This window comes from Stenotrophomonas sp. YJH_SMC_123 (assembly GCF_059368215.1).
In genome coordinates this window covers 55,584-283,981 of the sequence record NZ_JCAFRM010000006.1, presented here as the reverse complement: position 1 = coordinate 283,981, position 228,398 = coordinate 55,584, and the positions used below count along the sequence as shown (strand labels likewise).

Genomic DNA, 228,398 nt, shown 5'->3' with positions numbered 1-228,398 from the left:
CGGCCGAAGCAGGGACTGGCGGATCGCGGCTTGTCCCTGCCCTGCCCCGTCAGGGGCGTGGCGATCAGTTCTTGCTGCCGCCGAAGGCGGTGTCGTACTGGCTGTTGCCGGCGAACGTGGCGATACCGGCGAGCGTGGCCGCGTTGGCGCCGAAGAACTGGCCCTGGCTGTTGCCGGTGACCGAGCCGTTGGCCACGGCGGTGCCGGCGAAGGATGCATCGGCGCTGTTGATGTTGGCGCTGATCGCCAGGGTCTGGCCACCACCGGTCAGGCCGCCGGTCAGCTTGCCAGTGCCGAAGTTCGCCGCGAAGGTACCGCTGAGCAGGTTGCTGCCATTGAACCGGTTCAGGCCGGCCACCGCGTAGGTGGCGGTACCGCTGGGCAGGGTGGTGCCGGCGCGGTCACCAGCGAAGTACACCTGGCGGTTGTTGAAGCCACCTGCAGCGCCGTCCTTGGACCATTCACCGAACCACACATCGCCACTGCCCACCTTGACGAAGTTGAAGTGGCCCATGCCGGAATGGCTGCCCGGCGTACCGGTGATCGGCATGGCCAGGGTACGCACGGTAACGCCGTTGACGGTGGTCGGGGCCGAATAGGCCGCCAGCCCCTGGAAGTCGACCGGCTTGCCATTGGAGACGGTGCCGACGCCGATGCCGGCCTTGCCTGCGCTGTGCGGGCCGCCGTTGACTTCGGAGGCACCGACCTTGACGTACAGCTGCGAATCGGTGGCCGGGCTGGCCGCACCGACGATGTCGGCGGCCTGGGCGGCACCGGCTAGTGCGAAGGTGGCGGCCATGGCCAGTACGGAACGGGAGATCATCTTCATGGAACTACTCCTTGGGTTGAGGGAACAACGGGTACAACAACGAGACAGGTCATCAGAAGCGTGCAGTGACACCGAGCTTCAGCGTGCGCCCCGGCGCCGGCAGCGTAGAGCGCGTGGCCGGGTCGACGTAGTAGCGGTTGCCGAGGTTGGTGCCGACCAGCTCGACGCTGGTGTGGTCATTGAAGCGCCAGCGCGCGTAGGCATCGACGGTGGTGATGTTTCCCCAGGTGAACGGCACGTTCTGCCAGATCAGGCCACCGCTGCCGGCGTACAGTCGGTCACGGTAGGCCTGCAGGTCCGGGTTCTGGTGGCGCTGGTAATGCACGATGCGGCTGCCCAGCTCCAGGCGCTCATCGAACAGCCGGGTGCCCAGCGACACGTTCACCGACAACCGGGGAATGGCCTGGGTCAGCAGGTAGCCACTGACGAAGCCGTCCTGCACGCAGTTGGGCACCTTGCCGGCCAGCGCATCGAGCTGCACCGCCATGCTTTCGTCGCAGACCTTGTTTTCCAGCGTACGGGTGATGCCCAGGTCGGTGAAGAAGCGCCGGTTGTCGAACCGCGCCTGCAACTCCACGCCGCGGATGCGCTGCTTGTCCAGGTTGTCGAACAGGAAATTGCCGTCGCGCTCGATCACGTTGCGGGTCTTGTGCACGTAGTAGGCCAGCTTCACGTCGGCATCGGCAGTGTTACCGAACAGTGCGGACAGGTTGTGCACATAGCCCACTTCGTAGTTGTAGGCGTGCTCGGGCTTGAGCGGGTACAGCGGGTTCAGGCTGCTGGAGAACGCGATGGTGCTCTCGAACATGCTGGGGAAACGCACCGCCTCGCTGTAACGCACATAGGCGCGCGCATTGGGCGAGAAATGCGCGGTGGCCGAGAAGGTCGGCAGCCAGGCATGGTCGCGCCTGCGCTCGTTGCGGCCGGCCACCGTCTGCGACCGCCCGCTCTGGATGCTGCACAGGATCTGCGCGCCCTGCACCGGCAACAGCCCGGGAATGGCCGCCACCTGACCATTCAGGCACGGGTTGCTGGCACGGCTGTAGTTGCCGTCCGCATCCGGCAGCCACGGAATGCTGTGGTCCACCGCCACCGGCGTCTCGTACCTGCTCAGCAGGCCCTTCAGCAGATCATCAACGATGAAGCCCATGCCGATGCTGTCCCAGAACGCGCGCTGCGCCTCGATGGCGTCGATCTCGCCCTGCAGGCTGGCCGGGCGCTCAGGCAGTTCGTTGACCCGGTAGCGGGCCTCCTTGGGGAACACAGAGGTGGTCATCAGTTCCGGGTGTTCCTGCAGGAAATCATCGAAGGCCCAATAGCGCGCGTAGCGCACGCCGGCGCTCAGGGAGAGGAAATCCACCGGCCGCCAGTCCAGCACCAGGTAGCCCTCGCCTTCCTGGCGGCGCCCGGCGCGCGGGTACATGCGCCAGCCATCGCTGACGCCAAAGTACGGGTCCGCCGAGCGCAGTTTCTCGAACTGCCAGTTGCCGCCCACCGTCAGGTCCAGGGTGGAATGCAGCGCGAAGCGGTTGCTCAGGGTCAGGCCGGTGCGGTCGTTGCGGGCATTGGCCAGCGCGGTATTGCGCAGGATCGGGCTGCTGCCGGGGTTCCAGTCGGGGTTGCTGGCAAAATTGGGGAAGCCGCCAGCGGTGTAGGTATCGCTGGTGGTTTCGGTGCGCCACAGGTTGGCACGCAGGTCCAGCCAGCGGCTGCCGGCAGGCTGCCAGTGGTATTCCAGGTTCCAGGCATCGGCATCGACGCGGCTGAGCGGCCACTGGATGCGACCGTAGTCGGGCGCGGACAGGATGCGCGAGGGCATGATCTCGCCGTAGTGGGAGAGCGTACGCCGCCAGGTGGCGCGCAGCTGCTGGTCATCGTTGATCTGCCAGGTCGCCTTCAGCAGCCACGATTCCTGCTCGCTGGAGGTGTTGGGCACCTCGTCGCCGGGCTTGAAGTAGCGCGCCAGCGTGGTGATGTAGTCCAGGCCCTTGTACTCGAACTGCTCGCGCGGGTCCTGGTCGTAGTACGCCGTGCCCTGGGTGCCGGAGAAGTAGTTGCCGCGCTTGCGCCAGGCATACGCGGCCATCAGGTCCACGTGTTCGCCGCGCAGGCCCAGCGCCAGCCGCCAGGCCTGGTCCTCGCCGGCGAACACATTGGCTTCCGAACCGCGCGACTTCACCGGCACCAGCAGCGTGCTGTCGGCATACGGTGCCGAGGGCGAGCCCTGCGGGAACCCGGGCACCGTGCGGTAGTCCTCGCCGGTATGCAGCCGCGGCAGGCGTGGCGCCACCGCATTGCTGCTGCCTTCGATCTTCAGCTCCCCGCCGAAGCGCTCACCCGTTTCCACGATGTCATCGACGTCGATGGTCTTGATCACCAGCGCGCCACCGATCCCGCTGTGCACATCGCGCACCAGCCCCGGCCCCTTGATGACCTGGATGCCACCTATCAGGTTGGGATCGATGTAGTTGCGGTTGCTGACGCCGTTGTAGCCGCGCCAGACCGTAAGTGCCTGCTCGCCGCCGTCGATGCTGACCGGCACCCGCCCCGGCCCCTGGATGCCGCGGATGTTGATGTCCAGCGCGCCACTGTTGCGCGCATCGCCGCTGAACACACCGACCAGATCCTTGACCACGTCGGCCGGATTGGAGCCGCGGTAGCGCTCCACCCGGTCGCGCCCCGAATACGCCGTGGCCATGTCCAGCGCGAACACATCATCGTAGCCGCGCCGATCGCGGGCCTCGCCCCCTTCCGACTGCAGGCGACCGGCCACGTCCAGTGTCTCGGTCACCCGCACCCCTTCCCCTTCACCCGCCTCCGCTGCGGTACGCAGGCTCCAGGTGCCGTCCATGCCACGCTGCGCGCGCACGCCGCTGCCACGCAGCAGCAGCTGCAGGGCCTGCATCTGGCTGTACTCGCCGCTCACCGCGCTGGAGCGACGGCCTTCCACCAGGTCACTGCGGAACACCACCTGCACATCGGCCTGGCGGCCAAAGGCACGCACGGCGTCGGCCAGGGGCTGTTCCGGAATGGCGTACTGGCGCAGCGGCGCGACGACCGCCGGTTGCGCCTGCCCGGCCGGCACCCAGGCCAACTGCAGCAATGCGGTGGAAACAGCCAGGGCCAGAGCGGTGGCGCGACGATGACAGGCGGATGCCGTGGACGGCATGGACAGGAACTCCTCAAGCGGGGCGGGACCACGGACACGTCCGGTGCCCGGTGGTGTGTCTGGCTTGAGAAGAAACGCTGTTTCGCTCTGGCTATACCCCTATAGACAGCGGGCTGCGACGACTGCCCACGGTTTTTTCATGTTTTTTTTCATGCGACCGGTTCGTCCATGTTCCGCGGGTGCTTCACCACAGCAGCAACGCACCACCGGGCAAGCGCTGCACGCGCAGTCCCGCCTGCGCGGCCACGGCGACGATGGCCGTGTCCGGTTGCTGCAGGTGGAACAGGCCACTGACCCGTATGCGTGCGCCCTGCCCGCCCAGTACCCAGACCGGGGCACGACGGTAGCGCGCCAGGTCGGCGATGGCCTGCGCGGCCGGCCGATCATCGATCACTACCTCGCCACGCCGCCACGGCGCCATGCTCTCCGGATCTTCCAGCTGCACCGGCTGTAGCCAGTGCCCGTCACGGAACATGCGTGCCTGTCCGGCATGCAGGCGCTGCACGCTGCCATCGCCCGGGCGCACATCGACCACACCCGCGCTGACCTGGGTGGTGACCGTGGTATCCAGCATCGACACGCTGAAGGCAGTGCCGATGTCACGGACCAGGCCGCCCGCTGCCTCGACCTGGAACGGGCGAGCCTCGTGCGCTACCTGGAACCAGGCCTGGCCGCGCAGCAGGCGCAGGTGGCGCTGCCGGTCATCGAACGAAAGTGCCAGCGCGGTGCCGGCATCGAGTACCGCCGTGCTGCCATCGGCCAGCTGCACCACTCGTGGCGCATCGCTGCTGCGCACATCACTGCGCGCCAGCAGCAACGCATGCGGAGCGGCCGCGACCATCAGCACCACGGCCGCAGCCGATGCCAGCAGCCACGGCAGGCGACGGCGCGGTGCGATCGGACGCAGCCCCTGGCGGTCGGCGGTCAGCTCGGGCAGCGCGGCCAGCACCTCGGGCCCAGCAGCGTCCAACCGCTGCCAGAAGGCCTGCTGCTGGCGCCAGGCCAGCGCATGGCGCGGATCGGACTGCAGCCAGCGCTGCAGGGTGCGTTGCTGGCGTTCCGGCAACGGGCCTGCACTGCACCGTATCACCCAGCGCAACGCCTGCCTGGCCTGACGCGGCGAGGGTTCGGACGTGGTCATGGTTGTGGCCTGCCGCACCGCGAATGGGTGCGCTTTCCTGTTGTGACAACGGCGGGCACGATCTGCCCACGGCAATCGCCGCTCATCGGCCCATTCCCCGCTGCTGTTGCTGGATCAGCAGCGCTGCGCGCAGCACATGCTTGCCGACCAGGCTCTTGGAGATCCCCAGGCGCGCGGCAATCTCGCGTTCGCTCAGGCCCAGGTAGCGGTTGAGCACGAAGCACTCGCGTACCTGGGCCGGCAGGGCCAGGATGGTCTGGGTGATCTCGCGCAGCTGCGCCTGGTCCAGCGCCTGCGCCTCGCCGTCGTGGCCTGCCTCGGCCATGCCGGTGGCGTACTCGGCCATCGCGCGCCGCTCGCGGGCGTCGGCCTGGCTGCGGTTGAGCGCGTGGTGGTAGGCCATCCGGTACAGATAACCGCGCGGCTCCAGGATCGGTGGATCGCCGGGCACGCTGCTGGCCTTCAGGTAGAGGTTCTGCAGGGTGTCCTCGGTGCTGGCCGGGTCGAGGTAGCGCGCGACGAAGCGGGACAACGCACGGCGCTCGCGGATCAGCAGCTCGACCAGCGCCAGGGCATTGGGAGACATAGGTGCCAAGGCCGGACCGGGGAATGATGGGCGTGATGGCGACGGTCCGGACGTGGATTGTGGGCTGCGGGGCCGCAGGCGGCAAGCCGCGCCACGAAAGCATCATCGACGCATGGCGTGGATGGAGGATCTACGGTTCCTCCAGCGCCTCGAAGCGTTCGGCGAGGTAGTCGATCAGCGCACGCACCGCAGGCAACAGGCCGCGTCGCGACGGGAACACCGCGTGCACGATGCCGTGCTTGGGCACCCACTCCGGCAGTACCGGCACCAGCGCGCCACTGGCCAGCTCGTCGCTGATCATCATCCGCGGCAGCATCAGCAGGCCCACCCCGGCCACCGCGGCGGTGCGCAACGCGATCATGTCATCGCTGACCAGCCGCGGGCGATGGTGCACGCTGGCCAGCACATCGCCCGGCCCGGTGTATTCCCAGGCATGCTGCTGGCTGGGCGATGCCAGATCCACGGTCGGCATCATCGCCAGGTCGGCCGGCACCTGCGGCGTGCCCAGCCGCTGCAGCAGCGCCGGGCTGGCACTGGTGCACCAGACCCGGCGCGCCAGCACGCGTACCACCAGGTCACTGTCCTCCAGCGGCGGCGGCCGCACGCGGATCGCCACGTCCACACCCTCGCCCACCACATCGACGCGCCGGTTGGTGGCGTCCAGCTGCACCGTCACCTGCGGGTGCAGGGCCAGGAAATCGGCCAGCATCGTGCCAATGCGCGCGTGCAGGATCGCGATCGGACACGCCAGGCGGATTGTGCCGCGCGGCTCGGCACGTGACATCGCAATGGCTTCCTCGGCCGCTTCGGCTTCGACCAGCATGGCCTTGCAGTGGCGGTAGTAGTCCTGGCCGACCTCGGTGACCGAGAAACGCCGGGTCGAACGCTGGATCAGGCGCACGCCCAACCGTTCCTCCAGCAGCGCGATGCGCCGGCTCAGTTTCGACTTCGGCATCGCCAGCGCCCGGCCGGCCTGCGAGAAGCCGCCATGCTCGACCACCATGGCGAAGTAGAACAGGTCGTTGAGGTCACAACGGCGGATATCTGCGATGAACACGGGGCGATCTCCTGCGGCCACGGCCTGCAGACATTGTTCACCAGATAGGACTATGACGGCAAATACTGGCGTCTACCGGCCTTATTGTCACGGCGATATCGTCTTCGCAACGAAGAACAGCGGCCGGCAGCCCCGGTCAGGAGATCGCCATGAAGCGTGTCACCGGTACCTACAGCGCCCCCCGCCCGCACTGGGTGGGCGACGGATTCCCCGCCCGCTCGATGTTTTCCTACAACACCCACGGCCAGCACCTCAGCCCGTTCCTGCTGCTGGATTACGCCGGCCCGTACACCTTCGCCCCCAGCAATACGCCGCGTGGCGTCGGCCAGCATCCGCATCGCGGATTCGAGACCGTCACCATCGTCTATGAGGGTGAGGTCGCCCACCGCGATTCGACCGGGGCCGGCGGCACCATCGGCCCGGGTGACGTGCAGTGGATGACGGCTGCCTCCGGCATCCTCCACGAGGAATTCCACACGCCGGAATTCAGCAGGCGCGGCGGCACGCTGGACATGGTCCAGCTGTGGGTGAACCTGCCGGCGCGCGACAAGATGGGCACACCGGGCTACCAGACCCTGCTCGACGCAGAGATTCCCTCGGTGGATCTGCCCGATGGCGCCGGCCGCGTGCGGGTCATTGCCGGCCGCTTCCACGGTCATGCCGGCCCGGCGCGCACCCACACGCCGATGGATGTCTGGGACATCCGCCTGCAGCAGGGCCACCACACCGACCTGCCGGTGGCCGAGGGCCGCACGCTGGCGCTTGTGGTGCTGAAGGGCACGGTGCGGATCAACGGCGGCCAGCCGGTCGGCGAAGCGCAGCTGGTCACCTTCGACCGCAGCGGCGAGGACGTGTTCGTCGACGCCGACAGCGACGCCACCGTACTGCTGCTCAGCGGTGAGCCGATCGACGAGCCGGTGGTGGGCTATGGCCCGTTCGTGATGAACAGCCAGGCCGAGATCGCGCAGGCGGTCAACGACTTCAACAGCGGCCGCTTCGGCCGGATCGCGCACTGATCGTTTGAAAGCGGCGGGCGATGGCCCGCCGCACCCTCCGGGCCATCGCCCGCTTTTTCCAGGAGACTGACCATGAGTACCCCCGCCAACTTCAACGGTGCCCGCCCGGTGATCGATCCGGACAGCACCGCGATGCTGCTGATCGACCATCAGAGCGGCCTGTTCCAGACCATCGGTGACATGCCGTTCACCCGCGTGCGCGCCCACGCCACCGCGCTGGCCAGGATGGCCACGCTTGCAAAGATGCCGGTGATCACCACTGCCTCTGTTCCGCAGGGCCCGAACGGCCCGCTGATCCCGGAGATCCACGACGCAGCCCCGCATGCCCGGTACGTGGCGCGCAAGGGCGAGATCAACGCCTGGGACAACCCGGAATTCGTTGCCGCAGTGAAGGCCACCGGCCGCAGGCAGCTGATCATTGCCGGCACCATCACCAGCGTGTGCATGGCCTTCCCGTCCATTGCCGCCGTTGCCGATGGCTATCAGGTGTTCGCGGTCATCGATGCCTCGGGCACCTATTCGAAGATGGCCGAGGAGATCACCCTGGCCCGGGTGGTGCAGGCCGGCGTGGTGCCGATGGACACCGCCGCGGTGGCCTCGGAGATCCAGCGCAGCTGGAACCGCGACGATGCCCAGCAATGGGCCGAGGTCTACACGAAGATCTTCCCGAACTACCAGCTGCTGATCGAAAGCTACCTGAAGGCGCAGGACGTGCAGAAGAACCACGAGCCGCTGGATTCGCAGCGCAGCTGACCTACGCCCGGGGTGCCGGCCCGCTGTCGGCACGCCTCTCAACCGGAGACCCATCATGTCCAGTGAACCGATCCGCGACCCGGCCAGCGATCATCTGCTGACCCCGCAGAACTCCGCGTTCATCATCATCGACTACCAGCCGGTGCAGGTGAACTCCATTGCTTCGATGGACCGCCAGTTGCTGGTCAACAACATCGTCGGCACTGCCAAAGCCGCAGTGGCTTATGGCCTGCCGATCGTGCATTCGACGGTGAACGTCAAGACCGGCCTGAACAAGCCGCCGATTCCGCAGCTGCGCCAGGTGCTGGGTGACTATCCGACCTACGACCGCACCACCATCAATTCCTGGGAAGACGTCCAGTTCCGCAGGGCGGTGGAAGCCACCGGCCGCCGCAAGCTGATCATGACCGCGCTGTGGACCGAGGCCTGCCTGACCTTCCCGGCCTTGGATGCGTTGAAGGAAGGCTATGAGGTGTATGTGGTGGTCGACGCCGTCGGCGGCACCTCGCTGGCCGCGCACGATGCCGCGCTGCGCCGCATCGAACAGGCCGGCGGCCAGCTGATCAGCGTGCCGCAGCTGTTCTGCGAGCTGCAGCGCGACTGGGCCCGTTCGGAAACGGTGCCGGCCTTCATGAACCTCTTCATTGAAACCGGCGGTACGGCGGGCATCCAGTTCTCGTACGATCGTACCGAGTAACCGGGTGGCGGCGCCGGTCCTGGCTGGCGCCGCCTTTGGGGAGCCGTCGAGCATGGCTCGACGCTACAGTGTGTTTAATCGAGCGTGGCTCGACGCCATGGATAGATGGAGAATGTGATGGCCTACGCACGCATTGTTTCGACCGCCGACAATTACCTGCACCACATCAGCAATGGCAGCTTCGATGTGGATGCGGACGAGCCTGCCTCGTTGGGCGGCCAGGGCAAGGGCTTCGCGCCGTTCGACCTGTACCTGGCCTCGCTGGCGGCGTGCACCGCCATCACCCTGCGCATGTACGCGCAGCGCAAGGGCTGGGACCTGGGCGAGTTCCATGCCGAGCTGCGCTCGGAACGTGACGAGGACGGACGCCTCCACGTGCACCGCGTGCTGCATGCCAGTGCCGAGCTGAGCGATGCGCAGTGGCAGCGATTGCTGGAGGTGGTGGAAAAGACCCCGGTGACCCTGGTGATGCGCGAAGGTGCACGCATCACCAGTGAGCGCGGGGCGGCGGCGTAACAGAGGGCTCAGCGCCGTGAATGCAGCACCGTGCGCTGACGCATCGCGTTGAATTCCTGCTCCACCTGCTGGATGTCTTCGGCCTGGAACCCGGCGGCATCCAGCAGCTGGTCGGCGGCCGCGGCCGCCAGCGGATCATCGTCACGCTGGCGCCAGCAGCGCGCCGGCAGGAAGTAGCCCACTTCGCTGCGCCCGCGCATGATCACCACCGGCCGGCCCGCGTACAGCAGGAACTCGGCCAGGTGCTGGCGCAGGCCCTCCACGGAAACATAGGCCGGTCCAACACCCAGCATCTGGCTGGACGGTTCGGGACTCTCGAACAGCTTGCGACGGCTCATCCACTCCTCCTTTTGAACAACGCGTGGTCTCCTTTCCCTAGACGGGCGCATCGCTGCGCCCCCGCCACGCACTACGTGATCCGCATCACGCCCGCTACTCAGAAGCCGGTGTTGAACTCCAGCTGGAACACGTCGATCGACAGCGGCGCACCGGACACTTCCTTGGCCGCCATCCACTTGCCGCTGATCCAGCTGCGCGCGTCCAGCGCATAGGCACCGCCCACGTAGTAGCCGCGGGCGTTGGTGCCACCGAGGTGGAAGTTCGGATCGTTGTAGGCATCCGGCAGCGCATCGGCCTCGATGTGCTTGTAGCCCAGCAGCGCCTGCCACTGGCCCTTCTCCTTCAGCTCGGTGGCACCGAAGGTGGCCTGCAGCATCCATGCCGTGTCGCCGCTGCGGAAGGTATCGATGCTGGCGGCACCACCGGCACCGTAGTTGTTGACGATGCCGTTGTTGGCGCGACTGAACATCGCCTGCTTGTCATAGGCCAGGTTGCGGATGTAGTCGCCTTCAAGGCGCAGGCCGACGTCCTGGGCCAGCTGCGTATCCCAGCGCATGTTCAGCGTGGCCAGGCGGAATGCCGAGGCCAGGCCGACATACTGCGGGGTGGGCGTATTGGCCGGATCCAGCGGATTGCGCGCGATGTCGCGGATCAGCATCAGGGTGTTGCCCTTCTGCATGAACGCCGGACGCGACCAGTCGGTGTCGCAGCCCACCGCGCCCGCATACAGCGCGCACGGCGAGGACAGGCGGCCGCTGATGTTCTTGAAGTCGTAGTAGCCCAGTGCCGCGCGCAGCGCGTTGTCGTCATTGAAGCGCCAGTTCACGCCCACCTGCGCCCCGGACAGCCACTTGTTCTCGTTCGGGGTCTTGACCCGGCTCTGGCTGGGCGCGCTGTCGGAGGTGTATTCCAGCGGTACCACCGCCAGGTTGCCGAACAGGCCGAGGTCGCCGCCGTCGAAGTCGTACTTCAGGTTGGCGGCCAGGCCATCGAAGTTGAGGTCGTTGGAGAACAGCGTGTCGCTGGTCCAGAACGGATTGCCGAAGCGGCCGCCGCGCACCGTCACCCAGTCGGCCGGGCTGTAGGCCAGCCATGCCTGGTCCAGCCATACATCCTTCTTGCTCAGGCCGCCACCCAGCTGCTCGGTGGTCGACACCGGGCCATTGCTGCTGCCGCTGGCCAGGCGCACACCGGCCGTGGTGTGCTGGCCGATGGTCGCCTCGATGCCCAGGCGGGCGCGGATGCGCCACAGGTTGCGGCGGTCCTGGCGGGTGTTCAGCAGTGGTGGCAGCTGCAGGTTGGTGTTGGTGTTGGTGTCGAAGCCGTTGCCGGAATTGATCGACGACCAGTTGCTCACGATATCGCTGTTGCGTTCGGAGAAGAAGCGCGATTCGCTGCGCACGCGCATGTCACCGGTGACCTTGATGCGCTTGGTCCACTCAGCCACTTCGTTCGGTGCCGCCCAGCCCTCGGACCTGGCCTGCGCCATCACGTCCTGGCGTACTTCGTCACGGATGCCGTCGCGCACGCTCTGCGGCACGTAGGGCACGCGCACGTCGCCGGCCTCCAGGGCGACACCGCCACTGGCGGCCGAGGTCGCGGTGGCTGCGCTGCGCTGGGCGGCCGCCGCTTCGGCCTCGGCCTGCACCAGCAATGCTTGGCCGTCTTCTGGTTTCAGTGCGCCGCTGGCGATCAGGCCCTTGATCAGCTTGACCATGGTGGTTTCAGCGGCCATCGCACCGGCCGGGGCGGCCAGGCTGAGCAGCACGGCGCAGCACAGCAGCGCCCGTCGGGCCGGCCGCGGGCGGCGGGAATCGGTTCGTGCGCGGACGTGGTCGTTCATCACGGTTCTCATCGAAAGAAGGGAAATCACGGAGGTCGGGAATCAGGCCCCGGGCCGGCGGCCCTGGATCAGGACGCGGGCGGGGAAATCAAGCGACGGTGGGGGTGCCTGGTCGACCTTGCCGATGCGACGCAGTGCATCGAGCACGGCCGCGTCGGCCTCCTCGTTGCCACTGCCACGCACCAGCTCGACCTTTTCCAGGCGGCCATCGCTGGCCAGCCACACATTCACCTGCAGCTGGAACGCCAGGCGCTTGACCTTGTCGTCGCGCGAGATTGCCTGCTGCATCAGGTAGCCGAGGTAGCGCCCATAGGTGGCATTGCCGGCACCGCCGCGACCGACGCCGGACGAACCGCCACCATTGCCGGACTGGATGCCGAAGTTGTCACCGCCGGCCTGCGCATCGGCGTTCATCGTCACCGGATTTGCATTGTCCGGTGCCGGCGTCGGCTCTTCAGCCGGCGTCGGCTGCTCCAGCGGCTCCGGTTCGGGCATCGTCTCCTCCGGCGGCGTTTCTGGCTCCGGCGGCTTTTCCGGCGGCGGCGGGGGTGGCGGAGGCGCTGGCGGCAGCGCCAACATCGGCGGCTGCACCACCGGCCGACGGGTGCTGGCGGTGTCCTTGAACAGCATCCACCACACGGCGATGCCGAGCACCAGCAACGCGGCCAGCACCAGCGCGACAGTCACCAGAAACTGGCGACCGCGCATGCCGGGCTCCGGCCGAGGGGGTTGATGGGCCGTCATGCCTCAGCCCTGCGCCTTGCCCGTGACCAGGCCCACCTGGGCCAGCTCCAGCCGCCGCAGCAGGTCCAGCACCTCGACCACGCGGGCGTACTGCACCTGTGCGTCACCGCGCACGATCACCGGGAAGTCCGGCGTGGTCGCGCGCTCGGTGCGCAACCGGTCTTCCAGCTCGGCCATCGTCACCGGGTAGGCATCCAGGAACACTTGGCCGCTGGGGTCGATGGTGATCGCCTTGGTCTTCGGCTTCTCCAGCGCAACGCTGTTGCTGGCCTTCGGCAGGTTGACCTCGATGCCGGGGATGGAAGCGTTGCTGGTCAGGATGAAGATCACCAGCACCACCAGCAGCACATCGACGAAGGGCGTCACGTTGATGCCCTTCTCGCGCTTCTTGATGCCGAACTTCGCCTTCTGGCCCATGGCGCGCCCCTCAGCCCTGGACCGCGGCCGGGCCGCGCCCGTCCTGCTCTTCGGCCAGGCGCGCGGCGAATTCGTCGATGAACACCGCCATGTCCGCACCGATCGCTTCGGCACGCGCGCCCAGGTAGTTGTAGCCGAACAGCGCCGGGATCGCGACGCCGAGGCCGGCGGCAGTACACAGCAGCGCCGCGGCCATGCCCGGTGCCACCGAGTTGATGTCCACCGCGCCGGCCATTGCCGCAACCACGAACACCAGCATGATGCCGATCACGGTGCCGAACAGGCCCACGTAGGGAGCGCCTTCGATGGTGGTCGACAACCAGTTCATGCGCCGCGCCATCGCTTCCTGCTCGCGCACCATCACTGCATCCATCGAGGCTCGGATCGCCGCGATGGTGGCACCACTGAGGTAACCGCTGTTGCCATCGCGCTGGTGGCGTTGCTGCATTTCATCGATGGCCACCTGGTAGATGCGCCACAACGAGCCATCGTGCATGGCGGTCGGCGCCCTGCCCTGGCGGTCCATGTCGGACAGGGTGCGAAGCGGTACGCCGGACAGCTTGCCGAAGCTCTCGGTGAACACCGCATTGGCCTTGCTGGTACGACCGAAGTGGCGGCTCTTGGCGATCATGATCGCCCACGACAGCAGCATCATCAGGCCGAGGATGGCGACCACCACCCAGGCATCGAACGGCATCGCCTTGAGGATGAAGGCGAAGTGGCTCTGCCCGGCGGACTGCTCGTCGGCGCCGTAGCTGACCAGGCGCGAGTCGGCGCCCTGAGCGGTGGCGTCGGCCAGCAGCAGCGCGGCCGGGCGTGCCACCCGCGAAATGCGCAACTCGTCCAGGGCACCTTCGAAGTTGGCCAGCGGCTGCGCGGCGCCCGGCACGTCGGCGCCGACCACCGGCGCGGTGGCCAGCGCCGGCAGCGCACCGCTCAGCTGGGCAGCTACGCGCCCATTGAGGTACAGCTGCAACGCGCCCTTCTCTGCCGTCAGTGCAACATGCGCCCACTGCCCTTCCGGAATCGGTTGCGCCGGCGTGCTGCGCTGGCCATTGAGCTGCACGAACGGCACGCGGTTCTCGATGCCCAGCACCAGTTCGGAAGCACCATCACGGCGGGCGTAGATGGCTTGAGCCGCATTGTTGCTGCCCGGCTTGATCCAGGCCGAAACGGTGAGCGGCGCGCCCGCTTCCTGCGCCAGCGACGCGCTGGCCGGCAGCGGCAGCGGGCCGGCGCCCAGCTGCACGCCGCGGCCGATCACCGCGCCTTCCGACGGCGGCACCACCACACCGGCATTGTTGCCATAGGCGGTGGTGTCGCGTGCCGGCGCATTGGCCTCGGCAAAGTGGTAGACCAGCGTGTAGTCCGGATCGAACACCTGCTGGCCGTTGCCGCTGGCCGGGGCTTTTTCATTGCCGTAGTACATCCAGATGGTCTGCGGCGCGGCGGCACTGACCGCCGGCAGGTCCACCCAGACCAGGGCCAGGCCCAGCGTGGGATCGAACTGCTCGATCTGGTGGGCCAGCACGGTACGGCCATCACCCGAGACGAAGCGAAGGTCGTTGCCCGCATCCTGGGTGCCGTCGAAGCCGAAGTTGCCGGTATGCAGCCGCAGCAGCAGTGGCGTGCGGCCCGGGTCACCGGCCAGGCCCGCGCCCTGCGGGCCCGCGTCTACGGTGATCGGCTTGCGGTATTTCCATTCGGCCTGCCACCAATTGGCATCGGCCGCAGCCGCAGGCAACGCAACCAGCGCGGCCAGCAGCAGCAACACTCGGGAAAGCAAACGGTCCATGCGAAGGGTCTCCGGAGAACGCATGTTCAAGGGAAGGGTCAGTAGCTGGTGCTGATGTTGAAATGCAGGCGCGGGTCGTCCTTGCGCGTGACCGGGCCATCGGCATAAGGCCAGGCGTAGTCCAGGCGCAGTTGCAGGTGTTCACCCAGGCGCAGCTGCGCGCCCAGGCCGACCGAGGCCAGGTTGTACTTGTCACGCTGCTCGGGCAGCGGCCGGCGCAGGCGCAGGTAGGCCGCGTCGGCGAAGCTGTAGACACGCAGATCGGTGCCGCTCCACAGTGACCACGCCGGGGTGCGCCATTCCAGGCTGGCCAGGCCGCCGTAGTCGCCGATCGCCTCGGCCGACAGGTAGCCACGCACGGTGTACATGCCGCCAGCAGCGAACTGCTCGGCCGACACCAGTGGCGCATCGGTTACCTGCAGCGAGCCACGCGCATACCACTGCCAGTCATTGCTGAAGGTGTGGGTGTTGGCCACGTCGGCCTTGAAGGCCACGAAGCTCGGGTCAGCCCAGTAGCGCTTCTGCCCGAACGCGGTGGCGTCGCTGCCGTAACCGAACAGGCGGCGGGTACCGGCCACCAGCTGGGTGTTGATGCTCAGCTGATCCTGCTCGCCCTGGCGCACGCCGACGAAGGCCAGGGTGATCGGCGCATACTTCAACGGTGTCTTCAGGCTGTCCTTGCCCATCTGCGTGTCTTCCTCGGTGTCCTTGAAATCCACACCGAGACTGAGCTGGCGCCACCACTGGCTGCTGCCGGCAAGGCGGTAGTTGAGCTTGAGGCCGATCGAATGGCCGTTGCCGATCACGTTGGTGCCGGTGCCGGTACCGACCTGCCCGCCTGCATTCAACACGCGGCTGTCGGATCTGTAGCCGGAGGCTTCCAGGCTCCACGGCGTGCCTTCGAACGGCATCGTGTACGAGGCCGAGAACACCTTGGCCTGCTTTGTATCTTCCGGCGCTAGGTACACGCCGATGTTGGCGCTGTGCCCGCGCTTCCACAGGTTGTCGTAGGCCTGCGACGCACTCAGGCGCAGCTTCTCGGTGTCGGCACTGTGGTCGTTGTTGAGTGACGCGCTGGCACGCCACGGCGACTTCTCCTCGACCTGCAGGTCCACATCCATCGTGCCCGGCACCTGGCCTTCGCGCACCAGCGGCATCACCTGGCGACGCCCGCCTTCGTTCAGTGCGGTCAGTTCCTTCTGGGCCTGGTCGAAGTCCGGCACCTTGCCCTCGGCCAGTGCCGGTACGCGATCGCGTATGCGGTCGGGCGATTCGTGGCGGGTGCCGACCACGCGCAGCTGGCCGATCGGCGTCTGCTGCACCTTCAGCAGCACCACGCCGCCACTGACCTGCTGCTCGGGGAGTTCGACGTAGACCGACTGGTAGCCCGCCTGCTGGTACAGCGCGTGGACCGCATCGCGCGCCTTCTCGACATCGGCCAGGGTCCTGCCCGGGCCGAGGAACGGCTCTACCGCCCGTTCGATCTGACGCGGATCGAGCACGGTGTTGCCGCGCACGATGTATTCATTGATGTTCACGCTGGGCGCAGGCGCTGCCTCCTGCGCGAACAATGGCAGCGGCATCGCGGCCAGCGCCAGCACCAGCGGATGCAGGCGCAACGGAAAGCGGACGGCTCGGCACGGAACAGGAATCATCGAAGGCATCGCGTCGTATCGGAGGGAGGGGCCAGGGAGCGGCGCGTGGGTCTACCAACAGGACGTGCACGTCGCGTCAAAACCGCCACCAGTTTTGTGACAGCACTGTCATCTTGTGACAGCGCCGGAGCACTCGCCGGCGTAGACTGCCCTCGCCACACGTCTTCATTGCAGAGCGTCGGTTGTTGCAGGAGATTCGAGATGAGTGAGCCATTGAAGACGGGCCTTCGCCCTGCCCTCGCCCTTGCCTTGTTGCTGGCGTTGCCATCGGCCTGGGCCGGAGAGGCGAAGAAGCAGGACGGTGCTGCGCCGTGCATCGAAGTACAGGTCAACGGCGAGCGCATCCCGGCGTGGGAATGCCTGCAACGCAGGCTGGCGCCGGCGCCGAAATCGGCGAAGTCAGCGGCGCTGCCGGATGCCGAACGCCTGATGCGGCAGCCCGGCAACCAGCTGATGCAGTACAACCTGGAAGGCACGCGGCAACGCATGGGCGATGCCTTCGGGCGGTCCGTGGTACCGCAGCGTCCGGCGCGATGAACCCATGCATCTGCAGAGCCGAGCCCACGCCCGGCTGCGCCTGCACACCTTTCAACGGCCATGCAGAGGCAGCCGAGCGCGGGCTCGGCTCTACCGAGCGCCGCCCTGCGGAGCGGCCGGCACGATGCCATCGTTCGGCACCGGTGGCAGCGCGGGCACCGGCAGGCTGCGCGATTGCCCAGCCTGGTTCAGTTCCACCGCGTTGGCGCTGATGCTGGCCAGCACCGTACAGGGCCCCAGCCGCTGGCCGGGCGCGTAAGCCTCCGGCGGGCGTCCATCCACCGACAACAGGGCCAGGGGCGCGTGGTCACCCGCCATCACACCCAGCACGACCACCTCGGTCTGCACCGCACCGGGCGACAGCAGCCGCACCAGCGGCAGACTGGCCACCGCATCGAACAGCGGCCGGGCCGGCGCATCGGCATGCGCTTCGCTGGCTGCCGCCGCAGGCGCCACCGCAGACAGGGTGACGCTCCAATAGGCCACCACCGCCAGCAGCAGGGTGGCCGCCAGTAGGGTCAACATCCGATTGCGATCCCAGCGCCTGCCATCCATGTTCCGCACCATCGCCACGTTCGTGTCCGCCCACGCTAGCAGCCGCCGCTGACGCTTTTGTTTCATCATACGGGCCTACGCTGGCAGGCATCGACCTGGACAGGAGGCAACGTCGATGCAGCACGTGCCGCGTGGTTTCACCCTGCTGGAACTGATGGTGGTGCTGGTGATCATCGGCATCTGCACGGCGGGCATCGGCCTGGGCCTGGGCGGCCTGCTCGACCCCGCGCGCCAGCTGCGGCAGGAGGCCGAACGACTGGCGCAGCGCCTGCAGGTGGCGCGCGACGAGGCCCGCATCGATGGCCGCCCCCTGCGCTGGCAGGCCGACGCCGCCGGCTACCGGTTCAGCAGGCGCGAAGGCACCCGCTGGGTGGACGTGCAACGCGACGACCTGCTGCGCCCACAGTCATGGCAACCGGCCGGCATCGTGGTGCAGCCGGCCACCCCGGTTGAACTGAGCCCGGAGTGGATCGGCGTGGCATGGGAACTGACGTTGTCGTTGCAGGGCCGCCAGCTGCGTCTTCGTGACGATGGCAGCGGACAGTTGCAGGTCGTGCAGTGAAGCGGAACATGCGCGGATTCACCTTGATCGAAGTGCTGATCGCACTGGCGATCGTTTCGATTGCGCTGGCTGCGGTCATGCGCTCGGTCGCGGTGGCCACCGACGATCAGTCACGCCTGCGCGACCGTCGCCTGGCGCTGCTGTGCGCGCAGGACCGCTGGCAGGAGCTGCGCCTGGCCGGGCAGCCGCCGCAGGATGCACGGCTGCGCTGCGTGCAGGGGCGAAGCAGTTTCCTGGTGCTGCAGCATATCGGCACGGGGGGTGACGGACAGCCGCAACTGGAACTGAGCGTGGCTGCCGAAGATGCACCGCGGCAGTCGCTGGCGCGGATGCAGCTGCCGTGGACCGCGGCGCAATGAAGCGTACCGCAGCAGGCTTCACCCTTATCGAGGTGATGATCGCGATCACCATCATGGGCGTGCTGGCGCTGATCTGCTGGCGAGCGCTCGACAGCGTGGCCAGCAGCGACCAGCGCCTGCGCCGGGCCGATGCCGAGACCACGACGGCACTGCGCGTGCTGCAGCAGTTCCAGCGCGATATCGAGATGCGTGCCGACGATGCGCTGATGAACGGCGCGGTGCGCCCGGCGGATCAGCCTCAGCGCCTGCTACCCCCTTCACTGGTGAGCGAACGGCATCCGGATGGAAGCTTTGCGCTGGAGATCACCCGCAGCGTCGACAGTGATGGGCTGCGCTGGCAGCGGGTGCGCTGGTGGCGGCAAGGCAACACGCTATGGCGCGCCAGCGGTACGGCGACGGACCGCTATCCCCTGCCCGCGCCGGTTCCTTCGGAAGGCATTGCAGTGGCAAAGGATGTGCAGCGGTTCGAGGTGCGCGCCTGGCAACCCGGGGCCGGCTGGGCGATGCTGCCGAGCGAGGGCGAGGTGCTGCCGGCCACCGGGCTGGAACTGCGGCTGGGCCTGCGTGACGGGCGTGGACCGCTGGGCTACCGGCGCGTGCTGGAGCTTTAGGATTCCTCCCAGGCAAAGCATCCACGCATGGCGTGGATCTACTGCCGAGCGGCTTCTACTGCCCGGCCTGCCCTGGTGGGTGCCGACCGTTGGTCGGCACTGAGGCTGGCCCAGCCATCCACGCATGGCGCGGATCTACTGCCGAGCCCGCTGCCGGGCGCGCTCCTGCACCCGGCGGCGCCGTGTCGGTGGTCCTCACCGCTGATGGCCGCTCCCTGCCCTCCGTGCCATCCTGGCTGGGGCCGCTTCCGTTCCGTGGCGGCTGGCCCGATGCTGTTCGTTCTTTCGGCCCGGTCGCATCCACGCATGGCGTGGATCTATTGCCGACCTTGGTGGGCAGCAACGTGTGCCGACCAAGGTCGGCACCTACCGGCGCTGCGTGCCCTCGTCGCGACTTGCCTGCGGGAACTGGAAGGCACTGTTGGCGTCATAACCGCTGTTGGCAGTGTTGCCACGCCCCGGCGGGTCGATGCTGCTGGTGCCACTGCCGAAGCCGAGGATCTGCACGCTGATCACCGACGGCTGGTTGCGCCGTGCCTCGTCCTGGCTCTTGCGCATCACATCCTGTGCCGCCTGGCTGGCGCTGTTGGCTGCCGCACTGGCCGAGGCCAGCGCATTGACGTTCACCGATGCCAGCACCGGCAGGCCCTTGCTCTCGCCCTGCACCTGGATGTTGGCCGCGTTGAGCACCTGCAGTGCGGCCAGGTTGATGTTGCCCGAGACGCGGATGCCGGCCTCGCCCGCATCGATGGTGCCAAGCGGTGCGATCAGGTCGACGTCGCCCGGCGGTACTTCGGCAATGGGGTTCAAGGTCGCGATGCCGGCACCGCTGGCCGGGGCCTGCGGCGACAGGATTACATTGCCCCAGCCGTCATAGACGCGGCGCGGTGGCGTGTACAGCAACGTCGTCCGCGAACCACGACCGGCGTTGATGTCACCCTGCTCCGACCACGCCAGGATGTCGCCGCCGAAGGTGGTCATCACCCGCGACAGGCCCAGCAGCACGCTGTCCTGGCTGAACAGCCGGATATCGCCTTGCCCCTGGGTGACAAGGCCGGCGCTGGCAGGTGGCACCACGCCCTGCACACCGATCACGATCTGCCCACCCGGTGCCATCAGCTCGATGTTGCCGCCCGCCTCGGTACGCACGCCGGAGCCACCGTACATCACGATATCGCCGGTACGGTCGATCGTCGCACCGGCCGCATTCCTGTCCGGCATCAGCGTGGCGATGGCTTCGCGCCCACGCAGGTAGGAGCCGAAGCGGGGCCCTTCTGCATCGGTATACTCGCGTCCACCTTCGCGCAGCTCGGCGTAATAGACCTGGCGCAGGAAGATGCGCTGCTGTTCCTGCGGCAGCGCATCGAACGCGGCCAGCGCCCCGTCGCCCTCGGCCGCCACGCCGAAGCGTCGCTGCAGCCACTGCTTCAGTTCCTGGTCGTACACCTTGGCTGCCTTGCCCGGCTGCGACGCAAGCAATTGCGCGGGATTGGCAAGGTTGGCAGGGTGCAGATAGCGGGCACGCAGGGCCGCGAAGTCGATCTGCTGGTTGCCGGCCGTCAGCGCGATGCTGGCGCCGGGACGGGTGTCGCCCTGCACGATGCCACCGAGGCTGGCGATGCTGCCCGCATCCTCCTGGCGCAGCTGGCGGCCGGCACTGATCTCGACGTTGCCGGGGCCGGCAATGGTCGCATTCAGATGCACGATGTCGCGGCCCGCCGTCGCCACCGTGATGTCGCTGGGTGCGGTGTTCAACGCGGTCATCGACACCCCGAGGATGTCCCGGCCTGCCCGCAGTTGCACGGCGCCGGCGGCCTCGAACCAGTTCAGCTGCGTGCGCTGCCCCGCGTTGACATTCAGCGTGCGCTGGGCGCCGGTGGCCAGACCCATGATGTCGCCCTGCACCGCGTAGAAGCGGCTCGGCGCCAGTGCCGCAGACACAGTGGACAGCGGCGTATTCGGACCGAATGCGAACAGTGGAAGCGACCCCGCCGGCGATGCCGTGTTGCCGTCGACGGACAGGTTGTGCCGCGAGCGGGTCACATTGCCTGCGGAATCCCCCTGCTCGGCCATGAATGCCGGGTCGAAGGGTCTCGGCAGGCGCGCGTCACTGGCCGAGCGCGCGATCTGGGTCGCGCCAGGCTGGGCGAAGATGCCTCCGCCGGCCAGGACGTCCAGCCGTCCTGTCGCCGAGGGTGCCAGCAGAATCACATCCTGCGTCCCCGGCGTGGTGCTGATCCGGTCCAGCTTGATGTCACCCTGCGCAGCAATGGCGCTGAAGCGCGAAGGATAGAGCCAGTAATTCAGCAGATCATCGCCGCCACGCACAACAAGCTGGACCTGCTCCCGCCACAGATTGCTGCCCGTCACGTTTTCCGGCCCGGCGAGGCCTGGCGCGAGGTCACCACCGGCACTGAACAGATCCACGGCCGTGTTGGCGGTCCACAGGGAGAACCACGTACTGCCTGCAGCGCGCGCGCCGTCATCCTGCAGCACCGCGCTGTAGTTGGCCAGCGGAACCCGGCCGGCATCGGCGACGCCGCCGAGCACCACATCGCCCCGCGCCTGCAGCTGCGCGGCGGCGTCGCCCAGCACCAGCACCGGCCCGCCCATCGCGCGGGCGGCGTCAGGCGCAAACAGGTCTGCCGCCCGCTGCTTACCCAGCGTCGCGTAGCTTTCCAGGGTGACGCCCATTGCACCGATGCGCCCCGCATCGAGCTGCAGGCTCCCACGCAGGTTGCTGAAGGTACCGTTGAGGTCGAGATTCTGTCCCGCCCTGGAGGGGTTGAGGCTGGAGATCGTCGCCTGCAGGTTCGGATTCAGCGCGCCACCGATACGCAGCTGCAGGTCGCCGCCGCCGGTCAGGTGCAGCTGGCCATCGCTGACCCGGCCGGTCGATCCCACCGCAGCAATGATCGCACCCGAGCGCGGTGCGATCGTCGAGACCAACGCGTCACCTATCGCATCGCGCACGCCGGCGTCACGCCCGGCCTCCAGCGTCAGGTTGCCCCCGCCCAATGTGCCGAAGCCGGTGAAACCAACCATCCGTGGAGAGGCGCCAGCGGCAGCGGACACGTTGGTGTAGGCGCCAAAGTTCACCCACCAGCTGGTCGGCACCGGCTCCACCCCAGTGGTGCCGCCGGTACCCTGCCGCCACAGCCAGTTGCCGACCGCGGCACTGGAGTACAGCGCCCAGTCGCGATCGCTGCTGCCCGACTCTGCGCGCGCGGTCCAGGCGTCGCCGACGATATCGCGCCCGGCTTCGACGCGCAGGTTGCCACCATGATCCGGATACCAGGCCTGGTAGCCTGCCATCGCGGCGTCATAGCTGCCCGGCACCAGGTTCGGTCCCAGCACTGCGGTGTTCCAAGGGGCCGCTGCACGGGGCGAATTGAAGGCAGCGTCGCGGCCCCCACCCAGCGCGGCGGGAGTGCCGGCGGTGTAGACGCCAAAGCCTGACTTCATCACGACGTCACCGGCCGCGAGCAGTTCCATGTCACCCTTGCCGGTGCGCAGTACGCTCCACGCCGGCGTGCCTGCGCGCTTGCCGTAAGTGGTCACTTCGGTCTGCGTGCCGCCGCCGGCGCAGTAGGTGGGCGCGGTGCTGCAGAACTCGTCTTCGGTCATGCCAAACATCGCGGCGAAGTCCTTCGCAGGAGTGCCTGCGTAGGACTCGTCGCCCCAGTAATCCAGCGAGCCCTGCGCGGCCACCTGGCGGGGTGCCGGGCCGCAGTAGTCGGCCGACATCGCGCAGAACTCGTCTTCGGTGAAGCCGAACATGTCGGCCAGCTCCGCGATCGGACGGCCTGCATAGGAGGTGTCGCCGATCCAGTCCAACGATGCCTGCTCGGTCAACGCGCGATCCCCCACCCAGATGATTTCCGTCTTGACCGTACCGATCGAGCCCTGGTGGGTATCGGCCAGCACCACGCTGCCATCGCTGCCCCAGCGCCGGCTGCGTGGGTCGGCTGCCCCGGCATCGGCGCCGGCAACAACGGTCAGGTCCCAGGAGGTGGTGCCCTCGGCCAGCATCGGCGCCAGCGCCCAGTTGCGCCCCTGGTTGCCGCCGGCATCGGCCGGCCTCAGATTCACCGGCGCGTCGCCGGGCAGCTCCACCTTGGTCAACGACGGGATGTACGCGCCCACCTTGAGCACGACTTCCCGTGCCAGGCGCAACGCAACCGGCAGCGTCGCGCCGGCGGGCCACTCCTGTGCCGCCATCTGTACCGCACTGCGCAGGCGGAAGCCGGCTCCCAGCCGCGCACCGGCCGCCAGCATCAGCGGCTCCTGCAGCACGGTGCCCGCGGCCAGCGTCTGCCCGGAGTCGGTGGTCACCGCCGCACCCAGCACCGTGCCTGCAGGCAGGCGCAGGTTCTGCGAGATCACCATCGGCGCGGGCAGCACGGTACCGACCGGAAGCGTTACCGATTCGACCGGCACGTCATAGTTCAGGTGGGTGCCGGCCTGGAACTCGGTGCCGGGCTGCAGCTTCACTCCGTCCACCGGCACCACCAGCCCACCGCCAAAGGGGGTGTGCCCCGCGCTGCCATTGCGGCCCTCGTACAGCTGCCAGCCGCCCTCATCCGGCGTGGACGGCGGCGCTGCGAACCCATCGTTGATGCTGCCGTAGACGTTGATGTTGCCTTCGGCGCGCAGCACCAGCGAGGCCGATTCGCCGAAGCCACGCCGCGATGGATCGGCGCGGTTGGCATCGGGGCCGTAACGGTAGCCGGACAGATCGATGTCGCCGGCGATGGTCAGGTCGCCGTCCGGGTTGGCGTCGCTGCGCCGCGCCAGCACCTGCACGCCGGGACGAAGGCGGACATCGCCCAGCGCCCGCGTGCGCTGCTGCAGATCCGCGTTGCCCAGCGCACCATCGATCCAGGCCACGCTGTGCGGATCGACCACCCGGTCCAGCCACTGCTGGGTGACCACCTGCGCGCGGTTGCCGCGCACGCCAGCGGTGGTTGCCAGGGGCGCATCGTCGTAGCGGCGAACACCATTGAGCTGGATGTCGGCCGCGCCATCGATGCGCAGGCCGGTGGCCGCGGCAATCGCCGCGTCGTTGCTGCCCAGCCGCGGCACATCGATCTTCAGCGTGCCGCGCGGGGTGCCATCGTTCTGGCCAGGACGTCCACCAACGGCAACGTCGCTGCCCGCACGCAGGTCCAGCTGCGCCGCGCTGCCCAGGCCGACGGCACCTTCGACGCTGCCCAGCGTGATGATGGCCCGGTTGGGACTGTCGATGATCTTGCCATGGCTGTCCACGCGCAGGCCGGTACCGTGCGCGTCCAAAGTGCCGTCCACCTGCAACTGATCGCGGGCGTACAGGCGGATGCTGCCGACCTGCTCGCCGCTGGCATCGATGCGGCCGGCCACGGTCAGGCTGCCCGCATCGACGCTGATATCGACCCGGCGCGCCTTCACTTCGTCGCCGATCCGCAGATCGCCCTCACCGATCTGGAAGCTGCGACCGCCGACGACGCCGCCGGCAGTCAATCGCTGGTTGAGGCCGGCGAAGTCCTGCAGCTGGCGTGCCCGCACCACCAGTTCGCCACCGTCATAGGGCACCAGCGTGCCACCGGCATCGTAACGACCAGTGGCGGCACCCTGCAGAACACCGGCCAGATCGGCTCGGCCGGCCATTGCGGTGACCGTCAGGCGTCCGCCGCGGTTGTTGCGTGCGGAAACATCGATGCGGGAGGCCGCATCGGCGCGGATGTCACCCGTGTCGCTGGACAGCAGGACATCGCCGCCCCAGCTGAACTTGTCCACGTCGTACAGCGAGACCTTGCGTCCGGCCAGATCCAACTCGGCCCGGCTGCCAAGCGTGATGCCCTGGCGTGCGTTCGCCGACAGCCGTCCGGACGCCAGCGCGACCGTGCTGTCCAGCGTGATCCGGTTGGCGTCGATGCTCAGCTCACTGCCCAGTGCATCGCCACCCGCCCTGCCGGCGCCCCCCTGCAGGCGGAAGTCGCCGCCGGTGCGCACGCGCAGCTGCGCGGCGGGATCGGCGGCCAACAGCGGTGTATCGATACCGAGGTTGCCTCCGCTGTACTGCCACCCCTTGTCGGCCAGATAGTCGCCACGCTGCTGGAATACGTCCAGCGTGCCCTGCGCGGAGAACGACAGCTGCTCCGAAGCCCTCAGGTTCAGCGCACTGAAGCCGAGCACCTGCCGGTTCGCAGGTACTTCAGAGCTGGGACGGCTGAATGGCGCCCGCCCCAGCTGCAGCTGCCGGGTGACGATGTCCAGTTGCCCGGCCCCGAGCCGGTCCACCATCGGCTCGGCCGGCGGCACCGTCGCGTCGCTGCCCGGCGCCTGGCCCGCCGCCAATGAGCCGTCCCAGACCAGCGTGTCCACCAGGATGCGCGCGCGGTCGGTCGCCGCACCGTAGCCGCGGATGGCCTGCGCACCGAGCACAAGCGTCTGCAGGCCACTGCGGCCGGTGGCACTGTCGCGCGCATCCAGGTCGACGCTGCCGAACACGTTGACAGACTCCCGCGCGACCAGACTCAACGTGTCCAGCGCCGGCGCGCCGGTCGCATCATTGCCGCGCAGCAGTTGTTGCAGCACGGACTGGTTCATGGTCATGCCACTGGGCAGCGCCCCGGCCGCAGCGGCCTGGGCGATCGCTTCGGCACTGCCGAGGTTCAGCGCCGCCATGCTCAGGCCGAGCTGGCGGGTGCCATAGCTGGCCGAGTCGCGCATCTGCAGCGCGCCATCGGTCGCTACCGCGATGCTGCCATCGGAAACCAGCCGCGTCTGGCCGTCGCACGCCGCCTGGCATCCGCCGATGTCGATCGCCACCGGACCGGCCTCCACCCCGGTGGTGCCGGTGATCAGGTTCAGGCGCTGGTTGGACACCGCCAGCAGGCCGCCGGAGACCTGGTAAGGCAGGGTCGCGCTGGCATTCGCGTTGGCGGATGCGAACGGCAGTGTATCGAGGGTCGCACCGGCCTCGACCAGCACGCCGCTGCCACCGGAGGCCGCTGCCACCAGCACTTCCGGTGCGTTCAAGGTGACGCCGGAACGGATCGCCACGCTGCGCGCCTGGCCGGTCACCGCAACCTGCGAGGCCTCCTGGTTGAACTGCCCGCCGATCATCATCCGCGCCGGCAGGAAGGCATTGAGCGCGTCGTCGCTGAAGGTGGCGCCGCGATCACGCGCCTGCGATGGCGCGCTGCCATCGACGATCTCCAGCGAACCGACCGCCGGGCTCGCCAACGTGGCTGCCAGCGTGCCACCACGCCCCTTGTCGGTGGCAGCCGCGAACCGCGCGGTGCCGGCGAAGTGGATGGCAGGCGTGTCTGCACGACCTGCACCTTCGCCCAGCGCAAGGGTCAACCCGAGCGCATCGATGGTCTGCCAGCCACGCGACTCGCCGCGGCGGTCAGCTACCGATTGCGCGAAGCTGTTGTAGGAGGTTTCGTTGTAGCCCGAGTGCCGGCGTACCACGGCCGCGGGAGTCAGCAGGATGTCGGTGAGCAACGGCGAGATTGCCGCGCCCAGCGCCGTGCGCTGCTGCCCGGACACACGCCAGGTGCCGGTGCCGGTCGCAATCGGTTGCACGATGCCGGAGGTGCCGGTGGCGCCCAGCTCCACCCGGAATGCGCCGGGCTGCAGCGCATAGCTTGCCGGCATCAGCGTGTAGGTGCCGGCCGCCAGGCCGGGCACGCCAGCCGGCACGGTGATCTGCTGGCCCACCGCCGGAGTTGCGAACCCTTCTTCGCCACTGGGGGCGAACGCCCCGGCGCGTCCCGGTACGATCGCGTACACCGGGTTGCCCGACGCACTGAACCCGTAGCGCGGGTTGGCGTCGGCCAACGCCGTACGCAGGACGTCGACAGAGCCACCGCGTCCTGACACGAAGGCGGCGCCGGTCAACTCACCACCGCCGGACATGTCCAGCAGGGCCCCCGGCGCCACCTCGATCTCGTTGGCCTTCAGTGTCACCCCCATCGAGGAGATGCCGGCCGGCGTCAGCGAACCCAGGCTGCGCGTACCGACCCGCCAGTCAACACCATCGACGGTGCCACCATAGGGCAGCGACAAGCCGGCGCCGCTGGTCGAAGTTACGCTGCCTGGCAGCAGTTCCACCCGGCTGCCGACGGTTCCGTTCTGTATCAGGCCACCCAGCTGCAGCGTGCCCATCGGCGCCTGTACGTTGCCGCCCTGCTGCACCGTGGCGGCCACCAGGCGAAGCGTACCCAGCGCCGATTCCGGCGCCGGCTTCGTGGCCGCACCGGTGCCGTGGATGCGCAGCACGGCATCCGGATCGGACCAGTAATCAGCGGTCTGCACGGTCTGCGCTGACGCGCCGGCCACCAGCGTGCCGACCGCGCCTGTGGTGGGATACAGGCGCGCAGCGGTCACGTCCATCGAACCAGCCGTCATCAACGCGCTGGTGTTGCCATTGCTGGCAATGCCGTTGGTCAGGCGCACGTCACTGCGGCTTTCCAGCGCCACATGCTTGAAACCCGGCAGCCAGGTGACGTCGCGGATGTCGATCAGCCCGGCGTGCACCGCCAGCGCGTGATCTTCCGGCCCGGAAGAAGCGACCGCGGCGGTGCCCTGCAGGTTCTCGCCCGGCATCTGGCGCCAGCGTGCCTGCGCCAGGCGAACGTAGGGCGCACTCAGTCGCAGCCCCGACGATGGCCCGGCATCCATGGCCATGCCCAGGCTCGAAGTACCCTGGCCGTGGATGCGCAGGCTCTGGGCCAGGCGCAGGTCGACGTCGCCGACCGCGCGGATGTCACCGAACACGGACAGATTGTCGAAACCGCCAGCCTGCAGCTGCTCGACCGACAACGCGGCGTGGCCATACTCCAATGTGGCCGGCAGTGGCTGCCCCGGCGCGCTGTGCTGGCTGAGGGTGATCGCACGTGACCGCAGTACCTCCTCGCTGGCGCCACGTGCATGGATGCTGCCGCCAAAGGCCAGCCCCAGGGTGCCGCCGCGTGCGCCGGCACCGCCGGCGGCCGCATCCATCCCGCCGTCCAGGTACAGCGCATTGGCCGAGCGCAGCACGATCTGCCCGCCATCGCTGTCCACGCGCACGCGGCCCTGGCCGTCGACGTCCAGCTCGGCCGACGCACCCCGCGCCTGCAGGCGCGCACCGCGTTCGACCACCACGAAGGCTTCCGGTGGTCGGTTGTCGACGAATGCTGTGGTCTCCCAGTCCAGCGCCCCGCCGATCTCGATGCGTCCACCCGCGCGCACCTGCCCGCGCAGACGGCCGCTGGAATCGGGCAGCGAAATCGCGTCTGCATCGGCATCCAGCAGCGCGCCTTCGGCGAAACGCCAAGTGCGTTCGGTGCGCTGCCCGGCGTACAGCGCGTTCTCCGGGCGCACATCGTCGATCAGGATGCGTCCGCCCTTCGCGCGCAGCGTGCCTTCAACATCGATGTTGCCCGCACCAAGCAGCGAGATCGTCTGGCCTGGATCGACCGCCACCAGTGCATCCTTGCCGACCCGCAGGTCACCGCCCACGCTGTTGCGCTCCGAACGCAGGCTGATGCTCGCACCCGCGCGCTGGCTGACGCGCCCGCTCGACGGATCGGCGCTGTACAGCGGCGCGTCCCACGCCGCCAGTGCGGACGCCCGGTCGGTCGCCATCGGCGCGTCCTGGGTCAGGCGCAGGCCTGGCAGGGCAGCGACCAGCCGCGCGCCATCGGCCACCTCCACGCCGTGGTGGCCATTGATGTCGTACTGCGCGAAGCCACTGCCGAACAGGCCGGGGTCCAGTCGCAGCGACGCGCCCGCCAGGTCCGCATCGCCCACCCGCACCTGGCCACCGGTACCCAGCGAGAAAGAACCACCGCCCTGTCCTCGACCACTGAACCGGCTTCCCTCACCCAGTTGCACCCGGCCACTGCCGTCGGTCGTCACCGTACTGCTGTTCGCCTGCAGGCTGACGCTGCCGCCTTTGCCGATATGGGCCTTGCCGCGCAGGTCCAGCGCAGAACCGGCCTCGACGTCAACCGTTGCCTTGGCGCCCACGGCCACGTCATGACTGTTGCCCAGGCTCAGGCGGCCGCCATCCGTCCAGGCACCGCTCGCGTCGCGCGGCATCGCCAGTGAGGCGTTGCTCCATTCGCCGGAGAGGTCGATCCGCGCGCCGTCGGCAATGACGGTGCGGGCGCGGCCATCGTGCAGCAGCGCCGTCGGCCGGCCCTGGACATCCAGCAGGTTGCCCGCCGACAACTGGCCGCCGGCAATGCCGATGTCGCCTGCCAGCTCCACCTCGCTGCCGGTCAGGTTGAGCTGCCCGCCGGCCTGAAGCCGAAGGCTGCCGTCGATGCGGATGCGATCGGCGGTCGCCAGGTCGATCCGCCCCCACTGCTGGGCACTCAGCTCTGCGATATCCAGCCACACCGTGTCACGCCGCTCCTCGTTGACCGGAGCCGCCAGCGACCACGCCGTCTTCGTCGGAGCCTTGTCACCCAGGCGCACATCCGAGCCGAACACACCACTGCGGCCCTGGCCGTCGTAGCGCCCCAGGTACAACTGTGCATTGCGCGCGACCGCCGTCTGCGCCTGTGCATAGCCATCCAGCGCGGCATCCGGCCTGCGGTTCTGCTGCGCGCCCTGGAAGGTTGCAGTCTCAACCTTTCCATCCAGCACCGCGGTCGGTGCGGAGACGATCAGCCGTCCTGCATCGCGGCCGACCGTGTACCCGTTATCGACCCGCTGCGCCGCGAATACGATCGGATCGCGGAAGGTCTCGGTGATGCCCCAGCGTTCCTGCTTCACTTCATGGCCGCTGTACAGGCCATCGAACAGCATCTCCGCTGGCGCCTCACCAAGACGGTAGACCTGGCCATCAACGCCGCGCACCCAGCTCTGCCGGACCACGCCGCTCTGCACATCCAGGCTGCCGCCGGCAAGGTTGATGCGTGAGCCACCCTGCGTGATCACTTCCCTGCCGCCCAGCAGGACGGTGCCTCCCTGCGCAGCCCATTCGCCGATCGAGTGCCCCTGGTTGTCGAGGTAGCCCCCCACTTCCAGCAGGCCGCCTGCGGCGTACCAGCGCTCACCCTCGTAGCCCCCGGTACCGGCCGGAACGTGGACCAGCCTGCGGCGGTCGACCCAGACTTCGCTGCTGGTCAGCTTGCCGCTGTCGCGGTTCTCCAGGGCATCGCGCAGTTCGTTGCCCTGCACCTTGACCTGGACATTGTTGCTCTCCATCGACACCCGCACGCCCACTGCGCCGGACACGTCCACGCGCGCGGCATCGTCCACGTAGCTACGGGCCGCCGCATCGGCGATGATCTGGCCGCCCGTGGCAACCGTCAGCGAATCCGCGCTGAAATGGATGTTGCCCCCCGAGACGATCTCCACCCGCGACTGGTCCCGGCGATCATTGTGCTGGGACAGATTGTCGAAGGTTGCCGAACGCGCGCCAGCGCGGATCGCGTCCTGCTCGGCCGATTCCTTGATTAGGGCGTCGCGCTGCGTATCCAGCACCGTGGTCTTGCCATCGTCCTCGATCAGCACCGCCGTGGTGGCTCCGTCAGCAAGCGTGACGCTGCTGCCTGCATCACTGGCCGAGGCCAGAAGATGCACGGTGCCGCGCTGTGCAAGCGTGGTGCTGGCCACGGCCACACCGGCCTGCTCGACGCTGCGTCCGGCCAGGGTCACGTCACCCTCGAGTGCGCGCAGCAGACCGGTATTGCGCACGCTGCCAGCCGTGCTGCCAGCGATGAAGCGCGGCGCGATTTCATTGCCGCGGGTGGTGGAACTGGTGTTGGCGGCCGTACCCACGCCGCGCCGGATCACGAAACTGTCACCTGCTGCGAGCTGCACCTGGCCCTTGCGCGCTTCGATCTGGCCAGCATTGTCCACGCTGTGCCCGGCCAGCAGCACGTAGCCACCGCCGCGCGTCGCACTGGTCGGCTCATGGGTCGCGATGCGCGCGCCCCGCTCCACCATCACCTTGCCGAATGCATCGCTGAGCGCGCTGCTGCTGGCGTCGGGGCTGTACAGGCCGTTGTCGCCGAACTGCGCATCGCTGATCCGTGCTGCAGCCGCCAGCAGATTGCGTACATTGACCTGGCTGTTGTTGCCGAACACCACGCCGTTGCGGTTGGCCACGAACACCGTGCCACTGGCCTTCAGCTGGCCCAGGATCTGGCTGGGCCGCGCCTGCGGATCGTTGACGCGGTTCAGTACGGCCCAGTCAGGGTTCTGCAGGAAATTCAGCGTGGTGTTGCCGCCGATGTTGAAGGTCTCCCAGTTCAGGATCGCCTTGTCCGCGGTCTGCTCGACCGTGACCTGCACCCTCCCGTCGCTGCCCTGCGACTGGATCACGTCGCGCGCATTGAGCCAGCCACGGGTCAGCGGGTTCTGGTCGACGCTCAGGCCGTCCTTGCCGAGGCCATCGGCAACGATGAAGCCAGCCTCGCGGCGCGCCTGCCGCGCCTGTTCCTGCAGGCGCTGCTGCAGGGCAATCGCCTGCGCCGCAGTGCCAAGATTGTCGATCGACTGCTGCAGCTTCTGCCGTGCCGCATCCTGCTGCTGGGCCGGCAACTGGAACTGGATCGGCACGCCGTTGGGCATCCGGCCACTCTGTGCCGCGCTGCCCTGGGCCGCGCCCCGTTCGGCGAACCAGCCCGGACTGAACGCCTGCTGCGCCTGGCTGGCCGGGGCCACCATGCTCCCCAGTGCGACCGCGATGGCCCACGCCATCGGATGATTGCGGCGCATCGACGCGGCCGGATGAACAGCGGACGGAAGCGGGTGCGACATCGGAACCTCATCAACCTGGTGGGCCGCAGCTGCGGCGGCGATCGGGGAGGCACACGCAACGCATGCCCTGCCACTGATAGACGGTTCACGCGAGACGAAGCCGACAGCCAAACGCTGCAACCGCGGCACCGTCGCGGAAATGGCGACGCCGGCCCAGAGGCCGGCGTCGGGTCAAGCAGGATTCAACCCATGCTGCGGATTACAGCGGACGGCCGATGCCGGCGCAGGTGCTGGGGTTGTTCAGGCCGGCAGTGCTGCTGGCCAGCACGAAGCGGTTGCGGATCGCATCGCGCCAGGCCTTGGTCAGCGGGATGAAGCCGTGGTCGGTGATCGACTTCTCATACGCGACGGTGTAGGTCGCCGGATAGTGGCGGGCCAGGAAGCCGCGCAGGCTGGTGGCGACGCTCGAATCCTTGTAGCACTGGCCGATCACCAGATTGGTGTAGCCGGCGATCGGATAGCCGGCCGACGGGTTGCCGAACACCGGCACCCAGTTGGCGGGGTTCTCTGCATCGGTGCCGGTCGGCGGAGCGACGGTGTCCAGGGTGGCCTGCACGCTCACCTGGTCCGGCGAGAAGCCCTTGACCTTGGCGACCTTGGTCGCATCGGTCAGGTTCGGGATCACGTCCGGGCCAACGTAGCCGATGCGGCCTTCAGCCGCGTAGACAGTGTTGTACAGCGAGGTGCCGCCGGTGGCCGGGGCGGCCACCAGGAACGCCGGCAGGTTGCCGTTGGCATCGCGCTTGTACAGGTCGGCGAAGGTCGACTTGATGGCGAACTTGCCGCCCACCAGCTTCGAGGTGTCAGCATTCTCAGCGGCACAGGCCGCGGTCAGGAAGCGGCTGAACATTTCGCTGGTGCCGCTGCTTTCCGCGCGATACACCACCTGGATCGGGCCGCTGCGGTTGGCATCGATGGTCGACCAGTCGCTGATCGCGCCCGAGAACACGCCGCAGATCTGCGCCACGCTCAGGTTCACCGCCGAACCGGCCTTGTTGAACGGGATGGTGACCGAGGTGGCCACCGACGGCACCTGGATCAGCGCGCCGTAGCGGTTGGCATTGGTCGGCTGGTTGAAGTTGGTGGTGTAGGTGTTCAGCTCGGTGCCGCTCAGTACCGAATCGCTGCCGGCGAAGTGCACGGTGCCGGTGGTCGAGAACAGCAGCGAGTTGTTTTCCAGGAAGGCCTTCTTGCCGGTGCCCGAACCGGTCACGGCGTAGCTGAAGTTCGCCGGCAGGATGCTGTCGGACGAACCCTTGTAGAGGTCGGCCGGCAACGAGGCACCGCCGCCGGTCACGGTCTGCGCCGAGGCGGCGCCCACGGTGGCGAGCAGCGCGGTGGCAACCAGCGCGGCCAGGGTCTTGCACTTGTTCATGATCTTCTCCTGAAGGGTTTACTGCGAAGGGAAACACCAAGGGAGGAACGGTCACTACACGCCTGCTGCCGCCGAGGGCCTCCCAGCCCACTCTGCGGCGACGTGTCCATGCTGGTCCGCGCCGATGACACGCCGCTTAAGAAACCTGTGGAAGATCGGAAAAAGGTGTGGAGGATTGTGTGGAGAATCGAAGACGGCGACCGGGTGGAGTCGACTTTTCGTCGACTGGCTCACGGAGCGCTGGTCCTGTCGAAGTGTGCTTGGGAAGCAGTCGACTCCACCCGTGATGCGCGTTGCGCATCACTGCACCAGCTGGTTCATTTCCATGATCGGCATCAGCACCGCCAGCACGATCGTCAACACCACGCCGCCCATCACCAGGATCATGGTCGGTTCCAGCAGTGCGGTCAGCGCCATCGCGCGACGCTCGATCTCGCGCGAGATCGTCTGCGCGGCGCGTTCGAGCAGTGGCGCCAGCGAACCGGTCTTCTCGCCGCTGGCCACCAGATGCACCAGGATCGGCGGATAGACCTTCTGTACCTTCAACGCAGCACCCAGTGCCGCACCTTCGCGTACGCGAGCAGCCACATCATCGGCACAGCGCGCCAGCAACGCATTGCCAAGCGTCTGCCGCGCCGCTTCCAGTGCACGCAGCAGCGGCACACCCGCATCCAGCAGGATCGCCAGCGTCGAGGCAAAGCGCGCACTGTTCACACCCAGCACGAAGCGCCCGACCATCGGGACCCGCAGCAGCATCGCGTCCCAGCGCAGGCGCAGTTCCGGCCGCCGCAATGCCAGCCGCCAGGCCACCACCAGCGCAGCCATGCCCAGCCCTGCCCACACGCCCCAGCTGCGCACGACCGCGCTGGCGGCCAGCATCACCTGGGTCAGCATCGGCAGCGTCTGCCGTGCCTGAACGAACGCGGTCACCACCTGCGGCACCACGTAGCTGAGCAGGAAGATCACGATCGCCACTGATACCAGGCTGATCGCCGCCGGGTAGATGAAGGCGGTCAGTACCTTGGCCTGCAGCGCATTGCGCTCTTCGATGTAGTCGGCCAGGCGCTCCATCACCCGTGCCAGATCGCCGGAATCCTCACCTGCACCCACCAGCGCCCGATAGATCGGCGGGAAATCGCGCGGCCGCGCTGCCAGCGCCACGGTCAGGCGCTGGCCGGCACGCACGTCGGCGCGTACTGCGGTGAGCGCCTGGGCCACGTGCGGGCGTTCGGCCTGCTCGATCACCGCACTCAAGGCGCCTTCCAACGGCAGGCTGGCGGCCAGCAGGCTGGCCAGCTGGCGCGTGGCCCAGGCCAGCTCGCTGGCAGACAGCCGCCGGGCAGCCCAGCCACTGCCGGCACTGCGCGCCACGCTGACCTGCACGGGTGTCAGCCCACGACCGCGCAGCAACTGCCGCGCACCGCGCGGGCTGTCAGCGTCCAGCTGGCCCTTCTCGATGCGGCCCTGCGCGTTGGCGGCCTGGTAGTCGAACAGCGCCATGCAAGCCTCAGTCGTCGCCGGTGACGCGCAGGATCTCTTCCAGCGTGGTCACCCCGCTGTCGACCCAACGCTGGCCGTCCTGACGCAAGGTCCGCATGCCGGCACGCCGCGCCGCCTCGCGCAGTGCAGGTTCACCCTGCCCTTCATGGATCAGCGCACGCACGCGATCGTCCACCACGAACAACTCGTGGATGCCGGTGCGCCCCCGGTAGCCGCTGTTGGCACAAGCCGCGCAACCCACCGCGCGCCATACGGTACGGCCGTCCCCATCCACCTCGGCACGCCGGCAGTGGGTGCACAGCCGCCGCACCAGCCGCTGCGCCAGCACGCCGCGCAGCGACGAGGCCAGCAGGAACGGTTCCACCCCCATGTCGGCCAGGCGCGTCACTGCCGAAATCGCGTCGTTGGTATGCAGGGACGCCAGCACGCCATGGCCGGTCAGCGACGACTGCACCGCAATCTGTGCGGTCTCCAGGTCGCGGATCTCGCCGATCATGATGGTGTCCGGGTCCTGGCGCAGGATCGCGCGCAGCGCGGTGCCGAAGCTCATGCCGATGCGCGCGTTCACCTGGATCTGGCCGATGCCGGCGAAGTCGTACTCCACCGGGTCCTCCACGGTGAGGATGTTGCTGGTGCTGCTGTCGAGCTGGCCCAACGCGGCGTACAGCGAGGTGGTCTTGCCACTACCGGTCGGGCCGGTGACCAGCACGATGCCATGCGGCTGCCGGATCAATCCGGTGAACGTGGCCAGGGTGTCATCGGCCATGCCAAGGCGCTGCAGCTGCAGACGGCCGGCATCCTTCTCCAGCAGTCGCAGCACGGCGCGCTCGCCATGCCCGGTCGGCACCGTGGAGACTCGGATATCCAGCGGACGCCCACCCACGCGGATCGCGATGCGCCCGTCCTGCGGCAGGCGCTTCTCGGCGATGTCCAGGTGGGCCATGATCTTGATGCGCGATACCAGCGCTGCGTGCAGTGCGCGCCGTGGCTGCACCATGTCGCGCAGCGTGCCGTCCACCCGGTAGCGCACCACCGAATGGGTCTCGAACGGCTCGATGTGCAGATCGCTGGCGCCATCACGTGCGGCCTGCGCCAGCAGCGCGTTGATCATGCGGATCACCGGCGCATCATCCTGCGCGTCCAGCAGATCGGTGACTTCCGGCATGTCCTGCATCAGCCGGTCCAGATCGACTTCGCTCTCGGCGGCACCGACCACGGCAGCGGCGTCGCCGCCGTCACGGTACTGCTCAGCCAACCGCTGCTGCCACATCGCGGCATCCAGTGCCTGGAAGGGCAACGGTCCATGCCGGCGGCGCAGTTCGGCCACGGCCCACGCTGCGGTATCGACGGTACCCAGCAGCACAGGCTCACCGCCAACCTCGGACAGCATCACCCCATGGCTGCGCACCCAGGCGTACGGCAGTGGCGCGGCGGCGCTCACGGTCCGATCACCAGTTCCGGCGTGTAGCCCAGCCCGCGCAGTTGCTGCAGTGCCGGGTCCAGCGTCGCCGGGTCGCGCGGCAGCCGCACCCGCAGGCGCTGGCCACTCTCGCCCGGCGTCGCCTCGGCATAGGCCTGCAGGCCCAGCGCCCGCACCTGCGCCACGCCCTGGCGGGCACGGGTCGGGTCCAGCCCCTGTGCGAACTGCACCAGCTGCGCATCGCCGTCACCGGCCGGATACAACACTGCCAGGCTGGTGTTCTGCAGCGGCTGGCCCTGGCCATCGCGCGCATTGCCCTGGCCGAGTACAGAAAGGTCCTGCGGCGGCAGCTGCGGTGCCGACAGCGCCGGCAATGCCCAGCTCTGCACCGGTTGCGCGCCAGCCTGCGCGTTGCGCATGTAGTCATAGCGGTCGCGGGTCAGGCGCTGGCCGGCGGCCGGGTCACGCACCACGTGCGGACGCAGGAACACCATCAGGTTGGTCTTGGCGCGCTTGCGTGTGTCGCTGCGGAACAAGGCACCCAGCACCGGAATCTTCCCCAGCCCCGGCACCGCGTCACGGCCTTGGCTGACGCTGTCCTCCAGCAGGCCACCCAGCACCATGATCTGGCCATCGTCCAGCAGCACGCTGGTATCCAGTGCGCGCTTGTTGGTGATGATGCCGGCCGTGCTGTTCGCGCTCTGCGCATCGATGCTGCTGACTTCCTGGTAGATGTCCAGCTTCACCGTGCCGCCCTCGGAAATCTGCGGGCGTACCCGCAGCTTCAGGCCCACGTCCTCGCGCACGATGGTCTGGAATGGATTGTTGCTGCCGCCGCCACCGTCGGTCACGTAGCGGCCGCTCACAAACGGCACGGTCTGCCCGACCATGATGCTGGCCGCCTCGTTGTCCAGCGTCATCAGGTTCGGCGTGGACAGGATGTTGGCACCGCCCTTGCTCTGCAGCGCGTTGGCCAGCGCCTTCATGTTGAGGATCTGGCCGACGCCGGGCAGGTTGATGGTGCCGTCGATCACCCCGATCTTCAGGCCATCCTTGGGCAGCACGTCCAGGGTGGTGCGCGCGGTGGTGTTCAGCCCGCTGCCACCGCTGGTGCCGCCGAAGTGGGTGCCGCCGAAGGTGCGGCCATTGCCCAGCATCCACTGCACGCCCAGTTCGGCCGCGTCGGTCTGGTTGACCTCCACGATCAGGCTTTCCACCAGCACCTGTGCACGGCGCTGGTCAAGCTGGTCGATCACCCGTCGCAGGTTGCGGTACACCGGTTCCGGCGCCGAGATCAACAGCGTGTTGGTGGCCACGTCCGCCTGTACCGAAATGCCGTTCTGGCTGAAGCCGGTGCTCCCGGCGTCGATCGGGTCGCGGCGGTTCGGATCCAGCCGCTGCGATTCCAGCGCATTGCTGCCGGTCCTGGCCTGTTGTGGCTGCGACGGCTGCGCCGGTGCGGAACGGCTTGCATCGCCAGGCAGTGGCGTGATGCCTTCATTGCTGCCCACTGCCGGCGCATCGCTCTGCCCCGCAACCACGCCGCGCAGCACGCCGGCGAGCTGATTGGCCTGGGCATTGCGCAGGTAGACCACATGCAGGTTGCCGGACTCGTCCTGCGCGCGGTCCAGCTTCTCCACCAGTTGCCGGGCCAGACGGGTGCGCCCGGGACTGCTGGAACGCAGCAGCACGCTGTTGCTGCGCGGGTCGGCCATCACCACCACCTTCTGGCTGGGCTCTGCGCCCTGCGCATCCAGCAGCGGCGCGACCATCGCCGCGACGTCTACGGCAATGCCCTGCTGCAGCTTCACCACATCGGTGTCCATGCCGGCCGGCGTGTCGACGCTGGCGATCACCCGCGCAATGCGCTCCAGGTTGTCGGCATAGTCGGTGATCACCAGAGTGTTGTTGCCCGGGTTCGCCGTGATCGGATTGTCCGGGCTGATCATCGGCCGCAGCACCGCCACCAGCGCGGCGGCGTTCTCGTAGCGCAGCGGAAAGGTGCGCGTGGCGACCTCGCCTCCTGCACCGCCACTGCCCACCCGGCCACCGAGCAGCTTGGCGTCGGCCTGCGGCACCACCCGGCTGACGCCGCCATTCTCGACCACGGCGAAGCCGCGCATGCGCAGCGCGCCCAGCAGCAGCTGATAGGCCTGGGTACGGCTGACCGGGCCATCGGAGACCACCGTCATCTTGCCGGTCACCCGTGGGTCGAGCAGGAACTGGCGGCCGGTGAACCGTGCCGCCATCCGCAGCACGCCACCGATGTCGGTATCCACCAGGTTCAGCTGCACCGGCTCATCGCGTGTGTCCTGCGCTGCCACCGGCGCCGGCACGTGGGCCATGCCCACGATCAGGGCCAATGCAGTACTGCAGGCAAGGCTGCGCATCGCCCTCATGGATGGGCACCCGCAGTGGCCACCATCACGATGTTTCCGGAAATCCGTGCCGCCGGCATGTTCGCGTCCCCTGTGCGTGTCAGTTGCAGCTGCTGCAGCTCGATGGCCGGGTCGGCCAGCAGCGGCAGCAGCCAGTTCCATAGCGCATCGGCGGGCACCGCCTGTACCTGCAGGTGCCAGCGCCCGTCGCGCGTTTCGATATGCAGGCCATCGGCAAGGCCGGCGGTCTTTATTCCATCGCGCAGCCCGGCCAGTGTCGGATGCTGGCCCTGCGCCAGCTGCTGGCGCTCACGGACGCGCAGCAGCGGTGCCAGTGCGCGCGACTGCGCCTGCAGCCGCGGTAGCTCGGCCTGCCAGTGCGTGCGCTGCTTCAGCAGTGGCTCCAGCCACAACGACCACAGGCCCGCCACCAGCAGCGCCACCACCATCACCCACAGCATCCGCCGGTCGCGCGGTGGCAGGCGTTGCCAGCGCTGCTGCAGGCCGGCCAGCCCCCCGCCCAGCCGCAGGGTGCGGGCCGTCACTGTCCCGCTCCGCTCACCCGCAGGCGCCCACCGGCGTCGCGCGTGAGCAGCAGACCCTGCACCTGCAGCGCCTGCTGCCAGTGCTCAAGCCGCTGCGGATCGTCGGCCAATGCCTGGGCATCGGCATCCAGCTCCATGTCGAGCTGGCCGGGCTGGTAATGCAGGCTGCGCACCTGCCCGGCCAGTTCCGGAACCGCCAGCAGCGTGCTGGCTACCTGCCGTTGCAACGGCGGCAACGGTGGCGCCGGTGGCGACACCGCCAGAGCACGCCTTGCCTGCAGCACCGGATCCACCACATCGGTGATCTCCGGGAAGCGTGCGCTGAACTGCCGCGCCATGTCCTGTTGCAGCGCCTCGCCCTCGATCCGCCAACGCCAGACCTGCAGCTGCAGGCCGAGCGCGGCCAGCAGCACTGCCGCCAACGCGAGGCCGATTGCCAGGCGTGGCGCTTGCCGACCCGCACCGGGCAGCGGCAGTGACCACCCCGGCAGAGGGCCACATGCCTGCCGTTCCTTCATGACGGCGGTGGCCGGCAGGCTGTCCGGCCACGCCGGCGGTACGCTGCCGATCCATTGCACGGCCTGCACGCCGGCCTGTCGCAGGCGCACGGCCAGCGCCTGCATGACTGCACACGCATCACGTCCGCCATACCACTGGACGAACCCCCGATCGCGCCCGCTTCGCACCAGCAGGTGCTCGCCGCTGACCTGCAGCGTGGCCTGTCCGTCCTGCCAGGGCAGCAGCAGCGGCGTCGGATGGAGTGCCTGCAGCTGCAGTCCGCACGAGGCCAGCAACTGCTGCGCCTGCAGGACCGCCTGCTGGCCGAGCCAGGCCACCGGAACCGTGCCGTCAGCCGCCTGCGCACCGTGGGCCAGCGCGACGTCCTGCAGGTCGTCCAGCAACATCGCCTCCACCTCACCCTGCAACGCCAACTGCAGGCGTCGCCCGGACAACGGTGGCAGCTGCAGTTCCAGCAGGATCAGGTCGCTCGGATCGAGGCAGGCTCGCACCGCAGCCCGCGGATGCCGCAGGCCCAGCGCCGCCAGCGTGGCGCAACCGTGAGCCAGCACCTCGCCCTTGTGCAGCTGCGCCCAGTCCACCGCGCTGTTGGAGTGCAGACCCTCAAGCGTCGGCAGGCGTACCCGAAGCTGCGCGTTCATGCGCCGATCCTCGTCCACACGCGTTGCACACGCACGCCATCGTCGCGGTACTCGCGCCAGAGCAGCGCGCGGAAATCAACCGCGCTGCCGTCAGCCTGCACCTGGCCGACGGCCAGGAACCACTCGCTATGGATACCCAAGGGAAGTACCGCCATCTGTTCGTTGCTCAGTTGGAGTCGGTTGGCGATGTCGCCGCGATTGAGCAGCCAATGGCCAGCGTCGCGCTCACCGAGCAGCGCCTGCAGCCGTGCCGGTTCGACCGCAGGCGTCACCGCCTGCAGAACGCGCAGGTCGCTGGTGTTGGCGTTGACCAGGGTCTGTGCCGGCAACACCACGGTGCGTCGCGCCAGCGCCTGCAACGCCACCGGATCGGCACCCGGCAGCACCTGTTCGATCAGTGATTCGCGCGGCAGCGGCGCCTGCGCCTGCATGTCGCCATCGCGCAGGCGCGCCTGGATGTGGTCCGCGGCGGATGTGCAGGCGCCTTGGCCAAGCCCTTGCCCGGCACACAACGTGATGAACGCGCGCCGCGCCTCGGGGTCCGGCCTGCCATGCGCAAGCAGATTGCGCAGGTTGAACATCGACTGCGCATCGACCAGCTGCAGCCGCACCGGCAACGGCGCCTGCAGCTCCAATGGGCGCGCCCAGCGCCCGCTGCGCACCGTGGTCAGCTGTTCCTTTGCATCCGCACGCAGCTGCTGCGCCGCACGTTCCAGCGTTGCGTCCACGGCCATGCGTACCTGTGCGCGCAGCTGGTCACCACGCAGCGCGCGCAGCTGGGCCGACTGCCGGGTGAGCAGTGCAGTGGCAATCACTGCCACCAGTGCCACCACCAGCAGGGCGACGATCACCGCCATGCCACGTTGACGGACACTCGAAACAGACCGCATCCGGGCTGACATCGGCCTGCCTCACAGCTGCCAGGAGCCGATGTCCGCGTTCCCGGCGTCGCCACCGGGCTTGCTGTCCGCACCCAGCGAGAACACATCGATGTCGCCATGTGTGCCAGGCACCTGATATTGGTACGGATGGCCCCACGGGTCGTTCGGCAGGCGATCCAGATAGGGCGTGACCGGCATCGCGCCACTGCCCTGCGGCGGCTTCACCAGCGCCTGCAGGCCCTGCTCGGCGCTGGGATAACGACCATTGTCCAGCTTGAACAACTTCAGCGCCTGCATCAGCGCCGCGATGTCCTGGCGCGCTGCCACCACGCGCGCCTGGTCGGGACGGTCCATCAAGCGCGGCACGATCAATGCCGCGAGAATGCCGATGATCACCACCACCACCATGATCTCGATCAGGCTGAAACCCTGCTGCCGAACCCTGCGACCACCCACCTGCCTTGCCATTGTTCCGCCCTCGTCATCCTGGAAGAGACCGCTGCGCCATGGTCAGCGGTGCATGTGTCAGTACGATAAACATCCGCCGGCAATTCGCTGCGCATGTGCCTGCGCAGGCGCCGGCGCAGCCGGTACGCGTGCCGCCTCGAGCAGGTGTGGCGGCACACTGGACAGCGTTTCGTCGATGCAGCCGCGCAGCAGCGGAAGCGCGCACGCCTGCAACAGGCGCACGCACTGCATCGACGACCACGCGGTGCCATGGTCGAGGCCGATGAACGTGCGGTAGGCCTGGTGATAGCGCAGATCGTCGTACACGCGCTGCGCACTGTTGAGATCACGCACGACCACCAGCAGGGCCGCACGTTGCAGCAGCCGCGCATCGCCTGCGTCAAGCGGCAGCGCGTTCATGGCTGCTTCGGACCACGGCCGCAGCTGCAGATCAAGGGCGCGCCGCAGCGCCGCCAATGGATGCGCGCTGCTGTCCAGTGCCGCCCAGCGCGCGGCATCGGCCCAGGCATCACTGGACAGCACCCAGACCCACGAGTGCCCGTAGCGTTGCACATTCAACGGCGTGTGCCGCGCCTGCTCCAGCGACCGGCTCAGGTGGCGATCCAGCTCCAGCATGCTGATCCTGCGACTGTCTGCCATCTGCGTCGCCCGTGCTCCGCGACGCGTGGTGCGTCGTACTCTGGAGAAGACGTCAGCAAGGCAGGTGAAGCGACAGCGCGAATGCCGCTCTGTGCGCTGGGTGGTGCTTCATCGGCAACGTCATCGCAGCGTCATCCGCCTGCAGGCTTCGCGCTGCAGGCGCGGTGCGTCACCCCCGCAGCGGCGGGCCAGTACCGCCACGTCGCTGCGCGCGGCGAACGCGACCAGCGCGTCTGTCATGTCCACGTCATCGCACCACGACGCCATCGCAATGCGCACCGCCGGCAGCTGCCAGCCGTCCATCACCCCGCGGGTGCCCGCCACGAACCAGTGCCACAGCCGATGGTGCAGCACCTGCTCGTGCAGCTGCGCGAGATCCCTGATGCCATGCATGTCCATCAGCAGCAGCGCGCGTGCCAGCGCCGCAGGAGGCAACACACCGGTTTCAGCCAGCGGCAGCACCTGCTGCTGCAGGCGCAACAGCATCGCCAGCGGATGCGACTGCGGATCGAAGTCCAGCAGCACGGCCTGTTGCTGCCACTGTGCGTCCGATACCACGCATACCCATGGCGAGCCGTAGCGGTGCACCATCAACGGCCGTCGCTGGGTGGTTTCCAGCAACGCCGACAGATTGCGGCGCAGATCCAGCACACCGATGGTCTCGTTGCGCATCCTTGGCGTCTCCTTGCTTGCAACAGCCCTGCGCGGCGCGCACGGCCAGCGTCTTCACCTAACCAAGGACGGCAATGCCACCTGGAAAGCGACGCAGATCCAGCGACATCGTCAGTCGCAGCTGCTCCAGCGCCGCATCCGGATCATCGATGCGGAAGCGGCCGCTGACCGGGGCGCGCGCCAATGCCGATTCACCCAGCAGCACCTTGCCGCGGCGGTAGCGGTTGATCTCCTCCACCACCTCGCGCAGCGGCGCCCGGCGGAACACCAGCATGCCTTCGGTCCAGGCACTCACTTCCGAGGCCACGGCTTCGGCCACCACGCCACTGAGGCGCTCGTCGTACCGGGTCTGCTGGCCCGCCTGCAGCTGCAGGCGGCCCTGCGGGTGCTCGATCCGGGCGCTGCCCTGCAGGCAGGTCACCCGTACCTGGCCGTGGGTGTTGCGCACGTCCAGGCGCACCGCACCTTCATCGGCAATCACGCAGCCCGCCCCTGCGAACAGGGCCAGGCGCAGGCCGGCCCGGGTCTCGATCGCGGCCTGGCCCTGCACCAGCTCGAAGCCTTCGCCCTCCGTGTCCGCACGGCGGCGCAGGCTGCTCTGCGTATCCAGCTCGATCTTCAGCTGTGGCGAAGGTGCGATCTGCAGCCGTTCACCGGTACCGGTGTGGAAATCGGCCGTCATCGCCGTCACCGAGGGCCACAGCCCCAGCGGCGGACGGATCGCCGCCACCACTGCCAGGCTGGCCGGGGCGGCAATCGCGGCGCCCAGGAAGGCACGCCGGCTCCAGCGCTGGGTCGGCGTCGGCGCGACCGGTTGGCGTGCGGCGGCAGGCAGCTGCTCGCCGGCCAGGCGTACCTGCTCCCATTGCCGGCGCGCACGGCCGAATGCTTCGCGATGACGGGGATCAGCCTCGCACCACGCGCGGAAGCTGCGCCCGTCGGCCGCGGTAGCCTCGCCCGAGGTCAGCCGCACCACCCACGCGTGCGCCTGGCGCTCGACGGCATCCAGCGGGCGTTGCGGGCGATCGTCAGGATCCATTGGGGCTCATGCCGGACCCGCACGCTGCGGGGTTCTGCTCGGCGTCAAAGTGTAGACGGGTGCCGCCGCTCAGAACCGCACCTGCCGCCCCTGCCCGCTGCGCTCGGCCAGGTAGTCCTGGGCCGCCTTCAGCTCACGCTGCACCAGCCGCAGCGACACGCCGAGGTGATCGGCGACGTCACGCTGCTGCAGGCCATCGACGCGGATTGCCAGCAGGATGCGGCGACGCCGCTCGGGCATGCGCTGCAGCAGGCCCACCATGTCCTCCAGAGCGAAGTCCAGTTCGGCCGCCTGCGCCGGCCCCGGTGCCGGGTCGGCCATGTCCATCAGCGTCTCCACCTCTTCCAGGCTCAGCAGGCGATGGTCGGCACGTTGGCGGTCGATCACGGTATTCATCGCCATGCGCAGCAGGTAGGCCGCAGGGTTCTGCACGGCGTCCAGGCGGTCACGGCGCGCACTCAGGCGCATCCAGGTGTCCTGCAGCGCGTCACCGGCCAGCTCCTCCGATCCCAGCTTGCGCACCAACCGGCGCTTCAGCTCGTCGTAGGCCCCCAGAAGGTGGTCCATCAGGTCAACTGCGCCAGCCGTACCGTTGCTCATGTTCGAATCCTTGAAGTCATGGAAGGGGCGCGCGCCCGCCACAGTCGTGGTCGGTGCCGGAAGGACGGATCTGCAGGGTCACCGGCTGCGCCAGCGCGGCGGCCTCGGTCGCCAGCACCAGGCCCTGCAGCACCTGCAGCAGGCGTGCATCGCGGCGGGCACTACCACTGCCGGACAGCAGCTCGGGCTCGCTCACCCGGCCCGCGCCGTCGATGCGGAAGCGCAGCGTCGCGGCGTAGCGGCCGGGCGCGATCTCCGGGTCGTCACAGAACGCCGCACGCAGCCGCTGCTGCAGCCCGCCATAGCGACGCCGACGTTCGGCCTCGGGAAGTTCGGCGCCAACACCGGGTTCGGCGGCCGAGGACGTGCCCCGGCGCAGCACCACGCGCTGCGCGCCGATCACCTCGACCTCGATGCCGGAGTCCTGCAACAGCACCTGCAAGGCAGGCAGCGGCTCCAGGCTGGCGCGCAGCGCATGGCTGCTGCGGCCCGCGGCCAGGTCGCCCGGGTACATCACCGACCACCCACTGATGACGCTGAAGCGCTCGACCGCCTGTTCCAGCGGTTGCGCAGGGATGTCGTAGGCATGAACTCCGTCCTGCCCGGCAGCGGCAAAGGACAGCAGCAGCCACGCGACGATGGCCACCTTCCAAGTTCTGACCGCATGGTGTCCATTCAGCCCCCTGACGTAGAACACATGACCCTCGGCAGCGACAGCAGCTGCAGTGGACGCGCACCAGGACCAGCACCCCGGCCCGCGCGCGACCCGCAAGCGGGCTCAAACCGTAGCGGGGCCACATGTCATTGCGATGACCGCCGCCCACGGCCTGGCATCGAGCCAGGCTCCGTAAAGCCAGTCACGCATCAGGAATCAATGAATCGAACAGACCTGTTCATTTGCTCACAGGGTCAGAGCCCGTTGCGCAGCAACGGGATCCGACCCCGTACCGACCCAAACGTGTCGACCAAGGTCGACACCCACCAGGAGCAGCTCATGCCGTTCCGGCAGATCGTGGAAATCTGTCGAAGGCGGGGTGGGTCCGGTTGCGGGGGCGTGAGCCGCATGGATGCGGCGACCGAGCTTACATGGACGTACTTGCAGCGTCCCCCGCAACCGGACCCACCCCGCCATCCCTCAGCAGGCCCGCTGTTGCTGTTGCTGTTGCTGTTGCTTCTGAGGTTGCCGGCCAGCGGCCGGCACTACCTGCGGGTGCCGGGTGCAACCCGGCCGCAAACCCCCGCCCTTCACAGCGGCAGCTGGGTCGTCTGCTTGATCCGCTGCATCGGAATCTCGGTCTTGGTGTTCTGCACGCCGGCGATCCGGTTCAGGTGCTGCATCTGGAACTGCCGGTAGGCATCAAGGTCGGCCACCGCCACCCGCAGCAGGAAATCGCAGTCACCGGCCATCAGATGGCATTCAAGCACTTCCGGGAAAGACTTGATGCTGTTGATGAAGTAATTGGTGGTGTCCTCGTCCTGCCCGCGCAGCCACACGCGGACGAATACCGTGAAGCCACGGCCCACCTTGGCCTCGTTCAACAAAGCCACGTAGCGGTCGATGTAGCCGCCTTCCTCCAGCAGCCGCACCCGACGCAGGCAGGCCGACGGCGACAGCCCGACCAGCCGGGCAAGCTCCAGGTTCTGCAGGCGGCCGTCGCGCTGCAGGGCGTCGAGGATACGCCGATCGAGGTTGTCGAGCTGATACTGCATGGGATTTCGCCCTTGTCACTTTTGGCCGCATGAAATATCAATCATCCAGAATCCAGTGGCATCAACGCAACCCGATTTCGCGATCGGACCGCTAGCATGGGCCACCCCCACCTCGTTGTGCCGTTCCATGGACGCCCGTACCACCCTCCCCCTGCCCGACACCTGCGATACCGCGCCGCGTGCCGAATTCCTGCGCGGCCTGCGCGCCGCCGTGCCGGTGATGATCGGTTTCATTCCCTTCGCCCTGGTGCTCGGCGCGCAGGCCGCCCAGAAAGGCCTGAGCGCACTGGAAGTGCCACTGATGACGGGCCTCAACTTCGCTGGCGGCTCGGAGTTCGCCGCCGTCGAACTGTGGACCTCGCCACCGCACATCGCACTGATCGTGGCGATTACCGCACTGGTCAACAGCCGCCATCTGCTGATGGGCGCCAGCCTGGCCCCACTGCTGCAGCACCTGCCGCGCCGGCGGGTGCTGCCGGCGTTGTTCTTCATGTGTGACGAAAGCTGGGCGATGGGCGTGGCCGATGCGCGCCGCCGTGCGCTCGGCTTCAGCCTGGCCTATTACCTGGGCGTCTCCGCGGGCCTCTACACCGTCTGGGTGGCCTGCACCGCGCTGGGTGCGATCGTCGGGCCGCTGCTGGGCGACATCCACGCCTACGGCTTCGACATGGCCTTCCCCGCCGTGTTCCTGGTGCTGCTGCGCGGCATGTGGCAGGGCATGAAGGCCGCGCGCCCGTGGCTGGTCAGCCTGGTCGTGGCCGCCGGCACCTATCTGCTGATCCCGGGTGCGTGGTACGTGGCCAGCGGCGCATTGGCCGGCCTGGCCGCCGCCTGGCTGCTGGCGGAGGACGCAGCATGATCTTCAACGGCCTGATCCACTGGTCCTCGGTGCTGACCATCGTGCTGATGGCCGCCGCCACCTACCTGACCCGCATCGTCGGCTTCCTCGCGCTGCGCAACCGCACGCTGGGCAAGCGCGCGGTGACGGTGATGGAAGCCGCGCCGGGCTGCGTGCTGATCTCGGTGATCGCTCCGGATTTCGTCGCCGACAAGCCCGCCGACCTGGCCGCGCTGGCGATCACCCTGCTGGCCGCCACGCGGCTGTCGATGCTGCCGACGGTGCTGATCGGCGTGGCCTCGGCCGGGCTGCTGCGCTACCTGATGGGCTGACTGCGGTGCGCCGGGCAAAGGCCCGGCGCTGGCCAGTCATCGCAGCACCGCCTGTACGCGCGCTGCCGTCAGGCGCTGCTGCTGGCCGCAAGCAGGCACAGGCTGCGCGGCGGCAGGGTCCAGGCACCTGCTTCATCCGGCTCCAACGGCGTTTCGTCGGTCTGCAGGAGTACGCGCCGGAACGACAAGGCTTCATCCGACACACTGAACCGCTGCGGCTGGTCTCCGGCGTTCAACAGCAGGGCCAGGCTGACATGCCGCCCGGGCTCGCGCAGGCCGCTGTCCGGGCTGCGGCCGTCCAGCACGATCAGCAGCGCACGCAGCCCTGCGTCATGCCAGTCCGCTTCCTCCATGCTGCGGCCGTCAGGATGCCGCCAGTCGATATCGCGCAGGCCCAGCGCTTCATCGTATTCGCCGCGCAGGAACCGGTTCCTGCGCAGCAGGCCATAGCGTCGGCGCAGCGACAATGCCCGGCGTACGAACGCCACCTGCGCCTGTGCAGCCGGCGATGCCGCACGCTCCCAGTCGATCCAGCTCAGCGGGTTGTCCTGGCAGTAGGCGTTGTTGTTGCCCTGCTGCGAATGGCCGAACTCATCGCCGGCCAGCAGCATCGGCGTGCCCTGCGCGAGCAGCAGCGTGGCCAGCAGGTTGCGCATCTGCCGCGCACGCAACGAGAGGATCGCCGCATCATCGGTGTCGCCCTCCACACCGTGGTTGCTGGAGAGGTTGTGCGAGTGGCCATCGCGGTTGTCTTCGCCGTTGGCCTCGTTGTGGCGATCGTTGTAGCTCACCAGATCGTGCAGGGTGAACCCATCGTGCGCCGTCACCAGGTTGATGCTGGCCGAGGGCCGCCTGCCATGATGTTCGAACAGGTCGGCCGAGCCGGTGAAGCGCGTGGCGAATTCCGGCAACTGGCCGCCATCGCCGCGCCAGAGCGCGCGCACCGTATCGCGGAAGCGGTCGTTCCATTCCGCCCAGCCCGGCGGGAACTGGCCCAGTTGATAGCCGCCCGGGCCGATGTCCCATGGCTCGGCAATCAGCTTCACCTGGCTCAGGACCGGGTCCTGGCGTACCGCATCAAGGAAACTGCCCGAGGCATCGAAGCCATGCCGCTCGCGGCCAAGGATGGTGGCCAGGTCGAAACGGAACCCATCCACCCGCATCTCGGTCACCCAGTAGCGCAGCGAGTCCATCACCATGCGCAGCGCGCCGGCATTGGTCAGGTCGAACGTGTTGCCGGTGCCGGTATCGTTGATGTAATAGCGGCGATCATCGGCCAGGCGGTAGTAGCTGGCATTGTCGATGCCCTTGAAGGACAGCGTGGGGCCCAGCTCATTGCCTTCGGCGGTGTGGTTGTAGACCACGTCCAGGATCACTTCGATGCCGGCACTGTGCAGCCGCGCGACCATCTGCTTGAACTCGGCCACGGTGCCCAGCGACAGGTAGCGTGGCTGCGGCGCGAAGAAGCCGATGGTGTTGTACCCCCAGTAGTTGCGCAGCCCGCGCTCGAGCAGCTGCTGGTCATCCACGTAGGCATGCACCGGCAGCAGCTCGATGGCGGTCACCCCCAGATGGCTGAGGTGGTCGACCACCGCGTCGTGGCGCAGGGCAGAGAAGGTGCCGCGCTCGGCCTGCGGAACACCGGGGTGCTGCATGGTCAGTCCGCGCACGTGCGCTTCGTAGATCACGGTCCGGTCCCAGGGCGTTGCGGGTGCACGTTCGACACCCCAGCTGAAGGCCGGATCGATCACCGCGCAGCGTGGCATATAGCTGGCGCTGTCGCGGCGGTCGAAACTGAGATCGCCATCGCGGTGGCCCAGGGTGTAGCCGAACAGGTGCGGCGCCCACTTCAGCTCGCCGACGATCTGCTTGGCGTAGGGGTCCAGCAACAGTTTGTTGGGATTGAAGCGATGCCCCTCCTCCGGCGCATACGGGCCGTGCACCCGATAGCCATAGCGTTGCCCGGGCCGCACGTCCGGCAGGTAGCCGTGCCAGATCTCGTTGGTGTACTCAGGCAGGACGATGCGCTCGACTTCACGGTTGCGCGCATCGAACAGGCACAGCTCCACCCGGGTGGCATGCCGCGAGTACAGCGCAAAGTTCACGCCCAGCCCGTCCCACGTCGCGCCCAGCGGGAACGGCCGGCCTTCGCGCACGCGCGAGGTCTGCGTCCACTTACGGCTGGCCATCGGTGCCCTCCTCGCCGCGCGCCGCGGCAATCTCGGCCTCCACCAGGCGCTCGGCCATGTGCCAGTGCCGCTGCTGCTGATCGTCCGGGCGCCCCTCCGCTTCCCAGATCTGGTGGGCCAATGCCTCAATCCGCTGCCGTCGTTCCCTGCTGTCCATCCCTACCTGTCTCCTCGTTGATCCATATCGCCAGCGGGCTGCCAGCCAGAAGCCTGCCCACGTCCGCGGTTGCGTTGAAATGTTCGATGCGCCCGTCCAGGAGGTTGCGCATGGGGCCTGTCGGCACACCGTGCAGTGCTACGCCGGTGCCGACGTCGTGCGCGGCGTGCAGGCTGGGCCCAGGCACGGCGGCGGGCGAACCCCGCCGCACGATCACCAGCAGCACCTGCGCCTGATGCCTGCGCGTGAACGCCAGCCACGGCGAGCGCGCAGGCGCGGACAGCGGCTGCAACTGGCCATGCAGGAACAGGTGCGGGTGCCTGCGGCGGCACTCCAGCAATTGCCGCAGCAGGAATGCCTTGATGCCACCGTCCCGCCAGTCTTCCAGCAGCGCGGGCCACCCGCGCGTATCGCGCAGCCACGCCTGCCGCGCTGGATAGTCCACGGCACGCCGGTTGTCCGGGTCCACCAGGCTCAGGTCCCAGCCTTCGCCGCCCTGGTAGAGGTCGGGCACGCCGGGCAGGCAGTGCTGCAGGCACAGCTGCGCCAGGCCGTTGCAGGCGCCGGCCGGCGCGATGCGCGCCACGAACGTCGCCAGCGCCTCGCGCACCGGCTGCAAGGGCGCTGCGTCCAGCAGCGCGTGCAGCCACTGCGCGGCGGCCTCCTCCACGGCCACATCCGGGTCTGACCAGCTGCTGACCCGCTTGCCCTCGCGCAATGCCTTGGTCAGCCATTGCACCATCCTCGAGGCGAAGTCGGTGCCAGGGGCACCGTGCATCGGCCATGCGGCCACGAGCGCCTGCCACAGTGCGTAGGCCTCGGCACCCGGCAATGGCATCGGCGCGCCGGCGCGGGTCAACATCCGGTTCCAGCGCCGCACAGCGTCCCGCCATTCGAACGTGCAGGTACTGAGAACCGCCAGCCTTGCCCGGCTGTCGGCGCCGCGCTTGTGATCGTGGGTCGCAAGCGCAAGCAACGCCCTGGGATGGCGACGCAAGCGCGCGGCGGCGTGTTCCAGCAGCGCGCGCCCCTCCATGCCCAGCCGCTGCGGATCACTGCCGACGTCGTTGCGCGAGAGCAGCCTGAAATAGCGATAGAACCCGGTGTCTTCCACCGACTTGGCATTCAACGGCGCGGCCAGTTGACCGAAACGCGCACGCAGCACGCGCTCGGCCTGCGCCTCGCCGGCAAGCGCTGCCAGCAACAGGTCCAGCGCCGCGCGTGCGGCACCGTCCAGTGCCTGGCGCGCTGCGGCGGAAGCGTCCGCCAGCGCCTTTCGTTCACCCGCCCCCTGCAGCGAATAGGGCCGGTAGGTGCGGTAATGCCCCAGCACGGAAGCCAATGCGCGGGCCAGCGCAGCCACTCCGATATCGGCTTCGGCCATCCGCGGCTGCAGGACCTGCTGCGCGCTGCGCAGCAGCCGCTGGAAGTCGGCATGAAGGCCCTGGCGCAGCAACATGGCGCGGGCGTCCTGCTGGATCCGGTCGAAGCTGCGCGGGTCACCGCCCAGCGCCTGCCACGTGCGCGAGAGCGCGGGTGCAGCCGCCGGATCGTGCAACCAGGCACCGGCCTGGTCCATGAAGTCATAGCCGGTGGTGCCGTCGCAGGCCCAGCCGTCGGGCAGCTGCTCGCCCTCGGCCAGTATCTTCTCCACATGCAGGCTGACGGTCTGCGGGTCACGACCGCCGGCCGCGCAGGCGGCGTCGAGCGATTCACGCAGGCGCTGCAGGTACGCGCCCGGGCAGGACAGGCCATCCACGTGGTCGATGCGCAGGCCGTCCACCCATCCCTGGCGTACCAGCCGCAGCGGCAGCGCATGCACTGCCTCGAACACATCCTCGCGCTCCACCCGCAGCGCTGCCAGTTCGTTGATATCGAAAAAGCGCCGGTAGTTCACCTGATCGCCGGCCGTGCGCCACCAGGCCAGACGGTAGTGCTGCCGCTGCAGCAGCGTGTGCAACCGTTCAACGCTGCGGTTGCAGCGTTCGGCCCACGCCGGCCACTGCGCGGGTTCCAGCGGATGGCTGCGCGGCGACAACGGCAATGCCAGGCCATGGTGGCGCAGCACGGGCCGCGCGTTGTCCACCACCACGCGCACCACGCCGTCGCGTACCGCGTCGTGCAACGGCCGGTCCAGTACCGGCAGCCAGAGCCGGCCCTCGCAGCCCGGCGCCTCCCACTCGATGTCAAACCAAGCTGCGTGCGGGCTTCGAGGCCCGTGCATCAGCACATCGCTCCACCACTGGCTGTGCGGGGACGCCGCCAGGTGGTTGGGCACGATGTCCAGGATCAGGCCCATGCCGTGCGCGCGCGTCACTTCCGCCAGCTGCCGGAAGCCCGCTTCACCGCCCAGTTCCGGATTGATGCGAGCCGGGTCGATGCCATCGTAGCCATGCGTCGACCCGGACACCGCCGCAGCGATCGGTGACAGGTAAAGGTGGCTGACGCCCAGCGCGGCGTAGTACGGCACCTGCGCGGCAGCCGCCCCGAGGTCGAAGCCTGCGTGCAGCTGCAGGCGCGCGGTGGCACGCAACCCCGTCATTGCCCGGCCCTGCGGCGCGTGGCACTCAGGCGCGCCACGCGCGCATCGGCCGCGTCAGCATCCCACGTCGGCGGCAGGCGGCGGCGCCAGTTGGGATGGCCGCCGACGGTGCCTGGCAGGTTCACCTGTGCGCGACCGCCCAGCGCGTCTTCCAGCGGCAGCAACGCCAGCCGGGACGCCGCGTGGGCGACCAGAGACAACGCCCTGGCGTCCAGCGGCGCGCCCTCGCCGCCAACCACCGCAGACAGTGCCTGCGCGTCGCTGGCACGCGCGCGCAGTGCCGCTGGCAGATCCGCCAGCTCACCCAGGCGTGCGCGCCAGCGCAGGTCACGCCCGCGCAGCCAACCGGCCAGCGGTGGCAGGTCATGGGTGGAGGGCATGGCCACTGCATCGCGGCGCCACTGCGGCGCCGGCAGGAAGCGCGCGCCGTTGCGGGCAAACGGCAGCACCTCGATGCCCAGAATGCCCCGGGCTGCCAGCCGCTGGCGCATGCCCGGCGGAACCACGCCCAGGTCTTCGCCGATCAGCACGCAGCGATGCCGCCAGGACTCCAGCACCAGCAGGTTGATCAGATCATCGAACGGATAGCGCAGGTACACGCCCTGCCCGGCGTCCGCGCCACGGGGCAACACCCACAGCCGCAGCAGGCCCAGGATGTGATCGATGCGAAGCCCGCCGCGGCCGGACATCACGGCGCGCAGCACGCGAAGGTAGGGGGCGAAGCCCTCGCGCAGCAACGCCATCGGTGACCAGCTGGTGATGCCCCAGGCCTGGCCGAGCGGATTGAACGCGTCCGGCGGCGCCCCCAGCTCAAGTCCCTGCAGCAGATCAGCACCCCCGGTGCGTGCCTCCACGCCCTGCGGCGCGCAGCCCACGGCCAGGTCGGCAATCAACCCGATCAAAGCGCCCTCGTCGCGCAGCGTGGCGTGTACCTGCGCCCAGCCCTGCTGTGCCAACCACTGCGCAAACGCATGGTCGTCCGCGCTGCCGGTGAACCGGTCGGCGGCATGCTGGCAATAGTGCCGCAGCGGATCGCCCTGCATGGCACGCCAGGTTTCGATCTGCGCGTGCTGCGACGGTGCCTGCGCTGCAACCCATTGGCGAACCTGCCGTATCCAGCGCCACTTCACTGCCGCCGAGTGCGGCCAGTCGATGCGACGTGCGGCAGTCCCCGCTTCCACCGCCGCCGCCAGCGCCTCGTCCCCGCCCAGCACGCTGTTGGCGGCATCGGGCAATACCTGCGGCAGGGAGACCTGCAGCGGGTCGAGCCAGCGCCGGTCGCTGGGCGAATAGGGGCTGTAGCCTGGGCCCGGTGGCATGCCCGCGTGCAGCGGGCTCAACGCCAGTGCGTCGCCGCCGTGCCGGTGCAGCAGCTCGCTCCATCGTGCACAGCCGGCACTGTCACCGATGCCGGCATCACCGGGCGCGCGCAGGCTGTAGACCTGCGCCGACAGGCCCCAGCCGCGCAGCGTGCCCCGCGGCCACCAGGCACGCTGTGGCGCCACCGCAACCGCCTGTTGCTGGTCGCCCCGGCGCCACTGCCAGTAACCCGGCTGGTCCGGCACGCGCCAGCGGCCCTGCGCATCGGCACGGGCGGGCAACGCTGCGCCCTGCTCATCCACCCAGCACGCTGCGCCGGCTGCCTCCGGCATCACCAGCAGCTGTCCGCAGCAGGCCGTGCGCAGGCCAGCGTGCTCGGGCACCGCCTCGCACTGCAGCCCCTCCAGCACGGCGCGCAGCACGTCCGGCGCGACCTCGCGCGCGGCACCGGCCACGTCGGTCCAGCGGACCAGCAGGCCCGCACGGCGGGCCGTCTCCCGCACCGCTGCATCCGTATTCATGCGGCGACCCAGCAGGCCAGCACGCCGCCGCCTGCCGGCAGCATCCCGGCCGCGTCCGGCCCCACGACGCACTCGCCGGCCGGCACCGCATGCTCCACCGGCACAGGGCCCACGTTGATCGCGATCCACCATTGGCCCGATGGCAACTGCCAGCCCGCCTGCACCGCGCCTTGGCCAAGCAGGCGCGCGCCCAGCGACCGCGCCTGCAGCAGGCCCGGCTGCAGATAGCGCCTGCGCAGGCCGAGGAATTCACCCGAGCAGCGCAGCCAGTGCTGCGACCAGGGATCATCGCCGGGCGGCGGCGTGTACGACGCCTGCAGGGTCGCCGCATCGTTCGGGTCCGGAATACGCGCGCGCGCGGCGGCGTCGGCAAAGGCGCTGAAACCAGCGAACTCACGTCGACGCCCTTCACGCACCGCCTCGTCCAGCGGCGGCGCGTAGTCGGTGAAGAACAGGAACGGCGATTGCGCCTGCCACGGCTCGCCCATGAACAGCAGCGGGATCATCGGCGTCAGCAGGGTCAGCGCCAGCGCCGCGCGCAGCGGCGCAGGATCGGTCAGCATCGACAGGCGCTCGCCGAAAGCGCGGTTGCCCACCTGGTCATGGTTCTGCGCGAATACCACAAAACGCGCGGGCGACAGGTCGGCGCTGGGTTCGCCGCGGGGATTGCCGCGCAGGTCCGGTTCACCCTGCCAGGCGAATCCCTCGGCCAGGCAGCGCGCCAGCAGTGCTTCGGCGCGACCGGCATAGGCCGCGTAATAGCCTTCCTGCTCGCCGGTCAGCATCACGTGCAGCGCATTGTGGAAGTCATCGTTCCACTGCCCCTGGTAGGCGCCGCGCAGCCATCGCGCCTGGTTGCGCTCGTTCTCCAGCACCAGGTGCGCGTGCGGGGCCACCGCACGTACCTCATCGGCCAGCTGCTGCAGGAAGCGGTCATCGTCAATGGCGTGCACCGCGTCCAGGCGCAGGCCATCGAAGCCGTAGTCGCGCAACCACATCAGCGCGTTGTCGATGAAAAAGCGCCGCACCCAGGGCTGGCAGAAGTCGATGGCCTCGCCCCACGGCGTGCCGCGGTCGTCACGGAAGAACCCGCGCGCGTAGTCGCGCAGGTGGTTGCCCTGTGGTCCGAAGTGGTTGTAGACCACATCCAGCAGCACCGACAGCCCTGCATCGTGCGCCGCTTCGATGAAGGCCCTCAGCGCTGCCGGCCCGCCATAGGCATGGGCCGGCGCATACGGGAACACGCCGTCGTAGCCCCAGTTGCGCTGCCCGGGAAACTGCGCGACCGGCATCAGTTCAATGGCGGTGATGCCCAGCGCGGCCAGCATCGGCAGTTGCGCGGTCAACGCCGCGAAGCCGCCCCCGGCCTCGATATGCACCTCATAGATCACCAGGTCCTGCCAGGCATGCCCCTGCCAGGCAGGCCGCGCTGCCTCCGTATCCAGCACCACCGCGCTGTCGCCGTCGATGCCGTCCGGCTGCCAGCGCGAGGCCGGGTCGGGCACGTCCTGGCCAGAAGGCAGGCGGAACCGGTAGCGGTCGCCATGCGATGCCGGTACTCGCAGCCAGTGGCAGCCGTCCGGGTCGCGCTGCATCGGCCGCTGGGTGCCTTGCAGGCACAGCGCCATCGTCCTTGCGCCCGGTGCCCACACGCGGAACTCCACCCCGTCACCGGCCACCGGCCAAGCGCCCAGGCGCGGGGCCACTGTGGTCATGCATCAACCTGCAGGTAGAGCGTGGACAGCGGCGGCAGCGTGAGCCGCAGCGACTGCGCGTGGCCGTGCATCGGCCTCGGCTCGGTATGCACTGCGCCGAGGTTTCCCGCATTGCCGCCACCGTAATACGCGCTGTCGGTGTTGAGCCGTTCGCTCCAGCGCCCCGGTTGCGGCACCCCGACCCGGTAGCCGTCGCGACGCACCGGGGTGAAGTTGGTCACCACCAGCAGGGTGCGGCCGCTGCCGGCAGGATCCCGGCGGATGAAGGCGTAGACGCTGTTGCGACTGTCGTCCGCCACGCTCCAGTCGAAGCCGCGTTCGTCGCGTTCGTCGCGATGCAACGCCGGTTCGGCGCGGAGCACGTTATTGAGGTCGCCCACCAGGCGCGACAGGCCCTGGCCCTCGTTGCTGGCCGCCCGTGCCCAGTCCAGTGCCGCATCGTGCGACCACTCATGGCCCTGGCCGAACTCGCCGCCCATGAACAGCAGTTTGCTGCCCGGGTGCGCCCACATGAAGCCGTAATACGCGCGCAGCTGGGCCAGCCGCTGTGCCGGCTCGCCCGCCATCTTGGCCAGCAGCGCCCCCTTGCCATGCACCACCTCGTCGTGGGACAGCGGCAGCACGAACCGTTCGGAGAAGGCGTAGACCAGGCCGAAGCTGATCTGGCTGTGGTGATGCGAACGATGGACCGGATCGCGCCCCAGGTACTGCAGGGTGTCGTGCATCCAGCCCATGTTCCACTTGTGGGTGAAGCCAAGCCCGCCCTCCTCCACCGGCGCTGTCACCCCCGGCCACGCGGTGGATTCCTCGGCGATCACCAGCACGTCCGGGAAGCGCTCCCGCAGCGTCTGGTTCATCCGCCGCAGGAAAGCGACCGCCTGCAGGTTCTCGCGCCCGCCCTGCTCGTTGGGTACCCACTCCCCCTCGGCACGGCTGTAATCCCGGTACAGCATCGACGCTACGGCGTCCACGCGCAGACCGTCGACATGGAAGCGCTCCACCCACTCCAACGCACTGCCGATCAGGTAGGCGGCCACTTCGTTGCGGCCGTAGTTGTAGATCAGCGTGTCCCAGTCGGCGTGCACCCCTTCGCGCGGGTCGGCATGCTCGTACAGCGCGGTGCCATCGAACCCGGCCAGGCCATGCGCATCGTTGGGGAAGTGCGCGCTCACCCAGTCCACGATCACTCCCACGCCGGCCTGGTGACAGCGGTCCACGAAGCGTGCGAAGGCCTGTGGCGTGCCATGGCGTGCCGTCGGCGCGTAGATCCCCAGCGGCTGATAGCCCCAGGAACCGCCGAAGGGATGCTCGCTCACCGGCAACAGCTCGATATGGGTGAAGCCAAGACCGGCCACGTACGGAATCAACCGGTCGGCCAGGGCATCCCAGTCCAGCGGCGCACCATCGTCGCTGCGCTGCCAGGAACCGGCATGCACTTCGTAGATCGACAGCGGTGCGCAGGTTCCGGCCAGGCGGCGGGCCGCCAACCAAGCATCATCGTGCCACTCCATTGGCCCAGCCGAAGGCACCCGCGATGCGGTCGCCGGTGGCAGCTCGGCCCAGCGCGCCATCGGATCGAACTTGTCGGGCATCACCCGGCCGTCGGCGCCGACGATGCGGAATTTGTAGCGGGCACCGGCCTGCACGCCCGGCAGGAACAGCTCCCACACGCCGGCGGTGTGACGCAGCCGCATCGGATGGCGTCGGCCGTCCCACCCGTTGAAATCGCCAACCACGGCGACCCGCTGGGCATTGGGCGCCCACACCGCGAAGCGCACGCCCGCAATGCCCTGCACCTGCATCGGCACCGCACCCAGCTGCCGCGCCGCATCGGCATCACCGGCATGGAACCGCTGCAGCAGGGCTTCGTCCAACAGTGGACCGAACGCATAGGCATCGTGCACCTGCTCCACGCCCTGTTCGAAATGCAGGGCAAGCAGCGGTATCGCCGCGTCACCGGCCGCGCCCTCGAACAGGCCGGGCAACGGGCCAGGGGACAGGTTCCAGCGCCGCCCATCGTCTGCAATCACCTCGACGCGCTGCGCATGCGGCACCAGCACGCGCAGCTGGCGTCCGCCTTCTGGCTGGCGATGCGGGCCCAGCCAGGCGAATGCATCGGCCGGGCGCGCGTGGACGAGGTCCTGCAGCGCCGGGGCGATACGCTGATCCAATCCCGTCTCCGTGATCGCTTCATCCTCCAGGGCGGCCAGATGCAGGCTGTCGTGGCTCATGCGGCCACCTGGCAGGTCTGCTGGTACAGGGCCAGATACGCGCGACCGGCCGCATCCCAGCCACCCGGCCGCAGCATGGCGGCGCGGCGCATGGCCTGCAGCAGGCCGGGCAGGCGGAAGGTGCGCATCGCCCGCTCCACGCAGCGGCGCAGGCCATCGGCATTGGCGCCGTGGAACAGGAATCCGGTCACGCCATCCTCGACGGTATCCACCAGCCCGCCGGTCGCGTGTGCGATGGGCAGGCAGCCGAAGCGCTGCGCGTACATCTGGCTCAGCCCGCAGGGTTCGAAGCGTGAAGGCATCAGCAGGAAGTCGGCGCCGGCAAACATCTGGCGGGCCAGCGCCTCTTCGAAGCCGATGAATGCGCCCACCCGTCCGGGGTAGCGCCGGGCCAGCGCCTGCACCTGCGCTTCCACCTGCGGCTCGCCGCCGCCGATGATGACCAGCTGGCCGCCGGCCGCCACGATCTGCGGTGCCACGTCGCAGGTGATGTCCAGGCCTTTCTGGTGCACCAGGCGGGAGACCACCGCGAACAGCGGGCCGGTCGACGGCGCCAGCCCGAACGCCTTGCGCACCGCATGCGCGTTGGTGGCGCGCCCGGTCCATTCGCCGATGCCGAAATGGGCCTTGAGGTGGATGTCGCGGCGTGGATCCCAGCTGGCGTCGATGCCGTTGACGATGCCACTCAGGTGTCCGCCGGCCGCCCGGCGCGCCAACAGGTCATGCAGCCCGCAGCCGTCATCCGGGGCGGTGATCTGCTGCGCGTAGCGCAGGCTGACCGTGTTCAGCCGCGTGGCATTGGTGATGCCGCCCTGCAGGAACGACATCTGCCCGTGGAAGTGCAGTTCATCCAGGTGTTCGGCCGGCACGCCCAGCACCGGCGCAAGCGCGTAGGGGAACAGCCCCTGATAGGCCAGGTTGTGGATGGTCAGCAGGGTCGGCACGGCTGTCCGGTCCCAGCGTACGTAGGCGGCAGCCATGGCCACCGGCCAGTCATTCAGGTGCAGCAGCTGCGGCGCCCAGTCCAGCCCGGCGCGCCCGGCCGCAATCTCCGCAGCCGCATGCGAAAGCGTGGCGAAGCGGACCGCGTTGTCTTTCCACTCCTGTCCCTGCCCATCCACGTAGGGCGAGCCCTCGCGCTCGTACAGCCCAGGCGACAGCAGCACGTAGATAGGAAGGCCGTCGGCCTGCACCGCCATGCCGATCGTGCACGCGGGCAACCCGGCTCGGGCGCTGACCCGCCCCACCGGTCGCAGCTGTGGCAGGCGCTGCAGAACCTCCGGGTAGCCGGGCAGCAGCACGCGCGAATCACATGCACCGCGCACCGCACGCGGCAACGCCGCGGCCACATCGCCCAGTCCGCCGGCCTTGATGAAGTCGGCCATCTCGGTGGCGACGAACAGCACGCGCTGCACCAGTTCTGGGAGATCCAACGGTTGCGAGTGGCCGCGGCGAGTGCCGATCGGCACGGGCGTGAGCGGAGAGATCGCAACGGGTGAAGCGGACTGGGCGGCGCGGGCCATGGGGATGATCTCGGATGCTTCAGGCAGACAGACGCCAGCGGCGCCCGGACGGGCGCTTGTGCTGGGAAGGAAGTCGACGCAGGACGTGGGGGACGTCAGCGAGAGGCTCAGGACGACAATAGCCCTCCATGCGATCAATCAACCGTGAGGCCATGGCGATTTCTTTGTGACAAGGCGTCATGAGCTCAGTACACATGACAGGCGCCCGCCTCCTGCCCGTGTCTCTCATGTAGAGCCGAGCCCGCGCCCGGCTGCCGGCAATCCCGTTTGCCCCGTGAGCCGAGCATGGGCTCGGCTCTACAGGGATTCTTCCTGCGACACCCGGTCGCAGGCCATCGAGCGACGCGCTTGACCAATGTCAAACCGCCCGCCGCCGCGCGGGCGTATTTCTATGCAGGACCCGAACACGCCGGCACTGCCGGCATCCACAAGGACCCTGCGATGAGCTACACCCCCGACAACGCCCAGCTGCTGAACGCCATGCAGAACGTCATGGTGATCTCCACCACCGACCTGCAGGGCAACATCACCTACGCCAATGACCTGTTCTGCACGCTCACCGGCTTCGCCCGCGAGGAACTGATCGGCCAGCCGCACAGCATCGTGCGCCACCCGGACGTGCCCAAGGCCGTCTACAAGGACATGTGGGACACCATCAAGGCCGGCAAGACCTGGACCGGCATCGTGCCCAACCTTGGCAAAGGCGGCGTGCTCTACGTGGTCGACACCACCGTGCAGCCGCTGTTCGACGCCGACGGCAACATCACCTCGTACATCAGCATCCGCCGCGTGGTGAACGACCTGATGCAGAACTACGACCTGGTCGAGTTCAGCAAGGAAAAGTTCGACGACTTCTACGAGGCCGCGTGAACGCTCTCCCGACCAGTACGCCCTTCAGCCGCCTGCTGGTGGGTTTTGCGTCCGAGTCGGGCAACGCCCGCGCCCTGGCCCAGCGCCTGGGCGCGGGCCTGCAGCTGCACGGGCCGCAGGTACTCCCGTTCAACGACATCGACGTGGCCAGTCTCGGCCAAGGCGATGTGCTGCTGGCAATCTCCAGCTCGTTCGGCGATGGCGAACCGCCGGCCAATGGCGAGCAGTTCTTCGAAACACTGCGCCAGACCCCGACGCTGCGCGGCCTGCGCTATGCGGTGTTCGGCCTTGGTGACACCGGCTACCCCAGCTTCTGCGGCTTCACCAAGGCGCTGGATGCTGCATTGAGCGAGCGCCAGGCCCAGCCGCTGCTGCATCGGGTGGACGCCGATCTGGGCTACGAGCAGTTCTTCCAGCAATGGCAGCCGGTGCTGGGCCAGGTGCTGGAGGGTGACCTCAGCGCTGGCCAGCACCTGCACCTGCAGGTCACCGCCTATGGCGAAGACAATGCCTTTGCCGCGCGCATCCTCGAACGCCGCCGCTTGAACAGCAGCGACCCGGCCGCGTGGCACCTGCAACTGGACATTGCCGGCAGTGGCATGGCCTATCGCGCGGGCGACACCCTGCACGTAGTACCCGGGAACGACCCTGCCCTGCTGCAGGCATTGGCCACCTGGTACGGCGACACCACCGCCGTGGCCGCCCTGCACGACCGCGAGCTGCGCCTGCTGAGCAAGGGCGTGCTGCGCGAACTGGCCCGGCTGGGCGGTAGTGAGGCACTGAAGGGCCTGCTGAAGGTCAGCCAGAAGCGCGAGCTGGACGCCTACCTGCACGGCCTGGACCTGCTGGACGTGCTGCAGGACCACGCCACGCCGGACAGCGTGCCGCTTGCCCGGCTGCGCGAACTGCTGTCACCGCGGCTGCCGCGCGCCTATTCGATCGCCTCGCACCCGTGCGACGACCAGCTGAGCCTGTGCCTGCGCGAAGTGCGCTACACCCTGCGCGGCCGCGAACGCTTCGGCACTGCCACCGGCAGCCTCCTGCATGGAGGCGACCATGCCCGTGTGTACTGCCGCTCCAACCCCGGCTTCCACCTGCCCGATACCGGCGAGGCACCGCTGCTGCTGGTCGGTACCGGTACTGGCATCGCACCCTTGATGGGCCTGCTGCAGGAACTGCAGGCCAAGGCCTGCGAACGCGAAGTGCACCTGGTGTTTGGCGAGAAGCACCGCCAGCACGACTACCTGTACCGTGACCAGCTGCTGGACTGGCGCACGCGTGGCGTGCTGGCCGGCCTGCATACCGCGTTCTCGCGCGATGGCGCCGAAAAGATCTATGTGCAGCATGTGCTGCAGCAGCGCGGCGATGAAGTGCGCGATGTGCTGTCCCGCGGTGGGCATCTGTACCTGTGCGGCAACAAGCGCCACCTGGAAAGCGCGGTGCGCGAGGCCATCGATGCCATCGGCGGCGAAGGCCACTGGGACACGCTGCGCAATGAGGGCCGCACGCACTGTGAATTGTACTGATCCATGACCACCGGACCGCACGGACCTTGAACCGGTAGAGCCGGCCGCTGGCCGGCTGCTCAGGATTCCGTGGTTGCCGGCCAGCGGCCGGCACTACCATCAGATGTGCCCAACCATCGCCGGCGCGTCCATCACGGGTCAATTGTCGACCATGCGGCCATCCACCACGCGCGCCACCTGCTGGCCGAACATGGCCACATCCTGCGGGTCATGGCTGATCAACAGCAGCGGAATGCCGGTCCTGTCCAGCACGGTCTCCAGCTCCTGGCGCAGGTGCTGGCGCAGGTCGTGGTCCAGCGCGGAAAACGGTTCATCCAGCAGCAGCGCCTGCGGCTGTGTCACCAGCGCGCGCGCCAGCGCGGTACGCTGGCGCTGTCCGCCGGAAATCTGTGATGGCAGCAGATCGCCCACCGTGTCGATGCGGAAGGCGTGCAACCACTGTTCCACCGCGTCGAAGCGCTGGCCGATCCGCGGATTCAACCACCCCTTCTGCAGCCCGAACGCCACGTTCTGGCGCACGCTCAGGTGCGGGAACAACGCGTAATCCTGGAACACGTAGCCCAGCCGACGGCGCTGCGGTGGCAGGTCCACGCCGGTGGCCGCGTCGAACAGGGTCTGCCCCTGCAGGCGCACATGGCCCTGGCCTGGCCGCAGCAGCCCGGCCACCGCCTTCAGGGTCAGGCTCTTGCCGGCGCCGGAGGGTCCGAACAGCACCACCTGCCGCTGCGTGCACTGCAGCGATACGTCCAACACGAAATCCTGGCCGGCCGCCTGCAGGCGACGCTGCACCTGCAGGTCAAGCCACATCACGCAGCTCCCGGCGACGTCCGCCCACCAACCGCGCAGCCAGCAACAGGATCACGATGCAGACCACCGAGGTCAGGATCACCAGCGCATTGGCCTTGCCGTCCTGACCGGCCTGCACCGCCTCGTAGATGGCGATCGACAACGTCTGCGTCCGGCCCGGAATGCTGCCGGCCACCATCAACGTCGCGCCGAATTCGCCCATCGCGCGTGCAAACGCCAGCAACAGGCCGGCAAGAATGCCGCGCCAGGCCAGCGGCAGCGTGACGCGGAGGAACACCGCCGCTTCGGACACACCCAGCGTCCGCGCGGCCTGCTCCAGCTGTCCGTCCACTTCCTCGAACGCCGCGCGTGCCGGCTTGAACACCAGCGGCAGCGAAGCCACCGCCGCCGCAATCACCGCAGCCTGCCAGGTGAACACCAGGTTGATGCCGAACCACGACTGCAGCCACGCGCCGATCGGGCCGTTGCGACCGATCAGCACCAGCAGGTAATACCCCAGCACCGTTGGTGGCAGCACCATCGGCAGGGTCAACAGCGAATCCAGCAGCTCACGGCCGGGAAAGCGCCGACGCGCCAGCAGCGCGCCCAGCGCCACGCCCAGCACCAGGTTGGCCGCGGTGGCCCAGCCGGCCACCTTCAGCGACAACCCCAATGCACTCCAGTCCAGATCCATGCGTCAGGGCTTGCCGAATCCGTGCCGGGCCAGGATCGCCTGGCCCTGCGCCGAACGCACAAAGGCGACAAACCGCTTGGCCTCTGCCGGCTGCGCGCTTGCCCTGGTCACCGCCAGCGGATAGGCGATGCGCCCGGACACCGGTACCGCGAAGGCACGGCGTACCCGGTCCGGCATCGCCTGCGCGTCAGTGGCATAGACGAAGCCGGCATCCACTTCACCGCGCGCCACGTAATCCAGCGACTGGCGCACGTTCTGCGTGGTGATGATCCGGCCCTGCACCGACGGCCACAGGCCGGCCGCTTCCAGCGCGCCCTTGGCATAGCGGCCGACAGGCACGCTGTCCGGGTTGCCCAGTGCGATGCGTTGCACGCCGGCACCGGCCAGGTCCTTCAAGCTGCGCGGCGCGGCCCTGGCCTGCGGCGGCGCCACCACCCACAGCGCGTTCACCGCGAACACCGCGCGGCTGCCGGCCGCCAGCAGGTCCTGCTGCTGGGCCTGGTCCATGGTGGCTTCATCGGCCGACGCGAACACATCCACCGGCGCGCCGCGGCTGATCTGCTGCAGCAGTACGCCAGAGGCGGCGAAGTTGAAATCGACCTTGGTTCCCGGGTGCGTCTTCTCATAGGCCGCACCCAGTTCGCGGAAGCTCTCGGTCAGGCTCGACGCCGCCGACACCGTCAGGTCGGCCGCCCAGGCCGGTACCGTGGCCAGCAGGCCCAGCCACAACAATGCCGCTCGCTTCATGCCCAGCCCCCTGCCTGATCAGTCCAGTCCGGCGTCCCGGGCTACGGCCAGTTCCGCCAGCCGGTCCGGGTCCAGCAACAGCATCTCACGTTGGTTCACCGCAATCACACCGTCGTCGCTCAAGCGGCGCAGTACCCGGCTCACCGTCTCCGGCGCCATCCGCAGGTAGTTGGCGATCTCGGTGCGGGCCATGCTCAGGTTGAAACGGGTGGCGGAGAATCCGCGCCGGGCATAGCGCTCGGAAAGATCCAGCAGGAACGCCGCCATGCGCTCCTCGGTGCGATGGTTGGCGGCCAGCGTGGCGACCTTGCCGATCTCGGCGCTGAGCAGGCTGAACAGCCGCGCCTGCAACCCCGGCATGCGCGTGGCCAGCAGGCTCAATCGCGGAAACGAGATCCGGCACAGGTAGACGGTGTCCAGGGCCACGGCGTTGCAAGGGAAGCGCGCGCCGTGGATGGCATTGAGCCCGATCACCTCGCCCGGCAGGCTGAAACCCAGCACCTGCTCGTTGCCCTGGCTGTCATCGACGAACGTCTTGACCATGCCGGCACGCACCGCGGCGATCGAGTCGAATGGATCGCCGGCACGGAACAGGTAGTCGCCGGCCTGGAACGGGCCGACGTGGTCGACCAGCACATGCAGTTCGCCCAGCGCGGTCTTGTCGTAGCCCTGCGACATGCAGGCGTCGGAGAACGCACAGGTGCTGCAGAAGTGCAGCGCGTCTCCGTCATCGGCTGCTGCCGGATTGGGCGTGGCCGGCCGGGACGCAGAGGGAGCGGAGGGGTTCAGAGGCATTGCAGCGAGGCAGGAACGAAGGCCCTCATCATACGACAGCGCACCGCCCGGCCCTGCGCAACGTGCACCTACTCTGGCGCGGGTTCGGAACGCCGCTGCGGGCCACGCTGCCGCATGCTGTCGCGCACGTCCACGTCGAACTGCAGCTGCAGCATGCTGTCGTCATCCAACGCGATACCGAAGCCCAGCCCATCCCGGCAGGGCAGCCTGCCCGCCAGCGACTCAACGGCCTGGCGAGGCAGTACCAACCGGCAGAATGTCCCGCCATCGAGCAGCACCGCCTGATCGCCGGCATGCAGCGACAGCGCCACGCCCCAGCCACCGCTGCCACCAAAGCGCGTCAGGTTCTCCACTGATTCGCCGGCCAGCAATCCTGCCAGTTCTTCTTCATCCACGCGCAGGCGCATCGATTGCTGTTGCAGCTGGACCTTCATGCTGTGATGGACTCCCATTCCGACGGGGTGTTGCAGTTGAGCAGCAACGCCTGATCCTCCGGCGCCAGTGGCATCCGTGTCACGCCCAGGCGTTCCTGCAGGGCGCGCAGTGAACGGCGCGCCGTCGGATCATCGATCAAGGCCTGCAGCACGCGGCGGCAATGATCATCGATCTGCAACCGCATCGGCAACGGTTCATCGTCGAATACCGTGCAGGCACGCCCTTGATCGGCCTGCAGCCGCTGCAACAGCGCGGGTGTCACCCGCGGCGTATCGACCGGCACCACCCAGGCGGGGCCGTCTGGCATCTGCATCGCCACACTGTAGAGGCCGCCCAGCGGGCCGCAGCGTGCGACCCGGTCCGGGATGCCACCAAAAGCTGGGTAGTCGCCGCTCACCCATACCCTCCCGGCGCCGGCCTGCAGCAGCAGGCCGCGCATGTGTTCCAGCAGCGTGCGGCCGTGCCAGGGCAGCAGCGCCTTGTCGCGGCCCATCCGACTGGACAGGCCGCCGGCCAGCACGATGCCATCAATGGGGATATTCGTGATCGTGCGCATGGTCATGGCCGGGTTCGCCGTCCGCATGGCACAGGCTGCAACCCTCGCTCCACGCGCTGTCGCCGTCCTCGTAATGCTCCTGCTTCCAGATCGGGCACTGGTGCTTGACCACTTCAATCAACTGCCGGCAGGCGCGGAACGCCTCGTCACGGTGCGGGCTGCCGGCGGCCACCACCACCGCCACATCGCCGATGCCAAGCCGGCCCTTGGCATGCGCTACATACAGTTTCAGCTTCGGACCGAACGTGGCTTCGACCTCGGCGGCCAGGCGCTTGAATTCATTCAGCACCAGCGGTTCGAACAGATCGTAGGTGATCCCGGTCACCCGCCGGCCCACGTTGACGTCGCGCACCTTGCCGATGAACACATCGATGCCGCCGAAGCCCGTATCGGAAACCGCCGCGATGCCCTCGGCCGGATCGATTGCCGCCTGCGCGCGGTCCACAACCTTGGCGATGATCGTCTCGCTCATCGCTCAGCCCCCGCTCACCGGCGGCAGGATCGCCACCCGGCCATCGTCGGGCAGCGCCTCGTGGTCGCGCAGCACGCGTTGCTGGTCGGCGAATGCCGAGTAATCCAGCAAGCCGGCACGGAAACCCGGCCAACGCAGCGGCAGCAGCTCGCGCAGCGCCTGGCGCAGATCGGCCACGGTGCCACCGGCTACATCCACGGCGATCTCGCGGCTGGCATCCAGATCGGAAAACGCACCGAACAATTGCAGATTCACCTGTCTCATCACGGCTCCTGGCTTGCCAGCTGCACAGGGTCCTGATGACCCCAGCCCTGCACGCGCACTGGCGTGCCGGCAGGGGCGAGACCGCCCTCGCCGTCCAGCACCACCCAGGCGTTGGCCTGCAGCATGGACATCAAACGGAACGACTCCTGCCCAGCCAGCACGCGCGCACTCAGGCGGCCCTGCGCGTCCACTTCCACCCGGGCCCGCGCATGGAAGCGCAGGCCCGGCGGCGTGCGCACGTCGGCCTGCAGCGGCAACATCAGCACCTGCTCCGGTGCCAGCCCCAGCAGGCGGCGCAGCACCGGCTCGACAAAGAAGCGCTGGCCCACCGCAGCGGAGACCGGGTTGCCCGGCAGGCCGAAATACAGCGTGCCATTGGGCAGCACCGCGAACAGCAACGGCTTGCCGGGGCGGATCGCCACCTTGTGGAACACGATGCGCGCACCCCGGCCGCGCAGCGCGTCGGGAATGAAATCGTAGCGGCCGGCCGACACCGCGCCGGTGCTGATCAACAGCTGCGCACCCGCGTCCAGTGCTTGATCCAGTACGGCATTGAAGGCGGCCACCTCATCGCCCACCGTGCCCTGCCAGACCACCTCGGCACCGGCGGCCTGCAGGCGGCCGACCAGGTACGGCCGGTTGCTGTCACGGATCTGCCCGGATTCCAGCGTCTGCGCCGCCTCGGTCACCAGCTCCTTGCCGGTGGCAATCACCGCCGCCTTCGGCCGTGCCACCACCGCCACCTGAGCCACGCCGATGGCATGCAGCAAGGTGCGCGCGTTGATGTCCAGCACCTGCCCGGACTGCAGCACGCGCTCGCCGTCGCTCACATCCTCGCCACGCAGGCGCACGTTCTGGCCCGGCTTCACCGATGCCTTCAGGGCGATGCGGGTCGGGCGTCCATCTTCGCTGGTGAGGATCTCGACGTTCTCGACCGGCACCACCGTATCCAGCCCGACCGGCATGCGCGCGCCGGTCATGATCTCCCAGGCGCCCTCGCCGCCGTCGGCACCGGCATCGCCGGCCGCCTGCCAGCCCTGCACCGCGAATTCGGTACCGGCCTCGAACGCCGTACCGTTGGCGCGCAGCGCGAAGCCGTCCATCGCCGAATTGTCGAACGGCGGCAGCGACTGCGCGCTGTGGATGTCACGGGCCAGGGTACGGCCGCCGGCCTCATGCAGCGGCAGGCGCTCGGCCGGCAGCGGCGTGGCCGCGTCCAGCAGGTGCTGCAAGGCCTCGCTGTAGGCAATCATCAGTGGCCACCACCCTCGACCATCGCCAGGGCGTGGCCCAGCACCGGCGCCAGGATGTCCAGGCACTGTGCCGCCGCCTTGGGGCTGCCCGGCAATGCAAACACCAGCATGTTGCCCAGCTGCACCACCTCGGCGCGGCTCAGCCAGGCCATCGGCGTGTGCTGCGCACTCAGGGCCCGCACCATCTGCGCCAGGCCATGCACCGGCCGCGCATTCAAGGAACGCAGCGCCTCCGGGGTCAGGTCACGCGGGCCCAGCCCGGTACCCCCGGTACACAGGCACAGGCGCACGCCCTCGGCAGCCAACGCCTGCAGGCGGCCCGCCAACGGCTCGATGCCATCGGGCAGCACTTCGGCGGCCACCACCTCGCCCCCCAGCTTCTTCAGCCCGATCACCAGGGTCGGGCCAGAGGCATCCTCATAGGTGCCTTCGCTGGCGCGATCGCTCAGCGTGATCACCGCGCAGGCCGCGCCTTCCAGGCCCTTCGGCGCACGCGGCTTGAACCGCTCACGCTCGGCCTCGTCCATGCCGTCCGGGTGCAGCCAGACACCGCGCTTGCCGCCCTCCTTGAACAGCAGGCGGATGCCTTCGATGCGCAACGCCGGCTCCACCGGCTTGCTCAGGTCGTACAGGGTCAGCAGCGCCGCGTTGACGCCGGCCAGTGCCTCCATCTCCACGCCGGTGCGCGCCTCGCTGGCGCACTCGCACCACACGCGGATCGCCTGCCGTTCCGGTACCGGCGCGCAGAACACCTGCACCAGTTCCAGCGGCAGCGGGTGGCACAGCGGCATCAGCATCGAGGCCATCTTGGCGCCCTGCAGGCCGGCAATCTCGGCCATCACCAGCGCATCGCCCTTGGGCAGGCGGCGCTCGACAATCAGCGGATAGGCCACTGGACCGGCATGCAGCTCGCCCACCGCCACCGCACGGCGGCGGCTGATGCGCTTGTTGCGGACATCGGCCATGTGGAAGGCCGCGTTCAATTCCCCACTCATCGTGTTGCTCATCCTCCGATGGAGGCCAGGTGCGGGGTCAGCCCGGTCTGGCCCTGGTGCAGTCCATGCCCGGCCGCTTTCAGGCCAAGCTGGGTGGTGATGCGTGCCAGCAGCGCGTCGTGGTCCTCATCGCGCTGCAGCAGCGGACGCAGCGGCACGCCGAACTCGCCAAACAGGCACAGCCGCAAGTCGCCCTTGGCGGTCACCCGCAGGCGGTTGCAGCCCTTGCAGAAGTCACGCGAATATGGGGCGATGATGCCGATGCTGCCGCGATGGTCGGGGTGGCCGAACTCGCGCGCCGGGCCAGCATCGGCCGCGCGCGGACGCTCGTGCCAGCCCGCGGCCAGCAGCTGCTCGACCACCACGTCGGCGCGCAGGTGGTAGCGCTGGAAATAGGCTTCGTTGTCGCCGGTGCGCATCAGCTCGATGAAGCGCACGCTGAAGGGGCGGTCACGCAGGTAGTCCATCCACTGCGGCAGCTCGTCGTCGTTCAGGCCCCGCAGCAGTACCGCGTTGAGCTTGATCGCCGGCAGGCCCAACGCCTGCGCCAGGGCCAGGCCCTGCTGGATCTCCGGCAGGCGGTCGTGCCCGGTGATGGTGTGGAAACGCTCGCGTTGCAGGCTGTCCATGCTCACGTTCAGCGCGGTCAGGCCGGCCCGGTGCCAGCCCGGCAGGCGCCGCGGCAGCAGCGTGCCATTGGTGGTGATGGCCACCTTGCGGATGCCCGGCACCGCCGCCACGGTGGCGATGATCTCGTCCAGATCCTTGCGCAGGCTGGGCTCGCCACCGGTCAGGCGGATCTTGCTCATCCCCAGCGCCGCAAAGGCCCGCACCAAGCGGCCGATCTCCTCCACCTGCAGGAAACGCGGGTGGCCATCGGCCTGGTACCCGTCGGGCAGGCAGTAGCTGCACCGGAAGTTGCAGGCTTCGGTGAGCGACAAGCGCAGGTACGGAAAGCTGCGTCCGAAGCTGTCGGTGAGTTGGCTCATGGCTGTTCCGCCTCCTGGTACCACCCTGCAGCCCTGCCCCTGAACGGGTTGTCGACCCCAGCCCGCAGAGTGCGCTGGGGCGTTGAAAGCGTCAACCCGGGAGGCACGCAGCCTGAATTGGTACCGCCTGTCGCGATAGGCCCTCCCCGCCCGGCCCGTTCGCCGTGACAACCTCGACACCTGTCGCAGATTGCACGTTGCGGGCGGATCACTACGCCAGCCAGCACCGGCGGGGCTTAACAGCGTAGGACAATGTCAAAAGCGTCTCCAATCGAGTGATGTTTGCAACTCTTCTGATTGGCATTGCACAGCGCCAGGGGCTCAGATGGCGTGCCACCGGAAAAGGGTGGCCGGGCTTCGAATCCCGTGTTGGCCTTGAGTAAGTGCGCTTGCCAGCCGGCGTCACCATGCGTGGCGCCGGCTGGCAATCCGTCTGCCGGCTATGGCGGGCGGTGCGTTGGGGGCGTTCGCGCCCGCCGGCTTGAGGCCAACCCGGATTCGAACCACGTACCGCCCGCCACCTTTCGGGTGGCGGCTACCGATTGCCCTGCACGGAGCCTTGCCATGAACGAATCGGACCTCCCGCATCTGCACGCCTACCGCAGCACCGCCGGCGACGACGGTTCGCCTCCGGCTGCGCCAACAGTGGACAGGAACACCTTCATTGCCAATCTCCACCGCATCGGCTCCGGTGCGGCGGCCGACGGACAACCCTGGCCGGAGCGTCACCAGCTGCCCGGCCGCTGCCTCGCCCTCGCCGATGCCGATTGCGCTCTGAACGGGTTGCGGGTGGTGCTGGAAATGCTGCTGGCAGCCGAACGCACCCGGCAGAACGGCGAACCCGGGCAGTACGTGGGCGACCGGGTGATGGAAGGATTGGTCATGGCCTGCCAGTCGTTGTGCGCGCAGGCGGTGGGGCGGTTGCAGCCCGAAGGGTGAATGCCATGCGCAACGCCCTTCAGCGAGAATCGCCTCCCGACCGACACGCCGTCGGCGCAGCGCCCTTGTCCGGGGGAACTGCGTGTACATTCCAGCGATCTGCCAAAGCGCGTTCGACGCGGACAGAAAATGACCGTGCCTCGGCGGGCATCTTCCCTTCAGAAAAGCCGATAGCTATCTCGAAGCGATCCAATCCGAGATTCCCCGCCTCCAGTCCAGAGCCATCTTCCCGCTTCACTCCGACGTAGACGACGGGGCGCTTCACGTCCACCTTTGCCCTGGCAAGCTGGCGATCCAATTCAGCGCTGCCATCAAAGAACTGCATTCCTTCGTCCTTGGCAATAGAGCTGAGGGTCTGCTTGAACCGCTTCAAGCCGTCTTGGTCATGCACGCAGAACTGGAGCATCTTGAAGGGCCGCTTTCCTAGAGCCCATGCGCCGCCAGAGAATCCAAGTCCGACTCCAATCAGAAGTAGTGCTGTCAGGATCCTCACCATCATCAAGGCCCCAATATGCAAGGTGTGGCGGCCAACGCCGCCGCAGAGTCAAAAATCATGACCCCAAGCACATCTCCGCTCGGTCTTCTCAGGCCGCTTCCCCTGAATGAGGGAGACCTTGTCGGGCGTGAGGAATCTGGGCACGGAATGTCCTTCAGGGCACTGCACCCGCCATCGGCAGATGCTCGATCCGCCATGTCCTGGCGTAGATAAGAATTACGCTTCCGGTCGAGGTGGTCTCGATACGGAAACACTTCAGGCCGGACAACGGATAGCCGACCGCCTTCCAACGATCAAGAAGATGAGCAAGCCCCGGCTCGTCGTCCTCGACCCTGGCGAACTCTATTCCCTCCTCCCCCAGTACGCCGAAGTTCATGAGCGCCGAGCACCCGTAGGCTTCCGAGAAGCAGACGGTTGCCTGCCGGCCGTCCGGCCAGCGCACGTGGACCTTTACCTCGTCGCATACGCCAGGTTTGCTCCTATCAATGTTGATGGCCAGCAACGTGGCGTCACACCATTCGAGCGCGTTGAAATCTTTCATCTACTGGAATTCCCCAAACCCATACAACAGAACGACCGAATCACCGCCGCCATCATTGCTGCGGCGTGTACGGGGAATTTCTTCAGCCTCGCAACGCCCTACTTCACGCAAGACGACTTCAACGCGTGCCTAGCCTGTGCTGATCCAACATTGGCCGACACCAGTTGATCGACGAGTTGACAAGAGATTCTCTGTTCCCCGTGCATAGGGACGACAAACAGATCCCCATTGTCCCTCGTTGTGTCCAACGCAACCCAAACCCTCGCTTGCGCGTCTACAGAGAACCCGGCGAGCAGATGCCCGCCCCCTTCTTCATAGATCAGGTCGCCAACCGGCTGGCGTCTGTACTCCAGCTCGGCGCTTTGCAAAGCGGCATAAACCGGCTTCTCGCCCAGCTCACCTCGTTGGAGTTTGCGAAATGAAAACAGCGCCGCACCTGTGAGAAGGATGAAGAGCAACACGTAAATGAATCTCATGGACTAGATTCCCGATCAGAGCTCTGGGATGCGCGAGGACGATCGCCGGTCACCGCTCCTGAAGCTCCCCAAGATTGAGATCCCGGGCATATGACCGCCGACTACTGATCTGTACTTCTTTGGATGCGAACCTCCGGCCATCCCTGCATTCGACGGCGAATTGGTAGCTTCTGGGTTCCGGCCCTGCAACGACCATCATGGGGACCGAGAATGTGCTTCCAACCGGTTTCGACGAAACTACACCTTCGTCCTCCCCGAGCATACTCAGCTCACAATCTAGAGCGCGAACGTCACCCTGACCTGGCGGCACGCTTCCCGAGACGCGCACGATCATATCGCACAGCCGGCCAGAACCAGACCGGCAACGACAGCGGCGGCATACCTCACCTTCGGCATCCCCGAATTCTCAGTACGCACTGCGACGTCTACGCCGATAGCCATTCAGGGATGCATCAATCTCATCAATAGATACCCGCCATGATACGAATGTAGTCGTCGAGCGAATCCACCCGCCGATCGACTGCAATACCACGCTTTTTTGCGAGCGATTGAAGCTCGAATATCAACACCCCATACCCCGAGTCCCAGCCATGAGCTTCACCAGGCGACAGTTCCTTCGAAAATCGATCTCCAGGACGGAGCCTCCCGGAGGGCAAACGAAGCTCGTCTGCAACATGCTCCAGCAGCTCCACTACGGTTTCCTGATCCAGACCACTCTCCGCATAGTATTGGTCATAGAAGCCAGTTGGCGACAGCACGCCTCTTTCTCTCAGGCATTCTTTCATGTCCATTCGCCTCCATCCACCACCTGCGCTGCAGCCACAATAGACCATGGAGCCGATATCCCATAGGTCCTCCCGCACAGTCGTCACCGCGGCCCAGCAATCTTCCTGCCGAACGCCTGGGTGCTTGAAGCTTGCCGGACCATCCGATCTTCTTACACGGCCCTCCCATTCGTGAACACGGACAAGTGGCAAGGTCGATTTGACACATACCCGAACCCACACGACGCTCGGCCGGAAAGTGCCGAATCAGGCACCGGGAAAGGAGATCGCCACGTGCCACTCACGCATTTCGCTTACTAGGTGAGACCGCCCAGCCACCTATAACTTTATTCCGCTGTAAACAAGGCCCAGCTCTTCATCGCGCATGACCCAGCGGCCAGCATTTCCCTCCGGACACAGATAGAACTTGCCGCCATAGCTTGACGCTCGCGACCACGCGTTGCGGGCAAACGGAGGAAATCTCCGCATGACTCGCGCGTCGGACATCTCCAGCCTGCTCACCAGCCTACATTCTTCGGGCAAAGCAAGAACCCCGCTGGTCAGGCGGAAAACCAGCCACGATTCATTTGTGTCCATGTCGTGCGACTCGCGTATGTTGACTGCGTCCTCAGGCAACCATGAAGGCAACCATTTCGATTCACCGATTGCTTGTCTTGAGACGGCTTGATTGCGGTCTGCATACTCGGTGCTGGCAACTTCCATGCAACCAGAAAGTGCGATTGACAGCGTCACGATTTGGAGCAGCTTGGAAGCGTACATCTGAGGCATCCGAGTCATCAGCAAGGGAAGTTTCCACCGGGTCGATAGCTCCCGCACATCTGCGAGCAACTCCGCGTACGGCTCATTTGTCCAGATGATCGTCCGAGGCGGTTTGCCAGCTGATCCGCAGCGAAGTCAGCGGCGGAGTCGCCCTTGATGTTTTGATCGAACCACTATAGTTGTAAAACAACCCGCTCGCATCCGTGGCCTGCTGGCCCGGGAAGCGCAGCGCCAGTTCGAAGGCCACACCATCGCCGTCCGGATCGGCACTTGGGATCTGGTTGCCGAACACTTCGCTCTTGTTGTTCCACTCCCAGATCGACACATTCCGTACCGGATCGATCACCACGCGCGGCGTACCCAGATGATCCGGCTGCACGTAGGCCAGTGCCGGCACGCCGGTAACCGGCACAGTGAGCAGCGCCACCGGATAGTTGTCCAACCAGATGGCCTGCTGCTGCGCCTGGCCCGTGGCCGAGTAGTTGCCCAGCCACTGCCCTGCTTCGTCATACAGGGTGATCTGAGCAGCGCCACCAGCCGGGGTGCGCAGCACGCGCTCGCCGCGGTGGTTGTAACCGTAGCTCTCCAGTGTGGCGTTGCCCTGCTTCACCGTGTTCATGCGATTGGCATCGCTGTAGGTGAACGTCTTGATGCCGATGCTGGTGGTATTGCCCGCTGCGTCATGGGTACGCGACTCGCCATCCACAGCAGTCAGGCGATGGCTGGTTGCGGGATAGGTGTAGCTGGCAGTGCCCGCCGAAGTGGTCAGCGCGGTGCGATTGCCGGTGGCGTCATACGCATAGGTTTCAATCGGCGTGCCGGTCGCGCCGTCCTGGGTCTGGGTCAGGCGACCCAGCGCGTCGTAGGCGTACTTGGCCAGCACCGTCGAGCCTGTGCCGTTCTTCAGCTCGGTGATCGAACCGACCGGATCATAGCCGTAGCCCAGCGACAGGCCACCGGCGGCCGGGTCATGCACCGCCTGCGGGCGGCAATCCAGATCCAACGGACGCTACAGCTGGCGGCCGTTGCCGTAGGTCCAACCGATCACCTATTGCTCGGAACATCCTCAGTCCGGGCGCCTCCTTGGATAGCTAAGGAGCGAGGGCGGAAACGTTTAGGCTCTTACTAGCCCGCAGCGGACGCCCTCCTGGGACGAAGGCTAATAACTGGCGAGAAGTCGACTTTCCATACATCCAACTCAAAAAGATCTCCATAATTGTCCAGTGAAAGTGTCACTATAACTTCAACCCCATCCGTGTCGACAAAGGTTTTGCTGGCCAGCTCCTTTCCAAGCAAACGGTCGAGCTTGCTTGATTTGAACAGCAGGCTCCCCATCCCGCCATCATCCATCTCCTCAACTTCAATCGCCGCAAGTGAATCAGCAGTGATGCCCGGAAAATCCACACCTTGAAGCATCAATTTCACTAATGATTTTTCAGATTCCGATAAATGCCTGTACATGCATCAATTCCTGGGCGGAGTAATTCTACTTACATTAATGCTTCCATCAGGAAACTTATGGGAGCTGTATTCAATTTTAACACCGTCGACCGTCACAGAGCCAGAATATGTTCCAGAGGGGTGATTCGCCCCGATTCGCTCAATATCGGCGGCAATCGCCGCCTTCACACTAACGCTATCCATCCCAGCCTTTTCGACGTGCCGGAAGGCGTGATAAACCTGATTGTCCACTCGGCCAAATGTGAGCAGTATCCGGCCAGCTTTGACTGGCAGTTTCAGGAGCTTAAGAGGGCCAATACCGATCGCCGCCATCGCAATATTGCCCGGCGTTGGGTTCTCACATGCTTCGTAAATGCCTTTGACGTCCCCGACACCTGGAGTCATGTCCGCAACCCATGGAAGCAACATTCTTGCCTGGGACTCATCGAGGGGATTGGCCATCTCCCTTGGGCTTCCGATAACCTGAAGCCCCTGCGGATCGATCGAGAAGGTTGGCCGAGAGCCAACATATGAGAAGGTGGAAATCCCACCCTCCAATCCAATTGGATCACTCTGCGAATACCGCCCCACCGCCGGGTCGTATTCCCGCTGATAGTTGTAGAACAACCCACTCGCATCCGTGGCCTGCTGGCCCGGGAAGCGCAGCGCCAGCTCGAACGCTACTCCATCACCATCCGGGTCGGTACTCGGAATCTGGTTGCCGAACACTTCGCTCTTGTTGCTCCACTCCCAGATCGCCACATCGCACGCCGGGTCGATCACTACGCGCGGTGTGCCCAGGTGATCCGGCTGCACGTAGGCAAGTTCCGGCACGCCGGTAGCCGGCATGTTGATCAACGCCACCGGGTAGTTGTCCAGCCAGATGGCCTGCTGCTCCGCCTGGCCTGTGGCCGAGTAGTTGCCCAGCCACTGCCCTGCTTCGTCGTACAAGGTGATCTGCGCTGCGCCACCGGCCGGGGTACGCAGCACGCGCTCACCGCGATGATTGTAGGTGTAGCTTTCCAGTACGGCATTGCCCTGCTTCACCGCGTTCATGCGGTTGGCATCGTTGTAGATGAACGACTTGCCGCCGATGCGGGTGGTGTTGCCCACCGCGTCATGGTCGCGCGCTTCGCCGTCCACGGCGGTCAGCCGGTGGCTGGTTGCGGGATAGGTGTAGCTGGCCGTGCCTGCCGAGGTGGTCAGCGCGGTGCGATTGCCGGTGGCGTCATAGGCATAGGTTTCGATCGGCGTGCCGGTCGTGCCGTCCTGGGTCTGGGTCAGGCGACCCAGCGCGTCATAGGCGTACTTGGCCAGCACCGTCGAGCCTGTGCCGTTCTTCAGCTCGGTGATCGAACCGACGGGATCGTAGCCATAGCCCAGCGACAGGCCACCGGCGGCCGGGTCATGCACCGCCTGCGGGCGGTAATCCAGATCCAGCGGACGCTGCAGCTGGCGGCCGTTGCCGTAGGTCCAGCCGGTCGCCGGGCCGAAGGCCGCCGGCCACGATGGGTCAGCGCCATGCGTTCAAGCAGGCCGACAGTGCCCGCGTGCAGGCAGATGATGCCCAGCTGCGGGCGATGCTGCCGCCGGCCATGGCCGCCGACTACGCCGTGCTGACCGAACAGCTGGATGCACCCGGTGCGGAAACCCCGCGCACGATGCCGGACGTGCCGGTAGCGCTGCTGACTGCAACCCAGCTGGCTGCCGAACCGCTGTTCTTCGAGGAAACCGCAGAGGGCAAGGCACTCTGGAAAGCACAGCACGCCCTGCTCTTTTCGGGATTCACGCGCGGCTCGCACCGCTACCTGGCAACCGGCCACACCCTCCAGCGCGAAGTTCCTGCTGCGGTGGTGGCCGCGATTCAATCGGTCTCCGGCACCTCGAAGTAGCTGTTCCAGGCAGGAGCTTCCCGGGCTGTCCCCGGCTACTGCCCACGCAGGCGCACCGCAAAGTACCGCGCCGGGGAAAGGCCAAGCGCTTTCTTGAACATCGTGATGAAGGCCGTCACCGACTCATAGCCCAACGTCTCGGAAACGCGTTGTACGGGTGCACCGGCGGCGAGTTCCCGAATGGCGATGAGCAGGTGCAGTTGCTGCCGCCAGCGCCCGAAGGACAGTCCCGTTTCCCGTTCGATGAGGCGGGTCAACGTGCGCTCGCCGAGGGCCAGGCGCACGGCCCACTGGCCGATGGTGCTGCGGTCTGCCGGATCCGCCGACAGCGCTGCAGCCAACGCCCGCACCTTCGGGTGATGGCTGACCGGCAGCGACAGATGCTCGGCCGGCATCTGCACCAGTTCGTCCAGCAACACCCGCGCCAGCCGGTCGGTGTGGCTGCCATGCGGGTAGTCCAGCGGCGCGTCGGCCAGGTGCAGGATCATCTCGCGCAGCATCGGCGAGATCGCCAGCGTCACGCACTGCGCCGGCAGGTCGACGATGCCGGGCTCGACGAACAGGTAGCACAGGCGCGCGTTGGCGGTGGCGCGGTTGCTGTGCGGCATGCCGCCCGGAATCCAGACGCCACACTGGGGCGGCACGATCCACAACGCATTGGCCACTTCGCAGGTCACCGCCCCATGCAGCGCAAGAATGAGCTGGCCCTTGCGGTGCTCATGCACCGGAATTTCCGCGTCGTGCTCGGCCACCTGCAGGCGGCTGGCAACCGCCGGGCGATCGGTCTCGTCAGGGTCCAGGTCAAAGCCGGGGAGCGAAATGCGAGCCATTCTCACATTGACCGGTTTTAGCGATTGATTGTCATTGTAGCGAAATTCGCCAGTGCGGCCGATCACTAGCATGAGCCGCATGCACTTCCCCACCCCTGCCCGTCCCCACGTGTTCCAGGCATTTGCCCGGTTGAAAAACCCTTCCCTCAGAGCCGATCAGGAAGCGCTGCTGTTCTCGCTCAAATGCCTGCTCGCCGCGTCGCTGGGGCTGTATGTCTCCCTGCGGATCGGCCTGAATCGCCCGTTCTGGGTGATCGGCACGGTCTATCTGGTGTCGCAGCCCCTGTCCGGGGCAACACTCAGCCGCGGCCTGTTCCGCCTGCTCGGTACCGTGGGCGGGGCCGTCGCCACCGTCGTGCTGGTGCCACGTTTCGCCAATGCACCCCTGGTGCTGAGCGCCGCGCTCGCCACCTGGATGGCGCTGTGCCTGTACCTGGCGATGCTCGACCGCACGCCGCGTGCCTATGCGTTCCTGCTGGCCGGCTATACCACCAGCCTGATCGGCTTTCCTGCGGTGATGGTGCCGGGAGACGTGTTCACCATCGCCATCACGCGGGTGCAGGAAATCGCCATCGGCATCCTGGCCGCAACGCTGGTACACGCGCTGGTGCTGCCGCGCCGGGTCTCGATACGCGTGCACGCGCGGGTTGCTGCCGTGCTGGATGACGCGGAACGATGGACACGGGACATGCGCGCCGGTGCATCGGACACGGTGCTGGCGACGGACCGCTCGAAAGTGGCCGCCGACCTGCTCGAGCTGCATGTGCTGTCGATCCACCTGCCCTTCGACAGCGCCCACGGCGTGGCCCAGGTGCAGATCCTGCGCGCCCTGCATGACCGGATGCTGGATGTACTGATGCTCTCCAGCGCGGTGGAAGATTCCCTCGCACGGCTGCGCTCATCACAGGCCAGCGCGATGGATTCGCCTGGCTGGCGCGAGCTGATGCAGACCGGCCTCGCCGCGCAACAGGCCGAGCTCGACCTCGCCCACACCGACTGCCGCGTGCTGCAGGCACAACTATGCACTGCCCGGCCCGACTGGCGCCGACATGTACCTGCCCGCCTTGCGCGACATGCGCAGGGTGCGGTACTTCACCGGGATCATCGGCTTGCCCTGCGCAGCGCGCTGGGCGCGTTCGTCGGCATCCTGCTGAGCTGCGTGTTGTGGATCGTTACCGGCTGGTCGGACGGCGCCACGGCGGTGTCCATCATCGGCACGGCGTGCGTGCTGTTCGGCACGATCGAAGCGCCTGCGCCGCATGTCATGCGCTATCTGGTGGGATCGTTGATCGGCGTTGGCGTCGGCCTGCTCTACGGTCTGCTGATCTTCCCCGCGCTGTCCGATGTCGTCGGCCTGACTGCCGCGCTGGCGCCTGCGCTGCTGCTGTGCGGATCGTTCCTGGCCCGGCCTCCCTTCATCATGGCTGCCCTGGGCGTGGTGCTGACGTTTCCGCTCATCGCGGGACTGGGCGCGACCAATACGGTCAACATCGTCGGCGCACTCAACAACAGCGTAGCGTTGTTCGTGGGTACGACAGTGGCACTGTGCAGCATGCAGCTGTTCCAGACCGCCGATGCGGGCCGCAACCGCGCACGGCTGGAGCGTTCGATCCGTCGGGATATCGCACGACACGCCGCCGGACAAGGTGGCGTGACCCGCGCCTGGCTCAGCCGCATGCTGGATCGAATCGGACTGCTCGCTCCCAGGTTGCAGAGCCGTTCCAGCGCCGCGCACGACGTGCGGGCATTGTTTGCGGACGTGCGTGCGGTACGTGCATCCAACCAACTCCGCGCACTGGCCAAGTGCCAGGACAACCCGCAGGTCCGGGTGCTTCATGCGGCGCTGATCGAACGCGTCGCCGCACATTTCAGGGTTCGTGCCCACGCGCCACGCAGCGTCGACGCCCATCTTCTGGAACTGCTCGACCGCATGCGCGAGGCAGCAGTGGCCAGCAGCGGGGATGATCGTGAGCATCTGTCGCACCTGCTCTGCGGATTGCGCCGCGACCTGCTGGCGCCTGCTCTCACCCTTCGGCACTGACCTCATGTTTTCTGATCTCTCCATTGATGGCGTGCTGATCCCCGGCCTGCTCGCCGTGGCCGCCGCCGCGCTGGCGCTGTCGATGCTGACCTCGCGCCTGCTCGCCAGTCTCGGTCTGTACCGCTTGTTCGCCGCGCGACCACTGGTGGGCCTGTCCCTGTTCGTGATCCTGGCGGAGCTGATGATCCGGCTCTTGCCCCTGCTCGAGAAATGAAATGAAACACCTGCTTGTTGTCATCGGGCGCTGGAGCGCTACGCTGGTTGTATTCGCGATTGCTGTCGTCGCCGCGCTGTCCATCTGGAAGCGTTACGAAACACGCCCGTGGACGCGGGATGGACGGGTCCGCGCCGATGTGGTGCGCGTTGCGTCGGACATGGGGGGGCTGGTCACCCAGGTGCTGGTGCACGACAACCAGCGGGTCAGCGCCGGACAACTGCTGCTGGTGCTGGATCAGCCACGCCTGGCTGCCGCGCTTGAGAAGGCCGACGCAGCGGTCAGCAGCGCACGCGCGACGCTGGCGCTGGCCCGCCGCGAATCGACGCGGGACAACGCACTGGGCAACCTGGTCGCCTCGGAGACACGCGAACGCAATGCGGCCAAGGTCGACACCGAGCTGGCCGCCCTGGCGCAGGCACGGGCCGAACAGCGCGTTGCCCAGCTCAACGTGCAACGCACCGAGGTGCGCGCGAGCACCGACGGCATCGTCACCAACCTGGACCTGCATGCGGGCGATTACCTGCAACCGGGCGCGCAGGCGCTGGCGCTGATCGACACCGGCAGCCTGCGCATCGAGGGCTACTTCGAGGAAACCAAGCTGGGCTGCATCACCGAGGGCGATGCCGCCGTGGCGCGGCTGATGGGCGACACCCGCGATGTCCGCGGACACGTTGACAGCATCGCCGCCGGCATTGCCGACGATCAGCGCTCAAGCACGCACAACCTGCTGCCGGCCGTGGCGCCGACCTATACCTGGGTGAGGCTGGCACAGCGCATCCCGGTACGCATCCGCATCGATGATGCGCCGCCGGATACGCGCCTGATCGTGGGTCGCACTGCGAGTGTGACCATCACGCCCTCGGCACCGGGAGCCTGCAAGTGAGCGTGCGGACAGTACGTGGTGGGCTGCTTGCCCTGTTGCTGCCCCTGACGGCCTGCGTATCCGGCCCAGACTATCACCTGCCTGCGAACGCCGTCGCAGCTTCACAACGGGCTGCGCGGGCGTTCGTCTCGGGCCAGGACCCGTCGCTCAGTCACGACGTGCCACCGGATCGGTGGTGGCACCTGTATGGCGACCCCCAGCTTGACGCCTACGTACGCGAAGCACTGGCGGCCAATACCGACCTGCGCGCCGCCGATGCCAACCTTCGGCGCGCCAGCGCCACCGTGCTGGAGTACCGCGCGCGCGGTGCCGTGCAAGCCGACGTGGATGCATCGGGCACGCTCACCCATGCCGGTGGCTACACCCAGGCATCGGCCGCGCCACAGTCGTATGCGCTCGGCCTTCACCTCTCCTATCCACTGGATCTTGCAGGCGGCATCCGCCGCGGCATCGAAGCCGCCAACGCGGACGCGGAGGCCGTCGCTGCGGCGCGGGACCAGGTCCGCGTGGTCGTCGCTGCGGCCGTCACCCGTGCCTATCTCCAGGTGTGCACCCGAAATCACACGCTCGCTGCAACCCGGCAGGTGCTGGCGGTGCAGCGCGCCACCCTGGACGCAACCCGACGCCTGGCTGCAGGCGGGCGCGGAACGGACTTCGATGTCAGCCGTGCCGGTGCCGCCGTCAATCGCAGCGCGGCGGCGATACCGCACCTGCTGGCGGAACGGCAGGCCGCACTGTTCGAACTGGCCGCATTGATGGGCAGGCTCCCGGCGGACTATCCCAGGGAGGCCGAAGCCTGCCCCCAGCCCCCTGAGCTGGAGCAGGCGCTGCCGGTCGGTGATGGCTGGCAGCTGCTCCAGCGGCGCCCCGACATACGTGCCGCCGAACGCAGCCTGGCCGCCGCGACTGCAATGATCGGTGTCGAGACGGCGGGTCTCTATCCGCAGATCACCTTGGGCGCCTCTTCGGGCGTGGCCGGCACACCGGCGCATCTGCTGTCGGCCGACGGCTTCGGTGCGGGCATCGGTCCCGTGCTGTCATGGCACTGGCCCAACCGCCGCGTGGCCAAGGCCCGCATCGCAGCGGCCGGTGCCAACGCAGATACCGCGCTCGCGTCCTTTGACGGCGTCGTGCTGCAGGCACTGCGGCAGACCGAGACCGCGCTTTCTGCCTGCACGCAGGAGCTTGAACGCGAGCGCAGCCTGGCGCAGGCGCGTGGGGATGCAGCGCGGGCCGCCGGGCAGGCGCAGCAGCTCTACCGTTTCGGCAGGATCGATTTTCTCGACCTGCTTTCGGCCCAGGCCGCGCTGGCAGATGCGGAGTCCGCATTGGCCGTCTCGCGCGCGGAGCGCATTGACCGGCAGATGGATCTTTTCCTGTCGTTGGGTGGAGGCTGGGCTGCAACAGATTCAGCCCCGGGCGGGGTCCAGTGACCCGTTGCCTGGCAGCGGCTGCAGGCCGCGCCGTCTGTTCAGGAATGTACCGCCTACACCCGTATTCATTCACACTGACTGCCCTATATTCCCGCCACAGCGCCGCATGCTGCGGCCATGACGGAGGCATCTCCATGAAGACCACACGCTTGCTTGCCATCGCATTGAGCGCAGCCACCGCGTTGGCTGCGGCCCCCGCGTTCGCCGATCCGCCGCACCACGCCCGTGGCAACGGCCCGCCGCCGCACGCAGGCGGCCCGCACAACCGCGATGCGCCGCCGCCGGGCTGGCAGAAGAAGGCCTGGCGACGTGGCGAGCGCCTGCCGTGGGCCGAAGTGGACCGCCGCTACTGGGTAGACGATTACGCGCGCTATGACCTGCGCGAACCGGGCCGCGACCGGCGTTGGGTGCGTCAGTCCGATAACGAGTACCTGCTGGTGGAGATCGCCACCGGGCTGATCATCGACGCCCTGCATCGCTGAAGCGACCTGCAGCGTCCGCACACGCAGCGATTTACATCGGTGCAGACACCTTACGACCGGGGCCGCCCCGGTCGGCGGTGTCTGCGCCCACGGCGCCCCGCCCGCCTCTGCGGCCCGCCATGCATGCCCTCCCGCAGTGCGATGTACCCGCACATCAGCGCTGTGGCAAAGAGCCCCATCGCCACCAGTATCTCGAATCCCCGCTCACCAAAGAGCAGGCGGATCGATATCTCCAGTGAGCACAGCCTGCCGCAGCGCAGGCCCTGCTCGTTGAAGCCATGGATGAGCACCAGTACGCCCATCAACGTGCACCACGCCACCAGGGCCAGGCTTGCGATGAAGATGAAAGGACGATGGATACGCATGCGCTTGCTGCGGTCCTCTACGGTGATGTCAGGCGCGACGTTGCGATCACGCGATCGGAAGCATCCAGTTCCACCGACCAGGCTTCGGTATCCAGTCCCAGCCGGTTCTCATACCACCATCGGTGCGCACAGCGACCACTGCATCCACGGCTGGCATAGCGGGTAAAGGGAACACCGGCGTGCTCCACCACGTCAGGGGGCCCCAACGCCCGCAGTACCTCGACCCTGCTCGCCCCGACCGGGACCGAGGCGAGCGCGTGGGAATGCCACGCTGAGATCGCCGAGCAACCGGCCACGTACGCCACGAACAGGCCGGCCAGTCCCCACATCAGTGTCCTCATTGACAGATCCCCTCCTGCGCGCGCCCGCGCATCATCCGCGCAGACTCTCTTCGACGTCAAACCCCAACGACAAGCGGACCTGTTGCGGCTCCCGGCAACCGTGCTAGCGTGCGCCGACCGATGTTTCAGGATGAACGCAGGGACACCCGTCGATGGCAGACAAGCGCCGGAAGTGCAGGATCACGCAGGAGCTCGGTCTGTTCGGTGCGGGCCCAAGGGCAGCGCCATGCCGAATCCAACGACCGGCCCTACGGACTGGAACTGCGAGAGCGGCTCAAGCGCCTGGCGCCGGAAGATCTGGTCAGGCTGCTTCCCGGCGGGGACGACAACGATGATCAGCCCTGGAGGAATGATCCGGCGCGCCATCGTCGTGACGCTCTGCAGTGTGCTGTGCGCCTGCGGCCTGGTGATGGACAGTTCGTTCGACACGCTGCGCGAGGCGCTTGACTCCGACATGGTGAACAAGGGATGGATTCCCGGCTGGGTGCCCCACGAGGCGACCGACCTGCGCGAGGTGCACGACCTCGACTCGAACACCAGCGCGCTGGCCTTCACCAAGCCTCCTGCGATACCACTGCGGCTGCCTGCGGATTGCCAGGCAACGACATTCAGTCACAGCGATCCTGTTGCGTTCGATCGATACTGGTGGCCGGGCGACGGGACGCTCAAGTCGTCGTATCGCGTCTTTCGCTGCGCGCCCGAATCCGGAAAATCAGTCTTCGTCGCCATCAACAGGACCGAAGACCACGTGCTCTTCTGGCGAACCTACGCGCGGTGATGCGCCCGCGCCACCCTATTCCTCCCCAGGACCCCATGATGCCCAACGCACGTGCACGCTTCGTCGCCCTCGCCCTGTTGCTCCCGGCGTGGCTGCCGGCCTACGCCACGCAGAATGCCCCCGCCGACGTCAAGGCGATCGAACAGGTGGTCGAAGCGTTCCGCACCTCGCTGATCAACAAGGACAAGCCGACCTACATGGGCCTGTTCTTCTCTGACAAACCGGAAGACATCGGCTGGCAGTTCGTTTCCGAGGATGTGCGCCTGCAGGACATCCGCAAGGCCAAGCCCGATGCGATCAAGGCACGGCAGATTCCCGCCAACAACTTCATCGCGCTGATCGACGGGGCGATGGCCTCGCCGAAGCCGAAGGAGGAGAAGTTCTCCAACACGAGGATCGAAACGGACGGCGATGTGGCCTCGGTCTCGTTTGACTACAGCTTCCACGACGATGGGGTGAAGACCAACTGGGGCAAGGAAATGTGGCAGCTGGTCCGCACCGAGCAGGGCTGGAAGATCTTCTCGGTGATCTACTCGATCCGCGATTCACGCAGCCCGGGCGATTGAACGTCGCTTGACTGGGCCGAACCCAGGCCGCGATCCATTCAGCAAGGGCATTGGCATTCGGCCATCGATCGGGCAGAGTTCGGTCACGCGCAAGGACGCATGCCATGACCCGCCTGCTGATCATCGAAGACAACCCCGAGCTGGTTGCCAACCTGTATGCCTTCTTTGAACCGCTCGGCTACGTGCTGGACGACGCGCGCGACGGCGCCAGTGGCCTGCGCCGGGCCACGCAGCACGACTACGACGCCATCCTGCTGGACCTGATGCTGCCGCGCCTGGACGGCATGACGCTGTGCCAGAAGCTGCGCCAGGAGTTCCAGAACCCGGTGCCGATCCTGATGCTGACCGCACGCGATCCGGTCGAAGACCGCGTGCAGGGCCTGGCCCTGGGCGCGGATGACTACCTGGTCAAGCCGTTCTCGCTGACGGAACTGGATGCACGGATCAAGGCCCTCGTACGAAGGGCACAGGGGCGCCAGGTCCAGAGCGTGCTGGCGTGGAAGGACCTGCAGGTGGACACGCGCTCGCCGCAGGCCTGGCGGCAAGGCCGCTGCATTGCGCTGACGCCCACGTCGCACAAGCTGCTGATGTGCCTGGTGCGTGCAGCTCCCGCCGTGGTGCGCAAGCAGGAGATGGAATACCTGGTCTGGGGCGACGAGCCACCGGACAGCGGCGCGCTGCGAACCCACATCCATGAGCTGCGCCTGCAGGTGGACCGCAACTTCGACACCGCGCTGATCACCACGGTGCACAGCGTCGGCTGGCGCATGCAGGCGTGAGCCCTGCCTCCCTCTACCGCCGCCTGAGCCTGCGCACCCGCATCACGATCTCGTTCGTGCTGTTGATGGCCGGTGCCATGGGCTTCATCGTACTGGCCGAACAGGTCGACTACGACCAGGTCCGGGCTGCTGTCGTCGCACGGACCCAGCACGGCGAAGTGCAAAGGCTGCAGGCCGCGCTGGATCGTGGCCAACGCCCCGCCCTGCCACCAGGGACCCAGCTGTTCGATGCCCAGGACGTGCCATTCGTACTGCGCCAATACGGCCCGGGCTACCACGGCGAAGAGGCGCCCAACGAGTGGCACCTGCGTGTGTTCGACAGTCTTGGCCAACGATACTACCTGCTGCAGGACGCTGCACCCTATGGCTATCTGGAACACCTGATCAATGCCTTTGCGGCACTGGTCATTTCGGTCTGCGTGCTCGGCGCCTTCCTCATCGGCCGCAAGGTCGCTACCCACGTCATCGCGCCCATCACACGATTGGCCGATGCGGTGCAGGACGGCCACAAGCCCTTTCCCTACCAGGACGCACGCGACGAGATCGGCGTGCTCGCGCGCGCCTTTGCCCGCCATAGTGACGAGCTCGAACGGTTCCTGTATCGCGAGCAGTGCTTCAGCGGCGATGCCAGCCACGAGCTGCGCACGCCCTTGGCCATCATCGGCGGTGCTGCCGAAACGCTGGCCTGCCAGCTTCCGGCCGACAGCCACCTGGTTCCCAGCGCGGCACGCATCCTGCGTACCACCCAGGAGATGCAGCGCCAGCTGACCTGCCTGCTGCTGCTCTCGCGTGCCCCCGGCGCCGTGCCGCGCAACGCGGTGGCCCTGCGTCCGCTGCTCGAGTCCTGCATGGAGCGCTGCCAGCCCTGGCTTTCCGGCAAGCCGGTGACCGTTGCGTTTGATGCCCAGCATGACGCCGTGCTGGTCACCAACGCGGATCTGGCGCACAGCATCATCTGGAATCTGCTGCGCAATGCCTGCCAGTACACCGAAAGCGGCGAAGTGCGGATCACCCTCCACGACACCGCACTCATCGTCGCTGACACCGGACCCGGCCTGCCGTCCAGCATCGACCCACGGCAGTTCCAGCGCTTCGTGGCCGGTGGCGCGCACAGCGGCGAGGGGCTGGGGTTGTCGATCGTGCAGCGCATCGTCGAGCACCTGGGCTGGACGATGACCGTGCAATCCTCCGGGCAGGGGTGCCGGTTCACCCTCCGCTGGCCCCGCCCCCCGCATCTGACGGATTCCTGACATCGGGCTGCACATGCTCCGGGCTGCTCCCCCGCTCTGGAGACGGCATGCAGCACCCCAAGGACAGCGGCAAGTACCCGCACGGCAAGACCGGATTGAGCCGCATCTTCCACACCCTTATCCATTCGCGCGATGGCTTCATCGCCACCTTTCGCGGCGAGGCGGCGTTCCGCCAGTTGTTGCTGCTGCACGCTCTGCTGATGGCGGCTGCGTTCGTGCTGGACATCAGCACGGTCGAGCGGGCACTGGTGCTGGCGGTCTGCTTCATCAGCCTGCTGGTGGAACTGCTCAACTCGGCGATTGAAGCCGTGGTTGATCGCATCTCGCTGGAGAAGCATCCGCTGTCCAAGAACGCCAAGGACATGGGCAGCGCCGCGCAGACCACCGCGTTGTTGATGGTGGGTGCGGTGTGGGGCGTGATCCTGCTGGGCTAGCCCGGCAATCCTGACAACTTCCTGATAAGGCCGTTTCGATACTGCGCGCACTCCTGTTCCGCGGAACCTGCTCGTGCGTCAATGCCTCCGTTTCCCGCGGTCCCATCCAATCGTTCTGGTCTGGGCCGCCGCACTGTTCTTCGCCACGATTGGAAACATTGCCCTCTGGAAGACGCTCTGGGGGCTGATCGATCTCAACAGCCTGCGCAGCATGCTGTTCCTGGCCAGCCTGCCGCCGCTGCTGTTCTGCCTGTTCAACCTGCTGCTGACGCCACTGCTGGCACTGCCATTCCTGCGCAGGCCGCTGCTGGTGCTGCTCGTTGTCGTCAGCGCCGCGTGCAGCTACTTCATGCTGCACTACAACGTGCTGATCGATCGCAGCATGGTGCAGAACGTGTTCGAGACCAATCAGGCCGAACTGAACGCCTATCTGTCGCTGCCGCTGCTGTTGACCCTGCTGGCGCTGGGCGTGCTGCCCGCTGCCGGGCTCGCCCTGGTGCGCACCACCAGCGGGGCCGGTTCGATACGTTCGCTGCTGGTGTGGCCGGCCAACGTCCTGGCGTCGCTTGTGGTGCTGCTGGTGATCGGCTTTTCGTTCTACAAGGACTACTCCTCGCTGCTGCGCAACAACCGCTACATCCGCGACCAGGTACTGCCGTTGAACGTGGTGCGCCATACCCACGGCTACCTGAAAAGCCTCTACAGCACCCGCCAGCAACCGTTGCGCCCGATCGGCACGGACGCGCGGCGCGTTCCGGGCCCGCGCCCGAAGCTGGTGGTCATGGTCGTCGGCGAGACCGCGCGTTCACAGAACGTCCAGCTCAACGGCTACCCACGCGCGACCAATCCCCGGCTCTCGCGCAAGGATGGCGTCATCAGCTTCAGTGATGTTTCCTCATGCGGAACCGCAACGGCGATTTCGGTACCGTGCATGTTCTCGCAGATGACCCGCCAGCAATACGACGACGTCCGCGCGGCGACCGAGGAGAACGTGCTGGACATCCTGCAGCGTACCGGCGTCGGCGTGCTCTGGCGCAACAACAACAATGGCGGCTGCAAGGGCGTGTGCGAGCGCGTGCCGACCGAGGACATGCCCGCACTCAAGGTGGCCGGCCAGTGCGTCAACGCCGACGGCACCTGCTACGACGACGTGCTGCTGCATCGGCTCGGCGCACGCATCGACGCCGTCCACGGCGATGCCCTGGTCGTGCTGCATCAACTCGGCAGCCATGGACCGACCTACTTTGAACGGTATCCCGCAGCGTCGCGGGCCTTCAGCCCGACCTGCGACAGCAACCAGATCCAGCACTGCAGCAACGAGGCACTGGTCAACACCTATGACAACACCCTGGTGCATACCGACCAGGTGCTGGCGGAGACCATCGACCTGCTGCAGGGCTATTCGGACCACCGCGACGTTGCGCTGATCTATGTCTCCGACCATGGTGAGTCGCTCGGCGAACGCGGCATGTACCTTCACGGCACGCCCTACTTCATCGCCCCGCGCGAACAGACCCAGGTGCCGATGGTGATGTGGCTCTCAACGGAGTTCAGCCGCAACGCGGGCCTGGACATGGCCTGCCTGCGTGGGAATGCGCTGCGCCGCGCCTACAGCCACGACAATGTCTTCCATTCCCTGCTGGGCCTGTTCGGTGTCAGCAGCAGCGTGTACCAGCGCGATCTGGATGTCTTCGCCGGCTGCCGGGCGACGACCGGCGCACCGCTCGCCACCGCGCCGGCCAAGCGGCACCGGCTGATGCCGGTCACCGCCCGGAACGTGGCACGCTACTGTGCGGCCAGGGCGAAATCCAGGCCGGCGCATACCGCCGCCACCTGGGCGTCGTTGCATTCCTGCGGGTTGGTGCGCGGGCTGTCCGGGTAGACCTCGGTGGTGGTGGCAAAGCGTGCATCGGTGAAGCCGGCGCAGGCACCAATCGAACGCGATTCGCCCCAGACCACGCCCGGCGACTGCAACGGCAGGCCGACCAGGTTGCCCTCGGCGTCGGCCGGGGCGATATGGGTGACCGGGGCGACGGCGGCGATCAGGGCCTTCTGGAACTCGGCCTGCGGATCCTCGCTGTTGCCGATCACGTAGAAGCCGTCCGGAATCGTGTCGCGCTCGAACGGCTTGCCGTCGCGGGCGCAGCGGGCCGGATCGAACTCGTGCAGGTCGCTGTCGGTGGTCTCGTGCAGGTCCAGATGCACCAGCAGGTTCGGCTTGCGCTCGGCCACCCAGCGCATCAGCGCGGCGGCTTCCTCGATCTGGCCGCCGTCACGGAAGCTGCGGTTCGGGTCGATGGCATCCGGGTTCCAGCGCTGGATGCGCTCGTAGCCCCATGGGCTGACGCACGGCGCCACGATCAGGTTCAGCCGGCCCAGGTAGCGCTCGGCCTGCTGTTCCAGGAACTGCAGGGCGCCATGCACGCCACTGGTCTCATAGCCGTGCACGCCGCCGGTGATCAGCGCGGTCGGCAGCGCCGGGTTCCAGTCGTGGTTGACCACGGCGAACAGCGGGTAATGGTCCGGCGCGTAGTCCAGCTGACCGTACTGGATCACATCGAAGCTGTCGTCCAGGCGTTCAAGCGCGGCCACCACATCGTCGTGGTAGCTGCGCTGGCGCTGCTGGCGGGCCCGCCACTGTGCGCGTTCCGCGTCGCCCCAGGGCTGTCCGGGGGTGCCGATCGGGTAGAACTGCGCAACAGTCATTGGGGAACTCCAGGGGTCGAACGGATGGGTGCAGCCGGACATTCTAAGCCTTGTCGCGCCTGCGGGCCCCTCCCCCCGGCCCCGCCTTCATCCAGGCCGGGTCATCTGGTTGTAAAATCAACGGTTTTTGGCCCCTCACCCCTTGATGGCGAACGCAGCGCAGCCGGTCCTGGGTGGACCGGAGTTCCTCCGCCTGCTCGCCCGTCTCAGCGACGGCGCGATGCCGGCCACCAGTCCCGCCCTGACCGATCGCCTCGGCCAGTGGGTGGACTGGAGCCGCGCCGTGGCCCTGTCCGGGGCGCTCGGCGGACGCCTGCCCGAGCCCGGTGAAGCCGCCGAAGCGCTCGAGGATGTGCTGGCCGACTGCGCGCAGGCGCACGCCAGCCTGCTGGCCTCGATCAGTGAGGATGCCGAAGCCGAGCGCCTGCTGGACCTGGCCGAAGCCGCCGCTGTACCCAACTTCGCCTCGCTGCGCCAGCGCTATCGGGTGCTGCAGCAGGCCATCCAGACCGCCACCGGGCGCCTGCGCGGCCGCCTGCGCGACCAGCTGGTGCAGGTTTCGCCCGAGCTGGCGCGGCTGGCCGAGGTCGATGCGGTGATGGAACAGACCCTTACCCCGCGCGAGCACAGCCTGCTGGCCACGGCGCCGGCGGTGCTCGGCGCCCGTTTTGAACGCGTGCACGGCCAGCCCGGCTGGCGCGCGGCCTTCCGCCATGACATGCGCACCCTGCTGCTCGCCGAGCTGCAGCTGCGCTTCCACCCGATCGAAGGGCTGCAAGACGCCCTGCGCTCCCACTGACCGGAACACCATGTCCAGAACTGCTTTCCATGTCGTTGTTTTCCTTGTCGGCCTGCTGGCCGTGTGCTGGATCGGCATTGGCTACGTTTCGGTGCATCCGCTGGGTGCAGCGGTGGCGGCGATCATCGCGGCCTGCTACATCGCCGGTGGCGTGGAGCTGTATCGCTACCGCCAGGCCAGCAACGGCCTGCGCAGCGCGCTGAACGACCTGTCCAGCGCGAAGGAAAGCCTCGCCGCCTGGCTGGAACGCGTGCCGCTGGGCCTGCGCAACGCCGTGCGCCTGCGCGTGGAAGGCGAGCGCACCGCCCTGCCCGCACCGGTGCTGACCCCATACCTGGTTGGCCTGCTGGTGCTGCTGGGCATGCTCGGCACCCTGCTGGGCATGATGGACACGCTGCGTGGCACCGGCCTGGCGCTGCAGAGTGCGGCCGACATGGCCGCGATCCGCGGCTCGCTGGCCTCGCCGGTGCAGGGCCTGGCGGTGGCATTCGGTACCTCGATCGCCGGTGTGGCCAGCTCGGCCATGCTCGGCCTGCTGGCGGCATTGCTGCGTCGTGACCGCCTGCAGGCCGTGCAGCAGCTGGACCGCGCCATTGCCGGCGACCTGCATCCGTACTCGCAGGCCTGGCAGCGCGCCGAATCGCTGCGCCTGCTGCAGGCACAGTCTGCGGCGCTGCCGGCGCTGGTCGACCGCCTGCAGGCGATGACCAGCACTTTTGAACAGCACAGTGCGGCCGCCAATGAGCGCCTGCTGGCCGGCCAGGCCGAGTTCCTGACCCAGAGCCAGGCCCTGCAGGAACGCCTGGCCGTCTCGCTGCAGCAGTCGCTGCGCGAAGGGGCCGAAGCCAGCGCCGCCGCCATCGGTGGTGCGCTGCAGCCGATGGCCGAAACCACCCTGGCTGGCCTGGCCCATCACGGCGAAGCACTGCATGCCCGCGTCGAGCAGGCCGTGCAGCAGCAGCTGGCCGGCCTGAGCGAGGGTTTCGAGCGCAGCCGCGTCGCCACCGAGGCCAGCTGGGCCAAGGTGGTGAGCGAGCAGACCCAGGCACAACAGGCGCTGGTCAGTGATCTGCGCCAGCACCTGCAGGCCTTCAGCGATGGCCAGGGCACGCACGCCGAAGCACTGGTCGCGCGTATCGGCGAGCGCCTGCAGGCCGATGCCCGCGGCAATGCCGAGGCATGGCGCGCCGCCGCCGAACAGCAGCAGGCACTCAACAGCGCGCTGGTCGAACGCCAGCAGCAGGCGTTGCTGGCCTCCAGCGAGCATCTGGACGCGCGCGCGCAGGCGCTGCTACAGGCGCTGGAGCAGCACCACAGCACCAGCCAGGCGCTGCTGCAGGACCACGAACTGCAGCGTTCGCAGCAGTGGCAGGCCGCGCAGGCCGCTGCCGCGGCCGCGCACGCCGAACTGCAGGCTGGCCTGGACAGCCGCGAGCAGCAGCGCCAGGCGCGCTGGGACGCGATCAGCGCCGAGCTGCAGCAGGCCCACGCCGCGCTGCAGGCGCAGCTGCAGGCCGGCGACGAACAGCGCCTGCAGCGCTGGAGCGAAGCCTTGCAGCACGTTTCCAGCGACCTGGCCGAGCGCCTGCAGGCCAACGGCGAACACCTGGCTGCGCAGCAGCAGCAGGTCTGCGACACCCTGGCGGCCACCGCACAGCAGATCGGCGAGAACGGTCGCGCGCAGGCCAGCGCCACGCTGGCTGAAGTGTCTACCCTGCTGCAGACGGCCGCGGCCGCGCCCAAGGCTGCTGCCGACGTCATCAACGAGCTGCGCAGCACGCTGTCCGAGAGCCTGGTGCGTGACAACGCGATGCTGGAAGAGCGCGGCCGCCTGCTGGCCACCGTGCAGACCCTGCTGGATGCGATCAATCACGCTTCGCACGAGCAGCGCACCGCTGTGGACGCACTGGTCGGTGGCTCGGCCGAGCTGCTGGAGCGGGTTGGCAATCGCTTCACCGACCATATCGCCGCAGAGACCGGCAAGCTGGATGGCATTGCCGCAGCGCTCAACGGCAGCGCTGCCGAAGTGGGCCAGCTGGCCGGCACGTTCGGCGAAGCGGTCGCGCAGTTCGGCAGTGCCGCCACCGAGCTGTCCGGCCGCCTGGAACAGATCGGCGGCGCACTGGATGCCTCGCTGGCCCGCAGCGACGAGCAGCTGGCCTACTACGTAGCCCAGGCGCGCGAGGTGGTCGACCTCAGCCTGCTGTCGCAGAAGCAGGTGATGGAAGAACTGCAGCAGCTGGCCGCGCGCCGCGGCAAGGCCGGCAGCGCATGAGCGACGAGCTGGAGGTCGACGGCGGTTCGCATGCCCCGATCTGGGCCGCCTTCGGCGACCTGATGTCGGTGCTGCTGGGCGCGTTCGTGCTGATACTGGTCGGTGTGGTCGCCGTGCAGCTGGAGCTGTCGCAGCGACTGGACCAGGAAGTGAAGCAGCGCCAGGCCGAAGCCAAGCGCCTGCAGACGCTGGAGCAAGCGTTGGCTGGACCGCTGGCGGCCGGTCGCGTGACGCTGGTGGATGGCCGCATCGGCATCAGCGGCAGCGTGCTTTTCGCGCTGAACTCCGACCAGCTGCAGCCGGAAGGCCAGGAGCTGCTGCGCAGCCTGGCCGCACCGCTGGCCGCCTACCTGGGCAGCCGCGAAGAGATCCTGATGGTCAGCGGCTTCACCGATGACGCGCCGGTGCGCGAAGGCAACCGGCGTTTCGCCGACAACTGGGAGCTGTCGGCGCAGCGCTCGCTGACCGTGACCCGCACCCTGATCGCCGATGGCGTACCGGCGGACGCCGTGTTCGCCGCCGCGTTCGGCAGCGAGCAGCCGGTCAGTTCCAATGCCGATGAGGAAGGCCGCGCACGCAACCGTCGCGTCGAGATCGCGCCGATTCCCAAGCCCAAGGCCCCGGATGCCAAGTAAGTCGCCAGCGCTCGAAGGCCTGCGCGCACTGGTGCGCGACCTTGATGCAGGGTCGCGCTCGCTGCCGCATTACCCGCAGGTGCCGATGCTGCAGCAGGTGCAGCGCGAGTGGTCGGAGCTGCGCAGCGAGCTGCAGGTGCGCCGCTCCCTGCGCGCCGAGGCCCCGGCTGACGGCGGCCCGCTGAACTCGGCGGTGCTGGTGCAGCGCATGCTGGACACGATGCAGGCCACCAGCCCCGGCTACCTGCGCCACTTCATCGACTACGTGGACACCTTGTCCTGGCTGCAGGCACTGCAGGATGGCGCCGCCAGCGGTGCGGATAGCGCAAAGCCGAAGCGCACGCGCAAGCCGCGCCAAACGCCGAAGGAGTAGCGCCGGCCGCTGGGCGGCAATTGATTGATGGCCGCAGGTCCATGGGGTTGCCGGCCAGCGGCCGGCACTACCATCGCGGGTGCTCTGTGCGCCGGCACACGATCTGCACTGCGCTTCGGTTCTGCCTTGGTACTGCCTGCCGCTGGCCGGCAATTGATTGATGGCCGCAGGTCCATGGGGTTGCCGGCCAACGGCCGGCACTACCATCGAGGGTGCCCTCTGCGCCGCAGCGCGATCTGCGCTGCGCTTCGGTTCTGCCGTGGTAGTGCCGGCCGCTGGCCGGCATCACACCCAGTCCGACCACGCATGCGGATACTCGCCAATCTGCCCAGCAAGACCGGCGCGTACCGGATTCCCCAGGATGTACAGCGCTTGCCGCGCCATCGACTCCTCGGCCCTCACGGCATGATCGAAGTAGCCGGGCTGCCACACCGTACTTCGACGGCCCGCCAAGCGATTCAGGGCAAGCGCGCTCGACGATTTCATCCGGCGTGCGATGTCTGGAAGGTGGGCTGCGCGCAGCTCGAACATCCAGTGGACGTGATCCGGCATGACGACCCATGCGTGTGACCGTACGAGCCCGCGCTGCTCGATGTAATCGAACTGGTCGATCACACATGCTGCTGCAGCTTTGCTTTCAAGGAGCCGGCGGCGCTGATGCGTGGTAGTTGTCAGAACGTAGACCTGGCCGATGATCGAGTAACGGCCCAGGCGGAGGCGATGGCTGCTCATGCGCCATGGTGGGTCGATCATTGCGCGTTGGCTGTCGGGCCATGGCTCGACGGGGGTTGGGAGATGTCTGAAGGTGAATGAGGTTGCCGGCCAGCGGCCGGCACTACCGGGGGCCGTAGGTTGCCGGCCAGCGGCCGGCACGACCACAGCCGGCAGGCGGCCGTCGGGGCTCAGCCGCGCAGGGTGGCGCCGCCGTCGACGTACAGGTCGCTCATGGCCACGTGCCCGGCCTGATCGGAGAGCAGGAACATCACCGAGTGCGCGATGTCCTCCGGGGTGGCCAGCTTGCGCAGTGGAATGCCGGCCTTGTAGGTCTCCAGGCTGCCGGCGATCACCCGCTCGGCACCGTGCTCGTCCTGCCACATGCCGGTCTGCATCGGGGTCAACGTCGATCCCGGGGCGACGATGTTGCAGCGGATTCCCAGCGGCGCCAGCTCCAGCCCGAGGCAGCGGGTGAACATGGTGGCGGCGGCCTTGGATGCCGCATAGGCGGCCATCCCGTGTCGCGGCACACCGGCCGCATTCGAGCTGACGGTAACCATCGCGCCCTGCCCGCGCGGCGACATCACCCGCGCCAGAGCACGCCCGACATGGAACACGCCGTCGGTGTTCACCGCGAACACCCGGCGCCAGTCGTCATCGCCGGTCTCGGTCACGCCGCCCACATGCAGCACACCGGCCACGCTGGCGGCCAGCATGATCGGTCCGATGCTGGACTCGACCCGATCCACCAAGGCGTCGACGGCCGCACTGTCGGTCACGTCAAGAGCAAACGCCTGCACACGTGCATCCGCGAACATGGGTGCCTCGCGATCAGTCGCCACCACGATGCAACCGGCCGCGGCCAACAGCCGTACCAGTGCCTCACCGATGCCCCCGGCGGCACCGGTCACCAGCGCCACACGACCTTCAAAACCGGTCAATTGCATGTTGCGGTCTCCTGTTGCTCGTCCCAGTGGCGCAACCGCGCCGACAACCACGGTGCCAGCTGCGCCACCGCATCGCGGCCGGTCAGTTCGGCGTGCAGGAACGGCAGTTCCAGTGCCTGCACCTTGCGCGCGTGGCTCCGCCACAACGCCGACTGCAGCTGTGGCCGCGCCTGGAGATCCCGGCCAGCGCGGACGTGCACCAGCGTGCCCTCGAACGGCCGGTGGATATGTTCACGGATCAGCCGATTGGTACCGGTCACCGCGCGCACCACGCCGTCAAGCACCACATCCGGCAGGCTGCCCAGTGCACTCCCGCCGCGACGCAGGAACGCGAGTATGCGTTCCCGGCTGTCCAGTTCCGGATGCGCATCCGGGTCATGGCCGGCAATCGCCAGTAGTGCCCGCAGTGCGGCGACGGCGTCCGGTTCAGGCTCGGCCCGCCAGCACTCGCTGGGATAGGCGTCCAGCAGCACCAGTTCGCCGACGTCGCGGCCGATCTCATGCAGCCGCACCGCCATCGCCTGGGCCAGGATGCCGCCCACCGACCAGCCCAGCAGATGCACCGGCCCCTTCGGCTGCAGTGCGACCACGCGCTGTACGTAGTCGTTGGCCATCGCCTCGATGCTGCTCGGCAGTGGCAGCCGCGCGTCCAGTGCCGGCGACTGCAGGCCATACACCGGGCGGGCTGGTTGCAGTGCCCGGGCGAGCGTGCGGTAGTTCCAGACGATGCCACCGGCCGGGTGCAGCACGAACAGCGGCGTGGGCCCGGCAGCGTCGGTTGCGGCCAGCGCGATCACCGGCCCCAGCGCGTGATCGGCCAGCGCGGGTGGCGCGGCAATACGAACCGCCAGCGCGGCCACGGTGGGCTGGGCAAACAAGGCGCCCAAACCCAGATCGCAGCGCCAGCGCTGCTCGATCGCCAGCAGCAGGTGCACCGCCGACAGCGAGTCACCGCCGAGACTGAAGAAGTCCGCATCCACCGCCACCGGCGCCTCACGCCCAAGCGCCTGTGCGAACAGCAACGCCAGCTCCTGTTCCAACGGCGTGCGCGGCGCCAAGCCGGCAACTTCACGTTGCGGTGGCTTCGGCAACGCATTGCGGTCGAGCTTGCCGTTGGCGGTCACCGGCCAGTGGTCCACACCAACGATGGCCGAGGGCACCATGTAGTCCGGCACACGCGTGGCGAGGTGGCTGCGCAGCATTACGGCATCGGCAAGCGCGGTCGGCACATAGGCCACCAGACGCGCTTCGCCGGGAGCATCCTGGCGTAGCAGCACTTCCACCCGCTCCATGCCCGGCAGTTCGCGCAAAGCCGCCTCGATCTCGCCCAGTTCGATGCGCAGGCCGCGCAGTTTCACCTGATGGTCGCTGCGGCCCAGGTACTCCACCGCACCATCGCGGCGCCAGCGCGCCACGTCGCCGGTGCGGTAGATGCGCTCGCCCGCCAGGAAAGGATCGGCAAGGAAGCGTTCGGCGGTCAGATCGTCGCGACCGAGATAGCCGCGTGCCAGCTGCACGCCGCCCAGGTACAGGTCACCGGCCACACCGACCGGCACCGGCTGCATCCGGGCGTCCAGCACGTACAGGCGGGTGTTCCAGACCGGGAAGCCGATCGGCACCGGCCGCGAGCGATCCTGCGCTGACGCCGGCCAATAGCTGACATCTACTGCGGCCTCGGTCGGGCCGTACAGGTTGTGCAGTTCTGCGCGCACGCGCGCATGGAAGCGGTCGCGCAACGCAGCGTCCAGCGCCTCGCCACTGGTGAATACGCGGCGCAGCTGCAAACCTTCGGAGGCCGGCGCAGCGAGGAAGGCGTCGAGCATCGACGGCACGAAATGCGCGGTGGTGATGCCATGGCCCCGGATCAAGCGCGCCAGTTCAGTGGGATCGCGATGCGCATCGGGCCTGGCAACCACCAGCGTTGCCCCGCACAGCAGCGGCAGGAAGAATTCCCAGACCGAGACATCGAAGGTGGCCGGGGTTTTCTGCAGCACGCGGTCATCGGCGCCGATGTCGTAGTGCTCGCGCATCCACAGCAGGCGATTGACGATCGCGCGGTGTTCGACGACCACGCCCTTGGGCTCGCCGGTCGAACCGGAGGTATAGATCACATAGGCGGCATCGCTGGGCGCAGGATCCGCCCATGGCGCCGCAAAACTCAGCGCGGTCCACTGCTCCGGCGCGAGCACCGGCACACCGGCCATGCGCACCGATACGTCTGGCGCAGCCAGTACGCACACCGGCTGCGCCGACGCAAGAATACGTGCCAACCGCTCGTCAGGATGGGCAAGGTCCAGCGGAAGATAGGCCGCGCCTGCGCGCAGCACCGCGACCAGCGCGAGCACCAGTTCCAGCGAGCGCGGCAATGCCACCGCGACTACGCTGCCCGGGCCGACGCCCATCCCGCGCAGTTGTGCGGCAAGCGCGAAACTGCGCGCTTCCAGCGTTGCATAGTCGAGCGTAGTGTCGCCGAACACCAGCGCCGGCGCGTGCGGATCCCGATCCATGCCCTGCTGCAGCAGTTCAACCAGGGTAGTCTCGGGAAGCGCGTGCGCGGTGGCATTGAAACCGTGCAGCACCTGCTGCGCCTCCTCAAGCGTCGCCAAAGGCACGGCTGCGATATCGTCAGCCTGCAATGCTGCCGACACGAAATGCAGCAACCGCGCTGCATGCGCCTCGACATCCTCGCGACTGTACAGCGCGGGATTGGCCTCGATCTCCAGATCGAGAAGGTGCTGGCCATCGCCACGGAAGCCCAGTGTCAGATCATCCACCGGCCCGGTGCACAGCACCTCCAGCGTCGCCTGCACGCCGGCCAGCGCCAGCGGCTTGTAGAACGGCTGCACATTCACCAGCGGACCGTGCAGGCGCTGCTGCGCGCCGACCAGCCCCAGGTCCCGGCGCAGCTGCTCACTGCGGTAACGGCCGCGCTTGCGACCCTGGCTGAGCTGCCGGCCCAGGCCGCGGGTGAAGGCCTCGACGCTGCCCTCGCCGGCCGCTACGCGCAGCGGCAACACGTTCATCGCCATCGCCGGCACCCGCGCCGACGCGTTGCCGAGCCGGCCCATGTAGGGCACGCCCAGCACCACTTCATCGGCGGCGCTCATCCGCCGCAGGTACTCGCCCGCCAGCGCGGCCAGCACATCCGGCCAGGGCTGCAGCCAACGTGCCGAGGCCTGCAGCAGCTGCTCACGGAAGGCCGCATCGAGCGGCTGCACCCAGCGCAGCGCATCGTCGCTGGCCGCCACGGTACCCGCCAGGCCCACGCCCGCCGGCGCCCCCTGCAACTGCTCGCGCCACCAGCGCCCGGCCTGCGCACGACGCGGGTCGGCACGATAGGCGGCGTCATCCGCCAGCACGCCCGCCAGCCCTGGCAGCGGTTCAGCCATGCGACCGGCATGCAACGCGCACACGCGATCGGTGAACAGCGCCATGCCGTAGCCATCGGCGGCCAGATGATGCACGCGCAGGTACCAGACCCAGCGCTGCCCGCCCAGGTCAAACAACACCTGCTGACTGATCCGGTCACGGGTGGGATCGACCGGGCTCAGACGGTCGGTGTGCATCAGGTTGCGTGCCGCAGCGGCGGGATCCGCCGCGGTGGAAACATCGCGCACCGAAAGCAGCGGCACGTGTGCCGGGTCATGCCACTGCAGCGGCTGGCCATCGGCCCCTTCGGCAAAGCGCAATGCGAAGGCCTGGGCCTCGCCTGCAGCCTGGTCTGCCGCTGCAATGAACGCGGCCACGTCCAACGGGCCGTCGATCCACACCGCGTGCGCGGTATTGAATGACGGATTGTCCGGTGCCAGCCGCTGTGCGAACCACAGTCCGGCCTGGGCCTCGGTCAATGCCACCGGTGTGGCCAGCGCAGCGGCGTTCATGCGTTCTGCGCGGCCTGCAGTTGCTGCACCACAGCCCACCACTGGCGCAGCGTGGTGTGCTCGGCCAACTGCGAGAACTCCAGCGGCAGGCCGGTGTTGCCCCAGGCCAGGACCAGGCCGAGCATGCGCATCGAGTCCAGGTCCAGGTCGATCAGGTTGTCGTCGTCACCGATCTCGGCCGGGGCACATTCCAGCACGCGCGCCACGTCGGCACGCATGCGCTCCAGATCCAGCACCTCACCCGTGGCAGCCATCACAGCACCTCCAGCAGCTGGTCGGTGGTCATCGGCACCCCGCTGGTGCGCGCAATCCAGTGCAGCGCCTGATCATGATCGGCGCGCGAGAAGTCCGCCACGGCATCGGCGGCGATGAAGGCCTCGATATCACGCTGGAACGCTTCGACCACGGTCGCGGTGCAGCCGATATGCGCGTACACGCCGGTCACCAGCAACTGGTCGCGGCCACGCACCCGCATCAGCGTCTCCAGGTTGCTGCGCTGGAACGCGCTGTAGCGGTGCTTCACCAGCACGTGCTCGCCAGGCTGCGGTGCCAGTGCCTCGATGATTGGTTCATGGTCGGTGCTGCGACGCATGCCTGGTCCCCACAGGTCGGCCTGCAGGCCACGGTCACGGCGGTCCTGGTCGCCATGCTGGGCGGTGTAGAACACCGGAATGCCGTGCGCGCGGCAATGCGCCAGCAGCCGTGCGATGTTGTCCACTGCCGGCCGCAGCGGTGCGTTGCCGGCGTCGAATGCGGCCAGGAAATAGCGCTGCATGTCGTGCACCAGCAGCGCGACACGATCGCGCTGCGGGCGCCACGGGCCGCGCGCCTGCGGCAGTTCGGCGGCAGTCGGCAAGGGGTAATCGGTGATACGGGGCAGCGCCATCAGCGCGTTCCTCCTGTCTGTTGCAGATGACGCGCACGCAGCTGCGCGCGCAGTTCGCGGCGGCTGATCTTGCCGACCGCGGTGGTATCGAAACTGTCGACGAACACGACCTGGTCGGGCACCTTGAACGCGGCCAGGCCGCGCCCGCGCATCCAGGCCTTCAGTGCCGGGGCCTTGATCGGCTCACCCTGCTGGATCACGAACGCGCAGCTGCGCTCACCGAGATACTCGTCAGGAATGGAGACCACGGCGGCGTCGAACACGCCGGGGTGGGCCAGAAGGTGATCTTCGATCTCCTCGGCGGAGATTTTCTCGCCCGCCCGGTTGATGTGGTCACCGGCACGGCCCTGCACCACCAGGTAGCCTCCGGGCAGCTGCTGCACGCGGTCGCCGGTGCGGTAGAAGCCGTCGTCGGTGAACGAACGCGCATTGGCCACCGCATCGTTGTGGTAGCCACGGATGGTGTAAGGGCCGCGGGTCAGCAGATGCCCTACCTCGCCTTCCGGCACCGGCTGGTCATGGTCATCGACCACGCGCACCTCGTCGTCCGGGCTGATCGGCCGGCCCTGGCAGGCTACGATCAGTTCTTCCGGATCATCCAGCCGTGTGTAGTTCACCAGGCCTTCGGCCATGCCGAACACCTGCTGCAGGGTGCAGCCCAGGCCGTCAATCACCCGCCGTGCGGCTTCCGGCACCAGTTTGGCCCCGCCTACCTGCAGTACCTGCAGGCTGGACAGGTCGTGCTTGCTGGTGGCGGCGGCCTGTGCCCACAACAGCGCCAGCGGCGGCACCAGCCCACAGCAGGTCACTTGCTCACGCGCGATCAGCGGGAAGGCCACGTCCGGCCCCGGACCGGGGCTGAGCACTACGCGGGCACCTGCATACAGCGCGCCGAAGAAACCGGGCGAGCTCATCGGGAAGTTGTGCGCGGCCGGCAGCGCGACCAGGTACACGCTGTCGCGGTCGATGCCGCAGAGGTCATTGCTGGCACGGAACGAGTAGATGTAGTCGTCGTGGGTGCGTGGAATCAGCTTGGACAGCCCGGTGCTGCCACCGGAGATCTGCAGGAACGCCACCGACTGCGGGTCCGGGTCGGCCGGCAGCTGGTTGCGGTCTCCCTGCAGCGCCTCGAGCGTGGTGAACTCTGCTGCGTCGCCATCGATGACCACGTTGCGCAGTGCCGGCACCTCGGCCTGCAGCGCCCGCGCCAGCCCGCGATGATCAAAGCCATCGTGCAGGTCGGCAGTGATGTAGGCACTGGCTTCGGCCTTGTTGGCGAAGTGCACCAGCTCGGTGATGCGGTGCGCCGGCAGCGCGTACACCGGCACCAGGCCGGCGCGGAACAGCCCGCATACGGTGGCGATGAACCCGGCGGTGTTGCCCAGCTGTACCAGCACCCGCTCACCGGGTTGCAGGCCGAGTGCCAGCAGTCCGGCACCGATGCGACCGGCCTCGTGCCACAGCTGCGCGTAGCTCAGGCGCACATCGCCAGCGACCACGGCGATGTCATCAGCGTAGCGTTCCGCACGCTCACGCAGGAACGCCGGGAAGGTCTCGCCGCGCCAGTAGCCCGCCTCGCGATAGCGCGCCACCAGCGCATCGGGCCATGCCTGCTGCAGTGGCAGGCGGGAAGAAACAGTGGGCGTGTTCATGCAGCAGGCTCGATGACGGGCGCGGCGTCGTGGACGCCCAACGCGTTCAACAGGGCGGCAAACTTCGCCGCGGTTTCGGCGACCTCGGCCTCGGGCTGCGACTGGGCAACGATGCCGGCGCCGGCGTACAGGCGCAGCTGCGTGCCCTGCAGGCGTGCGCAGCGGATCGCCACATACCAGTCACCATCCCCTTGCGCATCCAGCCAGCCGACCGCACCGGCATAGAAGCCACGCGGCACCGGCTCAAGCTCGCGGATACGCTGCAGTGCCGCCAGCCGGGGTGTACCGCAGACCGCCGGCGTTGGATGCAACTGCGCCAGCAGCTCGGCCGCCGATGTCTGCGGATCCTTCAGGGTGGCGTGGATGCGGGTGCCGAGATGCCACATGCTGGCGGTGGCATGCAGCACCGGGCGCGGCTGCGCATCGATGTGGCTGCAGTACGGCGCCAGGCCCTCGATGATGGCCTCGACCACGTGGCGGTGCTCGTCATGGTCCTTGTTCGAAGCCAGCAGCGCCTGCGCGGCGCGCTCGTCCTCGGCGGCATCGGCACTGCGGCGCGCGGACCCGGCCAGCGGGTGCGACAACAGCTCGGCGCCACGCTTGCGCAGCAGCAGCTCCGGTGTTGCGCCGACCAGCCAAGCCGGTGCGTGCCCCGGTTCAACCGGAAGCGGCACCGCATAGGTCGCCACCGAGGGATCCGCGCCCAACCGCGCCAGCAGCACCTCTGGAGACAGCGCATGGCGGCTGTGCGCCAGCAGGCTGCGCGCCAGCACCACCTTGTGCAGGTCCTGGTCGGGCGCGCGCAGCGCCTTCACTGCCGCGGCAACCGCGGCTGCATAGTCCTGCGCTGCGGGCTCCGCCTGCAGCGGACCCTGCAGCGCCGGCGCCGCCCGTGGTTGCAACGGCAGGGCCGGCAGCAGGCGCTCAGGCTGGTACAACGCGTCGTCGGCACGCGGTTCGAATGGCACCGCACCGACCAGCAGGCCCGGACCGCCACGCTGCTGGGCGAAGAAGGCCGCAACGCGCTCCGCCAGGGTTGCCAACGCGCCACCCGGCAGCGCGAGGCGGCAACCGCGTGCGTGCACATGCTGGCCGGCATGCTGCAGCAGGAACAACGACGCGTCGTCAGTGCTCTCGAGCGGCGCGGGCGCAGCCTCCGGCCACGCGCCCTGCATCAGGGAATCGTTCATGGGGTCTCCTTCATCCGATGCGCTGCAGCCAACGCGCACAGCAACAGCAGCAGCGCGCCGACCAGCAGATATGGCAGGCTGGGCCCGCCGCGATACAACAGCGTGCCGAGCATCGGCCCGGCCACCATGCCCAGCCCCTGCGCGGCAGCGACCGTGCCCGCCGCGGCACCCTGCTCGTGCGCTTCCACCGCGTCGGCGGCCAGCGCCTGGAACGAGGGGAATACGAAGCCCATGCCGAACGCGGCCAGCGCGTATGCCGCCGGCAACTGCCAGCCCTGCTGCACGCCCGCCACCGAAGCAAAGCCAATGCCGGAAATCAGCGCGCCGAGGATGATCCAGCGGCGCGGATGCACCTCCAGCTTCATCACCAGCGCCTGCGCCAGGATCAGGCCGATGCCGACCGCGGTCAGCGCGATGCCGGCCATGCGTGCACCAGCGGCAGCATCCAGGCCCAGGCGATCAATCGCGAAAAAGCCCACCGTCACCTGCGCGATGGTCACCGAGACCATGGCGATGAGCGCCGCCAGCTGCGGCAGGCGCAGGCGCGGGTCGAGGCGGCTCATCGGCGCGCGGCGCTGTGCGGACGCGCCAACCACCGGCGGTGTAGCCGGCAGCCGCCAGGCCAGCAATGCCAGTGCCAGCAGCGGCAGCAACGCGGCCACGTACAGCGCCAGCGAAAGGTTGGTATAGGCAAGCCAGCCGGCAGCGGCCGGCCCGAGCACCATGCCCAGCGCATTGGCGCTGCCCAGGCGGGCGAGGAATTTCGCACGTTGGCCGGTCGGTGCCTTGTCGGCGATGAGCGCGGCTGCGGTAGGCGGCACCGCCGCGTAGAACAGGCCGATCAGGCCTCGCGCACCGACCAGCACCAGCACCGATACCAGTACCGGCGGCACCGCCTGCAGGGCAACGTCGATGAACACCGCCAGCGCGATGTAGACCACGGTGTAGGCGCTCATCGCCAGCATCAGCACGCGCTTGCGGCCGATGCGGTCGCTGAGCTGGCCCCATGGGCGCGCGGCCAGCATCCACAACGCGCCCGCGGCGGTGACCGACAGTCCGGCATGCCACTCGGACAGCCCGAGCATGCGGACCACCGGACCGATCACGGCGACGAAGGACATCATCGCCATGGTGCCGATCAGGGCGGCCACTACCAGCGCCGGCAAGCCGGGAACGACGGGACGTGCGTGCATGGAACACCAGCCGTAACAGGAAGGGATCGCCGGGCGCACCTGCGCCCCGCCCGGCGCCGGCCCTGCTCAGGACCGGACGCCATCCTCAAATGATAACGGCTCGTATTTGCATTTGATACCCATTCTCTTGAACGGGCACGCAACAGCGACTTCAGCGCACCGCGCGCAGGACCAACAGGCCACGGCGCTTGAACCACCATTCCAATGGCAGCGTCACCAGCGGCGGGATGGCTGCCAGTAGCGCCAGCGCACTGGCCCACCACGGCCAGCGCAGGCGCAGCGCCGCGAACAGCGTCACCGCCACATAGAGCAGGAACGCCACGCCATGCAGGGGTCCGAACAGCTTCACCAGCGCCACGTTGGCCATGGGGCCGTACTTCATCCACATGCCGATGAGCAGGCCGGCCCAGGTCACGGCCTCGATGAAAGCGACCGCGGCGAACAGGCGTCCGCTCGGGTGCATGGGGGAACGTTGGGTCACACGGGGCTCCGGCAGCGGGGTATCAAATGCGAATGATACGCAGATGCACACTGCATGTAGAGCCGAGCCGTGCTCGACTGCTGGAGCGTGTCCACCAAGGTGGACACCTACCGGGGCAGATTCGGCAGAACCTGCTCCCCGATCTCACGCAACACCGCGTCCATCGGCCGCCCGTTGTCGACCAGATTGAACATCACGTGCGCCACGCCCTGCCCATGCACGCGCAGCAGATAGTCACGCAGGCCATCGCGGCCGACCTTCAGGCCCAGCGGCAGCGGCTCGGCTGGCGCCTGCGGATCTGCCTGCAGATCCAGCAGCATCGACTGCACGAACGGCTTGCCTGGGCCACCACGCTGCACCAGCGCCTGCTGCCACAGGCCGATGCGCCCCTCCTGCGCGGCCTCCTCACGATGATAGGTGGCCCAGCCTTCGGCCTCGCGCGCGATCCACTGCAGGCTCTGCCGCGCGGTACCCACCACCAGCATCGGGATGCGGGTTGCCGGCGCCGGCAGCACGTCGAAGCCACCCGTGGCCTGCAGTACGGCGGTCCGCGCATCGGCCTCCGGTGACAATGCCGCGCGCAGCAACGTCCAGCGCTCGCGGAAGGTCGCCGCCCTGCCCTCCAGATCCTCGCCGAAGGCGGCGAATTCTTCCGGGCGGTCACCCGAACCCAGGCCCAGCACGAACCGCCCTGCACTGATCCGGTCCAGGCTCAGGGCCGACTTCGCCACCTGCAACGGCTGGCGCAACGGCAACACGATGGCGGCGGTACCGACCACGATGCGCGTGGTCGCGGCGGCCAGCATGCCCAGCCACAGGAAGGGGTCGTCCAGCGCGCTCGCCGTCGCGTCCGGACCCTGCGGCACCATCAGCGGTACATCGCGCGCCCACAACGCGGCGAAACCAAGATCGTCGGCCAGCCGCGCAATGCGCCGCGCCGCGCCCGGATCGGCCAGCCCATGCGCCGCAACGGGCGTCATCAGGCCCAGGCTCAGTCCCTGTTGCGGAAACAACGAAGCGTAGGCGGGATTGAATTCACTCATGGGACCAGCTTAGCGTGCAGGCAACCGGCGACGATGACACGCCACACACCACAGGAAGATCGCTGCATGCCGAGGATCCGCCCCGCCCACATCGATGACCTGCCCGCGATGAGCGCGGTATGCCTGGCCGCATTCACTGCGGCCGTCGCGCCCTCGCTCAGCGCGGCCGGCATTGCTACGTTCGGCAGTGTCGCCGCCGCCGATGCGTTCGCTGCACGCCTGCAGGGTGACAACCACATCCTGGTGGCCGAGCAGGATGGCCGCATCCTCGGCGTGGTAGAGCTGAAGGAAGGCCGCCACCTGGCGATGCTGTTCGTCGATCCCGCCTGCCAGGGCCAGGGCATCGGCCATGCCCTGTTCGAAGCCGTGCTGCCGCACCTGCGCACACCGGTGCTGACCGTGCGCGCCTCGCTCAACGCAGTGCCTGCCTACCTGCGCTATGGCTTCGTGCTGGACGGTGATGTCGGCGAGTTCAACGGGCTGGTGTACCAGCAGATGGTGCGGGCAGCCGCCTGAGGGCAGCGGATGTCATGCCCCGCTGCACGGCCGATATAAGCAAACTGAATCAGCACACTCCCCGGCCATTCCTACAATGGACTGTCCCCCCTTCGAGATGCCGCCGATGCGCGTCGCGCTTTCCGTGTTGCTACTGGCTTCGGCGCTGAGCGCCTGCACGCCGGCCCCGGTGTCCACCGCCAGCTCCGCCGAGGCGCCCGCGCCGGCGTCCGCCATCGCCTGGCGCCAGGGCGATGTGGACGATGCCTTCGCCGAGGCCGCCGACAGCGGAAAGCCGGTGCTGCTGTACTGGGGCGCGGTCTGGTGCCCGCCGTGCAACCAGCTCAAGGCCGGCCTGTTCAAGGACCCGGCGTTCATCGCGTTGACCGGCAAGTTCGTGCCGGTCTACCTGGATGGCGACGAGGAAGGGGCACAGGCCTGGGGCGAACGCTTCGGGGTGCGCGGCTATCCGACCCTGATCGTGCTGGACCCACAACGCAATGAGCTCACCCGCGTGGCCGGCGGCAACGACGCGGCCGAACTGACCCGTGCGCTGACCGTCGCGGCCGGGCGCCGCAGCGCCATCGCCGCCACCCTGGCGACGGCACTGGCCACGCCGGACAGGCTGGCCGCCGAAGACTGGCAGGTGCTGGGCGACTACGGCTGGGAAGTCGACGCCAACCGCCTGGCCGGCGAGCGCAGGAGCCAGGATGTGCTGCGCCAGCTGTCCAAGGCCGCACCCGACGCGGCGCTGCAACGCCGCTTCGCCCTGCTGGCCCTGGCCACCGCCGACACGCCCGCCAGCTCGCCCACCGAGGTGCGTGAGCTGCTGCAGGCAGTGCTGGCGCAACCTGCCGAAGTCCGTCGTAACCGCGAACTGCTGGGCTACGCGGGCGCGACGCTGGTCAAGCAGGCCAGTGCGGGGCCGGCCACCAGCAACACGCTGGGACAGCAGCTGCTGGTCGCACTGGAGCGCGCAGATGCCGAGCGCGGCAACCGTGCCGACGACGCGCTGTCGCGTGCGCTGACCGAAGTGTCGCTGGCCCGTCAGCAGCAGCCCAACGGCGCACTGCCCGCGGCCCTGGTTGAGCGGGTCAAGCAGCGCGTGGCCGCTGCCGATGCCGCCGCCACCGATGCGCATGCACGCCAGGCCACGATCAGCAGCGCGGTCTACGCACTGCGCCAGGTCGGCGACGACGCGGGCGCCGAGGCGCTGTTGCTGGCCGAGCTGAAGCGCAGCGAGCAGCCGTACTACTACATGCCCGAGCTGGCCGAACTGGCCGAGCAGCGCGGCGACACCGCCGGCGCACTGGAGTGGCTGAAGCGCGCCTACGATGGCGCGCAGGGCCCGGCCACCCGCGTACAGTGGGGCGTGCTGTACGTGGAGGGCCTGTTGAAGCTGGCGCCGGACGATGCACCACGCATCGAGCAGGCCACCGCCTCGCTGATCGCCGAACTGGAAGCGCAGCCGTCGGGCTACCACCAGCGTACCCGCCAGCGTTTCGAGCGCCTGGCCGGGCAGTTGAAGACGTGGAGCGGCAAGCACCAGGGCGCCGAAACACTGGCGCGGCTGCAGCAGCGGATGCAGCAGGCCTGCGGGGAACAGGTTGATGGTGCGTGCAAGGATTGGTTGAGTTGAGTTGATGAAGGCGCTGGCGGCTGGTTCGCCTGCCGGCGCTTTTGTTGATATCGGCTGTGACGGGGGAAGGGGCTGGCCGGGACACGCCGTAAACCCATCCTTGGGGGCTCGATGGCGCCATCCATGGCGCCAACGGTCCCGGCCAGCCCCTTCCCCCGCCACCCGACGGTTTCCTGCGAGCGCGGGCAGCGCAACAGCGCGCCGGTGAGGTTCGAAAAGCGGGTTCTGGTAGTGCCGGCCGCTGGCCGGCAACCCGACCTTCGCTGATTGCCGGCCAGCGGCCGGCACTACCATGCCGCTCCTGCTCCTGCCTTTGACTCCGTCTCCGCGCCAGCGCAGGGAGCTGTCCTGCAGGGGCTGATGGGTCAGCGCAGGACCGTTGGCGCCACGGATGGCGCCATCGAGCCCCCATGGATGGGTTCACGGCGTGTCCTGCGCTGACCCATCAGCCCCTGCCTGCCAGGAAGAATCAAGGCGACGAACGCGCACGCATTTCAATCCCGCCCCTTGACCTCAACCAATGTTGAGGTGCGATAACAATCTCCCCACGGCCAGCCCCTGGCCTTCCCCACTGAGATTGCTTCGATGTCGTACTCGCTTCCCCCGCTCCCCTACGCCTACGACGCCCTTGAGCCGCACTTCGATGCGCGCACGATGGAGATCCATCACAGCAAGCACCACCAGGCCTACGTCAACAACCTCAATGCCGCCATCGAGCAGGCCGGCATCGCCGAGCTGCCGGTCGAGGCGCTGATCGCCAACCTCGGTGCCGTGCCCGAGGCGCAGCGTGGCGCGGTCCGCAACAACGGCGGTGGCCACGCCAATCACAGCCTGTTCTGGACCGTGCTCAGCGCGGACGGTGGTGCACCCGATGAGGAACTGGCCACCGCCATCGACCGTGACCTGGGCAGCTTCGATGCCTTCAAGGACGCCTTCAGCAAGGCCGCGCAGACCCGTTTCGGCAGCGGCTGGGCCTGGCTGACCAGTGACCGCGATGGCCGCCTGCAGGTCGAAAGCAGCGCCAACCAGGACAGCCCGCTGATGGGTGCAACCGTGGGCCTGTCAGGCAATACCCCGATCCTCGCGCTGGACGTCTGGGAACACGCCTACTACCTGCACTACCAGAACCGTCGCCCGGACTACATCGGTGCGTTCTTCAACATCATCAACTGGGCCGAGGTCGGCCGGCGCTACCGCCAGGCCTGGGCCTCATGAGCGGCGAGACAGTGCCGTACGCCGGGCCGTGGGCGGGGGTCTTCCCCGCACCGGCGCCGGTGCCGTCGGTCGAGATGCCGCCGCGTGCCCTGCGGCGGCTGCTCGGCCATTTCCCGACCGGCGTGGCCATCGTCTGCGCGCGCGATGCACAGGGCAAGCCGGTCGGCCTGACCATCAACTCGTTCGTACCGGTCTCGCTGCAGCCACCGCTGGTGCTGTGGAACCTGGCGTTGCACGCACAGAGCCTGTCCACCTTCCAGCGCGCCACCCGCTTTGCAATCAGCGTGCTGGCGGCCGACCAGGAAGCGCTGGCCCGGCGCTTCGCCGATCCGCAGGTCCGCAATCGCTTCGACGGCCTGGCATTGCTGGATGACGACGAGGACGCCCCACCCCGCATCGCCGGTGCGGTCGCCCATCTCACCTGTACCCGCCACGCACAGTGGCCGGTGGGCAATCACCTGCTGCTGGCCGGCCGCATCATCGACGTGCACGAGAACGGCGGCGCGCCGCTGCTGTTCCATCGCGGCCGCTTCCAGCCCGGCCCGGCCGAACTGCTGGTGGAGGTGCGCGGATGAACATCGAAGCTCTGGAATGCATGCTCGCCGCCGGCAAGGATGGCGCGCTGCTGCGCTTCGGCCTGGGCAAGGGCTGGCTGGATGCCGGCAACCCGGTGCGCGCGGCCACCCATCTGGGCCGTTGCGTGGTGCTTGATCCGCAGTACTCGGCGGCGTGGAAGCTGCTGGGCAAGGCCTGGCTGGCCAGTGGCCAGCCGCAGGCGGCGCGCGAAGCCTGGCAGCGCGGATTGAGCGTGGCCGGCAGCAAGGGCGACCAGCAGGCACGCAGGGAAATGCAGGTGTTCCTGCGCCGCCTGGACCGCGAGCAGGCGGAGCCGGCGAAGGCGGGCTGAGTTGATCAGCCCGCGTTGGCCGATGCCGGTGCGGACATGATGTCCGACATCGGCAGGCGGCGCGGCTTGCTCGGGAATGCGTGGCGCAGGATGCGCCAGACCACCTGGCCAAACTGGCGCGGCAGCGAGCCGTTGTTGTAGTGCTGGCCGTAGCGACGGCAGATGTCCTTCACTTCCTTGGCAATGGCCGCGTAGCGGTTGGCTGGCAGATCCGGGTAGAAGTGGTGCTCGATCTGGTGGCTGAGGTTGCCCGACAGCACGTTGATCAGGAAGCCGCCGCTGATGTTGGATGAACCGCGCAGCTGGCGCAGGTACCAGTGGCCGCGCGATTCATTGCGCAGGCATTCCTTCGGGAAGGTTTCCGATTCGGCGGTGAAGTGGCCGCAGAAGATGATCACGTAGGTCCAGATGTTGCGCAGTCCGTTGGCCACCATGTTGCCCAGCATCACGGTGAGGAAGAACGGGCCGGCCAGCAGCGGGAAGAACACGTAGTCCTTCAGCACCTGGCGGGCCATTTTCCGCGCCACCGGGCGGGTCTGCAGCCACATCGCACGGCCGCTGATACGGCCCTTCAGCCAGCGGCCCAGGCGCAGGTCCTGCGCGGCCACGCCCCACTGGAACAGCAGCGCGAAGATCGGCGCGATGATCGGCTGCAGCAGGTAGAACGGCTTCCAGCGCTGCTCCGGGAAGATGCGCAGCAGGCCATAACCGATGTCATCGTCCATGCCACGCACGTTGGTATAGGTGTGGTGGCGGAAATTGTGGGTCTTGCGCCAGTTGTCGGCAGTGGCAACGATGTCCCACTCATAGGTATTGCCGTTGAGCTTGGGGTCGCCGGTCCAGTCGAACTGGCCGTGCATGACGTTGTGGCCCAGCTCCATGTTCTCCAGGATCTTCGACAGCGCCAGCAGCAGCGTGCCGGTGATCGCGGCCGGCCACAGCAGCGGCATCCAGAACAGTGGCGAGAACGCCGCCAGGAACAGCAGGCCACGGCCCCCCACGCCAAACCAGCGCACGGCGGCGGCCACGCGGCGGATGTAGCGGGTATCGGAGGCGCCGAGGCTGCCGATCACACGGTCGCGGATCGCGTCGAGTTCCTCACCGAAGGCATGCATCTCGGCAGTACTCAGGGCACGGTCGGTAGCGCGGGTCATGGCAGGCGTCCTCAGAGATCCAGGGTCAGGTCGGTGGTCGGTGCGCTCACGCAGATCCGTACCGGCTGCGCCGATTCGGACTGCAGGTCGCCGGTGCGCAGGTGGCGGGTGGCGCCACTGACGCGGTCACAGCTGCAGGTGTTGCAGATGCCCATGCGGCAGCCATGCCTGGGCTTGATGCCATGGGCTTCCAGGCTTTCCAGCAACGAGCTGCCACGCGGCACGCTCAGCTGGCGGCCACTGCGCGCCAGCGTCAGCACGACCTCCCCTTCACTGCTGGCGTCACGCAGCGGTGCGGGAGGAGTGAACGCTTCCGCCTGGAAACCGGCAACCTGGTGCGCCAGGCGTTCGCGGGCGGCGGCAACGAAGCCGTCCGGGCCGCAGGCCAGCACATGGCGCTGCGCCAACGGGGTGTCATCGCCCGCCACCTGCAGGTCGTGGGCATCGATACGTGCGGCGGGCACATCCCCTTCGCGGGTGGTCAGCAGATGCACACGCAGGTTCGGCTGGCTGGCGGCCAACGCCTGCAGCTCATCACGGAACTGCAGGTGGGCGGCGCTGCGTTCCCAGTAGAACAGGTCCACCGGCGCTGCCAGCGGGCGCTGGCAGGCGTCGCGCAACAGGCTGCGCATCGGCGTGATGCCACTGCCGGCAGCCAGCAGCAACACCGGCGCCGCAGCCGGCATGTGGAACTCGCCGAAGGCGGCATCGAGGCGGAACAGTTCGCCCGGCTGCGCGTGGTTGACCAGGTGCTGGCTGACGAGGCCGCCGTCGATCGCCTTGACGGTGATCGCCAGCTCGCGCCGACCCAGTGCGGTGGGGCTGTAGCTGCGCTGCCACAGGCGCCCTTCAATCTCCACGCCCAGGGTGACGTGCTGGCCGGCGCGCATGCCGGCCCAGTGCCGGTTGGTGCGCAGGACCAGGGTCGCCGCGCCCTCGCCGGCCGGCTCTCGCCGGACCAGGCGGGCCACCGGCTCGCGCAGGGTCCACAGGGGATTGAGCTGGCCCGCCCAGAAATCGAACAGCGACGGCGAGACCCAGCGGTACGGAGAGAACAGGGACGGACGGACGACAGCGCTCATGGGCGAACTATACGGGCGCACATACACCTGTGTATACATGTGTATATTGAACCGGATTGGGTATGATTCAGCCTCGCCCCACCGGAACCCCCATGGCCGCCGCCACCGCCTTGTCGACGCCTGAAGATGCCAACAGCCCGGCCCGCCGTACGGTGAGCCGCGAGGACCTGCTGGCCGCCGCCCTGAAACTGATCGGGCCGCACCGCAGCCTGTCCACGCTCAGCCTGCGCGAAGTGGCACGTGAGGCCGGCATCGCGCCGAACAGCTTCTACCGGCAGTTCCGCGACATGGACGAACTGGCCGTGGCGCTGATCGACGCCGCCGGCCGTTCGCTGCGGACCATCATCGGCGAGGCCCGCCAGCGTGCCACCTCCACCGCCACCAGCGTGGTGCGGGTTTCGGTGGAGACCTTCATGGAACAGCTGCGCGCCGACGACAAGCTGCTGCACGTACTGCTGCGCGAAGGCGCGGTGGGTTCGGACGACTTCAAGCACGCGGTCGAACGTGAGCTGCACTATTTCGAGGAAGAGCTGCAGCACGACCTGGTGCGCCTGGCCGCGCTGGACGGCGCCGTGCTGCATGCCCCGGAACTGGTGGCCAAGGCCATCACCCGGCTGGTGTTCGCGATGGGTGCCACCGCCATGGACCTGCCGCCGGAGAAGGACCCGGAGCTGATCGAAGAGATCTCCACGATGATCCGCATGATCATCGTCGGCGCCCGCACGCCCGCCGCGTTCCGCCGCGGCTGACGATCGCCCCCGGGGTCGGATCCCTTTCCAGGGGAAAGGGCTCTGACCCCAACCACACAGCAACACCAACCTCCGTGCATGACCACAGGCAGGGTTGCGGCCGCCAAATGTAATGTTATAACACAGCCATGATCTGGCTCGATCGGCGTTCCGCTCGGAATGACTGCGGCTTCCTTATATAGCACTTGCTATATTGATAAGCCACTGCTTTCATATGCGTCAGCCAGGTCGCCCTCGCCGCCTTTCTTTCCCCCAAGGACGACGCCCTCATGCCCGTTGCCACGCCCCTCTTCGATCGGCTGCCCCTGGCCGCCGCCATTGCCCTGACCCTGCCGCTGGCTGCACTGGCCGCCACTCCGAAACCGACCGAACTGGACCGTGTGCAGGTCAAGGTGAGCACCGCCACGCGCAGCGAACGCCTGCTGTCGGACGTGCCGATCCGCACCGAGGTGCTGCGCAAGGAAGACATCGCGCTGCGCGCGGCCGCCGACTTCTCGCGCGCCGCCGAGCTGATCAACGGCCTGCGCGTGGAGAGCAACTGCCAGAACTGCAACACCAGCGAAGTGCAGCTGCTGGGCCTGCCCGGTGCCTACAACCAGCTGCTGTTCGATGGCATCCCGCTGCTGTCCACGCTGGGCAGCGTGTACGGCCTGGAACAGATCCCGGCCGGGTTCGTCGACCGCATCGAAGTGGTCAAGGGCGGTGGCTCGGCGCTGTACGGCCCGGGTGCGGTTGCCGGTGTGATCAACCTGATTCCGCCGCTGCCGGCGCGCAGTGGTGGCCATGTGCAGGCCGGCGTGGATGTCCTGGAAGGTACGCCGCAGAAGAACGCCGACCTGCGGCTGGACCTGGTGGCCAGGGACGCAGACGCCGGCCTGTCCGTGATTGCCCAGCGCAACTGGAACAACGGCATCGACTACAACGGTGACGGCTACACCGAGATCACCCGCAAGAACCTCAAGGTCGGCGGGCTGCAGGCCTGGTACGCGCCCACGCCGGGCACGCGGCTGCGCCTGGACCTGCAGGTGACCGATGAAACCCGCCGCGGCGGCAACCGCCTGGACCAGCCCGAATACCTGGCCAACATCGCCGAATCGCTGGATACGAAATACCGGCGCGGCAGTGTGTCGTGGGACCAGGAGATCACTGCCGACGTCGATTTCCGCCTGGCCTACGCCTTCGCCGACATCGACCGCGACAGCTTCTACGGCGGTCTCGGCGACGTAGTCACCGATCCGTCCGCACCCGGCTATGACCCGTCGCAGCTGGACCGCAACGTGGCCGGCAGCGCGGCCTCGCGTTCGTGGCGCCAGTACGGCCGCACCCACAACCCGCTGCACTACATCGACAGCCAGTTGAACTGGCGGCTGGGCGCGCATGCGCTGGCCTTCGGCGTGCAGTACAAGCACGAGGCGCTGCGCGACGACAACCGCACCGGTGACGGGCAGCGTCTTGCGGTGCTGGAGGATGCGACCTTCCACAACCTGGGCGCGTTCATCCAGGACGAATGGAGCCTGCACGACAACGTCGACCTGGTGCTGGGTGCACGCGTGGACAAGAGCTCGGAACTGGACAACGCGGTGTTCTCGCCGCGCATCGCGCTGGCCTGGCAGGCCACGCCAAACCTGAAATGGCGGGCGGGCATTGCCACCGGCTTCCGTGCTCCGGAGATCTTCGTTGAGGATGTGCATGTCGATACGCTCGGCGGCGAGCAGGTGCGCGTGCGCAATACCGATGGCCTGAAGGAGGAGCGCGCGTTGACCACCCTGTTCGGCTTCGACTGGCGCTCGGACCCGGCCAATCCGGTGTGGAGCTGGGATGCTACCGCCTCCTATGCACGCATCCGCGATACCTTCGCGCTGGGCGAGATCCAGCGCAGCGATGACGGCCAGCTGAGCCAGCTGCGTTACAACGCCTCCGGCTCGGACGTGCTGGGTGCGGAAACCAACCTCGGCTGGCAGCCGTCGCCGCAGTGGCGCCTGACCGCCGGCGCCTCGTGGTACCGCTCGCGCTTCCGCGAGCCGCAGCGCATCTTCGACGACAGCGGCGACGGTGGCGACACCGTGATCGAAAGCCGCGACTACCTGAAGACTCCGCGCTGGACCGGCCTGGCCCAGCTCAGCTGGATGCCGGCCGAACCGTGGGAGACCTTCGTCGCGCTGCGCCATACCGGGCCGATGTCGGTGCTGAACAACCGGTTGGGCGAACTGCACCGCACGCGTTCGTTCCTGGTCACCGATCTCGGGGCGCGTTGGCACCGTCACCTGGGCGCACAGGCGCAGCAGGAAGTGTCGGTGGCCGCGGGCGTCAAGAACGTGTTCGATCAGCGCCAGAAGGATCTGGAAGTGGGCGCACTGCGTGACAGCGACTATGTCTACGGGCCGCGCTTCGCGCGCTCGTGGTATGTCAACCTGCGCTATGCGTTCTGAAGCGCTGCGAGCGTTGGTGCTGGCTTGTGCCGTGCTGCCGGCCGCACCGACGGTGGCTGCGGACCTGCACGCGCAGGTCTCGGCCTCGTTGATGCGGCCGGAGCAGCGCTCGCTGCGGCCGATGCAGTGGTCGCCGCCGCCGAAGCTGGTCGCGCTGTACTTCGGTGCCGACTGGTGCGCACCGTGCCATGCGTTCGTCCCCACGCTGCGCAGCGTGCGCGACGCATTGCGCGAAGCCGGCGCCGATACCGAAGTGGTGTACGTCAGCCTGGATGAGAGCGAGAGCGCGCTGCGCCGCTACATGCACGCGCAGGACATGCCGTGGCCGGTGCTGGACCCGCGCCGCGCCGCGCGCATGCCGGCGCTGCAGGCATTGGCCGGGCTGGCACCGCCGAACCTGGTACTGATCGATGCCGACGGCACGGTGCTGGCCAACGGCTGGCAAGGCCGGCGCTATGAAGGCCTGCAGCCGGTGTTGAAGGAATGGATGAAACGGGCGTGTGCGCAGCAGCAGGCGCGCTGCCCGCCCGATCTGTAGAGTCGAGCCACGCTCGACGCATTCGATCACCGTGCGAACGGCAGCCGAGCATGGCTCGGCTCTACAAAAACCGGGATCGCGCGAACGGCCGGAGGCCATGGCCCGGCGCTACCGTTACGGCGCCTCGCCCTCGGCCTTGCGCACGAAGGCTTCGAACAAGGCCAGCGTCTGCTCGCTCACATGGTGCTCGATGCCCTCGGCATCGCGCCGCGCGGTATCCGCGTCCACGCCCAGCGCCAGCAGGAAACGCTCCACGGTCTGGTGGCGCTGGCGGCTGGCGTGGGCCAGCGCTTCGCCTTCCGGGGTCAGGAACACGCCACGGTACGGCCGCTGTACCACCCAGCCATCACGGGCCAGGCGCCGCAGCATCTTCGCCACGGTGGGCTGGGCCACGCCCAGTCGGGTGGCAATGTCGACCTGGCGGGCCTCGCCGCCGTCGGCCAGCAGGTCCGAAATCAGCTCGACATAGTCCTCCACCAGTTCCATCCGGTGCGCCTCGCGCACTTGCCGGAAGCTCTCGACCTGGCGCTCGGCCTCGATCAAGGGGGTGCTTGTCAGCGATGTCGAATCGTCGGTCTTGCCCACGCCTGCGCCTGTCCTTCCGGTGCAATCCGGTCTTGAACCTGAATTCTGGACCAGTCACACGACAAAGACGATTGTTTCACATTGCTAATGACTATAGCAGGAGCTATATTCGGACCCATGAATACCCTGGCGCCCAGCGACCCTTCGGCCTCCACTCCGGCCAGCCTGGGTGCGCTCAACGCCTCGGTCGCGGTGCCCGACAAGGGCCATTGGTGGTTCCGCCTGCTGGCCTTCCTCGGCCCGGGCTACATGATCTCGGTCGGCTACATGGACCCTGGCAACTGGGCCACTGACCTCGCCGGCGGTTCGCGCTTCGGCTACCTGCTGCTGTCGGTCATCCTCGTCTCCAACCTGATGGCGGTGATCCTGCAGGCGCTGTCGGCGCGGCTCGGCATCGCCACCGGCATGGACCTGGCGCAGGCCTGCCGCGCGCGTTACCCCAAGCCGGTGAACCTGGCGTTGTGGGCGCTGTGCGAGGCGGCGATCATCGCCTGCGACCTGGCCGAGGTGATCGGCACCGCCATCGCACTGAAACTGCTGTTCGATCTGCCACTGCTGTGGGGTGCGGTGATCACCGCGCTGGACACGCTGCTGGTGCTGCTGCTGATGAACCGCGGCTTCCGTGCGCTGGAAGCGTTCGTGATCGCGCTGCTGATGGTGATCTTCGCCTGCTTCGTGGTGCAGATCGCGATGGCGGCGCCGCCGGTGATGGCGGTGCTGGGCGGCTTCATTCCGCGCGCGCAGGTGGTGACCGATCCGAACGCGCTGTACATCGCGATCGGCATCATTGGTGCCACCGTGATGCCGCACAACCTGTACCTGCATTCGTCCATCGTGCAGACCCGCGCCTACCCACGTACCGATGAAGGCCGCCGCAGTGCGCTGCGCTGGGCGGTGACCGACAGCACCCTCGCGCTGACCCTGGCGCTGTTCATCAACGCCAGCATCCTGATCCTGGCGGCGGCGGTGTTCCATGCCAATGGCCGATTTGATGTGGAAGACATCGAGCAGGCGCACCAGCTGTTGGCACCGATGCTGGGTGTGGGCGCGGCGGCGACGTTGTTCGCGGTGGCCCTGCTGGCCTCGGGCCTGAATTCGACGGTGACCGCCACGCTGGCCGGCCAGATCGTGATGGAAGGCTTCCTGCACCTGCGAATGCCGCCGTGGCTGCGTCGGCTGATCACGCGTGCGCTGGCCATCATCCCGGTGGTGGTGGTGATCCTGCTGTTCGGCGACCAGGGCGCGGTGAAGCTGCTGGTGCTGAGCCAAGTGGTGCTGTCGATGCAGTTGCCGTTCGCGATCATCCCGCTGGTACGGATCGTGACCGACAAGGTGACGATGGGCGCGCTGGTCGCACCGCGCTGGCTGGGCGCGATCGCTTGGGTGATCGCGCTGGTGATCGTGGTGTTGAACGTGAAGCTGCTGGTGGACACCCTCAACGGCGCATAGCGCGAAGTACCAGGGACGCCTGTGTAGAGTCGAGCCATGCTCGACTCATCGCACACCGCACGAACAGCAGCCGAGCATGGCTCGGCTCTACAAATGCAACGCAATCGCGGCCTCGATCTGCTGCGGCGACTGGAACCCTGCCAGGCGGGTACGTTCGTCCCCGTCACGGAACAGCGAGAGCGTCGGCGTCTGCCGCAGCCCCAGTTCCCTGAAGAACGCCTCGCCCAGCACCTCCAGCTGCACGCGCAGCAGCGTGGTGCCCTGCCCCGCGACGCTGTTGGCCACCCGGTGCAGCGACATCTCCAGCATCCGGCACCCCGGGCACTGGTCCTTGTGGAAGTCCACCAGTACGCGCGGGTGTTCGGCCAGCAGCTGCTGGAACTGCTCAGGCGTGGTGGCGTCGATGATCTGCATCGCTGTTGCTCCAGTAATGGGCCAGGACCGCATCGGTCCAAGCCTCGATGGCCGCGGCATGGCGCTCGCCATGCGGCATCTGTTCGATCTCCAGCGGCGGATAGTCGCTGTGGAAGTAGCGGATCAGCCGGTGCACAGCACCGCAGTAGTACTCCTGCCCCCACTGTGTCTCGCCGGTACCGAACACCGCCAGCTGCCGCGGCCGCTCGCCGCGCTCGGCGATGCCAGCCACCCATGCCTTCATCTCCGAAGGCGTGCGGCCGGCGTTGTCGGTCCAGCAGCCCAGCAGCACCAGGTCGGCCTCGTCGGCCGCCAGGGACGGCGCCTGCTGCAGGTCGTCGGCCTCCTGCCAGTGCACGGCATGGCCTGCAGCGCGGCAACGCTCGGCAATCTGCCGGCCAAGCTCGCGGGTGTTGCCGCTCAGTGAGGCCACCACCAGCAGGATGCTCAGCGCCGTGCCGGACTCAGAGGTCGTCGAAGCCGTTGTCGACGTTGGTCTTCTTGTAACTTGCATTGCGCATCTCGAAGAAGTCGGTCTTGGTCTCGGTGAAGTTGTCAGCGTAGGCCTTGATCCACGGCATCACGTTGTCGGTGGTGTCGCTGTACAGGCGCTCGATGCCGAGCATGCCGGCCATCTTGTTGGCGCGGTACTTCACGTAGCGCGTCATTTCCTCCACATCGATGCCATCGATGCCGTCCAGTACTTCCGATGACCACTGGGTTTCCAGTTCGATGGCGTGCTCGAACGCCTGGTGCACATAGGCGGTCAGCTCGTTGGTCTGCAGCTCCGGGTTCTCGCCGATGATGGCGCGGATCAGCTCGCTGATGAACTTGGTATGGGCCAGTTCGTCGCGGTTGATGAAACTGATGATCTTGCCGGTGCCGGTCATGCGGTTCTGCCGCACCATGTTGTAGAAGTACGCAAATCCGGAATAGAAGTTGATGCCCTCCAGGATCGAGGACTGGATCAACGACTTCAACAGGGTCTCGGCGGTCTTCTCGCGCATGAAGTCGTCATACGCGCCCATGATCGGCGCGTTGCGCTTGATGATGGTCGGATGGGTGCGCGCCAGTTCAAATACGCGGTTCTGGTTCGGCAGGTCGGTGATCGAGGCCAGCACATAGCTGTAACTCTCGTTGTGGATCACTTCCTGCTGGCCGATGATCGCGGCATTGGCATGCGCGGCCGGGTCGGTGATGTACTCGGCCACGTTGTAGATGAAGCGCGTCTGCGGTGAGTCGAGCGTGGCCAGCAGGCCGATGATCGAGTCGTAGGCGTTCTTTTCGCGCCCGGACAGCTCGCCGTACTGGCGCGCATCGGCCTTCATGTCGACCTCGTCGGGGATCCAGAAGTTGGTCGACAGCTCCTTGTAGGCGCGATAGAAGGACGGGTACGGGATGTCATTCCAGTTCAGGATCCCGCTGGTGCGGCCGTTGATGATGCCGGTGCTGCGGTTGGGATGGCGCGGTTCGAGGATCTTGATGCGGTCGAGGGGTGTTGCCATGGTCGTCTACCTTCGTATTACGTGCGTTGCAGATGTAGAGCCGAGCCCATGCTCGGCTGCTCTTCGCGTCGGAGCCGAGCGTGGGTTCGGCTCTACAAGGCCCGCAGCGGTCAGCTGGCGCACCACTCGCATTCGCTGATGTCGATGTCGTTGGAGCGCACGTAGTAAGTGGTCTTCAGGCCTTCACGCCAGGCGCTCAGGTGCAGCTCCAGCAGGGTGCTGGCGCGGATCGTGCTGGGCACGTACAGGTTGAAGCTGATCGACTGATCAACATGGCGCTGGCGACGCGCGTTCTGGCGCACGCTGGCGAACTGGTCGACCTTGTACGCCCCCTTCTCGTAGTACGGCCAGGTTTCCAGCGACAACCCCGGCGCTGCCACTGGCCGCCGGAAGTCCTTTTTTTCCTCGTAGTAGAACGCGCTGTAGATCGGGTCGATCGATGCGGTGGAACCGGCGATCTGCGCGGTGCTCATGTTCGGCGCCACCGCCAGCAGCCAGCCGTTGCGCAGGCCGTGCGTGGCGACCTCGCGCGCCAGGCTGTCCCATGCGGCGCCAGTGTAGTCGCGGTCACGGAAGTAACGCCCGTTGTGCCAATCGCTGCCGGTGAACATCGGATAGCTGCCCTTTTCCTTCGCCAGTTGCGCGCTGGCCTGGATGGTCAGGAAATTGATGCGCTCATACAGGCGGTCGGCCAGTTGTTCGGCATCCGGTGAATCCCACTGGATCGCCTGCTGCGCCAGCAGGTGGTGCCAACCGAACGTGCCCAGTCCGATGGCGCGGTACTTGCGGTTGGTGATCGTGGCCTGCGGCACCGGCAGTGCGTTGAGGTCGATCACGTTGTCCAGCATGCGCACCTGGATCGGGATCAGGCGCTCCAGCACATCGGTGGCCAGCAGGTCATCCGGCGCACGGATCGCGCGGCCGAGGTTGATCGAAGACAGGTTGCAGACCACGAAGTCGCCGGCGCGGCGTGTGGTGACGATCTGGTCGCCGCTGACGATCTCCTGGATCATCCGCGTCGGGCTCATGTTCTGCAGGATCTCGGTGCACAGGTTGCTGGAATAGATCATGCCGGCGTGCTTGTTCGGGTTACGGCGGTTGACCTCGTCGCGGTAGAACAGGAACGGGTTGCCCGTCTCCAGCTGGCTGAGCATGATCCGCTTGAACAGATCGATCGCCTTCACCGTGCGCCGGCTGATGCGCTCGTCGGCCACCAGTTCGGCGTAGCGGTCGCGGAAGCTGCCCGCGCTGCGCTTCTCGTCGTAGAAGTCCTGCAGGTACCAGCCCTTGGCCTGCTTCACCTCGTGCGGGTCGAACAGGTACCAGTCGGCACGGCGTTCGACTGCTTCCATGAACAGGTCCGGCACGCACACCGAGGTGAACACATCATGCGCGCGCAGGCGCTGGTCGCCGTTGTTGAGGCGCAGGTCCATGAAGGCTTCGATGTCGCGGTGCCAGATGTCCAGGTACACCGCCACCGCGCCCTTGCGCTGGCCAAGCTGGTCGACCGAAACTGCGGTGTTGTTGAGCTGCTTGATCCACGGCACCACGCCGCCGGAGGAATTGGGCACGCCCCGTATCGGCGCGCCGCTGCTGCGCACATAGCCCAGATAGGCGCCCACGCCGCCGCCGTGCTTGGACACGCGGGCGATGTCGGTATTGGAGTCATAGATGCCCTGCAGGCTGTCGTCCACCGTGTCGATGAAGCAGCTGGACAGTTGCCCCCCGACCTTGCCGGCGTTGGCCAGGGTCGGCGTGGCCACCGTCATGTACAGGTTGGACAGCGCCCAGTACGCCTCGCCGACCAGCTGCATGCGCCGCTCGCGCGGCTTTTCTTCCTGCATTAGGTACAGCGCGATGGTCAGCCAACGCTCCTGCGGCAGCTCATAGACCTCGCGGCTGCGGTCGCTGGCCAGATAGCGCGTGGCCAGCAGGTACAGGCCGTTGTAGGCGAACAGGCGGTCGCGTTCCGGGTCGATCATCCCGCCGGCCTGCTGCAGTTCTTCCTTCGAGTAGCAGCGCAGGATGTCGTTGCTGTAGATGCCGCGGTCAGCCAGGCTTTCCTGCAGGCCCACGTAGGAGCCGTACTTCAGGCCGACATCGTAGAAGCGGTTGCGGCTGGCACGCTTGTACAGGCGGCGCAGGTAGATGCGCGCGGCAAACTGCTCCCACTCCGGCGCGACCAGGTCCACGCGCGACTCGGCCTCGCGGATCAGCAGATCGACCAGGTCATCGGCACTGATGCTGGACTTGCGCTCGACCATTGCCTGCACCACGCGGCGGTAGTCGCTCACGTCCAGCTGCGGGAACTCGGCGTGCACCGCATCGATGCTGCGCTGCAGGCGCTCGGCGTCGAATGGCAGGCGGCGGTTGCCGGCCTCCTTGGTGATCCAGGTCGGCACGCGCTCGCCACCGGCGCGCAAGGCGTCGCCAGCGCCGGCCAGATCGGCCACGCGGAAGGTACTGTCGGTCATGGTGGTGAAGCTCCAGGCTCGCACGCGCGTTGGCGGTCGATGCCATGGCGGCCCTGCACGCGATACCGGCGCACGGGGCGGTCGGGGTGGGATGCCAAAGCGCGGGAACACCAGATCGTCGGCAACAGCCTGCGCCTGCGGCCGGTATCCGGGCCGTGGGGGCGATCTGGGTCCGCACGATGGCGGCCGCGTCGACACGGCAAGCCTTCAGGGGCGGGCCGCGGGACGTTTGCTGCGTGTCCGGCGGCGGCGGCTGACCGGGAGTGACGACCACAACATAGTGGGGATAATCGGAACCGTCAACACAAGATGCGGCAATCACGACATGCCGCGACGATCAGTCGCAGGATGCCGTGTTGCACCTGCGGCGCCTTGTCGACAGCGCCTGCGTCCCCAGTTCGGTACAACATCAACTTTCCGCGGAACACCGCCCATGCGCGCTGCCCAGTACCCTTCCTTCGGCAACCCGGCCGACGTCCTCGCCATTGCCGATGCCACCCTCCCCGAGCCCGGCCCCGGCGAGGTGCGCATCCGCACCGTGCTGGCCTCGATCCACAATCACGACCTGCTGACCGTGCGCGGCCTCTACGGCTACAAGCCGACACTGCCGGCGATCGGTGGCAGTGAAGCATTGGGCGTGGTCGATGCACTCGGCGAAGGCGTCGACGGCCTGCAGATCGGCCAGCGGGTGGCCGCCGCCTCGGTGCATGGCACCTGGGCCGAAGCGTTCATTGCACCGGCACGCATGGTGATTCCGATGCCCGAGGCGATCCCCGACGAAATGGCCGCGCAGCTGATCGCCATGCCGCTGAGCGCGCTGATGCTGCTGGAATTCCTGCACGTCGAAGCAGGCCAGTGGATCGTGCAGAACACCGCCAATGGCGCGGTGGGCAAGTCGCTGGCGATGCTGGCGCGGGCGCGTGGCGTGCATGTGGCCAACCTGGTGCGCAATGCCGATGCCGTCGCGCAGTTGCAGGCGCTGGGTATCGATCATGTGTTCGACACCTCGGTGGAGGGTTGGAAGGATCGCGTGCGTGAAGCGACCGGCGGAGCACAGGCCGCGGCCGCGGTGGATTCCATCGGCGGCGACGCCAGCGGTGACCTGGTCGACCTGCTCGGCCACCACGGCACCCTGGTGTCGTTCGGGGTGATGAGCGGCGAGCCGATGCGCATTCCCGCCGGTGGCCTGATCTACAAGGAGGCCACGGTGAAGGGCTTCTGGGGCAGCAAAGTCAGCCAGGCGATGGCGGTGGAGGACAAGCGCCGGCTGGTCGGCGAGCTGCTGAAGCGTGCGGCCGGCGGCGAACTGACCCTGCCGGTGGAGAAGATCTTCGCACTGGACGACATCGCCCAGGCGGCGAAGGCGGGCGCCGGTTCGGGCCGCAATGGCAAGGTGCTGCTGCGGCCTTGAGGGTAGGACAACCGGGGACAGATCCCTTTCCGCTGGAAAGGGATCTGACCCCCAGGAGGAGTGCGGACCAACGGTCCGCACCCACCGAGTCGGTTCGTTAAGAACCTGTGATGTATAACTGAATGCGCTTTCGTCATTGGAAGGCGTACTTGCCTGCATGCGGTACTGACGGCTCCTCCCCGTTCGGCGTTGTCGCTTCCATGTACCGCACCACCCTGAACCTGCTTGCCGGCGCGATCGCGCTGGGCCTCACCGCCGGCGCTGCCGGCGCCGCTGAAACCGCCGATGCCGGCAAGGACAGCACCACCCTGGGCACCGTGCTGGTGACCGGCTCCAACATCAAGCGCAGCGACACCGCCGGGCCGAACCCGGTGCAGATCGTCAGCCGCGAACAGATTGAGCAGACCGGTCGCTCCACCCTCACCGACGTGCTGCGCAACCTGTCGGCCAATGCCGGCAACAGTTTCGACGAGCAGTACACCGGCAGCTTCGCCGCCGGTTCTGCATCGATCGGCCTGCGCGGCCTGTCGCCGAAGAACACGCTGGTGCTGGTCAACGGCTATCGCGTGTCCAACTTCGGCTTCGCGCTCAACACGCAGGACACCTTCGTCGACCTCAACGCGCTGCCGATCAGCGCGGTGGAACGCATCGAAGTGCTGAAGGACGGTGCCTCGGCGGTGTACGGCTCCGACGCCATCGCCGGCGTCATCAACATCATCCTGCGCAGGAACTTCCAGGGCGTGGAAGTCGGCGGTGGCTTCGGTACCGCCACCCAGGGCGGCCTGGACGAACGCAAGGCCAACCTGCTGGCCGGCTTCGGTGACCTCGAACAGCAGGGCTGGAACGTGCTGTTCGGGCTGGACCTGCTCAAGCGCGATCGGCTCGATGCAGACCAGCGCGCCTTTACCCGCAGCGGCGATTTCCGCGACAGGCCCGGCGGCCGCCTGGCCGGCTGGTCCACTGCCGGTGGCAACTGGCTGTCCAACCCGCGCGCGCCGCAACCGTTCGCCAGTTGCCCCGAGGGCAGCCAGCTGCGCCCCTACAGCGATTTCGGCAGCACCCTGCCCGGCCAGGCCTGCGCCTTCAACGCGCAGCCGTTCAAGACCCTGCAGCCCGGCGCCGAGCGCCTGCAGGCGTCGTTGAGCGCGACCTACCGCTTCAACGACAGCGTCGAAGCCTTCGCCGATGTGCTGTACAGCCACAACAAGGCCGACCAGATCTTCAGCGCGCCGCTCACCGTGGGCCCTGGCCTGCGTGCCTACAACCCGGCCACCGGCACGCTTATCGACGTGCCGGCGGTGCTGCCGGTGGGCCACCCGAACAACCCGGGCAGCACGCCGCTGCCGTTCGAGTACACCTTCTTCGACCTCGGCCCGCGCCTGAAGGACAACACCCAGGTGTTCTACCGTGCCCTGGCCGGCGTGCGTGGCAGTGGCGAGCGCTGGGACTGGGAAGCGGCGGCGCTGACCTCGCAGAGCGCGCAGCGCGAGTACGTCGACAATTTCGTCAACCGCTACGCGTTCGAACAGATCCTGCGCGATGGCAGCTACAACTTCCTCAATCCGTCCGCCACGCCGGGCGCGTTGGATGCACTGCGCCTGCAGACTAAGCGGCCAGGCTGGTACAAGCTGCACGCGTTGAACGTCAAGGCCTCGACCTCGCTGTGGGACCTCCCGGCCGGTGCGGTCGGCTTCGCCTGGGGTGCCGAGTTCCGCAAGGAGTCACTGGATGCGCGCACCAGTGCACAGGTGCTGTCGGGCACCGAACTGCGCCCGGCCATCAACGTGGTCAACGGCGAGCGCCAGGTCAGCGCCGCCTACGCCGAATTGAGCGTGCCGCTGCACCGCACGCTTGAGCTGCAGGTGGCTGGTCGCGGCGACCACTACGATGATTTCGGCAAGGCGTTCTCGCCGAAGCTGGCGCTGCGCTGGCAGCCGTTGGACAGCCTGCTGCTGCGCGGTTCGTTCTCGCGCGGCTTCCGCGCCCCCTCGCTGCCGGAAATCGCGCCAGGCCAGACCGTCAGCTACGGCTCGGTGATCGATCCGCTGGATCCGCTGCAGCCCGGTGGCAGCCGTGGCGTGACCAACATCCGCACCGGCAACCCGGACCTGAAGGCCGAACGCTCGCGCAACTTCAACGTGGGCGCGGTGTGGTCACCGGATGGCGATACCAGCATCGGCCTGGACTGGTACCGCATCGAGCAGGACAACCTGGTCAAGCCGGACAGCGCGCAGTTCATCGTCGACAACCCGACGCTGTTCCCCGGCCGTGTACAGCGTGATGCGCAGGGGCGCATCCAGTTCATCACCAACCAGTACGCCAACCAGGGCGAACTGACCACCTCCGGGCTGGACCTGGACGCCAACCGCACCTTCCGCACCGAGGGCTGGGGCACCTTCACCGTGGCCGGCAGCTGGACCCACCTGCTGAGCTTCAAGCAGCCGCTGGTGGCCGGCCAGGCGCCCTATGACGGGGCCGGCAACAACCGCCACGGCGCCCTGCCGCGCACCCGCGGCACCACGTCGCTGAACTGGGCGGTGGGCGACTGGAGCAGCACGTTGAGCCTGCAGTACGTGAGCGGCTACGACCAGCGCGTGGCGACGGCCACCAGCAATCCGGGCCTGCGCGACCGCGTCAAGCCGTATCAGCAGCTGGATCTGTACGTGGCCTACGAAGGCATTCCCAACACCACGCTGTCGCTGTCGGTGCTGAACCTGACCGACAAGGACCCGCCGTTCGACCCGGCCGGCGGCTCCAACGGTTTCGACATCAGCCAGTACAACCTGCGCGGGCAGTTCGTTTCGCTGGGCGCGCGCTACCGGTTCTGATGCGCCACCTGTAGAGCCGAGCCCGTGCTCGGCTGCTCTTCGGCAACAGGAAGCCGAGCATGGGCTCGGCTCTGCAGGGGTGTGCGGACCAACGGTCCGCACCCACCGCATCACCGGCTCAGGTGCAGGAACTGCAGGTGCCGTTCGTACTGGCTGATGATGTCGTTGATGATCTGCTTGCGGCTGTAGCCGACCAGGTCGTAGTCCTGGCTGCCTTCGAACAGATGCACTTCCGCGCGGTAGTAGCGCTGGTTGCGCAGCTGCTGCGCGGCGAACGACGGGGTCAGGTAGCCACTCAGGATCACCCGGTACAGGAAATCCTGCTGCTCGCCATGGTTCACCGTCAGCTCCATGTCGCCGGCCTCGAAGCGCGTGGCCACGTCCCAGCCCTGCCCGCGCAGCTGTTCGGCCACCGCTTCCATCGCCGGCTTCACCGTGTCGTCCATGAAGCGGTAGACCTGGTCGCGCACCGGGAAGTGCATGGCCTGGCTCAGGCGCTGGCGCCAGCCCTGATGGTGGCGATCGTCACCGATCAGCGGCGAGGGCCGGTACTGCAGCGCGCGCTTGCGGTGCGATTCGTCACTGAAGGCGCGGGTCAGGCCCCACATCATCAACAGCAGCACCGCCGAGAACGGCAGCGAGGCCAATACCACCGCCGATTTCAGTGCATCGATGCTGCCGGCCAGCAGCAGCCCGGCGGTCAGCACCGCGATCACCGTGCCCCAGAACACGCGCAGCCAGCGCGGACCATCATCCTCCGGCGCGCCGCCATGCGAGGACAGCGTGGACAACACCACCGCCCCCGAATCAGCCGACGTCACGAAGAAGATGAAGCTGACCAGCACGGTCACCGCGATCACCGTGCGGCTCCACGGGTAGCCATCCAACAGTGCATACAGCACGGTCGGTGGGTCATCCACCGCCAGCTGCGCCAGCTGCTGCTGGCCGTGGTGCAGCACCTGGTCCAGCGCGCTGTTGCCGAAGATCGACAGCCAGGCCAGGGTGAAGCCCAGCGGGATCAGCAGCACGCCGAACACGAATTCGCGGATGGTGCGGCCACGCGAGATGCGCGCGATGAACAGGCCGACGAACGGCGCCCAGCCGATCCACCAGGCCCAGTAGAACACCGTCCAACCGCCCAGCCATTCCGGCCGGCCGCCATAGGCGTACACATCGAAACTCTTGCCGACCACGCTGCCCAGGTAGTCGCCCAGGTTCTGCATCAGCGTACTCAGCAGGTACTGGGTGGGGCCGGCGCACAGCATGAACAGCACCAGCGCGATCGCCAGCAGCATGTTGATGTTGGCCATCCAGCGCACGCCCTTCTCCACGCCTGAAACCGCGACGGCCACCGCCGCGCCCATCATGCTGACCACCAGGATGATCTGCACCAGGTTGGAGTGCGGGATGTTGAACAGGTGCGACAGGCCCGCGTTGAGGTGCAGCACGCCGAAGCCCATGTCGGCGCCGATGCCGAATACGGTGGCGACAATGCCCAGCGCGTCCACGGTGTAGCCGATCGGCCCGTTGATGCGCTTGCCGATCAGCGGATACAGCGCCGAGCGCAGCGCCAGCGGCAGGTTGTGGCGATAGGCGAAGTAGGCCATCGCCATCGCTGCCAGTGCGAACACGCCCCAGCCATGCAGGCCCCAGTGCAGGAAGAGCAGCTGCATGGCCTGGCGCGCCCCGGCCTCGCCTGCGGCCGGATCGCCCTGCGGCGGCTGCAGGTAGTGGGTCAGCGGTTCGGAGACGCAGAAGAAGAACAGGGTGATGCTGATGCCGGCGGCGAACAGCATGCCGGCCCAGGAAAGATAGCTGAACTCCGGCTCATCATGGTCGGCGCCGAGCTTGATGCCACCATACTTGGACAGCGCCACACCGACCACGAACACCAGGTACAGGGTCATCGCCAGCAGGTAGTACCAGCCGACATTGAGTGCGGCCCAGTCCTGCGCCTTGACCAGCAGGCGGCCCGCACCGAGCGGAAACAGGCTGACGAACAGCGCGAACGCCACGACAACGATCGCCGCGAAGGCGAACACAGGCCGAAGGGTGCGCACCGGGGATTGTTGCGGCTCCAGTACATCCATGGGGCGGCGTTCTCCGGTAGATCAAAGGGTTAGCCGACCGATTCTGGCTGAACCGCAGTGGACAGAGCATGAAGTTGCGGCCTGTGGTCACAGGCCCGGCCCACCATTCCGTGTTATCACGCGCGCGCCGGAGCGCAACCTTGCCCGCGCGGGCCGCGGCGCGGCCACGCGCATCCTGTCCGATCACGACATTACATGCACCGCACACAGCTTGTTGCCATCCGGGTCACGCAGATAGGCCAGAAACACCTGCCGACCGGACATGTTGCGGACGCCGGGCGGATCTTCGATTGCGGTACCACCGTGAGCCACGCCAGCTTCCTGCCAGGCACGCACGGCCTCTGCACTGCCCAGACTGAAACCGATGGTGCCGCCGTTGGCATGGCACGCTGGCTGCCCATCGATCGGCGCGGTCACGCCGAACATCCGCCCATCCTTGAAGTACAGCAGCCGACCCTTTTCGTCGAACACACCCGGACGTGCCCCCATCGCGGCGAACAGGGCATCGTAGAAGCGATGCGCGACGTCCATGTCGTTCGTTCCAACGGTGATGTGGCTGAACATGCGGGCACTCCTTGTGGAAAGCCGCAGTGTCGGCGAGCGCGCCGGGCATCGCAAATCCGGCGATCTCTCCTGCTGCGGCATGCGCAGGATTTGTCGTGCGCCGCCGGATCACCCTATAATGGGAATCATTCTCATTAATGACCCGTGCCGATGGCCGTGCCCGCCGCCTCCAGCACCGCGCTGGCGGGGTTCTACCGCGAACACCATGGCTGGCTGCTGGGCTGGCTGCGCCGCCGCACCCACAACGCCGACTGCGCCGCCGATCTGACCCAGGACACCTTCCTGCGCCTGCTCAGCCGGCGCGTCGATCCGTCCGAACTGCGCCTGCCGCGCGCCTATCTCAGCACCATCGCGCACGCGCTGCTGGTCAATCACTGGCAGCGCGCGGACCTGGAGCGCGCCTATCTGACCGCGCTGGCCGCACAACCGGAGCCGGTGCATCCTTCTGCGGAGGAGCGCACGCAGGCGCTGCAGCTGCTGCATGCCATCGCTGACATGCTGTCCGGCCTGGCCGAGCGGCCACGGCGTGCCTTCCTGCTGGCCCGGCTGTCCGGACTGGGCTATGCGGAGATCGGCCAACAGCTGGGCGTGTCCGAGCGCATGGTCAAGAAGTACATGGCGCAGGCGATGCTGCATTGCCTGCGCCTGTCCGGCGACGCGGCGGCATGAGCGCGGCAGTGGCCGGCCCGGCGCTGGAGCAGGCGGCAGAGTGGTTCGCGCTGCGCCAACAGGGCTGGAGCGACGACGACCAGCAACACTGGCGTGCGTGGCTGCAGGCCGACGCCGGTCACGCCGACGCCTGGCGCCGGGTCGAGGCGGTCTGGCAGTCGTTCGCCCCGCTGTCGGCACCGGCGGCAGCAACGGCGCTCGATGCCGCCGGCCATCGCCGCCGGCGCGCGCTTCGCAGTCTCGGTGGCGCCCTCGGCATCGGTGCGGTCTCGCTTCTCGGCCTGCACGGGCTGCAGGCGCAGCGCCACCTGCAGACGCAACGCACCGCTGCCGGGCGCACCGGTCATTGGACGCTGGCCGATGGCAGCCAGCTGTGGCTCAACGCCGGCAGCGAAGTGACCGTCGACATCGGCAACGGCAACCGCGCCCTGCATCTGCTGCGCGGCGAACTGCTGCTGCAGACCGGCCACCACCCAGCATTCACCGGGTTGCCCCTGAGCGTGCATGTACCCGGCGCGCGCCTGCAGCCGATCGGCACCCGCTTCGCGGTCGGCCGCGAAGCGCAGGAAAGCCGCTTGGACGTGTTCGAAGGCGTGGTGCGGTGCCTGCCGATTTTCGGCGCGGCGCTGGATGTGCCTGCGGGAAGTGCGCTGCAGATCGGACCGATGGGGGGACTCACAACGGTCGCTGCCGATCCTCTGCGCGGCGACTGGCAGGACGGACGCCTGCAGGTGCAGGACACGCAACTGATCCGGGTGATCGACGAACTGGCCCGTCACCATCGGGGCTATCTGGGCTGTGATCCGGCACTGTCCGCATTGAATGTCACCGCGGTATTGCCGCGCCTGGACAGCCTGCAGGCCCTGAAACTGCTGGCGCGCGCCCTGCCGATCCGCATCGAGCAGCGCTGGCCATGGTGGACCGTTGTGCGTCCGCGTTGAAATCGCGGTTCCCTTTCTGCGCGCTCGGCGGGCACTACAAGGGAACCCATTGCGGATGTCGCCGCCCCCATGAAACTACCCTGCCCTTCCCCTCGCCCGCTTGCCATCGCGCTGTGCCTGGCCCTGGCCACGCCGTGCCTGTTGCCGGCCGCCGCCCACGCACAAGATGCTGCCGCCGCCGTTCGCTGGCAGATCCCGGCCGGACCGCTCGACCAGGCCTTGACCACATTCGGCCAGCAGTCCGGCCTGTCCATCGCCGCCGATGCGCGGCTGACCCGTGGCCGCCACAGCGGCGGCGTGCAGGCCTCGCTCACGGACGAGGCCGCGCTGGCGCGGCTGCTGGCCGGTACCGGCCTGACCTTCCAGCGTGATGCCAGTGGCGTGGTACTGCAGGCCGCCCCGGCCACCGACGCCGGCGTGCGCCAGATCGGCACCCTCCGTGTGGCCGGCCAGGCCAGCGAAGGCGCTTCGCCGTGGGGCCTGGCCGATGCCGATGCGGTCTACCGTGACAGCGGCTCGCGCGTGCACCTGGATCGCCAGCAGCTGGAGCGCTTCCGCGGCCAGTCGATCGGCGACGTGCTGGCCGGCGCGGTCGGCGTGCACACCGGGGACGTGCGCAACGGTGGTGCGCTGGACGTCAACATCCGCGGCCTGCAGGGCCAGAACCGGGTGCCGGTGATCATCGACGGTGGCCAGCAGGCCATCGACGTGTACCGCGGCTATGCCGGCGTGCAGCAGCGCAGCTACCTCGACCCGGACCTGATCAGCGCGGTCAGCATCGAGAAGGGGCCGAGCCTGGCCGCCAACGCCGCCAGCGCGATCGGTGGCGTGGTCTACATGGAAACGCTGAACGTCGATGACATTCTCGACGACGGCCAGGCCTGGGGACTGCGTGTGCGCGGCGGCGTGGCCGACAACAGCATCGACCGCACCCGCACCTTCAAGCAGATCGCGCGTGGCAGCGACAACCGCAACAGCCTGCGCGACCCGCGCGACTGGAACGGCAGCGTGGCCTTCGCCCAGCGCGGCGAGGACTGGCAGCTGGTGGCTGCCTATGCGCGACGCCGCCAGGGCAACTACTTCGCCGGCAGCAACGGCGCGCATCGCTACGACGACCAGCACCTCTCCAGCGGCGGTACCGGCATGTCCAGCCAGGCGGTCTCGGACATGTACCACCCCGGCGATGAGGTGCTCAACACGCACACCGACAACGAATCGTCGCTGCTGAAGTTCACCTGGACACCCAACCCGGACCAGCGCCTGGAGCTGAGCCATCGCTACTTCAACTCCAGCTTCGGCGAGATCATGCCGTCGGCAATCGGCCGCGTGGGCGAGTCCAACGAATGGGTGACCTACGTGGAGAAGGCCAACACCATGTTCCAGTTCGAGCCCGGCAAGATGCGGGTCAACGCCACCTCGCTGCGCCATCGTTACCGACCCGAGGCGCACCCGTGGCTGGACCTGAGCAGCACGCTGTGGTTCACCACCGCCACCAGCCGCATGTTCAACAGCAATATCGCCAACACGCCGCTGTTCAAGGAAATGGCCTCCGACCAGATGCCCGACACGCTGGGCGAGACTTACGGCCCTGGGCTGCAGTCGGACGTAAAGACCCGGCGTTGGGGCGTGGACAGCAGCAACACCACCCGCTTCAGCAATGACCTGGGCGACTGGACGCTGCGCTACGGCGCGTCCTTCCAGCACGAAGACACCGCACCGAACTCGCCCGTGCTGCCGGTGGACTACAACAACAACCGCTACCTGCGCTCGGGCACGCGCCGCGAAGCCAGCGTGGTCGCCTCGCTGCAGTGGCAGCCGTGGGACTGGCTGTCACTGACCGCCGGCGGTCGCTTCATCGACTACCGCACCCGCGACCGCAACCGCGTGGCCTTTGTCAGCGAATCGCGCGACCTGCGCTACACCTTCGCGCGCCTGAGCAAGGGCGGCCAGTTGCTGCCGGGCTGGTACAAGGAGTGGTACCCGGATGCACAAGGCAATTACACCTATGACTCGCTGCGCGCCACGCCCTATGGCGACAGCACGCTGGGCCAGGCCTACGATTTCGACGGATTCATCCGCGATCCGCGTGGTGCCAATGGCTTCCATACCAAGCAGATCCCCACCGCCTGGGGCTACAAGCCGGCGATCCGGCGCTCGGGCCACGGCTTCGCGCCGTATGCCGAGGCGCGCTTCAACCTCGACGCGGACACATTCTTCTACGTGAAGTACGCGCAGGGCTGGAAGATGCCCAGCCTGTTCGAGTCGACGCTGGGCAACAGCACCTCGGCGCCGGTGGCCGGCCTGAAGCCGGAAAAGAACCGCTCCTGGGACATCGGCTTCAGCCTGCTGAAGCAGGATCTGTGGCGTGACGGTGATCGCCTGGCATTCAAGGTCGCCTGGTTCAAGAACGATATCGACAACGCCATCACCCGCCGCTTCGATTCCAGCAACTGGGCGTTCTACGTCGACAACGTCGACAACTACACGGTGTCCGGTTACGAGCTGCAGTCCGGCTATGACGCCGGCATCGCCTACCTGGACCTGTCGGCCAGCTACTACCAGCGCGCGCGCACCTGCGATGCGGCCACCGCCAAGCGCCTGCGCGACGACCCGTATGCGAAGTGGAGCAAGCTGGACACCACGCCGGACTGCGTGGACGGCGGCTTCGGCACCTCGTTCGTCAATGCGCAGAACCCGCCGAAGTACTCGATCCACAGCACGCTGGGCTTCCGCCTGTTCGACAAGCGACTGGATAGCGGCATCCGACGCACCTACAACAGCGGCCCTACCCATGAACTCGACAAGCCCTGGAACACCACCGGCTCGACCGGCCTGCAGAACATCTACCTGCCGACCGCGATCTACGACTTCTATGCACGCTGGCAGTTCACCCCGCGCAGCGAAGTGGAACTGGTGGTCAGCAACCTGCGCAACACCTACTACATGGACACGCTGGCGATGAGCCTGATGCCCGGCCCGGGCCGCACCACGCGGCTGAACTTCACCGCACGTTTCTGACTGCTGCAGAAACAGCAACGCCCCGGGGAGATCATCCCCGGGGCGCCTGCTTGCGGCGGCTCACGCGCTGGGAGGTGCCAACCCTGGCTGGCTGGCACAGCGACTCAGCAACGGTAGGTGCCAACTTTGATTGGCACAGCGACGCAGCACTGGTAGGTGCCAACTTTGGTTGGCACAGCGACGCAGCACTGGTAGGTGCCAACCTTGGTTGGCGCAGCGACGCGCTACTTCGCAGTACTCAGCAGCAGCACTGCAACAGTGACCAGACCGATGCCGATCCAACCGATCGGACGCAGGCGGTTGCCGAACAACAGGCGTCCGCAGGTGGCGGTTCCGATCACGCCGATCGCACCCCACATCGCATAGGCGGTGGCCAGGTCCATGTAACGCACCGCCTGGCCCAGCAGGGCGAAGGCGATCCAGACCATGACGATCGCGGCGACACCCCAGCGCCAGCGGCGGAAGCCTTCCGACTTGGCCACCATCATGTTCGCGGCGACATCGATCAGCGCCGAACAGATCACGAAAAACAGAGCCAGGGTATTCATCAGTGTGCCTCCCCGAGGGTGACGCAGACGATGCCCACCACCGCCAGCACCAGGCCGGCCAGCTGCTGCAGTGACAGGCTCTCGCCGAACACGGTGAGGCCGACCACTGTCAGCAGGGTCAGGCCCAGGCCTTCCCACACCGCGTAGGCCACGCCCACCGCGATGCGACGCACCGACTGCGCCAGGAAGAAGTAGGACAGCGCCAGCGCACCGGCCATGATCAGATAACCGGTCCAGCCGCCATCGCGGGCGGCGTGGGCCATGAACGAGGTGCCGACCACTTCGGCGACGATCGCCACGGTCAGGCAGGCCCAGGCGACCAGCGCGCCACGGGCGGGAACAGTACGGGACATGTGAAACTCCTTGCAGGACGGGGACCGCGCCGCCTCATCAATGGATCCACGCCGCGCGTGGAGGGTCCGGAACGCCCCTCGCAGACAGGGGCGACGGGGGTTAGTATCATCGCCTTTTACGGTGGTATCAAAATGGATTCCATCGACAGGAGCGATGGATCAATGCCCTATTCCCCTGAATCCCTACAGGCCTTCGTGGAAGCCGCCGCGCTGGGCTCGTTCTCGGCCGCGGCACGGCGGCTGGGCAAGACCCAGTCGACGGTCAGCACCGCCATTGCCCACCTGGAAGCCGACCTCGGCGTGAGCCTGTTCGACCGCAGCGGGCGCTACCCGCGGCTGACCGAGGCTGGGCGCCAGGTGCTGGGCCACGCACAGGAGATCCTGGCCGCCGATGCGCGCCTGCAGCAGTTGAGCGTGCGCCTGTCCGCGCCGGTCGAGCCGCGCCTGACCGTGGTGTTTTCCGATGTCTACCAGCTGGATCCCGAGCAGCGGATCCTGCAGCGCTTCGCCGAAGCGTTCCCGGAGATCGAGCTGGAGTGGCTGGATGCCGAAGGCGAGGACGTGCTGGAACGGGTGAGCAGCGGCCGCGCCGCGCTGGGCCTGCTGCCCAGGCAGGAGCGCTATCCCGATGGGCTGGTGGCGCGGCCGCTGGCGCACCACAGCGAACTGTCGGTGTACGTGGCGCGCGGACACCCGCTGGCCAGCGCCGGGCGTCGCGCCGCCGCACAACTGGCACGGCATCGGCAGGTGCGCCTGAGCGCGGAAGTCGATCAGACCCGCTTGGTCACCGGCCTCGCGTGGACCGCCACCGATTACCTGATGGTGATGGAGATGGCCGAGGACGGCATCGGCTGGGCCGAACTGCCGCGGGCGCTGGTGCAGCGCTATGACCGTGGGCGGCTGGTGGAACTGGTGCTGCCGGGCTGGCCGCGGCGCATCCACAGCGACCTGCTGTGGCGACGCGACACGCCGCCAGGCCCAGCCGCACTCTGGTGGGCCGACGCGTTGGGGTGAAAAAGGGGACGGAGGGGATTAAGTCGTTTGTGCCCCGGCGGTACTGGGGCACAAACGACTTAATCCCCTCCGTCCCCTTTTTATCTGTCAGCGATGGGCGAGCGCGTAATCCAGTGCCGCGCACACCGCTGCCACCTGTGCGTCGTTGCACTGCTGCGGGGTGGCCCGCGGGCTGTCCGGGTAGACCTCGGTGGTGGTGGTGTACTTCGCGCCGGTAATGCCGGCGCACAGGCCCAGCTTCACCAGCGGATACTCGATCACGCCGTGGGCGATCACCGGCGAACCGATGATCTCGCCTTTGTCGTCGGCGGGGGCGATATGGGTGACCTTCTCCACGGCGGCAATGACCGCCTGCTGGAAGGCCGGCTGCGGGGCCTCGCTGTCATCCACCAGGTAGAAGCCATCCGGAATCAGGCCCGGCTCGAACGGCTTGCCGTCACGCGCGGCCAGCGCCGGGCGGAACTCGCTTTCATCACTGTCGGTGGTCTCGTGCAGGTCGATGTGCAGCACGAACTGGCCCTTGATCGGTGCAACCAGCTCGATCAGCGCGGTCGACTCGCGGGCCGGGCCATCGGCGCGGAAGTTGCGGTTCGGGTCGATCGCATCGAAGTTCCAGCGGTTGATGCGCTCGAAGCCCCAAGGATTCACGCACGGCGCCACCAGCAGATTGGCCTTGCCGGCATAGTCGGCGGCGTGCTTTTCGAGGAACTCCAGCGCGCCCATCACGCCACTGGTCTCATAGCCGTGCACGCCACCGGTAACCAGCGCGGCGGGCAGCGCCGGGTTCCAGTCGCGGCTGCGCAGGGCGAACAACGTATAGGTCTCGCCAGCGTAGTCGAGCCGGCCATAGGCCACCTTGTCGAAACGCGAGGCCAGCGCCTCGATGCGCGGCAGCACCTCCTGGTCATAGCGACGCAGGCGCTGCTGGCGACCACGCCACAGCTCCCGTTCCGCCGCTCCCCACGGCTGGCCAGGGGTTCCGACGGGGTAGAAGGCGGCTTGGGACATGGCGGATCTCGGCGAGTCAGGAAGCAATCGCCCACTTTACCACCGGGGCAACGGCATGAACCCGACGCGCATTCCATTGGCGAATGGAATCAGCAATAATTCTCATTTACGACCTTCCACAGCCTGCACCGATGCCCATCCACGCCCTGCAACCGGCCCGCCTGCCCCTGGCCGCCGCGCTCACCCTGTGCCTGCTTCCGGCCGCCAGCGTCTTCGCCCAGGACGGCGCTACCACGCTCGACAGCATCCAGGTCTCTGGCAGCTGGCTGGGTACCGGCCTGCATGACAGCGTGAAGCGCTTCGCCGGCGCGCGCACGGTGGTCGACCGCCAGCGCATCGAGGCCAGCGGCGCGGCCAGCATCGGCGATGCCATGCGCCGCATCCCCGGCGTGCAGGTCACCGACAACTCCGGCACGGCCGGCAGCTCGGTCTCGCTGAACATCGGCGTGCGCGGCCTGACCGGGCGCTACTCGCCGCGCTCGACCGTACTGCTGGACGGCGTACCGCTGGCGGTAGCGCCGTATGGCCAGCCGCAGCTGTCGTTCGCGCCGACCAGCCTGTCCAACATCGAATCGATCGACGTGGTGCGCGGCGGCGGCGCGGTGCGCTACGGCCCGCAGAACGTGGGCGGCATCATCAACTTCAGCACCCGCGCCATTCCCACCGGCCCCGGCCTGCACGGTGAGGCCGGCGTGCGCTACACCGCCCATGACCATGGCGGCGGCGACAGTGCCCAGTACAACGCTTTCCTCGGCGGCACCGGCGACAACGGCCTGGGCGCGGCCCTGCTGTACTCCGGCCAGGACGGGCGTGGCTGGCGCCAGGGCAGCGATGACCGCTTCAACGACCTGGCGCTGAAGTTCGCCTATGCCATCGACGCGCAGCAGGAACTGCGTGCCAAGCTGTCGTACTACGATGTGCGCTCGCTGACGCCGGGCGGCCTGACCCGCGCCCAGTACGAGGCCGACCCGTTCCAGAACACCCGCTCCACCGATTTCTGGAAGGGCCACCGCACCGGCATCGACCTGGGCTACACCAACACGCTGTCGGCCAACAGCGAATTCGAGGTGCTGGCCTATTACAACGAAAGCAGCCGCGCCAGCTCGCTGATCAACACGGCCAATACCCAGTTGACCGTGCAGCCGCGCGATTACCGCGTGCTTGGCATCGAGCCGCGCTATACCCAGCGCCTGCATTGGGGCAGCACGGTGCACGACATCACCGCCGGCTACCGCTTCCTGCGCGAACGGGGCAACGACCGCAGCTACACCGTCAGCCGCCGCACCGGCGTGGCCAGTGCCACCACCCGTTTCGACAACGCGACCGATGCCCATGCGTTCTACATCGACGACCGCATCGCAATCGGCCAGTGGAGGATCACCCCGGGCGTGCGCATGGAATGGATCGACATGGACCGCCGCCAGGCCGGTGGCACGGCGACCTTCAGCAGCCGCAACGACAAGGCCCTGCCCTCGCTCAACATCGCCTACCTGCTGACGCCGCGGCTGACTGTGTTCGGCAACTACACCACCTCGTTCGGGCCGGTGCAGAACATCCAGCTCAATTCGCAGACGGCCAGCAACCCGCTGAACCCGGAAATCGCCAAGACCACCGAACTGGGCGCGCGCTGGCAGGACGGTGCACTGCGCGCGGAAGTGACCGTGTTCAAGATGCGCTTCGACAACCAGATCCTGCAGGTGCCGGGGATCACCCCACCGACCTTCCAGAACATCGGTGCCACCGACCACAAGGGTGTGGAGAGCGCGCTGGAGTACCACTTCGCCCAAGACAGTGCGCTGGCCGGGCTGGAGCTGTACGCCAACTACACCTGGACCCAGGCGATCCAGCAGTCCGGTGACAACCGCGGCCTGGACGTGCCCTTCTACTCGCGCGACACCGACAGCGTCGGCGCCCGCTACGCACTGGCCGGCTGGACCTTCAATGTCTCCAGCACCCACCAGAGCGGCCAGTTCTCCGATGCCGCCAACACCTGGGAAGAAACCGCTGACGCGCGCGTGGGCCGCGTGCCGGGCGTGCGCCTGTGGAACGCGCAGGTGGCCTGGCAGGTGCCGGGGCTGGACGACAGCGAGATCGCGCTGGGCGTGAACAACCTGGCCGACAAGCGCTGGTACACCCGCAACGTCGATGGCAACGCCGGCCGCATGGTGGCTGCGCCACGCACCTTCTACGTGCAGGGCCGCTACCGCTTCTGACGCGGTAACCGCCCGATGCAGTGACGGCGGCGAACACGGTGGCGGCGTATCATGCCGCCACCATGTCACTGCCTGTTTCGCCATCGCGCCTGCATCTGGCCTTCCAGGGCCTGCGCCTGCGCCTGCGCGGCAGCGACCTGTGGTTCATCGCGCTTGCCCTGCTGGTCGGCCTGATCGCCGGCTACCTGACCCTGCTGCAGTCCGGCATCGCACGCTGGCTGCAGGGCACCCTGTACGGGCTGGACGACGGCATGCGCCTGAGCTCCTTGCCCGCGCTGACCTGGACCGCACTGCTGGTGCTGCCGCTGGGTGGCCTGCTGGTCGGCCTGGTCAGCCTGGCCGCGACCCGGCTCAAGCGGCCCCTGCTCGATGCGGTCGAAGCCAATGCCCTGCATGGCGGGCGCATGTCGATGCGCGACAACCTCATCGTGCTGACCCAGACCCTGCTGTCCAATGGCTGCGGCGCCTCGGTCGGGCTGGAGGCTTCGTATACGCAGATGGGAGCAGGCAGCGGCTCGCAGCTGGGCCGGGTGATGCGCCTGCGCCGCAACGACGTGCGCATCCTGGTCGGCGCCGGTGCCGCCGGTGCCATCGCGGCCGCCTTCGGGGCGCCACTGGCCGGCGCGTTCTACGCCTTCGAGATCGTCATCGGCGCCTACACCCCGGCCGCACTGGCGCCGGTGGCGGTGGCCGCGCTGGCAGGTGCATTCGTGGCCGACCAGGCCGGCATCGAGCCCTACCTGCTGCCGGCTGCCTCGACGATTGATGTCCGCGCCGCCGACTATGCCATCTACGGCCTGCTTGGCTGCTGCTGCGCGATGGTCGGCATCGCGGTGATGCGGCTGATCGCCTCGATCGAAGGCACGGTCAAGCGCAGCCCGTTGCCGCTGTGGGGCCGACCGGTGGTCGGCGGCCTGCTGCTGATCCCGCTGGCACTGGCCAGCCCGCAGGTGCTGTCGTCCGGCCATGGCGCACTGCACCTGGACCTGACCACGCACCTGCCGCTGATCTGGATCGGCGGCCTGCTGACCCTGAAGTGCCTGGCCTCGGGCATCTCGCTCGGGTTTGGTTTCCGCGGCGGCCTGTTCTTCGCCTCGTTGTTCATGGGCACCCTGGTCGGCGCCCTGTTCGCCGGCCTGCTGGCGATGGCCACTGGTGTGCCGGTGATCGATGCCACGTCCGCCGCGCTGGCTGGCATGGCAGCGTTGGCCGCCGCCGTGGTCGGCGCACCGATGACCATGGCCATGCTGGTGCTGGAAGGCACCCACGACTTCCTGCTGACCAGCGTGGTGATGAGTGCGGTGCTGGTCTCCAGCACGCTGGTACGGCAGTGGTTCGGTTATTCGTTCTCGACCTGGCGCATGCACCTGCGCGGCGAGACCATCAAGAGCGCACGCGACGTGGGCTGGGTGCAGAACCTCAACGCCGGCCGGCTGATGCGCAAGGGCGTGGCTACCGCGCCGGCCGATCTCGATGCCGCCACGTTCCGCCAGCACTTCCCGCTGGGTTCGGGCAGCCGGGTGATCCTGATCGACAGCGAAGGCCATTACGCAGGCATCGTGCAGATTCCGCGCGTCTACGGCGACGGCGTGAAGCCGGAGACCATGATCGGCGAGCTGGCCGAGAACCGGGACGTGTCACTGTCACCGGCCGCGGACGTGGTCAGCGTGATGCAGCGCTTCGACCAGACCCAGGCCGATGAACTGGCCGTGGTCGCCGCCGACGGCCAGGTCCTGGGCGTGGTCTCTGAAGCCTTCGTCCGCAAGCGCTACGCCGAGGAACTGGACAAGCGCCAGCGCGAACTGATGGGCGAGCGCGTCGACGACACCGACTGACCCCGCAAAAAGGGGACGGAGGGGATTAAGTCGTTTCTGACACTTTCGAAATCCGCGCATGGCGTGGATCTACTGTCACCTCGACCGGGTAGACTCCGGCCATGCGCTTCATTGAGACCTTCCATGCCGGTCCCTTCGCCGACACCGTGGTCAGCCTGCTGGCCGCCTTCGTGCTGGGCACGCTGATCGGCGCCGAGCGCCAGTACCGGCAACGCACCGCCGGCCTGCGCACCAACGTGCTGGTGGCAGTGGGCGCCGCCGCCTTCGTCGACCTGGGCATGCGCATCGCCGGCAGCGCCGAGGCGGTACGGGTGATCTCCTACGTGGTCTCCGGTGTCGGCTTCCTCGGCGCCGGCGTGATCATGAAGGAAGGCATGAACGTGCGCGGCCTGAACACCGCCGCCACCCTGTGGTGCTCGGCGGCGGTCGGCAGCTGCACCGGCGCGGACATGCTGGCCGAGGGCGTGCTGCTGACCGTGCTGATCATCGCCGGCAACACGCTGCTGCGGCCGCTGGTGAATGCGATCAACCGCATCCCGATCAACGAGGCGGCGACCGAAGCCACCTACGAAGTGCGCCTGAGCGTGGATGCCGAAGCCGTACCGCGGGTGCGCGAGCGACTGGTCGATGCGCTGGAGGCCGCGCAGTATCCGGTGGGCGATGTGCAGGTGGTCGAGCATGCCGACGCGCCTACCGACGTGATCGCGGTGCTGGTCAGTACCGCGGTCAGTGCGGACGAGCTGGATCTGGTGCTGGCACGGATGGAGCACGTGCCGGGGGTGCTGCATGCCACGTGGGAAGTCAGCACCCGCGACTGAATCACCACGTAGGGCGTGGATCTGCCGAGGTCGTGCTGCAGTGGATTCACGCCATGCGTGGATACGCTTCTCTCACCCACCCGCCATGCGCTGCTGTGCCCGCAGCAGCTTCCGGAACGAGCCGCACTTCCGGGCATCCTCTGCCTGCGGGCAGGCCGCCGCACGTTGCAGGTGCCGGCGTACCCGTTGCAGCTGGATGATCTGCCGCTGCAGCACATCAGCCTGCGCCAGCAGGGCCTCACGATCCAGCGTAAGGCATCCGCGCTGCGGCGGCAGCGATGGGCCGATCTGCTGCAGCGACAGCCCGGCCGCCTGGCCCAGGCCGATCAGTGCCAGCCGCTCCAGCACCTGCTCGTCGTACTGCCGGCGCAGGCCGCGACGGCCCAGTGCCTGCAGCAGCCCAAGCTGTTCGTAGTAACGCAGGGTCGAGGCCGGCACGCCACTGCGCTTGACCACTTCGCCGATATCCAGTTCACGCACGGGCTTGACCTCAAGTGACCTTCAAGCGCCAACCTATGGGCGACTTCCCTGCAAGGCAAGACCATGACCCGTACACCCCCCGTTGATCAGAGCGCCCTGTGGAACGGTCCTGGCGGCCAGGTCTGGGTTGCGCAGCAGGCCATTCTCGATGGCCTGTTCCAGCCCATGGCCGACCTGCTGGTGGCCGAACTTCCGGAGACCGTCACGCAACTGCTGGATGTAGGCTGCGGTACCGGTGCCAGCCTGCTGGCATCAGCCGCCGCACGCCCGGCGACACACAGCACCGGCCTGGACATCTCCGCGCCGATGCTGGCGCTGGCCCGCCAGCGCGCCGAGGCTGCGGGACTGGACGCGGACTTCATCGTGGCAGACGCGCAGCGCCATCCTCTGCCGTCCGCGCACTTCGACTGGATCCAGTCGCGGCTGGGCGTGATGTTCTTCGAGGACAGCCAGGCCGCGTTCGCCAACCTGCATCGTGCCGCGACACCCGGCGCTGGGCTGCGCTTCATCGCCTGGCGCAGTGCCGACGAGAATCCATTCATGACCACGGCCGAGCGCGCCATCGGCAATGCACTGGATCTGCCGCCCCGGGTACCCGGCGCGCCGGGACAGTTCGCCTTCGCCGATGGCGGGCGGGTACAGCGGCTTGTGCAGGCCGCCGGTTGGAAGGATGTGGAGGTGGTTGCGGTGGACCTGCCCTGCTCCATCGCCCGCGAAGACCTGCCCACCTATGTCGGCCAGCTGGGCCCGTTGGGGCTGGCCCTGCGCTCAATGCCGGAAGCCCGTGCCGCCGTGCTTCGCCACCAGGCGCTGGCTGCATTCGCGCCGTTCATCGAAGGCGACCGCGTACGCGTGGATGCCGCCTGCTGGCTGGTCCGCGCCCGCGCGTAGGAAAAGGGGACGGAGGGGATTAAGTCGTTCTTGCCCCGCGTGTGCAGGAAACGACTTAATCCCCTCCGTCCCCTTTTTCTTTACAGCGCCTCGCCGGCGTCGGCCAGGCGCGATTCGATCAAGGCGTACCACTGCTGCAGCACGTCGATCAGCATGTCCAGCTCGGCGTCGGTGCGCTGTGCGCGGCCGCTGCGCAGGCAGGCCTGTGCTTCCTGCAGTTGGGCCAGGAACCCTGCCACGGTATCGGCCTGCAGGATCAGGCCGGGCAGGCGCCGGCCCGGGATGCGCACCACGGCATGGTTGCCGAGCTGGCCGTACACGCTGAGCGTAGCTTCCGTCTTCATGGAGAGTGGCAGGAATTGGGCATTCATCGCGTGCACCGTTTGAAGACCTGAGCCGCAGGCAGGCGTGGACGACGGGGGAGACGTTGCCACGCCTGCCGGCGGTCAGGGGGGACTCGGGATGCCGGGGCACAGCCCCGGCGCAGGAGGGTCAACGTGGCTGTGCCATCCCGGCGATCTGCACGCGCCGGTTCGGCGCCAGGCAAGCAATCAGCTCGCGCCGGTTGCGCTGCCCGCACTGCACGATCGGCTCAGCCGCGCCGCGTCCTTCGGCGCTGATGCTGGCCGCAGGCACGCCGCCCTGCACCAGCGCGCTGCGCACGGCCTCGGCGCGGCGCTGCGACAACGACTGGTTGTAGCTGGCGCTGCCGATACGGTCGGTATAGCCGGTCACCCTGATCGACTGCACCTGTGCGGCTTCGCGTACCTGCGCCAGGATGCCCTGCACCGCCTGCTGCCCTTCCGCGCTCAGCACCGCGCTGTCGAAGCCGAACAACGCGTCGGCCGACAGCCGCAGCGGCTGTTCCGGCAGCGGTGCCGGTGCCGGTGCCGGCGGGACCGGTGGCCGCGGCGGCTCCAGCACGGCCGCGCACGATTCCGGCTTCCAGTAACCCGCCTGGGCGATGCCCTTGCTGTCAAAGCGGACCTGGAACTGGCAGGTGAAATACTCCGCACCTTGCGCGGTGCGGAAGTTGAACAGGTAGTTCCACTCGCGCACGCCCCACATGCCTTCATTGAAATGCGGCGTGCCCAGCAGCGTGTACAACTGCCGCTTGCTCATGCCCGGCGCGAAGCGGCGCAGGTCGGCGGCGTCCGGATAGATGCCTTCCTTCAACGAGGCCTTGGAGGCCTCCGGGAACTGCACGGCGGTGGCTTCGACGGGACCGTCGGTGGCCGGCGCATGGCTGCGGCAGGCGGCCAGCAGGCCCATCCCCAGGATCAGGCCCAGCGTAGCGGCATGTTGGCCGGCGCGGGCGATGCGATGCTGTTTCATGTCATTCCCCCTGTAGACGTTTCCGCGATGCCGGGCCGCGGGTGCGGCCCGGCGGCGGGGATCACCACTGGATGCCGGCACCGACGGCCACGCCGGCCTCGCCACGGCTGTTGGTCGAACCGCTGAACTTGTAGATCCAGCGCCCGCCTTCGGAGACACCGGAGATGCCCAGCGCCACGCCCGATTCGCCGTTGTAGCTGCCAGCCGCGATCGAGGCCATGCTGCGGCCCGCCTCGCTGGGCTGCGGCAGCGCTGCGGTGGCCATCGCCGAGGCGATACCGGCCGAAGCACGGTTGTCGGTCTTGCGCAGGTCGCGCTCGAAGCCACCCATGCGCTCGTCGGTGTAGGCCTTGGACCAGTCCAGGGTCTGCGCCATGCCCGACTTCAGCTGATCCACGTTGACCGCGTCGGTACCGGCGGTGCCAGCGGCAACGTTGCGCACCGTGGTCGGGCCGCTGCTGGTGCTGCCCAGGGTGACGCTGTTGTAGTTGGTCGCACCGTTCACCGTGGTGTCGTAGCGGATGGTGCCCTGCTGCGAGGCCTGCAGCTGGCGCACGTTGACCGCGTCGGTGGCCTGCGAGCCGTCGGCCACGTTGACCACCTGGCGTTCGGCGCCGCTGGCACCCACCGAGACCGTGTTGGCCCGGTTCGCCACCGAACCTGCACCCAATGCCACCGAGTTGTCGGCCTGCGCCTGTGAACCATTGCCGAGCGCGGTCGAGTTGGCACCGGCGGCAGTGGAGCCTGCACCACCGGCGGCGGAGTTGGCGCCGCTGGCGGACGGATCGGCCAGGTTGTTGGTGTTGTTGGCGCGGAAGCTGCCCGCCACGTTGGTGATGTTCTGGATCTTCTGGTCGGTGTACTTCTTCGACTCGTCGATGGCGTAATTCACGCCGTTCTTCAGCTGGCCGACATTGGTTGCGTCGTAGGTGTCCGAGCCGTCGGCAACGTGGGTGATCTTGCGCTCGCTGCCGCTGCTGCCGACCGAGACCTCACCGGCCGAGTTGCTGGCACCGGTCTGGCCGTAGGCGCCGGTATAGCCGCTCTGTGCGCCAACGCTGGCCACCGAGCCGGCACCCAGTGCCACGCTGTTGCCGGCGCTGCTGCTGGCACCGTTGCCGACCGCCACGCTGTTGGCACCGGCTGCACTGGCCTGCGGGCCGACCGCCACCGCTTCCGCACCGGCCGCGGTGGCTGCGGCCGCCGTCGAGTTCACCGCCAGGTAGGCACTGCCACCGCCACCGTTGGTGATGCGCTGGTTGAGAACCTTCAGCGAGCCATCGACGGCAGTGAAGGCGGCGGTGACGTTGTTGTAATCGCCGCTGGTGAAGGTGCCATCGGTGGCGATGCTGGAAATGCTGAACGTCGGCGCGGTCCACGCGTTGGTGGTGCCGTTGTAGGCAGTGGTGCCGCCGAAGTAGTTGGCGATGGTGCTGTGGGTGCTGAACAGCTGGTCGCCGGTGATGGCGTCGCTGCTGCCGGCCAGGATGCTGCCGGCGGCGACGTTGGTGATCTTCACCGCACCGGTACCGGTGCCCGTCAGCGTCACGCTGTTGAGCACGTTGCCACTGCCGTCGACATCGTATTTCACGGCCAGCTTGTCGATCTCGCCGGTCTGGTCGGCAACGTTGGCCAGCGAGTTGCTGACCGCATCGAAGGCGGTGCCGACGTCGTTGTAGCTGCCCTTGGTCACGGTGCCGTTGGCGGCGACGTTGTTGATCGAGTACGTCGGTGCGGTCAGCACGCCGCTGACGCTGACCGCAGCACCACCGCCGAGGTGGGTGGCCACGGCCTGGTTGGCGGCGAACAGCTGGGCCCCGTTGATGGCCTCGCTGCTGGTGGCGCTGACCTGGCCCGGGCCGAGATTGCGCAGCGTGGTGGCGGTGCCGGCCTGGCCCAGCGTGGCGCTGGCATAGTTGACGCTGCCATCGGCGTTGAGGTCATAGCGCAGTGCCCCCTGCTCCGAGGCCTGCAGCTGTCCCACGTTGACCGCATCGGTGGCCGCGGTACCGGCCGCCACGTTGATGACCTGACGCTCTGCGCCAGCGGCACCGATGGAAACCGTGTTGGCACGATCGGCAAGGCTTCCCGCACCCACTGCGATGCTGTTGGCTGCCGTCGCCCGCGCATTGGTGCCGACCGCGATCGAATCGGCGCCGCTGGCCACGGCCTCGGTACCGGTCGAGTTCACCCGCAGGTACTTGGTACCGCCGTTGCGGATATCGGTGATCTGCGTGTTGAGGTTGACCAGCGAACCATCCACCGCCGCGAAGGCATCGGTGGCGTTGGTGTACAGGCCCTGGGCGATGGCGCCGGTGGTGGAGAGCGTGCTGATCTCGAACAGCGGTGCGGTGAAGATGCCGCTGGCCGGGTCAAAGGCTGCACGACCACCGAAGAAGCTGGCGATCGCGCTGTTCGTTGCCGCCAGCTGGCCACCGTTGACGGCCTCGAGGCTGCCCGCGGTGACCGCACCGGCGGCGAGATTGCCGATGGTGGTGGTGCCGGTGCCTGCGCCGAGGGTGACCCGTCGATAGTTCGGATTGCCGCCGGCGTCCAGATCGTAGGTCACCGCGGCATCGGCCACGCCATTGATCAGGCTGATGGCCCCCTTCAACTGCGCTACATTGACCGCGTCGGTGTTGCCGCTGCCCGCAGCCACGTTGGTGATCTGGCGCTCGCCCCCACCGGCGGTGCCCACCGATACTTCACCGGCCGAGACCTGCGGTGCGGTGAGACCGTAGGCACTGTAGCTGGCCTGCGCGCCGCGCAGCGCGGCCGAGCGGTAGCCCAGCGCAACCGAGTTGGCCTGGTTGGAGGTGGATTCGGCACCCAGCAGGGTCTGCCCGTTGGCGGTGCCGACGGCACTGTCGCCGACGATCACCGAATGGCCCATGCGCGCGGCGTAGTCGGCCGTCGGCACGCCGGTCGGGTTGCTGGGATCGTTCACGCCATCACCGGGGAAGGCGACATTGGCATCGACCTTCGGCAGTTCATGCCGTGCGTTGGCACCGATCACCACTTCCTTCGAGCCGTTGGCGAAGGCGCCATCGCCCATCAGCACCTGGTAGTCCTGCGCGGCGTTGACGGCCCAGCAGGAGATGTCGGCCAGCGCGATGTCCAGGCACTTGGCCGCCCAGGCCGGGGAATCCTTCGGCAGCAGCAGGCCCAGCAGGCCACCCGGATTGCCGTTGTTGATGTTGTAGATGTAGCTGTCGGAAGTGACGCCACCGATCAGGGTCAGGTGCGAGCTGCCGCCCGTGGCGGCGCCACCCAGGCCGTTGAGCGTGCTGCCGACCGGTGACAGGTTCACCACCGGCAGACCCAGCACGTTGACCGCCGAATAGGTCTGCATGACGTTGGCGTTGCTCAGCTTGAGATTGCCGTTGCTGACGTAACCATCGCCGCCGAACAGGCTGGTGGTGGTCGGCCCGATCAGCTGGCCGACATTGCCGACCAGGCCACCGGTGCCGATGATCAGGCCGGCATTCGGGTCGGCCGGCGCCGGTGCCTTCGGGCTGGTCGGCGGGATCGCCGACGGCTGGGTCAGGCCGAGACTGCCGAGCGTGCCACCCACCAGGCCACCGACGGCGCTGCCCAGGTTGCCGACGGTGCCATTGAGATTGCCGTTGAGCAGGTTGCCCACCGCGCTGCCTACGTTGCCCAGCGTGCTTCCCAGCACGCCGCCCAGGCCTGTGCCGGGGCTACCGGTGGTGCCGTTGAGAATGCCGCCCACTGCACCACCGACCGTGCCGACGGTATTGCTAAGCGTGCCGCCCACCGCGCTGCCAACCTGGCCGACGGTGCCGTTCAGAGCGCCACCCACCGCACTGCCGACGGTACCGACAGTACCGTTCAATGCGCCACCGACTGCGCCCACCGTGTTGTTGAGCGTGCCGCCCACTGCACCGCCGACCGTACCGACAGTCCCGTTCAGAGCGCCACCCACGGCGCCGCCGACCTGGCCAACGGTGCCGTTCAGAGCTCCGCCCACCGCACCGCCGACGGTACCGACGGTGCCGTTCAGTGCACCGCCGACTGCGCCGCCAACTGTGCCGACCGTGCCGTTCAGAGCACCGCCAACTGCACCACCGACTGCGCCGACCGTGTTGTTGAGCGTACCGCCCACTGCGCTGCCGACCTGGCCAACGGTGCCGTTCAGAGCTCCGCCCACAGCACCACCGACCGCACCGACCGTGTTGTTGAGCGCGCCGCTCACGGCGCCGCCAACTGTGCCTGCCGTGCCGTTCAGTGCACCGCCAACTGCACCACCGACCACGCCGACTGTGTTGTTGAGCGTGCCGCCCACTGCACCGCCGACCGCGCCGACTGTGCCGTTGAGTTCACCGCCCACTGCGCCACCGACTGTTCCGACAGTACCGTTCAGAGCGCCGCCCACTGCGCCACCGACCGTGCCTACCGTGCCGTTCAGTGCACCGCCAACCGCACCACCGACTGCGCCCACCGCGTTGTTGAGCGTGCCACCCACTGCACCGCCGACCGCGCCGACTGTGCCGTTGAGTGCACCGCCCACTGCGCCACCGACTGTTCCGACAGTACCGTTCAGAGCGCCGCCCACTGCACCGCCCACCGTGCCAACGGTGCCGTTCAGCGCACCACCCACCGTGCTACCGACCGCACCCGCGGCACCGTGAAGCGTACCGCCGACAGCATCCACTGCTCCGCCCACCAGACCGCCGACGCCCAGCGCGCTGTGCTGCGCGGCTACGGTTGCCTGCCCGGCCAGCTTCAGGTTGCGATCGGCGACTACTTCCTGGCCGTCCGGCGCCTGCACGCGCACCTTGCCCGCGGCGCCGGCATCGAACGCGGCACTGATGGCGCGATCATGCGTGTCACCCGGCAGTTCCTCCTTGGCCGGCAGCGTGACCGCCGCCGTCGCCCGGGCCTGGCCCTGCCCCACGATGTGATGGCCAGCCACCGCCAGATGCGCGTCGGTGTCGCCGTCGGCAGAGGCCTTCAGGGACGAACCGCTGAGGCCCGCTGCCGCCTGGGCACCCGAATCGATCGAAGCGACCTGATGGCCAGCGATGCCGACCTTGGCCCTGGCGCGCGCGTCGGCAGCCACGCCCAGCGGCGCCTGCGCGCCCGGCGCAACGTGCGCTGCCAGCGATGCATCCACCTGTGCCGCCTTGATCGCAGTGTTGCCCAGGCCGACAGTGGCGCGTACATCGGCCGCCAGCGCCGGCACGGCCACCTGCTTCGGCGTGGTGTTCGCTGCCAGCTTCACCTGTACGGCGGCCGGCAATACGTCACGCACCACCGGCAGCGATGTGGTGTTCAACTGCAGGCCCAGGCGAGCGTCCGCACTGATCGCGGGGCTGCTCTGCGCCTGTCGCGCGGCGGCAGCCAAGGCCACTTCCGCGTCGACCTTGACCGGCATCGGCTGCGCATACTTCGCCGCAAGCGCTTGCAGGTCGCGCAGCGACTGATTGGTTTCCGATGCCCCTGCGTGGCCGCTGGCCAGCGCGCACAGCAGTGCCAGGGCCAGCGCGGTGGGCATCAGCAGGAAGGCGCGCGGATCGCGTGCGGCGCCGCCGCCGCTGTCGCCGGTGGCCAGTTCCGAGGCCACAACCAGAGCATTGAGCTGGCGGTTCCATACACGCCGGTAGATGCGGTTCATGAGCATTTCCCCCGTAGGCGAACAACTGGAATGTCAGTGGACTTGCCGTTAGGCAGGTGACTGACATTTCAGCGGTTGCAACGGTGGCGGCGCACTTCAATCCGGCACGGCAATCGCGCATTCCGGCAAATCCACGGCCGGAATCGGCAGCCGTTTATGCAGAAGCGGCAACATGATCGGCAAGCGGATGTGCAATTCCGGCACGAATGCCGCGAAAACCCTTGCGGGGCTTGGCTCAGGCCGGTTGGCCGATCTGCGCGGGCGCGCGCATCAGGGTATCGCGCGGCAGTTCGCCGAATACCTTGCGGTAATTGTCGGCGAAGCGCGAAAGATCCCACAGGCCGCAGCTGAGGGCGATGGCTTTCACCGAGCGACGGCTGGAATCGGCCATCGACAGGCTGCGGCAGGCCGCGCACAGGCGCAGCATGGAGAGATACCGGTTGGGCGAGGTTCCAAACAGGTCCTCGAACGCATAACGCAGGCCGCGCTCGCTGACCCCAGCCGCATCGCAGATTTCATTCATGTAGATATTGCGGCGCAGGTTGAGCCGCATGAAGTTCTCTGCCCGCTGTGCGATCAGATAATGCGTACGCCGTGCACGGCTGCAACCCGGGCGATCCGCCGCACCGGCACCCAGAAGGGCCTGCACATGCTCGTGCAGCAGGGTTTCAGTTTCTTCCGGCTGCAGGCCTGCACCCTGCCCCAGCTGCAGGTGCAGCTGCTGGTAGTGGCGTGCCAACGGCGTGCCTTCGCTGGCCAGATTGAACAGTGACAGTGCCTGGCCAGCGGGAGGCGTGCTGCGCAGGCTCAGTTCGGTCAGCTTGCGCTGCACCCGTGCCACCGGCAGCAGCATCAGGGTCATGTGCGTGCCTGGGCTCAGGGTGAACTCACTGATGCCTTCCGGCATGATCGTCAACGCCATCCCTGGCGTGAGCGGTACGCCATGGCACCAGCTCAGCGTCTCATCGGTGGCGTGCAGGTACCCGAGCATCGCCCAGTCCGGCGGCAGCATGAAACGGCCGCGGCAGTGGAAACCGCAGCTGATGCTGCAGAACAGGGCTTCCTCGTGCACGCGCGAAGCGAATGCCGCACGTGGCCCATTGCCATCGAGCAGCAGCAGTTCGACATCACAGACACGAAGCACGCCGCTCAGCGTGGCCAGGTCTATCGACCGCAGGCCGCTGTCGCCGCTGTCTCCTACCCCACCATCGACCATGACAGTGTTGTCCCCCGTTGATCCGCCATGCGATGCGGCCCCCACTGCCTGACAGGGCGCGCAGCGATCCAGAAACCACTTCCGTTGTCGTGCAGGCCGCATCGGCTCCGATGCGGCCAACCATGGAAATGCAACAGCTTGAATGCGAGTATGCCCGATAATCGGCGAAGGTAAACCCGCGGGCTGCAATGAAGAAAAAAGATACACAGATGAAGAAAATGTCGGCGCCATTGGCACGGTCTTCGCATGCACCGGAAAATGGAAATCACATAATCTGCACGACCATGAATCGTTTTGCCTTCGAACGGATTCTCGTCACAGAAACGGCCTGAAAGTTTCAGCATCGCGGGGTTTCTGCCGAATTTGCATATAGGTTCCTGTTGCAGCCAACTTCCATTCAGGCAAAGTCGATAGCACGGTGATCCGGCCAACTGATCCGGCCGCACCCAGGGGGACAGCATGACCACGCACGCATCATTGGATGCCTCGACCACCGGCCCCGGGCCGAGCGGTCGCGACCGTGCGGCTGGCGGCCTGCCTGGAGACGATCACCCTGCTTGAGCACAGCGGGCCCATCCCGCCGTGCCTCCTCCGCCAGGACGCGCGGAGGCCCACGGACGATCCCGGCGGAGCCGGGCCACCGCCCAACGCAGGTGTACTGCATCCGCAGACAGGTAGAGGGAGACATTGGTCATGAACGCATCGATCCGCAAATTCCTGAAGGAAGAAGACGGTGTCACCGCGCTCGAGTACGGGCTGCTGGCTGCCGTCATCGCTGGTGTCCTGATCGCGGTCGGCAACGACCAGATCAAGGGGTTCTTCGAAACGCTGTTCAAGAACCTCTCCGCACTGGCCACCAAGGCGTCGGGCTCGACGACCTGAGCGGCGACCGCGCGCGGCCGGCAGAGCCGCGACGGTGGGGCGCATGGAACCAGGCGAAGACCGTCCAGTGACGGACGACGGAGTGTGCGATGACACTGCTGGGATTGTTGGCCATCGGCGTATGCCTGCGGATCGCGATCAGTGATCTGTATGCCCGTCGGGTGCCCAACGCCTGGCTGATCGCCGCTTGCGTGATCGCCACCGTGGTGATCGTCTTCGGCCAGTTCAGTGCGCCGCGCCAGCCGTGGCTGCCCCACGTTGCCGGCGCGGCGCTCGGCCTGTTGGCGCTGCTGCCGTTCTATGCCCTGCGCTGGATGGGCGCCGGCGACGTGAAGTTCTTTGCCGTGCTGGGGCTGATGCTGGGCTGGCAGGCGCTGCTTCCGGTCTGGCTGGTCGCCAGCTTCGCCGCCGGGTTGCACGCCGTGCTGGTGCTGGCGGGCCGGCGCCTGGGCGTGTTGCTGCCCGGCCACCTGCAGATGCAGGTGAATCGCACCAGCACGCAATGGCACGCGCATCCGGCCTTGCGCGACATGCAGACCGCACGCCAGGGACGACGTGGCATTCCCTATGCCGCCTACCTCGCACTCGCCGCCATCGGCTGGGTGCTGGCAAGCATCTACGGAGGTGCACCATGAACATCCGCAGCCCGCGCCGGCAACGCGGCGTCGCCAGCATCGAGTTCGCCCTGATGCTGATGCTCGGCCTGTTGCCGCTGCTGCTGTTCACCTTCTCCGGGGTGATGATCATGGCAGCACAGCAGACCCTGGCCACCGCCTCGGCCGAAGGTGCGCGCGCCTCGCTGCGCTACGGCACCGCCGGCGAACGGCGCACCGCCGCCTGCGTCGCCGCACGCACCTCGATGCAATGGCTGCTGCAGTTCTCCAAGCAGAACGTGGACTGCAGCGCGGGGGGCAGCAATGCCATCGTGGTGTCCGCGCAGGCGCCCTGCGCCGGCCTGGCCACGGCCCAGTGCATGACCGTGACAGTCAGCTACGACTACGCCAGCCATCCCTTCCTGCCCGGCACCGCCACGCTCTACAAGTGGGTGATGCAGGCTCCCATCCGCAGCGTCGCGGTCGCCCAGCTCGATCTCGGCAGCGGCAACTGATGACCGGTATTTTGGAGACGGTTCCATGCTCAAGTTGACCCGCATCGCTGCCGTCGCCCTGATCGGCCTGGCCGTGCTGCTGGCGCTGATCGCCTTCATGATCGGGCGCAAACCGGCCGCACCGGTCACGGCCGCGCCGATCGCGCACAACGAAGTGCAGGCCATCACGGTGGTGGAAGCCGTGGCGCGCCTGCCCGCGGGCGAGCCGATCAGCGCCAACGACCTGCGCCTGGCCCAGCGCACCTCCCCCGTCGCCGGTGCCGCCACCAGCATCGCCGCCGTGGTCGGCAAGGTGCCGGTGCAGGACATCGCCGAAGGCAGCCCGGTCAGCAGCAGCGCATTGGCACAGGGCTTCTCGCTGCAGCTGCGGCCGGGCGAGCGCGCACTGGCCGTGCCCGTGGACGAACTGGTCGGTGCCGGCAACCGCATCCTTCCCGGCGACTTCGTCGACGTCTTCCTCAACCTGCGCAATGCCCAGCCCAGCATCAACAGCCCCGCCGAAGCCGCGCAGACGCGCCTGCTGCTGTCGCGCCTGCGCGTGCTGAGCTATGGGCAGCAGGACATCGCGCCGGTCGCCTCGGAAGCCACCTCCAATAGCGAGGCCGACACCCGCAACGACCCGCGCGCGGCCGACATCACCGGCAGTGGCGGCAGCCACAGCAGCAATGAAGCCCCGCAACCCGCGCGCAGCGCGGTGCTGGCGGTACCGGTGGCCGACGCCAATCGACTGCTGCTGGGTGCGCAGCAGGGCAAGCTGTTCCTGGCGCTGCGCAATCCCGCCGATACCGGCCTGCCCGACCTCGCACTGTTCCCTCAGTCGCGCGGCGTGATCGATCCGCTGCGTGGGCTCGACGCAGAGCAGCAGCTGGCACTGCAGCGCCCGGAGAACCACGCCTTCGCCGGTATCGACGGCGACGCGCTGGCCGGCCGCGGCAGCGCCCCGCCACCCAGCAACGCGGATGCACCCGCGCGTGCGCCGGCGCCCCGTCGCAGCGCCCCGCGCGCTTCGGGTATCGAGATCATCCGTGGCGACAGTTCCGCCCCCCGTGGCTCCCTTTGACCAGCATCGAGCGCATCCATGACCGAACGTCGCCGCCGTCCACGCCTTTCTCCCCGCCAGCGGTGGCTGGCCCTGCTGCTGGTGCTGCTGGCACCGGCAACGAGCGTGGCCGCCGATGACCTGGTGCTGCAGGCCCGTGAGCAGCGTCCCTGGAACCTGCCGGCCGACCTGGAACGGGTGGCCATTGCCGACCCCGGCGTTGCCGACATCGTGATGCTGCGCGGCCAGCGCCAGGCGCTGCTGGTGGGCAGGATGCCCGGCACCACCACCCTGCTGCTGTGGCACCGCAAGCAGGCCGAGCCGCAACGGGTGACAGTACGGGTGCAGAGCGCCGTACAGGGCGCGGCCAGCACCGGCGGCAACGATCTGGTGTTCACCCAGCAGGACCAGCAGGGCCTTTTGCAGGGAAGCACTGACAGCGTGCTCTCGCACATGCAGGAACAACGCACGGCGGCGATGGCACTGGGCAAGGAAGGTGCGCTTGCCGATACGTCCACCATCAGCAGCGGCGGTGTGGTCCAGGTCGAGGTCAAGGTGGTCGAGTTCAACAAGACCGCGATGAAGCAGATCGGCATCAACTTCCAGAACCGCAACGGCGGCTTCGCCTACGGCTTCGCGCGGCCCGGCACCGGGTTGCCGGGCAACACCGGCCTGCTGCCCGGCATGAAGGAAGGCAACAGCAGCAACGAGGCCGTCTCGCCGATTTCCTCGGCATTCCGCCTTGTTTTCGGCTCGACCAAGGGGCTGTGGAACGCCGATGTCGAACTGCTGCAGGCCAATGGCATGGCCCGCGTACTGGCCGAGCCGACGCTGGTGGCGCTGTCCGGGCAGAGCGCCAGTTTCCTGGCCGGTGGCGAACTGCCGATCCTGGAACCGCAGGGGCTTGGCACCACCACCATCACCTACAAGCCGTTCGGCATCGGCCTGACGGTGACCCCGACCGTGCTGGCAGCGAACCGCATCGCGCTGAAGGTAGCGCCCGAAGCGAGCGACCTGGACTACAGCAATGCCATTGTGCTCAACAACGTGCAGATTCCCTCGATCACCACCCGCCGCGCCGACACCACCGTCGAGCTGGGTGATGGCGAGAGTTTCGTCATCGGGGGCCTGGTCAGCTCCAACATCGTCTCCAACGTCAGCAAGATTCCGCTGCTGGGCGACCTGCCGATCATCGGCTCGTTCTTCCGCAACTTCGATTACAAGCGCCAGGACAAGGAGCTGGTGATCATCGTCACCCCGCGCCTGGTGCAGCCACTGGCGCGCAACACCGAACTGCCGCTGCCCGGCGAGCGCGAAGCCAGGCCGCATCTCCCCGAGTGGGGTTCCTGGTTGCTGGGTCCGGTCAGCCAGGACCCGGTGCCCGGATTCTCGCGCTGACTCCATGATGCCTGCGATACCACGCCCATGCCCTACGCCACCGCCCAGCCGCTGCATCCGCAAGGACCGCCAATGAACCTGGTCCTGTACGGCATCGACCGCGAACTGCTGCCCCGGCTGGCCGCCAAGCTGCCGCCGAGCACCGCCCTGCATTGGCAGGACAGCAACGCCCCCACCTCCGCCCAGGACCTGCAACGCGGCCCGCAGAGCCTGGTGCTGCTCGACTTCCGGCCCGAGCATGCGGCCGCCTCGAGCGTGCTGGCGCAGCAGCTGCAGCAGACCCAACCGGACCTGCCGCTGGTGGCCGTGGGCGCCACCAGCGCCGGCCAGGTCGAAGGCGTGGTGATCGCGCTGCGCGCCGGCCTGCGCGATGTACTGGACCTGGACAGTGACGACGCAGGCATCGAGGCGGCCTTGCGGCGCGCCCTGTCTCCGCGCCCGGCAGCGGTTGCCCAGCACGCACACAAGGCACGCCTGATCGTGCTGCTGGGTGTGCGCGCCGGCGTCGGCACCAGCACCCTGGCCGCACATCTTTCGGTGCTGGCGCAGCAGACGCGCGCCTTGGCCCAGGGCGAAGCCGTGCAGCAGGACGGCCTGCTGATGGAGCTGGCGCAGCCCTCCGGCGACCTCGCGCTGTACCTCAATCTCGACAGCCGCTTCCACTACGAAGACGCGCTGCGCAATGCCAGCCGCATCGATGCCACCCTCGCCCGCACGGCCATGGCGCGCCATGACTCCGGGCTGGTGCTGCTGGATCGTGCCAGTGGCAGCGATGCCGTTCCGCCCTCGGATCCTGGCGCGCTGCTGCAGCGCCTGCGCGGCGTGTTCGCCAGCGTGCTGTGCGATGCCGGCGGCTGCCCGTTGCGGCAGCTTCCGCCCCTGTTGCTGGACCAGGCCGACGAGATCTGGCTGGTCACCGATGCCTCGATCGCCACGCTGGTTTCTCTTGACCAGGCCCTGAAGCACCTGGCGGGCCAGCGTGAGCGCGAGAAGCGCCTGCAACTGGTGATCAACCGCCACGATGACAGCAGCGGCATGAGCCCGGAACAGATCGCACGCCGCTTCGAAGTACCGCTGCTGGCGACGCTGCCCGAACGACCGCGCGTGCGCCTGGCCGCCAGCCAAGGACACCTGCTGCTGCAGGATGCCCCGCGCGACCCCTATCTGCGTGCCCTCGCCCCGCTCGTGTCGCGCCTGGATCCGGCCGCCTGCCCGGTCCAGCCGCATGGCCTGCGGGAAAGACTCTCCCTTGCCCTGGGTGGATCGCAATGGAAGACAAGGTAACCCCGTTCCCGCACGCCGTTGCCCGCCCGGTACTGCCCGAATCTGCCCCGGGCCACCTGCCGTTCGCGCAGACCGAGCAGTACCAGAAGGTGCTGTCGGCCGCGCATGAGCATCTGCTCAACAGCATCGAGGACGAGCGCATCGACATCGATTCCTGGGCCCCGGACACCATCGCCCGCTGGGTGCAGGTGCAGACCGTGGGCTTCATCCAGGAATGGCGCATCCCGATCAACGAAGAAGAGATGCAGGTCGTCGCCGAGGGACTGGTCAAGGAACTGACCGGTTTCGGCCCGCTGGACGACCTGCTCCACGACCCCTCCATCGAAGACATCCTGATCAACGGCTTCAAGGACGTGCACGTTTCGCAGGGCGGACAGCTCAAGCGCGCCACCCAGCGCTTCACCGATGATACCCACCTGCTGCGCATCCTGCGCCGCATCCTCGCCCCGCTCGGCCGCCGGCTGGATGATTCCAATCCGATGGTCGACGCGCGCCTGCCCAACGGTGGCCGCCTCAACGCGATCATCTCGCCGCTGGCGGTGGACGGACCGATGGTGTCCATCCGCAAGTTCCGCAAGGACCCGTTCACCCCCGACGAACTGCTCGCCAAGGGCACCTTCGACGCACCGATGCAGGCACTGCTGAAGGCGATGGTGCTGGGGCGCTGCAACATCCTGGTCTCCGGCGGCACCAGCTCGGGCAAGACCTCGCTGCTCAATGCCCTGGCCAGCTACGTGCCGGCCGATGAGCGCGTCATCACCGTGGAGGACACCGCCGAGCTTTCGCTGAACCATCCGCACGTGGTGCGCCTGGAGAGCCGCATCGGCGGCGCCGAGGGCCAGGGCGCGGTCAGCATCCGCGACCTGGTGCGCAACAGCCTGCGCATGCGCCCGGACCGCATCGTGGTCGGCGAAGTGCGCGGCGCTGAAGTGCTGGAAATGCTGCAGGCGATGAACACCGGCCACGACGGATCGATGGCCACCATCCACGCCAACACGCCGCGCGACTGCCTGTACCGCATCGAGATGCTGGCCGGGTTTGCCGGCTTCCAGGGCAGCGAAGACAGCCTGCGCCGGCAGATCGCCAGCGCCATTGATTTCATCGTGCAGATCTCGCGACTGGGCAGCGGGCGCCGGGTGCTGGTCTCGATCACCGAGATCACCGGGGTCAGCGACAACCTGATCACCACCCAGGAGATGTTCCGCCACGAGGTGCAGATCGATGGCACCGGCCGCGAGATCGACCGCTGGATCGGCCTGGGCTTCCATCCGCATTCGCACAAGCTGGAGCCGTTCCGCCAGCAGCTGCGCGAATCACTCTACGGGGACTTCTGAACATGGGCACCGGCCTGCTGCTGGGCGTGTTGAGCATCATCTCGGTGCTGCTGGCGCTGGCCGTCTGGCTGTGGGGTACCGCCAGCAGCCGTGAACAGCGCCAGGCCTCGCTGCAGCACACCGAGCAGCAGCTGGCACGCGGCAGCACGGCCGGTGCGGTGCCGGCCGGGCCTGCCGTTGCGGCGGCGAACGATTCGGCCCGCCCCGCCAGCAGTGGGAGCCGCGCATTACCCTGGGATGGCGTCCTGCAGCGCGCCGGCCTGCAGCCGGGCTGGAAGCTGCCACTGATGCTGCTGGTACCGGGACTGGTGCTTGCGGTCGTGGCGGCGGTGCGGCTGGGCACGGCCTGGATGTTTCCGCTGACCCTTCTGCTGTACCTGCTGGGCTGCTGGCTGTGGGTGATGCGCCGGATCACGAGACTGCGCGCGCAGCTGCTGCACCAGATGCCGGACTTCCTCGACAACCTGGTCCGCCTCACCGCGCTGGGCAACAGCCTGCAGGCCGCGTTCCAGGTGTCTTCGATGCAGACCAGCGCGCCACTGCGCGGCCTGCTGGACACCACGGTGCGCTATGCGCGCAGCGGCATGGAGCTGGATCGTGCATTGAGCCTGGCCGCACAGCCGTACCGGATGGACGTGCTGAAGGTGCTGGCGGTGGTGATCGGGGTGAGCGTGCGCATCGGCGGGCGCGCCGACCAGATCCTGCAGCGCATGGGTGATTTCATGCGCGACCTGGAGCAAGCCCAGCAGGAGCTGGCCGCCACCACCTCGGAAACCCGCATGTCGGCCTGGGTATTGGGGCTGCTGCCACCGGCCAGTGCGGTGCTGATGGCGATCTCCAGCCCGGCGTTCTTCCAGCCGGTGCTGCATGACCCGCTCGGCCACAGGATCCTGCTGATCGCACTGGGCCTGGAACTGCTCGGGGCGTTGCTGCTGTACCGCCTGGCCAAATCGCTATGACCGCCCGCAGCTACCCGGGAGGTGCCCGATGAGCGCCAGCGCCTGGTTCGCCCTTTCGCTGCTGGTGCTGGCAGCGGGCGTCGCCCTGCTCGGCATTGCCGGCTGGGTGCGCAGCCATCGCGAGCACCGCACCTCGGCCGCGCTGAAGACCGCCCTGCAGCCGCGCGAGGAAGCCCGCGACACCGAGGCCACGCGCCGCGACTCGCTGGGCTGGCTCGAGCGCTTCGGGCGCTCGCTCAGTGGTGGCCGCCTGGAGGCCGCGCTGCTGGCCAACGAGGACAGGCTGCTGCTGGACCTGGCCGGCTGGAACACGCGCCGCGGCACCGCCATCTATCTCGGCCTGCGCCTGTTGCTTGCGCTGCTGGTGCTGGCGCTGGCGCTGGCGTTCAGCAGCGCGCACGGTCTGGCCAGGGTGATGGTGGTGATCGGTGCGCTGGCGGCCGGGCTGCTGCTGCCCAAGTTCGTGCTGTCGTCGTGGGTCAAGCGCCGCCGCCGCGCGGTCGAGAACGAACTGCCCTTGCTGATCGACCTGCTGCGCCTGCTGCAGGGCGTGGGCTTCAGCATGGACCAGAGCCTGCAGACGCTGGGCGACAAGCTGCGCGATGCGTTGCCGGTACTGGGCGGCGAACTGCAGGAAGCCAACGTGGCCTACACCCACGGCCGCACCCGCGCGCAGTCACTGCGGCGCTTGAGCGAGGTCTACGCCGATGACGACCTGGCCAGCCTGATGCAGCTGATCCTGCAGGTGCATGCGCACGGCGGCGCCGTGCAGGAACCGCTGCGCCAGTTCAGCATCCGCCTGCGCGAGCAGCGCCGCAACACGTTGAAGGAAAAGGTCGGCAAGCTCTCGGTGAAGATGACCGTGGTGATGATGCTGACCCTGTTGCCGGCACTGATGCTGGTGCTTGCCGGTCCAGCGCTGGTCGCGCTGGCCACCACCATGTCCAAGATGGGATCGCCCTGATGCCTGCCCTGCGCACCCCCTGCCTGCTGCTTGCCGTCGCCCTCGCCACCCTGGCCAGTGGCTGCGCATCGACCACGCCGAAGTACGTGCGGGCGCCCAGCCTTGCGCCGCCGGAGCCCGATCCGCAGGACAGCCGCAACACCTATCTGGAGCTGATCGAGCGCATGCAGGAGCAGGGCGCCTGGTATGCCTCGCTCGCCCACGTGGAGGCCTTCCGCCAACGCTATGGTGATCGCCCCGCCCTGCGCCTGCTGCAGGCCGACGCCCTGCGCGAGACTGGCCAGAGCGACGCAGCGGTCGCGCTGTATCGCGAGCTGTCCAGCGGGCCGCAGGCCGCCGCAGCCGCCCACGGCCTGGGCCTGATCGCTGCACGCCGCGATGACGACGCCGGCAGCGAACAGGCGCTGGCGCGCGCCACGCAACTGCAGCCCTTGAACACCGACTACCTGGGCGACCTGGGTTATGCGCGGCTGCGCGCCGGCCAGTTCGACCAGGCGCGCGAGCCGCTGGCCAAGGCCCTGGAACTGTCGCCAGGCAACGCCAAGGCCACGGCCAATCTCGCACTGTGGGCGCTCCTGCGCGGCGACCAGGCCACCGCGGAGCGCCTGGCGGCACAGGCCAACCTCAACGACGAAACGCGCCGCAGCATCCAGCAGCAGGCCCAGCAGATCCGCACGCGCCTGCAGCAGCGGCAGGCGGCGGCCGCCGCCAACGCCCCTGCGCCTGCGTCCGCGGCCAGCAGCGAACACGGCGCCCGTGCGTCGGGCAGCACCCGGCTGGCAGCCGAACCACGCCGCGAAGCACGTGACGAGCGCGATCCGCAGCGCCTGCCACCGTCGATGCTGGAACGCTTCAGCACCACCGAACACCCGACCGGAAGCACACCATGACTGCGATGCGCCTGACCCGACGCCTGTTGCCCGTGCTGTCCTGCCTGCTTGCTGCCGGTGCCGTGCAGGCCCAGCAACAGCCATTGACCGGACAGATGCTAGGTGGCCCCTTGCCGTCGGCACCGGCCGCAGCACCGATGCAGGCCGAGCCGCTTCCCACCGTGGAGCTGGCCGCACCCGCCGCATCCGCGGCGGTGGCAGCGGTGCCACCGGCACTCCCCGCAACCGACGGTGCCCCGCCGGCAACACCGCGTGCGCGCCTGCAGAGCGGCGAAGCCACCCGCAACCTGTTCCGCCTGCAGGCGTCGGGACAGCAGGCCGGCCAGCGCCTGCCGATCCTGGGTGACCAGGCCACCCTGAGTTATGCGCGTTACCTGAAGAGCTTTGAACACGAGATCCCGGACTTCTTTGAGACCGATGTTGCCCGGTCCAAGGATGCCTCCTCCTCCGGACGCTGAGGTAGGCCATGAAACGCCCACGCCAGTTCAGTTTCGGCCGCGCACGCGGCGGCATGTCGGTCACCATGATGCTGGTCATGCTGGCCTTGCTGGCGATGCTGGGCCTGATCGAGATCGGCTATCTGTTCTGGGCCAAGCGCGATGCGCAGAAGGTTGCCGATCTGGCCGCACTGGCCGGCGCGCAGCGACTGGAGTTGTGCAGCGCGGACAACAGCGACAACAGCGCCGCCCGGCAAAGCGCACTGGCCCAGAACAGGTTCGCAGGCACCTTGCAGGTCCGCTGCGGCAACTGGAGTGCCAGCCGCGGTACCAGCAACCGTTTCGTCACCAGCGTTGATGCCAGCAACCCGCGCAATGCGGTGCAGGTGATCGCCGAGCGCAGCGTGCTGCCCTTCTTCGGCCAGAACACCAGCCTGCCGACCGTCAGCGTGCAGGCGGTCGCCCGCCGCTCGGAGCCCACGGCGGTGTTCGCGGTGGGCTCGCAGCTGCTGCGCACCAATGGCGATTCCGTACTGCTGTCGACCCTGCGCCTGGTCGGCCTGGATGTCAGCAGTGCCACGGTGCTGTCCTATGACGGTCTGGCGCAGGCCAACGTCACCCCATCCGGCCTGCTGAAGGCACTCAACATCCCGGTGAGCGCCAACCTCAGCGTGGCCGATTTCAACCGCCTGCTGTCGGTCAACAAGATCTCGCTGGCGCAACTGGTCGATGCCACCGCCACCGTGGTCGGCCGTGACTCGACGGTGGGCGTGCAGCTGCGCGCCCTGTCCGACCTGGTCGCCACCCAGCTGGACATCAACAAGCTCAACATCGTGCTCGGCAGCCAGGCCGGCGGCGGCGGGCTGTTCGCGGAAGTTGTCTCACCCGACGGCACCGTCGGCAGCGCACTGGAATCGAAGATCAACGTGCTCAACCTGATCAGCACCGCCATCTCCATCGCCAACGATGGCAACGGCGTGACGATCAAGGGGCTGGACCTGCTGGGCATCAACATCCAGGGCGGCGTGGTCGAGCCGCCGTCGATCGCCATCGGCGGCGTCGGCACCCGCGCCTACAATGCGCAGGTGCGGCTGATGGTGGACGTGGACAGCAACAACCTGTTCGCGCTTGGGCCGCTGCTGAACCTGCTCGGCACGCGCCTGCACCTGCCGCTGCACGTCGACGTGGCCAACGGCATGGGTACCCTGACCGGCATCCAGTGCGGCGGCAGTCCCCCCAAGGCCACCATCCAGGTCGATTCATCGGTGCTGCGTGCCTGCGTCGGCAACGTCGACCCCGCACAGCGATTCTCCAAGGCCAATGTCTGCGACGCCACGCTGCAGAACGAACAGCTGTTGAAGCTGCTGGGCCAGCCGCTGATCAACGACAGGATCACCCTGCCCGCCCTCACCGGCTCACAGAACCTGACCCTGGCTGCGGGTGAGGCCGGCTCGACCCGGATCAATCCGCTCGCGATCGGTGACGCAGTGTCGAGCCTGGTCAACGAGCTGCTGCGGGTGCTGTCGGGCATGCTCAGCTCGCCCAAGCAGGGCATGAGTGCCAACGACACGGCCAAGGCGCTGGCCGATCGTTACCTGCAGGCGGCCTTTCCCACTGGCGGACGCTACAACGTCGACCAGGTCATCCCGCTGCTGCGCGATGGCGATCCGGCACGCAACCTCGCCCCGCTGGGCAACTGGACGGTGAAGAATGGCGTCCCCAAGCCCTGCCTGCTGGGCCTGACCACCTGCTGGGAAGACGGTTCGGTGTGGACCGGTTACAGGACGACCGTCACCGGCCAGGGCCTGGGCCTGCTCGATGGCCTGCTCGGCTCGCTGGTCGGCGGCCTGCTGATCAACCGCTGCGACAGCCTGCTCGGCAACCTGATCGACTACAACGGCTGCGTGCGCAACAACCTGGCGTCGTACATCCAGACCGCGCCGGCGGGTTTCCTCGATGGCGCCAGTGGCAGCGGCGTCGCCAACCCGGACGGAAGCGTCAGCTGCAGCGGCCTGCTGTGCACCGTGCTGAAGCCGATCCTGGCCGCACTGCGACCGGTGCTCAACAGTGTCGGCACTCTGCTGACCAACCTGCTGGCCAGCGTGCTGGGCCTGGAACTGGGCCGGACCGACGTCAACGTGCAGTCGATCCAGTGCAGCGCGGCACAGCTGGTCTATTGAAATCGCGCCGTGACCGCCGCCCTTGGCGGCGCCCGCGCCCATGCTAGACTCCCGGCGGGGAACCCACCTTCATCTCAACCCACACTCATCCGTGGATGGTCTAGACATGCGAGAAACTTCAGGGGGCGCGGTCTTCGCCCGGCACGCGCGCAACGCAGCAGTGCTGGCCGTGGCCATGATGCTGGTGGCACCGGCGGCGATGGCCGCGCGTGGCGACCGCGAGGCTGCAGCCGAACCGGCGCGCAGCGCGCCGGTGGTGCGCACTACCGTGGACGAGCTCAAGCAGTTGATGGATTCGCGCCAGCTGACCGAGCTGCGCACCACCTACAACGGCAACTACGGCGCCAGCCTGCTGTTCAACGCCAATACCCTGACCTACTACGTCGCCCTGTTCCAGGAGAAGAACTTCTGGCGGGTGATCAAGACCGATGCGGTGGACAACGCCGAACGTGTCTACCGCACCTTCGCGCAGCAGTCCGAGCAGCTGGCCCAGGTCTACATCGACACCACCCGCCTGGAAGCCGGCAAGCGCTACACCGAGCGCCTGGTGGCCTACAACGAAGAACGCCTGCGCACCCTGCAGCAGGAAATGGAACAGCAGCAGGCACAGTCGGCGCAGGTCAGCGCCGCCCTGCAGCAGGCCCAGCAGCAGGCAGTCAGCCTCAGCACCGATGTGCAGAGCACCAACAGCCAGCTGGACGCCCTGCAGCGCCGCATCCAGATCCTGCAGGCCGAACAGGGCAACCCGGAGTTGAGCCTGCCCAAGCCGGACAGCGTGCCCTCGCCGGCACCGGCCGCCACCAGCGACGGCCGCTGAGAGCTGCACTCACGGCATTGCACACGACGGCGCCCCAGGGCGCCGTTGTTGTTTTCGGCGCTTCAGTGCACCACTTCACTGGCAGGCGTCGTAGACCGCGTCATCCAGCTGCCGGCGCTGCACGAAATCCAACCGCCGACGTTTGAGCAGCGCCTGTCCGCGCTGGCGGCGCACACGCTCGCAGGCCGCCGCATCCGTACTGATCGTGATCAATGCGCCCTGCGCCCGGACGGCACGACGCGGGCGACGCGACGGCTTCGATGGCGTGACTGCGGGAACCACCGCCCCACGGGACAATGACTGCTCCGCCGGGACATCCCAGCGCCACGCCGACCGGCCCTGGCAGGGTGTCTGCTGGTAGACCGGATGCGGTCCATCCACGCATTTGTAGACATTGGTCTGAGCCGGCGCGGCCATCGGCAACAGCAGGCACAACAGCAGGGACCATCGCGTGGCGGGCATCCGGGCATTCCACAGGCGGGCTGCGGACATCCTCGGCGCGCGACTCGGGTCCCGCCAGAGCGATATGCGTCACATCCTCTGCAATCCAGCACAGCGGTGCAAGTCCGTCGCCGGCACCTGCGCTGTACTGCCGAAGGCACCGGCAGCCTGCCGGTGCCTTCCCTCCCTTCCGCCAAGGAACCTGCAATGAGCAACTTCGTCACCGTCGCCGACGGCGCCCGCATCTTCTACAAGGATTGGGGCAACGGCCAGCCGATCGTGTTCGCCCACGGCTGGCCGCTGTCGTCCGATGCCTGGGACCCGCAGATGCTGTTCATGGGCCAGAACGGTTACCGCGTGATCGCCCACGACCGCCGCAGCCACGGCCGTTCCAGCCAGACCTGGGACGGCAACAACATGGACACCTACGCCGACGATCTGGCTGCAGTGATCGAGGCGCTGGACCTGAAGGACGCGATCCTGGTCGGCCATTCCACCGGCGGCGGCGAAGTGGCCCACTACATCGGCCGCCACGGCAGCACGCGCGTGGCCAAGGTGGTGCTGGTCGGCGCCGTGCCGCCGCTGATGCTCAAGACCGCCGGCAACCCGGCCGGCACCCCGCTGGAGGTCTTCGACGGCATCCGCAAGGGCACCGGCGGCGACCGTTCGCAGTTCTTCAAGGACCTGACCACCCCGTTCTTCGGCGCCAACCGCGATGGCAACACGGTCACCCAGGGCATGCGTGATGCGTTCTGGCTGCAGGGCATGCTCGGTGGCGTCAAGGGCCAGTACGACTGCGTGCACGAATTCTCGGAAGTGGATTACACCGAAGACCTGAAGAAGATCGACGTGCCGGCACTGGTCGTGCACGGTGATGACGACCAGATCGTCCCGTTCGATGCCTCGGCCAAGCTCTCCTCGCAGATCATCAAGAATGCCGAACTGAAGGTATACGCCGGTGCCCCGCACGGCCTGACCATCACCCACGCCGAGCAGTTCAACGCCGACCTGTTGGCGTTCGCGCGCAGTTGATGCGCCGCGGCGGCACTGTAACGGTGCCGCCGCCCCTTCGATCGCAAAAAGGGGACGGAGGGGATTAAGTCGTTTGTGCACAAACGACTTAATCCCCTCCGTCCCCATTTTTTTGTCAGATGTCGGTGTGGTGATGCGGCACAGCGGCAGGCAGCGGGTCATGCCCACCCACGAAGTGGCGCACCACCGGCGCACGCTCACCGCGATGCAATCCGCGCAGCACTTCCTGGATCGCCCTGTCGTCGGCGGTGATGCGTTCGTGCTGGCGCAGGTGCTCCAGCCACGACGGGGTCACGAAATACTCCAGGTGGATGCCCGGGGTGGCCACATCCTCGACCACGCCCCAGACCACGGCGCCATCGCGGCGGCGGATGGTGCCCAGTGCGCGCATCTGCGCCTGGAACGCGGCGCGATCAGCATCGTCAATGCGGTACTCGATGGTCACCAGCACCGGGCCTCGATCATTGGATACCGGTACCGACAGTTCGGGGGCTGGCCAGTGCCCCGCCGGACGCAGGTTCAGGTCTTCGGTGCCGGCGATGCGCACGCGCCACACCAGCAACCCGCCGATGACCGCACCCGCGGCAGCCACCAGCAGGGCCAGCTCCGGCGAGGTGCGCTGAGCCAGTGCGCCCCAGCTCAGGCCGCCGGCGGCCATGCCGGCAGAGAACACCATGATGTACAGCGCCAGCGCACGCGCACGCACCCACGCCGGCACTGCGGTCTGCGCCGCGATCTGCAGCGACGACAGCACGGTGATCCAGGCAAAGCCATTGACCAGCATCACCAGCGGCAGCACGTACCAGCTTCGGGTCAGCGCCAGCCCGACCAGGCTCATGGCCAGCGACAGGGTCGCCAGCAGCACCAGCAGGTCGCGATCCAGCTGAACGCGCAGCTTCGGCAGCAGCAGCGCACCCCCCACCGCACCGATGCCGATGCAGCCGAGCAGCATGCCGTACTGGCCCGCCCCGCCCTGCATCTGCCCACGCACCACCACCGGCAGCAACGCATTCATCGCTGCGGCGAAGAAGAAGAAGCCGACCGACTTGATCAGCACCGCCTGCAACCGCCCGGCGCGGCTGGCATAGCGCAGGCCCGCTTTCAGGCCCGCACCGAAGCCTTCCGGCGGCAGGCTGGACTGCTTCGGGTCGCGCTTCCAGCCCCACACCACGAACAGCATCGCGGCGAAGGTGATGGCGTTGAAGCCGAAGGCCCAGACCGCACCGAGCTGGGCGACGATCACGCCGCCGATGGCCGGGCCGATCGAGCGCGCGATGTTGATGCCGATCGAGTTCAGCGCCACCGCCGAGGCCAGCATCGGCTGCGGCACCAGTTCGGACACGATAGCGGCCTGCGCCGGCATCGCCATCGCCGCACCGCAGCCCATGCAGAAGGTCAGCAGCACCAGCAGCTGCGGGGTCAGCATGTCCATCGCGGTCAGCGCCGCCATCACGGCGGCGACCAGCAGCATCCAGCCCTGGGTGGCCAGCAGGTACCTGCGGCGATCAACGATGTCGGCCAGGGTTCCGGCGGCCAGTGCCAGCAGCACGATCGGCACGGTGGTGGCCGACTGCACCAGGGCCACCATCAACGGCGAGCCGGTACGTTCGGCCATCACCCAGGCGGCGGCCACGTCGTTGACCCAGGTGCCGATGTTGCTGGCCAGGATCGCCAGCCAGATCGAGCGGAACATCTGGATCTTCAGTGGGGACCAGGCGCCTGCGGCCTGGGCGGGGGGTTGCGACGCGGTTGCGTTCACCATTGCCATGCTCCAACGATCGAGGCGAACAGCGTGTCCCGGCCGCCGGCCTGCTTCAGTGCAGGCCCGGCATCGACCCAGGCCAGCTGCAGCTGCCATTGCCAGTGTTCGCTGGCCTGCCAGCGGGTTTCGGATTTGTACTGCGTGCCGATGCGGCGCGCGCCGCCGGCGCTGCCCGGCAACGCCACCAGCGGTGCCGGCGTGGTGTAGACCGCATCGGCGCGACGATGCTTCCAGGCCATCTGTACGCCCAGTTCCGTGGTCAGCGCGTCGTGCAGGCGCAGTGTCAGGGTCGGCTGGACGTCCATCAGGTTGGCCGGGGCCAGCAGGCTGGCCTCGCTGAAATAGGCCGACTTCGGGAACAAGGCATTGAAGGTGCCCAGGCGGCCGTCGTGCAGATTGCCATCGCCACTGGCGATGTCGGCCTTCAGCCCCAGACGCGGCTGCAGCGGCAGGTCCGTCCAGCGCCACCCCGTATCGGTGGCCAGCGTCCAGGCGTGGATAGCGAGCGTGCCGGCGGTCGTTCGCAGTTCACCGCCCTGCGCCACCAGCTCGCTGTTCCAGTCCAGTGCACCAGCCTGGCCGAACCAGCGCGCGCCCAGGGTCTGCCGACGTTCGGTGCCGCTGCCGGCGGCAAAGCGCGCGCCGTCGCGACGGTAGTCCAGCAGGTACAGATCCCATTGGCCTGGGCCACGACCACGCGCGGTGGTCGCATACGCGCCCCACAAGTGGGCACCGCGTTCGCCGCGGTCATCGAAGGCGCCGGGTCGGTTCTCCAGCGGTCGCAGCGCCATCAGGTCCAGCGTGCCGAGGCGGCCTTTCCAGCCTGCACGGGCACCATCGAATGCCAGCCGGATGTTCGGCCCATCGCGCACCGACAACAGCCGCGAGCTGCCATAGCCGGCTTCCTGCCGGCCGAGTTGCAGATGGAAGCCACCGCGCTGCCAGCGCCAGTACGCCTGCTGCACGTCCAGCGCGCTGCGGTCGGTGCGGCCGGGTCCACCTGCCTTGCCATTCTCGGCATGCACGCCCAGCTGCACCCGTGCCTGCCAGTTGTCCTCGACATACGTGGCCGACGCCAGTGCACGCAGCAGACCGTAGCCGTCTTCACTGCCGCCGATACCGAATCGGGCCGGGTCGTAGTACATCCCCCTGAAGCGCAGCGAGGCGTCCCACTGCAGTTGCCCGGCGCCCATGTCGGTGCAGCGGCCGGTGTCACAGGCCAGCGCCATCCACGGCATGGCCAGCAGCGCCAGGCTCAGAACGCGAAGCACGAGCATCCCATCGCACCCCAGAAGGCGCTCAGGTCGTCGGTGGGCGCCGCGTGCTGCGCGGCATGGCCGTGAGCACCATGCGTACTACAGGCCACGCCGTGATGATGGCGATGCGCGGCGGCCAATCCGGTGGCGGCACCGCCAACGTGGTAGCCACCGAAGCGGTTGACCGGCGACCAGTCCGGCATCGCCGGCGGCAGCTGCGGCGCCAGGCCGGCGTAATCGCCGTCGGCGTGCACGATGCGGCCGCCGACCACGGTCAGCAGGCTGGTGATGTCGGCGATCTGCGCGTCATCAACGCGGAAGAAGTCGGCCGAGAGCAGGATGAAGTCGGCCAGCTGGCCCACCTTCAGCGTGCCCTTCACCGCTTCGTCGCCGGAGAACCAGGCGCTGCCCTGGGTCCACAGGCGCAGCGCCTGTTCGCGCTCGAGCAGGTTCTCATCGCCATACAGGGCCAGCCCGCCCACGGTGCGCCCGGTCACCAGCCAGGACAACGCCACCCACGGGTTGTAGCTGGCCACGCGGGTGGCATCGGTACCGGCACCGACCGGCACGCCTTCGGCCAGCATGCGCTTGACCGGCGGCGTGTGCCGCGCCGCCTGCACGCCGTAGCGCTCGACGAAGGCTTCGCCCTGGTAGGCCATGCGGTGCTGCACGGCGATGCCGCCGCCCAGCGCGCGGATGCGTTCGATGTTGCGCGGGGTGATGGTCTCGGCGTGGTCGATGAACCAGTGCAGGCCATCGAACGGCACCTCGCGGTTGACCTGTTCGTACACATCGAGGATGCGGGTGATGCTCTCGTCATAGGTGGCGTGGATGCGGAACGGCCAACGCTTCTCGACCAGCAGTTTCACCACATCGTGCAGTTCCGGTTCCAGCTCAGGCGGCAGTTCCGGGCGCGGCTCGTTGAACAGCTCGAAGTCGGCCGCGGAGAACACCAGCATTTCGCCAGCGCCGTTGTGGCGCAGCAGGTCATCGCCCTGGCGCGGCTGCAGTATCTCGCTCCAGCCGCGGAAGTCGTCCACTTCCTTGCCCTTGTTCTGGGTAAACAGGTTGTAGGCGATGCGCACCGTCAGCTGGTCATCGCGATGCAGCTGCTCGATGACCTGGTAGTCCTCGGGGTAGTTCTGGAAACCACCGCCAGCGTCGATCACCGAGGTGATGCCGAGCCGGTTCAGTTCGCGCATGAAGTGGCGCGTCGAGTTGGCCTGGTACTCGATCGGCAGGCGTGGCCCCTTGGCCAGCGTCGCATACAGGATCAGCGCGTTGGGCTTGGCCAGCAGCAGCCCGGTCGGGTTGCCCAGCGAGTCACGCACGATCTGCCCGCCCGGTGGATCCGGCGTGTCCTTGCTGTAGCCGCAGGCGCGCAGCGCGGCGCGGTTGAGCAGCGCGCGGTCATACAGGTGCAGCAGGAACACCGGCGTATCCGGCGCAATGTCGTTGAGCTCCTGCAGCGTCGGCAGGCGCTTCTCGTTGAACTGTGCGGCGGTGAAGCCACCGACCACGCGCACCCACTGCGGTGCCGGGGTGCGGTCGACCTGGGCCTTCAACATGTCCAGCGCGTCGCCCAGCGAGCGCAAACCGTCCCAGCGCAGCTCCAGGTTGTAGTTCAGGCCACCGCGGATCAGATGGGTATGGCTGTCGTTTAGGCCGGGCAGCAAGCGCCGGCCCTGCGCATCGATCAGGGTCGCTTCATTGCCCCAGCCGCGCATGATCTCCTCATCGCTGCCGACAGCGACGATGCGGCCCTCCTGCACGGCCAGTGCCTGCGCGTGCGGCTGCTGCGGGTCGAGTGTGGTGATGCGGGCATTGCGGATGACCAGCGTGCTCATGCGACGCTCCTTGGAAGTGGAATCGAGTGCGGCAGCGGCGCGACCGGCCAGGCCGAGCGCAACCGCGGCACCGCTGGCCAGCACCACGTTGCGGCGGCCGTGGTCGGGGGGATCGTGACTCATGCGAAAGCTCCCGGAAGACGTTGGCCGTCCAGCGCCCAGGCCCCCGGCCCGGCCAGGGCGATGGCCAGCAGCACCGTGGCCCACATCAGCGGGTACTCACTGCCGCCGCGCATCCAGAACCAGCCCCTGGGCAAGGCCAACAGGACGGTGAAGCCGATGAAGGCAGCGGCGGCAAGCGCGGCGATGCGGGTCTGCCAGCCCAGCAGCACGGCCAGCCCGGACAGCACCTGCAGCAGGGACAACAGCAGCGGCAACGGCGCCACTGCCGGCAGCCCGAAACCGCGCAGCTCGGTGGCGAAGCCGGCCAGCCCCGGTCCGCCGAACCAGCCAAACAGCTTGCCCAGCGCGTGAGGCAGCAGGAAGCCGCCTGCCGCCACCCGCAGCATCAGCAGGGCCAGGTCGAGGCCGTGGCCGGCCAGCATGCTCAGTGCCCGCCTTCCTGCGCGCCGAACATGCGCTTGGCGTACTGGATGCCGATGCCATAGCCGCCGGCGTGGTCGCGGGCGATGCCGGTGGTCAGGTCGTAGGTTTCACCGCGTGCCCAGTCACGCTGCAGTTCAAGCAGGTACTGCACGCTGGTCATCGGCACGGCGCCGGCCTGCACCATGCGGGTGATCGCACGCTCGTGCGCTTCTTCGCTGACATCGCCACAGGCATCGGTGATCACGTGGACCTCGAAGCCCTGCGCCAGCGCCGACAGCGCCGGACCCACGATGCAGACACTGGTCCACAGGCCGGCAAGAACCAGCCGGCGCTTGCCGATGCGGTTGATCTCATCGATTACCGGCTGGTCTTCCCAGGTATTCATCGAAGTGCGGTCGAACACCGGCTGGCCCGGGAAGATCTGCGGCAGTTCCGGGAACATCGGGCCGGAGAATGACGTCTCGGCCACCGTGGTCAACACGACCGGCACGTTGAACCCCTTGGCCCCCTTGCTGATCAGCGACACGTTGTTGCGCAGCGCGGAGATGTCGATCGTGTGGGTAGCAAATGCCATCTGCGACTGGAAGTCGATCAGCACCAGGGCATGGTCGGTGGGCGACAGCAGGGCCGGGGCGGGCGTGGCGGTGGCAAGGCTCATGGGTGGACTCCGTGGGAAACATGATCAGGGGGAAGCAGCAGGGCCGCATCGCCGGCCCGATACTGGCCGGGGCTGCAGCCGGTCTCGGCGCGGAAGCTGCGGACGAAATGGCTCTGGTCGAAGAAGCCCAGCTGCTGGGCCAGGCACGCCATCGGCAGCTGCGCGCTGGGCAGCAGTTGGCAGGCACGCTGGATGCGGCGGCGGCGCACGTAGCGCAGCGGGCTGGCACCGGTGCCGCTACGGAACAGGCGCACCAGGTGGAAGCGGCTGACACAGGCAGCCTGCGCCAGCTCTGTCACCCGCAGCGGCTGCGACAGGTGCTCATCGACATAGCGCAGGGCGCGCTGCAGTGCGGCGGCCTGCTGCGGGGCAAGCGGGGTGGCGGACGGATCGGACGGACTGACGGTGGCCATGCGGGGCGCCGCGAGGGGGTGGCCCATGGTGCGTGGCCGGCGCACGATGCCCTACCCCCGTCGGTCGAGGCCGGCACCTACCCGAATGGGGGAGGCCGACGGCCGAGCAGGCGGCGCCCGAACAAGCGCGCATCCACCGAGTAGGCGCCCGGCCCCAGCATCAGCAGCGCCGCAGGCAACGCCACCAGCGGCCAGGGTGCCTGCTGCGCGAACATGGTCGCGGCTGCCATCAGGGTCGCCAGCGGCGTCAACACGCCCAGCACGAGCATGGCCGCCGCCAGCCCGCACAGCACCGCCCCCCAACCAGCATGCGTGCCAGGCGCGCACAGCGCGGCGGCCAGGCACAGCCGCAGCCACAGCAGGCCGATGCCCGGACCGCGATCAGGGAACATCACGAACAGGCGCTGCATGGCCGGGCTCCAGGGGTCATGCCGGCGTGATAGCCGACCACGGCGGCCACTGCCTACCCCGTTCGGGTCACCCCGGACTGCCCCGCACCTGCCAGAATGCGCGCCATGCGTGGCCGCCCCTTCCCGTTGCAACGTCACCTGCGGACGCTGCTGACCTGCCTGCTGCTGTTGACCGCCCTGCCCGCCCTTGCCGTGCAGCGCCCGCCGGTGAGCGGCGGGTTGCCCGATTACGAGCACACGGCCTGGCGCGTCGGCCAGGGCGCCCCCGGTGACATCTGGGACATCACCCAGGACCGCGATGGCCTGTTGTGGCTGGCCACCGGCTCAGGGCTGTACCGCTTCGACGGTCGTCGCTTTGAACGCCAGGCCGCTCCCGCGGGCAGCCATTTCCCGTCCACCAACATGGTCACCCTTGCGCGGGGCCGCGACGATGCACTGTGGATCGGCTACTTCCAGGCCGGCATCAGTCAGTTTGCGCGCGGCCAGCTGCACAACTACGGCCGCGACCAGGGCGTGCCGGTGGGTGTGGTGCCACACTTCAGCCAGGACCGTGACGGCCGGCTGTGGGCCGCGATCAATGGTGGACTACGCCAGTTCACTGGCCAACGCTGGCAGCCGCTGCCCGCTGGCATGGGGGTGCCGGAACATCGCGTGCAATGGCTGCTGCACGACAGCCGCGGCACCTTCTGGGTACTGGCCGACCTGAAGATCTGGGTGCGCGCGGCCGGCCAGGCGGCCTTCAAGGACACCGGCATCGCCGTTTCGCAGATGGCGACGCTGGCCGAAAGTCCGCAGGGGGAAGTGTGGCTGGCCGACCGCGTGCGCGGTACGTCGCCGCTGGCCAACGCACGAGGCCTGCTGCCGGACAGCGAGCGCGAGGCACGGCGGTTGCCGGAGCTGGTGGCGGCGCGCCTGCAGTTCACTGCCGATGGCGCGCTGTGGGCAACGATGAGCCCGCATGGCGGTGTCGCCCGGGTCACCTTCGATGGCGACCGCGCCATACGCATGGAGCGCTTCGATTCGCCGCACGGGCTGACCGCCACCTCGGCCGTGCCGATCATCGTTGATCGCGAAGGCAATCTCTGGGTCGGCACCAATCTCGGCCTCAACCGCTTCCGCGCGCGCAGCGTGCACACGCTGGCGGTTGGTCCCAGTGATCCCTACCGCTCGCTGGTGCGGGCCAGCGATGGCCATGTGTATGGCTATGGCGAAGACCTCAAGCCCTACGACCTCGAGCGCACCCTGCTCGATGGCAGCGCCACGCAGCTGCAGGCCGCCGCGCGCCAGGCAGCTGCCCCGATCTGGCAGTTCGACTGGGTCAACCTTGCGCGCACCGTGGCCGGCCGCACCACGCGGATTCCGCTGCCTGCGCCGTTCACCGGGCAACCACTGCATGCCCTGCTGTTCCCCGACGACGAACAGGCCTGGGTCTGCACCGGCGAACGGGGGGTGCTGCACTACCAGCAGGGCCAGTGGCAACGCGAACGCCGCCTGCCCGAACAGGCCTGCTCGTCACTGGCGCTGGATGCCAACGGCCAGCTGCTGCTCGGCTATGCAGACGGCCGGCTGCGCCGCATGGGGGCGACGCAGATCGAAACCTTCGACGCCAGCCACGGCCTGTCGGTCGGGCCGATCACGGCGGTACTCGATCATCAGGACCTCCTGCTGGTAGCCGGCGAGGCCGGATTGGCCGTGCGCCCGGGCAATGGCCGGTTCGTTCAGGTGAGCACCGACATGGCCGGCGTCATGGAAGGCATCACCGGCATGGTGGCCGATGCGAATGGCTACCTCTGGCTCAATGGCAGTCGTGGCCTGGTCCGGCTCGGGAGCGATCAGCTGCGGCGCGCACTGCGCAGCCGGCAGCCGGTGACGCCCCGCCTGTTCGATGCGGTGGATGGCATGCCGGGCATCGCCCTGCAGAGCGGACCGATCGCCACCACTGCACTGGCCAACGATGGCCTGTTGTGGCTGGCCACCAACCAGGGCCTGGCCTGGCTGGACACCACCCGCTCGCACGTCAACACCATGGCGCCCAGCGTGCGCATCGGCGAAGTGCTGTACGGCAGTGAACACCAGCCACTGCGCGATGGCCTGCGCCTTCCGGCCGGCACCAGCCAATTGCAGATCGATTACGTGGCGCTGTCGTTGGCGCGCCCGGAGCGCAACCGCTACCGCTATCGCCTGTCCGGGGTCGACGACGGCTGGCAGGATGCCGGCAGCAGCACGCGCGCGTATTACACCAACCTCGCACCGGGCAATTACCGGTTCGAGGTGGAAGCCGCCAACGAAGACGGCATCTGGAGCACTGCACCCGCCAGCCGCACCTTCCGCATCGCCCCTACCTTCATGCAGACCCTGTGGTTCAAGCTGCTGTGCGCCGCCGCGGTGCTTGCGCTGCTGGTCCTGGCGGTGCGCATCCGCAGCGGGCAGCTGGCTGCACTGTTCCGTGCGCGCCTGCAGGAACGCCATGGCGAACGCGAACGCATTGCCCGCGACCTGCACGACACGCTGCTGCAGGGCAGCCAGGGCCTGATCCTGCGGCTGCACGCGATCAGCCAGTCGCCGCAGACCCCGGACAGGGTGCGCGGCCAGCTGGAATCGGCGATGCAGCTGGCCGAACGCAACCTGGCCGAGGGCCGGGAGCGGGTCAACGCACTGCGCGACGGTCCTTTCGCGGGCCGCGACCTCGCTTCGGCGCTGGCCGATGTTCACGCCGAATACGCCGGGCACGGCACCAATCCGCTGCGCCTGACTGTGGAAGGCGCAACACCACCGCTGCAGGCCGATGCCGCCGAGGAGGTGTTCCTGATCGGCCGCGAGGCCATCCGCAATGCACTGCGCCACGCCAATGCCAGCGCCATCGAGGTAGAGCTGTCCTACGGCGCGCGGTGCTTCCTGCTGCACGTGCGCGACGATGGCGTCGGCATCGCCGACGAAAATGCCGGGCATGGCCATTGGGGCCTGCAGGGCATGCGTGAGCGCGCGCAGCGCCTCGGCGCGGAGCTGCGGCTGTGGACCCGCCCCGGGCTGGGCACTGAAGTCGCGCTGGCGGTTCCCGCCCGTCGCATGTATCACCGCCGCCCATCGCGTTGGCGCTGGCCCTGGAGTAGAAGCCACCATGACTGAGTCCCCTGCCCCGATCGGCGTGCTGGTGGTCGACGACCACCCGCTGCTGCGTGACGGCCTGGCCGCGCTGCTGGGCGCCCATTCCGACCTGCGCCTGCTCGGCGAGGCCGCCGATGGCGAGGAAGCCATCGAGCGCTATCAGCAGCTGCAGCCGGACGTGGTGCTGATGGACCTGCAGATGCCACGCCTGGATGGTGTGGAAGCCATCGTGCGGATCCGCGCGATGGACCCGCGTGCGCGCATCATCGTGCTGACCACCTATCGCGGTGACGTGCGTGCGGTACGGGCGCTGCAGGCCGGCGCCAGTGCGTACCTGTTGAAGGACATGCTGCGCCACGAGCTGGTCGATACGATCCGCATGGTCGCTGGCGGCCGGCGCGCACCGATACCACCGGCAGTCGCTGCGAGCATTGCCGCACATGTGGTGGAGGACCGGTTGTCGCCGCGCGAGACCGAGGTGCTGCGGCATGTGGCCGGTGGCCTGTCGAACAAGCGCATCGGCGAGCGCATGCAGATTTCCGAGCAGACGGTGAAGGCACACATGAAGAGCCTGATGGACAAGCTCGGGGTGGGTGATCGCACGCACGCGGTGACCCAGGCGCTGCGGCGCGGCATCATCAGCCTGGACGACAGCGGTCACGACTAGGGGGTTGTTCGGCAGGGCTTGCAGCCCTGCACCCGCTACGCGCTGGAGCAACAGCAACAGCAACAGCATGGATTCCGTGGGATGGCGGGGCGGTGTCGGACTGCGGGGACGCTGCAAGTACGTCCCTGCAAGCTTGGCAGCCGCATCCATGCGGCTGACACCCCGCACTCCGACACCGCCCCACCTCTGACGGATTCCGATGGCGTTTGGTAGGTGTCGACCTTGGTCGACACTTCTGTCAGATATCGAAATCAATCAGGGGTCAGATCCGTTTTCCTTCGGAAAACGGATCTGACCCCAAGAGCCGTTCCAACAGACCGCAGGAACCTGTCGAAGGCTACTGAAAATCCGCTGTTTGCGCTGTTGCCGGCCAGCGGCCGGCACTACCGCAGGTGCAGGGCTGCAAGCCCTGCCGAACACCACCCCTACTTCAAACGCAGCAGCAGACTGCCGCCCGCGCACATCACCGCCAGCCAGGCCACGCCGTGCCACCCCCACTGCGCCAGCGCCAGGCTGCCCAGCGCACCGCCAGCGGCCATGCCGATGAACATGCCGGTGAACAGCAGCGCGTTGAGCCGGCTGCGTGCCGGCGGCACCAGGCCATAGACCAGCGTCTGGTGCGCCACCAGCGCCGACTGGAAACCGAAGTCGAACAGCAGCGCACTCACCACCAGCAGCGGCAGCAGCGCGGCGGCCGGCAGCCAGGCTTCGGCCAGCAGCAGGCCGAAGCCCAGCAGCGCCACCGCGATCGCCAACCGCGCCACGGCATGGCAACCCAGGCGATCAGCAAAACGTCCTGCGAACGGTGCGGCCAGCGCACCGGCCGCACCCGCAATACCGAACGCACCCGCCGCCGCACTGCCCAGGCCCAGGCGGGCATGCAGCATCAGCGCCAACGTCGACCAGAATGCGCTGAAGCCGACCGCCAGCAACGACTGGCTCGCCACCGCGCGGCGCAGCTGCGGCTGCTCGCGCCACAACTCCAGCAACGAGCCCAGCAACGCCGGATAGCGCAGCGTGCTGGTCGGTGCGAAACGCGGCAGCGCACGCGCCATCACTGCGCCCATCGCCGCCACCGATACCGCGGCCAGCACGAACTGCGTGCGCCAACCCCATGCCTCGGCCACCACGCCACTGACCACGCGCGACAGCAGGATGCCGAGCAGCAGGCCGGTCATTACCCGGCCGACGATCTGGCCGCGCTGTGCATCCGGCGCCAGCACCGCAGCGGCCGGCACGATGTCCTGCGCCAGCGTGGCCATCAACCCGACCAGCAGGCTGGCCATCAGCAGGCCCGGCAGGTGCCCGGCCATCGCTGCGGCGCCCAGTGCCAACGCCAGCAGCGCGGACTTCAACAGGATCAGGTGGCGGCGGTCGAAGCGGTCGCCCAACGGTGCCAGCAGCAGGATGCCCAGCGCGTAGCCGAGCTGGGTCAGGGTCGGCACCAGCCCGGCGGCGCGCTCACCTGCGCCAAGGTCCTGTGCGATCAGGCCCAGCATCGGCTGGCTGTAGTACAGCGAGGCGACCGAAAAGCCGGCGCCGGCCGCCATCGCCAGCACCAGCGGGGTGGAAGGCGCGTTCGCGGGTGCGACGACGGACAGCGAAGGGGTAGACATGGGGGAGTCCGGTGGAGGAAGTGGGCGTATCCTGCCCGTATTCGCCATGCGTCTGTAGTAGGCTCCTGCACATATACTTCATACGTGACACGCATGAATGACCTCGCCACCGGCGCCGATCGCCTGGATCTGCTGCGCACCTTCCTGCGCATCGTCGATGCCGGCAGCCTGTCTGCCGCCGCCGTGCAGCTGGGCACCACCCAGCCGACGGTCAGCCGGCGCCTTCAGGCACTGGAGCGGCAGCTCGGCCTGCGCCTGCTGCAGCGCTCCACCCATGGCCTGCAGCTGACCGAAGATGGCCTGCGCTGCCAGCGCCATGCGCAACGCGTGGTCGACGAATGGGAGTCGCTGCAGGCCGAACTGCACGGCGAACCGGAAACGCTGCGCGGACGCCTGCGGGTGATGGTGCCGCATGCCTTCGGCCAGGCGCAGCTGCTGCCGACCATGCTCGCGTTCCTCGCCCAGCACCCACAGCTGAGCCTGGAGTGGATCCTGGAAGATCATCGCCCGGATTTCATCGCCGAAGGCATCGACTGCGCGGTGCGGGTGGGACCGGTCGACGAACCGCGCATGGTCGCACTGCCGCTCGCCGAAGTGCCGCGCATCGTCGTGGCAGCGCCCTCGCTGGTGCAGGCCACCGCGATCAGCACACCAGAACAGGCGCAGGCACTGCCGTGGATTTCACTGGTCACCTACTACCGCGAACGCCTGCTGCTGCATGACGCACAGGGGCGTGCGCATACCCTTTCGATCAGCCCGCGCCTGCTCAGCGACAACCTGTTCGTGGTGCAACAGGCCGCATGTGCTGGGCTGGGTGCAGCGGTGGTCTCGGCCTGGCTGGTGGCCGGAGACCTCGCACAAGGGCGGCTGGTGCAGCTGCTGCCGGACTGGCAGGCGCCGGCGCTGCCGGTACACGTGGTATTTCCCGCCGCGCGCCAGCAGCCGCCACGGCTGCGCGCCTTCATCGATGCGATGAAGGCCGCACTGCCGCAGCTGCACGGAATGCGGCCGGCACCGCGTTAGGTCACTGGCCGCATCATCCACGCATGGCGTGGATTCCGTCCAACCCCATAGGGTCGGATCCCTTCCCACCGGGAAGGGCTCTGACCCTGTCGATCACTGCGTCTTCGCCGCCTCGGCATTCCACGCCGCCACCTTGGCCTTGGTATCAGCCAACATCTTGTCCAGCGCGGCGCGGTCATACACGTTGCCACGCAGGATCACGCTGTCGATCTTTTCGGTGGCGGCAATGTCCTGCAGCGGGTTGGCGGTCAGCAGCACCAGATCGGCGGCCTTGCCTTGAGCAACACCCCCGTAACGATTCATCTGGCCGAACCAGGCCGGGCCGGAACGGGTCGCGGCAGACAGCGCCTGCGGCGCGCTCAAGCCCTCCTTCACGAACAGCTGCAGTTCCTGGTGCAGGGCGATGCCCGGGAAGTTGAACGAGTTGAGGAAGCCCGCATCGGTGCCGGCGATGATCGTCACGCCGGCTTCCTGCAGCATCGGCAGCACGGCGGCCACCTGGTGGTACTGCGCATGGCGCGCTTCGATCTGCGCTGGCGTTGCCTTGGCGGCACGTTCAACGCGCCACTGGTAGGTCGCGCGCAGGCCCGGGCCGATGTAAGCCAGGTACGGATCGTTCGCGTGGTCATCCTGGTCAAGGAAATCGAGGATGCGGCCACCGTTGAGGGTCGGGGTCACGAACACGCCGCGCCTGGCGAAATCGCGGTAGGCACGCATCGCCGTATCGCGGTCGAAGCTGGCGTCGAGGCGGCGGTTGGCTTCGGCGCGGTCGATGCGGCCGGCACCGAAGTCGCCGGCAATCTGCGCCTCGTCCTTGCTCCCGGCCTTGAATGCGTAGTCCAGATGCTCGATCGAGGCCAGCCCGGCATCGACCGCCTGCTCCACGGTCAGCGCCATCGGGATGTGCCCCGACGCCTTGAATCCGGCATTGCGCGCGGCACTGGCCGAGTACAGGAACAGTTCCGGCTTCAGCGTGCTGTCGGTGATCTTCACGAAATCGACCTTGTCGTGCTGCAGGCGGGTGATCGCCTTGTCGACGTCGGCCTTGCTGCCCACTTCGATCGTGCCCTTCCAGACCGGCTTGAGGCCTTCGATCTTCGCGCCCGAGCTGAGCAGCCGCGGACCGAACAGCGTGCCCTTGGCAATTTCCCCGCGCCACTGCAGCACCTGCTCGGGAAGGTCGCCGGAACAGTCACGCACCGTGGTGATGCCGTGCGCGATGTACAACGGCAGCAGTGCCTTGTTCTCTTCGATCAGCGCCGGGCCACCACCAAAGTGCACGTGCATGTCCCACAGGCCCGGGATCAGGTACTTGCCCTTGGCATCGATCTGGCGGGCCGCACTCCATTGGCTGCGCAGCTGCGCGTCCGGGCCGACGGCGACGATGTCCTCGCCACGGATCACCACGCTCTGCCCGGCCCGGGTACTGGCGTGCTCGACATCGACCACGGTGGCATTGCGGATCAGCAGGTCGGCGCGCTCGCCGGCAGACGCCGACAGCGGTGCCACCGCAAGGAGGATGGCAAGGGACAACGGACGGGAACGGAACATGGACAGCATCCTGATGGGCACGCCCAGCGTGCGGGTGGAAGGGGTTTGCATTCAGCGCACCGCGCCGTGCTGGCGCAGCAGGGTCTCAATTCCGGTATAGCCGCGCTGGCGCGCATGCGCCAGCGGCGTCACGCCGTCGCCGTCGGCCAGCTCCGGGTCGGCACCGGCCTCCAGCAGCAACTGCACGATCTGCAGGTGGCGCGCACCGCCATCGCCGAGCAGGATCGCTTCCAGCAGCGCGGTCCAGTTCAGGCGGTTGACATGATCGACCGCCACACCGGCACGCAGCAGCGTGCGCACGGTGGCGACATGGCCGCGCTCGGCGGCCGGAATCAGTGCGGTGCCGCCGTAGCGATTGGTACTGCGCAGATCGGCGCCATGCGCCAGCGTCATCGCCAGGATCTCATCCAGGCCGCGCGCGCCGGCATACAGGTAGGCGCTGTCCTGCAACACATCCTTGGCATTGACGTCGGCACCGGCTTCGATCAGCTCGCGCGCGGCATCCACGTTGTTGCCCTGCGTGGCCAGCAGCAACGCCGTGCGACCCTGGCCATCGCGCGCCTCCAGCGTGGCGCCATCCTCTATCGCCTGCCGCACCGCATCGGCGTCGCCGCGGCTGGCGGCATCCCGCAGGCGCGCGTCTGCGTCGGCCCGGCACGTGGCGGTGCAGGCGGGGGTGACCATGGCCAGCAGGCACAACAGCAGCACGCGCGTGAACGGCGCAGGCCAGCCAGCGGAATGATGGACGCGCATGACAGTGTCTCCTCATGTCCGTCGCCACGGAACGCCGTGCGACGGTAGCAACAGCCGGGCATTGCCGGCCCCTGCCCTGCATGGTAGAAGTCGGCCTGGGTATCCAGAAGTGAAATGTTCAAATGCAAGACAGTGCCAAATCGAATAGAACCCTGTTCGAACTGGACCTGCTGCGGGCGCTGGTGATGGTGGCCGACTGCGGCAGCTTCACCACGGCCGCCACCCGCCTGCATTCGACCCAGTCCACGGTCAGCCAGAAGGTGCGCCGCCTGGAAGAGCTGGCGGGGCATCGCCTGCTCGAGCGCGGCCACCGCGACGTGCACCCCACCGACGCCGGCCACACCCTGCTCGGCTATGCGCGGCGCATGCTCGACCTGAACGAGGAAATGGCGCAGGCGCTGGCCGGCGCCACCGTGGAAACCGCGGTGCGCATCGGTGTCCCCGAGGACTTCGTCAACGCGCAGACCACACGCATGCTGGCCGCTTTCAGCCGCCGTCACCCGCAGGTGAAGCTGGAAATCAGCAGCGGCCTCAGCCGCGACCTGGCGCACGGCTTCGACCACGGTGAACTGGATCTTGTGCTGGTCAAGCAGCGGCGCAACAGCCGTCAGGCGGTGCACTGCCGCCGCGAGCCGATGCACTGGATCGACAGCCTGCGCAGCAGCTGCCTGCAGCAGGACCCGCTGCCGCTGGTCACCTTCCCGCCGCGCGGGCTGTACCGCGACGAGATGATCCACGCCGTGGAAGCGCTGGGCCTGCGCTGGCGCATCGCCTTCACCAGCTCGTCGCTGAGTGGCATCCAGGGCGCCGTGGCCGATGGCATCGGCATCAGCCTGCTGCCCCGCCGCGCGGTCGCCCGCGATCATCGCATCATCGATGGTGAGCGCGACCTGCCGGTGATCGACAACTACGAAATCGGCCTGCTGCATCGTGCGGACGCCGACGATGCGGTGCGCGCGCTGGCCAGCGAGCTGTGGCGGCAGGTGCAGCGCGAACCGGATTGACCACTGCAACTGCGGTAGCGTGGGCCGCTGGCCGGCAGCAGCGACGGCAACATCGTCCCGCGTGGGGTCAGATCCGTTTTCCGAAACGGATCTGACCCCGAAGCGAAATCCGCGCATTGACCATCGAAAGCTGATCACGCCTGTCGCGCGGAAGTCACGGCTCTGCCGCTAGAGTGCCTCCTGTTTCCGTGCTCCACGGCATCGTGTCATGTCCGACGAAATCCCCGCCCGCTTCGACCCCCTGCCCGCCGCCCTGCAGACGCACCTGCAGCACCAGCGCTCGCTGATCGCCGCGCGCGTCGCCGCCGGCTTCCCGTCGCTGCCGGTGCAATGGCCGCTGGCGGCCAGCACACTGCAGCGCGTGGTCGATGCCGAGCTGATCGACCGTGCCGACTGCGATGGCTGGGAAGCGCTGGGCGTGGCGTTCGGTGACACCCTGGCCCAACGCGTGCCGGGGCTGGCCTGGATGCAGGTCACCGACGCCTGGGGCATCGATGCAGTGCTGCGCTATGCCGACAGCAGCCTGCAGATCGGCGCCAGCACACTGCTGCTCAAGCGCGTCGAACAGGGCGAAGTCATCGACATCGCCCACCTGCTTGCGTGGCTGGAAGCGTTCGTCGCTACCCGCGCCGACGATTACGCCTGACGACACATCGAGGTGGATCCATGCCATGCGTGGATGAATGAGACCACGCGATGGCTCCCTCCACGCACGGCGTGGATCTACAACCAGCGGCCGTCAACCACCACCCGGCGCTCCACCGGCACCCCGGCCACGGCCGCCGGGCCATGGTCCGCACGCACGGCCACGAACGTCGCCGGCCGGCCTTCGGCGATGCCGTGCTGCGGCAGCCCGATCACCTGCGCGCCATGGGTGGTGACCATGTCCAGCGCCAGCATCAGGTCGCCATCGGTGTAGAAGCCCGAGCGGTAGCCCAGCAGCATCGCGCGCTGCAGCAGGTCCCCATTGCCATACGGCCACCAGCAGTCGCGGATGTTGTCATTGCCGGCGAACATGCGCACGCCGGCGTCGTGCAATGCACGCAGCGGCGGGAACGGATGGTCGCCCGGCGCGTTGCTCATGATCGCAACGCCCGCCGTGGCCAGTGCTTCACCCACCTGCAGCGCGCGCGCCAGCGGCACGTCGCCCAGCGAGTAGGCATGGCTGACCGCAACGCGTCCCTGCAGGCCGGCGGCACGGGTGCGTGCGGCGATGCGCAGCAGCTGGGCCAGTCCGGTTTCGCCGGGCTCATGCAGGTGGATGTCCAGCTGCACGCCATAGCGCTCGGCCAGGCCGAACAGCAGGGCCAGCTGGCCTTCGGCATCGCCGTCGAGCGTGGTCGGATCTATGCCGCCCAGCACCTCCACCCCTGCGGCAAGGGCCTGCTCCAGTACGGCGGCGGTGCCGGGACAGGACATCACCCCGGCCTGCGGGAACGCCACCAGCTGGATCCGCATGATGTCGGCACAGCGCCGCGCCGCTTCGCGGACCGCCTCGAGATGGCGCAGGCCGGTGCTGCCATCCACATCCACGTGGCAGCGCATCGCCACAGTGCCGAAGCGGCTGCACTGGCGGATCAATGCCTCGGCACGGTCCACCATCGGCGCGGCACCCGCTACCGCGGCCTTCTCCACCGCCAGCCGCTCACGCAGGCTGTTCACCGGCTGATGCGGGTGCCAGCGGTCGCCGACGAAGCTCTTGTCCAGATGGATGTGGCCGTCGACCAGCCCGGGCAGGACTGCGAAGCCCTGCAGGTCGACGCATTCCGCCCCGTCGGCCGGCGAGGCCTCGCCATTGAGGCCACTGATGCGGCCGCCACGGATATGGAAATGCAGTGGCGCGCCGTAGCGGTCTACACCGCCATGGACGAACTGAAGCGTCATCGGAAACTCCCGGAAAGCCAAGTCATGGCGCCATCCTGCGCGCTGGCACTGCCATCGGCCAACGAAATATCTGGATGCCACACATTCATCAGAACGATGAATGCCGCCGCGACGGCGGCTCGCAGCCACGCCGTGCACACGCCTGAACGGGTACCATAGGCACCTGTTTCCGCTGTGATGCCGCATGGGCCCGTCCGACCGCCACGATCGTCTCCGCCGCTGGCAGGCCGCGTCCCTGCTGGCTGCTGCCCCGATGGCCAGCCTGTCCGCCACTGATGCGGCCGCCACCGCGCCGCTGCAGGCGCCGCCTGGCCAACAGCGCATCGCCCCGGCGGCGCTGGTCGAGCGGCTGCACCAGCGTGTGCTTTCCGGGCAGAGCGCCACCGCCACCCTGGAACACTGGTGCGCCGAACACGGCCTGGCCGAACAGGCGCGGGTGCGCGCGGTGCGTGTACACGGCCAGGACAAGACAGCACCGGCCGACGTGCTGCAGGCACTGGGTGCGAAACCCGGCACCGCCCTTCGCTACCGCCGCGTGCAGCTGGTCTGTGGCAGCCGCGTACTCTCCGAGGCCGACAACTGGTACCTGCCGGACCACCTCAGTCCCGCCATGAACCAGGTGCTGGACAGCACCGACGAACCCTTTGGCCGCGTGGTTGGCCCGCTCGGCTTCCAGCGCCAGACACTGGCTGACCAGACCTTCTGGCCACCGCGTGGCGAAGGCGACCGCAGCGTGATCCTGGAAGTGCGCGCCCTGCTGCGCGATCGCCAGCAGCAGCCCTTCAGCTACGTCATCGAGTCGTACCTGCAGCAGGCACTGCCCTAGGCCACCGGCGCCCGCCATCACAGCGGACATCGACACAGCAGAAGGCCCGGCATTGCCGGGCCTTCTGTTTGCCAGCCGGATCAGCGGAACCGGTAGTCCAGCTGCAGCCAGTACTGGCGGCCATACGGGTCGTAGTTGCCAACCGGATAGAACGGCCAGCCGCCACCGTTCCTGTCCGCCGGCGGGCGGCTGTCACGCAGGTTGTTGACGATCACGCCCACCGACAGGTTCTCGCCGAACTGGCGGAACACGCTGGCGTTGTAGGTCATGTACGGCGCGATGCGGCCACTGCCATCGGTCTTCGGCAGTGAACCGAAACGGTTGCCGTACAGCGTGGTGGTCCAGTCACCCTGGTTCCAGGTGATGCTGCCATTGGCCTTGCTGCGCCACTGGTAGTCATCCAGCGAATTGCGGATGTCACGCTCCGGATCATCGGAGAACTGCCGGTACGTGTGCTCCAGCACCACGGTATAGGCCAGGCGCGTAGTGAAGCGGCCATAGCGGCCGGCATCGAAACGCCAGTTACCCTTCAGGTCCAGGCCACGCACCGATTCGGAGGCCGCGTTGATCGGATTGATCAGCACGCGGGTCACCTGGTCCGGCTGCACGGTTGCAGTGGACGGGTTGCGGATCACCCGCGACAGCGCGTCCTGGCACAGCGGTGAACCGATATCGCGCGCTTCCCCACCCAGCGTGCGGCCCAGGCGGCAATCGGCTTCGTCGCGCAGGATGCGGCTGGTATCGAGGCTGGTGACCTCGTTGTCGATGCGGATGTCGTAGTAGTCGGCACTGAAATCCAGGCCGGACAGCGGCGACCAGACCACGCCGAAACCATAGGATTTCGCGGTTTCCGGCTGCAGCTGCGCGTTGGCGCGGTTGCTGTAGTCGATCGACAGGCCGTTGTAGTCGCAGTTGTCGTACGACTGGCCTGCGGTGCGGCAGCGCCAGTAGTCGGTCATGCCCGGGTTGTAGCCGCGGGTCTCGGTCGCGAACACGTAGTTCATGTCCGGCGCACGGAAGCTGGTCGCAGCAGAGCCGCGGATCAACAGGCTCTCGATCGGGCGGAACTCGACGCCGAAGCTCCAGGTCGCCTTGCCGATGTGCTCGCCACCGGCGCGATACTGGTCATAGCGACCGGCCAGCGTCGTGGTCAGCGATTTCAGCAACGGCAACTGCAGCTCCACGCCGGCCGCATAGCGGTCACGATCACCGCCGGCACCGATACCGGCGCTGGTGTTCCAGAACTCGCCTGTGCCCAGTCGCGGGTCCGGGCGGTTGCGGTAGCCCTGGCTGCCGGCCTCGACCACCGCCGCCAATGCAGCGTCGCCACCGGGCAGCGCGAACAAACGGCCGTTGACGCTGGCGCTGAAGGTCTGCAGCCACGCCGCATTGCGGCTTTCCTGGTAGCCGGACAGGCCCTCGTATTCGCCCGGGGTCAATGGTTTGAACAGGCGTGCCGGGTCGGGCGCATAGACCTCAACGCCATTGCGTACGCCCAGCTTCGGACCGAGCAGGTATTCGTTGATGCCGGCCAGCAGCACCGGTCGGCGGGTGCGGTTCTCGTAACGCGAGCGGCTGTAGACCGCTTCGTAATCCCAACCGCTGTCGCCGATCTGGCCACGTGCGCCGACGTTGAACGACCACGAGTTTTCCAGGAAGCGGTTGGCATTGCGCGGCAGGCCGCCGATTTCCTCCGGCGCGAAGCGGCGGTACCAGCTTTCCAGGTTGCCGGTGGTCTGGTTGTAGAAGTAGTTGCGGGCCGAGGTCCAGGTCGGTGCACGCGTGTTGTTGTAGATCCGCGCGCTGCCCACGGCGACATCGGCGAACAGGTCGGTGGTCTCGTTGACGTGGAAGGTCAGCAGACCGTAGCCGTTGAGATTGCGCTTCTGGGTCTGCACGGTCCAGTAGCTGGCGGCGGCCTCGTTGCTGCCGCAGTACCAGCCCTGGCGCGGGTTGTTGGCACGGAACACGCTGCCGCCATAGATGTCCGACGCGGCGTCGCAGCCGTTGACGCCCGGATCGATGTTGCGGCCGGTGGCAGCATTGCGCCGATAGGCGATCGCGGTCGCCTGCGGCGCCTTGCCGGCCGGGTCATCGTCCAGCGAATCCATGAAGTCGCGCTGGCGCGCGTGGATCGCCTTGCGCACGTCGAACTCGAAACCGAACAGGCCGTCCCAGCGCTCGCCGGAACTGCCGCCCACCACCTGCACGCGCTGGTTGTCACCGCCGCCCTGCTGGGTGCCGCCGGCGCGCACGTTCACGTCCACGCCTTCAAAGCGGTCCTTGAGGATGATGTTGACCACACCGGCAATGGCGTCGGATCCGTACACCGCCGACGCACCGGCAGCCAGCACTTCGATGCGTTCGATCAGGGCGCTGGGAATGTTGGCCAGGTTGACAACGTTCACCGAGCCTTCGTAGGCCAGCGGGTAGTCGGCCTGGCGACGGCCGTTGACCAGCACCAGCGTGCGGTTCGGACCCAGCCCGCGCAGATTGATGGTGTTGGCGGCCGGCGTGAACGTATTGCCGAAATCCTCGCCCTGCACGTTGCCGGTGTTCTCGGTCAGCGCGCTGAGGGCGTCGAAGGCATTGCGGTAGCCCTGTGCGTCGATCTGCTCGCGGCTGATCACCGTCACCGGCGAGGGTCCCTCGACACTGGCACGTGGAATGCGCGAGCCGGTGACCTTCACTTCCTGCAATGTGGTGGGCGCGCTTTCCTGCGCGAAGGCCGGCAGCGAGGCCAGCATCAGGGACGACAGCGCGAGCACCAGCGGACGCGGGCGCATCGCCTTGTGGGAGGCGGACATGGGCTTCCTGGGGGAGTGGGCGGGTGGTACGGGAGCCGCAGCCGGTACGACACATAACGATCCCGTAACGAAAGTGTCCTGAATGGGTGGTTTCAACGGAAATGACCAGCCCTGATGGGCTTATGCCTGAACCGAATCAGACGCGTTTACGGCACCACCCCACTTTTGCAATGAATTGCATGGCCTGGCGCGTCAGTGATGCGCATCGTGCCGGGATGACCAACAGCGCCCCTTCCACCCACTTCGCCCCACTACGACCCGTCCTGCGCCGCCACTTGCTCCACCTCCAGGCCACGCCCATCACCCTGCGTTCGTTCCAGCGCACCGACCTGCCACGCTGGCGTGCCTTCGACGACCGTCGCCAGCGCGGCCAACGGCCGTCCTACGGCATTGATGAAGAGGCGCGGTTCCTCGCCAGCGTCTATCGTTCACGCCTGCAGGAAGACAACGACCTGCTGGTGCTGGGTGTGTTCGACGACGTGCAGGGCGTACTGCACGACCAGCTGCATATCCGCCTGCAGTCGCTGCACTCGCGCTGCGCCGAGCTGCAATCGCTGCAGCACCGGCACCCCCATCCGCAGGCGGCACTGCGGGCACTGTGCCCGTTCCTGTTCGACGATGTCGGCCTGCACCGCCTCTTCGTGCTGCTGCCGCCAGGCTGCACCAGCCCGTTTGCCCAGGCGCTGCAGGCCCATGGGTTCATCCGCGAAGGGATCCTGCGCGACTACCATCTGGACGCGCAGGGATGGCATGACCGTCAGCTGCTGGCGCTGACCGCGTCGGCCTGGCGCAGCTGCCAGCAGCCGATCGGCTAGCGCACCCGCTCCAGTGCCGCACCGGCACCGGTCAAGACCGTGCAGGCATGGTCCTGTAGTTCCTCGCCGCTGGCATCGTTGCCGCTGGCGGCATCCACGCGGGTAGCCAGCAGGATGAAGCCGGGGCCGCCCTGCACCTCGCCGCGCCCGGCCACCACCAGGCTCCACTGGCCCACATCGCCCACGCCGCTCAGGCCATAGGCCAGCAGATTGAGCGGATTGGCGGTCAGTTCTGCACCGGGCAGCAGATAGGCCTGGTACTGATGCCCGCGCAGCGGCACCGGAAACGGTGACCAGCGCGGACCGAGCGCACCGGCATGTGCATCCAGTGCCTGCAGCACATCCGCGCGCAGGCAGTCGACATGGATATGCAGCTGGTGCTGCGAGCGACCGTGCGGCGAATTCAGTGCCAGGCTGGCCACGCTGCGCGGCAGCGGCCGGCCCAGGGCCTGTTCGGTATGCCCGCGCGCCTGCCAGGCGGCCGCAAAATAGTTGGGTACCCCACGCTGGTACAGGCCGTGGCTCTCGATGCCACTGACCTTGTCCAGCGGCATCAGCAGGAACTGGTAGTCACCGTGCGCATCCTTGACCAGCACGTCGCGGCGGTCGGCCGCCGTCTCCACCCGCAGGCAACTGCCACGCGGTCCTTCCACCGCCTTGCAGTCACGCTCGATCAAGCGCCACAGCGCATCGGAATGGGCCGGCGGTGGAGGTGGCGCGCTGGCGCAGGCGGACAACAGCAGCAGGGACGACAGCAGCAAAGGGCGCAGGGACACGGCAGCAACTCACGGAACAGGCACGGCAGACGGCGCCGCGCTGCATTCTAGCCAGTGCAGTGCTGCAGTCAGTAGGTGCCGAACGGCACTTCAACCACGAACGGGGCCTCGCCGTCGCCGCCCTGCAGGGTGTAGCGGTCCAGCGCGCCATCATCATCGGCGTGCGGCTGGCGCTGGAAATGCACGGAATAACGGTTGTCGCCCAGCAGGACGGCACTGCCATCGTCCTCCAGGGCGGCGCCCTCGGGGATCAGCAGCCCACCCAGGTCGCTGTAGGCCCCGGGCACATCGGCGAAGCCGTAGTCTGCCAGTTCGTCCACACGCTGCATCGCATAGACATGCGGCAGATAAGGACGCGCCGGGCTGCGGCCATTGCTCAGGTCGGTCACCCAGGCCTGCGGCAGGTGGTACTGCTCGCGCAGCGCGGCCACGCCCAGCGACGGGCTGGCCACCTGCAGGCAACACACCGCCCGCTTGCCTTCACGGTCGAGGACGGCGAAACGGTCGCCGCGGGTCGCCGCCTGCGGCAGCATGGCGAAGGCCAGATTGCGCTGGGCCGGCGCGTAGCCGGCCTCGGTCTGAAGGTTGCGCCACGCGCCGAACACCGGCGTTTCCGCGGCTGCGGCCGGCACTGGCTCGGCGGCAGTGGCGGCACACGCCACGGCCAGCACCGATACTGCAAGTACCGTCATCGCCCTGCGCTTGTCGCGGAAACTGTCTGCCGTCATACCGTATCCAGCACCTGCACCGGAATGGCCCGGCCTGCCCGCTGGCGCGATGCCAGTCATCCCTCCCACTATGCAGTGGCTACGCCGTGCCGGCAATGACCGGGGCGCTGACGCCTTTCGCGCGCCGGGTGCTATCGTTCCGCCCATCTTCCCTGCGCAGGAGCGCTGCATGTCCGCCTTCCGTCTGTCCCTGTTGCTACCCGCGTCGGCCCTGCTGCTGTCGGCCTGCGTCAGCACCCCCGGTCCGCAGGTCAAGGGTACCGGCCACTGCGACGCCAGCCAGCTGGGCTGGGCAATCGGCCAGCCTGCCAATGAGCCCAACATCCGCCGCCTGTCCAGCGAAAGCGGTGCCGGCCTGGTCAACCCGATCGGCCCCAACACCATCACCACCAAGGACATCCGCCACGACCGCCTGCGTGTGTACGTGGACAAGGACAACATCATCACCGCCACCCGCTGCGAGTAGGCGCTGTAGAGCCGAGCCCATGCCCGGCTGCGCTTCCGTGACAGCCGAGCGCAGGCTCGGCTCTACAGCTCAGGGCTCGGTATACCCCGCGCAGTCCGGCAGCGCCTGGTCGGGGTGGAACACCCCATCACTGAAGCGGAACAACCGCGTGTAGCTGCACGCCGGGTCCTGCTCGGTGCGCAGGTCCTTCTTCTTCAACGGCCCCTTGGCCAGCGAATCCTCGAAGCGTGAGACACCGGCCGGGAACCGCGTCGCCACCGTCTGGTAGCGCAGCACCGGCATGCCCCCGGCGGCGGTATCCAGCGCCAGCCTTGCCGAGAACCCGTACTCGTCGTGGCAGGCACCGGCGCGCTGCTTCATGTCCTGCTCGCTGAAACAGGCGCGGATCATCGCGTTGCCCAGCCATGGCAGGGTCAGCACGTCGTCGTCCACCTGGATGTCATCCTGCAGGTGACGCACGCGCGCCAGCTGCAGCGTGGACGCGTCGGCACCACCGCCTGAGTACATCGTGCTGAATTTGACGATACCGCCCACCAGCACGTTCTGGCGGGCGCGCTGCCGCGGGTCGCTCACTGCCTCATCGCTGCCAACGCCAGGCGCAAGCCGCACGATCCACGGCCACAGCGAAAGCTCGCTTTCCTGCGGCACGTCGATGCTGACGTGGTAGACGTGCGGCTCGCTTTCGCCGGCCTCCCGTTCAGAGACTTCCAGCGTCGTCGGCCGATCGCCGTCCTCGGCCACCGGCTGCACACGCACGCACCAGGCACGATCGAGGGTGCAGTACTGCATGCGTGCTTCGCCCTGCCCTCCCTGTTCCAGCACCTGCCCCAGCGGCTCCATCACGTTGCCGGCGGCGTCGCGCTGCTGCGGCAGGATCGCGGACTGCGCCAGCACCAGCAGCGGTGTTGCCAGCAATGCAGCGCATAGGGTCGCGCGGGCAACGATGGTGGGCATGGGCGGCTCCTGCGTACGGGATTCCGATGGTAACCGCTGTCCGGGTGGGGCTGAGCCATGCTCGACGGCTGTCTGTCGGGAAGAGCAGCCGAGCATGGGCTCGGCTCTACATCATCCGCAGTCGCAGCCACCCCACCCTTTTTCCTTCGAGGTCTGGCCGATGCCCGGATTGAACGTATTGCTCGGGTCCAGCTGCCGATAGAACCCGGCCAGGGCCGGCTTGGCCGGGTACAGGTGGCCGACATTGTGCTCGGCCGGATACTCGGCGCCGCGCTGGTCCAGCAGCGCCCACATCGCGTGCTCGATCGCCATCGGGTCTTCGCCCTTGCGTGCGATGTAGTCCTGGTGGAACACATGGCACAGGAAGTGCCCGTAATACAGCTTGTGCAGCAGGCGGCCATCGATATCGGCCGGCAACTGCTCGAACCAGTCGGCATCATCGCGGCGCAGGGCGATGTCCAGCGCCACGATATCCTGCACCTGGTCCCGATGCACTTCGCGGTAGCGCACCGCCGCGCCGGCCACCGCGAAGCGATGCAGGAACGCCTTGCGCCCCTCATCGGCCGTGCAGTGGAAGTAACCACCCTCATGATCGGCGAAGAAGCCGCGCAGCCAGGCCTCGGTTGCCGCCGCGTCCTGTGCGGAGACCTTCAGCAACAGGTGATGCTCGTAGCGCTGGCGGAATTCACCCATGCGCCTGGGCAGGTGCGAGGGCAGCAGGCCGGTCAGCATCTGCATCACCCGGTCGGTCACCCCGCGCAGGCCCAGCCGTTCGAACCATCCATCGACCCGGCTCTTCAATGCGAACGCGGCGGGCACACGGGAAGTGCCGAGGCGGTCGATCAACAGGAAGCTGTCCTTGCCGTAGCGCTCGCCGATGTCATAGGCATCGCGGTGGATGTACTCGCCGGCAATCGGCAGGCGCTCGAAGCCGGTCAGCAGCTGGCGCCGGATCGCAGTGAGGCTGTCGGTGCGGTTGCTGCCGATGTAGAAGACCTCGGCGGGCTCCTTTTCGAAGGTATCCAGGCGCACCGCGAACACCGCCAGCTTGCCGGCCGAACCGGCCGCTTCGAAGTGGCGGCTGGGGTCGGCGTTGAAGCGTGCCGGCGTATCGGCATCGACCCGGCGCACTTCCTCGGCGTAGCGTGGATCAGACGCGGCGCGGCCATCGCCGTCACCCACGTCGTCAGCGGCATAGTCACCGGCCTGGAGGCGCTGCAGGATCTGCTCGGGCGTATCACCCAGCGCGATGCCGAGGTGGTTGACCAGCTGCAACTGGCCCTGCGCATCGACCTGCGCATACAGCGCCAGCTCGGTATAGGCCGGGCCACGGCGCACCAGCGCGCCGCCGGAGTTGTTGCAGATGCCGCCCAGCACCGAGGCGCCGATGCAGGAGGAGCCGATCACCGAATGCGGTTCGCGGCCCAGCGGTGCCAGGGTCTGCTCCAGGCGGTCGAGCGTGGCGCCGGGCAGGCACAGCACCTGGCGGCCCTCGTTCAACAGCTGGATGCCGGTCAGGCGCAGCGTGCTGACCAGCACGATCGGGCGCCCATAGTCGTCCCCATCCGGGGTCGAGCCACCGGTCAGGCCGGTATTGGCCGCCTGCAGGATGATCGCCGCTCCGCCCTGCACCGCTGCCTGCAGCACATACCACAGTTCCAGCAAGGTACCTGGGCGCACCACCGCCAGCACCGGGCCATCGCCGAAGCGGTAGCCACGACGGAAGCGGCGCGTGGTCTTGTCGCCGGTCAACACATGGCGGCTGCCGACCGCGTCGCGCAACTGCGCCAGCACGGCGTCATGGCCACTCATGGCAGGTTGACCAGCGAATCGCGGCTGATGTCGGCGATGCGGCGCGCGCCGGTCAGTGTCATCGCCACGCGCATCTCCTTGGCGATCAGGTCCAGCAGGTTGGCCACGCCGGCCTCGCCCTGCGCGGCCAGCGCATAGACGAAGGCGCGCCCCAGCAGCACGGTATCGGCCCCCAGCGCCAGCATGCGCACCACGTCCAGGCCGGTACGGATGCCCGAATCGGCGAGGATCTTCAGGTCGCCCTGCACCGCATCGGCGATGGCCGGCAATGCACGTGCGGTAGACAGCACGCCATCCAGCTGGCGACCACCGTGGTTGGAGACCACGATGCCATCGGCACCGAACCTGACCGCATCGCGCGCATCATCCGGGTCGAGGATGCCCTTGATCACCATCGGGCCCTTCCAGAACTCGCGGATCCACTCCAGGTCCTTCCACGAAATGGACGGATCGAAGTTGCTGCCCAGCCAGCCGATGTAATCCTCCAGCCCGGTCGGGTTGCCGCGGTAGGTGGAGATGTTGCCCAGGTCATGCGGACGGCCGAACAGGCCGACGTCCCACGCCCAGTGCGGATGGGTGACGGCCTGGCCGATGCGGCGCAGCGAGGCATTCGGGCCGCTCATGCCGGAGTGTGCATCACGGTAGCGCGCGCCCGGCACCGGCATGTCCACGGTGAACACCAGCGTGGTCACGCCGGCGGCCTGTGCCCGCTCCAGCGCATTGCGCATGAAGCCACGGTCGCGCAGCACGTACAGCTGGAACCACATCGGCCGCTGGATGGCCGGTGCCACTTCCTCGATCGGGCACACCGATACGGTGGACAGGGTGAACGGGATGCCCCGGCTGTCGGCCGCGCGCGCCGCCTGCACTTCACCGCGGCGGGCATACATGCCGGTCAGGCCGACCGGCGCCAGCGCCACCGGCATTGCCAGCGTTTCGCCGAACAGCTCGGTTTCCAGGCTCAGATCGGACATGTTGCGCAGGATGCGCTGGCGCAGCGCGATGTCGGACAGGTCGGAAACGTTGCGCTTCAGCGTGTGCTCGGCATACGCGCCGCCATCGATGTAGTGGAACAGGAACGGCGGCAGCCGGCGTTGCGCTGCGGCACGGTAATCGGTGGAGGCGGAGATGATCATGGGGTCAACCGTGTGGGGAAGGCAGGCGCGAGGCCCGCGCACGCCGGGCTTCGTTGTCATCGAGCGTGCGCAGCGTGGTGTGCACGAACTCGAGGTGGGCATGCGCGGCGGCGCGCGCGCGTTCGGGGTCGCCGGCCAGCACCGCATCCATCATTTCGCGGTGCTGGTCGGACAGGGGCGAGAAGGTCCTCGCCGAGGTGTAGAGCTTCTCGCGGCTCTGCGAGATGTTGGTCTGCAGCAGTTCGAACAGGCCGCGCATCACCTGCAGCAGCACCAGGTTGTGGGAGGCCTCGGCGATGGACAGGTGGAAGGCCGCGTCAGCCTCTGCTTCACCGGTGGGGTCGTCCTTGCCGTGCGCGTCCATCATGGTCTGGAAGGCCTGCGCGATGCGCGTACGGTCCTCATCGGTGGCTCGCAGCGCCGCATGCCAGGCAGTGGCACCTTCCAGCGCGTGGCGGATCTCCAGCACGTCAAAACGGTATTCCGGGTCGCCCTGGAACAGCGGCAGGTACGGCGCCAGCGGTTCATCCAGCGCCTGCCGCGCGCGCGCCGCCGGTTCGGCCACGTAAGTGCCGCCACCGATGCGTGCGGTCAGCAGGCCCTGGCTGGCCAGCTGCGCGATGGCCTCGCGCAGCGCGGTGCGCGAGACCCCCAGCTGCACCGCCAGGGTGCGCTCGGCGGGCAACCGGTCGCCCGGCCGCAGCCGCTGTTCCTGCACCAGGCCGCGCAGCTGCGCGGCCACCCTGTCCGAAATACGTTGCGTGCTCATGGCGCCATTGTGGCCCGAAGCGCACAGCGGGTGGTCGGCCAGCCATGCATGGCTCAGGGAATCATCCAGGTCAGCCAGTAGGCCTGGGCCAGGGTGATCAGGCCGACCATCGTGGTGAAAATCAGGCTGTGCTTGACGGTGAAGCGGAACAGGTCCGACTCCTTGCCGGCCAGGCCGACCGCCGCGCAGGCAATGGCGATCGACTGCGGCGAGATCATCTTGCCGGTAACGCCACCGGTGGTGTTGGCCGCCACCAGCAGCACGTCGGATACGCCGATCTGCTGCGCGGTGGTGGCCTGCAGCGCCGAGAACAGCGCATTGGACGAGGTATCCGAACCGGTCAGGAACACGCCCAGCCAGCCCAGGAACGGCGAGAAGAACGGGAACGCATCGCCGGTGTGCGCCAATGCCAGCGCCAGTGTTGCCGACAGGCCCGAGTAGTTGGCGATGAAGGCGAAGGCGAGCACCATGCCGATCGAGTAGATCGGCATGCGCAGCTCACGCACGGTTTCGCCGAAGGTCTGCAGCGCCGACCGGGCCGGCATGCGCAGTGCGATGATCGCGATCACCGCCGCAAGGAAGATCGCGGTGCCGGTGGCCGAGAACCAGTCGAATTTGTAGATCGCCTCATAGCTGAGCGGCGCGTCGACGATCGGCGGCATCTTCTGCACCCTCTGGTCCAGGCCCGGCACCGGGAGCTTGAGCACCCAGCCTTCCAACGGGCCGCCTGCCGCGAACAGCGACTTGAACGGCTTGATGCTCCACAGCGTGACCATCGCGGTGAGGATCAGGAACGGCGACCACGCCTTGGCGATCTGGCCGACGCTGTAGCGTGGTGCCTCCAGTGCCTGCGCGGCCGCCTCGGCGCTGGTTTCGGTATCGAAGCGGAAGATCCGTGCCGGCTTCCAGCGGCGCAGGAACAGGGTCAGGCACACCAGCGACGCCAGCGAGGCGGTGATGTCCGGCAGCTCGGGGCCGATGAAGTTCGAGGTGAGGTACTGCGCGATGGCGAACGAGCCACCGGCCACCAGCACCGCCGGCCAGGTTTCCCTGATGCCACGCCAGCCATCCATGATGGCCATGATCCAGAACAGCACGATCACAGTCAGGAACGGCAGCTGGCGGCCGGCCATCTGGCCGATCTCGAATGCATCCAGGCCGGTGACCTGCCCGGCCACGATGATCGGAATGCCCATCGCACCGAACGCCACCGGCGCAGTGTTGACGATCAGGCACAGGCCGGCGGCATACAGCGGCTTGAAGCCCAGCCCGACCAGCAGCGCCGCCGTGATCGCCACCGGCGCACCGAAGCCGGCCGCGCCTTCCAGGAAGGCACCAAACGCGAAACCGACCATCAGCATCTGCAGGCGCTGGTCTTCGGTCACCGACAGGATCGAGGCGCGGATGATGTCGAACTGACCGGTCTTGACCGAGACCTTGTAGAGGAACACCGCGCCGATGATGATCCAGGCGATCGGCCACAGGCCGTAGACGAAGCCGAAACCGGCCGCGCCCAGCGCCTGGCTCAACGGCATGCGGTAGAACAACAGGGCCACGCCAAGCGCGATGGCCACGGTGATCGTGCCGGCCAGCCAGCCCTTCATGCGCAGCACCGCAAGGGCAACGAAGAAGAACGCGATCGGCAGCAGCGCGATCAGGCTGGACAACCACAGGTTGCCGGCGGGGTCGTACAGGTGTTGCCAGGGCTGCATGAAGGCTCTCGACTGGGGCGGGATGTGCTCCACCGCAGGCGGTGGGTCGCCGTGGCTGTCGATTATTGGTCGTACCAATAATGATTTCGATCAGACCACTTGCAGCGGATTTAACCGCCGCTCCGACGAAGTGCCTATTAGACCATAGGGCTAGACTTCATATTGGTCCGACCATTACGGCTCTCACGGTAGTGGCGGCCGCTGGCCGGCAACTAGCCCTTCCCTACGGAATCCTTTTCTCCAACCGCCGCATCACTGCCAGCACCAGCACGCACAGCACGCTCACCCCGATGGCGATCACGTACTTGCTGATCCCCACCGCAATCCCGATGGCCGCTGCCATGATCAGCGAGCTGGCCGTGGTCAGGCCGCTGACCTGGTCCTCGCGTGACCCACGCAGGATGGTGCCAGCGGCAACGAAGCCGACACAGGCCACCACCGCTTCGATCAGGCGCACCGGATCGACCTGCAGCAGGTCACGGTAGCGCTCCTGCTGGAAATGCTCGGCCACCGAGTCGCCGAGGCCGACGATCAGCGCAGCGGCCCCCGCGATCAGCATGTGCGTACGCAGGCCAGCGGCGTGCTTGCCCATCTCGCGCTCGACGCCGAGCACGCCGCCGAACAGCATCGCTGCGGCAACGCGCAGCAGGATCGAGACATCCTGGGTGAGTTCCATGGTCAAGCTCCGGGGTTTTCCCGGAGCGTCGCGTGGCCCCCGTGGCACAGAGGTGAAGGCCACGCCACAGTCCGTTCACCCGGTAGCGCCGGGCGACGCCCGGCGGCACCGCACCCTGCGTTCAACGCATCACTGCGCCAGGTAGCCACCATCGATGGCGTAGTACGCGCCGGTCGCAAACGAGGCGTCGTCGCTGGCCAACCAGGCCACCAATGCCGCCACTTCCTCGGCCGTGCCCAGCCGCTTCAGCGCGTGCCGTCCTTCCAGCGTGGCGCGCACCTTCGGGTCCATCTTCTCCAGCAGCGGTGTGCTGATGAAACCCGGACCCACCGCGTTGACACGGATGCCGTCGGCCGCATGTTCCCACGCGGCGGTCTGGGTCAGCCCGACCACGCCGTGCTTGGCCGCCGCATAAGCGGTGGAACCGGCATAGCCCACCTGGCCCAGGATCGAGGCCATGTTGATGATGCTGCCGCCGGTTCCAGCGGCCCGCATTGCCTGGATCTGCGCACGCTGGCACAGGAACACACTGGTGAGGTTGACGTCGATGACCCGCTGCCAGCCCTCGATCGGATAGTCGCCGCTGCTGGCCGCCGGCCCGCCGATACCGGCGTTGTTGACCGCCACATGCAGGCCGTCAAGTTCCTTGACCGTGCGCTGCACCGCCGCCTCCACCGCTGCATCGTCGGTGACGTCCAGCGCGATGCCGATGGCCTGTGCGCCGGTGCTGCGCAACTGCGCCACGGTGGCATCCACCGCATCCTGCTTGAGGTCCCAGACCGAAATACGGGCACCGGATGCGGCCAGCGTCTGTGCCACGGCCAGGCCGATGCCCGACACGCCGCCGGTCACGATCGCGGTCTTGCCGGTCAGCTGGTAATCAATCATCTGCATTCTCCATCGGTGGGGGGAGCGATGCGGCGCGCGGCCGCCAATCCATCACCTTACGCCGGCCGCTGTGACGAGCAGACCAACAGCCTGTCCGCGGATGATCGTTCCAGCAATGAAACCTCAACCGAAGTTCATGTAGGGAATCAAGTACGGATATAGCGGCAAAACGCTGGCGTATGTCCGGCACCCCGTTCAACTTGGCCGTAATGACCAATCGGTTTGACCGTATTCAAATCCCCTGCGAATGATTCGCAGCGACAATGGGAAACGTTTCCAGTTTCTTCGACACATTTTTTCCAACCTGGCGTTTTCCGGCCTTCCAGGCTGCCCGCTACGCGGGGCAGCACATGGGCCATGGCGCCAGCGCCTCCCCTCCTGTACGTGCCGAGCGATGTCCCGATACTTCACCTTTGCCGATTACCGCCGCTTCGGCCAACGCCACGGCTTCGATTACCGCGCTGATCCGGAACACCTGCGTGACGACCAGTGGGCCGGCCGCGGCGAAGTCAACGAACAGTTCATGCGCGGTGGCATGAGCCTGATCGCCTCCGACGTGCATAACCGGTTCCCCTATGTGGCGACCGCGCAACAGCGGCCCGGGCTCGCCATCCGCGTGATGCTGCAGGGTCAGGTCGACGTGCGTATCCCGCGACGCGGAAGTTTCACCCTGCGTGCCGGCACCGCGATGACCGCCCACCATCGCGACCAGATCGAGATGACCGGGGCGCACCCCGGCGAAACGCGCCTGCGCGGGGTCAGCGTGATCGTGCCGGGTGGCATCGACGCGGATGTTTTCCAGATGCCACAGCTGGAAAAAGCGCTTGGCACGCACCTGGAATGCCGCCACTGGGCCATTCCCCACGCCATGCTGCCGGTGCTGGGCCAGTTGTTCGACAGCCCGTGGCAGGACGGCATCGACGCGCTGTGGCGCGAAGGCGTGGCATTGCAGCTGCTGGCCCTCGGCCTGCAGGCCGAGGATCTGCAGACCGACCCGGTGCGCACGCTGCGTGCCGGCCAGCGCGAGCGCCTGGAACGGGTACGCAGTTACCTGCATGACGACCCCAGCCATGCACACAGCCTGGTCGAGCTGGCCCGGCTGGCCTGCATGAGCCCCAGCTCATTGCGCCGCCATTTTGCCCAGCAGTATGGAAGTTCGGTGTTCGACTACCTGCATGAACAGCGCATGCGCCATGCCGAACAGGGCCTGCGCGAAAACGGATGGACGGTTGAGCAGGCCGCCGCCGCCAGCGGCTACCGCCACCCCAGCAACTTCGCCGCCGCGTTCCGCAAGCGCTTCGGTCTGGTCCCCAGCCGCTGGCGTACGGGCCCATCGAAGGTGGGGGGAGGATCCCCGCTCCGGTAGGTGTCGACCTTGGTCGACACGCTCCTGCACCGTCGCCGATGCCGGCCAGCGGCCGGCACTACCAAAGCCGCCTGATTCGACATGTCATGGCTAGCCCCGGCAGGTGTCGACCTTGGTCGACACGCTCTCGCGCCGTCGCGGATGCCGGCCAGCGGCCGGCACTACCAAAGCCGCCTGATTCGACATGCCATGACTCAGCCCCGGTAGGTGTCGACCTTGGTCGACATGCTCCTGCATCGTCGCCGATGCCGGCCAGCGGCCGGCACTACCAAAGCCGCCTGATTCGACATGCCATGACTCAGCCCCGGTAGGTGTCGACCTTGGTCGACACGGTCCTGCATCGTCGCCGATGCCGGCCAGCGGCCGGCACTACCAAAGCCGCCCGATTCGACATGCCATGACTCAGCCCTGGCAGGTGTCGACCTTGGTCCACACGCTCCTGCATCGTCGCGGTAGCCGGTCAGCGGCCGGCACTACCAAAGCCGCCCGATTCGACATGTCATGACTCAGCCCCGGTAGGTGTCGACCTTGGTCGACACGGTCCTGCATCGTCGCCGATGCCGGCCAGCGGCCGGCACTACCAAAGCCGCCTGATTCGACATGTCATGGCCAGCCCTGGCAGGTGTCGACCTTGGTCGACATGCTCTCGCGCCGTCGTGGATGCCGGCCAGCGGCCGGCACTACCGCCGCCGGGCATCGCGCACCCGGCGTACCTCATCAACCTCAATACACCGGCAGATCGATGTAACTGGCCTGCGCTGCGCTGTGCCAGACCCGCTGCGTGGCCTTCTGGTAATCGCCCGGCTTGGCCAGGTAGATGTTCGGCACGTAGGTCTGCGGATTGCGGTCATACAGGGGGAACAGGCTGGACTGCACCTGCACCATCACCCGATGGCCCTTCTGGAAGGTGTGGTTGGCGTTGGGCAGGTCGAAGCGGTACGGCAGCACCTGGTTGGCGGCCAGCGGCTTCGGATCGCTGAAGCTTTCGCGGTAACGGCCACGGAAGATCGCCAGCGACACCGGCAGCTCGTAGCCACCCATCTCCGGCGTCGACGCTTCCTGGTCCGGATACACGTCGATCAGCTTCACCACCCAGTCGCTGTCGGTGCCACTGGTCGAAGCCTGCAGGTGCACCACCGGCGCGCCGCCAATGCGCAGCGGCGCGGTCAGCGGTTCGGTGATGAAGGTCAGCACGTCCGGGCGGCCATCAACGAATCGCTGGTCCTTGACCAGCCAGGTGGTCCACATGTCGCGGTCGCCGAAGCGGACCGGGCGCGGCACGAACGGTACCGGCTTGGCCGGGTCGGACACGTATTCCTCAAAGTCCCCCTCGCCCGCCGCAGGTGCCTGGAACGCCAGCTTGCCGCCGGCGCGCAGGTACAGCGGCTTGCTGCTGGCGGCACAGCCCTTGTCGCAGCTGCGCGGCCAACCCTTCAGGCGGTCCCAGTGGTTTTCGCCGGTGTTGTAGATCAGCACCGGCGGCGTATCGGCCTTCGGCGCGCCATCCACCAGGTACTGGTCGAAGAACGGCTTGAGCACATCGCGACGGAACTGCAGCGCGGTATCGCCATCGAACTTCAGCGCACCCAGCTCGCTGCCGCCGTAGTTCACCTGGCTGTGCCGCCACGGGCCCATCACCAGATAGTTGCGGTTGTTGCCGCTGTCGCGCCCTTCCATCGCCTGGTAGGCGTGGTTGGCACCCCACATGTCTTCCTGGTCCCACAGGCCCTGCAGCCACATGGTCGGCACCTTCAACGGTGTCTTGGCCATCACCGCGTCCAGCGCCTGACCCTGCCAGAAGCCATCATAGGCCGGGTGCTCGACCAGCTTCTTCCACCAGGTCAGCTGGTCCACGCCGGTGAAACGCGCGTAGTCACCGGCCGAACCGAGGCGCAGGAAGGTGCTGTAGTCGTCATAGCCGAGGCTGGGCAGCGGCGTGCCCTTGCCGCGCTTCTCGGTCTGCATTGCGAAATAGTTGAAGTTGACCTGGCGGAACGCACCGTAGTTGAGCCAGTCGTCACCCATCCAGCCATCGACCATCGGGCTCTGCGGCGCGGCCACCTTCAGTGCCGGGTGCGGGTCGGTCAGCGCCATCACCACGGTGAAACCCTCGTACGACGAGCCGAGCATGCCGACCTTGCCGTTACTCTCCGGCACATTCTTCACCAGCCAGTCGATGGTGTCCCAGGCGTCGGTGGAGTGATCCACCCTGGTGTTGTTCAACGGCCCGCGCAGCGGCCGGGTCATCACGTAATCGCCTTCGGAGCCGTACTTGCCACGGATGTCCTGGAACACGCGGATGTAACCGCCGTCGACGAACACCTCGTCGCCCTGTGGCAGCAGGTCGCGCATGCGCGGCGAATCACTGCGGTTGGCGCGGCCAGCAGCGTCGTAGGGGGTGCGGGTCAGCAGGATCGGGGCATTGCGGGCACCCTTGGGCACCACGATCACCGTATACAGCTTGGTGCCATCACGCATCGGCACCATCACCACGCGCTTGTCGTAGTCACGACCGACATCGGGGGCAACGAAGGGCTTGCCGCTGATGTCCGGGGTCATCGGCGGGGTATCGGCGGCCAGCACGGCGCTGGACAGGCAAAGGGCAATGGCTACAGCGACGGCACGCACACGCATGGACAACCCCTCCCGGCAGGAAAGCTCCAAGCCTACTCCTGCCCCGAGCCATGAAGTGTGTGCGGGCTTTGCATTCTGCGGTGGATGCAGGCAGGACTGATGGCACATGTGCGGCCAATGTGGGAGCAGTGCGTCCTGTAGAGCCGAGCCCACGCTCGGCTCAGACCGCCGCGACCTACCCGAAGAGCAGCCGAGCGTAGGCTCGGCTCTACAACATCAGGCTACCGGCACTTCATGCAGGGCCAGCCAGCGCCAGCGCCCGGTTTCCTGCCGCAGTACCGCCAGTGACTCCCGCCATGCAGGCGTGCCGCCATCGAGCGAATGCCCTTCGCGATAGCGCAGCACCGCCAGCGGTGAAGGCGCTTCCACCGCGTGCACGGCGTCGATGGAAATCCGCAGCCCGGGGCGCGCCCCGTGACCGCCCGCGAACAACGCCTGCACGGCTTGCCGATCCAATCGGCGACCCGCGATGCCGACCATGCTGAAGTCCGCGCTGAAGTGCGCCATCAGATCCTCCAGCGCATCGGCGCCGACATCGGCACGGAACCAGGCCTGCAGCTTGTCGTGCAGGTGGTGGATTTCATGTTCTGCGGTGGTATCCATCAGATGTTCTCCGGTTGCGAAAGGGTGAGCAACTGCGGCCGGCGCAGCAGCGCCATCGGCAGCAGGGTCAGTACCGCGGCCAGACCCAGCGCCATGCCGGTGCCGTGGGCCGGCAGCCATTGCATGGCCAATGCCAGCAGCAGCGCGATGGCCGCGGTGCCCAGGCAGAAGCTGAGCTGGCGGTTGAGGTTCCAGAGTGCACTGGCATCGCCCAATGCTTCGCCCTCGACCCCATGGAAGGCCAGCGTCTGCGCGGTGCTGCTGCACAGGCTGCCGCCGGCGCCCATCAGCGCGAACAGCAGCCCGGCCAACGCGAAGGCCGGCTGCGGCAGCAGCGCCATCAACAGCAGGCCGCTGGCCTGCAGGAGCATGCCCGTACGCAGTACCGTGGCCGGGCCGAAGCGCGCCAGCAGGCGCTTGCTGGCCGTGATCGCAATGGCCGAGGCCAGCGCCCAGGGCAGCATCAACGCGCCGATGCGTGCCGCGCTGTAACCGGCCTGGTGCAGCTGCAGGGTACTGACCAGCTGGCTGCCGATGAACACACCGGGCACTGCCAGATAGACCAGCATCGCCAGGCGCAGGCCCCGATGGGACAGCAGCGACCAGCGCAGCAGGGGCTGCGCCTGCTGCCGTGCATGCCGCAGGTGGGCCGCCGCCAACAGCATTGCGATCAACAGCAGTACGGCACCGGCGGCCCGATGGCCGGGTTCACCCAGCCAGGTCAGCGCCAGCAGCAGCGCGCCCAGCGCCAGCATCGCGGTGGACAGCGCATAGGCCTGCAGGCGCGGCGCACTGCGCGCGCCATCGGCCGGCATCCAGGCCAGCACCAGGCCGATCGCCACCACCGCCAACGGCAGGCTGGCCCAGAGCACGCCGCGCCAGGACAACCACTGCACCAGCAACCCGCCCAGCGCCGGCGCCAGTGCGGGCACCAGCAGCGCCACCAGCAGGATGCGGCGGGTCAGCGCGCCACGCTGGTCCGGCGTGCACTGTCGGTACGCTGCCGCCTGTGCCACCGGAATCAGCAGGCCACCGGCCAGCCCCTGCAGCAGGCGCCAGCCCAGCAGCCAGCCGATACCCGGTGCGGCGCCGGCCAGCACAGCGGCAACCGCGAACAACAGCAACGCCACCAGCAGCAGGCGACGCTCACCACAGCGCGCGGCCAACCAGGGCGCCAGCGGAATCACCACGCTCAGGCCCAGCATGTAGGCGGTGCCCACCCAGGCCAGGGTACCGACATCAGCGTGCAGTTCCGCTGCCAGTGCCGGATAGGCCACCGTGGCGATGAACATGTTGACCAGATCCAGGGCGAACACCAGCAGGAAGATCGCCTCATGGCGCAGGCGGGGGGACGGCATCGGCGGTGCTCCAGCAGAGAGACCGCCAGCATGCCGCCCGGGAGCTGTTGGAAAAACACGACAACACCTGCAACACTGTCAAATCTGTTTTGACAATGAACCGCCATGGTCAGTCTCGATCGCTTCGATATCTTCCGTGCCGTGGTCGAGGCCGGCAGCCTGACCGCAGCGGCCGATCGGCTCGGCCTGAGCCGTGCGGTGGTCAGCTTCAACCTGAAACGGCTGGAGCAGGAGCTGGGCGTGACCCTGCTGCTGCGCAGTACCCGCCACCTGGCCCTGACCGACGCTGGCGAACAGTTCCTGCAGCATTGCGTACAGGCGCTGGATGCCGCGCAGGCGGCAATCGATGCCGCGCGGCGCGACCAGCACCAGCTGCAGGGTGTGCTGCGCCTGACCACCACCCCGGAGTACGCGCAGCTTCGCCTGATTCCCGCACTGGAAGCCTTCCGTGCGCGGCATCCGGCCCTGCAGCTGCACCTGTCCACGTCTCCCGCGCCGGCAGACCTTATTCCCGAGCGCTTCGACCTGGCGATCCGTCTTGGCCGTCTGCCCGATTCGGGCCTGCATGCCAGTGAACTGGAACGGCACCCGCTGTGCGCGGTGGCGGCTCCGTCCCTGCTGGCACGCCTGCCCTCTGCCGATGCGGCCAACGACCCCGTGCAACTGGGCACCCTGCCCCGCCTGGGTTACCCGCGCCTGGCCGACGTGCCGGTGGTCGCGCCCGACGGCAGCGACGCCTTGTTTGCCACCAACCCGGGCAATGCAGTGGTGCGCGTGGATGGTGCCAGCAGCCTGCGCGCCTTCGCCGTGGCCGGCGCCGGGGTCACCGTGCTGCCACGCTGGCTGATCGAGGACGACCTGGCCCAGGACCGCCTGCGCCCGGTGCTGCGCCAGCACCGCTTCCCGCAGCAGAGCGTGTACGCGGTCTACCCGCACAGCACGCAGCCCTCGCCGAAGGTGCGGCAGCTGATCGATTTCCTGCGCGGGTGGTTCGCCATATGAAAAGGGGACGGAGGGGATTAAGTCGTTTATGCATAAACGACTTAATCCCCTCCGTCCCCTTTTTCAGGCACGGCCCTTGCAGGCCGTGCCTTCAAGCCTCAGCGCAGCACCTGCTCCACCAGCTGCACGTCCACCGTCTGCAGCGGTTCGGCGGCGTTGCGCGACAGCTGCACCTGGTAGGTGCCACCGTCGATCTTCCACTGGCGCGCCTGTGCATCGTAGTGGGCCAGCGTCTTCGGCTCGGCTTCGATGCGGATGCGGCGCTGTTCGCCCGGCTGCAGGGTCACCTTGTCATAGCCGATCAGGCGGATCGGCGTGGTGCTGCCGGCCGGCAGCTTCAGGTACAGCTGGGCCACGTCGGCACCGGCGCGCTTGCCGGTGTTGCGGATGTCGACGCTGGCGACCAGGCGCGAACCTTCCACGCTCACCTTCAGGTTGTCATAGGCGAACGAGGTGTAGGACAGGCCATGGCCAAAGGCGAAGGTCGGGGTCAGGCCCTTGGCCGCCATCCACTTGTAGCCGACGTTGGCGCCTTCGATATCGAAATCGAACACATCACCGAACGGCTTGGCCGGCTTGAAGCCGAGGCCGTCGATGTGCGGGCGCGGCAGCTGCGATTCGTCCGTCACCCAGGTCACCGGCAGGCGGCCGGACGGATTGACCTGGCCGGTCAGCAGTGCGGCAATGCCTTCGCCACCGCGGATGCCCGGGTACCAGGCCTGCAGCATCGCCGGCACCTGCGCCAGCCACGGTGTGCGCACCGGGCCGTTGGTTTCCAGCACCAGCACGGTCTTCGGGTTGGCCTTGGCCACTGCCGAGATCAGGACATCCTGGTTGTCCGGCAGCTGCATGTCCGGCAGGTCCACCGATTCGGCAGCCCACTGCGTGGCAAACACGATGGCCACATCCGCCTGCGCGGCCGCCTTGGCCGCAGCAGCGGCGTTGGTGCCATCCACATACGTGATAGTCGCGTCTGGGCGCGCCGCACGCAGCGATTCCAGCGGCGAGGACGGATGGAAGATCACCGGGCCCGGCCAGGTGGTCGGCATCACGCCGGGCACCGCGTTGGCGCCCTTGGCGGTCACGCCCACCATCGATGAACCACCGCCACCGATCACGCCCTTGTCGGCATGGCCGCCGATGATGACGATGCGCTTCACGCTGTCGGCCAGCGGCAACAGGTTGCCCTCATTGCGCAGCAGCACGCTGCCCTCCTCCACCGTGCGCTGGGCAACGGCGAAGCCGGCCTCGGCATCCACCTTCTGGTGCTGCGGCGGGTTGTCGAAGTTGCCATGCAGGAACATCGTGCGCAGGATGCGCGCCACCATGTCGTTCAGGCGCGCCTGCGGCACCACGCCGCCATGCACGGCCAGGCGCAGCGGTTCATCGAAGAACACCGCCGCGTCGAACACCTCACCGGCCGACTGCTGGTCCAGGCCGGCCAGCGCAGCCTTCGAGCCACTGTGCACGCCACCCCAGTCGGACATCACGAAACCGGGGAACTTCCATTCCTGCTTCAGCACCTGGTTCATCAGGTAGCCGTTCTCGCAGCCGTAGGTGCCGTTGATCTTGTTGTACGAGCACATCGCCACGCCCGGGCGACCGGCATCCAGCGCGATCTCGAAGGCCAACAGGTCCGACTCGTGCATGGCCTGTTCGCCAATGCGCACGTCGTGGAAGTTGCGACGGGTCTCCATGTCGTTCAGCGCGAAGTGCTTCATCGAGGAGATCACGTGCTGGCTCTGCACGCCCTGGATCAGCGCGCCAACCATCGAGCCGGCCAGCAGCGGGTCTTCGCCGGCGTACTCGAAGTTGCGGCCGTTGCGCGGGTCACGCTGCAGGTTGACGCTGCCCGACAGCAGGATATTGAAGCGCTGCTGCCACGCCTCGCGGCCCATCGTGGCGCCACCGGCGAAGGCAACTTCGCGGTTCCAGCTCGATGCGGTGGACGGGCCCGATGGCATCGCCGTGGCGAAGTCGCCCGGGCGGATGCCCCCCGGATTGGTCACGCCGACACCGGCATCGGCCGACTGCTGCGACGGGATGCCCAGCCGCGGTACGCCCGGCACGAAGCCGGCCGAACCGACCGCACCTTCCGGCAGTGGGCCGCCGTCCTTGCCCAGCCCGAAGTAGCTGTGCAGCATCTGGAACTTCTCATCCTCGGTCATCGCCTTCAGCAGCAGCGCAGCGCGCGCATCGGCGTTGAGCGTGGTGTCCATCCACGGCGTGTCGCCGTGCTTGTCGGCGGCATAGGCCAGGGTCAGCAGGGTGGCACGCAGCGTGCTGCCTTCCACCTTGAACGGCGCGCTGCTGGCGGCCTGGAAGCCGTCGCTGAAATAGCTGGCATCGGCTTCCAGCGCCACACGCGCCGGATCGAAGCCTGCGGCCTTGGCCGATTCACCGGCCACCGCGCCGAGCAGCACCGCCGGTGCACCCAGCCGTGAACGGGTGACCAGCGCCGGCAGCTGCGCCGCACCTGCACCGGCATCGGTATAGACCGCCACAGTGTGGCGGCCATCGTCCAGCCGCAGGTAGTTCAGGCCCGGCTGGTCGGGGCCGGATTCAGCGGCGATCGGCAGCCGGGTCAGAACAGCCTGGCCGCGCTGGGTCTGGCCATCGTCCTTGCCGGCGGCAATGAAGCGGTACTCGTAGCCCAGGCCATCGGCCAGCACCTGCAGCGGATCGACCTGGCCGATGCCGCGCTGCACCTGGCGCACGCTCACCGCGTCCACCTTCAGGCTCTTCAGTTGCGCGGCCAGCGCCGGCATCGCCTCGGCGTGGGGCGCCTGTTCCAGGGTCAGCACAGTGAACGCGGCCGGGTCGGCCCAGGCCGGAGCGGCCAGTGCGGCAGACAGGGCCAGAGACAGTGCAAGCGGTTTTGTAAACGTTTTCATCGGCAGGCGTAATTCCGTTGCCAAGGCAATCGGTCCAGGGAAAGTGCCGCCGAAGGGTGCAGCGTTCATGCCGCGCAGGGGTTGCCAGGCAACGCCCCGCAGGCCGATGGACGGGCCGGTCTGCGCGCGGGACCCTCCTCCCGGCGTGACAACCTGCCTGCCCGGGCCGCGCAGGGCGACCCAATCCTGTGAAGATTGTGCGAGGGCGTTCACACCTGTCAACAGGACCTAAGTCACAGGGGCAACCCGGCCAATGGTTATCAGTCCATCACTGGCGGTCATCAGCGCGCCGCGCGAGGCTGCTGATAATGGAGATCCCTGGCCACGAATCGAGCCCATGACCGTACATCGCGACTTCGATCATCTCTGGCGCGACCGCTGTGACACCTCCAGCCAGCGCGCACCGCGCGTGCTGATCCGGGTGTTCGTGGCCCCGGGCGAGCTGGAGCGCAGCGTGGCGTTCTACGAGCAGTTGCAGGGCGTGGTAGCCGATGCGGGGTTCCCGTTCCCGGAAGCCGGGCTGCGCCTGGCGATGGTCGGCGCCTTCCTGCTGATCGAAGGCAGCCAGGCGGCACTGGCACCGTTCACCTCGACCACGGGGACACTGCTGGTCGATGACGTTCGGCCCTATCACGACAAACTGGTCGCCGCCGGCGCCGAGATCATCTTCCCGCTGCAGGTAGTCCCGACCGGGGCGGCGTTCAATGCGGTGCATCCCGATGGCACCGTGGTTGAATACGTGCATCACCGGCCGGATCCGCACGGGCGCTGAGGGGGCGCACGGCCGGGCGGCGCCCGGCACCCGCGGTAGTGCCGGCCGCTGGCCGGCAACCTCAGAAGCAACAGCCGGAGCAAAAGCGGGCTTCCTGTGGGTTGGCGGGGGTGGGGGCCGGTTGCGGGGACGCCGTGAATCCGTCTGTCGAAATAATCGATTTCGATTGAGATTCATCCACGCATGGCGTGGATCTACAATCCCTCAATGTCCTCCCCCACCCTGCCCTGGAATGGCACGTTGCTGCTGGATGCTCACGTGGCCGTGCTGCAGGGTCATGCCGGTGACAGCGCCGCGCACGCGCACTACGCCCATCAACTGCTGCTCAGCGATGGCGCAGCCTGGAAGGTTGAGGTCGATGGCGTGCAGCAGCAAGGCCAGCGGCTGTGGCTGCCGTCATTCCAGCCGCACGCGATCCTGTTAGCGCCAGAAGCAGGCTGCACGGTGTTCCTTGAGCCGACGCATGCCAATCCCGCACAGATCCAGCAATACCTGCACGCACTGCCGGGCAACGCGCTGGAACTGCACGGCTGGCTGCCACGGCTGAGCCGCCCGCAACCGCTGGACCGCCGCGTGCAGGCGGCATTGGCCCGTATCGCCCAGCACCTGCCCGGCCCGGTGTCGGCCGCCGATATCGCCGGGGCGGCGCACCTGTCGACCAGCCAGCTGCACCGGCGTTTCCAGTCTGATCTGGCGGTGACCCTGCGCGGCTGGGTGCTGTGGCAGCGGCTGCGCCGCGCACTCATGCATCATCTGCGCGGGCACACCCTGACCGACAGTGCGCATGCCGCTGGATTCGCCGATCTGGCCCATCTGTCGCGCAGCCTGCGCCGCATGTTCGGTATCGGTGCCGCGCAGCTGCAGGGCCTGCAGCTTCACGCGGCCTGACACGGCCCATCATCCGCGCCTGCGCAGACCTTCCGGCAGCTCCGGCACCTCGCCATGCGGCAGTTCGCGGAACGGCGCCAGCAGCTGTCCCGGATAATCGCGCGGATAGTCCGGTTGGCTGCCGATGCCGAGGTCGCGCTGCTGCAGCCGATAGCCCGGCGCATCGAAGGCGGTCCCCAGCAGGTGATCCCAGACGGTCAGGAACAAGCCGAAGTTGACGTCGCCAGCGGTGCCGTAACGCATGTGGTGGAAGCGGTGCAGCGGCGCCCACGCCATCACCCGGCCCAGCAGGCCCGGGCGCATGTCCACGTTGGAGTGCTGCAGCAGCAGTTGGATGGCAATGGCGAAGGCCAGCACCGCAGCCACCGGCATCGGCAGGCCCAACAGCAGCAGCGGCAGTACGCCGCCCACTGCTTCGGCCGCCTGGTGCAGCGGATGCTTCATCAAGCCGTTGAAGCCGTACATGCGGGTGACGCTGTGATGCACCGCGTGCAACCGCCACAGCCAGCCGATGCGATGGCTGGCGTAGTGCACCAGGGTAATGCCAAGGTCGGCGCAGACGATGGCCAGCAGTACCTGCAGAACGAACGGCCACTGCAGCGGCCACAGCTGCCACGGAAGGAGCGCTGCCAGCAGCGGCACCGCAGCGATCGACAGCAGGTTCAGGCTTTCGTTGACCAGTGCATGCAGGGTGTCACGCAGACTGTCGCCGTGGTCGTGGTTGAACGCGGGGTCATACGGCCAGGCACGTTCGGCAGCGAACGAAACCGCGATGGCGACCGCCAGCAAGGCCAGCAGCCATAGCGGATCGCCATGGAGGTGGCCGACCCAGACGACGGCGGCGGCAACGAAACCGAGCAGGAACAACGGGGCATACAGGCGGAGGATCCAGTGTTTCATGGGCAACCCGGAACGTGAGGGGCCTGCATGCTGGCGCGGCACGACGGTTGCGCGCTTGAACAAACGGCGCAACCCGCCCCGCCTCGGTGGATATCCCCCCTTTGGCCGACACCGCGTTTCCCCCACCCACGGATGGCGTGGATCTACAATGGCGCCCTCATCGCGCCCGGTACCGGCATGGATTCCTTCAACCTGATGCGCGCCTTCCGCCGCATCGTCGAACGCGGCGGGCTGGCCCGCGCTGCCGAAGACCTGGGCATGTCGCCGGCCGGGCTGAGCAAGCAGTTGCGCGCGCTGGAAACGCACCTGGGCGTGGTGCTGCTGCAGCGGACCACGCGGCGCATGAGCCTGACCGAGACCGGCCACGCCTATTACCGCGAATGCTGCCGCCTGCTCGACGAATTGGACGCATTGGAACGTGGCATCGCCGAACAGCGTGGCGAGGTGGCCGGGCGCCTGCGTGTCAATGCACCGCAGTCGTTCGCACTGAGCACGCTGTCGCCGCTGCTGCCACGCTTCCTTCAACAGCATCCACAGCTGTCGCTGGACCTGGTGATGGAAGATCGCCTGCTCGATGCGGTCGGTGAGGGTTTCGATGTGTCGTTGCGGCTGCGTGCCGAGCTGGACGACTCGCGACTGGTGGCGCGCCGGCTTGCCTCGCTGCAACAGGTGCTGTGCGCTGCCCCGTCCTACCTGCGGCAGCGTCCAGCACCGCAGTCGGTGGACGATCTGCAGGTGCACAGTGTGCTGGCCTACAGCCTGTCCGACTCCCCCGGCAGCTGGCCGCTGCTCGGCCCGGATGGGCAGGTGACCATCACCCTGCCGGCACGCGTCACCGTCAACAACAGCCTGCTGCTGCGCGACCTGCTGGTGGCCGGCATGGGCATCGGCGCCCTGCCCTCGTTCCTGGCGGCACCAGCGCTGGCCCGTAGCGAACTCCAACAGGTGCTGCCCGACCACCGCTATCCGCCACGCTTCGTGCATGCGGTCTATCCCACGTCGCGCCACCTGCAACCCAAGGTGCGTGCCTTCATCGATTTCCTGCACGCCGAGCTGCCCCGCTGCGCCGGCCTGGATTCGTAACCGCCAGCGAAAACTGAGCTGCCCACGGCGCGCTGTTTCGGCCCCACCGCGCTGCCTAATCTGCCGCCTCCCCTCTCACCGATGGCAGGCAGATGTCTCCCGTTCCTTCCCCCGCCACCGCCGCGCCGGTGGTCGACTTCTTCCACGACGTGGTCTGCGGCTGGTGCTTCGTGCTGGCCCCGCGCCTGCAGCAGGTCTCGGCCGAACTCGGCATCCAGGTGCGCCATCGCAGCTTCGTGCTGCAGGACTCGCGCGCGCAGATGGTCGAGGTGTTCGGCTCGATGGAGCGCGCCAAGGCGATCATCCTGCGCCACTGGACCGACTGCGCCGCGCATGAAGACAGCGCGCGCATCGATATCGAAGGCATGCGCGCACAGGACTTCGAATATCCCTCCGGCTGGCTCGGCGCACTGGCCTGCCAGGCCGCAGGGTTGATCGGCGGCAATGATGCCCATGGCGCAATGTTCGACGCGGTGCAATGGGCGCACCTGCACCAGCACCGCAACATCGGCGACGCCGAAGTGCTGCTGGATATCGCCGAATCACTGGGCCATCCCCGTGGTGCCTTCGCTGACCACATGCGCAGCGACGCAGTACGCCAGCACGTGCAGGCCGATCGTGCCGACGCCGCTGCCCTCGGCATCCGCTCCATTCCCACCGTGATCGGCGGCAACGGCCTGCGCCTGCAGACCCTGCCGCTGCCGCAACTGCGCCAGGCCCTGGCGCCCCTGGTCGCGGCCTGAGCCGCACCCTCCCCACCCTGCAAGGAGATTCCCCCATGACCCCACGTATCCTGGCCAGCGCGCTGGCCCTGCTACTGGCCGGCACTGCGGCGTCCACCACCGTGTCCGCGCACGAACGCGTTCCCTCCGGCCAGCAGGTCGGCACCAGCCCCTGGGGGCCGAAGGACGAGATCGGCCGGCTCAACCTGATCACCGAAGCCTCGCGTGCGGCGATCCTGTCGCGGGTCAGCGGCGGCAAGGCCTATGACCTGGCCACCGACTACTACGTCGGCATGCCCAGCTGGCAGGACGCCGGCGACCCGCACTACCAGTTCTGGATGACCCACACCCCGCGCGGCACGGTGATGGATGATCCGATGGGCGTGGGCGAGAGCATGAACCTCACCCGCAGCTACACCGGCACCGCGTTCTCGATGTACAGCCACACCGGCACCCACATCGATGCGCTGAACCACTTCGGCATCCACGGAAAGATCTGGAACGGCTTCGAGGCCGACAAGCATCTCGGCGATCGTGGCTGGAATGTCACCGGCATCGAGAAATTCCCGCCGCTGATCGCGCGTGGCGTACTGATCGACGTGGCCGCCGCCAAGGGCGTGGACATGCTGCCGGACAGCTACCGCGTCACCCGCCAGGACCTGAAGGATGCGCTGGCACGCCAGCGGGTGAAGCTGCAGCAGGGCGATGTGGTGCTGATCCGTACCGGCCGCATGCGCCTGTTCGAACAGCCCAAGGCCTACATGGCCAACCCGCCGGGCATGGGCCTGGACGCGGCGCGCTTCCTGGTTGAGGACAGCGGCGCGATGATCGTCGGCGCCGACAACCTGAGCTTCGAGACCTTCCCCTCGGAGGTGGCCGACGACTACGTGCCGCTGCACACCTACCTGCTGGCCCAGCAGGGCGCGCCGATCATCGAACTGGTGGCGCTGGATGAACTGGCCCGCGACAAGGTCTACGAGTTCGCCTTCATTGGCGGCCCGCTGAAGATCCGCGGCGGCGATGCCGCGCCGCTGCGCCCGGTCGCGCTGCCGGTCCGCCCGTAACCGGGCCCTGTGGGTGCCGACCTGGCTCGGCACTCCTTTTCCACTTCAGCAACCTGAAACCCGGCCCGCCAATTTCATTAGTAATTCTACTCACAAGGCGAGTAGCATGTCTGGTCTCAGCCCCTGATACCAGCCCGCCGATACTCGCTCCATGCCTGTCGTTTCCGCCCATTCCTGCCGCTTCCAGCCCACTCGGCGCCTCCCTTGGAGGACCGGCTGATGGGCGCCGTCGTCGCCCTCGACCGGCTGCTGGACGGCCGCCAGTTGTGGCGCGGCCCGGCCCGCCAGGGGCCGGCCAGCGACAACCTGGCCAGCGGCCACCCGGCGCTGGACGCACGCCTGCCCGGCGGCGGCTGGCCGGCCAGCGGGCTGTGCGAGGTGCTGCAGGCGGCGCCGGGCGTTGGCGAACTGGCCCTGGTCTGGCCGGCGCTGGCCAGGCTGAGCCAGCGCGACCGCCCGATCGTGCTGGTCGCCCCACCCTATCGCCCGCATGCCCCGGCCTGGGCCGCGGCCGGGCTGGATCTGGCCCAGCTGCAGATCATCCACGCTGCGCCGAAGCAGGCGCTGTGGGCGGCCGAACAATGCCTGCGCTCTGCCGCCTGTGCGGCGGTGCTGTGCTGGCCGCACCAGGCCGACGATCGCGCCCTGCGCCGGCTGCAGGTCGCCGCCGACAGCGGCCAGTGCCTGGGCTTCGTGTTCCGCGAGGCGCAGGCAGCGCGCAACCCCTCCCCGGCCAGCCTGCGCCTGCAGCTCGACCACGGCCAGGTAAGGGTGCTGAAGTGCCGTGGCGGCCTGCCACCCGCGCAGCCGTTGCCACTGGCCATCACCCACTGAGGCCGCGCCATGCACTGGGCCTGCCTGTTGTTGCCGCAGCTGGCGCTGGACAGCGTGCTGCGCCTGCAGCCGGACCCCCAGCGGCCACTGGTGCTGCTGCAGGGCCCAGCGCAGCGCCGCGTGCTGCGTGCGGTCAGCCCGGCCGCGCGCGCAGCAGGGCTGCGCCCGGGCATGCTGCTGTCGGCCGCGCAGGTGCTGGTGCAGGACATGCACCTGCACGACTACGACCCTGACGCGGAACAGCACACCCGGCAGCTGCTGGCCAGCTGGGCCTACGCCTACAGCTCGCAGGTCAGCCTCGATTTCCCGCATGCACTGGTGCTGGAAATCGGCGCCAGCCGTGCCCTGTTCGGTGACTGGCTGACGATCGAAAAGCGCCTGCGCAACGAACTGCATGAACTCGGTTTCCGCCACCGCCTGGTGGCGGCGCCCACGGCGCATGCCGCGCGCGTGCTGGCCAACGTCCACGACGGCCTCGGCATCGATGCGCAGCAGCTGCCAGCGGCACTGGCGCAGCTACCCTTGCCGCGCTGCGGCCTGCCCAGCGACGCGGTGACCGTGCTCGGCCGTTCCGGCCTGCGCACGCTGGGTGCGGTGCTCGAGCTGCCGCGTGACAGCCTGGCCCGGCGCTTCGCACCGGAGGTACTGCAGCAGCTGGATGCACTGCGCGGCCTGCCCACCGCGCCGCTGCGCTACTACCAGCCACCGGACCGTTTCGATGCGCGCATCGAATTCGAATACGAGATCGAATCCAGCCAGGCCCTGCTGTTCCCGCTGCGCCGCCTGCTGCTGGACCTGGCCGCCTTCCTGTGTTCGCGCGATGGCGGCGTGCAGCGCTTCGACCTGCATTTCGAGCACGACCTGCTGCCGGCCAGCGTGCTGACCATCGGCCTGCTGGCCCCCGAACGCGATCCTGCGCTGCTGTTCGAGATCGCACGCAACCGCATGGAAGCGTTCGCCCTGCCGGCCGGCAGCCGCGCACTGCGCCTGCAGGCCGAGCAGCTGCCACCGTTCGTGCCCGCCGCGCGCGACCTGTTCGATACCCGGCCGGCGCAGGCGATGCCCTGGAACCAGCTGCGCGAGCGCCTGCGTGCGCGGCTGGGTGATGACGCCGTGCAACCGCTGGCGGTGCAGGCCGACCATCGCCCCGAACGCGCCAGTGGCACCCAGCCACCGGCCAAGCCCCCGTCGTACTGGCCACTGCGCCCCGGCTGGTTGCTGGACACCCCACAACCGTTGCGTGACCCGCGCCTGCGCATCGTCGCCGGGCCGGAGCGGATCGAATCGGGCTGGTGGGACCAGGCCGACGCACGCCGCGACTACTACGTGGTGGAAACCGCACACGGCCAGCGCGGCTGGGCCTTCCGTGAGCGCAACGATCCGCATGCGCCGTGGATGCTGCACGGCTGGTTCGGCTGAGCCGCCATGCACAGCGAACTGCCCGGCTACGCCGAACTGCACTGCCTGTCGGCCTTCAGTTTCCAGCGCGGTGCTTCGATCGCCGAAGAACTGTTCGCGCGCGCCGCTGGCCAGGGTTACCGGGCACTGGCGATCACCGACGAATGCTCGCTGGCCGGCATCGTGCGCGCCTGGCAGGCGGCGAAGGCGCATGGCGTGGCGCTGATCGTCGGCGCCGAATTCCAGGTCGAGGACGGCCCGAAGCTGGCCCTGCTGTGCACCGACCAGGCCGCCTATGCCGGGCTCTGCCAGTTGATCACCACCTGCCGGCGGCGCGCAGCCAAGGGCGAGTACCGCTGCCTGCGCGAGGACCTGCTCGGCCTGCCCGACGGCCTGCTGTGCCTGTGGCTGGACCGGCAACCGGCCGCCACCGACCTGGAACTGCTGCGCGCCGGCTTCAATGATCGGCTGTGGTTGGCGGTGGAGCTGCACCACGAACACGACGACGCACGCCGCCTGCAGCAGCTGCAGGCCTTCGGCCAACGCCACCGCCTGCCGCTGGTCGCCAGTGGCGACGTGCACATGCACGTGCGCCGCCGCCGCGCCCTGCAGGACACCCTGACCGCGATCCGCCACCGCTGCAGCGTGGCCGAGGCTGGCTGGCGCCTGTTCCCCAACGGCGAGCGCCATCTGCGTCCGCGCACCGCGCTGGCCCAACTGTATCCGCCCGAATTGCTGGCCGAGACCCTGCGCATCGCCGAGCGCTGCCACTTCACCCTGGAACAGCTGCAGTACACCTACCCACGCGAGCTGGTGCCCGAGGGGCATGACCCGGACAGCTGGCTGCGCGTGCTGGTCGAGCGTGGCATCCCCTGGCGCTGGAAAGGCGGCATCGAACCGAAACAACGCGAGCAGATCGAACACGAACTGGCGTTGATCAAGCAGAAGAACTACGCCTCGTACTTCCTTACCGTGCAGGACATCGTGCGCTTCGCGCGCAGCCAGGACATCCTCTGCCAGGGCCGCGGCTCGGCGGCCAACTCCGCGGTGTGCTTCGTGCTGGGCGTGACCGAGATCGACCCGGCACGCAGCAACCTGCTGTTCGAGCGCTTCATCTCCGCCGAGCGCGACGAGCCACCGGATATCGACATCGATTTCGAGCACGAGCGCCGCGAGGAAGTGCTGCAGTACGTGTTCAAGCGCTATGGCCGCGAGCGCGCCGCACTGACCGCGGTGGCAATCAGCTACCGTGGCCGCAGCGCGATCCGCGACGTGGCGCGTGCACTTGGCCTGCCAATGGACCAGGTCAACGAACTGGGCGCGGCGATGGACCACTGGGGCGGCAACATCCCATTGCCGGAAACCCTGCGCGAGCGCGGTTTCGATCCGGACACGCCCTTGATGCGGCGCCTGCTGGCGCTGACCGCCGAGCTGATCGACTTCCCGCGCCACCTGTCGCAGCACCCCGGCGGTTTCGTGATTTCCGAACATCCCCTGTCGACCCTGGTGCCGGTGGAAAACGCGGCGATGGCCGACCGCACCGTCATCCAATGGGACAAGGACGATCTGGATGCCACCGGCCTGATGAAGGTCGACTGCCTGGCGCTGGGCATGCTTACCGCCATCCGCAAGTGCCTGGCCATGCTGAAACAGCATGGCCTGCATGAAGGACGCATGGATGCGATCCCGCCCAAGGATGCAAAGACCTTCGACATGATCTGCGCCGCCGACACCATCGGCGTGTTCCAGATCGAATCGCGCGCACAGATGGCGATGCTGCCGCGCATGCAGCCACGCACGTTCTATGACCTGGTGATCGAGGTGGCAATCGTGCGCCCTGGCCCGATCCAGGGCGACATGGTGCACCCCTATCTGGAGCGGCGCCGGATCCTGCGCGAACAGGGACCGGACGCGTTGAACGACCCGGACAACCCGCTCTACCCACCGCAGCTGGAACGCGTGTTCGCACGCACGCTGGGCGTGCCATTGTTCCAGGAACAGGTGATGCAGCTGGCGGTCGAAGCAGCCGGTTACACGCCTGGCCAGGCCGATGCCCTGCGCCGTTCGATGGCGGCCTGGAAACGCCGTGGCGGCTTGGAACCGCATCGTGAAAAACTGCTGGCAGGCATGTTGAAAAACGGCTTCAGCCGCGAATACGGTGAGCACCTGTTCGAGCAGATCAAAGGGTTCGGTGATTACGGTTTCCCGGAAAGCCACGCCGCCAGCTTCGCCCTGCTGACCTATAACAGCTGCTGGCTGAAATGCCACCACCCGGCCGCATTCACTGCCAGCCTGATCAACAGCCAGCCGCTGGGTTTCTACAGTCCTGACCAGCTGCTGCAGGACGCGCGCCGGCATGGCATCCGCGTGCTTCCCGTGGACGTGCGCCACAGCGACTGGGACTGCACGCTGGATTTCAGCAGGGGCGCGGCCGCGATCCGGCTCGGCCTGCGCCTCGTCGACGGCTGCAATGAAGCGGCTGTACAGGCCATCATGCGCGAACGTGCACGGCGCCCGTTCGACGATGTGGGCGACCTGTGCCAGCGCACCGCCCTGGATCGCCGCCAGCAGGGCCTGCTGGCCGATGCCGGTGCGCTGCGCGGGCTCAGCGGCCATCGCCATCGTGCACGCTGGGATATCTCCGGCGTGGAGAACCGGCTGCCGCTGTTCGACCAGGCCCGCGCCACCGCTGAAGCACGTGTGCCGCTGCCCCTGCCCAGCGCCTGGGAGGACATGCAGGCCGATTACCGCAGCATCGGCACCACCCTCGGCCGCCACCCGATCTCGTTCCTGCGCACGCAGCTGCGCAGCCGCGGCTGCCTGGATGCCGCGCAGCTTGCGGGCCACGGCCATGGCCGTCGCGTGCGCATCGCCGGCCTGGTCCGCATGCGCCAGCGCCCGCAGACCGCCAGTGGCGTTACCTTCCTCACCCTTGAAGACGAGACCGGCATGGTCAATGCCGTGGTCTGGCGGCACCTGGCCGATCGCCAGCACCGGGTCCTGGTCGATACCCGGCTGATGCAGATCGACGGCCGCCTGGAACGCGTCGATGGCGTGCAGCATGTCATCGTGCAGCGCATGCACTGCCTGGATGAACTGTTGCAGGGGTTGCGCAGCCACAGCCGCGATTTCCATTGACGATACACAGCGTCACACAATGAACTGGCCATCGGTCGCCCGCATCCGCTATCGTCGCTGCATCCAAGGAAGGACGACACGATGCCGCGCGCACTGCTGCTGACCACGCTGGTGGTCTCCACACTCGCCCTGCTGGTTTCCGGCTGGACCGCCTGGAGCCTGCATCGCAGCCAATCGCCACAGCGCATCATCGAAGCGCGCGGGCTGATCATCCACGATGGCACGGGCCAACCCCGGGTGATCCTAGGCGCGCCGGTGCCCGACCCCCTCAGCCGGGGCCGTATCCAGGGGCCGCGCGCCACCGCCCTGTCCGGCCTGATCCTGCTCGGCCCGGATGGCTCCGAACGCGGGGGCTATGGCACCAGTGATCGCGGCGGTGAAGCCGTGCTGACCCTGGACGATGCCAATGGCACCACGGAAGTGTTCAAGGTGGTGGCCAACCCGGACCGTGGTGCCAGCCTGATGGTCAAGCACCAGAACAACACCGGCGCCATGCTCACCTCATGGCAGGGCAAGCCGGAACTGATGTTCGTCGATGACAGCGGCCAGTCCCACTACGTACGCCCGGGCGCCAACGCCGCGCCCTGATCTGCTTCTGTAGCGTCGAGCCATGCTCGACTGCTTCTACCAACAGCAGCCGAGCATGGCTCGGCTCTACAAAGGCGAAGCAACGTCGAGCATCGCTCGACGCTACAGACCGCACACCGCCGCCAGGTCGTCAGCCAGCGGCCGCAGTTGCGCCGCGCCCAGCGCCGCGCAGGTGATGCGCAGGCCATGTGCCGGCGCCGCCACCGCGAACACCTCGCCAGCGCGCACATGCCATCCGCGCGCGGCCAGCGCCAGCACCTGCGGATGGCTGTCGCCCGGCAACGGCAGCCACAGGTTCAATCCCTCCATCGGCAGCGGCGTCGGCACGCCACGCGCGCGCAGCAGTTCCTGCAGCGACTGCAGGCGCTGCTGGTAACGCTCGCCTGCCGAGGCGATCTTCGCCCGCTGCGTTGACGACGCCAGCACCGAGGTTGCCGCGTCCTGCAGCAGGTGACTGACCCAGCCGATACCGGATGCCAATCGCAGCCGCAACCGCATCGCGGTTTCTTCATCGCAGGCCAGCCAGGCCAGCCGCAGGTCCGGGCCGAGCGGTTTGGACAACGAACGCAGCAGCGCCCAGCGCCGCCCATCCAGCGGCAGTACCGAGTGATAGGCCTGCTGCGAGAGCAGCGCATAGTGATCGTCGATCAGCACTGCTACCTGCGGGTACGCCGCCAGCAACTGCCGCAACGCCCGCGCCCGCTTCGCATCCAGGCTGGCCCCGGTCGGATTGTGCGCCCGGGGGGTGAGCAGCACCGCACGTGCACCAGCCTCCAGCGCCTGCCGCAGCGATTCGACCTGCATGCCCTGGGCATCCACCGCCACCGGCAACGGCGCATGTCCCGACGCATTGAGCACATTGAGGCTGCCGAGGAAGCATGGATCCTCCACCGCGATGCGATCACCCGGCAGCAGCCACGCCGCCAGCAGGCGCTCGATGCCATCGACGGCGCCATGGGTCAGCTCCAGCGCATATCCCTCGGGGCAATCCGCATCCAGCGAGGCGCGTGCCAGCACCTGCAACCTCGTGTCGACCGTACCCACGCCATACAGCCGCGGCGCCGCCGGGGTCAGGCGCAGGTTCGGCAGCAGGCGCGGATCCGGGTTGCCACCGGCCAGGTCCTGCAGCGCCAGCCCCGGGGTGCTGCCCTCGCGCGCCAGCGGCGGCGGCAGGCCACGCACCACCGTGCCGCGGCGGCCCGCCGTGCTGGCCAGTCCCGCCGCATCCAGGCGCTTGTAGGCAGCAGCCACGGTGTTGCGGTTCACGCCCAGCTGCTCGGCCAGTTCACGCACCGGCGGCAGCACGCTACCGGCCGACAGGCGACCCTTGCCGATGCCGTCGCGGATGCTGTCGAAGATCGACTCGGCGCTGTGCCCGGTGATTTTCATTTTGTCCTATGCCAACATATCTCTTGTCCTGTGCCAGTGTATCCCACCCTGGCCACCCTGCATTGGAGGTGCCCGCATGCCCCTTGCCGCTGCCGACTGGCCCGTCGCCCAGTCCGTTGAACAGATCGCCGCCAACCTGGTCACGGTGCGCCAACGCATCGCCGATGCCTGCGCCCGCGTCGGCCGTGACCCGGCCAGCGTGCGCCTGCTGCCGGTCAGCAAGACCGTCGATGATGCCCGCATCCGCATGGCGGTGGCCGCCGGTTGCCGCGAGCTGGGCGAGAACAAGGTGCAGGAGGCGCAACGCAAGGCCGAGACGATGGCCGATCTTGGCGTGCACTGGTCGGTGATCGGGCATCTGCAGACCAACAAGGCGCGCTACGTGGCGCGCTTCGCCAGCGAGTTCCAGGCGCTGGACAGCCTGCGCGTGGCCGAAGCACTGCAGCAGCGCCTGCAGCTGGAAGACCGCACGCTGGATGTGTTCGTGCAGGTCAACACCTCCGCCGAACCCAGCAAGTACGGCTTGGAACCCGCTGCCGTCGAGGCCTTTGTGCAGCAGCTTCCAGCGTTCGATCGCCTGCGCGTGCGCGGCCTGATGACGCTGGCCATCTTCACCCCGGAGGTCGAGCGCGTGCGTGCCTGCTTCGTGCGCCTGCGCGAACTGCGCGACCAGCTGCAGCGCACTGCACCTCCCGTCATCGACCTTTCGCAGTTGTCGATGGGCATGTCCGGAGACTTCGAAGTGGCGATCGAGGAAGGTGCCACCGTGGTCCGCGTCGGGCAGGCCATCTTCGGCGCACGCGCCACCCCGGACAGTTTCTACTGGCCCAGCAATGGAGCCTCCGCATGAAGCACGCGGTCGTCCTGCAACACGTCGCCTTTGAAGACCTCGGCACCCTGCAGCCACTGCTGTCGGCACAGGGCTGGCAGCTGCAGGTGCTGCAGGCCGGTATCGACGCGCTCGACTCCGCCGAAACCGCCGACCTGCTGGTCGTGCTGGGCGGCCCGGTCAGCGTCAACGATGTTGATCGCTATCCCTTCCTCAACGACAGCATCGCGTTGTTGCAACGTCGGCTGCAGCAGCAACGGCCCACGCTGGGCATCTGCCTCGGCGCGCAGCTGATGGCGCGCGCACTCGGTGCCGACGTCGCCGCCAGTGGCGGCAAGGAGATCGGCTTTGCGCCGCTGCTGCTCACCGATGACGGCCAACGCTCGCCACTGCAGGCCCTGCAGGGCATTCCGGTACTGCATTGGCATGGCGAGGCGTTCGAACTCCCGGCCGGTGCACGTCGCCTGGCCAGCACGCCGGCCTGCCGCCACCAGGCCTTCGCCATGGGCAGCCATGCGTTGGCCCTGCAATGCCACCCGGAACTGGATGCCCGCCAGTTCGAACGCTGGCTGATCGGCCACACCCTGGAGCTGGCGCAGGCCGGCATCGATCCGAACGATCTTCGCGCCCAGGCACGCCGTTACGGTGCACCGCTGGCAGCGGCGGCCACCGCGATGTTCGACCATTGGCTGCAGGAGCTGCCGGAGACACCGCAATGAACTACCGATTGCAGATCCACCGCGATGGCGCCCACTGGGGCCACTTCGACTGCAGCGGCCCCGATGCCATGCAACGCATGGACACCATCGCCGCGCAGCTGCCTGCCGAACAGGGCTTCCAGCTGAAACGGCAGAAAGGTGTCGGCGAAGAGCGCATCCTGTCCAGCAATGCCGACGGCCTGCGCGTACTGGCTTCGCAGATCCAGTACCGCGACATCTGACGATCGTCACGGTAGTGCCGGCCGCTGGCCGGCACCCGAATCTGGCCGGCCAGCGGCCGGCACTACCACGGCTGTTCGCCCGCGTGCGAAGCTTCACGCATGCTGACCCTGCAACGCGGCAGCCACCACGGGCTGCTGGTCGCCCCGCGCTGGCCCTCCACCCATATCCAACTGGAAGAAGAGGTACTGCAACGCCTGCTCGATGCGCAGGCAATGCTGCCTGCCGGGCTGCGACTGCTGCTCACGCGCGGCTTCGAACCCAGCCACAGCCGGCTCGGCAGCTCCCGTCGTGGCGTGCGTTGGCTCGGTATCGCGTTGTTCCGGGCCTGCTATCCGCAACGCCATGATGAGGTCGATGCCATCTTCGGCGCCAACGGCCACGACATCGATGGCCGTCATATCGATGTCTCGCTGGTACTGCACGGCAAGCGGCTACGGCTGCTGCCCGTGGGCGTATTCACCCCGCCACGCTGGCAGGATCGTCGCGTCGCCCGCCATGCCGAAGCGGTCGCGCGGGTGAAGCGCAGCCTGCAGCGCTGCGGCTTCAAGCTGCATCACAACCCCACCGAAGCCCTGCAGATCCACTGCGATTATCGCCCGCGCTGATCTCCCGTCCCGGGCAGGCGTGTCACGCCCATCGATAGATGCAAATGATTCTCTTTTGCTGTAAGGTACAGCCGCTGCCCTTGCCGCCGCGGGCTGTTCCCTTTCCCAGTTGTCGCCCGCCCCGTGTCCACGCCTGTCGAACCGACGGATGTCGCGCAGCTGTGCGCGGCCCATTACCGGCCGCTTCACGCCCATGTCCGCCGTAAACTCCCGCAACGCAGCGACGCCGATGACGTCGTCCAGGAAACCTGGCTGCGTGTCATCAAGGTCGCCGCCAGCGGCCTGCTGCGCAACGGCCGCGCCTACCTGTACCGCGTCGCCCACAATCTGATCGCCGATCACTACCGGCAACGCCAGCGCCGTCGTGAGGAAGCGCTGGATGACGCCCAACTGCACGCCCTCGCCGATCCTGCACCGCTGCCGGAGCAGCACCTGCTGGACGCCGAACAGCTGCGCCATCTCGACGCGATCATCGCCGCGCTGCCACCGCGCTCGCGCCAGGTATTCCTGCTGGCCCGGGTAAAGCAGATGGCACTGGCCGAGATCGGCCGCCGGCTCGGCATCAGCCGGCAGACCGCGCACGGCCATCTGCTGCGTGCGCTGGTGGCGCTGCAGCAGGTACCCGGCGCATGAGCCCGGAGGCGATCGCGCGCGAGGCCGCACGTTGGTGGCTGGACGGCCACGACGGCGGTCGCGACGAGCGTGCCTTCAACCAGTGGTACTACGCCGATTGCCGCCACGCCGCGCAGTACCAGCACCTGCAGGCGCTCTGGCAGGCCGGTGATGCCACGCCCAGCCTGCAGCGGCATCAGCGCAAGCGGCAGCGCCGGCACCTGCGCGACGCCAGCACTGCCGTGCTGCTGCTTTGCGCCTTGGGCCTGTATACCCGCCAGGCCGCACCACCGGCCGCGCAGGTGATGCGCACGGCGACAGGCGAGATCCGTGAAGAAGTACTGCCGGACGGCTCGCACGTGCTGCTGTCACCCGGAAGCGAAATCCATGTCCGCATCGATGCACAGCGCCGCCAGCTGCAGCTGCAGCACGGCCAAGCCTGGTTCAAGGTAGCCGCCGATGCGCAGCATCCGTTCCAGGTGCATACGACGCACGGCATGGTCACCGCGCTCGGCACGGCCTTCGACCTTGCCGTGCACGACAACGACAGCGTGGTCACCGTCACCGAGCATCGCGTCCGTGTGGACAGCGGCACCCGCAGTGAGCAGGCCATCGAAGGGCAGCAGCTGCGCTTCGATGGACAGGCACCGATCATCGGCCTGGCCGCCAGCCACAGTGCCCTGGCCTGGCGCGAGCGTCGCCTGCATTGGGTCTCCACGCCCTTGGCCGAGGTCACCCAGGGCCTGGATCGCTGGCATGGCGGCCACACCTGGATCATCGGCGCACACCTGCGCCAGCAGCCGGTCACCCTGCTCGGCAGTGCAGACGGCGCGGCGCGCAGCCGCGACCAGCTGGCCACGCAGCTGCATGTACGCGTGCTGCGCCTGGGCGCGGGCGTGCAGGTGTGGCTGCCGCCACGCAGGGAACATCGCGATGCACCCTGACATCGGCCCTGCCACTGCGTCTACCCAGGATGACGACGCGCTGCGTCAGCCCCTGGAGCTCCCGATGCTGTTTCACCGTCCCCTTGTCCTCGCCCTGTCACTGGCCTGCGCCAGTCCGCTTCCGTTGTTACCTGCCAGCGCACACGCGCAGGCCACCTCCCGCCACTTCGATCTTCCTGCGCAACCGCTGGCCAGCGCGCTGGATGCCTACAGCCGGCTGACCGGTGTCGATCTGGTGATCGGCGCGGCATTGCCAGGCGGCCAGACGGCGCCGGCACTACGCGGACGGTTCGACGACGCGCAGGCCCTGTCGCGCCTGCTGGCCGGTAGCGGCCTGCGCCCCCGTTTCATCGACGCGCGCCGCGCCACCCTGGAACCGGCGCCGGCCGCCCCCTCCGATGGCAGCCGTCGAACCGGCCCGCTGCGCGTACAGGGCGATATCGCACACGGCCATTCTCCCGGTGCAGGCGCCAGCCAGTATGTCCCGGCGGCCCGCGATGGCTTTGCGCCCGCCGTCGGCAGCGAGCGCGTGGCGATGGCCGAACGCCAGGACGGCAACAGCCTGCTGCGTTCGATGCCCGGCACCCACAGTTTCCACTCGCGCAGCCAGCCCGGCCTGCAGGTCAACATCCGCGGCATGACCGGCGCCGGGCGGGTCAACACCATGATCGATGGTGTCACCCAGACCTTCCGCAACAACGCGGGCCATGGCTCCGGCGGTCCGTTCGCCTACGTCGACCCTTTCCTGCTGGCCGGTGTGGACGTGCAACGCGGTGCGGTCGCCGGTGGTGATGGTGCCGGCACGCTGGCCGGCAGTGCCAATTTCCGCACGCTGGACATCGACGACCTGCTCGGCGAAGGCCGTGACTGGGGCCTGCGTGCGGGCTATCGCCATGGCAGCAACGGCTATGGCAGCGGCCGCACCTTCGCCGGCGCATGGCGCCACAGCGAGGACGGCGGTGACCGCCAGTTCGGCCTGCTGGCCGCTGCCAGCAGCAGTCGCAGCGGCGAGTACGCCACGGCACGCGGGCAGAAGAACAATGCCGACCCCGGCAGCCAGCAGCCCAGCAGCTGGCTGTTGAAAGCACGCCTGCAGCCCAGTGACCAGCATCGGCTGGACCTGAGCCACATGCGCTACGAAAACGACTTCTACCACAACTACCCGTGGCAGATTTCCGCACGCAACCAGCGCGCCAGCTACCACTACACGCCCTACACGCCGTGGATCGACCTGCGCGCGACCTTCGCCGGCAACAAGACCCGGCTGTTCTATCCACCCGTGGAGGATTCCAGCTACATCGGCCGCCGCACCCACAGCAGCCTGAGCAGCTGGACGCTCGACAACACCAGCCGCTTCGATATCGGTGCACTGCAGGCACGCTGGAACACCGGCATCAAGCACCAGTCGGACGTCTACGTGGCCGACACCCCCATCCTGCGCGGCGCCAACCCCCAGGGCCGCAGCCAGCTGGACAGCGTGTTCAGCACGCTGGAACTGCAGTACGACATCTACGCGCTGACTGCAGGCCTGCGCCAGGATCGCTATGGCATCCGCGGCCACGTCCCGGTGTGCTCGGATGTGCCTGGCCAGTGCGCCGAGATCAACGGCGGCGGCATCGACGTGCGCCGTACCCAGCGCGCACTCAGCCCCAGCCTGGCGGTATCGTGGCAGGCCACCGACTGGCTGCAACTGTTCGCCGAAGCCTCGCGTACTTCCCGCCCGCCGCGGGTGCAGGAGATGTTCTTCGAGAAGATCCCGCTGGAAGGCATGAGCGATGCCGACGGCGTGGGTGCCAACCCGTTCCTGCGCCGTGAGCGCTCGCGCAACCTGCAGTTCGGCGCCAACCTCAGCGCCTCCTCGCTGCTGACCGACGGTGACCTGGCGCAGCTGCGCGTCACCCGCTTCGACAACCGCATCCGCGACTACATCAAGCCGCAGTACCTGCTGATCGTGCACCCGCCGGAGGTGGGGCCTTTCGTGGTACCGATCGACAGCGATCAGCAGCTCACTGCCTGGACCGATGCCCTGGACGTGGACGACTTCAGCACCACCACGCGCTGGATGAACCACCCCGGCGTGGTGCGCATGCGCGGTATCGAGCTGGAAGCGCACTACGCCAGCGCGCACTACCAC

General features: G+C 67.8%; 197 protein-coding genes and 3 pseudogenes (1 of these 200 only partly in view). 88 read left to right on the top strand and 112 right to left on the bottom strand.

What is annotated here, in order from left to right; translation table 11 throughout:
* Positions 1-64 precede the first annotated feature (64 nt).
* The 5 genes from AC5P5W_RS15235 to AC5P5W_RS15215 all read right to left on the bottom strand — a co-directional run bounded on the left by AC5P5W_RS15235 (position 65) and on the right by AC5P5W_RS15215 (position 6,782).
* Positions 65-829 carry a Slam-dependent surface lipoprotein gene (locus AC5P5W_RS15235; RefSeq protein WP_014647346.1) on the bottom strand — a complete coding sequence of 255 codons (765 nt, stop codon included), beginning with the start codon at positions 827-829 and terminating at the stop codon, positions 65-67.
* A 52-nt stretch (positions 830-881) separates the two neighbouring features.
* Positions 882-3,998, bottom strand: coding sequence for a TonB-dependent receptor domain-containing protein (locus AC5P5W_RS15230; RefSeq protein WP_197575175.1), 3,117 nt, complete (start codon positions 3,996-3,998; stop codon positions 882-884).
* A gap of 184 nt (positions 3,999-4,182) precedes the next feature.
* Positions 4,183-5,139 carry a FecR domain-containing protein gene (locus AC5P5W_RS15225; protein WP_197575173.1) on the bottom strand — a complete coding sequence of 319 codons (957 nt, stop codon included), beginning with the start codon at positions 5,137-5,139 and terminating at the stop codon, positions 4,183-4,185.
* A gap of 82 nt (positions 5,140-5,221) precedes the next feature.
* Positions 5,222-5,725 carry an RNA polymerase sigma factor gene (locus AC5P5W_RS15220; RefSeq protein ID WP_014647349.1) on the bottom strand — a complete coding sequence of 168 codons (504 nt, stop codon included), beginning with the start codon at positions 5,723-5,725 and terminating at the stop codon, positions 5,222-5,224.
* A gap of 130 nt (positions 5,726-5,855) precedes the next feature.
* Positions 5,856-6,782, bottom strand: coding sequence for a LysR family transcriptional regulator (locus AC5P5W_RS15215; RefSeq protein ID WP_014647350.1), 927 nt, complete (start codon positions 6,780-6,782; stop codon positions 5,856-5,858).
* A gap of 149 nt (positions 6,783-6,931) precedes the next feature.
* On the opposite strand from AC5P5W_RS15215, the gene AC5P5W_RS15210 reads away from it, so the two are divergent.
* The 4 genes from AC5P5W_RS15210 (at position 6,932) to AC5P5W_RS15195 (ending at position 9,764) form a co-directional block, all read left to right on the top strand.
* Entirely contained in the window at positions 6,932-7,798 is an 867-nt protein-coding gene (locus AC5P5W_RS15210; protein ID WP_197575171.1) for a pirin family protein, read from the top strand.
* A 72-nt stretch (positions 7,799-7,870) separates the two neighbouring features.
* Positions 7,871-8,551: an isochorismatase family protein gene (locus tag AC5P5W_RS15205; RefSeq protein ID WP_197574672.1), complete on the top strand. Its 681-nt coding sequence runs from the start codon at positions 7,871-7,873 to the stop codon at positions 8,549-8,551.
* 55 nt (positions 8,552-8,606) lie between these two features.
* Positions 8,607-9,248 carry a hydrolase gene (locus AC5P5W_RS15200; protein WP_032962577.1) on the top strand — a complete coding sequence of 214 codons (642 nt, stop codon included), beginning with the start codon at positions 8,607-8,609 and terminating at the stop codon, positions 9,246-9,248.
* Between the two features lie 117 nt (positions 9,249-9,365).
* Positions 9,366-9,764, top strand: coding sequence for an OsmC family protein (locus AC5P5W_RS15195; RefSeq protein ID WP_049404363.1), 399 nt, complete (start codon positions 9,366-9,368; stop codon positions 9,762-9,764).
* A gap of 8 nt (positions 9,765-9,772) precedes the next feature.
* Here AC5P5W_RS15195 and AC5P5W_RS15190 read toward each other — a convergent pair whose 3' ends face one another.
* The 6 genes from AC5P5W_RS15190 to AC5P5W_RS15165 form a co-directional block, all read right to left on the bottom strand.
* Entirely contained in the window at positions 9,773-10,102 is a 330-nt protein-coding gene (locus AC5P5W_RS15190) for a hypothetical protein (protein WP_005409871.1), read from the bottom strand.
* Positions 10,103-10,200: 98 nt separating this feature from the next.
* Complete coding sequence (locus AC5P5W_RS15185; protein ID WP_197574673.1) at positions 10,201-11,946, bottom strand: putative porin; 1,746 nt, start codon at positions 11,944-11,946, stop codon at positions 10,201-10,203.
* A gap of 42 nt (positions 11,947-11,988) precedes the next feature.
* Positions 11,989-12,654 carry a cell envelope integrity protein TolA gene (gene tolA / locus AC5P5W_RS15180; protein ID WP_197574674.1) on the bottom strand — a complete coding sequence of 222 codons (666 nt, stop codon included), beginning with the start codon at positions 12,652-12,654 and terminating at the stop codon, positions 11,989-11,991.
* Between the two features lie 39 nt (positions 12,655-12,693).
* Positions 12,694-13,107 (bottom strand): ExbD/TolR family protein, encoded by a 414-nt coding sequence (locus AC5P5W_RS15175; protein WP_005409874.1) that lies wholly within the window; start codon positions 13,105-13,107, stop codon positions 12,694-12,696.
* Between the two features lie 10 nt (positions 13,108-13,117).
* Positions 13,118-14,902 (bottom strand): DUF2341 domain-containing protein, encoded by a 1,785-nt coding sequence (locus AC5P5W_RS15170; protein WP_197574675.1) that lies wholly within the window; start codon positions 14,900-14,902, stop codon positions 13,118-13,120.
* A 38-nt stretch (positions 14,903-14,940) separates the two neighbouring features.
* Positions 14,941-16,557: a ShlB/FhaC/HecB family hemolysin secretion/activation protein gene (locus AC5P5W_RS15165; RefSeq protein WP_197574676.1), complete on the bottom strand. Its 1,617-nt coding sequence runs from the start codon at positions 16,555-16,557 to the stop codon at positions 14,941-14,943.
* Between the two features lie 201 nt (positions 16,558-16,758).
* Between AC5P5W_RS15165 and AC5P5W_RS15160 the strand changes: the two genes are divergently transcribed.
* The gene (locus AC5P5W_RS15160) at positions 16,759-17,094 is read left to right on the top strand and encodes a hypothetical protein (RefSeq protein ID WP_111207000.1); all 336 of its coding nucleotides are present in this window, start codon (positions 16,759-16,761) and stop codon (positions 17,092-17,094) included.
* Between the two features lie 90 nt (positions 17,095-17,184).
* On the opposite strand, the gene AC5P5W_RS15155 is transcribed toward AC5P5W_RS15160, so the two are convergent.
* On the bottom strand, positions 17,185-17,661 hold the full coding sequence (locus AC5P5W_RS15155; RefSeq protein WP_014647359.1) for a general secretion pathway protein: 477 nt from the start codon (positions 17,659-17,661) through the stop codon (positions 17,185-17,187).
* 103 nt (positions 17,662-17,764) lie between these two features.
* On the opposite strand from AC5P5W_RS15155, the gene gspH reads away from it, so the two are divergent.
* The 3 genes from gspH to AC5P5W_RS15140 are packed head-to-tail and all read left to right on the top strand — an operon-like array spanning position 17,765 to position 19,181.
* Entirely contained in the window at positions 17,765-18,211 is a 447-nt protein-coding gene (gene gspH / locus AC5P5W_RS15150; RefSeq protein WP_046430958.1) for a type II secretion system minor pseudopilin GspH, read from the top strand.
* A gap of 8 nt (positions 18,212-18,219) precedes the next feature.
* The gene (gene gspI, locus AC5P5W_RS15145) at positions 18,220-18,570 is read left to right on the top strand and encodes a type II secretion system minor pseudopilin GspI (protein ID WP_219634480.1); all 351 of its coding nucleotides are present in this window, start codon (positions 18,220-18,222) and stop codon (positions 18,568-18,570) included.
* Positions 18,567-19,181, top strand: coding sequence for a prepilin-type N-terminal cleavage/methylation domain-containing protein (locus tag AC5P5W_RS15140; protein WP_069116565.1), 615 nt, complete (start codon positions 18,567-18,569; stop codon positions 19,179-19,181). Before gspI ends, AC5P5W_RS15140 begins: the two co-directional genes overlap by 4 nt.
* A 366-nt stretch (positions 19,182-19,547) precedes the next feature.
* Here AC5P5W_RS15140 and AC5P5W_RS15135 read toward each other — a convergent pair whose 3' ends face one another.
* The 15 genes from AC5P5W_RS15135 to AC5P5W_RS15065 form a co-directional block, all read right to left on the bottom strand.
* Positions 19,548-31,931 (bottom strand): filamentous hemagglutinin family protein, encoded by a 12,384-nt coding sequence (locus AC5P5W_RS15135; protein WP_197574677.1) that lies wholly within the window; start codon positions 31,929-31,931, stop codon positions 19,548-19,550.
* A 199-nt stretch (positions 31,932-32,130) separates the two neighbouring features.
* Positions 32,131-33,306, bottom strand: coding sequence for a substrate-binding domain-containing protein (locus tag AC5P5W_RS15130; protein WP_014647364.1), 1,176 nt, complete (start codon positions 33,304-33,306; stop codon positions 32,131-32,133).
* A gap of 300 nt (positions 33,307-33,606) precedes the next feature.
* Complete coding sequence (gene gspF, locus AC5P5W_RS15125) at positions 33,607-34,806, bottom strand: type II secretion system inner membrane protein GspF (protein ID WP_142234838.1); 1,200 nt, start codon at positions 34,804-34,806, stop codon at positions 33,607-33,609.
* Positions 34,807-34,813: 7 nt separating this feature from the next.
* Positions 34,814-36,247 (bottom strand): type II secretion system ATPase GspE, encoded by a 1,434-nt coding sequence (gene gspE, locus AC5P5W_RS15120; protein WP_142234839.1) that lies wholly within the window; start codon positions 36,245-36,247, stop codon positions 34,814-34,816.
* A complete protein-coding gene (gspD, locus tag AC5P5W_RS15115; RefSeq protein WP_197574678.1) occupies positions 36,244-38,625 on the bottom strand; it encodes a type II secretion system secretin GspD in 2,382 nt (793 codons plus the stop codon). Before gspD ends, gspE begins: the two co-directional genes overlap by 4 nt.
* The gene (locus tag AC5P5W_RS15110; RefSeq protein WP_049404341.1) at positions 38,622-39,149 is read right to left on the bottom strand and encodes a type II secretion system protein M; all 528 of its coding nucleotides are present in this window, start codon (positions 39,147-39,149) and stop codon (positions 38,622-38,624) included. Before AC5P5W_RS15110 ends, gspD begins: the two co-directional genes overlap by 4 nt.
* A complete protein-coding gene (gene gspL / locus AC5P5W_RS15105) occupies positions 39,146-40,309 on the bottom strand; it encodes a type II secretion system protein GspL (protein ID WP_495221247.1) in 1,164 nt (387 codons plus the stop codon). The genes AC5P5W_RS15110 and gspL overlap by 4 nt, the downstream gene beginning before the upstream one ends.
* Positions 40,306-41,211 (bottom strand): type II secretion system minor pseudopilin GspK, encoded by a 906-nt coding sequence (gspK, locus tag AC5P5W_RS15100; protein ID WP_164165885.1) that lies wholly within the window; start codon positions 41,209-41,211, stop codon positions 40,306-40,308. The genes gspL and gspK overlap by 4 nt, the downstream gene beginning before the upstream one ends.
* Before the next feature lie 9 nt (positions 41,212-41,220).
* A complete protein-coding gene (gspG, locus tag AC5P5W_RS15095; protein WP_164165884.1) occupies positions 41,221-41,658 on the bottom strand; it encodes a type II secretion system major pseudopilin GspG in 438 nt (145 codons plus the stop codon).
* 57 nt (positions 41,659-41,715) lie between these two features.
* Positions 41,716-42,273, bottom strand: coding sequence for a hypothetical protein (locus AC5P5W_RS15090; protein ID WP_495221246.1), 558 nt, complete (start codon positions 42,271-42,273; stop codon positions 41,716-41,718).
* Positions 42,274-42,417: 144 nt separating this feature from the next.
* Positions 42,418-42,969 (bottom strand): hypothetical protein, encoded by a 552-nt coding sequence (locus AC5P5W_RS15085; protein ID WP_049439478.1) that lies wholly within the window; start codon positions 42,967-42,969, stop codon positions 42,418-42,420.
* Between the two features lie 58 nt (positions 42,970-43,027).
* Entirely contained in the window at positions 43,028-44,008 is a 981-nt protein-coding gene (locus tag AC5P5W_RS15080) for a DUF4880 domain-containing protein (RefSeq protein ID WP_197574680.1), read from the bottom strand.
* Between the two features lie 69 nt (positions 44,009-44,077).
* Positions 44,078-44,608, bottom strand: a complete 531-nt coding sequence (locus AC5P5W_RS15075) for an RNA polymerase sigma factor (RefSeq protein WP_032961748.1) — start codon at positions 44,606-44,608, stop codon at positions 44,078-44,080.
* 16 nt (positions 44,609-44,624) lie between these two features.
* Positions 44,625-45,305, bottom strand: a complete 681-nt coding sequence (locus AC5P5W_RS15070) for an STN domain-containing protein (RefSeq protein ID WP_197574681.1) — start codon at positions 45,303-45,305, stop codon at positions 44,625-44,627.
* A gap of 548 nt (positions 45,306-45,853) precedes the next feature.
* A complete protein-coding gene (locus tag AC5P5W_RS15065; protein WP_100450173.1) occupies positions 45,854-46,318 on the bottom strand; it encodes an Lrp/AsnC family transcriptional regulator in 465 nt (154 codons plus the stop codon).
* Between the two features lie 127 nt (positions 46,319-46,445).
* Here AC5P5W_RS15065 and AC5P5W_RS15060 point away from each other — a divergent pair, with 127 nt between their 5' ends.
* Positions 46,446-47,177, top strand: coding sequence for an AzlC family ABC transporter permease (locus AC5P5W_RS15060; RefSeq protein WP_032959953.1), 732 nt, complete (start codon positions 46,446-46,448; stop codon positions 47,175-47,177).
* Positions 47,174-47,488 (top strand): AzlD family protein, encoded by a 315-nt coding sequence (locus AC5P5W_RS15055; protein WP_014647378.1) that lies wholly within the window; start codon positions 47,174-47,176, stop codon positions 47,486-47,488. The genes AC5P5W_RS15060 and AC5P5W_RS15055 overlap by 4 nt, the downstream gene beginning before the upstream one ends.
* Positions 47,489-47,556: 68 nt before the next feature.
* Here the strand turns inward: AC5P5W_RS15055 and glgX are convergent, their stop codons facing one another.
* Genes glgX through glgA form a run of 7 tightly spaced genes read right to left on the bottom strand, consistent with a single transcriptional unit; the run spans position 47,557 to position 59,686 of the window.
* Complete coding sequence (glgX, locus tag AC5P5W_RS15050) at positions 47,557-49,677, bottom strand: glycogen debranching protein GlgX (RefSeq protein ID WP_049404293.1); 2,121 nt, start codon at positions 49,675-49,677, stop codon at positions 47,557-47,559.
* Positions 49,664-49,834, bottom strand: a complete 171-nt coding sequence (locus tag AC5P5W_RS15045) for a DUF2934 domain-containing protein (RefSeq protein ID WP_014647380.1) — start codon at positions 49,832-49,834, stop codon at positions 49,664-49,666. Before AC5P5W_RS15045 ends, glgX begins: the two co-directional genes overlap by 14 nt.
* Positions 49,803-52,376: a malto-oligosyltrehalose synthase gene (treY, locus tag AC5P5W_RS15040; RefSeq protein WP_197575297.1), complete on the bottom strand. Its 2,574-nt coding sequence runs from the start codon at positions 52,374-52,376 to the stop codon at positions 49,803-49,805. Before treY ends, AC5P5W_RS15045 begins: the two co-directional genes overlap by 32 nt.
* Complete coding sequence (locus AC5P5W_RS15035) at positions 52,373-54,217, bottom strand: 4-alpha-glucanotransferase (protein WP_197575296.1); 1,845 nt, start codon at positions 54,215-54,217, stop codon at positions 52,373-52,375. The genes treY and AC5P5W_RS15035 overlap by 4 nt, the downstream gene beginning before the upstream one ends.
* On the bottom strand, positions 54,214-55,932 hold the full coding sequence (gene treZ, locus AC5P5W_RS15030; RefSeq protein WP_197575295.1) for a malto-oligosyltrehalose trehalohydrolase: 1,719 nt from the start codon (positions 55,930-55,932) through the stop codon (positions 54,214-54,216). The genes AC5P5W_RS15035 and treZ overlap by 4 nt, the downstream gene beginning before the upstream one ends.
* On the bottom strand, positions 55,929-58,163 hold the full coding sequence (locus AC5P5W_RS15025; protein ID WP_197575293.1) for a 1,4-alpha-glucan branching enzyme: 2,235 nt from the start codon (positions 58,161-58,163) through the stop codon (positions 55,929-55,931). The genes treZ and AC5P5W_RS15025 overlap by 4 nt, the downstream gene beginning before the upstream one ends.
* The gene (gene glgA / locus AC5P5W_RS15020) at positions 58,160-59,686 is read right to left on the bottom strand and encodes a glycogen synthase GlgA (RefSeq protein WP_080354736.1); all 1,527 of its coding nucleotides are present in this window, start codon (positions 59,684-59,686) and stop codon (positions 58,160-58,162) included. The genes AC5P5W_RS15025 and glgA overlap by 4 nt, the downstream gene beginning before the upstream one ends.
* A 441-nt stretch (positions 59,687-60,127) precedes the next feature.
* On the opposite strand from glgA, the gene AC5P5W_RS15015 reads away from it, so the two are divergent.
* Complete coding sequence (locus AC5P5W_RS15015) at positions 60,128-60,556, top strand: PAS domain-containing protein (protein WP_005409905.1); 429 nt, start codon at positions 60,128-60,130, stop codon at positions 60,554-60,556.
* On the top strand, positions 60,553-62,082 hold the full coding sequence (locus AC5P5W_RS15010; protein WP_197575291.1) for a flavodoxin domain-containing protein: 1,530 nt from the start codon (positions 60,553-60,555) through the stop codon (positions 62,080-62,082). The genes AC5P5W_RS15015 and AC5P5W_RS15010 overlap by 4 nt, the downstream gene beginning before the upstream one ends.
* A gap of 138 nt (positions 62,083-62,220) precedes the next feature.
* Here the strand turns inward: AC5P5W_RS15010 and AC5P5W_RS15005 are convergent, their stop codons facing one another.
* From AC5P5W_RS15005 to moaA, 11 genes are all read right to left on the bottom strand, one after another.
* On the bottom strand, positions 62,221-62,889 hold the full coding sequence (locus AC5P5W_RS15005) for an ATP-binding cassette domain-containing protein (protein ID WP_197574582.1): 669 nt from the start codon (positions 62,887-62,889) through the stop codon (positions 62,221-62,223).
* Entirely contained in the window at positions 62,879-63,562 is a 684-nt protein-coding gene (gene modB, locus AC5P5W_RS15000; protein ID WP_046430995.1) for a molybdate ABC transporter permease subunit, read from the bottom strand. Before modB ends, AC5P5W_RS15005 begins: the two co-directional genes overlap by 11 nt.
* A gap of 3 nt (positions 63,563-63,565) precedes the next feature.
* A complete protein-coding gene (gene modA, locus AC5P5W_RS14995; protein ID WP_049439451.1) occupies positions 63,566-64,309 on the bottom strand; it encodes a molybdate ABC transporter substrate-binding protein in 744 nt (247 codons plus the stop codon).
* Positions 64,310-64,327: 18 nt separating this feature from the next.
* The gene (locus tag AC5P5W_RS14990) at positions 64,328-65,104 is read right to left on the bottom strand and encodes a helix-turn-helix domain-containing protein (RefSeq protein WP_046430997.1); all 777 of its coding nucleotides are present in this window, start codon (positions 65,102-65,104) and stop codon (positions 64,328-64,330) included.
* A gap of 68 nt (positions 65,105-65,172) precedes the next feature.
* Positions 65,173-65,538 (bottom strand): hypothetical protein, encoded by a 366-nt coding sequence (locus AC5P5W_RS14985; RefSeq protein ID WP_014647390.1) that lies wholly within the window; start codon positions 65,536-65,538, stop codon positions 65,173-65,175.
* Positions 65,535-66,101 carry a molybdenum cofactor guanylyltransferase gene (mobA, locus tag AC5P5W_RS14980; RefSeq protein WP_075075753.1) on the bottom strand — a complete coding sequence of 189 codons (567 nt, stop codon included), beginning with the start codon at positions 66,099-66,101 and terminating at the stop codon, positions 65,535-65,537. Before mobA ends, AC5P5W_RS14985 begins: the two co-directional genes overlap by 4 nt.
* Positions 66,067-66,567, bottom strand: a complete 501-nt coding sequence (locus AC5P5W_RS14975) for a molybdenum cofactor biosynthesis protein MoaE (protein ID WP_197574581.1) — start codon at positions 66,565-66,567, stop codon at positions 66,067-66,069. Before AC5P5W_RS14975 ends, mobA begins: the two co-directional genes overlap by 35 nt.
* Positions 66,568-66,570: 3 nt before the next feature.
* On the bottom strand, positions 66,571-66,831 hold the full coding sequence (locus tag AC5P5W_RS14970; RefSeq protein ID WP_005409914.1) for a MoaD/ThiS family protein: 261 nt from the start codon (positions 66,829-66,831) through the stop codon (positions 66,571-66,573).
* Positions 66,831-68,084 (bottom strand): molybdopterin-binding protein, encoded by a 1,254-nt coding sequence (locus AC5P5W_RS14965; protein ID WP_197574580.1) that lies wholly within the window; start codon positions 68,082-68,084, stop codon positions 66,831-66,833. The genes AC5P5W_RS14970 and AC5P5W_RS14965 overlap by 1 nt, the downstream gene beginning before the upstream one ends.
* On the bottom strand, positions 68,084-69,079 hold the full coding sequence (moaCB, locus tag AC5P5W_RS14960) for a bifunctional molybdenum cofactor biosynthesis protein MoaC/MoaB (RefSeq protein ID WP_049439441.1): 996 nt from the start codon (positions 69,077-69,079) through the stop codon (positions 68,084-68,086). Before moaCB ends, AC5P5W_RS14965 begins: the two co-directional genes overlap by 1 nt.
* A gap of 8 nt (positions 69,080-69,087) precedes the next feature.
* Complete coding sequence (gene moaA, locus AC5P5W_RS14955) at positions 69,088-70,068, bottom strand: GTP 3',8-cyclase MoaA (protein ID WP_111205425.1); 981 nt, start codon at positions 70,066-70,068, stop codon at positions 69,088-69,090.
* Between the two features lie 564 nt (positions 70,069-70,632).
* On the opposite strand from moaA, the gene AC5P5W_RS14950 reads away from it, so the two are divergent.
* Positions 70,633-71,007 (top strand): hypothetical protein, encoded by a 375-nt coding sequence (locus tag AC5P5W_RS14950; protein WP_069116526.1) that lies wholly within the window; start codon positions 70,633-70,635, stop codon positions 71,005-71,007.
* 19 nt (positions 71,008-71,026) lie between these two features.
* On the opposite strand, the gene AC5P5W_RS14945 is transcribed toward AC5P5W_RS14950, so the two are convergent.
* From AC5P5W_RS14945 to AC5P5W_RS14910, 8 genes and pseudogenes are all read right to left on the bottom strand, one after another.
* The gene (locus AC5P5W_RS14945; RefSeq protein WP_111205434.1) at positions 71,027-71,413 is read right to left on the bottom strand and encodes a hypothetical protein; all 387 of its coding nucleotides are present in this window, start codon (positions 71,411-71,413) and stop codon (positions 71,027-71,029) included.
* Between the two features lie 244 nt (positions 71,414-71,657).
* Positions 71,658-72,044 carry a hypothetical protein gene (locus AC5P5W_RS14940; RefSeq protein WP_111205423.1) on the bottom strand — a complete coding sequence of 129 codons (387 nt, stop codon included), beginning with the start codon at positions 72,042-72,044 and terminating at the stop codon, positions 71,658-71,660.
* 98 nt (positions 72,045-72,142) lie between these two features.
* A complete protein-coding gene (locus AC5P5W_RS14935; RefSeq protein ID WP_049439435.1) occupies positions 72,143-72,520 on the bottom strand; it encodes a hypothetical protein in 378 nt (125 codons plus the stop codon).
* Positions 72,521-72,981: 461 nt separating this feature from the next.
* Complete coding sequence (locus AC5P5W_RS14930; protein ID WP_126412432.1) at positions 72,982-73,305, bottom strand: hypothetical protein; 324 nt, start codon at positions 73,303-73,305, stop codon at positions 72,982-72,984.
* Positions 73,306-73,623: 318 nt separating this feature from the next.
* Positions 73,624-74,064 (bottom strand): YbbD-related protein, encoded by a 441-nt coding sequence (locus tag AC5P5W_RS14925; RefSeq protein ID WP_136191783.1) that lies wholly within the window; start codon positions 74,062-74,064, stop codon positions 73,624-73,626.
* Between the two features lie 175 nt (positions 74,065-74,239).
* Positions 74,240-75,106 (bottom strand): annotated as a pseudogene (locus AC5P5W_RS14920) (RHS repeat-associated core domain-containing protein); the annotation flags it as partial.
* A gap of 83 nt (positions 75,107-75,189) precedes the next feature.
* Positions 75,190-75,525 (bottom strand): DUF6984 family protein, encoded by a 336-nt coding sequence (locus AC5P5W_RS14915; protein ID WP_049439430.1) that lies wholly within the window; start codon positions 75,523-75,525, stop codon positions 75,190-75,192.
* 465 nt (positions 75,526-75,990) lie between these two features.
* Positions 75,991-77,004: pseudogene (locus tag AC5P5W_RS14910) on the bottom strand (RHS repeat-associated core domain-containing protein); the annotation flags it as partial.
* Between AC5P5W_RS14910 and AC5P5W_RS14905 the strand changes: the two are divergent.
* Positions 77,004-77,396: pseudogene (locus AC5P5W_RS14905) on the top strand (alpha/beta fold hydrolase); the annotation flags it as partial. The pseudogenes AC5P5W_RS14910 and AC5P5W_RS14905 sit on opposite strands and share 1 nt — an antisense overlap.
* 35 nt (positions 77,397-77,431) lie before the next feature.
* Here the strand turns inward: AC5P5W_RS14905 and AC5P5W_RS14900 are convergent.
* On the bottom strand, positions 77,432-78,226 hold the full coding sequence (locus tag AC5P5W_RS14900; protein ID WP_014647399.1) for an AraC family transcriptional regulator: 795 nt from the start codon (positions 78,224-78,226) through the stop codon (positions 77,432-77,434).
* Positions 78,227-78,392: 166 nt separating this feature from the next.
* Between AC5P5W_RS14900 and AC5P5W_RS14895 the strand changes: the two genes are divergently transcribed.
* From AC5P5W_RS14895 to AC5P5W_RS14875, 5 genes are all read left to right on the top strand, one after another.
* Positions 78,393-80,267: an FUSC family protein gene (locus tag AC5P5W_RS14895; protein WP_495221253.1), complete on the top strand. Its 1,875-nt coding sequence runs from the start codon at positions 78,393-78,395 to the stop codon at positions 80,265-80,267.
* Positions 80,268-80,271: 4 nt separating this feature from the next.
* The gene (locus tag AC5P5W_RS14890; RefSeq protein ID WP_197574579.1) at positions 80,272-80,481 is read left to right on the top strand and encodes a DUF1656 domain-containing protein; all 210 of its coding nucleotides are present in this window, start codon (positions 80,272-80,274) and stop codon (positions 80,479-80,481) included.
* Between the two features lies 1 nt (position 80,482).
* Positions 80,483-81,367, top strand: a complete 885-nt coding sequence (locus tag AC5P5W_RS14885) for an HlyD family secretion protein (protein ID WP_495221242.1) — start codon at positions 80,483-80,485, stop codon at positions 81,365-81,367.
* Positions 81,364-82,800, top strand: a complete 1,437-nt coding sequence (locus tag AC5P5W_RS14880; RefSeq protein ID WP_197574577.1) for an efflux transporter outer membrane subunit — start codon at positions 81,364-81,366, stop codon at positions 82,798-82,800. The genes AC5P5W_RS14885 and AC5P5W_RS14880 overlap by 4 nt, the downstream gene beginning before the upstream one ends.
* Before the next feature lie 134 nt (positions 82,801-82,934).
* On the top strand, positions 82,935-83,282 hold the full coding sequence (locus tag AC5P5W_RS14875; RefSeq protein WP_197574576.1) for an RcnB family protein: 348 nt from the start codon (positions 82,935-82,937) through the stop codon (positions 83,280-83,282).
* A 50-nt stretch (positions 83,283-83,332) separates the two neighbouring features.
* Here the strand turns inward: AC5P5W_RS14875 and AC5P5W_RS14870 are convergent, their stop codons facing one another.
* Together AC5P5W_RS14870 and AC5P5W_RS14865 are read right to left on the bottom strand one after the other, a co-directional pair.
* Positions 83,333-83,647, bottom strand: coding sequence for a hypothetical protein (locus AC5P5W_RS14870; protein WP_197574575.1), 315 nt, complete (start codon positions 83,645-83,647; stop codon positions 83,333-83,335).
* A 17-nt stretch (positions 83,648-83,664) separates the two neighbouring features.
* Positions 83,665-83,988, bottom strand: coding sequence for a hypothetical protein (locus AC5P5W_RS14865; RefSeq protein WP_197574574.1), 324 nt, complete (start codon positions 83,986-83,988; stop codon positions 83,665-83,667).
* A gap of 331 nt (positions 83,989-84,319) precedes the next feature.
* Here AC5P5W_RS14865 and AC5P5W_RS14860 point away from each other — a divergent pair, with 331 nt between their 5' ends.
* From AC5P5W_RS14860 to AC5P5W_RS14835, 6 genes are all read left to right on the top strand, one after another.
* Positions 84,320-84,766: a YbbD-related protein gene (locus AC5P5W_RS14860; RefSeq protein ID WP_197574573.1), complete on the top strand. Its 447-nt coding sequence runs from the start codon at positions 84,320-84,322 to the stop codon at positions 84,764-84,766.
* Positions 84,767-84,801: 35 nt separating this feature from the next.
* Positions 84,802-85,332 (top strand): Cif family virulence factor, encoded by a 531-nt coding sequence (locus tag AC5P5W_RS14855; RefSeq protein ID WP_197574572.1) that lies wholly within the window; start codon positions 84,802-84,804, stop codon positions 85,330-85,332.
* A gap of 104 nt (positions 85,333-85,436) precedes the next feature.
* Positions 85,437-86,111: a response regulator gene (locus tag AC5P5W_RS14850; RefSeq protein WP_197574571.1), complete on the top strand. Its 675-nt coding sequence runs from the start codon at positions 85,437-85,439 to the stop codon at positions 86,109-86,111.
* On the top strand, positions 86,108-87,361 hold the full coding sequence (locus AC5P5W_RS14845) for an ATP-binding protein (protein WP_197574570.1): 1,254 nt from the start codon (positions 86,108-86,110) through the stop codon (positions 87,359-87,361). Before AC5P5W_RS14850 ends, AC5P5W_RS14845 begins: the two co-directional genes overlap by 4 nt.
* 47 nt (positions 87,362-87,408) lie before the next feature.
* Complete coding sequence (locus tag AC5P5W_RS14840) at positions 87,409-87,795, top strand: diacylglycerol kinase (protein ID WP_014647409.1); 387 nt, start codon at positions 87,409-87,411, stop codon at positions 87,793-87,795.
* A 73-nt stretch (positions 87,796-87,868) separates the two neighbouring features.
* A complete protein-coding gene (locus AC5P5W_RS14835) occupies positions 87,869-89,677 on the top strand; it encodes a phosphoethanolamine transferase (protein ID WP_197574569.1) in 1,809 nt (602 codons plus the stop codon).
* Here AC5P5W_RS14835 and AC5P5W_RS14830 read toward each other — a convergent pair.
* Positions 89,581-90,501, bottom strand: coding sequence for a M14 family metallopeptidase (locus AC5P5W_RS14830; protein ID WP_032962492.1), 921 nt, complete (start codon positions 90,499-90,501; stop codon positions 89,581-89,583). The two genes, AC5P5W_RS14835 and AC5P5W_RS14830, sit on opposite strands and share 97 nt — an antisense overlap.
* 145 nt (positions 90,502-90,646) lie before the next feature.
* On the opposite strand from AC5P5W_RS14830, the gene AC5P5W_RS14825 reads away from it, so the two are divergent.
* The 4 genes from AC5P5W_RS14825 to AC5P5W_RS14810 are packed head-to-tail and all read left to right on the top strand — an operon-like array spanning position 90,647 to position 94,583.
* Positions 90,647-91,300: a DUF3348 family protein gene (locus AC5P5W_RS14825; protein WP_014647411.1), complete on the top strand. Its 654-nt coding sequence runs from the start codon at positions 90,647-90,649 to the stop codon at positions 91,298-91,300.
* Positions 91,301-91,310: 10 nt separating this feature from the next.
* Entirely contained in the window at positions 91,311-93,575 is a 2,265-nt protein-coding gene (locus AC5P5W_RS14820; RefSeq protein WP_495221239.1) for a DUF802 domain-containing protein, read from the top strand.
* Positions 93,572-94,210 (top strand): OmpA family protein, encoded by a 639-nt coding sequence (locus tag AC5P5W_RS14815; protein WP_014647413.1) that lies wholly within the window; start codon positions 93,572-93,574, stop codon positions 94,208-94,210. Before AC5P5W_RS14820 ends, AC5P5W_RS14815 begins: the two co-directional genes overlap by 4 nt.
* Entirely contained in the window at positions 94,128-94,583 is a 456-nt protein-coding gene (locus AC5P5W_RS14810) for a DUF2894 domain-containing protein (protein WP_343229550.1), read from the top strand. Before AC5P5W_RS14815 ends, AC5P5W_RS14810 begins: the two co-directional genes overlap by 83 nt.
* Before the next feature lie 285 nt (positions 94,584-94,868).
* Here the strand turns inward: AC5P5W_RS14810 and AC5P5W_RS14805 are convergent, their stop codons facing one another.
* The 10 genes from AC5P5W_RS14805 to AC5P5W_RS14760 all read right to left on the bottom strand — a co-directional run bounded on the left by AC5P5W_RS14805 (position 94,869) and on the right by AC5P5W_RS14760 (position 106,570).
* Complete coding sequence (locus AC5P5W_RS14805; protein ID WP_197574567.1) at positions 94,869-95,315, bottom strand: REP-associated tyrosine transposase; 447 nt, start codon at positions 95,313-95,315, stop codon at positions 94,869-94,871.
* Between the two features lie 170 nt (positions 95,316-95,485).
* Positions 95,486-96,244, bottom strand: coding sequence for a 2,3-dihydro-2,3-dihydroxybenzoate dehydrogenase (locus AC5P5W_RS14800; RefSeq protein ID WP_197574566.1), 759 nt, complete (start codon positions 96,242-96,244; stop codon positions 95,486-95,488).
* Positions 96,235-100,125 carry an enterobactin synthase subunit F gene (locus tag AC5P5W_RS14795; RefSeq protein WP_495221238.1) on the bottom strand — a complete coding sequence of 1,297 codons (3,891 nt, stop codon included), beginning with the start codon at positions 100,123-100,125 and terminating at the stop codon, positions 96,235-96,237. The genes AC5P5W_RS14800 and AC5P5W_RS14795 overlap by 10 nt, the downstream gene beginning before the upstream one ends.
* Entirely contained in the window at positions 100,122-100,379 is a 258-nt protein-coding gene (locus AC5P5W_RS14790) for a phosphopantetheine-binding protein (protein WP_075077147.1), read from the bottom strand. The genes AC5P5W_RS14795 and AC5P5W_RS14790 overlap by 4 nt, the downstream gene beginning before the upstream one ends.
* Positions 100,379-101,011: an isochorismatase family protein gene (locus AC5P5W_RS14785; protein WP_111205410.1), complete on the bottom strand. Its 633-nt coding sequence runs from the start codon at positions 101,009-101,011 to the stop codon at positions 100,379-100,381. The genes AC5P5W_RS14790 and AC5P5W_RS14785 overlap by 1 nt, the downstream gene beginning before the upstream one ends.
* Positions 101,011-102,663: a (2,3-dihydroxybenzoyl)adenylate synthase gene (locus AC5P5W_RS14780; RefSeq protein WP_197574564.1), complete on the bottom strand. Its 1,653-nt coding sequence runs from the start codon at positions 102,661-102,663 to the stop codon at positions 101,011-101,013. Before AC5P5W_RS14780 ends, AC5P5W_RS14785 begins: the two co-directional genes overlap by 1 nt.
* A complete protein-coding gene (locus AC5P5W_RS14775) occupies positions 102,660-103,853 on the bottom strand; it encodes an isochorismate synthase (RefSeq protein ID WP_053494489.1) in 1,194 nt (397 codons plus the stop codon). Before AC5P5W_RS14775 ends, AC5P5W_RS14780 begins: the two co-directional genes overlap by 4 nt.
* The gene (locus AC5P5W_RS14770) at positions 103,850-105,046 is read right to left on the bottom strand and encodes an MFS transporter (RefSeq protein ID WP_049439387.1); all 1,197 of its coding nucleotides are present in this window, start codon (positions 105,044-105,046) and stop codon (positions 103,850-103,852) included. The genes AC5P5W_RS14775 and AC5P5W_RS14770 overlap by 4 nt, the downstream gene beginning before the upstream one ends.
* Before the next feature lie 151 nt (positions 105,047-105,197).
* A complete protein-coding gene (locus tag AC5P5W_RS14765) occupies positions 105,198-105,509 on the bottom strand; it encodes a DUF3817 domain-containing protein (protein WP_197574583.1) in 312 nt (103 codons plus the stop codon).
* Positions 105,510-105,634: 125 nt separating this feature from the next.
* Positions 105,635-106,570, bottom strand: a complete 936-nt coding sequence (locus AC5P5W_RS14760) for a TIGR03571 family LLM class oxidoreductase (protein ID WP_197574563.1) — start codon at positions 106,568-106,570, stop codon at positions 105,635-105,637.
* A 66-nt stretch (positions 106,571-106,636) separates the two neighbouring features.
* Between AC5P5W_RS14760 and AC5P5W_RS14755 the strand changes: the two genes are divergently transcribed.
* The 5 genes from AC5P5W_RS14755 to AC5P5W_RS14735 all read left to right on the top strand — a co-directional run bounded on the left by AC5P5W_RS14755 (position 106,637) and on the right by AC5P5W_RS14735 (position 110,826).
* A complete protein-coding gene (locus tag AC5P5W_RS14755) occupies positions 106,637-107,086 on the top strand; it encodes a GNAT family N-acetyltransferase (protein WP_197574562.1) in 450 nt (149 codons plus the stop codon).
* A gap of 97 nt (positions 107,087-107,183) precedes the next feature.
* Positions 107,184-108,704: a thioredoxin family protein gene (locus AC5P5W_RS14750; RefSeq protein ID WP_164077174.1), complete on the top strand. Its 1,521-nt coding sequence runs from the start codon at positions 107,184-107,186 to the stop codon at positions 108,702-108,704.
* A gap of 585 nt (positions 108,705-109,289) precedes the next feature.
* Positions 109,290-109,919, top strand: coding sequence for a superoxide dismutase (locus AC5P5W_RS14745; protein ID WP_197575259.1), 630 nt, complete (start codon positions 109,290-109,292; stop codon positions 109,917-109,919).
* Complete coding sequence (locus AC5P5W_RS14740; protein WP_197575261.1) at positions 109,916-110,494, top strand: flavin reductase; 579 nt, start codon at positions 109,916-109,918, stop codon at positions 110,492-110,494. The genes AC5P5W_RS14745 and AC5P5W_RS14740 overlap by 4 nt, the downstream gene beginning before the upstream one ends.
* A complete protein-coding gene (locus AC5P5W_RS14735) occupies positions 110,491-110,826 on the top strand; it encodes a tetratricopeptide repeat protein (RefSeq protein ID WP_075077115.1) in 336 nt (111 codons plus the stop codon). Before AC5P5W_RS14740 ends, AC5P5W_RS14735 begins: the two co-directional genes overlap by 4 nt.
* 5 nt (positions 110,827-110,831) lie before the next feature.
* On the opposite strand, the gene AC5P5W_RS14730 is transcribed toward AC5P5W_RS14735, so the two are convergent.
* Together AC5P5W_RS14730 and AC5P5W_RS14725 are read right to left on the bottom strand one after the other, a co-directional pair.
* Positions 110,832-111,980: a fatty acid desaturase family protein gene (locus tag AC5P5W_RS14730; RefSeq protein WP_014647430.1), complete on the bottom strand. Its 1,149-nt coding sequence runs from the start codon at positions 111,978-111,980 to the stop codon at positions 110,832-110,834.
* Positions 111,981-111,991: 11 nt separating this feature from the next.
* Positions 111,992-113,062 carry a ferredoxin reductase gene (locus tag AC5P5W_RS14725; RefSeq protein ID WP_046431056.1) on the bottom strand — a complete coding sequence of 357 codons (1,071 nt, stop codon included), beginning with the start codon at positions 113,060-113,062 and terminating at the stop codon, positions 111,992-111,994.
* Between the two features lie 92 nt (positions 113,063-113,154).
* Between AC5P5W_RS14725 and fabR the strand changes: the two genes are divergently transcribed.
* From fabR to AC5P5W_RS14710, 3 genes are all read left to right on the top strand, one after another.
* Positions 113,155-113,811 (top strand): HTH-type transcriptional repressor FabR, encoded by a 657-nt coding sequence (fabR, locus tag AC5P5W_RS14720; protein ID WP_014647432.1) that lies wholly within the window; start codon positions 113,155-113,157, stop codon positions 113,809-113,811.
* Between the two features lie 269 nt (positions 113,812-114,080).
* Positions 114,081-116,240, top strand: a complete 2,160-nt coding sequence (locus AC5P5W_RS14715; RefSeq protein WP_495221236.1) for a TonB-dependent receptor plug domain-containing protein — start codon at positions 114,081-114,083, stop codon at positions 116,238-116,240.
* Positions 116,230-116,778, top strand: coding sequence for a thioredoxin-like domain-containing protein (locus AC5P5W_RS14710; RefSeq protein ID WP_041863553.1), 549 nt, complete (start codon positions 116,230-116,232; stop codon positions 116,776-116,778). The genes AC5P5W_RS14715 and AC5P5W_RS14710 overlap by 11 nt, the downstream gene beginning before the upstream one ends.
* A gap of 114 nt (positions 116,779-116,892) precedes the next feature.
* Here AC5P5W_RS14710 and mntR read toward each other — a convergent pair whose 3' ends face one another.
* Positions 116,893-117,363, bottom strand: a complete 471-nt coding sequence (mntR, locus tag AC5P5W_RS14705) for a manganese-binding transcriptional regulator MntR (protein WP_197575265.1) — start codon at positions 117,361-117,363, stop codon at positions 116,893-116,895.
* 117 nt (positions 117,364-117,480) lie between these two features.
* Between mntR and AC5P5W_RS14700 the strand changes: the two genes are divergently transcribed.
* The gene (locus AC5P5W_RS14700) at positions 117,481-118,812 is read left to right on the top strand and encodes an Nramp family divalent metal transporter (protein WP_197575267.1); all 1,332 of its coding nucleotides are present in this window, start codon (positions 117,481-117,483) and stop codon (positions 118,810-118,812) included.
* 87 nt (positions 118,813-118,899) lie between these two features.
* Here AC5P5W_RS14700 and AC5P5W_RS14695 read toward each other — a convergent pair whose 3' ends face one another.
* The 4 genes from AC5P5W_RS14695 to AC5P5W_RS14680 all read right to left on the bottom strand — a co-directional run bounded on the left by AC5P5W_RS14695 (position 118,900) and on the right by AC5P5W_RS14680 (position 123,205).
* Positions 118,900-119,226, bottom strand: coding sequence for a thioredoxin family protein (locus AC5P5W_RS14695; protein ID WP_005409967.1), 327 nt, complete (start codon positions 119,224-119,226; stop codon positions 118,900-118,902).
* Positions 119,198-119,677 (bottom strand): flavodoxin, encoded by a 480-nt coding sequence (locus AC5P5W_RS14690; RefSeq protein ID WP_041864216.1) that lies wholly within the window; start codon positions 119,675-119,677, stop codon positions 119,198-119,200. The genes AC5P5W_RS14695 and AC5P5W_RS14690 overlap by 29 nt, the downstream gene beginning before the upstream one ends.
* A 13-nt stretch (positions 119,678-119,690) precedes the next feature.
* A complete protein-coding gene (locus AC5P5W_RS14685) occupies positions 119,691-120,731 on the bottom strand; it encodes a ribonucleotide-diphosphate reductase subunit beta (protein WP_008267116.1) in 1,041 nt (346 codons plus the stop codon).
* Between the two features lie 110 nt (positions 120,732-120,841).
* On the bottom strand, positions 120,842-123,205 hold the full coding sequence (locus tag AC5P5W_RS14680) for a ribonucleoside-diphosphate reductase subunit alpha (protein WP_197575269.1): 2,364 nt from the start codon (positions 123,203-123,205) through the stop codon (positions 120,842-120,844).
* Positions 123,206-123,638: 433 nt separating this feature from the next.
* Between AC5P5W_RS14680 and AC5P5W_RS14675 the strand changes: the two genes are divergently transcribed.
* Both AC5P5W_RS14675 and AC5P5W_RS14670 read left to right on the top strand, forming a co-directional pair.
* Positions 123,639-124,616: a zinc-binding dehydrogenase gene (locus AC5P5W_RS14675; protein WP_197575270.1), complete on the top strand. Its 978-nt coding sequence runs from the start codon at positions 123,639-123,641 to the stop codon at positions 124,614-124,616.
* 200 nt (positions 124,617-124,816) lie between these two features.
* Positions 124,817-127,444: a TonB-dependent receptor domain-containing protein gene (locus tag AC5P5W_RS14670; protein ID WP_197575584.1), complete on the top strand. Its 2,628-nt coding sequence runs from the start codon at positions 124,817-124,819 to the stop codon at positions 127,442-127,444.
* Positions 127,445-127,554: 110 nt separating this feature from the next.
* Here the strand turns inward: AC5P5W_RS14670 and betT are convergent, their stop codons facing one another.
* The gene (gene betT / locus AC5P5W_RS14665; protein WP_014647441.1) at positions 127,555-129,534 is read right to left on the bottom strand and encodes a choline BCCT transporter BetT; all 1,980 of its coding nucleotides are present in this window, start codon (positions 129,532-129,534) and stop codon (positions 127,555-127,557) included.
* A 183-nt stretch (positions 129,535-129,717) separates the two neighbouring features.
* Positions 129,718-130,098, bottom strand: a complete 381-nt coding sequence (locus tag AC5P5W_RS14660; RefSeq protein WP_046431075.1) for a VOC family protein — start codon at positions 130,096-130,098, stop codon at positions 129,718-129,720.
* Between the two features lie 150 nt (positions 130,099-130,248).
* Here AC5P5W_RS14660 and AC5P5W_RS14655 point away from each other — a divergent pair, with 150 nt between their 5' ends.
* The 3 genes from AC5P5W_RS14655 (at position 130,249) to AC5P5W_RS14645 (ending at position 134,726) form a co-directional block, all read left to right on the top strand.
* The gene (locus AC5P5W_RS14655; protein WP_005409975.1) at positions 130,249-130,767 is read left to right on the top strand and encodes a sigma-70 family RNA polymerase sigma factor; all 519 of its coding nucleotides are present in this window, start codon (positions 130,249-130,251) and stop codon (positions 130,765-130,767) included.
* Positions 130,764-131,708 (top strand): FecR family protein, encoded by a 945-nt coding sequence (locus AC5P5W_RS14650; protein WP_032962537.1) that lies wholly within the window; start codon positions 130,764-130,766, stop codon positions 131,706-131,708. The genes AC5P5W_RS14655 and AC5P5W_RS14650 overlap by 4 nt, the downstream gene beginning before the upstream one ends.
* 69 nt (positions 131,709-131,777) lie before the next feature.
* The gene (locus tag AC5P5W_RS14645) at positions 131,778-134,726 is read left to right on the top strand and encodes a TonB-dependent receptor domain-containing protein (RefSeq protein ID WP_197574534.1); all 2,949 of its coding nucleotides are present in this window, start codon (positions 131,778-131,780) and stop codon (positions 134,724-134,726) included.
* Between the two features lie 224 nt (positions 134,727-134,950).
* Here AC5P5W_RS14645 and AC5P5W_RS14640 read toward each other — a convergent pair whose 3' ends face one another.
* Positions 134,951-135,274, bottom strand: a complete 324-nt coding sequence (locus AC5P5W_RS14640; protein WP_164165809.1) for an SMR family transporter — start codon at positions 135,272-135,274, stop codon at positions 134,951-134,953.
* Positions 135,274-135,627 carry an SMR family transporter gene (locus AC5P5W_RS14635; protein WP_010485170.1) on the bottom strand — a complete coding sequence of 118 codons (354 nt, stop codon included), beginning with the start codon at positions 135,625-135,627 and terminating at the stop codon, positions 135,274-135,276. Before AC5P5W_RS14635 ends, AC5P5W_RS14640 begins: the two co-directional genes overlap by 1 nt.
* A gap of 162 nt (positions 135,628-135,789) precedes the next feature.
* Between AC5P5W_RS14635 and AC5P5W_RS14630 the strand changes: the two genes are divergently transcribed.
* A complete protein-coding gene (locus AC5P5W_RS14630) occupies positions 135,790-136,641 on the top strand; it encodes a LysR family transcriptional regulator (RefSeq protein ID WP_049407431.1) in 852 nt (283 codons plus the stop codon).
* An 87-nt stretch (positions 136,642-136,728) separates the two neighbouring features.
* On the opposite strand, the gene AC5P5W_RS14625 is transcribed toward AC5P5W_RS14630, so the two are convergent.
* Entirely contained in the window at positions 136,729-137,649 is a 921-nt protein-coding gene (locus AC5P5W_RS14625; RefSeq protein WP_014647445.1) for a M14 family metallopeptidase, read from the bottom strand.
* 131 nt (positions 137,650-137,780) lie between these two features.
* Between AC5P5W_RS14625 and AC5P5W_RS14620 the strand changes: the two genes are divergently transcribed.
* The 3 genes from AC5P5W_RS14620 to AC5P5W_RS14610 all read left to right on the top strand — a co-directional run bounded on the left by AC5P5W_RS14620 (position 137,781) and on the right by AC5P5W_RS14610 (position 142,515).
* On the top strand, positions 137,781-139,862 hold the full coding sequence (locus tag AC5P5W_RS14620) for a TonB-dependent siderophore receptor (protein WP_197574535.1): 2,082 nt from the start codon (positions 137,781-137,783) through the stop codon (positions 139,860-139,862).
* Positions 139,863-139,924: 62 nt separating this feature from the next.
* Positions 139,925-141,697 (top strand): chloride channel protein, encoded by a 1,773-nt coding sequence (locus AC5P5W_RS14615; RefSeq protein WP_495221235.1) that lies wholly within the window; start codon positions 139,925-139,927, stop codon positions 141,695-141,697.
* A gap of 101 nt (positions 141,698-141,798) precedes the next feature.
* A complete protein-coding gene (locus AC5P5W_RS14610) occupies positions 141,799-142,515 on the top strand; it encodes an MgtC/SapB family protein (protein ID WP_197574537.1) in 717 nt (238 codons plus the stop codon).
* A gap of 72 nt (positions 142,516-142,587) precedes the next feature.
* Here AC5P5W_RS14610 and AC5P5W_RS14605 read toward each other — a convergent pair whose 3' ends face one another.
* Complete coding sequence (locus tag AC5P5W_RS14605) at positions 142,588-142,995, bottom strand: MerR family transcriptional regulator (RefSeq protein WP_197574538.1); 408 nt, start codon at positions 142,993-142,995, stop codon at positions 142,588-142,590.
* A gap of 63 nt (positions 142,996-143,058) precedes the next feature.
* Here AC5P5W_RS14605 and AC5P5W_RS14600 point away from each other — a divergent pair, with 63 nt between their 5' ends.
* Complete coding sequence (locus tag AC5P5W_RS14600) at positions 143,059-143,886, top strand: methyltransferase domain-containing protein (protein ID WP_197574539.1); 828 nt, start codon at positions 143,059-143,061, stop codon at positions 143,884-143,886.
* Between the two features lie 80 nt (positions 143,887-143,966).
* Here the strand turns inward: AC5P5W_RS14600 and AC5P5W_RS14595 are convergent, their stop codons facing one another.
* From AC5P5W_RS14595 to AC5P5W_RS14580, 4 genes are all read right to left on the bottom strand, one after another.
* On the bottom strand, positions 143,967-144,230 hold the full coding sequence (locus AC5P5W_RS14595; RefSeq protein ID WP_223224455.1) for a DUF6959 family protein: 264 nt from the start codon (positions 144,228-144,230) through the stop codon (positions 143,967-143,969).
* A 148-nt stretch (positions 144,231-144,378) separates the two neighbouring features.
* A complete protein-coding gene (locus AC5P5W_RS14590; protein WP_197574540.1) occupies positions 144,379-145,221 on the bottom strand; it encodes an OmpA family protein in 843 nt (280 codons plus the stop codon).
* Between the two features lie 61 nt (positions 145,222-145,282).
* A complete protein-coding gene (locus tag AC5P5W_RS14585) occupies positions 145,283-150,859 on the bottom strand; it encodes an ESPR-type extended signal peptide-containing protein (protein WP_495221233.1) in 5,577 nt (1,858 codons plus the stop codon).
* A gap of 235 nt (positions 150,860-151,094) precedes the next feature.
* Positions 151,095-152,075 carry an AraC family transcriptional regulator gene (locus AC5P5W_RS14580; RefSeq protein ID WP_032962548.1) on the bottom strand — a complete coding sequence of 327 codons (981 nt, stop codon included), beginning with the start codon at positions 152,073-152,075 and terminating at the stop codon, positions 151,095-151,097.
* A gap of 693 nt (positions 152,076-152,768) precedes the next feature.
* Between AC5P5W_RS14580 and AC5P5W_RS14575 the strand changes: the two genes are divergently transcribed.
* The 13 genes from AC5P5W_RS14575 to AC5P5W_RS14515 all read left to right on the top strand — a co-directional run bounded on the left by AC5P5W_RS14575 (position 152,769) and on the right by AC5P5W_RS14515 (position 165,367).
* A complete protein-coding gene (locus AC5P5W_RS14575) occupies positions 152,769-152,957 on the top strand; it encodes a Flp family type IVb pilin (protein WP_005416979.1) in 189 nt (62 codons plus the stop codon).
* Positions 152,958-153,046: 89 nt separating this feature from the next.
* Complete coding sequence (locus tag AC5P5W_RS14570; RefSeq protein WP_197574542.1) at positions 153,047-153,592, top strand: prepilin peptidase; 546 nt, start codon at positions 153,047-153,049, stop codon at positions 153,590-153,592.
* Complete coding sequence (locus AC5P5W_RS14565; protein WP_032962550.1) at positions 153,589-154,065, top strand: TadE/TadG family type IV pilus assembly protein; 477 nt, start codon at positions 153,589-153,591, stop codon at positions 154,063-154,065. Before AC5P5W_RS14570 ends, AC5P5W_RS14565 begins: the two co-directional genes overlap by 4 nt.
* A gap of 25 nt (positions 154,066-154,090) precedes the next feature.
* Positions 154,091-155,125 (top strand): Flp pilus assembly protein CpaB, encoded by a 1,035-nt coding sequence (gene cpaB / locus AC5P5W_RS14560; protein WP_495221232.1) that lies wholly within the window; start codon positions 154,091-154,093, stop codon positions 155,123-155,125.
* Between the two features lie 18 nt (positions 155,126-155,143).
* Positions 155,144-156,502, top strand: coding sequence for a type II and III secretion system protein family protein (locus tag AC5P5W_RS14555; RefSeq protein WP_032962552.1), 1,359 nt, complete (start codon positions 155,144-155,146; stop codon positions 156,500-156,502).
* A 27-nt stretch (positions 156,503-156,529) separates the two neighbouring features.
* Positions 156,530-157,786: a CpaE/TadZ family protein gene (locus AC5P5W_RS14550; RefSeq protein WP_041863560.1), complete on the top strand. Its 1,257-nt coding sequence runs from the start codon at positions 156,530-156,532 to the stop codon at positions 157,784-157,786.
* Complete coding sequence (locus AC5P5W_RS14545; protein ID WP_197574543.1) at positions 157,771-159,120, top strand: ATPase, T2SS/T4P/T4SS family; 1,350 nt, start codon at positions 157,771-157,773, stop codon at positions 159,118-159,120. Before AC5P5W_RS14550 ends, AC5P5W_RS14545 begins: the two co-directional genes overlap by 16 nt.
* A gap of 2 nt (positions 159,121-159,122) precedes the next feature.
* Positions 159,123-160,079, top strand: a complete 957-nt coding sequence (locus AC5P5W_RS14540) for a type II secretion system F family protein (RefSeq protein WP_046431116.1) — start codon at positions 159,123-159,125, stop codon at positions 160,077-160,079.
* A 28-nt stretch (positions 160,080-160,107) separates the two neighbouring features.
* Entirely contained in the window at positions 160,108-161,043 is a 936-nt protein-coding gene (locus AC5P5W_RS14535) for a type II secretion system F family protein (RefSeq protein WP_014647461.1), read from the top strand.
* Positions 161,043-161,933, top strand: coding sequence for a Flp pilus assembly protein TadD (locus AC5P5W_RS14530; protein ID WP_197574544.1), 891 nt, complete (start codon positions 161,043-161,045; stop codon positions 161,931-161,933). Before AC5P5W_RS14535 ends, AC5P5W_RS14530 begins: the two co-directional genes overlap by 1 nt.
* Positions 161,930-162,391: a DUF3613 domain-containing protein gene (locus AC5P5W_RS14525; RefSeq protein ID WP_049440896.1), complete on the top strand. Its 462-nt coding sequence runs from the start codon at positions 161,930-161,932 to the stop codon at positions 162,389-162,391. The genes AC5P5W_RS14530 and AC5P5W_RS14525 overlap by 4 nt, the downstream gene beginning before the upstream one ends.
* A gap of 8 nt (positions 162,392-162,399) precedes the next feature.
* Positions 162,400-164,550 (top strand): TadG family pilus assembly protein, encoded by a 2,151-nt coding sequence (locus tag AC5P5W_RS14520; protein WP_049440899.1) that lies wholly within the window; start codon positions 162,400-162,402, stop codon positions 164,548-164,550.
* Between the two features lie 106 nt (positions 164,551-164,656).
* Positions 164,657-165,367, top strand: a complete 711-nt coding sequence (locus AC5P5W_RS14515; RefSeq protein ID WP_197574545.1) for a DUF2968 domain-containing protein — start codon at positions 164,657-164,659, stop codon at positions 165,365-165,367.
* Between the two features lie 75 nt (positions 165,368-165,442).
* Here AC5P5W_RS14515 and AC5P5W_RS14510 read toward each other — a convergent pair whose 3' ends face one another.
* Positions 165,443-165,829 carry a hypothetical protein gene (locus AC5P5W_RS14510; RefSeq protein WP_049440902.1) on the bottom strand — a complete coding sequence of 129 codons (387 nt, stop codon included), beginning with the start codon at positions 165,827-165,829 and terminating at the stop codon, positions 165,443-165,445.
* 186 nt (positions 165,830-166,015) lie between these two features.
* On the opposite strand from AC5P5W_RS14510, the gene AC5P5W_RS14505 reads away from it, so the two are divergent.
* A complete protein-coding gene (locus tag AC5P5W_RS14505) occupies positions 166,016-166,840 on the top strand; it encodes an alpha/beta fold hydrolase (RefSeq protein ID WP_014647467.1) in 825 nt (274 codons plus the stop codon).
* Positions 166,841-166,955: 115 nt separating this feature from the next.
* Here the strand turns inward: AC5P5W_RS14505 and AC5P5W_RS14500 are convergent, their stop codons facing one another.
* The 7 genes from AC5P5W_RS14500 to AC5P5W_RS14470 all read right to left on the bottom strand — a co-directional run bounded on the left by AC5P5W_RS14500 (position 166,956) and on the right by AC5P5W_RS14470 (position 173,732).
* Positions 166,956-168,602 (bottom strand): MFS transporter, encoded by a 1,647-nt coding sequence (locus tag AC5P5W_RS14500; RefSeq protein ID WP_197574546.1) that lies wholly within the window; start codon positions 168,600-168,602, stop codon positions 166,956-166,958.
* Positions 168,596-169,879, bottom strand: a complete 1,284-nt coding sequence (locus tag AC5P5W_RS14495; protein ID WP_197574547.1) for an alginate export family protein — start codon at positions 169,877-169,879, stop codon at positions 168,596-168,598. The genes AC5P5W_RS14500 and AC5P5W_RS14495 overlap by 7 nt, the downstream gene beginning before the upstream one ends.
* Complete coding sequence (locus tag AC5P5W_RS14490) at positions 169,858-171,705, bottom strand: amidohydrolase (protein WP_181454183.1); 1,848 nt, start codon at positions 171,703-171,705, stop codon at positions 169,858-169,860. The genes AC5P5W_RS14495 and AC5P5W_RS14490 overlap by 22 nt, the downstream gene beginning before the upstream one ends.
* A 119-nt stretch (positions 171,706-171,824) precedes the next feature.
* Positions 171,825-172,250, bottom strand: coding sequence for a DoxX family protein (locus AC5P5W_RS14485; protein WP_014647471.1), 426 nt, complete (start codon positions 172,248-172,250; stop codon positions 171,825-171,827).
* A 2-nt stretch (positions 172,251-172,252) separates the two neighbouring features.
* Positions 172,253-172,909 (bottom strand): hydrolase, encoded by a 657-nt coding sequence (locus AC5P5W_RS14480; RefSeq protein WP_014647472.1) that lies wholly within the window; start codon positions 172,907-172,909, stop codon positions 172,253-172,255.
* Positions 172,906-173,322, bottom strand: coding sequence for a helix-turn-helix transcriptional regulator (locus tag AC5P5W_RS14475; protein WP_049407118.1), 417 nt, complete (start codon positions 173,320-173,322; stop codon positions 172,906-172,908). The genes AC5P5W_RS14480 and AC5P5W_RS14475 overlap by 4 nt, the downstream gene beginning before the upstream one ends.
* A gap of 77 nt (positions 173,323-173,399) precedes the next feature.
* Complete coding sequence (locus tag AC5P5W_RS14470) at positions 173,400-173,732, bottom strand: hypothetical protein (protein ID WP_046431144.1); 333 nt, start codon at positions 173,730-173,732, stop codon at positions 173,400-173,402.
* 96 nt (positions 173,733-173,828) lie between these two features.
* On the opposite strand from AC5P5W_RS14470, the gene AC5P5W_RS14465 reads away from it, so the two are divergent.
* Entirely contained in the window at positions 173,829-176,858 is a 3,030-nt protein-coding gene (locus AC5P5W_RS14465; RefSeq protein WP_197574548.1) for a two-component regulator propeller domain-containing protein, read from the top strand.
* Positions 176,851-177,504: a response regulator gene (locus tag AC5P5W_RS14460; RefSeq protein ID WP_014647476.1), complete on the top strand. Its 654-nt coding sequence runs from the start codon at positions 176,851-176,853 to the stop codon at positions 177,502-177,504. Before AC5P5W_RS14465 ends, AC5P5W_RS14460 begins: the two co-directional genes overlap by 8 nt.
* Positions 177,505-177,929: 425 nt before the next feature.
* On the opposite strand, the gene AC5P5W_RS14455 is transcribed toward AC5P5W_RS14460, so the two are convergent.
* Positions 177,930-179,120 carry an MFS transporter gene (locus AC5P5W_RS14455; RefSeq protein ID WP_111205571.1) on the bottom strand — a complete coding sequence of 397 codons (1,191 nt, stop codon included), beginning with the start codon at positions 179,118-179,120 and terminating at the stop codon, positions 177,930-177,932.
* A gap of 93 nt (positions 179,121-179,213) precedes the next feature.
* Between AC5P5W_RS14455 and AC5P5W_RS14450 the strand changes: the two genes are divergently transcribed.
* Positions 179,214-180,143 (top strand): LysR substrate-binding domain-containing protein, encoded by a 930-nt coding sequence (locus tag AC5P5W_RS14450; RefSeq protein WP_197575073.1) that lies wholly within the window; start codon positions 179,214-179,216, stop codon positions 180,141-180,143.
* 93 nt (positions 180,144-180,236) lie between these two features.
* Here the strand turns inward: AC5P5W_RS14450 and AC5P5W_RS14445 are convergent, their stop codons facing one another.
* On the bottom strand, positions 180,237-181,694 hold the full coding sequence (locus tag AC5P5W_RS14445; RefSeq protein WP_111205577.1) for an amidohydrolase family protein: 1,458 nt from the start codon (positions 181,692-181,694) through the stop codon (positions 180,237-180,239).
* 51 nt (positions 181,695-181,745) lie between these two features.
* Positions 181,746-182,447 carry an ankyrin repeat domain-containing protein gene (locus AC5P5W_RS14440; protein ID WP_197575071.1) on the bottom strand — a complete coding sequence of 234 codons (702 nt, stop codon included), beginning with the start codon at positions 182,445-182,447 and terminating at the stop codon, positions 181,746-181,748.
* 122 nt (positions 182,448-182,569) lie between these two features.
* Here AC5P5W_RS14440 and AC5P5W_RS14435 point away from each other — a divergent pair, with 122 nt between their 5' ends.
* Together AC5P5W_RS14435 and AC5P5W_RS14430 are read left to right on the top strand one after the other, a co-directional pair.
* Positions 182,570-183,451 carry a LysR substrate-binding domain-containing protein gene (locus AC5P5W_RS14435; RefSeq protein WP_046431153.1) on the top strand — a complete coding sequence of 294 codons (882 nt, stop codon included), beginning with the start codon at positions 182,570-182,572 and terminating at the stop codon, positions 183,449-183,451.
* A 208-nt stretch (positions 183,452-183,659) separates the two neighbouring features.
* Complete coding sequence (locus tag AC5P5W_RS14430; RefSeq protein ID WP_197575069.1) at positions 183,660-184,097, top strand: DUF3806 domain-containing protein; 438 nt, start codon at positions 183,660-183,662, stop codon at positions 184,095-184,097.
* A 77-nt stretch (positions 184,098-184,174) separates the two neighbouring features.
* Here the strand turns inward: AC5P5W_RS14430 and AC5P5W_RS14425 are convergent, their stop codons facing one another.
* Entirely contained in the window at positions 184,175-185,335 is a 1,161-nt protein-coding gene (locus AC5P5W_RS14425; RefSeq protein ID WP_180835378.1) for an amidohydrolase family protein, read from the bottom strand.
* Between the two features lie 184 nt (positions 185,336-185,519).
* Here AC5P5W_RS14425 and AC5P5W_RS14420 point away from each other — a divergent pair, with 184 nt between their 5' ends.
* Positions 185,520-186,161, top strand: coding sequence for a hypothetical protein (locus tag AC5P5W_RS14420; RefSeq protein WP_049440926.1), 642 nt, complete (start codon positions 185,520-185,522; stop codon positions 186,159-186,161).
* An 80-nt stretch (positions 186,162-186,241) separates the two neighbouring features.
* On the opposite strand, the gene AC5P5W_RS14415 is transcribed toward AC5P5W_RS14420, so the two are convergent.
* Positions 186,242-188,968: a TonB-dependent receptor plug domain-containing protein gene (locus AC5P5W_RS14415; protein ID WP_197575067.1), complete on the bottom strand. Its 2,727-nt coding sequence runs from the start codon at positions 188,966-188,968 to the stop codon at positions 186,242-186,244.
* Positions 188,969-189,147: 179 nt separating this feature from the next.
* Between AC5P5W_RS14415 and AC5P5W_RS14410 the strand changes: the two genes are divergently transcribed.
* Positions 189,148-189,783 carry a GNAT family N-acetyltransferase gene (locus AC5P5W_RS14410; RefSeq protein WP_075076513.1) on the top strand — a complete coding sequence of 212 codons (636 nt, stop codon included), beginning with the start codon at positions 189,148-189,150 and terminating at the stop codon, positions 189,781-189,783.
* On the opposite strand, the gene AC5P5W_RS14405 is transcribed toward AC5P5W_RS14410, so the two are convergent.
* Together AC5P5W_RS14405 and AC5P5W_RS14400 are read right to left on the bottom strand one after the other, a co-directional pair.
* Complete coding sequence (locus AC5P5W_RS14405; RefSeq protein WP_046431172.1) at positions 189,780-190,559, bottom strand: CDP-diacylglycerol diphosphatase; 780 nt, start codon at positions 190,557-190,559, stop codon at positions 189,780-189,782. The two genes, AC5P5W_RS14410 and AC5P5W_RS14405, sit on opposite strands and share 4 nt — an antisense overlap.
* A 68-nt stretch (positions 190,560-190,627) precedes the next feature.
* Positions 190,628-191,287: a decarboxylase gene (locus AC5P5W_RS14400; RefSeq protein ID WP_142234897.1), complete on the bottom strand. Its 660-nt coding sequence runs from the start codon at positions 191,285-191,287 to the stop codon at positions 190,628-190,630.
* Between the two features lie 169 nt (positions 191,288-191,456).
* Here AC5P5W_RS14400 and AC5P5W_RS14395 point away from each other — a divergent pair, with 169 nt between their 5' ends.
* A complete protein-coding gene (locus tag AC5P5W_RS14395; protein ID WP_014037553.1) occupies positions 191,457-191,753 on the top strand; it encodes a hypothetical protein in 297 nt (98 codons plus the stop codon).
* A gap of 69 nt (positions 191,754-191,822) precedes the next feature.
* On the opposite strand, the gene AC5P5W_RS14390 is transcribed toward AC5P5W_RS14395, so the two are convergent.
* From AC5P5W_RS14390 to AC5P5W_RS14360, 7 genes are all read right to left on the bottom strand, one after another.
* Positions 191,823-192,707, bottom strand: a complete 885-nt coding sequence (locus AC5P5W_RS14390) for a hypothetical protein (protein WP_032957700.1) — start codon at positions 192,705-192,707, stop codon at positions 191,823-191,825.
* A 111-nt stretch (positions 192,708-192,818) separates the two neighbouring features.
* Positions 192,819-194,519, bottom strand: a complete 1,701-nt coding sequence (gene dld / locus AC5P5W_RS14385) for a D-lactate dehydrogenase (RefSeq protein WP_197575065.1) — start codon at positions 194,517-194,519, stop codon at positions 192,819-192,821.
* Positions 194,516-195,655 carry an FMN-dependent L-lactate dehydrogenase LldD gene (gene lldD, locus AC5P5W_RS14380; RefSeq protein ID WP_014647492.1) on the bottom strand — a complete coding sequence of 380 codons (1,140 nt, stop codon included), beginning with the start codon at positions 195,653-195,655 and terminating at the stop codon, positions 194,516-194,518. The genes dld and lldD overlap by 4 nt, the downstream gene beginning before the upstream one ends.
* Before the next feature lie 4 nt (positions 195,656-195,659).
* A complete protein-coding gene (gene lldR / locus AC5P5W_RS14375; protein ID WP_014647493.1) occupies positions 195,660-196,424 on the bottom strand; it encodes a transcriptional regulator LldR in 765 nt (254 codons plus the stop codon).
* A 53-nt stretch (positions 196,425-196,477) separates the two neighbouring features.
* The gene (lldP, locus tag AC5P5W_RS14370; protein ID WP_197575064.1) at positions 196,478-198,136 is read right to left on the bottom strand and encodes an L-lactate permease; all 1,659 of its coding nucleotides are present in this window, start codon (positions 198,134-198,136) and stop codon (positions 196,478-196,480) included.
* 223 nt (positions 198,137-198,359) lie between these two features.
* Positions 198,360-198,812 (bottom strand): MgtC/SapB family protein, encoded by a 453-nt coding sequence (locus AC5P5W_RS14365; protein WP_014647495.1) that lies wholly within the window; start codon positions 198,810-198,812, stop codon positions 198,360-198,362.
* Positions 198,813-198,941: 129 nt separating this feature from the next.
* Positions 198,942-199,700, bottom strand: a complete 759-nt coding sequence (locus tag AC5P5W_RS14360) for an SDR family NAD(P)-dependent oxidoreductase (protein ID WP_014647496.1) — start codon at positions 199,698-199,700, stop codon at positions 198,942-198,944.
* A 394-nt stretch (positions 199,701-200,094) separates the two neighbouring features.
* Between AC5P5W_RS14360 and AC5P5W_RS14355 the strand changes: the two genes are divergently transcribed.
* Entirely contained in the window at positions 200,095-201,066 is a 972-nt protein-coding gene (locus AC5P5W_RS14355) for a helix-turn-helix domain-containing protein (protein WP_164165775.1), read from the top strand.
* Positions 201,067-201,789: 723 nt separating this feature from the next.
* Here AC5P5W_RS14355 and AC5P5W_RS14350 read toward each other — a convergent pair.
* From AC5P5W_RS14350 to AC5P5W_RS14340, 3 genes are all read right to left on the bottom strand, one after another.
* Positions 201,790-203,700, bottom strand: a complete 1,911-nt coding sequence (locus AC5P5W_RS14350; RefSeq protein ID WP_032957710.1) for a CocE/NonD family hydrolase — start codon at positions 203,698-203,700, stop codon at positions 201,790-201,792.
* Between the two features lie 216 nt (positions 203,701-203,916).
* Positions 203,917-204,303, bottom strand: coding sequence for a DUF4440 domain-containing protein (locus AC5P5W_RS14345; protein ID WP_014647499.1), 387 nt, complete (start codon positions 204,301-204,303; stop codon positions 203,917-203,919).
* Positions 204,303-205,661: an MFS transporter gene (locus AC5P5W_RS14340; protein ID WP_197574934.1), complete on the bottom strand. Its 1,359-nt coding sequence runs from the start codon at positions 205,659-205,661 to the stop codon at positions 204,303-204,305. The genes AC5P5W_RS14345 and AC5P5W_RS14340 overlap by 1 nt, the downstream gene beginning before the upstream one ends.
* Positions 205,662-205,766: 105 nt before the next feature.
* On the opposite strand from AC5P5W_RS14340, the gene AC5P5W_RS14335 reads away from it, so the two are divergent.
* The gene (locus AC5P5W_RS14335; RefSeq protein ID WP_014647501.1) at positions 205,767-206,663 is read left to right on the top strand and encodes a LysR family transcriptional regulator; all 897 of its coding nucleotides are present in this window, start codon (positions 205,767-205,769) and stop codon (positions 206,661-206,663) included.
* 98 nt (positions 206,664-206,761) lie between these two features.
* On the opposite strand, the gene AC5P5W_RS14330 is transcribed toward AC5P5W_RS14335, so the two are convergent.
* Positions 206,762-209,557 (bottom strand): glycoside hydrolase family 3 C-terminal domain-containing protein, encoded by a 2,796-nt coding sequence (locus tag AC5P5W_RS14330; protein ID WP_197574933.1) that lies wholly within the window; start codon positions 209,555-209,557, stop codon positions 206,762-206,764.
* A gap of 337 nt (positions 209,558-209,894) precedes the next feature.
* On the opposite strand from AC5P5W_RS14330, the gene AC5P5W_RS14325 reads away from it, so the two are divergent.
* Both AC5P5W_RS14325 and AC5P5W_RS14320 read left to right on the top strand, forming a co-directional pair.
* Positions 209,895-210,329, top strand: a complete 435-nt coding sequence (locus tag AC5P5W_RS14325; protein ID WP_014647503.1) for a VOC family protein — start codon at positions 209,895-209,897, stop codon at positions 210,327-210,329.
* A 183-nt stretch (positions 210,330-210,512) separates the two neighbouring features.
* On the top strand, positions 210,513-211,217 hold the full coding sequence (locus tag AC5P5W_RS14320) for a helix-turn-helix domain-containing protein (protein ID WP_197574932.1): 705 nt from the start codon (positions 210,513-210,515) through the stop codon (positions 211,215-211,217).
* A gap of 9 nt (positions 211,218-211,226) precedes the next feature.
* On the opposite strand, the gene AC5P5W_RS14315 is transcribed toward AC5P5W_RS14320, so the two are convergent.
* Positions 211,227-212,117: a sterol desaturase family protein gene (locus AC5P5W_RS14315; RefSeq protein WP_032960191.1), complete on the bottom strand. Its 891-nt coding sequence runs from the start codon at positions 212,115-212,117 to the stop codon at positions 211,227-211,229.
* A 132-nt stretch (positions 212,118-212,249) separates the two neighbouring features.
* Here AC5P5W_RS14315 and AC5P5W_RS14310 point away from each other — a divergent pair, with 132 nt between their 5' ends.
* The 7 genes from AC5P5W_RS14310 to AC5P5W_RS14280 all read left to right on the top strand — a co-directional run bounded on the left by AC5P5W_RS14310 (position 212,250) and on the right by AC5P5W_RS14280 (position 220,944).
* Positions 212,250-213,200, top strand: coding sequence for a LysR family transcriptional regulator (locus AC5P5W_RS14310; protein ID WP_197574931.1), 951 nt, complete (start codon positions 212,250-212,252; stop codon positions 213,198-213,200).
* Positions 213,201-213,292: 92 nt separating this feature from the next.
* Entirely contained in the window at positions 213,293-213,943 is a 651-nt protein-coding gene (locus tag AC5P5W_RS14305) for a DsbA family oxidoreductase (RefSeq protein ID WP_053496081.1), read from the top strand.
* A 35-nt stretch (positions 213,944-213,978) separates the two neighbouring features.
* On the top strand, positions 213,979-214,986 hold the full coding sequence (locus AC5P5W_RS14300) for a cyclase family protein (protein ID WP_049418880.1): 1,008 nt from the start codon (positions 213,979-213,981) through the stop codon (positions 214,984-214,986).
* 219 nt (positions 214,987-215,205) lie between these two features.
* Positions 215,206-215,820 (top strand): translesion DNA synthesis-associated protein ImuA, encoded by a 615-nt coding sequence (gene imuA, locus AC5P5W_RS14295; protein WP_197574929.1) that lies wholly within the window; start codon positions 215,206-215,208, stop codon positions 215,818-215,820.
* Positions 215,821-215,829: 9 nt separating this feature from the next.
* Complete coding sequence (locus AC5P5W_RS14290) at positions 215,830-217,239, top strand: Y-family DNA polymerase (RefSeq protein ID WP_046431214.1); 1,410 nt, start codon at positions 215,830-215,832, stop codon at positions 217,237-217,239.
* 6 nt (positions 217,240-217,245) lie between these two features.
* On the top strand, positions 217,246-220,356 hold the full coding sequence (locus AC5P5W_RS14285; protein WP_032957267.1) for an error-prone DNA polymerase: 3,111 nt from the start codon (positions 217,246-217,248) through the stop codon (positions 220,354-220,356).
* An 81-nt stretch (positions 220,357-220,437) separates the two neighbouring features.
* On the top strand, positions 220,438-220,944 hold the full coding sequence (locus AC5P5W_RS14280) for a hypothetical protein (protein ID WP_049440952.1): 507 nt from the start codon (positions 220,438-220,440) through the stop codon (positions 220,942-220,944).
* 102 nt (positions 220,945-221,046) lie between these two features.
* Here the strand turns inward: AC5P5W_RS14280 and ptsJ are convergent, their stop codons facing one another.
* A complete protein-coding gene (ptsJ, locus tag AC5P5W_RS14275; RefSeq protein ID WP_197557588.1) occupies positions 221,047-222,333 on the bottom strand; it encodes a MocR-like B6 salvage transcription factor PtsJ in 1,287 nt (428 codons plus the stop codon).
* Between the two features lie 76 nt (positions 222,334-222,409).
* On the opposite strand from ptsJ, the gene AC5P5W_RS14270 reads away from it, so the two are divergent.
* From AC5P5W_RS14270 to AC5P5W_RS14240, 7 genes are all read left to right on the top strand, one after another.
* Positions 222,410-223,183, top strand: a complete 774-nt coding sequence (locus AC5P5W_RS14270) for a YggS family pyridoxal phosphate-dependent enzyme (protein WP_041863572.1) — start codon at positions 222,410-222,412, stop codon at positions 223,181-223,183.
* Positions 223,180-223,881 (top strand): glutamine amidotransferase, encoded by a 702-nt coding sequence (locus tag AC5P5W_RS14265; RefSeq protein WP_046431222.1) that lies wholly within the window; start codon positions 223,180-223,182, stop codon positions 223,879-223,881. The genes AC5P5W_RS14270 and AC5P5W_RS14265 overlap by 4 nt, the downstream gene beginning before the upstream one ends.
* Positions 223,878-224,102, top strand: a complete 225-nt coding sequence (locus AC5P5W_RS14260) for a hypothetical protein (protein WP_014647516.1) — start codon at positions 223,878-223,880, stop codon at positions 224,100-224,102. The genes AC5P5W_RS14265 and AC5P5W_RS14260 overlap by 4 nt, the downstream gene beginning before the upstream one ends.
* A 99-nt stretch (positions 224,103-224,201) precedes the next feature.
* Positions 224,202-224,708 carry a hypothetical protein gene (locus AC5P5W_RS14255; protein WP_075075604.1) on the top strand — a complete coding sequence of 169 codons (507 nt, stop codon included), beginning with the start codon at positions 224,202-224,204 and terminating at the stop codon, positions 224,706-224,708.
* A gap of 123 nt (positions 224,709-224,831) precedes the next feature.
* The gene (locus AC5P5W_RS14250) at positions 224,832-225,341 is read left to right on the top strand and encodes a sigma-70 family RNA polymerase sigma factor (RefSeq protein WP_197574756.1); all 510 of its coding nucleotides are present in this window, start codon (positions 224,832-224,834) and stop codon (positions 225,339-225,341) included.
* A complete protein-coding gene (locus tag AC5P5W_RS14245; protein ID WP_197574757.1) occupies positions 225,338-226,264 on the top strand; it encodes a FecR domain-containing protein in 927 nt (308 codons plus the stop codon). The genes AC5P5W_RS14250 and AC5P5W_RS14245 overlap by 4 nt, the downstream gene beginning before the upstream one ends.
* A 64-nt stretch (positions 226,265-226,328) precedes the next feature.
* A protein-coding gene (locus AC5P5W_RS14240) for a TonB-dependent receptor domain-containing protein (RefSeq protein WP_197574758.1) crosses the window boundary here: on the top strand, positions 226,329-228,398 show its 5' portion. Its footprint extends 402 nt past the window's final position; only the first 2,070 of its 2,472 coding nucleotides appear in the window; the start codon lies at positions 226,329-226,331; the stop codon falls past the right edge of the window.

Bases quoted from the DNA above. Each gene is read 5' to 3' on its own strand.
- AC5P5W_RS15235 (WP_014647346.1), bottom strand. From the start codon at position 829: ATGAAGATGATCTCCCGTTCCGTACTGGCCATGGCCGCCACCTTCGCA.
- AC5P5W_RS15230 (WP_197575175.1), bottom strand. From the start codon at position 3,998: ATGCCGTCCACGGCATCCGCCTGTCATCGTCGCGCCACCGCTCTGGCC.
- AC5P5W_RS15225 (WP_197575173.1), bottom strand. From the start codon at position 5,139: ATGACCACGTCCGAACCCTCGCCGCGTCAGGCCAGGCAGGCGTTGCGC.
- AC5P5W_RS15220 (WP_014647349.1), bottom strand. From the start codon at position 5,725: ATGTCTCCCAATGCCCTGGCGCTGGTCGAGCTGCTGATCCGCGAGCGC.
- AC5P5W_RS15210 (WP_197575171.1), top strand. From the start codon at position 6,932: ATGAAGCGTGTCACCGGTACCTACAGCGCCCCCCGCCCGCACTGGGTG.
- AC5P5W_RS15205 (WP_197574672.1), top strand. From the start codon at position 7,871: ATGAGTACCCCCGCCAACTTCAACGGTGCCCGCCCGGTGATCGATCCG.
- AC5P5W_RS15200 (WP_032962577.1), top strand. From the start codon at position 8,607: ATGTCCAGTGAACCGATCCGCGACCCGGCCAGCGATCATCTGCTGACC.
- AC5P5W_RS15195 (WP_049404363.1), top strand. From the start codon at position 9,366: ATGGCCTACGCACGCATTGTTTCGACCGCCGACAATTACCTGCACCAC.
- AC5P5W_RS15190 (WP_005409871.1), bottom strand. From the start codon at position 10,102: ATGAGCCGTCGCAAGCTGTTCGAGAGTCCCGAACCGTCCAGCCAGATG.
- AC5P5W_RS15185 (WP_197574673.1), bottom strand. From the start codon at position 11,946: ATGAACGACCACGTCCGCGCACGAACCGATTCCCGCCGCCCGCGGCCG.
- tolA (WP_197574674.1), bottom strand. From the start codon at position 12,654: ATGCGCGGTCGCCAGTTTCTGGTGACTGTCGCGCTGGTGCTGGCCGCG.
- AC5P5W_RS15175 (WP_005409874.1), bottom strand. From the start codon at position 13,107: ATGGGCCAGAAGGCGAAGTTCGGCATCAAGAAGCGCGAGAAGGGCATC.
- AC5P5W_RS15170 (WP_197574675.1), bottom strand. From the start codon at position 14,902: ATGGACCGTTTGCTTTCCCGAGTGTTGCTGCTGCTGGCCGCGCTGGTT.
- AC5P5W_RS15165 (WP_197574676.1), bottom strand. From the start codon at position 16,557: ATGATTCCTGTTCCGTGCCGAGCCGTCCGCTTTCCGTTGCGCCTGCAT.
- AC5P5W_RS15160 (WP_111207000.1), top strand. From the start codon at position 16,759: ATGAGTGAGCCATTGAAGACGGGCCTTCGCCCTGCCCTCGCCCTTGCC.
- AC5P5W_RS15155 (WP_014647359.1), bottom strand. From the start codon at position 17,661: ATGGTGCGGAACATGGATGGCAGGCGCTGGGATCGCAATCGGATGTTG.
- gspH (WP_046430958.1), top strand. From the start codon at position 17,765: ATGCAGCACGTGCCGCGTGGTTTCACCCTGCTGGAACTGATGGTGGTG.
- gspI (WP_219634480.1), top strand. From the start codon at position 18,220: ATGCGCGGATTCACCTTGATCGAAGTGCTGATCGCACTGGCGATCGTT.
- AC5P5W_RS15140 (WP_069116565.1), top strand. From the start codon at position 18,567: ATGAAGCGTACCGCAGCAGGCTTCACCCTTATCGAGGTGATGATCGCG.
- AC5P5W_RS15135 (WP_197574677.1), bottom strand. From the start codon at position 31,931: ATGTCGCACCCGCTTCCGTCCGCTGTTCATCCGGCCGCGTCGATGCGC.
- AC5P5W_RS15130 (WP_014647364.1), bottom strand. From the start codon at position 33,306: ATGAACAAGTGCAAGACCCTGGCCGCGCTGGTTGCCACCGCGCTGCTC.
- gspF (WP_142234838.1), bottom strand. From the start codon at position 34,806: ATGGCGCTGTTCGACTACCAGGCCGCCAACGCGCAGGGCCGCATCGAG.
- gspD (WP_197574678.1), bottom strand. From the start codon at position 38,625: ATGAGGGCGATGCGCAGCCTTGCCTGCAGTACTGCATTGGCCCTGATC.
- gspL (WP_495221247.1), bottom strand. From the start codon at position 40,309: ATGAACGCGCAGCTTCGGGTACGCCTGCCGACGCTTGAGGGTCTGCAC.
- gspK (WP_164165885.1), bottom strand. From the start codon at position 41,211: ATGTCAGCCCGGATGCGGTCTGTTTCGAGTGTCCGTCAACGTGGCATG.
- gspG (WP_164165884.1), bottom strand. From the start codon at position 41,658: ATGGCAAGGCAGGTGGGTGGTCGCAGGGTTCGGCAGCAGGGTTTCAGC.
- AC5P5W_RS15090 (WP_495221246.1), bottom strand. From the start codon at position 42,273: ATGCTGGAGCTGGATCGCCACCTGAGCCGGTCGCTGGAGCAGGCGCGG.
- AC5P5W_RS15085 (WP_049439478.1), bottom strand. From the start codon at position 42,969: ATGCGCAACGAGACCATCGGTGTGCTGGATCTGCGCCGCAATCTGTCG.
- AC5P5W_RS15080 (WP_197574680.1), bottom strand. From the start codon at position 44,008: ATGGATCCTGACGATCGCCCGCAACGCCCGCTGGATGCCGTCGAGCGC.
- AC5P5W_RS15075 (WP_032961748.1), bottom strand. From the start codon at position 44,608: ATGAGCAACGGTACGGCTGGCGCAGTTGACCTGATGGACCACCTTCTG.
- AC5P5W_RS15065 (WP_100450173.1), bottom strand. From the start codon at position 46,318: ATGCAGTATCAGCTCGACAACCTCGATCGGCGTATCCTCGACGCCCTG.
- AC5P5W_RS15060 (WP_032959953.1), top strand. From the start codon at position 46,446: ATGGACGCCCGTACCACCCTCCCCCTGCCCGACACCTGCGATACCGCG.
- AC5P5W_RS15055 (WP_014647378.1), top strand. From the start codon at position 47,174: ATGATCTTCAACGGCCTGATCCACTGGTCCTCGGTGCTGACCATCGTG.
- glgX (WP_049404293.1), bottom strand. From the start codon at position 49,677: ATGGCCAGCCGTAAGTGGACGCAGACCTCGCGCGTGCGCGAAGGCCGG.
- AC5P5W_RS15045 (WP_014647380.1), bottom strand. From the start codon at position 49,834: ATGGACAGCAGGGAACGACGGCAGCGGATTGAGGCATTGGCCCACCAG.
- treY (WP_197575297.1), bottom strand. From the start codon at position 52,376: ATGACGGGGTTGCGTGCCACCGCGCGCCTGCAGCTGCACGCAGGCTTC.
- AC5P5W_RS15035 (WP_197575296.1), bottom strand. From the start codon at position 54,217: ATGAATACGGATGCAGCGGTGCGGGAGACGGCCCGCCGTGCGGGCCTG.
- treZ (WP_197575295.1), bottom strand. From the start codon at position 55,932: ATGACCACAGTGGCCCCGCGCCTGGGCGCTTGGCCGGTGGCCGGTGAC.
- AC5P5W_RS15025 (WP_197575293.1), bottom strand. From the start codon at position 58,163: ATGAGCCACGACAGCCTGCATCTGGCCGCCCTGGAGGATGAAGCGATC.
- glgA (WP_080354736.1), bottom strand. From the start codon at position 59,686: ATGGCCCGCGCCGCCCAGTCCGCTTCACCCGTTGCGATCTCTCCGCTC.
- AC5P5W_RS15015 (WP_005409905.1), top strand. From the start codon at position 60,128: ATGAGCTACACCCCCGACAACGCCCAGCTGCTGAACGCCATGCAGAAC.
- AC5P5W_RS15005 (WP_197574582.1), bottom strand. From the start codon at position 62,889: ATGTGGCTTGACCTGCAGGTGCAGCGTCGCCTGCAGGCGGCCGGCCAG.
- modB (WP_046430995.1), bottom strand. From the start codon at position 63,562: ATGGATCTGGACTGGAGTGCATTGGGGTTGTCGCTGAAGGTGGCCGGC.
- modA (WP_049439451.1), bottom strand. From the start codon at position 64,309: ATGAAGCGAGCGGCATTGTTGTGGCTGGGCCTGCTGGCCACGGTACCG.
- AC5P5W_RS14990 (WP_046430997.1), bottom strand. From the start codon at position 65,104: ATGCCTCTGAACCCCTCCGCTCCCTCTGCGTCCCGGCCGGCCACGCCC.
- AC5P5W_RS14985 (WP_014647390.1), bottom strand. From the start codon at position 65,538: ATGAAGGTCCAGCTGCAACAGCAATCGATGCGCCTGCGCGTGGATGAA.
- mobA (WP_075075753.1), bottom strand. From the start codon at position 66,101: ATGACCATGCGCACGATCACGAATATCCCCATTGATGGCATCGTGCTG.
- AC5P5W_RS14975 (WP_197574581.1), bottom strand. From the start codon at position 66,567: ATGAGCGAGACGATCATCGCCAAGGTTGTGGACCGCGCGCAGGCGGCA.
- AC5P5W_RS14970 (WP_005409914.1), bottom strand. From the start codon at position 66,831: ATGAGACAGGTGAATCTGCAATTGTTCGGTGCGTTTTCCGATCTGGAT.
- AC5P5W_RS14965 (WP_197574580.1), bottom strand. From the start codon at position 68,084: ATGATTGCCTACAGCGAGGCCTTGCAGCACCTGCTGGACGCGGCCACG.
- moaCB (WP_049439441.1), bottom strand. From the start codon at position 69,079: ATGAGTGGGGAATTGAACGCGGCCTTCCACATGGCCGATGTCCGCAAC.
- moaA (WP_111205425.1), bottom strand. From the start codon at position 70,068: ATGAGCCAACTCACCGACAGCTTCGGACGCAGCTTTCCGTACCTGCGC.
- AC5P5W_RS14950 (WP_069116526.1), top strand. From the start codon at position 70,633: ATGAACGAATCGGACCTCCCGCATCTGCACGCCTACCGCAGCACCGCC.
- AC5P5W_RS14945 (WP_111205434.1), bottom strand. From the start codon at position 71,413: ATGCTCCAGTTCTGCGTGCATGACCAAGACGGCTTGAAGCGGTTCAAG.
- AC5P5W_RS14940 (WP_111205423.1), bottom strand. From the start codon at position 72,044: ATGAAAGATTTCAACGCGCTCGAATGGTGTGACGCCACGTTGCTGGCC.
- AC5P5W_RS14935 (WP_049439435.1), bottom strand. From the start codon at position 72,520: ATGAGATTCATTTACGTGTTGCTCTTCATCCTTCTCACAGGTGCGGCG.
- AC5P5W_RS14930 (WP_126412432.1), bottom strand. From the start codon at position 73,305: ATGAAAGAATGCCTGAGAGAAAGAGGCGTGCTGTCGCCAACTGGCTTC.
- AC5P5W_RS14925 (WP_136191783.1), bottom strand. From the start codon at position 74,064: ATGTACGCTTCCAAGCTGCTCCAAATCGTGACGCTGTCAATCGCACTT.
- AC5P5W_RS14915 (WP_049439430.1), bottom strand. From the start codon at position 75,525: ATGTACAGGCATTTATCGGAATCTGAAAAATCATTAGTGAAATTGATG.
- AC5P5W_RS14900 (WP_014647399.1), bottom strand. From the start codon at position 78,226: ATGGCTCGCATTTCGCTCCCCGGCTTTGACCTGGACCCTGACGAGACC.
- AC5P5W_RS14890 (WP_197574579.1), top strand. From the start codon at position 80,272: ATGTTTTCTGATCTCTCCATTGATGGCGTGCTGATCCCCGGCCTGCTC.
- AC5P5W_RS14885 (WP_495221242.1), top strand. From the start codon at position 80,483: ATGAAACACCTGCTTGTTGTCATCGGGCGCTGGAGCGCTACGCTGGTT.
- AC5P5W_RS14875 (WP_197574576.1), top strand. From the start codon at position 82,935: ATGAAGACCACACGCTTGCTTGCCATCGCATTGAGCGCAGCCACCGCG.
- AC5P5W_RS14870 (WP_197574575.1), bottom strand. From the start codon at position 83,647: ATGCGTATCCATCGTCCTTTCATCTTCATCGCAAGCCTGGCCCTGGTG.
- AC5P5W_RS14865 (WP_197574574.1), bottom strand. From the start codon at position 83,988: ATGAGGACACTGATGTGGGGACTGGCCGGCCTGTTCGTGGCGTACGTG.
- AC5P5W_RS14860 (WP_197574573.1), top strand. From the start codon at position 84,320: ATGATCAGCCCTGGAGGAATGATCCGGCGCGCCATCGTCGTGACGCTC.
- AC5P5W_RS14855 (WP_197574572.1), top strand. From the start codon at position 84,802: ATGATGCCCAACGCACGTGCACGCTTCGTCGCCCTCGCCCTGTTGCTC.
- AC5P5W_RS14850 (WP_197574571.1), top strand. From the start codon at position 85,437: ATGACCCGCCTGCTGATCATCGAAGACAACCCCGAGCTGGTTGCCAAC.
- AC5P5W_RS14840 (WP_014647409.1), top strand. From the start codon at position 87,409: ATGCAGCACCCCAAGGACAGCGGCAAGTACCCGCACGGCAAGACCGGA.
- AC5P5W_RS14830 (WP_032962492.1), bottom strand. From the start codon at position 90,501: ATGACTGTTGCGCAGTTCTACCCGATCGGCACCCCCGGACAGCCCTGG.
- AC5P5W_RS14825 (WP_014647411.1), top strand. From the start codon at position 90,647: ATGGCGAACGCAGCGCAGCCGGTCCTGGGTGGACCGGAGTTCCTCCGC.
- AC5P5W_RS14820 (WP_495221239.1), top strand. From the start codon at position 91,311: ATGTCCAGAACTGCTTTCCATGTCGTTGTTTTCCTTGTCGGCCTGCTG.
- AC5P5W_RS14815 (WP_014647413.1), top strand. From the start codon at position 93,572: ATGAGCGACGAGCTGGAGGTCGACGGCGGTTCGCATGCCCCGATCTGG.
- AC5P5W_RS14810 (WP_343229550.1), top strand. From the start codon at position 94,128: ATGCCGATGAGGAAGGCCGCGCACGCAACCGTCGCGTCGAGATCGCGC.
- AC5P5W_RS14805 (WP_197574567.1), bottom strand. From the start codon at position 95,315: ATGAGCAGCCATCGCCTCCGCCTGGGCCGTTACTCGATCATCGGCCAG.
- AC5P5W_RS14800 (WP_197574566.1), bottom strand. From the start codon at position 96,244: ATGCAATTGACCGGTTTTGAAGGTCGTGTGGCGCTGGTGACCGGTGCC.
- AC5P5W_RS14795 (WP_495221238.1), bottom strand. From the start codon at position 100,125: ATGAACGCCGCTGCGCTGGCCACACCGGTGGCATTGACCGAGGCCCAG.
- AC5P5W_RS14790 (WP_075077147.1), bottom strand. From the start codon at position 100,379: ATGGCTGCCACGGGTGAGGTGCTGGATCTGGAGCGCATGCGTGCCGAC.
- AC5P5W_RS14785 (WP_111205410.1), bottom strand. From the start codon at position 101,011: ATGGCGCTGCCCCGTATCACCGATTACCCCTTGCCGACTGCCGCCGAA.
- AC5P5W_RS14780 (WP_197574564.1), bottom strand. From the start codon at position 102,663: ATGAACACGCCCACTGTTTCTTCCCGCCTGCCACTGCAGCAGGCATGG.
- AC5P5W_RS14775 (WP_053494489.1), bottom strand. From the start codon at position 103,853: ATGAACGATTCCCTGATGCAGGGCGCGTGGCCGGAGGCTGCGCCCGCG.
- AC5P5W_RS14770 (WP_049439387.1), bottom strand. From the start codon at position 105,046: ATGCACGCACGTCCCGTCGTTCCCGGCTTGCCGGCGCTGGTAGTGGCC.
- AC5P5W_RS14765 (WP_197574583.1), bottom strand. From the start codon at position 105,509: ATGCACCCGAGCGGACGCCTGTTCGCCGCGGTCGCTTTCATCGAGGCC.
- AC5P5W_RS14760 (WP_197574563.1), bottom strand. From the start codon at position 106,570: ATGAGTGAATTCAATCCCGCCTACGCTTCGTTGTTTCCGCAACAGGGA.
- AC5P5W_RS14755 (WP_197574562.1), top strand. From the start codon at position 106,637: ATGCCGAGGATCCGCCCCGCCCACATCGATGACCTGCCCGCGATGAGC.
- AC5P5W_RS14750 (WP_164077174.1), top strand. From the start codon at position 107,184: ATGCCGCCGATGCGCGTCGCGCTTTCCGTGTTGCTACTGGCTTCGGCG.
- AC5P5W_RS14745 (WP_197575259.1), top strand. From the start codon at position 109,290: ATGTCGTACTCGCTTCCCCCGCTCCCCTACGCCTACGACGCCCTTGAG.
- AC5P5W_RS14740 (WP_197575261.1), top strand. From the start codon at position 109,916: ATGAGCGGCGAGACAGTGCCGTACGCCGGGCCGTGGGCGGGGGTCTTC.
- AC5P5W_RS14735 (WP_075077115.1), top strand. From the start codon at position 110,491: ATGAACATCGAAGCTCTGGAATGCATGCTCGCCGCCGGCAAGGATGGC.
- AC5P5W_RS14730 (WP_014647430.1), bottom strand. From the start codon at position 111,980: ATGACCCGCGCTACCGACCGTGCCCTGAGTACTGCCGAGATGCATGCC.
- AC5P5W_RS14725 (WP_046431056.1), bottom strand. From the start codon at position 113,062: ATGAGCGCTGTCGTCCGTCCGTCCCTGTTCTCTCCGTACCGCTGGGTC.
- fabR (WP_014647432.1), top strand. From the start codon at position 113,155: ATGGCCGCCGCCACCGCCTTGTCGACGCCTGAAGATGCCAACAGCCCG.
- AC5P5W_RS14715 (WP_495221236.1), top strand. From the start codon at position 114,081: ATGCCCGTTGCCACGCCCCTCTTCGATCGGCTGCCCCTGGCCGCCGCC.
- AC5P5W_RS14710 (WP_041863553.1), top strand. From the start codon at position 116,230: ATGCGTTCTGAAGCGCTGCGAGCGTTGGTGCTGGCTTGTGCCGTGCTG.
- AC5P5W_RS14700 (WP_197575267.1), top strand. From the start codon at position 117,481: ATGAATACCCTGGCGCCCAGCGACCCTTCGGCCTCCACTCCGGCCAGC.
- AC5P5W_RS14695 (WP_005409967.1), bottom strand. From the start codon at position 119,226: ATGCAGATCATCGACGCCACCACGCCTGAGCAGTTCCAGCAGCTGCTG.
- AC5P5W_RS14685 (WP_008267116.1), bottom strand. From the start codon at position 120,731: ATGGCAACACCCCTCGACCGCATCAAGATCCTCGAACCGCGCCATCCC.
- AC5P5W_RS14680 (WP_197575269.1), bottom strand. From the start codon at position 123,205: ATGACCGACAGTACCTTCCGCGTGGCCGATCTGGCCGGCGCTGGCGAC.
- AC5P5W_RS14675 (WP_197575270.1), top strand. From the start codon at position 123,639: ATGCGCGCTGCCCAGTACCCTTCCTTCGGCAACCCGGCCGACGTCCTC.
- AC5P5W_RS14670 (WP_197575584.1), top strand. From the start codon at position 124,817: ATGTACCGCACCACCCTGAACCTGCTTGCCGGCGCGATCGCGCTGGGC.
- betT (WP_014647441.1), bottom strand. From the start codon at position 129,534: ATGGATGTACTGGAGCCGCAACAATCCCCGGTGCGCACCCTTCGGCCT.
- AC5P5W_RS14660 (WP_046431075.1), bottom strand. From the start codon at position 130,098: ATGTTCAGCCACATCACCGTTGGAACGAACGACATGGACGTCGCGCAT.
- AC5P5W_RS14655 (WP_005409975.1), top strand. From the start codon at position 130,249: ATGGCCGTGCCCGCCGCCTCCAGCACCGCGCTGGCGGGGTTCTACCGC.
- AC5P5W_RS14650 (WP_032962537.1), top strand. From the start codon at position 130,764: ATGAGCGCGGCAGTGGCCGGCCCGGCGCTGGAGCAGGCGGCAGAGTGG.
- AC5P5W_RS14645 (WP_197574534.1), top strand. From the start codon at position 131,778: ATGAAACTACCCTGCCCTTCCCCTCGCCCGCTTGCCATCGCGCTGTGC.
- AC5P5W_RS14640 (WP_164165809.1), bottom strand. From the start codon at position 135,274: ATGAATACCCTGGCTCTGTTTTTCGTGATCTGTTCGGCGCTGATCGAT.
- AC5P5W_RS14635 (WP_010485170.1), bottom strand. From the start codon at position 135,627: ATGTCCCGTACTGTTCCCGCCCGTGGCGCGCTGGTCGCCTGGGCCTGC.
- AC5P5W_RS14630 (WP_049407431.1), top strand. From the start codon at position 135,790: ATGCCCTATTCCCCTGAATCCCTACAGGCCTTCGTGGAAGCCGCCGCG.
- AC5P5W_RS14625 (WP_014647445.1), bottom strand. From the start codon at position 137,649: ATGTCCCAAGCCGCCTTCTACCCCGTCGGAACCCCTGGCCAGCCGTGG.
- AC5P5W_RS14620 (WP_197574535.1), top strand. From the start codon at position 137,781: ATGCCCATCCACGCCCTGCAACCGGCCCGCCTGCCCCTGGCCGCCGCG.
- AC5P5W_RS14615 (WP_495221235.1), top strand. From the start codon at position 139,925: ATGTCACTGCCTGTTTCGCCATCGCGCCTGCATCTGGCCTTCCAGGGC.
- AC5P5W_RS14610 (WP_197574537.1), top strand. From the start codon at position 141,799: ATGCGCTTCATTGAGACCTTCCATGCCGGTCCCTTCGCCGACACCGTG.
- AC5P5W_RS14600 (WP_197574539.1), top strand. From the start codon at position 143,059: ATGACCCGTACACCCCCCGTTGATCAGAGCGCCCTGTGGAACGGTCCT.
- AC5P5W_RS14595 (WP_223224455.1), bottom strand. From the start codon at position 144,230: ATGAAGACGGAAGCTACGCTCAGCGTGTACGGCCAGCTCGGCAACCAT.
- AC5P5W_RS14590 (WP_197574540.1), bottom strand. From the start codon at position 145,221: ATGAAACAGCATCGCATCGCCCGCGCCGGCCAACATGCCGCTACGCTG.
- AC5P5W_RS14585 (WP_495221233.1), bottom strand. From the start codon at position 150,859: ATGAACCGCATCTACCGGCGTGTATGGAACCGCCAGCTCAATGCTCTG.
- AC5P5W_RS14580 (WP_032962548.1), bottom strand. From the start codon at position 152,075: ATGGTCGATGGTGGGGTAGGAGACAGCGGCGACAGCGGCCTGCGGTCG.
- AC5P5W_RS14575 (WP_005416979.1), top strand. From the start codon at position 152,769: ATGAACGCATCGATCCGCAAATTCCTGAAGGAAGAAGACGGTGTCACC.
- AC5P5W_RS14570 (WP_197574542.1), top strand. From the start codon at position 153,047: ATGACACTGCTGGGATTGTTGGCCATCGGCGTATGCCTGCGGATCGCG.
- AC5P5W_RS14565 (WP_032962550.1), top strand. From the start codon at position 153,589: ATGAACATCCGCAGCCCGCGCCGGCAACGCGGCGTCGCCAGCATCGAG.
- cpaB (WP_495221232.1), top strand. From the start codon at position 154,091: ATGCTCAAGTTGACCCGCATCGCTGCCGTCGCCCTGATCGGCCTGGCC.
- AC5P5W_RS14555 (WP_032962552.1), top strand. From the start codon at position 155,144: ATGACCGAACGTCGCCGCCGTCCACGCCTTTCTCCCCGCCAGCGGTGG.
- AC5P5W_RS14550 (WP_041863560.1), top strand. From the start codon at position 156,530: ATGCCCTACGCCACCGCCCAGCCGCTGCATCCGCAAGGACCGCCAATG.
- AC5P5W_RS14545 (WP_197574543.1), top strand. From the start codon at position 157,771: ATGGAAGACAAGGTAACCCCGTTCCCGCACGCCGTTGCCCGCCCGGTA.
- AC5P5W_RS14540 (WP_046431116.1), top strand. From the start codon at position 159,123: ATGGGCACCGGCCTGCTGCTGGGCGTGTTGAGCATCATCTCGGTGCTG.
- AC5P5W_RS14535 (WP_014647461.1), top strand. From the start codon at position 160,108: ATGAGCGCCAGCGCCTGGTTCGCCCTTTCGCTGCTGGTGCTGGCAGCG.
- AC5P5W_RS14530 (WP_197574544.1), top strand. From the start codon at position 161,043: ATGCCTGCCCTGCGCACCCCCTGCCTGCTGCTTGCCGTCGCCCTCGCC.
- AC5P5W_RS14525 (WP_049440896.1), top strand. From the start codon at position 161,930: ATGACTGCGATGCGCCTGACCCGACGCCTGTTGCCCGTGCTGTCCTGC.
- AC5P5W_RS14520 (WP_049440899.1), top strand. From the start codon at position 162,400: ATGAAACGCCCACGCCAGTTCAGTTTCGGCCGCGCACGCGGCGGCATG.
- AC5P5W_RS14515 (WP_197574545.1), top strand. From the start codon at position 164,657: ATGCGAGAAACTTCAGGGGGCGCGGTCTTCGCCCGGCACGCGCGCAAC.
- AC5P5W_RS14510 (WP_049440902.1), bottom strand. From the start codon at position 165,829: ATGCCCGCCACGCGATGGTCCCTGCTGTTGTGCCTGCTGTTGCCGATG.
- AC5P5W_RS14505 (WP_014647467.1), top strand. From the start codon at position 166,016: ATGAGCAACTTCGTCACCGTCGCCGACGGCGCCCGCATCTTCTACAAG.
- AC5P5W_RS14500 (WP_197574546.1), bottom strand. From the start codon at position 168,602: ATGGTGAACGCAACCGCGTCGCAACCCCCCGCCCAGGCCGCAGGCGCC.
- AC5P5W_RS14495 (WP_197574547.1), bottom strand. From the start codon at position 169,879: ATGCTCGTGCTTCGCGTTCTGAGCCTGGCGCTGCTGGCCATGCCGTGG.
- AC5P5W_RS14490 (WP_181454183.1), bottom strand. From the start codon at position 171,705: ATGAGCACGCTGGTCATCCGCAATGCCCGCATCACCACACTCGACCCG.
- AC5P5W_RS14485 (WP_014647471.1), bottom strand. From the start codon at position 172,250: ATGCTGGCCGGCCACGGCCTCGACCTGGCCCTGCTGATGCTGCGGGTG.
- AC5P5W_RS14480 (WP_014647472.1), bottom strand. From the start codon at position 172,909: ATGAGCCTTGCCACCGCCACGCCCGCCCCGGCCCTGCTGTCGCCCACC.
- AC5P5W_RS14475 (WP_049407118.1), bottom strand. From the start codon at position 173,322: ATGGCCACCGTCAGTCCGTCCGATCCGTCCGCCACCCCGCTTGCCCCG.
- AC5P5W_RS14470 (WP_046431144.1), bottom strand. From the start codon at position 173,732: ATGCAGCGCCTGTTCGTGATGTTCCCTGATCGCGGTCCGGGCATCGGC.
- AC5P5W_RS14465 (WP_197574548.1), top strand. From the start codon at position 173,829: ATGCGCGCCATGCGTGGCCGCCCCTTCCCGTTGCAACGTCACCTGCGG.
- AC5P5W_RS14460 (WP_014647476.1), top strand. From the start codon at position 176,851: ATGACTGAGTCCCCTGCCCCGATCGGCGTGCTGGTGGTCGACGACCAC.
- AC5P5W_RS14455 (WP_111205571.1), bottom strand. From the start codon at position 179,120: ATGTCTACCCCTTCGCTGTCCGTCGTCGCACCCGCGAACGCGCCTTCC.
- AC5P5W_RS14450 (WP_197575073.1), top strand. From the start codon at position 179,214: ATGAATGACCTCGCCACCGGCGCCGATCGCCTGGATCTGCTGCGCACC.
- AC5P5W_RS14445 (WP_111205577.1), bottom strand. From the start codon at position 181,694: ATGTTCCGTTCCCGTCCGTTGTCCCTTGCCATCCTCCTTGCGGTGGCA.
- AC5P5W_RS14440 (WP_197575071.1), bottom strand. From the start codon at position 182,447: ATGCGCGTCCATCATTCCGCTGGCTGGCCTGCGCCGTTCACGCGCGTG.
- AC5P5W_RS14435 (WP_046431153.1), top strand. From the start codon at position 182,570: ATGCAAGACAGTGCCAAATCGAATAGAACCCTGTTCGAACTGGACCTG.
- AC5P5W_RS14430 (WP_197575069.1), top strand. From the start codon at position 183,660: ATGTCCGACGAAATCCCCGCCCGCTTCGACCCCCTGCCCGCCGCCCTG.
- AC5P5W_RS14425 (WP_180835378.1), bottom strand. From the start codon at position 185,335: ATGACGCTTCAGTTCGTCCATGGCGGTGTAGACCGCTACGGCGCGCCA.
- AC5P5W_RS14420 (WP_049440926.1), top strand. From the start codon at position 185,520: ATGGGCCCGTCCGACCGCCACGATCGTCTCCGCCGCTGGCAGGCCGCG.
- AC5P5W_RS14415 (WP_197575067.1), bottom strand. From the start codon at position 188,968: ATGTCCGCCTCCCACAAGGCGATGCGCCCGCGTCCGCTGGTGCTCGCG.
- AC5P5W_RS14410 (WP_075076513.1), top strand. From the start codon at position 189,148: ATGGCCTGGCGCGTCAGTGATGCGCATCGTGCCGGGATGACCAACAGC.
- AC5P5W_RS14400 (WP_142234897.1), bottom strand. From the start codon at position 191,287: ATGACGGCAGACAGTTTCCGCGACAAGCGCAGGGCGATGACGGTACTT.
- AC5P5W_RS14395 (WP_014037553.1), top strand. From the start codon at position 191,457: ATGTCCGCCTTCCGTCTGTCCCTGTTGCTACCCGCGTCGGCCCTGCTG.
- AC5P5W_RS14390 (WP_032957700.1), bottom strand. From the start codon at position 192,707: ATGCCCACCATCGTTGCCCGCGCGACCCTATGCGCTGCATTGCTGGCA.
- dld (WP_197575065.1), bottom strand. From the start codon at position 194,519: ATGAGTGGCCATGACGCCGTGCTGGCGCAGTTGCGCGACGCGGTCGGC.
- lldD (WP_014647492.1), bottom strand. From the start codon at position 195,655: ATGATCATCTCCGCCTCCACCGATTACCGTGCCGCAGCGCAACGCCGG.
- lldR (WP_014647493.1), bottom strand. From the start codon at position 196,424: ATGAGCACGCAACGTATTTCGGACAGGGTGGCCGCGCAGCTGCGCGGC.
- lldP (WP_197575064.1), bottom strand. From the start codon at position 198,136: ATGCAGCCCTGGCAACACCTGTACGACCCCGCCGGCAACCTGTGGTTG.
- AC5P5W_RS14365 (WP_014647495.1), bottom strand. From the start codon at position 198,812: ATGGAACTCACCCAGGATGTCTCGATCCTGCTGCGCGTTGCCGCAGCG.
- AC5P5W_RS14360 (WP_014647496.1), bottom strand. From the start codon at position 199,700: ATGATTGATTACCAGCTGACCGGCAAGACCGCGATCGTGACCGGCGGC.
- AC5P5W_RS14355 (WP_164165775.1), top strand. From the start codon at position 200,095: ATGTCCCGATACTTCACCTTTGCCGATTACCGCCGCTTCGGCCAACGC.
- AC5P5W_RS14350 (WP_032957710.1), bottom strand. From the start codon at position 203,700: ATGCGTGTGCGTGCCGTCGCTGTAGCCATTGCCCTTTGCCTGTCCAGC.
- AC5P5W_RS14345 (WP_014647499.1), bottom strand. From the start codon at position 204,303: ATGGATACCACCGCAGAACATGAAATCCACCACCTGCACGACAAGCTG.
- AC5P5W_RS14340 (WP_197574934.1), bottom strand. From the start codon at position 205,661: ATGCCGTCCCCCCGCCTGCGCCATGAGGCGATCTTCCTGCTGGTGTTC.
- AC5P5W_RS14335 (WP_014647501.1), top strand. From the start codon at position 205,767: ATGGTCAGTCTCGATCGCTTCGATATCTTCCGTGCCGTGGTCGAGGCC.
- AC5P5W_RS14330 (WP_197574933.1), bottom strand. From the start codon at position 209,557: ATGAAAACGTTTACAAAACCGCTTGCACTGTCTCTGGCCCTGTCTGCC.
- AC5P5W_RS14325 (WP_014647503.1), top strand. From the start codon at position 209,895: ATGACCGTACATCGCGACTTCGATCATCTCTGGCGCGACCGCTGTGAC.
- AC5P5W_RS14320 (WP_197574932.1), top strand. From the start codon at position 210,513: ATGGCGTGGATCTACAATCCCTCAATGTCCTCCCCCACCCTGCCCTGG.
- AC5P5W_RS14315 (WP_032960191.1), bottom strand. From the start codon at position 212,117: ATGAAACACTGGATCCTCCGCCTGTATGCCCCGTTGTTCCTGCTCGGT.
- AC5P5W_RS14310 (WP_197574931.1), top strand. From the start codon at position 212,250: ATGGCGTGGATCTACAATGGCGCCCTCATCGCGCCCGGTACCGGCATG.
- AC5P5W_RS14305 (WP_053496081.1), top strand. From the start codon at position 213,293: ATGTCTCCCGTTCCTTCCCCCGCCACCGCCGCGCCGGTGGTCGACTTC.
- AC5P5W_RS14300 (WP_049418880.1), top strand. From the start codon at position 213,979: ATGACCCCACGTATCCTGGCCAGCGCGCTGGCCCTGCTACTGGCCGGC.
- imuA (WP_197574929.1), top strand. From the start codon at position 215,206: ATGGGCGCCGTCGTCGCCCTCGACCGGCTGCTGGACGGCCGCCAGTTG.
- AC5P5W_RS14290 (WP_046431214.1), top strand. From the start codon at position 215,830: ATGCACTGGGCCTGCCTGTTGTTGCCGCAGCTGGCGCTGGACAGCGTG.
- AC5P5W_RS14285 (WP_032957267.1), top strand. From the start codon at position 217,246: ATGCACAGCGAACTGCCCGGCTACGCCGAACTGCACTGCCTGTCGGCC.
- AC5P5W_RS14280 (WP_049440952.1), top strand. From the start codon at position 220,438: ATGCCGCGCGCACTGCTGCTGACCACGCTGGTGGTCTCCACACTCGCC.
- ptsJ (WP_197557588.1), bottom strand. From the start codon at position 222,333: ATGAAAATCACCGGGCACAGCGCCGAGTCGATCTTCGACAGCATCCGC.
- AC5P5W_RS14270 (WP_041863572.1), top strand. From the start codon at position 222,410: ATGCCCCTTGCCGCTGCCGACTGGCCCGTCGCCCAGTCCGTTGAACAG.
- AC5P5W_RS14265 (WP_046431222.1), top strand. From the start codon at position 223,180: ATGAAGCACGCGGTCGTCCTGCAACACGTCGCCTTTGAAGACCTCGGC.
- AC5P5W_RS14260 (WP_014647516.1), top strand. From the start codon at position 223,878: ATGAACTACCGATTGCAGATCCACCGCGATGGCGCCCACTGGGGCCAC.
- AC5P5W_RS14255 (WP_075075604.1), top strand. From the start codon at position 224,202: ATGCTGACCCTGCAACGCGGCAGCCACCACGGGCTGCTGGTCGCCCCG.
- AC5P5W_RS14245 (WP_197574757.1), top strand. From the start codon at position 225,338: ATGAGCCCGGAGGCGATCGCGCGCGAGGCCGCACGTTGGTGGCTGGAC.